The 168,844-nt window shown below is 71.2% G+C and carries 161 protein-coding genes and 3 tRNA genes (1 of these 164 cut by a window edge); 116 read left to right on the top strand and 48 right to left on the bottom strand.

What is annotated here, in order from left to right; all coding sequences use genetic code 11:
• On the top strand, nt 1-161 hold a 161-nt coding region (locus P0Y31_RS17400; RefSeq protein ID WP_275871712.1), incomplete at its 5' end, for a Gfo/Idh/MocA family oxidoreductase.
• 179 nt (nt 162-340) lie between these two features.
• Nucleotides 341-1,471, top strand: coding sequence for an O-antigen ligase family protein (locus P0Y31_RS17395; RefSeq protein ID WP_275871687.1), 1,131 nt, complete (start codon nt 341-343; stop codon nt 1,469-1,471).
• Nucleotides 1,472-1,997: 526 nt separating this feature from the next.
• Here P0Y31_RS17395 and P0Y31_RS17390 read toward each other — a convergent pair.
• From P0Y31_RS17390 to P0Y31_RS17380, 3 genes are all read right to left on the bottom strand, one after another.
• Entirely contained in the window at nt 1,998-2,489 is a 492-nt protein-coding gene (locus P0Y31_RS17390; RefSeq protein WP_275871685.1) for an acyltransferase, read from the bottom strand.
• Nucleotides 2,462-3,367, bottom strand: a complete 906-nt coding sequence (locus tag P0Y31_RS17385; RefSeq protein WP_275871684.1) for a hypothetical protein — start codon at nt 3,365-3,367, stop codon at nt 2,462-2,464. The genes P0Y31_RS17390 and P0Y31_RS17385 overlap by 28 nt, the downstream gene beginning before the upstream one ends.
• Before the next feature lie 468 nt (nt 3,368-3,835).
• Entirely contained in the window at nt 3,836-5,155 is a 1,320-nt protein-coding gene (locus P0Y31_RS17380) for an oligosaccharide flippase family protein (protein ID WP_275871683.1), read from the bottom strand.
• A gap of 418 nt (nt 5,156-5,573) precedes the next feature.
• On the opposite strand from P0Y31_RS17380, the gene P0Y31_RS17375 reads away from it, so the two are divergent.
• Complete coding sequence (locus P0Y31_RS17375) at nt 5,574-6,578, top strand: hypothetical protein (RefSeq protein WP_275871682.1); 1,005 nt, start codon at nt 5,574-5,576, stop codon at nt 6,576-6,578.
• A gap of 1,092 nt (nt 6,579-7,670) precedes the next feature.
• Here the strand turns inward: P0Y31_RS17375 and P0Y31_RS17370 are convergent.
• The 5 genes from P0Y31_RS17370 to rfbC all read right to left on the bottom strand — a co-directional run bounded on the left by P0Y31_RS17370 (nt 7,671) and on the right by rfbC (nt 13,780).
• The gene (locus P0Y31_RS17370; protein ID WP_275871681.1) at nt 7,671-8,855 is read right to left on the bottom strand and encodes a glycosyltransferase family 4 protein; all 1,185 of its coding nucleotides are present in this window, start codon (nt 8,853-8,855) and stop codon (nt 7,671-7,673) included.
• Nucleotides 8,856-9,483: 628 nt separating this feature from the next.
• Nucleotides 9,484-10,098: a sugar transferase gene (locus tag P0Y31_RS17365; protein WP_275871680.1), complete on the bottom strand. Its 615-nt coding sequence runs from the start codon at nt 10,096-10,098 to the stop codon at nt 9,484-9,486.
• A 3-nt stretch (nt 10,099-10,101) separates the two neighbouring features.
• Nucleotides 10,102-11,241 carry an aminotransferase class I/II-fold pyridoxal phosphate-dependent enzyme gene (locus P0Y31_RS17360; RefSeq protein ID WP_275871678.1) on the bottom strand — a complete coding sequence of 380 codons (1,140 nt, stop codon included), beginning with the start codon at nt 11,239-11,241 and terminating at the stop codon, nt 10,102-10,104.
• Nucleotides 11,241-13,064 carry a nucleoside-diphosphate sugar epimerase/dehydratase gene (locus P0Y31_RS17355; protein WP_275871676.1) on the bottom strand — a complete coding sequence of 608 codons (1,824 nt, stop codon included), beginning with the start codon at nt 13,062-13,064 and terminating at the stop codon, nt 11,241-11,243. The genes P0Y31_RS17360 and P0Y31_RS17355 overlap by 1 nt, the downstream gene beginning before the upstream one ends.
• Nucleotides 13,065-13,267: 203 nt before the next feature.
• Nucleotides 13,268-13,780, bottom strand: a complete 513-nt coding sequence (gene rfbC / locus P0Y31_RS17350) for a dTDP-4-dehydrorhamnose 3,5-epimerase (RefSeq protein WP_345803648.1) — start codon at nt 13,778-13,780, stop codon at nt 13,268-13,270.
• Nucleotides 13,781-14,125: 345 nt separating this feature from the next.
• Here rfbC and P0Y31_RS17345 point away from each other — a divergent pair, with 345 nt between their 5' ends.
• On the top strand, nt 14,126-14,857 hold the full coding sequence (locus P0Y31_RS17345) for a hypothetical protein (RefSeq protein WP_275871675.1): 732 nt from the start codon (nt 14,126-14,128) through the stop codon (nt 14,855-14,857).
• Nucleotides 14,858-15,106: 249 nt separating this feature from the next.
• Here the strand turns inward: P0Y31_RS17345 and P0Y31_RS17340 are convergent, their stop codons facing one another.
• The 3 genes from P0Y31_RS17340 to P0Y31_RS17330 are packed head-to-tail and all read right to left on the bottom strand — an operon-like array spanning nt 15,107 to nt 17,122.
• Nucleotides 15,107-16,045: a nucleotidyltransferase family protein gene (locus tag P0Y31_RS17340; RefSeq protein ID WP_275871674.1), complete on the bottom strand. Its 939-nt coding sequence runs from the start codon at nt 16,043-16,045 to the stop codon at nt 15,107-15,109.
• Complete coding sequence (locus tag P0Y31_RS17335) at nt 16,038-16,298, bottom strand: PqqD family peptide modification chaperone (protein ID WP_275871672.1); 261 nt, start codon at nt 16,296-16,298, stop codon at nt 16,038-16,040. Before P0Y31_RS17335 ends, P0Y31_RS17340 begins: the two co-directional genes overlap by 8 nt.
• Entirely contained in the window at nt 16,295-17,122 is an 828-nt protein-coding gene (locus tag P0Y31_RS17330) for a hypothetical protein (protein WP_275871670.1), read from the bottom strand. Before P0Y31_RS17330 ends, P0Y31_RS17335 begins: the two co-directional genes overlap by 4 nt.
• Nucleotides 17,123-17,216: 94 nt before the next feature.
• Here P0Y31_RS17330 and P0Y31_RS17325 point away from each other — a divergent pair, with 94 nt between their 5' ends.
• Nucleotides 17,217-18,674: a polysaccharide biosynthesis tyrosine autokinase gene (locus P0Y31_RS17325; protein WP_275871668.1), complete on the top strand. Its 1,458-nt coding sequence runs from the start codon at nt 17,217-17,219 to the stop codon at nt 18,672-18,674.
• Nucleotides 18,675-18,690: 16 nt separating this feature from the next.
• Here the strand turns inward: P0Y31_RS17325 and P0Y31_RS17320 are convergent, their stop codons facing one another.
• The 3 genes from P0Y31_RS17320 to P0Y31_RS17310 all read right to left on the bottom strand — a co-directional run bounded on the left by P0Y31_RS17320 (nt 18,691) and on the right by P0Y31_RS17310 (nt 21,670).
• Complete coding sequence (locus P0Y31_RS17320; RefSeq protein WP_275871666.1) at nt 18,691-18,840, bottom strand: hypothetical protein; 150 nt, start codon at nt 18,838-18,840, stop codon at nt 18,691-18,693.
• Between the two features lie 88 nt (nt 18,841-18,928).
• Nucleotides 18,929-19,435 (bottom strand): hypothetical protein, encoded by a 507-nt coding sequence (locus P0Y31_RS17315; protein WP_275871664.1) that lies wholly within the window; start codon nt 19,433-19,435, stop codon nt 18,929-18,931.
• Nucleotides 19,436-19,552: 117 nt separating this feature from the next.
• Complete coding sequence (locus P0Y31_RS17310) at nt 19,553-21,670, bottom strand: fibronectin type III domain-containing protein (protein ID WP_275871662.1); 2,118 nt, start codon at nt 21,668-21,670, stop codon at nt 19,553-19,555.
• Nucleotides 21,671-21,815: 145 nt separating this feature from the next.
• Between P0Y31_RS17310 and P0Y31_RS17305 the strand changes: the two genes are divergently transcribed.
• From P0Y31_RS17305 to P0Y31_RS17295, 3 genes are all read left to right on the top strand, one after another.
• Nucleotides 21,816-22,787 (top strand): zinc-binding dehydrogenase, encoded by a 972-nt coding sequence (locus P0Y31_RS17305; RefSeq protein WP_275871660.1) that lies wholly within the window; start codon nt 21,816-21,818, stop codon nt 22,785-22,787.
• A 107-nt stretch (nt 22,788-22,894) separates the two neighbouring features.
• Nucleotides 22,895-23,131 carry a hypothetical protein gene (locus P0Y31_RS17300; protein WP_275871658.1) on the top strand — a complete coding sequence of 79 codons (237 nt, stop codon included), beginning with the start codon at nt 22,895-22,897 and terminating at the stop codon, nt 23,129-23,131.
• A gap of 100 nt (nt 23,132-23,231) precedes the next feature.
• Nucleotides 23,232-23,909 carry a hypothetical protein gene (locus P0Y31_RS17295; protein ID WP_275871657.1) on the top strand — a complete coding sequence of 226 codons (678 nt, stop codon included), beginning with the start codon at nt 23,232-23,234 and terminating at the stop codon, nt 23,907-23,909.
• A 49-nt stretch (nt 23,910-23,958) separates the two neighbouring features.
• On the opposite strand, the gene P0Y31_RS17290 is transcribed toward P0Y31_RS17295, so the two are convergent.
• Entirely contained in the window at nt 23,959-24,501 is a 543-nt protein-coding gene (locus P0Y31_RS17290) for a hypothetical protein (protein ID WP_275871656.1), read from the bottom strand.
• Nucleotides 24,502-24,782: 281 nt separating this feature from the next.
• Between P0Y31_RS17290 and P0Y31_RS17285 the strand changes: the two genes are divergently transcribed.
• Both P0Y31_RS17285 and P0Y31_RS17280 read left to right on the top strand, forming a co-directional pair.
• Nucleotides 24,783-24,959, top strand: coding sequence for a DUF6104 family protein (locus tag P0Y31_RS17285; protein WP_275807270.1), 177 nt, complete (start codon nt 24,783-24,785; stop codon nt 24,957-24,959).
• Complete coding sequence (locus P0Y31_RS17280) at nt 24,943-25,617, top strand: GDSL-type esterase/lipase family protein (RefSeq protein ID WP_275871655.1); 675 nt, start codon at nt 24,943-24,945, stop codon at nt 25,615-25,617. The genes P0Y31_RS17285 and P0Y31_RS17280 overlap by 17 nt, the downstream gene beginning before the upstream one ends.
• Before the next feature lie 79 nt (nt 25,618-25,696).
• On the opposite strand, the gene P0Y31_RS17275 is transcribed toward P0Y31_RS17280, so the two are convergent.
• The 4 genes from P0Y31_RS17275 to P0Y31_RS17260 all read right to left on the bottom strand — a co-directional run bounded on the left by P0Y31_RS17275 (nt 25,697) and on the right by P0Y31_RS17260 (nt 33,066).
• Entirely contained in the window at nt 25,697-27,010 is a 1,314-nt protein-coding gene (locus P0Y31_RS17275; protein WP_275871654.1) for a DUF2252 domain-containing protein, read from the bottom strand.
• 130 nt (nt 27,011-27,140) lie between these two features.
• Complete coding sequence (locus P0Y31_RS17270) at nt 27,141-31,034, bottom strand: multifunctional oxoglutarate decarboxylase/oxoglutarate dehydrogenase thiamine pyrophosphate-binding subunit/dihydrolipoyllysine-residue succinyltransferase subunit (protein WP_275871652.1); 3,894 nt, start codon at nt 31,032-31,034, stop codon at nt 27,141-27,143.
• A 224-nt stretch (nt 31,035-31,258) separates the two neighbouring features.
• On the bottom strand, nt 31,259-32,059 hold the full coding sequence (locus P0Y31_RS17265) for an ABC transporter permease subunit (RefSeq protein WP_275871650.1): 801 nt from the start codon (nt 32,057-32,059) through the stop codon (nt 31,259-31,261).
• Nucleotides 32,056-33,066 (bottom strand): ABC transporter ATP-binding protein, encoded by a 1,011-nt coding sequence (locus P0Y31_RS17260; protein ID WP_275871648.1) that lies wholly within the window; start codon nt 33,064-33,066, stop codon nt 32,056-32,058. The genes P0Y31_RS17265 and P0Y31_RS17260 overlap by 4 nt, the downstream gene beginning before the upstream one ends.
• 291 nt (nt 33,067-33,357) lie before the next feature.
• Here P0Y31_RS17260 and P0Y31_RS17255 point away from each other — a divergent pair, with 291 nt between their 5' ends.
• Complete coding sequence (locus P0Y31_RS17255) at nt 33,358-34,698, top strand: hemolysin family protein (protein WP_275871646.1); 1,341 nt, start codon at nt 33,358-33,360, stop codon at nt 34,696-34,698.
• Entirely contained in the window at nt 34,695-35,726 is a 1,032-nt protein-coding gene (locus tag P0Y31_RS17250) for a hemolysin family protein (RefSeq protein ID WP_275871645.1), read from the top strand. Before P0Y31_RS17255 ends, P0Y31_RS17250 begins: the two co-directional genes overlap by 4 nt.
• A 6-nt stretch (nt 35,727-35,732) precedes the next feature.
• Here the strand turns inward: P0Y31_RS17250 and P0Y31_RS17245 are convergent, their stop codons facing one another.
• Together P0Y31_RS17245 and P0Y31_RS17240 are read right to left on the bottom strand one after the other, a co-directional pair.
• Nucleotides 35,733-36,701: a hypothetical protein gene (locus tag P0Y31_RS17245; protein ID WP_275871643.1), complete on the bottom strand. Its 969-nt coding sequence runs from the start codon at nt 36,699-36,701 to the stop codon at nt 35,733-35,735.
• A gap of 146 nt (nt 36,702-36,847) precedes the next feature.
• Nucleotides 36,848-36,919, bottom strand: a tRNA-Arg gene (locus P0Y31_RS17240).
• A 56-nt stretch (nt 36,920-36,975) separates the two neighbouring features.
• Here P0Y31_RS17240 and P0Y31_RS17235 point away from each other — a divergent pair.
• The 14 genes from P0Y31_RS17235 (at nt 36,976) to P0Y31_RS17170 (ending at nt 53,719) form a co-directional block, all read left to right on the top strand.
• Complete coding sequence (locus P0Y31_RS17235; RefSeq protein ID WP_275871641.1) at nt 36,976-37,386, top strand: response regulator; 411 nt, start codon at nt 36,976-36,978, stop codon at nt 37,384-37,386.
• Between the two features lie 10 nt (nt 37,387-37,396).
• On the top strand, nt 37,397-39,043 hold the full coding sequence (gene argS / locus P0Y31_RS17230; protein WP_275871639.1) for an arginine--tRNA ligase: 1,647 nt from the start codon (nt 37,397-37,399) through the stop codon (nt 39,041-39,043).
• Nucleotides 39,044-39,093: 50 nt separating this feature from the next.
• Nucleotides 39,094-40,524, top strand: a complete 1,431-nt coding sequence (gene lysA, locus P0Y31_RS17225; protein WP_275871637.1) for a diaminopimelate decarboxylase — start codon at nt 39,094-39,096, stop codon at nt 40,522-40,524.
• 111 nt (nt 40,525-40,635) lie between these two features.
• Nucleotides 40,636-41,976 carry a homoserine dehydrogenase gene (locus tag P0Y31_RS17220; RefSeq protein WP_275871635.1) on the top strand — a complete coding sequence of 447 codons (1,341 nt, stop codon included), beginning with the start codon at nt 40,636-40,638 and terminating at the stop codon, nt 41,974-41,976.
• Nucleotides 41,976-43,073, top strand: coding sequence for a threonine synthase (thrC, locus tag P0Y31_RS17215; RefSeq protein WP_275871631.1), 1,098 nt, complete (start codon nt 41,976-41,978; stop codon nt 43,071-43,073). The genes P0Y31_RS17220 and thrC overlap by 1 nt, the downstream gene beginning before the upstream one ends.
• A complete protein-coding gene (thrB, locus tag P0Y31_RS17210) occupies nt 43,073-44,047 on the top strand; it encodes a homoserine kinase (RefSeq protein ID WP_275871629.1) in 975 nt (324 codons plus the stop codon). The genes thrC and thrB overlap by 1 nt, the downstream gene beginning before the upstream one ends.
• Before the next feature lie 317 nt (nt 44,048-44,364).
• Nucleotides 44,365-46,242, top strand: a complete 1,878-nt coding sequence (gene rho / locus P0Y31_RS17205; RefSeq protein ID WP_275871710.1) for a transcription termination factor Rho — start codon at nt 44,365-44,367, stop codon at nt 46,240-46,242.
• 203 nt (nt 46,243-46,445) lie between these two features.
• Complete coding sequence (locus tag P0Y31_RS17200) at nt 46,446-47,273, top strand: ABC transporter ATP-binding protein (RefSeq protein ID WP_275871627.1); 828 nt, start codon at nt 46,446-46,448, stop codon at nt 47,271-47,273.
• Nucleotides 47,270-48,040, top strand: a complete 771-nt coding sequence (locus P0Y31_RS17195) for an ABC transporter permease subunit (protein ID WP_275871625.1) — start codon at nt 47,270-47,272, stop codon at nt 48,038-48,040. Before P0Y31_RS17200 ends, P0Y31_RS17195 begins: the two co-directional genes overlap by 4 nt.
• Nucleotides 48,037-48,675, top strand: coding sequence for a hypothetical protein (locus P0Y31_RS17190; RefSeq protein WP_275871623.1), 639 nt, complete (start codon nt 48,037-48,039; stop codon nt 48,673-48,675). Before P0Y31_RS17195 ends, P0Y31_RS17190 begins: the two co-directional genes overlap by 4 nt.
• A gap of 82 nt (nt 48,676-48,757) precedes the next feature.
• A complete protein-coding gene (locus P0Y31_RS17185) occupies nt 48,758-49,144 on the top strand; it encodes a response regulator (protein ID WP_275871621.1) in 387 nt (128 codons plus the stop codon).
• Entirely contained in the window at nt 49,141-50,196 is a 1,056-nt protein-coding gene (locus tag P0Y31_RS17180; RefSeq protein ID WP_275871619.1) for a HEAT repeat domain-containing protein, read from the top strand. The genes P0Y31_RS17185 and P0Y31_RS17180 overlap by 4 nt, the downstream gene beginning before the upstream one ends.
• On the top strand, nt 50,193-51,635 hold the full coding sequence (locus P0Y31_RS17175) for a glycosyltransferase family 2 protein (protein WP_275871617.1): 1,443 nt from the start codon (nt 50,193-50,195) through the stop codon (nt 51,633-51,635). The genes P0Y31_RS17180 and P0Y31_RS17175 overlap by 4 nt, the downstream gene beginning before the upstream one ends.
• A complete protein-coding gene (locus tag P0Y31_RS17170) occupies nt 51,632-53,719 on the top strand; it encodes an ATP-binding protein (protein ID WP_275871615.1) in 2,088 nt (695 codons plus the stop codon). The genes P0Y31_RS17175 and P0Y31_RS17170 overlap by 4 nt, the downstream gene beginning before the upstream one ends.
• Here the strand turns inward: P0Y31_RS17170 and P0Y31_RS17165 are convergent.
• Nucleotides 53,713-55,050: a PQQ-binding-like beta-propeller repeat protein gene (locus P0Y31_RS17165; RefSeq protein ID WP_275871613.1), complete on the bottom strand. Its 1,338-nt coding sequence runs from the start codon at nt 55,048-55,050 to the stop codon at nt 53,713-53,715. The two genes, P0Y31_RS17170 and P0Y31_RS17165, sit on opposite strands and share 7 nt — an antisense overlap.
• Nucleotides 55,051-55,286: 236 nt before the next feature.
• Here P0Y31_RS17165 and rpmE point away from each other — a divergent pair, with 236 nt between their 5' ends.
• The 3 genes from rpmE to prmC all read left to right on the top strand — a co-directional run bounded on the left by rpmE (nt 55,287) and on the right by prmC (nt 57,524).
• Complete coding sequence (rpmE, locus tag P0Y31_RS17160; protein WP_275871611.1) at nt 55,287-55,502, top strand: 50S ribosomal protein L31; 216 nt, start codon at nt 55,287-55,289, stop codon at nt 55,500-55,502.
• Between the two features lie 97 nt (nt 55,503-55,599).
• Nucleotides 55,600-56,679: a peptide chain release factor 1 gene (prfA, locus tag P0Y31_RS17155; protein ID WP_275871609.1), complete on the top strand. Its 1,080-nt coding sequence runs from the start codon at nt 55,600-55,602 to the stop codon at nt 56,677-56,679.
• Complete coding sequence (gene prmC / locus P0Y31_RS17150; RefSeq protein WP_275871607.1) at nt 56,676-57,524, top strand: peptide chain release factor N(5)-glutamine methyltransferase; 849 nt, start codon at nt 56,676-56,678, stop codon at nt 57,522-57,524. The genes prfA and prmC overlap by 4 nt, the downstream gene beginning before the upstream one ends.
• 84 nt (nt 57,525-57,608) lie before the next feature.
• Here the strand turns inward: prmC and P0Y31_RS17145 are convergent, their stop codons facing one another.
• The 3 genes from P0Y31_RS17145 to P0Y31_RS17135 form a co-directional block, all read right to left on the bottom strand.
• A complete protein-coding gene (locus P0Y31_RS17145; RefSeq protein ID WP_275871604.1) occupies nt 57,609-58,190 on the bottom strand; it encodes a TetR family transcriptional regulator in 582 nt (193 codons plus the stop codon).
• 40 nt (nt 58,191-58,230) lie between these two features.
• Nucleotides 58,231-59,229, bottom strand: a complete 999-nt coding sequence (locus P0Y31_RS17140) for an aldo/keto reductase (RefSeq protein WP_275871602.1) — start codon at nt 59,227-59,229, stop codon at nt 58,231-58,233.
• A gap of 92 nt (nt 59,230-59,321) precedes the next feature.
• On the bottom strand, nt 59,322-59,918 hold the full coding sequence (locus P0Y31_RS17135) for a TetR/AcrR family transcriptional regulator (RefSeq protein ID WP_275871600.1): 597 nt from the start codon (nt 59,916-59,918) through the stop codon (nt 59,322-59,324).
• A 133-nt stretch (nt 59,919-60,051) separates the two neighbouring features.
• Between P0Y31_RS17135 and P0Y31_RS17130 the strand changes: the two genes are divergently transcribed.
• From P0Y31_RS17130 to P0Y31_RS17100, 7 genes are all read left to right on the top strand, one after another.
• On the top strand, nt 60,052-60,729 hold the full coding sequence (locus tag P0Y31_RS17130; RefSeq protein ID WP_275871598.1) for an NAD(P)-binding domain-containing protein: 678 nt from the start codon (nt 60,052-60,054) through the stop codon (nt 60,727-60,729).
• Between the two features lie 2 nt (nt 60,730-60,731).
• On the top strand, nt 60,732-61,616 hold the full coding sequence (locus tag P0Y31_RS17125) for an SDR family oxidoreductase (protein WP_275871596.1): 885 nt from the start codon (nt 60,732-60,734) through the stop codon (nt 61,614-61,616).
• Nucleotides 61,616-62,509: an LLM class F420-dependent oxidoreductase gene (locus tag P0Y31_RS17120; protein WP_275871708.1), complete on the top strand. Its 894-nt coding sequence runs from the start codon at nt 61,616-61,618 to the stop codon at nt 62,507-62,509. Before P0Y31_RS17125 ends, P0Y31_RS17120 begins: the two co-directional genes overlap by 1 nt.
• A gap of 63 nt (nt 62,510-62,572) precedes the next feature.
• Nucleotides 62,573-63,250: an NAD(P)-binding domain-containing protein gene (locus P0Y31_RS17115; RefSeq protein WP_275871594.1), complete on the top strand. Its 678-nt coding sequence runs from the start codon at nt 62,573-62,575 to the stop codon at nt 63,248-63,250.
• A 45-nt stretch (nt 63,251-63,295) separates the two neighbouring features.
• Complete coding sequence (locus P0Y31_RS17110) at nt 63,296-64,072, top strand: L-threonylcarbamoyladenylate synthase (RefSeq protein WP_275871592.1); 777 nt, start codon at nt 63,296-63,298, stop codon at nt 64,070-64,072.
• Nucleotides 64,069-65,355, top strand: a complete 1,287-nt coding sequence (gene glyA / locus P0Y31_RS17105; RefSeq protein WP_275871590.1) for a serine hydroxymethyltransferase — start codon at nt 64,069-64,071, stop codon at nt 65,353-65,355. Before P0Y31_RS17110 ends, glyA begins: the two co-directional genes overlap by 4 nt.
• 31 nt (nt 65,356-65,386) lie before the next feature.
• Complete coding sequence (locus tag P0Y31_RS17100; RefSeq protein ID WP_275871588.1) at nt 65,387-66,505, top strand: MraY family glycosyltransferase; 1,119 nt, start codon at nt 65,387-65,389, stop codon at nt 66,503-66,505.
• Here the strand turns inward: P0Y31_RS17100 and P0Y31_RS17095 are convergent.
• The gene (locus P0Y31_RS17095; RefSeq protein WP_275871586.1) at nt 66,498-67,124 is read right to left on the bottom strand and encodes a GNAT family protein; all 627 of its coding nucleotides are present in this window, start codon (nt 67,122-67,124) and stop codon (nt 66,498-66,500) included. The two genes, P0Y31_RS17100 and P0Y31_RS17095, sit on opposite strands and share 8 nt — an antisense overlap.
• Before the next feature lie 105 nt (nt 67,125-67,229).
• Here P0Y31_RS17095 and P0Y31_RS17090 point away from each other — a divergent pair, with 105 nt between their 5' ends.
• The 14 genes from P0Y31_RS17090 (at nt 67,230) to P0Y31_RS17025 (ending at nt 77,342) form a co-directional block, all read left to right on the top strand.
• Complete coding sequence (locus P0Y31_RS17090) at nt 67,230-67,859, top strand: hypothetical protein (protein ID WP_275871584.1); 630 nt, start codon at nt 67,230-67,232, stop codon at nt 67,857-67,859.
• Between the two features lie 202 nt (nt 67,860-68,061).
• The gene (locus P0Y31_RS17085) at nt 68,062-68,304 is read left to right on the top strand and encodes a hypothetical protein (RefSeq protein ID WP_275871582.1); all 243 of its coding nucleotides are present in this window, start codon (nt 68,062-68,064) and stop codon (nt 68,302-68,304) included.
• Between the two features lie 111 nt (nt 68,305-68,415).
• On the top strand, nt 68,416-68,850 hold the full coding sequence (locus P0Y31_RS17080; protein WP_275871580.1) for a hypothetical protein: 435 nt from the start codon (nt 68,416-68,418) through the stop codon (nt 68,848-68,850).
• Complete coding sequence (locus P0Y31_RS17075; protein ID WP_275871578.1) at nt 68,847-69,200, top strand: hypothetical protein; 354 nt, start codon at nt 68,847-68,849, stop codon at nt 69,198-69,200. The genes P0Y31_RS17080 and P0Y31_RS17075 overlap by 4 nt, the downstream gene beginning before the upstream one ends.
• A 67-nt stretch (nt 69,201-69,267) precedes the next feature.
• Entirely contained in the window at nt 69,268-70,080 is an 813-nt protein-coding gene (gene atpB / locus P0Y31_RS17070; protein ID WP_275871577.1) for a F0F1 ATP synthase subunit A, read from the top strand.
• 100 nt (nt 70,081-70,180) lie between these two features.
• On the top strand, nt 70,181-70,387 hold the full coding sequence (locus P0Y31_RS17065; protein WP_211254743.1) for an ATP synthase F0 subunit C: 207 nt from the start codon (nt 70,181-70,183) through the stop codon (nt 70,385-70,387).
• Nucleotides 70,388-70,442: 55 nt separating this feature from the next.
• The gene (locus tag P0Y31_RS17060; protein WP_275807263.1) at nt 70,443-71,117 is read left to right on the top strand and encodes a F0F1 ATP synthase subunit B; all 675 of its coding nucleotides are present in this window, start codon (nt 70,443-70,445) and stop codon (nt 71,115-71,117) included.
• Entirely contained in the window at nt 71,117-71,929 is an 813-nt protein-coding gene (locus P0Y31_RS17055; protein WP_275871575.1) for a F0F1 ATP synthase subunit delta, read from the top strand. Before P0Y31_RS17060 ends, P0Y31_RS17055 begins: the two co-directional genes overlap by 1 nt.
• Nucleotides 71,930-72,032: 103 nt before the next feature.
• Nucleotides 72,033-73,670, top strand: a complete 1,638-nt coding sequence (gene atpA / locus P0Y31_RS17050) for a F0F1 ATP synthase subunit alpha (protein ID WP_275871573.1) — start codon at nt 72,033-72,035, stop codon at nt 73,668-73,670.
• Between the two features lie 120 nt (nt 73,671-73,790).
• Nucleotides 73,791-74,690 (top strand): F0F1 ATP synthase subunit gamma, encoded by a 900-nt coding sequence (locus P0Y31_RS17045; protein ID WP_275871570.1) that lies wholly within the window; start codon nt 73,791-73,793, stop codon nt 74,688-74,690.
• 17 nt (nt 74,691-74,707) lie between these two features.
• Nucleotides 74,708-76,168 carry a F0F1 ATP synthase subunit beta gene (gene atpD, locus P0Y31_RS17040; RefSeq protein WP_275804300.1) on the top strand — a complete coding sequence of 487 codons (1,461 nt, stop codon included), beginning with the start codon at nt 74,708-74,710 and terminating at the stop codon, nt 76,166-76,168.
• Between the two features lie 159 nt (nt 76,169-76,327).
• A complete protein-coding gene (locus P0Y31_RS17035) occupies nt 76,328-76,540 on the top strand; it encodes a PspC domain-containing protein (protein ID WP_275804298.1) in 213 nt (70 codons plus the stop codon).
• A 92-nt stretch (nt 76,541-76,632) separates the two neighbouring features.
• Nucleotides 76,633-76,902 carry a F0F1 ATP synthase subunit epsilon gene (locus P0Y31_RS17030; RefSeq protein ID WP_275804296.1) on the top strand — a complete coding sequence of 90 codons (270 nt, stop codon included), beginning with the start codon at nt 76,633-76,635 and terminating at the stop codon, nt 76,900-76,902.
• A gap of 14 nt (nt 76,903-76,916) precedes the next feature.
• Nucleotides 76,917-77,342 (top strand): DUF2550 family protein, encoded by a 426-nt coding sequence (locus P0Y31_RS17025; protein ID WP_275871568.1) that lies wholly within the window; start codon nt 76,917-76,919, stop codon nt 77,340-77,342.
• A 15-nt stretch (nt 77,343-77,357) separates the two neighbouring features.
• Here P0Y31_RS17025 and P0Y31_RS17020 read toward each other — a convergent pair whose 3' ends face one another.
• The gene (locus P0Y31_RS17020; RefSeq protein ID WP_275871566.1) at nt 77,358-78,005 is read right to left on the bottom strand and encodes a cob(I)yrinic acid a,c-diamide adenosyltransferase; all 648 of its coding nucleotides are present in this window, start codon (nt 78,003-78,005) and stop codon (nt 77,358-77,360) included.
• Nucleotides 78,006-78,083: 78 nt separating this feature from the next.
• On the opposite strand from P0Y31_RS17020, the gene murA reads away from it, so the two are divergent.
• The 3 genes from murA to P0Y31_RS17005 all read left to right on the top strand — a co-directional run bounded on the left by murA (nt 78,084) and on the right by P0Y31_RS17005 (nt 82,026).
• Nucleotides 78,084-79,367 (top strand): UDP-N-acetylglucosamine 1-carboxyvinyltransferase, encoded by a 1,284-nt coding sequence (gene murA / locus P0Y31_RS17015; RefSeq protein WP_275871564.1) that lies wholly within the window; start codon nt 78,084-78,086, stop codon nt 79,365-79,367.
• 133 nt (nt 79,368-79,500) lie between these two features.
• Nucleotides 79,501-79,887, top strand: coding sequence for an STAS domain-containing protein (locus P0Y31_RS17010; RefSeq protein WP_275871562.1), 387 nt, complete (start codon nt 79,501-79,503; stop codon nt 79,885-79,887).
• 42 nt (nt 79,888-79,929) lie between these two features.
• Nucleotides 79,930-82,026 (top strand): protein meaA, encoded by a 2,097-nt coding sequence (locus P0Y31_RS17005; RefSeq protein ID WP_275871560.1) that lies wholly within the window; start codon nt 79,930-79,932, stop codon nt 82,024-82,026.
• Nucleotides 82,027-82,101: 75 nt separating this feature from the next.
• Here P0Y31_RS17005 and P0Y31_RS17000 read toward each other — a convergent pair whose 3' ends face one another.
• Both P0Y31_RS17000 and P0Y31_RS16995 read right to left on the bottom strand, forming a co-directional pair.
• Entirely contained in the window at nt 82,102-83,337 is a 1,236-nt protein-coding gene (locus P0Y31_RS17000) for an amidohydrolase family protein (RefSeq protein ID WP_275871558.1), read from the bottom strand.
• Complete coding sequence (locus tag P0Y31_RS16995) at nt 83,334-84,242, bottom strand: SIS domain-containing protein (protein ID WP_275871555.1); 909 nt, start codon at nt 84,240-84,242, stop codon at nt 83,334-83,336. Before P0Y31_RS16995 ends, P0Y31_RS17000 begins: the two co-directional genes overlap by 4 nt.
• Nucleotides 84,243-84,478: 236 nt before the next feature.
• On the opposite strand from P0Y31_RS16995, the gene P0Y31_RS16990 reads away from it, so the two are divergent.
• From P0Y31_RS16990 to P0Y31_RS16960, 7 genes are read left to right on the top strand one after another with little or no spacing between them, the layout of a single operon-like run.
• On the top strand, nt 84,479-85,750 hold the full coding sequence (locus P0Y31_RS16990) for an extracellular solute-binding protein (RefSeq protein WP_275871553.1): 1,272 nt from the start codon (nt 84,479-84,481) through the stop codon (nt 85,748-85,750).
• Between the two features lie 2 nt (nt 85,751-85,752).
• The gene (locus tag P0Y31_RS16985) at nt 85,753-86,766 is read left to right on the top strand and encodes a sugar ABC transporter permease (protein ID WP_275871551.1); all 1,014 of its coding nucleotides are present in this window, start codon (nt 85,753-85,755) and stop codon (nt 86,764-86,766) included.
• Nucleotides 86,763-87,662 (top strand): carbohydrate ABC transporter permease, encoded by a 900-nt coding sequence (locus tag P0Y31_RS16980; protein ID WP_275871548.1) that lies wholly within the window; start codon nt 86,763-86,765, stop codon nt 87,660-87,662. Before P0Y31_RS16985 ends, P0Y31_RS16980 begins: the two co-directional genes overlap by 4 nt.
• Nucleotides 87,659-88,507, top strand: a complete 849-nt coding sequence (locus P0Y31_RS16975; protein ID WP_275871546.1) for a DeoR/GlpR family DNA-binding transcription regulator — start codon at nt 87,659-87,661, stop codon at nt 88,505-88,507. Before P0Y31_RS16980 ends, P0Y31_RS16975 begins: the two co-directional genes overlap by 4 nt.
• On the top strand, nt 88,504-89,460 hold the full coding sequence (locus P0Y31_RS16970) for an ROK family protein (protein ID WP_275871544.1): 957 nt from the start codon (nt 88,504-88,506) through the stop codon (nt 89,458-89,460). Before P0Y31_RS16975 ends, P0Y31_RS16970 begins: the two co-directional genes overlap by 4 nt.
• A complete protein-coding gene (locus tag P0Y31_RS16965) occupies nt 89,445-90,461 on the top strand; it encodes a 1-phosphofructokinase family hexose kinase (protein WP_275871543.1) in 1,017 nt (338 codons plus the stop codon). Before P0Y31_RS16970 ends, P0Y31_RS16965 begins: the two co-directional genes overlap by 16 nt.
• Nucleotides 90,442-91,275 (top strand): class II fructose-bisphosphate aldolase, encoded by an 834-nt coding sequence (locus P0Y31_RS16960; protein WP_275871542.1) that lies wholly within the window; start codon nt 90,442-90,444, stop codon nt 91,273-91,275. The genes P0Y31_RS16965 and P0Y31_RS16960 overlap by 20 nt, the downstream gene beginning before the upstream one ends.
• A gap of 98 nt (nt 91,276-91,373) precedes the next feature.
• Here the strand turns inward: P0Y31_RS16960 and nucS are convergent, their stop codons facing one another.
• A complete protein-coding gene (gene nucS, locus P0Y31_RS16955) occupies nt 91,374-92,069 on the bottom strand; it encodes an endonuclease NucS (protein ID WP_275871541.1) in 696 nt (231 codons plus the stop codon).
• Nucleotides 92,070-92,142: 73 nt separating this feature from the next.
• Between nucS and P0Y31_RS16950 the strand changes: the two genes are divergently transcribed.
• From P0Y31_RS16950 to P0Y31_RS16935, 4 genes are all read left to right on the top strand, one after another.
• A complete protein-coding gene (locus tag P0Y31_RS16950) occupies nt 92,143-92,589 on the top strand; it encodes a hypothetical protein (RefSeq protein ID WP_275871539.1) in 447 nt (148 codons plus the stop codon).
• Nucleotides 92,590-92,699: 110 nt separating this feature from the next.
• Nucleotides 92,700-94,478, top strand: coding sequence for a 3-hydroxybutyryl-CoA dehydrogenase (locus tag P0Y31_RS16945; RefSeq protein ID WP_275871536.1), 1,779 nt, complete (start codon nt 92,700-92,702; stop codon nt 94,476-94,478).
• Between the two features lie 67 nt (nt 94,479-94,545).
• Nucleotides 94,546-94,845, top strand: a complete 300-nt coding sequence (locus P0Y31_RS16940) for a hypothetical protein (RefSeq protein WP_275871533.1) — start codon at nt 94,546-94,548, stop codon at nt 94,843-94,845.
• A complete protein-coding gene (locus P0Y31_RS16935; RefSeq protein WP_275871530.1) occupies nt 94,842-95,645 on the top strand; it encodes an alpha/beta fold hydrolase in 804 nt (267 codons plus the stop codon). Before P0Y31_RS16940 ends, P0Y31_RS16935 begins: the two co-directional genes overlap by 4 nt.
• Before the next feature lie 142 nt (nt 95,646-95,787).
• Here the strand turns inward: P0Y31_RS16935 and P0Y31_RS16930 are convergent, their stop codons facing one another.
• Both P0Y31_RS16930 and ccrA read right to left on the bottom strand, forming a co-directional pair.
• Complete coding sequence (locus P0Y31_RS16930) at nt 95,788-97,137, bottom strand: AI-2E family transporter (RefSeq protein ID WP_275871528.1); 1,350 nt, start codon at nt 97,135-97,137, stop codon at nt 95,788-95,790.
• A gap of 61 nt (nt 97,138-97,198) precedes the next feature.
• Complete coding sequence (gene ccrA / locus P0Y31_RS16925) at nt 97,199-98,545, bottom strand: crotonyl-CoA carboxylase/reductase (RefSeq protein WP_275871707.1); 1,347 nt, start codon at nt 98,543-98,545, stop codon at nt 97,199-97,201.
• A gap of 256 nt (nt 98,546-98,801) precedes the next feature.
• On the opposite strand from ccrA, the gene P0Y31_RS16920 reads away from it, so the two are divergent.
• The gene (locus P0Y31_RS16920) at nt 98,802-100,049 is read left to right on the top strand and encodes a glycoside hydrolase family 15 (protein WP_275871525.1); all 1,248 of its coding nucleotides are present in this window, start codon (nt 98,802-98,804) and stop codon (nt 100,047-100,049) included.
• Nucleotides 100,050-100,056: 7 nt separating this feature from the next.
• On the opposite strand, the gene mce is transcribed toward P0Y31_RS16920, so the two are convergent.
• Nucleotides 100,057-100,500, bottom strand: coding sequence for a methylmalonyl-CoA epimerase (gene mce / locus P0Y31_RS16915; RefSeq protein ID WP_275871523.1), 444 nt, complete (start codon nt 100,498-100,500; stop codon nt 100,057-100,059).
• A 67-nt stretch (nt 100,501-100,567) separates the two neighbouring features.
• On the opposite strand from mce, the gene gatC reads away from it, so the two are divergent.
• Genes gatC through gatB form a run of 3 tightly spaced genes read left to right on the top strand, consistent with a single transcriptional unit; the run spans nt 100,568 to nt 103,975 of the window.
• Nucleotides 100,568-100,864 (top strand): Asp-tRNA(Asn)/Glu-tRNA(Gln) amidotransferase subunit GatC, encoded by a 297-nt coding sequence (gatC, locus tag P0Y31_RS16910; RefSeq protein WP_275871520.1) that lies wholly within the window; start codon nt 100,568-100,570, stop codon nt 100,862-100,864.
• A 52-nt stretch (nt 100,865-100,916) separates the two neighbouring features.
• On the top strand, nt 100,917-102,434 hold the full coding sequence (gatA, locus tag P0Y31_RS16905; RefSeq protein ID WP_275871518.1) for an Asp-tRNA(Asn)/Glu-tRNA(Gln) amidotransferase subunit GatA: 1,518 nt from the start codon (nt 100,917-100,919) through the stop codon (nt 102,432-102,434).
• A gap of 5 nt (nt 102,435-102,439) precedes the next feature.
• Complete coding sequence (gene gatB / locus P0Y31_RS16900) at nt 102,440-103,975, top strand: Asp-tRNA(Asn)/Glu-tRNA(Gln) amidotransferase subunit GatB (RefSeq protein ID WP_275871516.1); 1,536 nt, start codon at nt 102,440-102,442, stop codon at nt 103,973-103,975.
• An 86-nt stretch (nt 103,976-104,061) separates the two neighbouring features.
• On the opposite strand, the gene P0Y31_RS16895 is transcribed toward gatB, so the two are convergent.
• Genes P0Y31_RS16895 through P0Y31_RS16885 form a run of 3 tightly spaced genes read right to left on the bottom strand, consistent with a single transcriptional unit; the run spans nt 104,062 to nt 107,873 of the window.
• On the bottom strand, nt 104,062-104,613 hold the full coding sequence (locus P0Y31_RS16895) for a DUF937 domain-containing protein (RefSeq protein ID WP_275871513.1): 552 nt from the start codon (nt 104,611-104,613) through the stop codon (nt 104,062-104,064).
• A gap of 24 nt (nt 104,614-104,637) precedes the next feature.
• Nucleotides 104,638-105,816, bottom strand: coding sequence for a PQQ-dependent sugar dehydrogenase (locus tag P0Y31_RS16890; RefSeq protein ID WP_275871511.1), 1,179 nt, complete (start codon nt 105,814-105,816; stop codon nt 104,638-104,640).
• A gap of 29 nt (nt 105,817-105,845) precedes the next feature.
• On the bottom strand, nt 105,846-107,873 hold the full coding sequence (locus tag P0Y31_RS16885) for a fibronectin type III domain-containing protein (protein WP_275871508.1): 2,028 nt from the start codon (nt 107,871-107,873) through the stop codon (nt 105,846-105,848).
• Between the two features lie 252 nt (nt 107,874-108,125).
• Here P0Y31_RS16885 and P0Y31_RS16880 point away from each other — a divergent pair, with 252 nt between their 5' ends.
• A complete protein-coding gene (locus P0Y31_RS16880; protein WP_275871505.1) occupies nt 108,126-109,052 on the top strand; it encodes a 2-hydroxyacid dehydrogenase in 927 nt (308 codons plus the stop codon).
• A 93-nt stretch (nt 109,053-109,145) separates the two neighbouring features.
• On the opposite strand, the gene P0Y31_RS16875 is transcribed toward P0Y31_RS16880, so the two are convergent.
• Entirely contained in the window at nt 109,146-110,522 is a 1,377-nt protein-coding gene (locus P0Y31_RS16875) for an aminotransferase class V-fold PLP-dependent enzyme (protein ID WP_275871503.1), read from the bottom strand.
• 106 nt (nt 110,523-110,628) lie between these two features.
• Between P0Y31_RS16875 and P0Y31_RS16870 the strand changes: the two genes are divergently transcribed.
• The 8 genes from P0Y31_RS16870 (at nt 110,629) to P0Y31_RS16835 (ending at nt 118,800) form a co-directional block, all read left to right on the top strand.
• Nucleotides 110,629-111,714: an exo-alpha-sialidase gene (locus P0Y31_RS16870; protein ID WP_275871501.1), complete on the top strand. Its 1,086-nt coding sequence runs from the start codon at nt 110,629-110,631 to the stop codon at nt 111,712-111,714.
• A gap of 3 nt (nt 111,715-111,717) precedes the next feature.
• On the top strand, nt 111,718-112,002 hold the full coding sequence (locus P0Y31_RS16865) for a MoaD/ThiS family protein (protein ID WP_275871498.1): 285 nt from the start codon (nt 111,718-111,720) through the stop codon (nt 112,000-112,002).
• Between the two features lie 77 nt (nt 112,003-112,079).
• On the top strand, nt 112,080-112,604 hold the full coding sequence (locus P0Y31_RS16860; RefSeq protein ID WP_275871496.1) for a histidine phosphatase family protein: 525 nt from the start codon (nt 112,080-112,082) through the stop codon (nt 112,602-112,604).
• Nucleotides 112,605-112,695: 91 nt separating this feature from the next.
• Nucleotides 112,696-114,417 (top strand): dihydroxy-acid dehydratase, encoded by a 1,722-nt coding sequence (gene ilvD / locus P0Y31_RS16855; RefSeq protein WP_275871493.1) that lies wholly within the window; start codon nt 112,696-112,698, stop codon nt 114,415-114,417.
• A gap of 358 nt (nt 114,418-114,775) precedes the next feature.
• Complete coding sequence (locus P0Y31_RS16850; RefSeq protein WP_275871706.1) at nt 114,776-116,554, top strand: acetolactate synthase large subunit; 1,779 nt, start codon at nt 114,776-114,778, stop codon at nt 116,552-116,554.
• On the top strand, nt 116,554-117,066 hold the full coding sequence (ilvN, locus tag P0Y31_RS16845) for an acetolactate synthase small subunit (RefSeq protein WP_275871490.1): 513 nt from the start codon (nt 116,554-116,556) through the stop codon (nt 117,064-117,066). The genes P0Y31_RS16850 and ilvN overlap by 1 nt, the downstream gene beginning before the upstream one ends.
• Before the next feature lie 110 nt (nt 117,067-117,176).
• Nucleotides 117,177-118,205: a ketol-acid reductoisomerase gene (gene ilvC, locus P0Y31_RS16840; RefSeq protein WP_275871488.1), complete on the top strand. Its 1,029-nt coding sequence runs from the start codon at nt 117,177-117,179 to the stop codon at nt 118,203-118,205.
• Nucleotides 118,206-118,317: 112 nt separating this feature from the next.
• On the top strand, nt 118,318-118,800 hold the full coding sequence (locus P0Y31_RS16835; RefSeq protein ID WP_275871486.1) for a VTT domain-containing protein: 483 nt from the start codon (nt 118,318-118,320) through the stop codon (nt 118,798-118,800).
• Here the strand turns inward: P0Y31_RS16835 and P0Y31_RS16830 are convergent.
• On the bottom strand, nt 118,797-119,549 hold the full coding sequence (locus tag P0Y31_RS16830) for an NmrA family NAD(P)-binding protein (RefSeq protein WP_275871483.1): 753 nt from the start codon (nt 119,547-119,549) through the stop codon (nt 118,797-118,799). The genes P0Y31_RS16835 and P0Y31_RS16830 overlap by 4 nt on opposite strands.
• Nucleotides 119,550-119,669: 120 nt before the next feature.
• Between P0Y31_RS16830 and P0Y31_RS16825 the strand changes: the two genes are divergently transcribed.
• The 4 genes from P0Y31_RS16825 to P0Y31_RS16810 all read left to right on the top strand — a co-directional run bounded on the left by P0Y31_RS16825 (nt 119,670) and on the right by P0Y31_RS16810 (nt 125,811).
• Nucleotides 119,670-121,139, top strand: a complete 1,470-nt coding sequence (locus P0Y31_RS16825; protein ID WP_275871480.1) for a sugar porter family MFS transporter — start codon at nt 119,670-119,672, stop codon at nt 121,137-121,139.
• A 266-nt stretch (nt 121,140-121,405) separates the two neighbouring features.
• On the top strand, nt 121,406-122,992 hold the full coding sequence (serA, locus tag P0Y31_RS16820; protein ID WP_275871477.1) for a phosphoglycerate dehydrogenase: 1,587 nt from the start codon (nt 121,406-121,408) through the stop codon (nt 122,990-122,992).
• A 532-nt stretch (nt 122,993-123,524) separates the two neighbouring features.
• A complete protein-coding gene (locus P0Y31_RS16815; protein WP_275871474.1) occupies nt 123,525-124,592 on the top strand; it encodes a 3-isopropylmalate dehydrogenase in 1,068 nt (355 codons plus the stop codon).
• 100 nt (nt 124,593-124,692) lie between these two features.
• A complete protein-coding gene (locus tag P0Y31_RS16810; RefSeq protein ID WP_275871472.1) occupies nt 124,693-125,811 on the top strand; it encodes a branched-chain amino acid aminotransferase in 1,119 nt (372 codons plus the stop codon).
• 283 nt (nt 125,812-126,094) lie between these two features.
• Here P0Y31_RS16810 and P0Y31_RS16805 read toward each other — a convergent pair whose 3' ends face one another.
• Nucleotides 126,095-126,250: a hypothetical protein gene (locus tag P0Y31_RS16805; protein ID WP_275871469.1), complete on the bottom strand. Its 156-nt coding sequence runs from the start codon at nt 126,248-126,250 to the stop codon at nt 126,095-126,097.
• 37 nt (nt 126,251-126,287) lie between these two features.
• On the opposite strand from P0Y31_RS16805, the gene cimA reads away from it, so the two are divergent.
• On the top strand, nt 126,288-127,871 hold the full coding sequence (gene cimA / locus P0Y31_RS16800) for a citramalate synthase (protein ID WP_275871467.1): 1,584 nt from the start codon (nt 126,288-126,290) through the stop codon (nt 127,869-127,871).
• Here cimA and P0Y31_RS16795 read toward each other — a convergent pair.
• Nucleotides 127,846-128,748 carry a 3-methyladenine DNA glycosylase gene (locus P0Y31_RS16795; protein ID WP_275871705.1) on the bottom strand — a complete coding sequence of 301 codons (903 nt, stop codon included), beginning with the start codon at nt 128,746-128,748 and terminating at the stop codon, nt 127,846-127,848. The two genes, cimA and P0Y31_RS16795, sit on opposite strands and share 26 nt — an antisense overlap.
• 76 nt (nt 128,749-128,824) lie before the next feature.
• Here P0Y31_RS16795 and P0Y31_RS16790 point away from each other — a divergent pair, with 76 nt between their 5' ends.
• From P0Y31_RS16790 to P0Y31_RS16770, 5 genes are all read left to right on the top strand, one after another.
• Nucleotides 128,825-129,598 carry a fumarylacetoacetate hydrolase family protein gene (locus P0Y31_RS16790; protein WP_275871464.1) on the top strand — a complete coding sequence of 258 codons (774 nt, stop codon included), beginning with the start codon at nt 128,825-128,827 and terminating at the stop codon, nt 129,596-129,598.
• A gap of 73 nt (nt 129,599-129,671) precedes the next feature.
• Nucleotides 129,672-131,195 (top strand): glutamate--tRNA ligase, encoded by a 1,524-nt coding sequence (gene gltX / locus P0Y31_RS16785; RefSeq protein ID WP_275871462.1) that lies wholly within the window; start codon nt 129,672-129,674, stop codon nt 131,193-131,195.
• Between the two features lie 142 nt (nt 131,196-131,337).
• Nucleotides 131,338-131,778: a cyclic nucleotide-binding domain-containing protein gene (locus P0Y31_RS16780; protein ID WP_275871459.1), complete on the top strand. Its 441-nt coding sequence runs from the start codon at nt 131,338-131,340 to the stop codon at nt 131,776-131,778.
• A 111-nt stretch (nt 131,779-131,889) separates the two neighbouring features.
• A tRNA-Gln gene (locus tag P0Y31_RS16775) sits at nt 131,890-131,961 on the top strand.
• A gap of 111 nt (nt 131,962-132,072) precedes the next feature.
• Nucleotides 132,073-132,145: transfer RNA gene (locus tag P0Y31_RS16770), tRNA-Glu, on the top strand.
• 59 nt (nt 132,146-132,204) lie between these two features.
• Here the strand turns inward: P0Y31_RS16770 and P0Y31_RS16765 are convergent.
• Together P0Y31_RS16765 and P0Y31_RS16760 are read right to left on the bottom strand one after the other, a co-directional pair.
• On the bottom strand, nt 132,205-132,798 hold the full coding sequence (locus P0Y31_RS16765) for a nitroreductase/quinone reductase family protein (RefSeq protein ID WP_275871456.1): 594 nt from the start codon (nt 132,796-132,798) through the stop codon (nt 132,205-132,207).
• Nucleotides 132,799-132,927: 129 nt separating this feature from the next.
• Complete coding sequence (locus P0Y31_RS16760) at nt 132,928-133,668, bottom strand: IclR family transcriptional regulator (protein WP_275804187.1); 741 nt, start codon at nt 133,666-133,668, stop codon at nt 132,928-132,930.
• A gap of 118 nt (nt 133,669-133,786) precedes the next feature.
• Between P0Y31_RS16760 and leuC the strand changes: the two genes are divergently transcribed.
• The 3 genes from leuC to P0Y31_RS16745 all read left to right on the top strand — a co-directional run bounded on the left by leuC (nt 133,787) and on the right by P0Y31_RS16745 (nt 136,947).
• Nucleotides 133,787-135,205 (top strand): 3-isopropylmalate dehydratase large subunit, encoded by a 1,419-nt coding sequence (gene leuC / locus P0Y31_RS16755; protein ID WP_275871454.1) that lies wholly within the window; start codon nt 133,787-133,789, stop codon nt 135,203-135,205.
• A 2-nt stretch (nt 135,206-135,207) separates the two neighbouring features.
• Entirely contained in the window at nt 135,208-135,801 is a 594-nt protein-coding gene (leuD, locus tag P0Y31_RS16750; RefSeq protein ID WP_275871452.1) for a 3-isopropylmalate dehydratase small subunit, read from the top strand.
• Between the two features lie 408 nt (nt 135,802-136,209).
• Nucleotides 136,210-136,947, top strand: coding sequence for an HU family DNA-binding protein (locus tag P0Y31_RS16745; protein WP_275871449.1), 738 nt, complete (start codon nt 136,210-136,212; stop codon nt 136,945-136,947).
• 91 nt (nt 136,948-137,038) lie between these two features.
• Here P0Y31_RS16745 and P0Y31_RS16740 read toward each other — a convergent pair whose 3' ends face one another.
• Nucleotides 137,039-137,962: an NTP transferase domain-containing protein gene (locus tag P0Y31_RS16740; protein ID WP_275871447.1), complete on the bottom strand. Its 924-nt coding sequence runs from the start codon at nt 137,960-137,962 to the stop codon at nt 137,039-137,041.
• 141 nt (nt 137,963-138,103) lie between these two features.
• Here P0Y31_RS16740 and P0Y31_RS16735 point away from each other — a divergent pair, with 141 nt between their 5' ends.
• Both P0Y31_RS16735 and P0Y31_RS16730 read left to right on the top strand, forming a co-directional pair.
• Nucleotides 138,104-138,814: a lysophospholipid acyltransferase family protein gene (locus P0Y31_RS16735; RefSeq protein ID WP_345803647.1), complete on the top strand. Its 711-nt coding sequence runs from the start codon at nt 138,104-138,106 to the stop codon at nt 138,812-138,814.
• Entirely contained in the window at nt 138,811-139,809 is a 999-nt protein-coding gene (locus P0Y31_RS16730) for an NAD(P)H-dependent glycerol-3-phosphate dehydrogenase (protein ID WP_275871445.1), read from the top strand. The genes P0Y31_RS16735 and P0Y31_RS16730 overlap by 4 nt, the downstream gene beginning before the upstream one ends.
• Here the strand turns inward: P0Y31_RS16730 and P0Y31_RS16725 are convergent.
• Nucleotides 139,806-140,906 carry a PLP-dependent transferase gene (locus P0Y31_RS16725; RefSeq protein WP_275871443.1) on the bottom strand — a complete coding sequence of 367 codons (1,101 nt, stop codon included), beginning with the start codon at nt 140,904-140,906 and terminating at the stop codon, nt 139,806-139,808. The two genes, P0Y31_RS16730 and P0Y31_RS16725, sit on opposite strands and share 4 nt — an antisense overlap.
• A 56-nt stretch (nt 140,907-140,962) precedes the next feature.
• Between P0Y31_RS16725 and P0Y31_RS16720 the strand changes: the two genes are divergently transcribed.
• Nucleotides 140,963-142,111, top strand: a complete 1,149-nt coding sequence (locus P0Y31_RS16720; protein ID WP_275871701.1) for a D-alanine--D-alanine ligase family protein — start codon at nt 140,963-140,965, stop codon at nt 142,109-142,111.
• A gap of 174 nt (nt 142,112-142,285) precedes the next feature.
• On the opposite strand, the gene P0Y31_RS16715 is transcribed toward P0Y31_RS16720, so the two are convergent.
• Nucleotides 142,286-142,714, bottom strand: coding sequence for a DUF3515 family protein (locus P0Y31_RS16715; protein ID WP_275871441.1), 429 nt, complete (start codon nt 142,712-142,714; stop codon nt 142,286-142,288).
• 86 nt (nt 142,715-142,800) lie between these two features.
• Entirely contained in the window at nt 142,801-143,034 is a 234-nt protein-coding gene (locus tag P0Y31_RS16710) for an Lrp/AsnC ligand binding domain-containing protein (RefSeq protein WP_275807251.1), read from the bottom strand.
• A 129-nt stretch (nt 143,035-143,163) separates the two neighbouring features.
• On the opposite strand from P0Y31_RS16710, the gene thiL reads away from it, so the two are divergent.
• A complete protein-coding gene (gene thiL / locus P0Y31_RS16705; RefSeq protein ID WP_275871699.1) occupies nt 143,164-144,138 on the top strand; it encodes a thiamine-phosphate kinase in 975 nt (324 codons plus the stop codon).
• 63 nt (nt 144,139-144,201) lie between these two features.
• Here the strand turns inward: thiL and rpmB are convergent, their stop codons facing one another.
• A complete protein-coding gene (gene rpmB, locus P0Y31_RS16700; protein ID WP_056922510.1) occupies nt 144,202-144,396 on the bottom strand; it encodes a 50S ribosomal protein L28 in 195 nt (64 codons plus the stop codon).
• Nucleotides 144,397-144,561: 165 nt separating this feature from the next.
• Between rpmB and P0Y31_RS16695 the strand changes: the two genes are divergently transcribed.
• From P0Y31_RS16695 to rsmD, 3 genes are read left to right on the top strand one after another with little or no spacing between them, the layout of a single operon-like run.
• Nucleotides 144,562-146,253 (top strand): DAK2 domain-containing protein, encoded by a 1,692-nt coding sequence (locus tag P0Y31_RS16695; RefSeq protein WP_275871439.1) that lies wholly within the window; start codon nt 144,562-144,564, stop codon nt 146,251-146,253.
• A 2-nt stretch (nt 146,254-146,255) separates the two neighbouring features.
• Nucleotides 146,256-148,481, top strand: coding sequence for an ATP-dependent DNA helicase RecG (locus P0Y31_RS16690; protein WP_275871697.1), 2,226 nt, complete (start codon nt 146,256-146,258; stop codon nt 148,479-148,481).
• 4 nt (nt 148,482-148,485) lie between these two features.
• The gene (gene rsmD, locus P0Y31_RS16685) at nt 148,486-149,061 is read left to right on the top strand and encodes a 16S rRNA (guanine(966)-N(2))-methyltransferase RsmD (protein ID WP_275871438.1); all 576 of its coding nucleotides are present in this window, start codon (nt 148,486-148,488) and stop codon (nt 149,059-149,061) included.
• Between the two features lie 116 nt (nt 149,062-149,177).
• Here the strand turns inward: rsmD and P0Y31_RS16680 are convergent, their stop codons facing one another.
• Nucleotides 149,178-149,471, bottom strand: a complete 294-nt coding sequence (locus P0Y31_RS16680) for a hypothetical protein (protein ID WP_275871436.1) — start codon at nt 149,469-149,471, stop codon at nt 149,178-149,180.
• A gap of 190 nt (nt 149,472-149,661) precedes the next feature.
• Between P0Y31_RS16680 and P0Y31_RS16675 the strand changes: the two genes are divergently transcribed.
• The 19 genes from P0Y31_RS16675 to ffh all read left to right on the top strand — a co-directional run.
• On the top strand, nt 149,662-150,222 hold the full coding sequence (locus P0Y31_RS16675; RefSeq protein WP_275871434.1) for a hemerythrin domain-containing protein: 561 nt from the start codon (nt 149,662-149,664) through the stop codon (nt 150,220-150,222).
• A gap of 51 nt (nt 150,223-150,273) precedes the next feature.
• The gene (coaD, locus tag P0Y31_RS16670; RefSeq protein ID WP_275871432.1) at nt 150,274-150,771 is read left to right on the top strand and encodes a pantetheine-phosphate adenylyltransferase; all 498 of its coding nucleotides are present in this window, start codon (nt 150,274-150,276) and stop codon (nt 150,769-150,771) included.
• Entirely contained in the window at nt 150,768-152,861 is a 2,094-nt protein-coding gene (locus P0Y31_RS16665) for an acyltransferase family protein (protein WP_345803649.1), read from the top strand. The genes coaD and P0Y31_RS16665 overlap by 4 nt, the downstream gene beginning before the upstream one ends.
• 123 nt (nt 152,862-152,984) lie before the next feature.
• The gene (locus P0Y31_RS16660; RefSeq protein ID WP_275804134.1) at nt 152,985-153,569 is read left to right on the top strand and encodes a DUF177 domain-containing protein; all 585 of its coding nucleotides are present in this window, start codon (nt 152,985-152,987) and stop codon (nt 153,567-153,569) included.
• A gap of 1 nt (nt 153,570) precedes the next feature.
• Nucleotides 153,571-153,765, top strand: coding sequence for a 50S ribosomal protein L32 (gene rpmF / locus P0Y31_RS16655; RefSeq protein ID WP_275804131.1), 195 nt, complete (start codon nt 153,571-153,573; stop codon nt 153,763-153,765).
• An 11-nt stretch (nt 153,766-153,776) separates the two neighbouring features.
• Nucleotides 153,777-154,646 carry a ribonuclease III gene (gene rnc, locus P0Y31_RS16650; RefSeq protein WP_345803646.1) on the top strand — a complete coding sequence of 290 codons (870 nt, stop codon included), beginning with the start codon at nt 153,777-153,779 and terminating at the stop codon, nt 154,644-154,646.
• Nucleotides 154,647-154,665: 19 nt separating this feature from the next.
• Nucleotides 154,666-155,535: a bifunctional DNA-formamidopyrimidine glycosylase/DNA-(apurinic or apyrimidinic site) lyase gene (gene mutM, locus P0Y31_RS16645; protein WP_275871430.1), complete on the top strand. Its 870-nt coding sequence runs from the start codon at nt 154,666-154,668 to the stop codon at nt 155,533-155,535.
• Between the two features lie 98 nt (nt 155,536-155,633).
• The gene (locus P0Y31_RS16640; RefSeq protein ID WP_275871428.1) at nt 155,634-155,930 is read left to right on the top strand and encodes an acylphosphatase; all 297 of its coding nucleotides are present in this window, start codon (nt 155,634-155,636) and stop codon (nt 155,928-155,930) included.
• Nucleotides 155,931-156,051: 121 nt separating this feature from the next.
• The gene (locus P0Y31_RS16635) at nt 156,052-156,243 is read left to right on the top strand and encodes a hypothetical protein (RefSeq protein ID WP_275804121.1); all 192 of its coding nucleotides are present in this window, start codon (nt 156,052-156,054) and stop codon (nt 156,241-156,243) included.
• Complete coding sequence (locus P0Y31_RS16630; protein ID WP_275804120.1) at nt 156,240-156,554, top strand: chorismate mutase; 315 nt, start codon at nt 156,240-156,242, stop codon at nt 156,552-156,554. The genes P0Y31_RS16635 and P0Y31_RS16630 overlap by 4 nt, the downstream gene beginning before the upstream one ends.
• Before the next feature lie 144 nt (nt 156,555-156,698).
• Nucleotides 156,699-160,277, top strand: coding sequence for a chromosome segregation protein SMC (gene smc, locus P0Y31_RS16625; protein ID WP_275871426.1), 3,579 nt, complete (start codon nt 156,699-156,701; stop codon nt 160,275-160,277).
• A gap of 105 nt (nt 160,278-160,382) precedes the next feature.
• Nucleotides 160,383-160,700: a hypothetical protein gene (locus P0Y31_RS16620; RefSeq protein ID WP_275871424.1), complete on the top strand. Its 318-nt coding sequence runs from the start codon at nt 160,383-160,385 to the stop codon at nt 160,698-160,700.
• Between the two features lie 102 nt (nt 160,701-160,802).
• Complete coding sequence (gene ftsY, locus P0Y31_RS16615) at nt 160,803-162,023, top strand: signal recognition particle-docking protein FtsY (protein WP_275871422.1); 1,221 nt, start codon at nt 160,803-160,805, stop codon at nt 162,021-162,023.
• A 5-nt stretch (nt 162,024-162,028) separates the two neighbouring features.
• Nucleotides 162,029-163,057 carry a hypothetical protein gene (locus P0Y31_RS16610; RefSeq protein WP_275871420.1) on the top strand — a complete coding sequence of 343 codons (1,029 nt, stop codon included), beginning with the start codon at nt 162,029-162,031 and terminating at the stop codon, nt 163,055-163,057.
• 10 nt (nt 163,058-163,067) lie between these two features.
• On the top strand, nt 163,068-163,715 hold the full coding sequence (locus P0Y31_RS16605) for a maleylpyruvate isomerase N-terminal domain-containing protein (protein WP_275871418.1): 648 nt from the start codon (nt 163,068-163,070) through the stop codon (nt 163,713-163,715).
• 173 nt (nt 163,716-163,888) lie between these two features.
• Nucleotides 163,889-165,274: an ammonium transporter gene (locus P0Y31_RS16600; RefSeq protein ID WP_275871415.1), complete on the top strand. Its 1,386-nt coding sequence runs from the start codon at nt 163,889-163,891 to the stop codon at nt 165,272-165,274.
• Nucleotides 165,271-165,609 carry a P-II family nitrogen regulator gene (locus P0Y31_RS16595; protein ID WP_275804106.1) on the top strand — a complete coding sequence of 113 codons (339 nt, stop codon included), beginning with the start codon at nt 165,271-165,273 and terminating at the stop codon, nt 165,607-165,609. Before P0Y31_RS16600 ends, P0Y31_RS16595 begins: the two co-directional genes overlap by 4 nt.
• Nucleotides 165,610-165,614: 5 nt before the next feature.
• Nucleotides 165,615-167,987 carry a [protein-PII] uridylyltransferase gene (locus P0Y31_RS16590; protein ID WP_275871413.1) on the top strand — a complete coding sequence of 791 codons (2,373 nt, stop codon included), beginning with the start codon at nt 165,615-165,617 and terminating at the stop codon, nt 167,985-167,987.
• A 68-nt stretch (nt 167,988-168,055) separates the two neighbouring features.
• Nucleotides 168,056-168,844: the start of a signal recognition particle protein gene (gene ffh, locus P0Y31_RS16585; protein WP_275871411.1), read on the top strand. The gene runs 825 nt beyond the window's last position; 789 of the gene's 1,614 nt are visible here — the first part of the coding sequence; the start codon lies at nt 168,056-168,058; its stop codon lies beyond the right edge, outside the window.

Genomic DNA, 168,844 nt, shown 5'->3' with positions numbered 1-168,844 from the left:
CCGAGCCGCTGCGGGTCGAGCACGAGATGTTCCGCGACGCGGTGCTGGGCAAGGAGGGCGCCGACATCGTCACCATGGAGCAGGGCCTGACCACCGTCCGCGTCGCCGAGGCCTGCATCGAGTCCGCCCAGACCCAGCGCACGATGGACCTGATGCTTTGACGGGTTTCCAACGTGGCGAGATAGACACCCGAACTGACGTGCCGCAGCGCCGGATAAGGCGCGGACCTGCGCACACACTCGTCAAGGTAAAGGACAACGATTTCCCGGCGGGGAAACGGGCCGTCCCAACGCCCCCTGGACGACTTTGGTCCTTTGCCGGCGCGCTATCGCTGCTAATGGTGGCCTTCGGCGGCTACGTCAAGGGCACGCCGTTGCTAAGGGAATGGTTTCCCGCGGACCCGACGCTGCTAGGCATTGCCTTGCTCTTGTCTTGGTGCGTTTGCGAAGTGTTTAGGAGAAGGTGGCGACTGCCAAAGGAGTGGGCACCTATTGCCATTTTGGCTCTTGCGTTCACCATCGGCTACCGAGGGGGCGCTCTCAATCCTTACGCTTCGCAAAAGATGCAGAGCTTGGTGGTGCTTACCCTTCCGTGTGCGCTCGGAGCGGTACTTGTGCTGGGTAGCGCGCGGGCTCGGCGCATCTGGTTAGCCCTCGTTGTCGGGCTAGGTGCGCTTGTGGCGGGTCTTGCTATTGCCTCGCCCAACGAACAAGCTGCGATCAACGGCCGACTCGCAATTGAGGGGGGAAACACCATCGGGGCTGGTCGCGCGACGGGGGCCGCAGTTGTGGTACTGGTGGCCCTCGCCTTGGGGGGAGTCAGGCGCCGCGTTCTTGCAGGTGTTGCAGGCGCTGTAACGGGCGTCGCTATGGTCGGCACCGGGTCGCGAGGGCCGCTCCTGGCAGCAGTAATCTCAGTTCTGGTCGTGGCCATCCTTCCCAAGATGCGCGGGCGGGCACGGAGAGTGCTTCTGGGCGCCATTGCGCTGGTGGTGAGTGCGTACTTGGCACTCCGGGCCGACCTCGTCTCGAACCGGCTCACAACGACTGCCGATGACTCGTCTGCTGTGCGTCGGAGCCTATGGATGCGAGGTGTGGAAGTCTCCGGAGACCATCCGCTTGGAATTGGATGGGGGAACCTGCATAGTTACCTAAATATGGGTCCGGGAGTCTTCACGGGGTGGCGCCAGTACCCGCACAATCTATTTCTTGAGGTCGCGGTCGAAGCCTCTTGGCTCGCGCTGACAGTCCTTCTGGCAGTGATGATGATCTCTTGGCGGCGCCAGCGGATGATGGCCATGACCCCGGTTGAATTGGCAATGCTAGGCCTGTTTGTCTTTGCGGTCATCTCTGCAATGGTTTCTGGGGATGTAAATGATAACCGGGGGGTGTGGGTAGCCATCGGCGCAGCCCTAGTCGCCCCGTTCCTGCTCACAAGGGAAGTGCAAGAAGAATCGGCGCGAAGCACATAGGTGTGCGATGGCAACCCAGACTCCGTAACTATCTACATGTGGCGAGCGCAGCAGTCTCTAGCGTCGGCACTGGGTGTATCGGTTTCGTGAATACGGCGTGCGTGGTTGCCTGGGCAACATGTTGCATTGTCCTGGAAATCGAACCGGACGCGGTCGAGGTGCTGGGTGCCAGGACGTCAGCGTTCTCGGAGTGATCCTAGGCAGCCCGCCCTCGTCCAGTTGTCCCGCGCCCGGTGCCTTGTCGACTCATCACAGACATGGTCGAGGGCCAGAGGCCTGCCATAGTTGACGCGTCGCTTCACGCAGCCGGGGACCGCGCTAGTGCTCAGGTCCACCGGACCGAGCGGATATCCACGAACAAGCTGTAAATCAACTATGCCCCAGGACGCATGATTCAAGCGGTTGCCAAAAGCGGCGACCCCGTCATGGTGCCGAAGCACCCTCGCCACAGGTCAGATCGACGATAAGCAGCCCTTGCCGAGCCAGATGAGCCGCTGCGATCCATACCTACCGTCGCCTCTATGGCTTACAGACGTTCTCCGATGGGCTTGGCCGGGTTTCCTGCAACGATCGTATAAGGCGCTACGTCACGCGTAACGACGCTACCGGCGCCGACTACGGCGCCCTCCCCAAGCGTGACTCCCTTCAGGATCACTGCCGACGCGCCGATCCATACGTCGTCACCAATATTCACCCGCCCGTTTGTGTGCTCTTGAGTGCGGATACGAGCGCCGCGTGCTAAACCATGGTCTCGCGTCCAGATAACCGTTTTCGGTCCGATCATGACGTCGTCGCCTATTACGATGTCTCCCTGAAGGTGACAACCGCCGTTCACGTAGAGATTTTGCCCAACCTGGATCCTTGGGATTCCCACGAGCCGCGAGTACGGCTCAATCACGGCGCTTCCTTCGAATTCGCATTTCGACACCAAGCTGTGGTGATGGACAATCACTCCCTTGGAACGCAACAAGAACCGTGAAATGCGCATTTTCAGCGCCCCACGAACCGTCTTCGGCATGCTCTCACCACAATCTTCGTTGTCATCGGGAGGGACGCGAGGAAAGGAGCTGGATCGCTCCACTCAAAGAACGCCCACGTTCTTGTTCCGCCAAACATGTTAGCGCGAAAACTCCGCCAGTACCCTTGATGCTCTATCAGGTTAGCTACTTCATGGGCGGCGTAAACCAGGCGCACCGGATCGCTATTCTGTGCTTCTCTCGGGACCTGCAACCCACATGCAGTTAGCATCTGCGCCACCGGAAGGTTGACTCCGACGGCCACGCCCAAGTGATTCCACATCATGGAACGGAGATTCACTTCCATCAGCTTGAATTGACCGTCTCGCTGATCATACTTGAACTCCGGCTCGATGATGCCATGGACACCCATCTGCTTGACCAGGCGATTGCCTAGCTGCTGGACCGCAGCCGCTTTCTCCTCGTCAACATTTGACGCTGTCGAAAAGACTCCGAAGTAACGCGGATACTGGGAGAGCTTACGGCCAACCCAACCCCTAAGTATCGCTCCAGACGGAGAAACAAAGGCGGTGTACGCATAGATCTGCTCATCACCGCCCGGGACGATTTCAGATGCGATGAACTCGACGCCTCTGTCAATGTGACGGTGCAGGTAGCTGCTGATTGACGCTTGCTCAGCAAAGGTGCGTACAACGATGTTTCTAAGCACGTCAGACTTCATATCTTGCCGAGCCGTCGGCTTCAGAATATAGGGCAATCGCAGTTCGCCCAGCCGTTCCATATCAGACGTGGAAGCAATGCTGATCGTTCTGGGCACAGCAACACCACAGGCTTCGGCGTTCGCATACTGCCATGCCTTGTCAGAGGCAGCGGCGACCGTGGAGATCTTCGTGGGGATATAGCAAAAGGCTTCCAACATCTCATGAATGCTCGCCAAGGATTCAAGTTGGAGGTCGCTCGTGGGGAAAAGCACAAGTCTGGAATGTGCTTCACGGATATTGTGTAGAGCCTCGTTCAGGGATGCGGGAGAATCATCCTTAACAACTATTCGCCTCGCATACCGACTTGTTCCGGCCGGCTGGCTCGCCCGTTGAACAACGTAAATGTGGCACACGCCTCCGCGGCGAAGAGCGCGGACGACTCCGTAGGCATTTACGTAGCCGCCCAGTACCACTGCCGCCACATTTGGGGGGAATCTTACTCGTGAGTCGTCCTGAGGCAACGTCGAGTCTGACGTCATCGGCACTTGTCTCCAGTGAATCGAAAGGTTATGTAGGGCGGGGAAGCGTGACGTTAGGTCAAAGCATGAAACGAGCGATTAAGTGAACCTATCGGCAATGACGAAACTGCCCCCACGCAAGTGTTCTAGAACGGGACTGCCCTTATGCTACGCCGGGCCTCTCACAATCCGACGCATAACGAAAAACAGAACTACGTAATGTGCTGCTGTGAGTAGCGAGTAGACCCATAGAAACAGTTCGAACGACCAGCCTGCATCGCTTGCGGCCACCACCGTGCCCACTGAGATCATTAGAAGGCCAATCTGCCAGGCCAGTGAGACCCCCTGCCGCTCGAATATGCTATTGGTTGTGGTTACCGATCCAACAACGAACCGTGCCGCAAAGAGTGGCGTCAGAATCTGAGCGTAATGTCCAGCAACGGACCAGCTCTCGCCCAGTGCGAATGCAAAGACCGGAGGTGCTGCGTAGTAGAGCAGGCCAAACATCGGAACCGCTACAATGAATAGGCGAAGCACGGTTCGCTGGAAAGATCGGATTGCCTGACCGGTGCGCGCCTTTTCGGCGGCAGCCTGCTGAAAATAGACTTGACCGACGGCGTTACCCACGACGAAAGAGGGGATTCCGAGGATGCGCTGAACCATCGCGTAAAAGCCAAGAGTAGACGCCGAGAAGAAGACTGCTATCAATAGGCTGGTTAGATGGTTCGCTAGTACGTTCGCCAGCGCTGACGGTAGAGAGAACTGCGGGAACTTCCGATATCTCGAAGCTAATACGGCCATCCTGGCCCTAGACACGGGACGCAACACCGCACGTAAGCCTCCAGCGCCGTGGAGAAGTTTGCCGTTAGCCGCAGCTGAACTCAGTGCTTGCCCGCCTACCAGTCCAGATGCGCCCACCCCGATCAAGCCTAGTCCGATCTGCGCGACGCTCACGCTGAGCGCTTTGTATACGTTGGCTGTAGCGATCAGCTTGTAATTCTTTGCTCGGTTATTCAGGTAGTTAAGCGAATTAAATACTCCGGTGAGGAGCACTACTGCGGGCACCAGGAACAGCCAAGGACGAATTGCCGTAGAGCTCAGGAGAGTTGCGATCGTGTCTGAAAAGACTGCCACAACAACTAAGAGCGCCGCTGCAAGACCGCCTGCAATGATCACTCCAAGCGCCGCAACGTTTACCGCATCATCGTGGTCCTGCGGGAGCATAATTGCCAAGTCATAGCGCCCGTTGGCGATTGTCCCAAGAATCACGGTTATTGATACAAAGAGTGCCCATATCCCGAAGTCTTGGGGACTGTAAAGACGGGTAAGCACCGGAGCCGCTGCGATCGGAATAGCTTGCGCGATTGTTGTGCCGGTCAGAAGAGTGAGAATGTTCCTGCCGTACTCACCGGTCGACGGAAATCTACGGCGGGTCACACGGCTCCTTGAGGTCCATTTCTCTCTGGCCAGCGCTGATATCGCAGCCAAGCACAGTATACGTGACAACGGATCATAGGCACGCCTCGATCTGAGGGCGGACGAACGCCCCGGCGGGACCCCGCTTGGGGCGACGGAGGGCAGCTAGCGAATCAACTACGATGGGCGCGTGCCTCCACTGCCAGAAATCCCTGCCCCCTTCACGGTCAAGGTTTCGACTCAGGAAATCACTCCGCAGCGACCTGCCGCCTTGGCTGCCAGTGGGTCCCATGAACCAGTTGCCGACTCCGTTGAGCCGCTGCTCGCCACTCTCGTTCTCCTGGAGGACAGCGGAGGGCGTCAAGTTTTGCTGGTTTCGATGGATTTGCTCTACGCAGGTCGGGCGGTGCGCGCCATGGTCGAGAGTGCGTTTTCCCACCTTGAGTCGGCTTCAATCTTCGTGTCGGCATCTCATACGCATCGAGGGCCCATGACCGATGACACAAAGCCTCTGCTGGGATCGTGTGAGGCGGCCTACCTCGAAGACCTTGAAGGAATCTTCACGCGCGCCGCTAGCGACATCGACCGCCAAGCTCCGATAGGAGTCGAGTTGCGATGTGCATCCGGGTGGGCGAACCATTCCATTAACCGTCGGCTCCGCAAGCGCCTGGTGATCGCGAGGAGGCCGCAGATCAATGCCTTTGTGAATGGGCCGAATGACGCTGGACCCACTGACGAGCGGGTGCACGCTCTCTACGGAGTCTCTGGGGATGGCGATCTGATCTTTGCACTCTGGAACTACGCTTGTCACCCGGTGGGCCACCCGGTGAGAGACGCATTCTCAGCTCACTTCCCACATGTTGTCAGGGAGCACCTCCGAACGCTTTGGTCGGAACCACGGTTGCCGGTGCTCTTTTTCCAAGGATTTTCCGGCGATGTTCGGCCGAGCGGCTCCGTGGAACTAGTTAGTCTCAGGCGACGTCTTCGCAGGATCATCGTTGGGCCCATATTCGACGATATGTCGATTCCCTCATATATGAATTGGGCTGGCTCACTTGCAGCGCGGGTGGCGGATCTGATCGGTTCAGACGGACGCGCGGTCGCACCTGCAAGGATCTCCGTGAAACGTGTCACTCTACCGTCCGAGCGTTTCGTTGATGGCGCCCTGGAGCCGGTTTCTTTCCATTCAATCCACATAGGGGACACGTTTTCCATCGTGGGGGTGAGCGCGGAGGTCGTGTGTGAGTATGGAGAAATCACGCGGAAGCATTTGCCGGGGCGAATCGTGGCGAACGTGGGTTGCATCGACCACCCCTTCGGTTATGCGCCGACAGCAAAGATGCTTGAGGAGGGCGGCTATGAAGCCGGAGGCTACTGCCGGACCTTCAGCCTAGGGAACCTCAATGCGGACGTAGAAAACAGCATGATTGATGGACTTGCGCAAGTCACGGGACTATCTCCCGTGAGCGCTAGTGCACCGGGACGTGATGAGTGAGCTCCCGGACTCTTGCTACTAAGACAGTGGCTTCGTGCTCAAACGTGAAGTGGTCCGCAAGGGCTGCTCGCCCTCGATCGCCCATTCGGCGCGCCTCGTCGGGATCAGCAAGAAGCAAGTGCACTTGCCTGGTGATTTCAGCGACGTCTTCAGGATCGACAAAGATCCCACACTCGTAAGGACCCAGCATTCGTTCCCAAGCGGGGAAATTGGATGCAATAAACGGGCGACCGGCCGCCATATACTCAAAGATCTTGGTCGCCTGTGATTCAAGGTAGTTCGGCAAGGGGTGTAGGAGCGCCAGGCCGACATAGCTGTCCCTGAGCAAGTCCGGGATCCGGGCGGGCGACACTATACCTTCGTAGGTGATGTTGCTGCTCGTGAGTTGAGATATCGCGTGCCGAACTTCGTTTGAGGCTGGGCCCGCGAGAACCAAAGAGATCTCGCCGTAGGGGTCCGTCGCAACCTTGACCATCTCGTCGTAGCCGCGAGCGAGGGAGAGGGCGCCAACGTAACAAGCACGCCGGGGTGTAGCGTCACTAATGGGCAAAGGCTCCGGATAATCGCTCAGCCAAGGAAAGTTTTGAACGACGACAGTCTTGCTGGCAGTGAAGTTGCGCGCTATAGCTGGTGTCGCCGCGACGATGCCATCCAGGAAACGGTCAGCGACTTCATCCAGCCTCCGTGCGGCTGTGGCGAGCAGAGGCCGTAGTGGCTTGGGTATGTAAGGCTTGCCGGCTATTTGCTTGGGGAGGTCTTCGTGCGCATCGAAAACTACTCGACTGCCTCGATGCGTGAGCCGCCATAATAGGCCCAAAGGGATTAGTTCGGGGTCGTGCAGATGGATGAGATCGGGCCGCAGGTAAGACAGACGCCGCCAAGCGTCCAGGGGTCCCAGGAGGAACCGTCGTAGCCTTCCAGTTCTCTCACGGATGGCCGCTACGCTGACACTTCCCTGACGTGAATCTCCGTCCGCCACTGCGACCAGCACGACGTCGAAACCCGCATCTGCAAGCGCCCGGCACTCCTTGCGAAAAATGCGGTTATCTGTCCACGGATGCGCCGTGGACACGTGAGCGATTAGCGGGGGTGTCATTCTTTGTTACCTCCCACGACCACTGAATCGAGGACGTGCGCGAGTTGTGAGGCGGCGGCCTGTCTGGAGAACCGATCGCGAATGAGCGCCTTGCCGAAAGCACCCCAACGCGCTCTTTGAGCCGGGCTCGCGACGGCGATATCCTGAATGCAGAAGGCAAGGTCATTCGGGCCTCCCAGACGTCCGCATTCGCCATCGGAAACAACGGCTGACAGCGGACCCGCGGCGTTACTTGCAACGGGGAGTCCAGCCGCCATGTAGTCAAAGAGTTTATTGGGACTCATGCCTCGCTCAAATACACTGAGCGGGGTGACGGAGTGAATCCCGATGTCGCACGACTTGAGGAGTCCCGGCAGATCTTCCTTCGGTACCGGCTCTCGGAATTGGATGTTGGATAGGCCCAACTGGGTAGCCCGCGATATGGCAGCCGCCTTGGCAGGCCCCGCGCCTACCAGTAGGAAACGAATGTTCTCAAGTTTCTGAGCGGCATCCAAGATGTGGTCGAGGCCATCCTTATCGCCGTGTGCACCAGCAAAAACGGCAGTATTTCCAGTTATGTTGTGCTTGGCTCGCAGAGCTTCCCTGTCTGCCGCGATCTCGAAGTCCGCGGGTTCCGTCCCGTTTGGAACAACAAATACGAGAGTCGGGTCGACGCCCAAGGACGCGAAGTGGTCGTCCCAGCCAGCAGTTACAGCGACGATTGCGTCCGCCCGCCGCACGAGAAGCCGCTCCAGCTGTTGGAACACGCGGTGAGCAAGGCCGCCTTTGCGCATCTTTCCAGCGGCAACGATGGATTCTGGCCACAGGTCCCTGATTTCGAGCACGAAAGGCACCCTGCGAGCCCTGGAGGCTAACCAGCCCACAAGAGGCGCGAACATGTGTGGTGACGATGCATAGATAGCGTCCATCCGGGGCGCGGTGAGGGCAATTCTTAGCGCCTTCGCTGAGTAGAGGAGCCACCCAACGAGGCGGGACGCGCCACCTCCATCTTGTCGCGGCACGGCCACCAGTCGGAAACGACGGTCAGGAGTAGCAAATCGCTTTTGGGAATAATGGTTTCGGTTGCCAGCCACAATCTTGGGGGTCCATCCCGGGACGCGGGAGAAGAGATCGATGTGCCGGGTGCCGCCTCCTTCGCTTCTGGGCAGGGCAAATTGGTTCAACACGAGAACAGTCCTCATGAAGCAGGAACACCTTTCACAGTTGAGCGTGGGGGGACGGAGCGCACCACGACGGCGCCGGCTCCCACCACGGCGCCCTGACCCACAGTCAGGCCCTGAAGTATGGTCGCGCTGGCACCGACGAGCGCGTCATCAGCGACGGTGACATTCCCTGAAATGCAGGCAAGGGGATTAAGCCGCGAAAAATTTCCCAGAACGCTGTCGTGCCCGACGGTGACGTTCTGATCAACGTGAGCATGATTACCAACCGCTATGTTGGTACTAAGGCGCGCTCCAGGTGCAATGACGGTGCCTGCACCGACTCCGATGTTTACGCCCAGAGTCGCAGCTGGATGGATCAGCGTTGCCCAGCTCACTCGGCTTGTGCTCAGTTGCTCCACGAGGCGCCGTCGGGCCAAAGGTGAGCCGACTGCGGCGATCGACCAGTAGTGCGGCGACTCCTGTAGCAAACCCACGGGACCAAGGATTCGAGACCCGAGCGCCGCGACTGCCCTCGTAGTCTCCGAGGTTGGCCCGTCGTCAACGAAGCCCTCTACGATCCATTCGCGACGGACCGAATTTATCGCTTGAATGATGCTGAAAACCTCGCGGCCGAAACCGCCGGCGCCAATGATGATCAGAGTTCGGGTCAAGATCTTGTTCCCTCGGTCCCTCTGAATTCAGGCATGGTGGCCGCGCCCGCGGCGCTGATGCCGTCACGGCGCAGAACCGAGCCCAAGGTGCGGCCGATGATTCGCAGGTCGAGCGGCAGAGACGCCCGCTGCACATACTCCGTATCCAGCGCGAGTTTCTGGTCCCATGTAAGGGCATTGCGCCCGGACACTTGAGCGAGGCCGGTCAGGCCAGGGCGAACGTCGTGGCGTCTGGCCTGCTCAGGGGAGTAGCGCTCCAGGTACTGCATGAGCAGGGGGCGAGGACCTACCAGCGACATGTCGCCCCGCACAATGTTCCACAACGTGGGCAACTCGTCGAGGCTGGATGAGCGCAGAAGAGAGCCGAGACGGGTCATTCGTGACGCGTCATCTGACTGCCCCTTCGATTCGTCTACCGGCAGCATCGTCCGGAACTTCACCATCTCGAAGGGCTGTCCATGCAAGCCTGGGCGCATCTGGCGAAACAGCACCGGGTTGCCGAGCTTCACCCGCACCAACGCGGCGACGATCGCCTGGACTGGCAGGGAGATCACGAAGGCGGGCAGGGCGAGGGCAAGGTCCAGCGCTCTCTTGCCGCGGTACGACGACATAACTCAGTTCGTTCCCAGCGTGTTGCGGGTGGCCGTGATGACCTTCTCGACGTCGGCGTCGGTCAGGATCGAGCCGCTAGGAAGCGTCACACCGTGGGCAAAGAGGCGGTCGGCCGTGCCGTTGATGAACACGCGGGTTTCCGAGAACACCGGCTGCGAGTGCATGGGCTTCCACAGGTGACGAGCCTCGATGCCATCCTCCTCGAGCGCCTTGATCAGGGCGTCTGCCGAGACAGGGTTGACAGTCGGGTCGAGCACGATGCCAGTCAGCCAGCAATTGTCCTGAGCCGCATCGCGCTGGTCTCCATCGGCCAGGAAGCGCACGCCGTCAAGGTGGGACAGGCTCTCGACGTATGCCTGACGAATTCTTCGTCGGCGGGCGATCATGGCATCTAGGCGTGTCAGCTGTCCGCGGCCGAGGGCGGCAAGCACGTTGGACATCCGGTAGTTGTAGCCAATGTCCGTGTGCTCGTACCACGGAACGGGCTGTCTGGCTTGGGTCGAGAGGTAGCGGGCACGGGCGAGCAGGCCCAGGTCGTCGCTGAGCAGCATGCCGCCGCCCGAGGTGGTCATGATCTTGTTGCCGTTGAACGAGAGCGCCGCAGCAACGCCGAAGGAGCCAGCTGCCTTCTCACCGTGCGCTGCGCCCAAGGCCTCGGCCGCGTCCTCGATGAGGGGGATCTCGCGCGCCTCCAGAGCCTCGACGATGCCGGGGTAGTCCACGCACCGGCCAAAGAGGTCCACGGTCATGACAGCAGCAATCTGCTTGCCCTCTGCACGGAGGGTGTCGACTGCCTCGATCAGAAGCTGGGGGTCGACGTTGCCGTCGGACTCCTGGGCGTCGACGAATACGGGTTCCGCGCCCGTATAGACGACCGCGTTGGCCGAGGCTGCGAAGGTCATCGTCGGCAGCACGACCACGGTGCCGGGCTTCGCGCCGACGTGCAGGAGAGCCAGGTGGAGGGCGGCCGTGCCGGAGGAGAGGGCCAAGGCCCCGGCGACGCCGACCCGCTCGGCGATCTCCGCCTCGAAGGCGTCCACGTGGGGGCCGAGCGGCGCCACCCAGCCGGAGCGAACGGCGTCGAGGACGAAGCGCTCTTCGACCTCGGTGATGTCGGCTTTGGAAAGGAAAATCCGTGACACTACGCGCTGGTCCTCGCGTCCTCGAGTAGATCCATGGTGGCTTCGTTGCGCATCCAGTTCGCGGCGCCGCCGTGCGACCGGATGGACTCGTGGCGCACCCAGTCGGAGTCGATGCTCGGTACGTCGACGCTGTGCACGAGCTCGTGGGAGGTCTGCTTGCGCTCCTCGTGGGGAGAGAAGAGCTCCTCGCCGAGCTTCTCGCCGGGGCGCAGGCCGGTGTAGATGATCTCGATGTCCTTGCGGCCCGACATGCGGATGAGGGTGTGGGCGACGTCGACGATCTTCACCTGCTCGCCCATCTCGAGCACCATGACCTCGCCGTCGGAGCCGATGGTGGCGGCCTGGAGCACGAGCTGGCAGGCCTCGGGGATGAGCATGAAGTAGCGCTCCACGTCGGGGTGGGTGACGGTGATGGGGCCACCGCGCTCGATCTGGGCGGTGAAGGCGTGCACGACCGAGCCGCGCGAGCCCAGCACGTTGCCGAAGCGCACCGAGACGTAGCGACCGGGGAAGCGGTCGGCGAAGTCGGCGGTGAGCCGCTCGGCGATGCGCTTGCTGTAGCCCAGCACGCAGGTCGGGTTGGCGGCCTTGTCGGTGGAGATGTTGACGAAGGTGCCGACGCCGACATTGGCGGCCGCGGTGAGGACGTTGAGGGTGCCGAGCACGTTGGTCTTCCACGCCTCCAGCGGGTAGGCCTCGAGCAGGGGGAGGTGCTTCAGGGCCGCCGCGTGGAAGACGATGTCAGGCTTCGTCGTCGAGAAGACGTGCTCCATCGTGTCGACGTCGCGGATGTTGGCCAGGATGATCTGGTCGCTGTCCAGCAGCCCGTGGCCGTCGAGGCTCATCTGGGTGGCCTGCAGGCCCGACTCGTCGCGGTCGAGCAGGTAGAGCTTGTCGGGGCCGAAGCGGGCGATCTGGCGGCACAGCTCCGAGCCGATCGACCCGCCGGCGCCGGTGACCAGCACCTTCTTGCCGGCGATCTGGTCGGCGATGGCCGCCATGTCGAGCTCGACCGGGCGACGCCCGAGCAGGTCGGCCACGTTGACGTTGCGCAGGTCGCCTGCGGTGGGCCGGCCGCCGATGATCTCGCCGATCTTGGGCAGCACCATGACGTCGAGACCGGCGTCGTTGGCGAGTTCGGTGATCTCGCGGATGGTGCCGGCCTCGGCGAACGGCAGGGCGATGACGAGGGTCTGGGCGCCGTACTTCTCGGCGACCCCGGCCATGTCGTGGCGGGTGCCGCGCACCTTGACGCCCTCGATGCGGTAACGCGCCTTGGTCTTGCTGTCGTCGAGCAGGGCGACGGGGTGGTAGCCGCTGTCGACGTCGCGGATGAGGCTGCGGGTCAGCCGGCTGCCGGCCTCACCGGCGCCGAAGACTATGACCTTCTTCTCCTCGCCGCGAGCCTCCTCCCGGTGTGCGCGGAAGGAGCGGATGAGGAACCGCACGGCGAACATGCCGACCATGGCCAGCACGGTGGCCGTGAAGGGGATGCTCCGGGCGACGTTGAAGTAGTGCGGCTCGAAGACGACCGCGATGAGCACCAGGCCTGTGATGGCGACGGTGCGGGCGACGTCGCGGGTTTCCTCGAACGAGCCGCGCTCGTGGCCCACCGCGTACGGTCCGACGAGGGCGCCGGCCACCAGGTGGAGGGCGAGCGCCAGACCGGCGAGGCCGCCGGTCTCGTCGACCGGCAGGCGGAGGAGGTCGAAGTCGTAGCGGAGGAGTGCTGCCGCGAAGATCGCCAGCGCCCAGATGACCAGGTCGACGAGGGCCCAGAGCCATCGGCTGAAACGGTCGCGTCGTGCTCGGCGCTGTGGCATGTGTCGGTGACCTCCCCTGCTAGTGGCTCCCCCGAGAGCCAGCGTGGAGTTTACAGGCAAGTCCGTACAGAACAGGACATGTCTAGGTCTGCGGAACCTCCGGCACCGACCACGTTTCCGCAGGTCAACGAGCTGCAGGCATGCCCGGTCCGGTATCCATGGGACGGAAAGTGACCAAACGGACTAGGCCAGAGACCCGATCGTTAGGCGAGGGACTCGTAGAACTCCACGCAGGCGGCATACGTGGGCAGCAGGCCCTGCTCCTGGGCTTCTGAAAGTGACGGCGCCACGGCGTCGTTCCCCGAGATGATCGGCACGATGCCGGCCGGAATCTCAAGGCCGATCTCGGCGTCGAGCGGGTGCAGTGTGCGTTCACGGCCAGGGACGAACGGCGTCGAACACAAGAAGAGCGCCGTCGAGTCATCCTCGAGTGCGAACAGGGCGTGCCCCATGCCCTCGGGCAGGTAGACCGCCTTGCGGTCCTTGGTGTCGAGCATGACGGAGTCCCACAGGCCGAAGGTGGGAGAGCCGACCCGGATGTCGACGATGAAGTCGATGAACGAGCCGCTGACGGCGGTGACGTACTTCGCCTGGGACGGTGCAACGTCGGCGTAGTGGATGCCGCGGAACGCCCCCTTACGGGAGACCGAGACATTGGCCTGGGCGACTGTGAGGGTGTCGGCCAGCGCCGACGAATGGAAGGGGGCGCTGAACACGCCTCGATGGTCAGCAAAGCTGCGCGGGGGTGATCTCGAAAGCGTTCCTGACCTTGAGCGGTCGGATGTCCATCCGGAGCTTGTCCTCTTCTCGCCTCGGTCGACGGCCAGAGGCTATTCCGTCGGCGGGGATTCCACGGAGGCGGGCGCGAGAAGTTGTTCTTCTCTTGGCCCGAACGGGGGACGGGCCAGTCGGCCCTAACGATGACCATATCGCTCAGAAATGGACAATCAGGGCGATACCTTTAAGAAGTCTTTACCAAATCATGGTTTTTCCTGACGTTAGCGGTTAGTTTCGCCCCATCGCAGCGGCACCCGTGTCCGCTGCCCGTAGCAGGGGGACGCATGCACAGGGACGACGCTGCCGTCGACACGCTGGCTGACGGCGCTCGTGAGATCGACCGCCGGACCATCGCGAAGGGGGTCGCCTGGACGGTGCCGGTCGTCATCGTCGCGACCGCTGCTCCTGCGGCCGCGGCGTCACAGCCGACATTCCCCACCGTCTCCTTCACCCAGAAGGCGGGAAGCCTCAACCCCGCGACGGGCGCCGTCACCTTCTCGCTGACTCTGACGAGCACCGGCTCCGGTCAGATCCGCTTCACGCTGATGGACGGTGCATCCGCGCAGGGTCTGCCGTTCGTCCAGGCGATCGCCGCCGGCTCCAACACGCTGTCCTTTGCTGTCACCCCCACTACGGCGGCCACTGCCAAGAGCGTGACGCTCACCTACTCCGTCGACAACGGGGCGACCTACCAAAGTGTCGATGTGCCGGTGGCCTCGCCGACGCGGTACGTCAGCGGTACCGGCCAGAAGCTGGCCAACCAGGGCAAAGCCTCCTTCACCATGGTCTTCTCAGGCTCCGCATCGAGCGCCGTGCGCATCACGCAGATCACCAGCACTGCCGCCAATGGCACCTACAGCGGCCTGCCGTCAGGACCGTTGGCGCTGTCTTCCAGCGGCGGGCAGCTGCAGGGCACGTTCACGGTCTCGCGCACCAGCAACGCCAACACGTCGGTGACGATCACCTTCACGATCGACGGCGGTGCCCCTCAGCAGACCGCTGCCATCAGCATCTGACGCAGAGGCCCGCAGCCTCCAGCTGAGGCAGGAGTGTCGCGGTGGTCAGGGCCACGCCCCACCGAGCGACTGCGGCAGCCTCTAGTTCCGAGGGCGAGAGCGGTCGGTCGAGGAGCCGCCAGGTAACTGCCGCATGGCCGGCAAGGAGCTGTGGTTTCTGGCCGGGCGTGGCCAAGCCGAGAACGACGACCCGCTCTCCGTCGTCGACGAAGGCCACGGCGGGGGAACGGGACCACCCATCGCGGCGCGTCATGGCAGGTGCTCCTCTGCGTGTCGTGCCGCTGCGATTGCGCGAGGCAGGCGGCGGGCGGCGCGTGACCAGCGCTGGAGCTGCAGGCGCGCGGCGTTCCTCCTCGTCCTGGCCAGCCCGACACGGGCGCTGAACAGCTCGTCCGCGGGGAGGAAGAGCGCGCGCCGGATGAGGGCCGGCCTTGCGCGCCAGCGCAGATTGCGCAGCTCGATCAGCCACGTCGTGGTGTGGGCGCCCGGGTTCTGTGTCCGGACGTGCCACCGCCGCACCAACTCGGGGTCTACGTGACTTTCCACGGGGGGAGTGCCCAGAAACTCGAACAGCGGCCTCAGGGTGTCTGCGCTACCGGTGGCTGTGGCCAGCTGCGCGAACACCTCGACGGTCGCCGATCCCTTCTGCCCGAGCGAGTTAGCGACGAACTCGACGTCACGACTGGAGTGGGCGATCTGCGGGTCGCGCAGGCTGTGGAGCGCGACGATCGCAGCCTGACCCAACAGGTCCGCACAGGGCACCGGCCAGTTCGCGACGTCGACCGTCGTCCGGCGCCGCCACAGCTCTTCGAAGACGACGTCGTCCGGCGCGAGGAAGCCGGGGAAGTTGAAGTGGATGTCGAGGTCGCACGGCCACTCGTCGTGGAGGTAGTGGACCGAGTGCTCGAAGAGGTACTTCGCGGCGTGCTCGAGCTGGTGCACGCTGCTCTTCTGCACCCGCCGGCGCCAGCCGCACCGCTCCAACGCGGCCCCCAGCCGCTCCATGCCACCGGGCTCGCACAGCACGTCCACGTCGGTCGACGGACGGGGCGGGCGGGCACCGAGCGCCACCGCGGTCGGGCCTTTCACGAAGAGGATGCGGACGTCCTCGAGCTCCGCGAGGCGGGCCACCAATGCATGAGCCAGGGGCACCGCCTCTGACATGCGCAGCTCGGCGGTCTCAGCCAAGCTCGACTAGTCCCTGCTCGTGCAGCGCCTGCAGCGCCGCCTCGGTCATGGCCGTGGCGCTGTAGCCCTCGGGCGGGTGGCCGAACCGGTCGGTGAGGTCGACAGTCAGGTCGTCGACGTCGCGCCACTCGCCGGTCAGCTCGAGCAGCGTGGTGCCGATCGCCGAGAGGCGGATCACCTGGCGGCCCAGCAGCACCACCGACTCGCCGTCGCGCACGACCTCGTCCTGCACCGGCACCCGCCGCGCCCTCACGACCCGGCCCCCAGCCAGCCGTGCACCAGCGGGGCGAGGTGCTCCGCCTCGGCATAGGTGACGCGCATGACGCCACCGACGTTGTCGCACAAGGCCGCCATGCGCTGCAACGGCTTGTCCATCCCGGGCAGGTGCGAGGTCTCCGGGGTGAGGGCGGCGATGGCATCCAAAGTGGACAGCGGCTCCACAGCCGGCGGACCGGCATACCCGTCCTGGCGGTCGAGGATCACGATCGCCGCCAGCGGCGCAGGCTGCGCCGGCGGCACCACGCCGAACTCGAGCGGATCCGTCTCGACCTTCCAGAGGCTCCCGGGCTCGCGGCGCACGGACAGTGGCTTGGGGTAGGGGAGCACGGTGTCGTCGCCGGTGACGGCGACGGTCTCGTCGGTGACGTAGCCGCGGCCGGGGCACAGCGTGCGGATGAGCGTGGTCTTGCCGGTGCCCCCGGGCCCGACCAGCGCGACGACGGCGCCGGTGTCGGGGCACTGGATGCCGGCGGCGTGGAGCATGACGAGCCGGCCCTTCTGCGCGTCGATCGCCGCCCGGGTCACAGCCTGGGTGAGCGCCTGCATGAGGTCGGGCAGGCTGCGGCCCTGCACCACGCCGGCGTCGATGTCGGCGAGGGTGGCGCTGGCGTTGTCGTGGGTGGCGTGCACCACCGCGTCGACGCGCCCCCCGCCGGGTGCGACGCACAGGTGCCAGACCCGCTCGATCTCGGCCGCGGCGTCGTCGGCCCGGTCGCCGTCGACCCGCACCTCCACCGTGGCGCCGAGGGCGACCAGACGGACGGCGTGCCCCCTCGGGAGGTCGGGTCGAATTGCCACATTCACACCCTAGGGGGGCGAAGTGGCGGTTAGCCTCCGAATCGCTGCACTTCGCGCTGCCCGGCGGCGCACTTTCCGAGGGGACTCACCGGCTGTGGAACTCACCGACTACCTGCGCGTCGCCCGCGCCTACTGGCGGGGCATCGTCGCGTTCGTGCTGCTCGGCGTCGCCGTCGCGGCCGGGGTCAGCCTCGCCACGCCGAAGGTCTACCAGGCCGACGCGAGCGGGTTCGTCAGTGTGGGCACCGCGACGAACCCCGGCGAGGCGTCGGTGGGTGACTCGCTGGCCAAGTCGCGGGCAACCTCCTACGTCGACCTCGCCAAGAGCCGGGCCACCGCGCAGGACGTCATCAAGACGCTGGGCCTCGACGCCCAGCCGGCCGGCCTCATCGGGCGCATCACGGTCAAGCAGCCGCTCGACACCGTGAGCATCAAGGTCAGCGCCCGCGCCGCCACCCCGCGGGACGCGCAGCAGCTCGCCGACGCATGGGTGGCCGCGCTCGCCCGGCAGGTCGCGGCCGTCGAGAACCCCGACGGCAAGGCCGCCCAGGCCCTGCGGATCGTGCCGATCGAGTCGGCCGCGGTGCCGACCGCGCCGGTCTCGCCCAACACCCAGCGCAACCTCGCGCTCGGCTTCGTGCTGGGCCTCATGCTCGGCTTGGGCTACGCGCTGCTGCGCAGCCAGCTCGACCGCCGGGTGCGCGAGCCCGATCTCGTGGAGCGCGACTTCGGCGTCACCGTCGCCGGCGCGATCCCCGAGACCCCGGCCCTGGTGCGCAAGAAGGGCGGCCTGGTGCCGCTCGTGGTCACCGGCCCGCGCAAGGACAAGGACCCGGCCCACTCGGCCGAGTCGTTCCTCAAGCTGCGCACCAACCTGCAGTTCATGGACATCGACAACCCGCCGCGGGTCATCGTGGTCACCAGCCCGCTGCCCGGCGACGGCAAGTCGACCGTGGCGATGAACCTCGCCGCCGCGCTGTCGATGTCGGACCGGCGGGTCGTGCTCATCGACGGCGACCTGCGCCGCCCGGTGCTCGCCGACAGCTTCGGCCTCATCGAGGGTCTCGGACTGACCGACGTGCTCATCGGCAGCGTGCACTTCGAGGAGGTCGCCCAGCAGGTGGGTGGCCTGCCCAACCTCGTCGTGCTCGCCGCCGGGCGGGTGCCGCCGAACCCCAGTGAGATGCTCGGCTCCAAGGCGATGCGCCGGCTGCTCGAGCGCCTCGCCGAGGACTACACGGTGATCGTCGACGCGCCGCCGCTGCTGCCGGTGACCGATGCCGCCGTGCTCACCGCCTCGGCCGACGGCGCGCTCGTGGTCATCAGCGCGGGCCAGACCCTCGACACGCAGCTGCGCGACGCACTCGCGAACCTGGCCGCCGTCAACGGCCACACCCTCGGGGTGGTGCTCAACCGCGTCTCGCCCAAGAGCTCGAGCGCCGGCTACTACAGCGGCAACTACGCCTCACGGCCGGCCGACCGGTCGAGCGCGTCGCCGGCCGAGCGGGCGGTGGCCGAGCGGCCGGTGGCCAGCGAGCCTGCCGCGCGCTGACCCGCTCGTCGGGGCCTCAGGCGGCCGCGGCTCCCGCTGCGACGGGCTTCTCCGAGCCGGGACAGCGCTCGAGCTGGCCGCAGGATTCGCGGTCGTGCTGGACGACCTTCCCGTCGTCGCAGCGCACCGACCACCAGCACACGGGGCATTGGTCTCGCAGAGGCATGGGCGGCAAGGTACGCAGCCGGGGTTCAGGGCTCGGTCAAGAGAACGTATGGATACCCCAGACCTCACCGGTTCGCCGGAGATCTGTGTCACTGAGGCGGTGACGCCGGGTCCGCTCCGGACACGGCCTCACGCACCTGGTCGAGCATGGCCTGCTCGCGCTGGCTGACCTGCTCCGCGCCGAACCCCATGAACCCGCCCTCCTTGGCGGCGTCGGCAGCGCCCTGCGCCGAGGCGACCAACCAGCGCCCGAAGGCTGCCGCCTCGTCGGGGGTGGCCTTGGCCGCCACGACCGCCTGCACCGCGCGCAGCTCGTCGAGCACCTGCTCACCGGGCGGGCTGCCCTGCGCGGTGGGGCGGAAACCGCTGAGGGGGTTCTGCCGCTGCTGCGTCATCGCCTGAACCTCGAGCGCCACCTCGGCCAGGAGCTGCTCACGGCTCGGAGGGTTCGTCGCGCTCTTCATCGCCGCCATCGACTCCTTCGCCGCCTCGATGGGTCCGCCGGGGTCGGCGAGCGAGATCGCCATGCCGGCGACCATGGGCGCCCGCACGATCCGCGACCATTCGTCGTCGGTGAAGTCGCTCTTCGTGGTCACGGGAAGTCCTTCCCTCGAAGTCCGTCGGAGAGGCACGGCCGCCTCCCCGGGCAACGCTGCGGCAGCGGGGCGTCGAGCGCCTCACTCAGAAGGGTGAAACACGGGGCTGCGGGCCAGCTATGGAGCGGTGACGGTCACCTTTGCCGAGAGCGGGCCGCTGCCGATGTCGTTGACCGCCTTGACCTGGTAGACCGCGCTCGTCTTCGACGCCAGCGTCGTGTCGGTGTAGGTGGTCGGGCCGGTGACCGTCGCCGACAGGCTGACCAGCCGCACCGCGTCCTTGAGGATGACGTACTTGGTGATCGGCGAGCCGCCGTTCGGCGGGACCGTCCACTTCAGCACCGCGGAGGGGCCGGCCCCGAGCGAGCCGGTGAGCACCGGCTCGCCGGGCGTGCCGGCCATGGCCGTTGCGGTCGAGGTCGTCGAGGCCGCACCCTCACCGGCCTGGTTGACCGCCTTGACCACGTAGGAGTAGCTCGAGCCCGCGGTGAGGCCGGAGGTGTCGTCCACCATCGTCGACGAGGTCGTCGCGACCGGCGTCGTCAGGTTGATCTGCCCACCCGCCGGGCCCCGGTAGACCCGGTAGGACGTGATGCTCGCCCCGCCCGTGTCGCTGGGCGGGTTCCACGCGAGGCGGATCGCCCCCGGCTGGGGCGTCGCCGTGAGCCCGGTCGGCGCCCCGGGCTTGGTCACGACCGCCGTCGAGCTCGGCGTCGCGGCGACCTGCACCGACGGCGCGCTCGAGCCGACGGCGTTGGTGGCCACCACCACGTAGTAGTAGGTGACCCCGTTGGTGACGCTCGTGTCGGCGTAGGTCATCGTGGTCTTCGACAGCGTCGCCAGCGGCGAGCCGCCCAGGTTGTGCCCGCCGGGGCTCGTCGCCCGGTAGACCTTGTACTTCTGCAGCCCCGACCCACCGTCGCTCGACGGCGGCCCCCACGACAGGTTCACCTTGGCGTTGGACGCCTGGGCGGTCAGCGAGGCGGGCCGCTGCGGCGCCGTCTGGGCCGCGGAGTCGATGAACATCGCGAAGTGCGGCTGCGCCACCCGCGAGATCGTGCTGAAGTCGCCGCCGATGTAGACCCGCGTGGCGTCGGTCGCCAGCGCCCACGGCCCCTGCGAGCTGTTGATCTTGGGGGCGAACGCCGTGAGCGCACCGGTGCTCGGCACCACCGCGGCGATCTTGTAGCGGGTCTGCCCCATGAACGAGCCGGTGCCGCTGAAGTGCCCGGCGCAGTAGAGCAGGCCGCCGTGCAGGCGCACCGACTGCAGGTTGCCGTTGGAGCGGTCGCTCCACAGGGTGGCGCCGGTGGTGGTGCTCAGGGCGGTGCACGCGCCCCCGCCGCCGGCGGCCGCGGCATACACCCGACTCGCGTCAGAGGTGAGGTCGAAGACCGGGGAGTAGCTGCCGGAGTTGGCCGGGCCGGCCCGGAAGGCGGTGTCGACCGCCCCGGCGCCGCCGAGGAACACCGCGGCGATCTTGTTGGTGCTCGACTTGGCCGACACGGCGGTGAAGTCGCCGCCGGCGAAGAGCCGGCCGGAGCCGTCGGCCGCGACGTTGAGGGTGCGCACCCGGTCGTTGGGCGCCGGCGCCCACGAGGCGTCGACCGCGCCCGTGGACGCGCTGACCTTCGCGAGGAACGCCTTCGAGGTGGCGCCGCCGCCGGTGAGGCCGGCGAAGTTGCCACCGGCGTAGACCGATCCGCCCGCGTAGGCCAGGGCGTCGACCTGCCCGGGCGAGACGATGGAGGGCGCCCACGCCCTGAGGTCACCGGTGGCCACCGACAGGGCGGCCAGGCCCCGGCGGGTCTGGCCGTTGACCGTGCCGAAGTCGCCGCCCACGAAGACCGTGCCGGCCCCGTCGGTCGCCAGCGACGTCACCGTGTTGTTGGTGGAGCCCCGGAAGGTCAGGTCGGCCGCGCCGGTCGTGGCCGAGAAGACCGCGATGTTCTTCGCGGGGTACTCCCGTCCGGCCGGGTCGATGACCGTGTCGAACGTGCCCCCGACGACGATGCGGTCGCCGATGGGCAGGATCGCCAGCACCCGCGGCTTGCCGATCGAGGCCACCGTCGTCTCGGCGGGCCCCACACCCCAGGTGCGGGCCGGCGTGCCGAGGATCTGCGCCTCCGCGGGCAGCGCGAGGGAGAGCCCGTGCAATCCCACCACCAGCGCCGCTGCCGTCACCGGCACCAGCCAACGCCTCCGCGCCCCACCGCGGCGTCCCACAAAGTCCATCTCGAGCCCCCTCGCCTGCGCCGCCGCCCGATCCGGCGCAGATGGCTCAGTGAACCGCCTCGGGGACGGTCGCGGGTCCGCCGACGGCTGGAGCACGCGATACGCCATTCAGCCGAACGTCTCCGGCGTCCCCTAAGGTCGGGGCATGCTCGCTGTCTACGCCGCCAGCCAGTCCAAGGACGACCCGCTCTCGGGCCTCGAGGTCGGGGAGCGCCCCGACCCCGAGCCGCGCCCCGGCTGGACCACGGTGACCCTCAGGGCCGCGGGCCTGAACCACCACGACCTGTTCTCGCTCATGGGCGTCGGCCTGCCCGCCGACCGGCTGCCGATGATCCTCGGCTGCGACGGCGCCGGCGTCGACGAGGACGGCAACGAGGTCATCGTGCACGCGGTCGTGCCCAGCGAGGGCTGGCAGGGCGACGAGACCCTCGACCCCAGGCGCACCCTGCTCTCCGAGCTGCACGACGGCACCCTCGCCCAGAAGGTGCTCGTTCCCCGGCAGAACGTCGTGCCCAAGCCCGAGGGCCTGTCGTGGGAGCACGCCGCCTGCCTCTCCACGGCCTGGCTCACGGCCTACCGCATGCTCTTCTCCAACTCCGGCCTCACCCCCGGCGCCACCGTGCTGGTGCAGGGCGCCGGCGGTGGCGTCGCCACCGCGCTGGTGCAGCTCGGCGCGGCGGCCGGCTACCGGATGTGGGTCACCAGTCGCGACGAGGCCAAGGGCGCCAAGGCCCTCGAGATCGGCGCCGACCGAGCGTTCGCCGCAGGGGAGCGGCTGCCCGAGCGGGTGGACGCCGTCATGGAGACCGTCGGCGCGGCCACCTGGTCGCACTCGGTGAAGTCGCTCAAGCCCGGCGGCACCATCGTCATCTGCGGCGCCACCTCCGGCGACGCCCCGCCCAAGGCCGAGCTCACCCAGATCTTCTTCCGCCAGCTGCGCGTCATCGGCTCCACGATGGGCACCCGCCAGGAGCTCGAGCGGCTCGCCCAGTTCGTCGTGCAGCAGCGCATCGCCCCGGTCATCGACTCGGTGATGCCGCTCGAGCAGGCCCGCGACGGCTTCGCCAAGATGGCCGCCGGCGAGCTGTTCGGCAAGGTCGTCTTCACCGTCTCCTGACCGGCGCCCCGCAGGGGTGCGCAGGGGTCGTACTTTCGGCCAGAGTTGCCGCCGGGTTCCCGTGCCACCCGGCCGCTGACCTGCGGCGTTGACCTAGCCTTTACCGCGTGCGAAACCCGAACAGCTCGTCAGAGAAGCCGGTGATCGACCCGCGCTGGAACGAGTACCTCGACAGCAGCGGCGGCCTCGGCACGCGCCCCACCGCGGCGCCGGTCGAGGAGAGCGCGCACAACCGCGTGCTGCGCGAGCTCATGGCCGAGATCATCTCGCCCTGGCAGTTCGGTGAGGCCAGCTCGCGCGAGACGCTGATCCGCCTCAAGCGGCTCGCCGACCTCCAGCTCTGACGCACCCTTTGCCCGGGTCGTCCGGGTTCCCAGGTAAGCACTTGGCAAAGAGTGGGGGGAAACGATGTCAGGCGAGTCCAAAGAGCCGTTCCATGAAACGGTGACGACCACACCGTTGAGCCAGGACCACCAGGCCGAGCCCGCTGACGAGCCGCGGCCGTCCATCGCGTCGCTGCTCCTGCCACCGGTCGGCTCGGTCGACCCGGACGGCTGGCGCAGCCCCGTCGCCCGCAGCTCCACCCGCACCTACCGGCCGCCGGAGTTCGACCCCGAGACCAGAGCCGCCCTGCAGGCCAAGGTCGCCGAGGAGGAGCGCAGGGCGGTCGAGGAGGAGCGGCTCGCAGCGGAGGCCGCTGCGGTCCAGGCGCACCTGGACGCCGAAGCCCTCGCCGAGGTCGAGAGGCACGCCTCCCGCAAACGGCTCAAGAAGCCGTCCGTGAAGGTGCCGGCCGTGCTGAAGCACCGCCACGACGACACCGAGGTGCGCGTGCCCCAGCCGGAGCCCACCGAGGGCGCCGTCATGGAGCCGCCCCCCGTCGACGACTGGACCTCCGCCGCGCCGGCCATCGAGCACCTCCACCAGCAGTTCTTCGCCCCGCCGGAGCAGCTGCGGCCCGCGCCCGTCGAGGACCAGGTGCTCGAGAGCGGCCCCGACCTGCAGCTGCGCATCTACATGCGCGAGATCCTCGAGCCGTGGTGGACCGGCGAGCTCGGCTCGACCACCGCGCTCAAGAGGCTGGTGGCGCTGCGCGCCAGCCTCGACGAAGACTCACCCTGACAGGGGGGAGAGGTATGCCGCGTGGCCGAGCCACGCGGCATACCGCTGCTCAGCCGACGATCGCCATCGCGAGGAAGACCAGGCCGACCAGCGCGCCGACCGCCACGATGGAGCCCGCGAAGATGAGCGCGCCCTTCTGCTCCAGCGGCATCTTCTCGGTCCAGCCGGTGCGCTCGGCGGCGTCGCGGATGAGGTCGCGGCCCTCGCCGGAACGGAACGAGTAGCTCACCGGGGTGCCGACCCGCCCGGTGCGGGCGTCGACGCCGACCTCCTTCTGGAAGCTGTACTGGTAGACGCGGCCGCGCTGGAACGACTTCTCCATGTGCAGGCTCGGCGCGCTCGACACCCCGCCGCCACCGCTCCACCGCACCGTGTTGGAGACGTCGGTGATCGACATCTTCCTGGCGCGGTCGTCGGTGCGGACCTCGTAGGTGAACACGCGCTTGACGCCGCTCTTGCGCAGCAGGGTCCACCACTGCGCGTCGACGATGTCGATGCGCAGGTCGAAGCCGTAGGGCTTCTCCTGCACCACGTAGGGGCTGCCCTCGGCGGCCTCGCGGACGGCGGCGATCAGCTGGTCGGTGTTGCTCAATGGTTCCCCTGCGTGGTCGACGGGTGGGTCGCCCCTGTCTACCCGATCCGGGCTGACGGGGGCCACCCACCGGTCGACCACCGGCCAGGGCCCGTCCCGCGAGGAGGTCCGTGACCGCGTCGCGGCCCTGGTCCACCGAGAGGGCTGACCCCAGCAGTGCCGCCGTCTCCGGCGACCCTCTCGGTGGCAGCACCACTGTGGCTCCGGCCGGCGCCACCGCACAGCAGCCATTGGATGAGCCTGCTCTCCGTCACCTGATGGGGCGCGGTAACCTCGCCAGCGTGTACTTCACCGACCGGGGCATCGAGGAGCTCGCCGCCCGCCGCGGAGAGGAAGAGGTCTCCCTGGAGTGGCTGGCCGACCAGCTGCGCACCTTCGTGGACCTGAACCCCGAATTCGAGACCCCCATCGAGCGGCTCGCCACCTGGCTGGCCCGCCTCGATGACGACGAGGACTGATCCCTTGAGCACCGAGCCCGAGTTCACCCCGAGCGCCGAGTTCCACGTGTCGACCGACGGCGGCCCCCGAGACGTGGGGCTGATCTTCATCGGCGCCTCGCTCGTGGCCGGCGTCGGCGACCCCAAGGGGCAGGGCTGGGTCTCGCGGGTCGTGGGGCGCACCCAGCACCCGGACGTCGACATCACGGCCTACAACCTCGGCGTGCGCGGCGACACCTCGGCCGACGTGCTGGGCCGGTGGCGCACCGAGTGCCCGCCGCGGTGGGCCGGCCGCTCCGAGAAGCGGCTCGTGGTCTCGGTCGGCGGCAACGACGCGGCCAAGGGCATGACCCTCGCCCGGCACCGGCTCAACCTCGCCAACATCCTCGACGACGCCGCCAGCGCCGGCATCGGCACCTTCGTGGTCAGCCCGCCGCCGGCGAGCGACCCCGACCTCAACCACAAGCTCGAGGTGCTCGTCGAGGCGCAGGCCGACGTGTGCGCACGGCGCGGGGTGCCGTTCGTCGACTGCTTCCGCCCGCTGATGGGCCACGAGCAGTGGCAGTCCGACCTCGCCGCCAGCAAGGTGGCCGGGCACCCGGGCCAGGCCGGCTACGGCCTCATCGCCTGGCTGGTGCTGCACAACGGCTGGTACGACTGGCTGCAGATCTCGGCCTGACCGCCTCCCGGTCGAGGTAAAAACGCCGGTGTTTCCCGGCGTTTTTACCTCGAACGGGCGGAGGCACCCGGCGATGGGGCTAGGTGGCTGAGACGCCGATCTTGTTCTCGCGGAAGGCCTCCACGAACAGCCGGTAGTCGTCGCGCGCCCTCTGCGCGTAGCTGACGCCGAACTCGACGACGTCGTCGGTGAACTGCCGCCGGCGGCCCTCCAGCGACCCGGCGATGGCGTGCTCCACCTGGAAGTCGACGACGTCCTGGTCGCTGTCCTCGTCGGAGGCACAGTGGATCTTGGCCGTGGCCCGGCCGAGCAGGTCGACCACCGCGGCGATCTCGGGCGGCTCGGTCAGGGCGCCCCAGTCGAGGTCGACCTCGTAGGGCGAGACCTCCGAGATGACGTAGCCGACGCCGTCGAGGGTGGTCCAGCCGAGCAGCGGGTCGGTGTGCGCCTGCAGCGCGCGCTGGCTGATCACCGTGCGGTGCGCCTCGTGCTCGAACTGCGCGTCGACCTCGGCGCTGTCGACGAACCGGCTCACCGCCGGCACGTTGGCCTGCTTCATCGACAGCACCACGTCGTTGTCGAGCGCCTGGCTGTAGCCCTCGACGAGCAGGCTGTATGCCGGCAGCCCGGCGCTGCCGATGCCGAGCCCCGAGGTGCCCACGGCGTCGACCAGGTCGTAGAACAGCGCCCGGTCGAACTTCTTGTTGTCGGGGATGGTCTCGAGGTAGCCCTCGAATGCCTTGACCACGCGCCGCCGCTCGGGCCGGGTCAGCTGGCGCACGGTCGGCCCGGAGCGGAAGAACCGCTGCGCGCTGTCCTTGATGGTCAGCTTGTCGAGCAGGTCGGCGCGGCGCATGGTGCGCGCGGTCATCAGCGCCTCCTGCACCGGCCCGTGGGTGTTGTCGAGCCGCAGCGCGAAGTCCTGGTCGTCGTCGTGGTGCAGGTAGTGGTTGAGCTGGGCGAGGTAGGCGCGCACGTAGCGGGCGACCAGCCTGCGCACCTCGGCCTCGGGGAGGGCCTTCTGCCACCCGAGCAGGGCCAGGCTGGCCGCGAACCGCTTGAGGTCCCACGTGTAGTGGCCGATGTAGGCCTCGTCGAAGTCGTTGACGTCGAAGACGAGCCGGCCGTCGGAGTTGAGGTAGGTGCCGAAGTTCTCGGCGTGCAGGTCGCCGTGGATCCAGATGCGGCTGCTCTGCTCGTCGGCGTAGGCGTCCTTCTCGGCCGTCACGTCGGCGTAGAAGAGGCAGGCCGAGCCGCGGTAGAACGCGTGCGGGTCCTTGGCCATCTTGCGGAACTTGGTGCGGAACGCCAGCGGGTCGGCCTTCATCAGCGGGGCGAAGGCGTCGCCCATCACGTCGATGATCTGCTGGGTGCGCTTCGTCGCGGTGGGCACCCTTGGACCCTAGGGGGAGCGGGGCACCTCAGCCAGCCCCACGGCATACCCGACGTTGTATGCACGAGGAGCGCCGATCCGGTCAGGTCGACCGGATCGGCGCTCCTCCGTCATGCGAAGTCGCTGCGGCTCAGCGGCGGAAGGCCGCCTCGACCAGCTCCTGCTGCTCGGCCTGGTGCTTCTTGGTCGAGCCGGTGGCCGGCGAGGCCGAGGCCCGGCGCGAGACCACCCGCAGCGGACGCTGCTCACCGAACTCGAGCAGCATGCCCGGCAGGTTGAGCGCCATGAACGGCCAGGCGCCCTGGTTCTGCGGCTCGTCCTGCACCCACACGACGTCGGCGTTCGGGTACTTGCGCAGCTCGTGGGCGATGTCGTGCGCCGGCAGCGGAGCCAGCTGCTCGACCCGCACGATGGCCGTCTGGGTGTCGCCGGCCTTCTCGCGGGCGGCCTCGAGGTCGTAGACGACCTTGCCGCTGGCGAGCAGCACCCGGGTCACGCTGTTGCCGTCGAGCTCGTGGCGGTCGGCCAGCACCGGCCGGAACGTGCCCGAGGTGAAGTCCTCGGGCGCGCTCGCCGCCGCCTTCAGGCGCAGCATCGACTTCGGGGTGAAGACGATGAGCGGCCGGCGCGGGCGGGCGTAGGCCTGACGACGCAGCAGGTGGAAGTAGCTCGCCGGGGTCGACGGGTAGGCGATCGTCATGTTGTCCTCGGCGAACATCGTGAGGAACCGCTCGATGCGCGCGGAGGAGTGGTCGGGACCCTGGCCCTCGTAGCCGTGCGGCAGCAGCAGCACCACGGAGGAGCGCTGGCCCCACTTCTGCTCGCCCGAGGAGATGAACTCGTCGACGATGGTCTGCGCGCCGTTGAAGAAGTCGCCGAACTGCGCCTCCCACAGCACCAGCGCGTCGGGCCGCTCGACGGAGTAGCCGTACTCGAAGCCCATCGCGGCGTACTCGGACAGCAGCGAGTCGTAGACCCAGAAGCGGGCCTGGCCCTCGCCGAGGTAGAGCAGCGGGGTCCACTCCTCGGCGGTCACCTTGTCGATGAGCACCGCGTGGCGCTGGACGAACGTGCCACGGCGGGAGTCCTGCCCGGCGAGGCGCACCGGCGTGCCCTCCTTGAGCAGGGTGCCGAACGCGAGCAGCTCGCCGGTCGCCCAGTCGATGCCGCCCTCGCGCACCGACTGCGCGCGCTTCTCCATGGCCTGCTTGAGCTTCGGGTGGATCGTGAAGCCCTCGGGCATGTTGGTGAACGCGTCGCCGATGTGCTCGAGCTCCTCGCGGGGCACAGCGGTGTCGGTGGCAGAGCGGGTGGCCTGGTCGGTGGCCTGCGCGGTCGGCGGCTCGAGACCGGAGTGGCCCTCGACGTCGGTGCCGGCCAGGGTGGGGTCGGCCTGCCCGTCGTGACCGGCGGCGGCCTCCTTGATTGCCTCCTTGGTCTCGATGAAGACCCGCTCGAGCTGCTGCTGGTAGTCGCGCAGCGCGGCCTCGGCGTCCTCGACCGAGATGTCGCCGCGGCCGATGAGGGCCTCGGTGTAGAGCTTGCGGACGCTGCGCTTGGCCTCGATGAGGTTGTACATCAGCGGCTGCGTCATCGACGGGTCGTCGCCCTCGTTGTGACCGCGGCGGCGGTAGCACACCATGTCGATGACGACGTCCTTGTTGAACTCCTGGCGGAACTCGTAGGCGAGCTCGGCCACCCGCACGCAGGCCTCGGGGTCGTCGCCGTTCACGTGGAAGATCGGCGCCTGGATCATCCGGGCCACGTCGGTGGAGTAGGTCGAGGACCGCGAGCTGCTCGGGCTCGTCGTGAAGCCGACCTGGTTGTTGATGACGACGTGGATCGTGCCGCCGGTGCGGTAGCCGCGCAGCTGGCTGAGGTTCAGGGTCTCGGCGACCACGCCCTGGCCGGCGAACGCCGCGTCGCCGTGCAGCAGCACGGGCAGCACGGTGAAGGCCTCGCCGGCGAGGTCGAGCCGGTCCTGCTTGGCGCGGGCGATGCCCTCGAGCACCGGGTTGACCGCCTCGAGGTGGCTCGGGTTCGCGGCGAGGTAGACCTTGGTCTTGCTGCCGTCCTCGGCGTGGAACTCGCCCTCGGTGCCGAGGTGGTACTTCACGTCACCGGAACCCTGCACCGAGCGGGGGTCCTGCTTGCCCTCGAACTCGCGGAAGATCTGTCCGTAGGACTTGCCCGCGATGTTGGCGAGGACGTTGAGGCGGCCGCGGTGCGGCATACCGATGCAGACCTCGTCCATCTTGTCGGACGCGGCCCGGCACAGGATGCGGTCGAGCAGCGCGATGACCGACTCGCCGCCCTCGAGGGAGAAGCGCTTCTGGCCGACGAACTTGGTCTGCAGGAAGGTCTCGAACGCCTCGGCGGCGTTGAGCTTGCGCAGGATCCGCAACTGCTCGTCGGGCGTGGGCTTGGTGAAGCCGACCTCGATCTTGGCCTGGATCCACTCGCGCTGCTCGGGGTCCTGGATGTGCATGTACTCCGTGCCGATGGTGCGGCAGTAGGAGTCGCGCAGGATGCCGAGGATCTTGCGGAGCTTGAGCATCGAGTCGCCGCCGAAGCCGCCGGTGGCGAAGTCGCGCTCGAGGTCCCACAGGGTCAGGCCGTGGCTGGTGACGTCGAGGTCGGGGTGGCGGCGCTGGCGGTACTCGAGTGGGTCGGTGTCGGCCATCAGGTGGCCGCGCACGCGGTAGGCGTGGATGAGCTCCTGCACGCGCGCCGTCTTGTTGACGTCGTCGTCGTGGTGGGCGGAGATGTCCTGCACCCAGCGCACCGGCTCGTAGGGGATGCGCAGGCTCTCGAAGACCTCGTCGTAGAAGCCGTTCTCGCCGAGCAGCAGGGCGTTGACGATGCGCAGGAAGTCGCCGGACTGGGCGCCCTGGATGATCCGGTGGTCGTAGGTGCTCGTCAGCGTGAGGATCTTGGAGACGGCGTTGCGGTTGAGGGTCTCCTGGCTCGCGCCCTGCCACTCGGCCGGGTAGTCGAGCGAGCCGACGCCGATGATGGCGCCCTGGCCGGACATGAGGCGCGGCACCGAGTGCACCGTGCCGATGGTGCCCGGGTTGGTCAGGGAGATGGTGGTTCCCTGGAAGTCCTCGACCGTCAGCTTGCCGTTGCGCGCCTTGCGGACGACGTCCTCGTATGCCGTCCAGAAGTGGGCGAAGTCCATCGCCTCGGCCGACTTGATGCTGGGCACGAGCAGCTGGCGGGTGCCGTCCTCCTTGGCGAGGTCGATCGCCAGGCCGAGGTTGACGTGCGCCGGCACGAGCAGGGCGGGCTTGCCCTTCTCGTCGGTGGTGTAGCCGTTGTTCATCTCCGGCATGACCTGCAGGGCCTTCACCAGGGCGTAGCCGATGAGGTGGGTGAAGGAGACCTTGCCGCCGCGGGAGCGCTTGAGGTGGTTGTTGATGACGACGCGGTTGTCGATCAGCAGCTTGGCCGGCACGGCGCGCACGCTGGTGGCGGTCGGCACCTGGAGCGAGGACTCCATGTTGGTGACGGTGCGGGCCGAGGCGCCGCGCAGGGGCCTGACCTCGTTCTCGTTGACCGGGCCGGTCGACTTCAGGCCGGCGGGCTCGCGCGGCTTGGGCGGCTCCTGGGCGGGGGCGGCTGGGGCAGGCTGGGTCTGCTCGCGCGGGGGAGCGACCTTGGCCGCGGCGGTCTGGCCGCCCACTGCGGCCTCCTTGTCCTCGGGCTTGTCGGCGACGGCCTTGTCGGACTTCGCGTCAGGCTTGTCGGTGGTGGCGGCCTGCTTCTGCACGGTGGCCGGGGCGCTCGCGGTGCCGTCCGCGGCCTGCGACGGAGCACCCGGGGCTGCCGTCGCGGCGCCGGCCGTCGTGCCGTTCGTGCCGTTGGGACCGGCCTCGCCGGGGCGGTAGTCCTCGAAGAACTCCCACCAGGCGCGGTCCACGGAGTTCTTGTCCTTCAGGTACTGCTGGTACAGCTCGTCCACGAGCCACTCGTTGGGGCCGAAGGCCGCCATGGGGTCGTTGGTCGGAGACTGGTCTGGCACGGCGGATACGCCTCTTTCATAGCGTCGACAATGACGAGCAAACGGGTAGGCCCAGCCTATCGCCGTCACGCGTCGCCCGCCCCAGCGGCCCGGCACCTGTCTGTAGGGGGTCCCCAGTGCGCGACGACACGCTGGAAAACGGTCCTTCGACGGTCCGGCAGGGGCCGTTTTCCAGCGTGTCGACGAGGTGGAGGCGCGCCCCTTTGGGCCCTGGCCGGACGTCCCTAGCTGATGTCGGCCCGCACGGTCCGCCAGCTGCCCACGCCGGCCAGCACCGCGGCATACAGCGCCAGCACCAGGGCGCCGCCCCACCACTCCAGGCGCACCTCGTTCTCGGAGGTCACCGCGTTGATCATGGCGTTGGTGGCCGAGCTGGGCAGGAACTTGGCGATGTTCTCCGCGCCCCAGTCCCAGAAGGTCAGCGCGAACCCGAGCAGTGGCTCGACGATCCAGGCCACGCCGACCGCGATGAGCAGGGCCGCCACCTGGTTGGGGATGAGGATTCCGGCGCCCAGGCCGATGAGCCCCCACAGGCCGAGCACGAGCAGGCTCAGCGCCAGGGTGCGCACGATCTCGGTGCTCGGGAACGGGTCGAACCCGCGCGCGTTGAGCACGATCGCGCCGGTGATGACCGACCCGGCGAGCGAGATCAGGCCGTAGAGCGCGCCGAGCCCGAGGAGGGCGATCACCTTGGCGAGCATGACCTTGGCGCGCTTCGGGACGCCCAGGAACGTGGCGGTGATGGTCTTGTGCCGGTACTCGCTGCCGATCTGGAGCACGCCGATGGTCAGGGTCAGCAGGTAGCCGACGCCGAGGCCGCCGGTGTAGACCGAGCCCACGATCTGCTCGTCGGTGCCCGTGGGTATGCCGCCCGGTCCGGCGCCGCCGGTGGCCTCCTCGCCGGTGAGCAGGAAGCCGAAGAGCAGCGCGAAGAGGATGCCCGACACGAAGATCGCGATGGCCATGCCCCACCACAGGCGGGTGGTGAAGAACTTGCGGAACTCGGCCCTGATGGCGGCGCTCATCCGTTGGCCCCTTCCTGCGCGGCGATCGCGTCTCGCTCGCTCGGCGCAGGCTGGCCGAGGTTGCGGTTGGTGTTCTCGGTGAGCGCGAAGAACAGCTGCTCGAGGTCGTTCTGTATGCCGTGGAGCTCGTAGACCGGCAGCCCCGCCCTGAGGGCGACGTCACCGATGAGCCGCAGGTCGCCGGTGTCGGCGACCAGGGCGCCCGTGCCGTCCTCGGTGCTGGTGACGTCGGCGACCCGCAGGGCCCCGGCCAGCGCGGCGGCGTCGGAGGTGCGCACCAGCGCGCGCGGCTCGCCGTGCAGCTCGGTCATCGCGCCCTGGCTGACGAGCTTGCCGTTGGTGATGATGACGACGTCGTCGACCGTCTGCTCCACCTCCTGGAGCATGTGGCTCGAGATGAGGATCGTCTTCCCCTGGGCGGCGAGGTGACGCAGGAAGCCGCGCAGCCAGCGGATGCCCTCGGGGTCGAGGCCGTTGGCCGGCTCGTCGAGGATCAGCACCTGCGGGTCGCCGAGCATGGCGGCGGCCAGGCCGAGGCGCTGCCGCATGCCCATCGAGTAGCCGCCGGCGCGCTTGCGGGCGGCCGCCGGGATGCCGACCAGCTCGAGCATCTCGTCGACGCGCGCGGCGCTGACGCCGGCGGTGTCGGCCAGCACCATGAGGTGGTCGCGTCCGGTGCGGCCGGGGTGGAAGTTGGTCGCCTCGAGCGCGGAACCGACCATGCGCATCGGCTCCTCGATGTCGTGGTAGCGGCGGCCGCCGATGGTCGCGGTGCCCGCGGTCGGCTTGATGAGGCCGAGCAGCATGCGCAGTGTCGTCGTCTTGCCGGCGCCGTTGGGCCCGAGGAAGCCCGTGATGCGGCCGGGCTCGACCGAGAACGACAGGTTGTCGACGGCCGTGAAGTCGCCGAAGCGCTTGGTCAGGTCGTGCACCTCGATGCGCGCGCCCCGCTGGCTCGCCGGCGTCGGCGTGGCTGGTGTGGACGGGCTGGTCCTGGCGGTCTTCATGCTGCCCCCGGCTGAAGTCTCATGAGCCACATCCTCCCAACCGACCCCACGTCAGGGTCAACGGGGTTTGTCCCGCCACCCCCCGCCACCCCCCGGCCACCCCCCCGGCGCGTCGCCGGCGGCAGGCGGCCACGCGGCATACCCACCCGCCCTGGCCCCGTCGACACGCTGGGAAACGGTCCTTCCAATCTCGGCGAAGGGCGGTTTCCCAGCGTGTCGACGGCGAGGGTCGGGGCCCGGACGCGCATCGGCGGCGGCCGCCACGCCTGCCGCCCCTAGGATGGCCGCACTATGACCGAGTGGTTACTCGTCCTTGCCGGCGTCGCACTGACCGTCGGCACCGCGATCTTCGTCGCGGCGGAGTTCTCCCTCGTGGCGCTGGACCGCCCCACCGTGCAGAGGGCCGTCGACGCCGGTGACCGCCGGGCCCCCTCGGTGCTGGCCTCGCTGCGCAACCTGTCCACGCAGCTGTCGGCCTGCCAGGTGGGCATCACGCTGACCACTCTGGTGCTGGGCTTCATCGCCAACCCCTCGATCGGCGCCCTGCTGCAGGGGCCGCTGACGGCCCTCGGGCTCGAGGGCTCGGCGGTCGACTCGGTGGCGGCCGTGCTCGCCATGGTGATCGCGACGCTCTTCTCGATGATCGTCGGCGAGATGGTGCCCAAGGTGCTCGGCATCTCGGTGCCGCTGGCCACCGCCCGGGTGGTGGCGATGCCCGTGCGCGTCTTCACGACCGCGGCCAAGCCCCTGATCTCGGTGCTGAACGGCTCGGCGAACTGGTTCCTGCGGCGCATCGGCATCGAGCCGCAGGAGGAGCTCTCGGCGGCCCGCAGCCCGCAGGAGCTGGCCTCGCTGGTGCGCACCTCGGCCGCGGCCGGCACCCTCGACGTCGGCACGGCCCGGCTGGTGACCCGCTCGCTCGGGTTCGGCGAGCAGACGGCGGCCGACGTCATGAGCCCCCGCGCCCGGGCCACCGCCATCGAGCGGACCGCGACCGCCGAGGACGTGCTGGTCCTCGCCCGTCGCACCGGGCACTCCCGCTTCCCCGTGGTGGGGGAGGACTGGGACGACATCGACGGCATCGTGCACGTCAAGCGCGCGATCGCCGTGCCGCACGACCGCCGGGCCGACGTGCCGGTCTCGGCGCTCATGGTGCCCCCGCTGCTGGTGCCCGAGACGATCCGGCTCGACCCGCTGCTGCTCCTGCTGCGCGAGTCCGGCCTGCAGCTGGCCATCGTGGTCGACGAGTACGGCGGGACCGCCGGCGTGGTCACCCTCGAGGACGTCGTCGAGGAGATCGTCGGCGAGGTGAGCGACGAGCACGACCGCTTCCGCACCACCGGCCGCGAGATGACCGACGGCTCCTGGACGGTGCCCGGCCTGTGGCGCCCCGACGAGGTGCTCGAGAGGCTCGGCGCCCCGGTGCCCGAGGGGCCGGCATACGAGACCACGGGCGGCTGGGTGATGGCCGAGCTCGGGCGGGTGCCTGTCGTGGGCGACACCGTCTCGATGCCCGGCTGGGAGGTCAGCGTCGTCGCGATGGACGGGATGCGGGTCGACCGGCTGCGGTTCACGCCGGTGGGCGAGCCCGGCGCCGCGGCCGACGGGGCGTCCGAGGGTGGCACCCGATGAACGCGGCCGTCTGGGTCACCATCCTGCTCCTGCTGGTCAACGCCTTCTTCGTCGGCGCCGAGTTCGCGGCGATGGCCGCCCGGCGCTCGCAGCTCGAGCCGCTGGCCGAGCAGGGCAGCCGGCGCGCCCAGATCTGCATCGACGCCATGGAGCGCATGGGCGTGCTGCTGGCGTGCGCCCAGCTCGGCATCACGGTGTGCTCGGTGCTGCTCGGCGCCATCTCCGAGGCCGCGCTGCACCACGCGCTCGAGCCGGTGATGGAACGGATCGGGGTGCCGCCCGCCTTCACCGACGGCGTCTCGCTCGCGCTGGCCCTGCTGGTCGTCGTCTACCTGCACGTGGTCATCGGCGAGATGATCCCCAAGAACATCGCCATCGCCGGGCCCGAGCGGTCGGCGATGCTGCTGGTGCCCGTGCTGCTCTACGTCACCAAGGTGCTCGGGCCGGTCATCTGGGTCATGGACCGCGCCTCCAAGGCGATCGTGCGGCTGATGCGGGTCGAGCCCAAGGACGAGGTGACCTCGGCCTTCACCGCCGAGGAGGTGCACCACATCGTCACCGAGTCGCGCCGCGAGGGCCTCATCGAGGCGGAGCAGCACGGGCTCGTCGGCGCGGCGCTGGAGTTCAGCGACAAGGACGCCATCGACGTGGCGGTGCCCCTCGACTCGCTGGTCACCCTGCCGCTGACCGCCACGCCCGACGACGTCGAGCGCCTGGTCGCCAAGAAGGGCTTCTCGCGCTACCCCATGGTCGACGCCTCGGGGGGCCTCACCGGTTACCTGCACCTCAAGGACGTGCTGTATGCCGACGAGGTCGAGCGCCACCTGCCCGTGCCGGTGAAGCGGGTGCGCAAGCTCGCGACGGTGCGGCCCGCCGACGAGGTCGAGGAGGTGCTGGCCACCATGCAGCTGACCGGTGCGCACCTGGCCCGGGTCGTCGACGACGAGGGTCGCGACCTCGGGGTCGTCTTCCTCGAGGACGTGCTCGAGGAGCTCGTGGGCGAGGTCACCGACGCCTCCCAGCGCTGACCCGCCTCACCGCCGCCCCCGGCATACCGTCGACACGCTGGGAAACGGTCCCTCGATGGACTGCGAAGGGCGAAATGCCAGCGTGTCGACGCCGAGGAAGTGGGCGAACCTGCTCAGCATCGCGTGTCGCCGACCGGCGTTGAAGAAGTCCTTCTTCGTCACCTCGATGTACTTGTGGTCGGAGTCCTCGGCCAGCAGCCGTCGGGAGATGTCGTCATCGCCTCGGTCGAAGCTGCCGAAGTGGTCGGCTCCCTGGTACTCACCGATGACCCTCTGCTCGCGCCAGTAGAAGTCGGCCCAGCAGAGGAACCCGCCGTCAGGGTGCACCACCTTGGCGTTGAGCTCCGGCTCGGGCAGCCCGGCCCGCACGAACAACAGGCGGGTGCGCGTCTCCATCGGGGAGGCCGACCCGAGGCGGATCCAGCGAAGTGCCTCCCGCAGTCGAACCCCGCCGCGGGGGCGCACCCGGGTGGCCAGGGCGGCGCGCAGGGGCTCGACGGAGCTCAGCCGCCTCGCCACCTGGTCACCGAGCACCACGAGGTCGTCGTGCCCGAGAAGCGGGCCGAGGTCGCACCAGGTGTCGGCCATGCCCACGACGGGCAGACCCTTGACGGTCTCGGTCTTCCTCGCCTCGAGGCCGCGGTGGGGGATGCACTCGGCGCGGAGGGTGCGGTGCCTCCCGGTCTTGCGCATGACGTGCACGGGTGCGAGGTGCTCGCGGACCGAGGGCAGGGGCAGGCCGTGGAGCGCCGCCGAGGTGCAGTGCGAGAAGGCGACGTCGTCGCCGGGCAGAACCAGTTGCGCCGCACGAGCCAGGGTGACGACGTCCTCTGGCGCGGCTGCGGTGCGCACTCCGTGGAACGGCCGGCTCAGGTCGCTGCCGCGCAGCCGCTTGGTGCCCACCTCGAGCCCGAGGGCCTCGGACGTGGTGAACGCGCGAGAGGTGAGCTGGTCGGGGAGCGGCACACGCGGCATACCGCCAGCCTGTCCGCGAGGAGCGAAGCGACTGCGCGGTCATCCACAGGTGGACGACGACGCGCTGGGAAATCGCCGTTGGGGGCGCGGCGAAGGGCCGTTTCCCAGCGTGTCGACGGCGCCACTAGGGCGCGTGGCACGGAAAGTGCCCCCGGCAGGATTCGAACCTGCGCTCCCGCCTCCGGAGGGCGGTGCTCTATCCCCTGAGCTACGGGGGCCAACACGAGCGCAGCAACCTGCGCCCGGAGGACATTAGCAGCCTAGGGTGGGAAACATGGAACGCGGAGGGGGCCTGGTGCTCGTGTGTGATGACACCGAGCCCATTCGGCGGTTGATCCGGGTGAACCTCGAGCTCGACGGCTACACCGTGGAGGAGGTCTGCGACGGCGAACAGCTGCTGACCCGCCTGTGGGACGACGGCGCCGAGCTGCCGGGCGTGGTCATCCTCGACGCGCAGATGGAGCCGCGCGACGGGTGGTGGGCGATCAGCCAGATCCGCGCCGACCACAGGTTCGACCACGTGCCGGTGCTCATGGTCACGGCGTCGGTGCAGCAGCACGACCGGGTGCAGGCCACGGCCGCCGGGCTCGACGCGTTCATCCCCAAACCGTTCGACCCCGACTACCTCGTCGAGCTCGTCGACGGCTTCATGGCCGAGGGCAGGCAGCACGCGCCCGCGCCCTAGACTTGCCCGGGTGACCCCAGAAGAACTCTCGCTCGCCATCCGCACCGTCCTGGTCGACGCCGTCGACGCCGGTGACTTCTCCGCCGCCGTGCCGGCCGAGGTGCGGGTGGAGCGACCGAAGAGCCGCGAGCACGGGGACTGGTCGACCAACATCGCGCTCCAGCTGGCCAAGAGCGCCGGTATGCCGCCGCGCGAGCTCGCGACCACGGTCGCCGAGCGCCTCGGGCAGGTGGCGGGCGTCAAGGCCGTCGACGTGGCGGGCCCCGGGTTCCTCAACATCACCCTCGACGCGGCCTCGGCCGGCGAGCTGGCCCGCGCCATCGTCGAGGCGGGGGCGACCTACGGCCGCAACGAGGCCGCCAAGGGCGAGGTCATCAACCTCGAGTTCATCTCGGCCAACCCGACCGGCCCGCTGCACCTCGGGCACACCCGCTGGGCCGCACTCGGCGACGCCATGCACCGGCTGCTCAAGGCCTCCGGCGCAGACATCGCCGCCGAGTACTACATCAACGACGCCGGCGCGCAGATGGACAACTTCGGCCGCAGCGTCCTGGCCCGGGCCAAGGGCGAGCCGACCCCGGAGGGCGGCTACCCGGGCGCCTACATCGACGACCTGGCCAAGGCCGCGCTCGAGCAGCGCCCCGACCTGGTGACGCTGCCCGAGGACGAGGCGCTGCCGCTGGCCCGCGAGCTCGCCTACGAGGCCCAGCTCGCCGACATCAAGGCCACGCTCGCGGACTTCGGCGTCGGCTTCGACGTCTGGTTCTCGGAGAAGAAGCTCCACCAGGAGGGCGCCGTCGAGCAGGCCGTCGACCGGCTCCGCGAGCAGGGCCACGTCTTCGACCTCGACGGCGCGGTCTGGCTGCGCACCACCGACTTCGGCGACGACAAGGACCGGGTGCTGATCCGCGCCAACGGCGAGCCCACCTACTTCGCCGCCGACGCCGCCTACTACCTGAGCAAGAAGGACCGCGGCTTCGACCAGAAGATCTACCTGCTCGGAGCCGACCACCACGGCTACATCAACCGGCTCAAGGCCATCGCGGCCTGCGCCGGCGACGACAAAGAGCACAACATCGAGGTCCGCATCGGGCAGCTGGTCGACCTCAACGGCGCCAAGCTCTCCAAGCGCGCGGGCAACATCATCGAGCTGCGCGACCTCATCAGCTGGATCGGCACCGACGCCATCCGCTACTCCCTGGCCCGCTACCCGGCCGACAGCCCGCTGTCGATGGAGGGCGAGGAGCTGCGCAAGCAGACCAACGAGAACCCGGTCTTCTACGTGCAGTACGCCCACGCCCGCACCTCCAACGTGCACCGCCTGGCGGAGGAGGACGGCGTGCGCCGCGAGGACGGGTTCGACCCCTCGCTGCTCACCGACCCCACCGAGGCGGCGCTGCTGGCGGTCCTCGGCGACTTCCCGCGCGTCGTGGCCCAGGCGGCGAAGCTGCGCGAGCCGCACCGCGTCGCGCGCTACCTCGAGGACCTCGCCGGCCGCTTCCACAAGTGGTACGACACCTGCCGGGTGCGCCCGATGAACCGCGACGAGGAGGTCACCGACCTGCACCGCACGCGGCTGTGGCTCAACGACGCCACCCGTCAGGTGCTCGCGAACGGCCTTGACCTGCTTGGGGTCTCGGCGCCCGAGCGGATGTAGCGACAGGCCCCAGCCAGCCCGGCACACCGACCCAGACCTGAGGAGCCGAGATGCGCGCGCACGAGGCAGGCGCCCTCCACGCCGAGGGCTACGGAGGGCCGCCGCACTGGCTGCCCTGGCCCACCGACGTCATGGAGCTGCTCCCGCAGCTCTGGCCCCAGACCGTCCGGCGCGACGGCACGGGACGCCTCGAGGTCGGCGGCGTCGACGTGGTGACGCTCGCGCAGCAGTACGGCACCGCGGCATACGTCGTCGACGAGGAGGACTTCCGCGCCCGGGCGCGGGCCTTCCGCGACGGGTTCGCGGGCCCGTTCGAGCCGCTGTGCGGCGGCGTAGACGTCTACTACGCGGGCAAGGCGTTCCTCTGCACGGCCGTCGCCCGCTGGGTGGCGGAGGAGGGGCTCTGCCTCGACGTCGCCTCCGGCGGCGAGCTCGCGGTCGCCCAGCGCGCCGGCTTCCCCGCCGAGCGGATCGGCATGCACGGCAACAACAAGAGCCTCGCCGAGATCCAGCAGGCGCTGGAGTACGGCGTGGGCCGGATCATCGTCGACTCCTTCGAGGAGATCGACCGGATCGCCGCTGTCGCAACGGAGCTCGGCGTGCGGGCCCCCGTGATGATCCGCGTCACCGTCGGCGTCGAGGCGCACACCCACGAGTTCATCGCCACTGCCCACGAGGACCAGAAGTTCGGGTTCTCCCTCGCGGGCGGCCGCGCGGCCGAGGCGATCGAGCGCATCATCGAGCGCGCCGACGTGCTCGACCTGCTCGGCCTGCACTCGCACATCGGCAGCCAGATCTTCGACACCTCCGGCTTCGAGGTCTCCGCGCGCCGGCTCATCGCCCTGCACGCGCAGGTGGCGCGGGAGCACGGCCTGCACATGCCCGAGATGGACCTCGGCGGCGGCTACGGCATCGCCTACACCTCCGAGCACACCCCGCTGACGGCCCAGGAGCTCGGCGAGCAGATGGCCGACCTCGTGGGCCGCGAGTTCAAGGCATTGGGGGAGGAGGTGTCGGTGCCGCGCATCTCCATCGAGCCGGGCCGCGCGATCGTCGGGCCGAGCACCTTCACGCTCTACGAGGTCGGCACCGTCAAGGACGTCGACCTCGGCCACGGCGCCAAGCGCACCTACGTCTCGGTCGACGGCGGGATGAGCGACAACATCCGCACCGCGCTCTACGACGCCGACTACTCCTGCACCCTGGCGAGCCGCCGCTCCGAGGCCGGGCCGCGGCTGTCGCGCGTGGTGGGCAAGCACTGCGAGAGCGGCGACATCGTCGTGATGGACGAGTACCTGCCCGACGACATCACCTCCGGCGACCTCATCGCCGTCCCGGGCACCGGTGCCTACTGCCGCAGCCTGTCGAGCCAGTACAACCACGTGCCGCGGCCGCCCGTCATCGCCGTGCGCGGAGGGGAGGCGCGGGTGATCGTGCGCCGGGAGACGGTGGACGACCTCCTCGCGCTGGACGTCCCGTAAGGAGAATCCACGTCCGCACGGTCCGGATGCCGGAACAATGAGCGTCCACGTAGTGGTCACCGGCACGATGGCAGGGTCCTACGAAGCCCTACCGGGCACAAGGAGCAGATGGTGAGCGAAGTCGGCAGCAAGCAGGCGGGGGAGCCCCTCAAGGTGGCCCTGCTCGGGTGCGGCGTGGTCGGGTCCTCGGTGGCCCGCATGCTCACCGAGCACGCCGACGACCTCACCGCCCGCGTCGGCCGCCCCCTCGAGCTCGTCGGCATCGCCGTGCGCCGCGCCGGCCGCGACCGCTCGGACCTGCCGGTCGACCCGACGCTGTTCACCACCGACGCCGACTCCCTGGTCACCAAGGCCGACATCGTCATCGAGGTGATCGGCGGCATCGAGCCCGCCGGCAGCCTGATCCTCAAGGCGATGGAGCACGGCGCGTCCGTCGTGAGCGCCAACAAGGCGCTGCTCGCCGAGGACGGCCCTAACCTGTATGCCGCGGCCGACCGCTGCGGCGTCGACCTCTACTACGAGGCCGCGGTCGCCGGGGCGATCCCGATCCTGCGGCCGATCCGCGAGTCGCTGGCCGGTGACGAGGTGCGCAAGGTGCTCGGCATCGTCAACGGCACCACCAACTACGTGCTCGACAAAATGGACACCACCGGGCAGGGCTTTGCCGAGGCCGTCGAGCAGGCGCAGGCGCTCGGCTACGCCGAGGCCGACCCCACCGCCGACGTCGAGGGCTTCGACGCCGCCGCCAAGGCCGCCATCCTCGCCAGCCTCGCCTTCCACACCCGCGTCTCGAGCCAGGACGTCCACCGCGAGGGCATCACCGAGGTGAGCGCCGCCGACGTGCAGGCCGCCAAGGAGATGGACTGCGTGGTCAAGCTGCTCGCCATCTGCGAGCGCACCCGCGACGAGGAGGGCCGCGACCTCGGCATCAGCGTGCGGGTCTACCCTGCGATGATCCCGCGCAGCCACCCGCTCGGCTCGGTCCGTGACGCCTACAACGCCGTCTTCGTCGAGGCCGCCGCGGCCGGCGAGCTCATGTTCTACGGCAAGGGCGCCGGGGGCGACCCCACGGCCAGCGCGGTGCTCGGCGACGTGGTGGCCGTGGCCCGGCACCGGGTCGGCGGCGCCAAGGGGCCGGGGGAGTCGGCCTACGCCGACCTGCCGGTGCTGCCCATCGGGTCGGCCCTGACCCGCTACCACATCAGCCTCGACGTGGCCGACCGCCCGGGCGTGCTCGCCCAGGTGGCGCTGGCCTTCGCCGAGCACGGCGTCTCGATCGAGACGGTGCGCCAGCAGGTGTTCACCGACGACGAGACCGGCAAGGCCCGCGCCAACCTCATCGTCGTCACCCACACCGCGCCCGACTCGGCGCTGTCGGCCACCGTCGACGCGCTCGCGAGCCTGCCGGCCGTCGACGAGGTCACCTCGGTGATGCGGGTGGAGGGCTCCTGATGGCCCACCTGTGGCGAGGCGTGATCCGCGAGTACGCCGAGCGGCTGCCGATGCTCGAGGGTGCGCCCGTCGTGACCCTCCAGGAGGGCGGCACCCCGCTCATCCCGGCCGAGCACCTCTCCGAGCTCACCGGCGCGAAGGTCTTCGTGAAGTACGAGGGGCTCAACCCGACCGGCTCGTTCAAGGACCGCGGCATGACGACCGCGATCTCGATGGCCGCCAAGCACGGCGCCAAGGCCGTCATCTGCGCCTCCACCGGCAACACCTCGGCGTCCGCGGCGGCCTACGCCACCAAGGCCGGCATGGCCTGCGGCGTGCTCGTGCCCGAGGGCAAGATCGCCATGGGCAAGCTCAGCCAGGCGATCGCCCACGGGGCCACGCTGCTGCAGGTCGACGGCAACTTCGACGACTGCCTCACCCTGGCCCGCAAGCTCGCCGAGGCCTACCCGGTCGAGCTCGTCAACTCGGTGAACCCCGCGCGCATCGAGGGCCAGAAGACGGCCTCCTTCGAGGTCGTCGACGCGCTCGGCGACGCCCCGGACATCCACTGCCTCCCGGTCGGCAACGCCGGCAACATCACGGCCTACTGGCGGGGCTACCGCGAGTATGCCGCGGGGCACGGGATCGAGGGCGTGCCCGACGGGGTGGCGTCCCGGCTCCCGCAGATGTGGGGGTTCCAGGCCGCGGGCGCCGCGCCCATCGTGCTCGGCCACCCCGTCGACCACCCCGAGACCATCGCGACCGCCATCCGGATCGGCAACCCGGCCTCGTGGAAGCAGGCGGAGCAGGCCCGTGACGAGTCCGGCGGGCGCATCGAGGCCGTCACCGACGAGCAGATCCTGGCCGCCCACCGGCTGCTCTCCTCCCGCGAGGGCATCTTCGTCGAGCCCGCCTCGGCCGCCAGCGTGGCGGGGCTGCTCATGGCCCACGACGCCGGGCAGGTGCCGGCGGGGGCGACCGTCGTCTGCACCGTGACCGGCCACGGCCTGAAGGACCCGCAGTGGGCGCTCAAGGGCGCCGACGGCTCGGACGTCACGCCGACGCGGGTCCCCGTCGACGCCTACTCTGCAGCGCAGGCGCTCGGGCTGGACGGCTGATGGCCGAGCGCGCGGCGCACCGGCTGGCACCCGGCACCTCGGTGCACGTGCGCGTCCCCGCCAGCAGCGCGAACCTCGGACCGGGGTTCGACTCCATCGGGCTCGCGCTCGGCCTGTGGGACGAGTGCACCGCCACCGTCACCGACGAGCCGGGCCTGGTCATCGAGGTCGAGGGCCAGGGCGAAGGCGAGGTGCCCCTCGACGAGCGGCACCTGGTCTATCGGTCGATGCTCACCGCCTGGGACCACCTCGACCCCGCCGACGCCGTGGAGGTGCCGCCCGGCCTGCACCTGCGCTGTCGCAACGCCGTGCCGCACGGCCGCGGCCTGGGTTCGTCGGCCACCGCCATCGTCACGGGCATCGCTGCGGCACAAGGCCTCTGCCACTTCTCGCGGGGCGACGAGCGATCGTTCGACCTGGCCTTCACCAACGACATCGCCAGCATGGTGGAGGGTCACCCCGACAACGCCTCGGCCAGCGTCTACGGCGGCATGACGCTGTCGTGGAGCGACGACCCGGGGGAGTCGTCGAAGGCCGCCACCACCACCGTCAGGGTGCCGCTGCACCCCGACGTCGTGCCGGTCGTCTTCGTCCCCTCCGAGACGCTCTCGACGGCCCGGGCCCGCTCGGTGCTGCCGTCGCACGTCCGGCTGGCCGACGCGGCATACAACTCGGCACGCGCAGCGCTGCTCGTGCACGCCATGCGGCACGAGCCCGGGCACCTGCTGTCGGCGACCCAGGAGCGCCTGCACCAGGAGGCGCGTCGGCCGTCGTACCCCCACTCGATGGAGCTCGTCGACCGGCTGCGCCGCGAGGGGCACGCCGCCGTCATCTCCGGTGCCGGGCCGTCGGTGCTGGTGCTCGCGACCGCGGCCACCGCCGAGGCGGTGCTGGACCACGCGGCCCAGCCCTGGCAGGCCCTGGCCCCCGGCGTGCCCGAGGAGGGCGTCATCGTCCGTCAGGTCACACCCTGAGCGACGTTCGGGGGAGGCGTGTCACGGTCCGCTGCTGCGGAGTGTTACATTGAAGGAGCACGCAGCGGATGGCAGACTTCCTCCGCCTCCAGCGACACGTGCAACTCTCCACGCGAAGGCAACACGATTGTTGCCCTTGGCTCGACGTGTCCTCGCGTGGCTCCCATTCGGCCGTTCTGGCCCACGCCCCGGCTCCGGTCATCTGATCCCGGACCGCATACGAGGGGGAAGGATCCTTCGTGACAGACACCACCACTCTCGACGCCGCACCGCAGGGCGGCAGCGAGAAGCCCCGCCGATCCGGCGCCCTGAGCGCCATGCGCCTGGCCGAGCTCCAGGGCCTGGCCTCCAGCATGGGGATCACGGGCACCGCCAAGATGCGCAAGGGTGACCTCATCACCGCCATCAAGGCCCGCCAGTCCGGCGCCGCGCCGGCGGTCGACAAGACCGAGGCCGCCGCCCCGCGCGTCGAGCGCGCCGAGCGGCCTGAGGGTGCCGAGCGGCCTGAGCGCTCTGAGCGCACCGACAGTGCTGCGGGCCAGGAGCGCCCGGAGGGCCAGGGCCGCGCCGAGCGCCGCGAGCGCCGGGCCGTCCGCGAGCAGGCCGGCGACCAGCAGGCCCCCGCGCAGCGCGAGGAGCACGCCCCGCGGCAGGAGCGCGAGTCCCGCGCCGAGCGCGGCCAGGCCGAGCAGGGCGAGCAGGCCCGCCAGGGCCGCCGCGAGCGCGACGACCGTGGCGACCGCGGTGACCGCGGTGACCGCCAGGTTCGTGACGACCGTGGCGACCGCCAGCCCCGCGACGAGCGTGGCGACCGCCAGCCCCGCGACGAGCGTGGCGACCGCCAGGCCCGTGACGACCGTGGTGACCGCCAGGTGCGCGACGAGCGTGGCGACCGCCAGGTGCGCGACGACCGCGGTGGCGAGGACGAGGGTGACGGACGCGGCCGCCGCCGCAGCCGCAGCCGCAACCGGGGTCGCGACAAGCGCCGCGGCGGTGAGCGGGAGTACGACAACGAGCCCATGCTGGCCGAGGACGACGTCCTCGTGCCGGTCGCCGGCATCCTCGACGTGCTCGAGAACTACGCCTTCGTGCGCACTTCCGGCTACCTGCCCGGCCCGAACGACGTCTACGTGCCGCTCGGCCTGGTCAAGAAGAACGGCCTGCGCAAGGGCGACGCCGTCACCGGTGCCGTCAAGGCGCAGACCGATGAGCAGCAGCAGAACTCGCGCCAGAAGTTCAACGCGCTGGTGCGCCTCGACACCGTCAACGGGATGAGCCCGGAGGACGCGAAGAAGCGCGTGGAGTTCGGCAAGCTGACCCCGCTCTACCCGCAGCAGCGGCTGCGCCTCGAGACCGACCCGACGCAGCTGACCACGCGGATCATCGACCTCGTCGCGCCGATCGGCAAGGGCCAGCGCGGCCTGATCGTCGCCCCTGCCAAGGCCGGCAAGACGATGGTCATGCAGGCCCTGGCCAACGCGATCACGACCAACAACCCGGAGTGCCACCTCATGGTCGTCCTCGTGGACGAGCGCCCCGAGGAGGTCACCGACATGCAGCGCGCGGTCAAGGGTGAGGTCATCGCCTCGACCTTCGACCGCCCGGCCGACGACCACACCACGGTCGCCGAGCTGGCCATCGAGCGGGCCAAGCGGCTGGTCGAGATGGGCCACGACGTCGTCGTGCTGCTCGACTCGATCACCAAGCTGGGCCGGGCCTACAACCTCTCGGCGCCCCCGAGCGGCCGGATCCTCTCCGGTGGTGTCGACAGCGCGGCGCTGTACCCGCCGAAGAAGTTCTTCGGCGCGGCCCGCAACATCGAGGACGGCGGCTCGCTCACCATCCTCGCGACCGCGCTCGTCGAGACCGGGTCCCGCATGGACGAGGTCATCTTCGAGGAGTTCAAGGGCACCGGGAACATGGAGCTCAAGCTCGACCGCGGGCTGGCGAACCGCCGGATCTTCCCGGCCGTCGACATCAACGCCTCGGGCACCCGCCGTGAGGAGATCCTCCTCTCCGGCGAGGAGCTGAAGATCATGTGGAAGCTGCGCAGGGTGCTCGCCGCGCTCGACCAGCAGCAGGGCATCGAGCTCCTCATCGACCGGCTCAAGAAGACCAAGAGCAACATCGAGTTCCTCATGCAGGTGCAGCAGACGTCCTCGATCAGGCTCGACGGCGAGGAGCGGGACCACTAGGACCCGCCTGCACGCTCTCCTCTGACGGCAGCCCGTCACCGCTTCGGCGGTGGCGGGCTGCCCTCGTCGGCGGGCTGCCCTCGTTGGCATGCCCCGGGGCGCTGATTCAGGCCTCGGCCCTGCGGCCGCGTTCCTATACTGCGAACGAGGGGACCTTGCCCCGCTGGGGGCCGGGCACCGGCTGTCCCCCGGGGGAGGCACCCATGGACGCGATCGTCGCGAGCGGGCTGCGCAAGAGCTACGGAGCCACGGTGGCCGTCGAGTCGCTGACCCTCGCCGTGGAGCGCGGGACCGTGGTGGGCTTCCTCGGCCCCAACGGTGCCGGCAAGACCACGGCGATCCGCATGCTCAGCACCGTGCTGGCCCCCGACGCGGGCAGCTTCTCCGTCGCCGACGTCCCGCACACCGACCCGTCGGGGATCCGCCGGCGGGTGGGCGTCCTGCCGGAGAGCGCGGGATACCCGGGGGCGCAGACCGGGGAGGAGTGGCTGGTCTACCACGGCCAGCTCTTCGGCCTGCGGCGACCGAACGCGGTGGCGGCGGCCCGGCGGCTCCTGGGGGAGGTGGGCCTGTCCGCGCAGGGCTCCACGCCCATCCGGACGATGAGCCGGGGCATGCGCCAGCGGCTCGGGATCGCCCGGGCGCTGGTCAACGACCCCGAGGTGGTCTTCCTCGACGAGCCGACGCTCGGCCTCGACCCGGCCGGCCAGCGGCAGGTGCTCGCGCTCGTGACGCGGGTCGCCGGGGAGCGGGGCGTCACCGTGGTGCTCAGCTCGCACCTCCTCGCCGAGGTGGAGCAGGTCTGCCACCGCGTGGTCATCCTCAACCGCGGGCGGGTCGTCTCCGACGGCACGGTGGCCGAGACGGTGGGCAGAGCGGCGAGCCAGCCGGAACGGGGCGCCCTGGAGGTGCCTGTCGACGACCTGGACCGGGCTCTGGAGGTGTTGCGGGCCAACGGCATCGATGCGGCCAGCGCGGGCGGCGGCCGGCTCGGCGAGGCCTTTCTCGCTCTCACCGAGGACCAGCCATGAGGGCCGCCGGTGTCGTTGCCTGGCGCGAGATCCGCGACAACTGGCTGACCGGCCGCGGGCTGTTGCTCATGCTCGCCTACACCCTGCTGCTGAGCGTCACGACCTACCTCGCCGCGACCAACGAGGCCCTGACGTTCCTTGAGCAGCGGGAGGCGCTGGCCCTGGTCGTGCGGGTGGTGCTGACGGTGGGCGGCCTGCTCGTCGTCCTGTGGTGCGCCGACGCGGTCAGCGGCGAGCGCGAGCGGGGCACCCTCGAGAGCCTGCTGCTGACGCCGGTGCCCCGCCGGTCGCTGGTCGCGGGCAAGGGGCTCTCCGCGCTCACGCTGTGGGCCGCGGCATACTTCTTCGCGCTTCCCTACCTGTGGATCCTCGGACGCGGGGTCAGCCGGCTCGGCGAGGTGCTCCTCGCCAGCCTGCTCGTCGGCACGCTGATGGCGCTCTTCCTCGGCGGCCTCGGGCTGCTCCTCAGCCTGTGGGCCGGCTCGCAGCGCACGAGCCTGGGGCTGGCGCTCTTCCTGCTGCTGGCCCTGCACGCCCCGGCGATGATGCCGGCGGCCTCGCTGCGTGGCTGGGCGGGGGAGGCGGTGCAGCGCCTGGATCCGTTCACGCAGGGCTTCCCCTACCTCGACCAGATGGTGCTCCAGGGGCACCCGATCGGCCAGGATCTGGGGCTGCTGACGCCCCTGGTGGTGGCGGCGGTCGCGCTGCCCGCGCTGGCCCTCCTCGCAGCCGGCCGGCTGGCGCTGGTGCCGCGGGGGCGGTCGTGAACCGGTGGCGGGCCCTGCTGGCCCGCGGGCTCGGGGTCCTCGCCCTCGTCGCCGGCGCCCTCCTGGTCGGTGCTGCCCTCGCCAGTGCTGCCCTGGGTGCGACGCCGTCGAGTGCTGCGGGCGTGTTCGTCACCGCTGCCGGCGTCCCACCGCCGGTCACCGTCACCCTCGACCGGCAGGACGTCTCGGTCGGCGTGGGGCAGGGCTTCGAGCTGGTCTCCACCATCGAGAACGACGGCCCCACCCCCCTGCGCGGCCTGATCGCCCACATCGACGTCGTCGGCACCGACCCCGCGCGCTACGTCGACCCGGAGGACTGGTGCACGGCGCGCACGGTGTTCCTCGACGAGCTCGCCCCCGGCGCGACCACCGCTCCCGTGTGGCAGGTCCAGGCCGTCGACAGCGGGCCCCTGCTGCTGTGGGTGACGGTGAGCCAGCCAGAAGGCACGGGGGTGGCGGTGAGCGCGCCGGTGCGACTCACCGTCGGCGAGCACATCGACGTCAACAGCGGCGGCGTCCTCCCCGTGGTCGTCGGCGTGCCGGCAGCGGTCGCGGCGGGGCTGGTGCTGCTGACGGGGTGGCGCAGGGGGCGCGAGGGGCGCCGGGAGCGTTCGGAGGCCGCGCCCCCGCCGTGAAACAACCGCAAAGCGGGATAATCGGTGAAGACTGGACTACTTTTGCCTCGACGCAACCACGCAGTAACGAGAGGCAACGGCAGTGTCCACACGTGAGGGGTGCCGAGTACTCGTCGCCGACGACGACGCAGACATCCGCGAGCTCGTCGAGTTCAAGCTCTCCCAGGCGGGGTATGCCGTGCAGGCCGTTGCAGACGGCCTTGCCGCGTGGGAGGCATTCGAGTCCGAGCCGCCCCACCTGGCTGTGCTCGACGTGATGATGCCGGGTCTGTCCGGCTTCGACGTGCTCCGCAAGATCCGCGAGAGCGACCACCCGCGGGTGCCGGTGCTGATGCTGAGCGCCAAGTCGCGCGACAGCGACGTCGACACCGGTTTCGCGATCGGCGCCGACGACTACGTCATCAAGCCGTTCAGTCCGCGCGAGCTGCTGCACCGGGTCAACACAATGCTGGTCCGGGCACGGGCGTGACCGGCGCGCCGGTCACCCTCCTCGCCACCGTTGCCGTCCTGCTGTGTTGCCTCGCGCTGGCGGCCACCCTGGTGCTGACGAAGGTCGGCCGTGAGGGGCGCGCCCGCCGGCAGGCGGCCCTCCTCGCGCCGCTGCGCCCCCACCTCATCGCGCTCTCTGCTGGGGAGGACGCCGACGGGCGCGGCCGCAGCCTGCTCGCCGGCGCCTCGGGGCGGTCCGTCGCGGCCCTCGTCGAGGCGGTGACCGGGCTGCTGGCCAAGGTCCGCGGCCTGCCCGCCGAGCAGCTCGTGGAGGTGCTCGACCGCCAGGGGGCCCTGGCCCACGCGCTGGCCGACCTGCGGCACCGTTCGCCGGTCCGCCGCGCCCGGGCGGCCCAGCTGCTGGGGGTGAGCCGCGTGCCGGATGCCGTCGACCCGTTGGTCGAGGCGCTCGCCGACAGGGCTCCCGAGGTGCGGGCGAGCGCCGCCTACGCCCTGGGGCTGATCGGTGACGCGCGCGCGGCTGCACCGCTGCTCGAGGCCGTCGGCGCACCCGGTGCGGGACTGCCGGCGGGACTGGCAGCGGACGCGCTGCTCGGCATGGGCGTCGGCATCTCCGGCGCCCTCGCCGACGCGCTCGACGACCCTGACGCGCGCACCCGCGCGGTCGCCGCCCACCTCTGCGGCGCGGCGAGCTTCACCCGGCCGCTGCCCGTGCTGCGCCGGCTGCTCGCCGCCGACCCCGACCTCGCGGTCCGCGCCTATGCCGCCAGGGCACTGGGGAGCATCGGTCGTGCCGACGACGTCGAGGTGCTGGCCCGGCACACCGAGGTCGAGCACCCGCAGGCGCTGCGCCGCCGGTGCGCGGCCGCGCTCGGCAGCCTCGGCGAGCCGGCAGCAGTGCCCACCCTCGCGGCCCTGCTGCGCGACCCCGACCCGCGGCTGGCGGAGATCGCCGCGACCTCGCTGGTGCAGCTGGGCGAGCCGGGTCGCGCAGCGCTCGACGCCGCCGCCGACGAGCGGTCGGTGCAGAGCGCGCTCAGCATGGCGGCCCTCCAGGGGGTGCTGCGGTGAGGGAGCTGCTGGAGCCGCTGCGCGGAGTCGTGGTCTGGCTGATGGACGTCACCGCGGTGCCGGTGCTGGCGTACTTCGTGCTCATCAACACCTCCTACCTGGTGCTGATCCTCTTGGGGGCGCTGGGCTTCCGGTCGCACGTGCGCAGCCGCAAGACCGTGGTCGACGCCCTCGGCGGTGAGCTCACGCCGGGTGTCTCGGTGGTCGTGCCGGCGCACAACGAGGAGGCGGGCATCGTCACCTCGGTCAAGGCGCTGCTGTCCCTGCGCTACCCCGGGCACGAGGTCGTCGTCGTCGACGACGGCAGCACCGACGCGACGTTCGCCCGCCTCGAGGAGGCCTTCGACCTCGTCGAGCTGCCGCGCGACGTGCCGCAGGACATCCCGGTGCGGGCGAGGGTGCTCGGGCAGTACGTCCCGCGTGACGGCCGCACCCGCCTCATCGTCGTGCGCAAGGAGAACTCCGGGCGCTCCGAGGCCAGCAACGTCGGCGTCAACGCGGCCACCGAGCCGCTGGTCGCCATGATCGACGCCGACTCGATCCTCGAGCCCGACGCGCTGCTGCGGGTGGCCAAGCCCTTCGCCGACGACCCCACCCGCGTCATCGCCACCGGCGGGACGATCCGGCCCGTCAACGGCTGCCGGGTGGTGGCAGGGCGGATCGTGTCGGTCGCCATGCCGAAGCCGTGGATGCCGCGTATCCAGGTGGTGGAGTACCTCCGGGCCTTCCTCGTCGGGCGCGCCGGGTGGTCGCGCTTCGGCGGGCTCATCCTCATCAGCGGTGCCTTCGGGCTCTACCGGCGCGACACGTTCGTCGATGCCGGTGGGCTCGACCCCGACAGCATCGGCGAGGACTTCGAGCTCGTGCTGCGCATGCACAAGCTCATGCGCGACGCCGACGTCGACTACCGGGTCGAGTTCGTGCCCGAGCCGGTGTCGTGGACGGAGGTGCCGTCGACGTTCAGGGTGCTGCGCAACCAGCGCCGACGCTGGCACCGGGGGCTCTGGGAGACCCTCTGGCACTACCGCGGCATGCTGCTCCGGCCGCGCTACGGCCGCGTCGGGCTGTTGGCACTGCCGTACTACTGGCTCTTCGAGCTCGTCGCCCCGCTGCTCGAGCTCTACGGCATCGTCGTCGTGCCCATCGCCCTGGCTCTCGACGTGGTCAACGTGCCGTTCGCGCTGCTCTTCCTCGCCCTGGCCTACGGCTACGCGATCCTCGTGACGCTGGCGGCGATGACGCTGGAGGAGTGGGCCTTCCACCGCCACGAGCGCTGGCGGGACCTCGGCATCGCGCTGGTGGCCTCGGTGCTCGAGAACGTCGGCTTCCGCCAGCTGACCGTCTGGTGGCGCCTCGAGGGCTGGTGGGCGAGCCTGCGCGGCAAGAAGCCGGTGTGGGGCGTCATGACGCGCACGGGCTTCAACGAGGAGACCTCATGAGGCAGCGGCTGCGCCGGGTCGTCCAGATGTCCGCGGCGACGCAGGTCCGGGTGCTCGTCCTGGTGCTGCTGGTGCTCATCCCCGCCGTGGTCGCCACCGCGCTCGTGGTCGCCCGCGGCGAGCAGCGCAACGTCCGCCAGCTCACCCTCGCCCTCGGCCCGGCATACCAGCACAACAGCGAGGCCCTGCTGGCGATGACGCAGGCCCAGGCCGCGTGGCACGCGGCCATGGACGGTGCCACCGGCGGCGAGGCCGCCGACTGGGGCGCCAGGGAGCCGCAGGTCGACGCGCTGCTGCGGGCCGTGCGCGACGACCTCGACCGTGACGAGGTCAGCGGCGACGACCAGGCCCGGTATGCCGTGCTGCTCGACCGCGAGCGGGGAGCCGTGCGGGCGTGGTTCGCGGCCGCGGCCGCGGCCGAGCCCGCGAGCGGGGGGTCCGCCGCGGCCCGCCAGGCCGCGGAGACACCGGCGCTGGAGAAGTTCGCCGAGTTCGACGAGGCCAACCAGACCTTGGCGAGCGCCCTGGACGAGGACCGCCAGGTGGCGCGCACCCTCGCGCGTGCGTCGGTGTGGGTGGTCGCCGCCGTCGCGGTGGCCGGCTGTCTCCTCGCGCTGCTCATCGTGTTCTTCGGGGGTCGCCTCGTCACCGCGTCGATGGTGGAGCCGCTCGTGCACCTGCGGGCCGTGGTCCGGCGCCAGCGCGACGGCGACCGGGTGGTCCGCGCCGACGAGCACACGGGCTCCTCGGAGATCCGGGCGCTGGCCGCCGACTACAACGAGCTCGTCCGCAGCCGGCAGCTGCTCCAGGAGGAGCAGGCGCAGATGCTGCTCATCCACCAGCTCACCCTCGACGTGGCCCGCCGGGTGCGCTCGGTCGACCAGATCGCCGAGGCCCTCGAGCTCGTGTGTGCCTCGCTCGGCACGGGCCTGGCCCTCGACCGGGTGCTCCTCTACACCGTCGACGACGGCGGGGCCGTCGAGGGCAGCGCCCAGTGGCACCGTGACGACCTGCCGCCGCTGCCCCCGCTGCCGCCCTCGCTCATGGGACAGGTGGCTGCGGTCAACGACGAGCTGCGTCGTGAGGCCACGGTCTTCCGCCTCCCGGACATGCTCGACCCCGCGGTGCGGGACGAGCCGCGGGTCGCGGCCTACCACCGGGCCACCGGCGCCCGCGCCCTGCTCATGGTCCCCGTCGGCGTCGGCGAGCGAGGCCTCGGCGTGCTGGCGCTCATGACCGTCGAGCTGCCGCGGCGCTGGCGCCGCTACGAGATCCAGGGCGTGCAGCAGTGCGTGTCCTACATCGCCCAGGGCATCGTCTCCGCGCGGCTGGTGCAGATGCAGGACGAGCAGGTCACCCGGCTCACCGCGCTCGACCGGCAGAAGACCGACTTCATGGCCACGGTCAGCCACGAGCTGCGCACGCCCCTGACGTCGATCAGCGGCTACCTCGAGCTGCTCGAGGACGGCGACTACGGCCGGCTCACCGAGCCCCAGCTCGGCGCGCTCGGCGTCATCGGCCGGAACACCGCTCGGCTGCGCGGGCTCATCGAGGACCTGTTGGTGCTCAACAAGATCGAGACGTCAGGTCTGCACGCCAAGCCCGAAGACGTGACGCTCGCCGACATCGTCCACGACGTCGTCGAGGTGCTGCGCCCGGCCGCCGCCAACGGGGACCTCGAGCTCGTGGTGGACCCGCCGGACGCGGACCTGTGCGTCCACGTCGACCGCGCCCACTTCGAGCGCGCGCTGATCAACCTCGGCTCCAACGCGGTCAAGTTCACCCCGGCCGGCGGGCAGGTGCGGATCAGCGCCGAGAGCAGCGGCGACCGCATCGCCATCTCGGTCACCGACACGGGGATCGGCATCCCGCACGACGACCTCGAGCGCCTCGGCAGCCGGTTCTTCCGTGCGAGCAACGCCACGGCGCAGGCGATCCCGGGCACCGGGCTGGGCCTGGCGATCGTGCGCACGATCGTCGAGGGCCACGGCGGCCAGATGTTCGTCGCGTCGTCGGAGGGGGAGGGCACCACGGTGCGGGTCTTCCTGCCCGCGGCTCGAGCCGCGAGCGTGGCGCCTCAGTAGCAGCCGCCCCGGGGGACCCCGGGCAGGTCGGCCACGACCGTCTGGGCGCGAGCCGGGTCGGCAGCGAGGTGCTCGTCAGGTCTGGACTCGCCGCGCTGCTCGGCCCGCAGCTGGTGCTGCCACAGCCGGTCGCCACTGACCGCCTCGAGGGCCAGCAGCCACCTCTGGCCCCGCGTGGCGGGCAGGTCGTCCTCCGCCGGGTTGACGCCGACAGCGCGGTCGAGACCCACCGCCTGCTCCTGCCCGACCTCGACCCGCCACCGCTCACGTCCCGTCCCTGCGTCGACGCCGAGCACGACGTCGCGGGCCCTCAGGTCCCGCCCGGGCAGGGCAACCGTGTCACCGGCCAGACCGGCGGACGGCTGCTCGGTGTCGAGGTCCACGTCGCGGTAGCCGGTCGTGTAGCCGGCAGCAGCCCGACGGCTCCAACGCTCGCGGCCCGTGGCGGTGTCGACGGCTGCCACCGCCGTCGGCGAGGTCACCACGCTCACGGCCTGGTCAGCTGTGGCGAGCGCCCACCCGCCTCGCCGCCAGAGCACCGCGCCGTCCTCCGCGGCCACGGCGAAGACCTCGGTCAGGCGAGCGGCGCTCGAGTCGGCGAGCACCGAGACCAGCACGGTGGTCCCGTGCGCCTCGACGCGCAGGGCGAAGCGCCGACTCACCTGCTCGGGCACGACGCGCCAGGCCAGCCGCATCGTGTCGAGGTCGACGCCGACGACCGACCCGTCGCTGGACGCGGCCACCGCCAGCCGGTCTCCCACCACGACGACCCGCTCCGTCGGCCGCACCGGGAGCTGCACCCACCGGTCCGGGCCGCCGGTGGCGGGGTGGACCGACAGGACGTCACCGTGGGTCCCGACCAGGCGGTCGCCCCAGACCGTGAAGGTGCGGGCGAAATCTCCCGCCTCACCGTCGCGGCCGCCCGCGTGGGTGATGCTCTGACCGCCGGTACCGGAGAGCGGCACGCCCCGCACCCCCCGGCCGGGGCCGTCCTCGTCGCCCGCGTCGCGGCCCCAGACCATCCCGCCCGCGACCCCGACGGCATCGGCGACCTCCTCGGTGCTGAGCTCGACGCGCCCGGTGGCCGCGTCGAGCACGTGCACGGCCCGGCAGCCGGTGACGACCACGTGGTCTCCGGTGACCAGGGGAGCGGTCTCGGAGCGGTCGGCCAGCTCAGTGCGCCAGCGCTCGGCACCGCTGTCGTCGACGGCGCTCACCCACCCCTTGCCCGGCGGGCAGGGGTCGAAGTCGCAGCCCGGTGGCGTGCACGCCGACAGCAGGAGCGCAACACCCGCCCCCACGGCACCCACCGACCAGCGAACCCCCCGCACGCCCACAGGGTGGCGCGGACGCGAGCCGGCCACGCGGCATACCCGCCGACTGTGACCGGAGCGCAACCAGAGCGCGCCACCGAGCGGCCTGACGGGCTGCGCCGTCGGGGAATGCGGAGCAGGGCCCGCCCGTTTAGGAGATGTGCGCCGCTCTCTGGCACACTTGACCGCTGACCGGTTCACGGCATACAGGGCAGATCCCGCCGACCCGGCCGCAACGACTCAAGGAGCACACGTTGAAGAAGGACATCCACCCGCAGTACGTGGAGACCGAGGTCACCTGCACCTGCGGCACCACGTTCACCACCCGCAGCACCGCGACGTCCGGCAAGATCCACGCCGACGTGTGCTCGCAGTGCCACCCCTTCTACACCGGCAAGCAGAAGATCCTCGACACCGGTGGCCGCGTGGCCCGCTTCGAGGCCCGCTACGGCAAGAAGGCCGCCAAGTAGCTTTTCCGATGCGCCGGTCCTGACCACCACGGTCAGGGCCGGCGCATTGCGTTTCCCCACCCGCCTGTCCGACCCGCCGACCCCGAGAGGGACGCCCATGCTGGAGTCCGCCGCCGCCCTGGTGCAGGAGCACGCCGACCTCGAGACGCAGCTCGCCGACCCCGCGGTGTTCGGCGACCAGGACAAGGTGCGCCAGCTCAACAAGCGGTATGCCGCGCTGGCGCCGACCGTCGCGGCCTACCACGCGTGGCACACGGCCCAGGACGACCTCGCCGCCGCCCGCGAGCTCGCCAAGGAGGACGAGGGGTTCGCCGCCGAGGTGCCCTCGCTGGAGGCGACGCTGCACGCCGCCGAGGAGAAGCTGCGCCGCCTGCTCGTCCCGCGCGACCCCGACGACGACCGCGACATCATCCTCGAGGTCAAGGCCGGCGAGGGCGGCGACGAGTCGGCCCTGTTCGCCGGCGACCTGCTGCGGATGTACCTGCGCTACGCCGAGCGCCGCGGCTGGAAGACCGAGCTCATCGACGCCACCGAGTCCGACCTCGGCGGCTACAAGGACGTGCAGGTCGCGATCAAGGCCAAGGGCACGCCCGAGCCGGGCGAGGCCCCGTGGGCGCGGCTGAAGTACGAGGGCGGCGTGCACCGCGTGCAGCGCGTGCCCGTCACCGAGAGCCAGGGGCGCATCCACACCTCGGCCGCGGGCGTCCTGGTGATGCCGGAGGCCGAGGAGGTCGAGGTCACCATCGACCCCAACGACCTCAAGATCGACGTCTACCGCTCCTCGGGCCCCGGCGGGCAGAGCGTCAACACCACCGACTCGGCGGTGCGCATCACCCACCTGCCGACCGGCACCGTCGTCTCGTGCCAGAACGAGAAGAGCCAGCTCCAGAACAAGGAGTCGGCCCTGCGCGTGCTGCGCGCCCGCCTGCACCAGATCGCCCAGGACGCCGCCGACGCCGAGGCCTCGGCCGCGCGGCGCTCGCAGGTGCGCACCGTCGACCGCTCCGAGCGGATCCGCACCTACAACTTCCCCGAGAACCGGATCAGCGACCACCGCACCGGCTACAAGTCCTACAACCTCGACGCCGTGCTCGACGGCGATCTCGACCCGGTGGTGCAGTCGGCCGTCGACGCCGACGAGAAGGCACAGATGGCCGCCGTCGCCGAGGGCTCGTGACCGACCTCCGCTCCGCGGTGCGCGACGCGACCCGGCGCCTCGCCGAGGCGGGCATCGCCTCCGCCGAGACCGACGCGGTGCTGCTCGCCGCCCACGCGATGCGCACCTCTGCGGGTGAGGTTCGCAAGGCGATGGTGCTCGGCGCACCGGCGCCGGCGGCATACGAGGCCTTGGTGGAGGAGCGCGCCGCCCGGGTGCCGCTGCAGCACCTCACCGGGAGGGCGGGCTTCCGCCGCCTCGAGCTGCACGTGGGGCCCGGGGTCTTCGTGCCCCGACCCGAGACCGAGTTCGTCGCCGGCCTGGCCGTCGACGCCGCTCGCGAGGCTGGAGAGGGGCCCGTCGTCGTCGACCTGTGCACCGGTTCGGGGGCCATCGCGCTCGCCGTCAAGGACGAGGTGCCGGCGGCACAGGTGTATGCCGTGGAGCTGGGGGAGGACGCGCACGCCTGGGCCGCGCAGAACCGGTCGGCGACCGGGCTCGACATCACCCTCGTGCACGGCGACGCGACCACCGCCTTTCCCGAGCTCGAGGGCCAGGTGGACGTCGTCGTGTCGAACCCGCCGTACATCCCCGTCGGCATGGTGCCGATCGACCCCGAGGTGCGAGACCACGACCCCGACCTCGCGCTCTACGGCGGCAGCGAAGACGGCCTCGCCATCCCGCTCGCCGTGGCAGCCCGGGCGGCAGCGCTGCTACGGCCGGGAGGGGTGCTCGTCATGGAGCACGCCGACACCCAGGGCGAGTCGCTGCCCGCCGCGCTCGCCCGCACGGGGCTGTGGCGTGAGGTCGAGGACCACGAGGACCTCACCGCCCGTCCGCGGGCGACGTTGGCCGTGCGCGCCTGACCCTTTCCGCACTTCTGGCCACCCAGCCGGCAGCAGGAGTCCCTCTCGGCGGGTGAGTGCCGAGTGAGTGGCCAGAAGTCGGGATCAGCGTGCGGCGAGGCCGCTGAGGACCAGGCGGTAGACCGCCTCGAGCTGCTCGTCGAGGCCGGGCTCACCCCACTCGCCGGCGTGGGCGGGGTGGTGGAACTTCGCGGTCGCGTGCAGCACCGCCCAGCCCACCACGGTTGCATCCCCCTGGGCGAACTCACCCGACGCCATGCCGTCGGCGACGATCCGGGCGAGCTGTTCGGCGAGGTGCGCGACGTGGGCCGCGACCACCTCGCGCGAGGCGAGGGTCAGCTCGTGGAAGGTCTCGAACATCTCTGGGTCGCCGGTGGCCATGCCCTGCTTGGTCGTCGCCAGCAGCACGAGCCAGTCGTGCAGCCGCTTCGACGCCTTGCCGCGCCCGGCCACCACGGCCTCGAGCGGTTCGGAGACCCGGGCGAGCCAGCGCTCCGTGACCGCGTCACGCAGAGCCGCCTTGCTCGGGAAGTGGCGGTAGACGCTGCCGTGGCTGACGTCCAGGGCGCGCGCCACGTCGACCACGGAGGCCTTCGCCGGCCCGTAGCGGCGCAGCACCTCCTCGGCGGTGTCGAGGATCGCCTCGGTGGTCAGCGGCTCGGCCATCGTGTCCCTTCGGTCACTTCTCGGTGGTCACGTGGGGTGGTCACTTCTCGCTGTCGAGCATGGACATCTGCATCGCGTCGTAGCGCGTGCCGGCAGCGGCCTCGGCCGGCACGGCGGCCTCGATCGCGGCGAGGTCATTCTCGCCCAGCGCCAGCTCGACGGCGCCGAGGGACTCGCTGAGCCGGTCGCGACGGCGGGCGCCCACCAGCGGCACGATGTCCTCGCCGCGCGAGCGCACCCACGCGATCGCGACCTGCGCCACCGTGGCGCCGCGCGCGTGGGCGACCTCGCGGAGCGCCTCGACGAGGGCGAGGTTGCGCTCGAGGTTCTCGCCGGAGAAGCGGGGGAGGTGGCCGCGGAAGTCACGCTGCCCCTGGCCGGGGGCCCAGTGGCCCGAGATCAGCCCCCGGGAGAGCACGCCGTATGCCGTGATGCCGGTGCCGAGCTCGCGCGCCGTGGGGAGGATGTCGGCCTCGATGCCACGGGAGATGAGCGAGTACTCGATCTGCAGGTCCGCGATGGGGTGCACGGCGGCGGCGCGGCGCAGCGTCTGGGCGCCCACCTCGGAGAGCCCGATGTGGCGGACCCACCCCTCCTTGACGAGGTCGGCCAGGGCCCCGACGGTCTCCTCGACGGGCACGGTCGGGTCGAGGCGGGCCGGCCGGTAGATGTCGACGTGGTCGGTACCGAGCCGGCGCAGGGTGTAGGCGAGGGCGTTCCTGATGGCGACGGGCCGGGTGTCGACGCCGTTCCAGCTTCCGTCCGGGCCGCGGAGGACGCCGAACTTGACGCTGATGACCGCGTTCTCGCGCGGACGGCCGCGCAGGGCGTCGCGCAGCAGCAGCTCGTTGTGGCCCATGCCGTAGAAGTCGCCGGTGTCGAGCAGGGTCACGCCGGCGTCGAGCGCGGCCCGGATGGTGGCGATGCTCTCGGCCTCGTCAGAGGGACCGTAGAGGTCGGACATGCCCATCAGGCCGAGGCCGAGGCCGGAGACGGCGGGACCGGTGGACCCGAGGGTGCGCTGGGGGAGAGTGCTCATGTCAGCAACGGTAGATGACGACTGACAGATTTCAAAGTCTGTCATTCCAAGGCCGCCAAGGGCGGGCGACGGGGTGCCTCACGGTGGCACTGTCAGGCGGCACGGCCCGACCGCGTCGCGGCCTCGACCAGGGCTCGGGCCGAGACCTTCGCGGCCTCCGGTGCGTCGGGGCTGGCGTCGAGCGAGCCACTGGCCAGGCCGCCGTCGAGCAGCAGGGTCAGCGAGCGCGCCAGCGACTCGGGGTCGCGCGCCCCGGCCTGCTCGGCCAGGCCGCGCACCCACGAGAGCACCGCCGCCTTGTGGGCCACCGTGCGGTCGTGCACCGCGGTGCCCGGCTGCGACTCGGCCGCGGCGTTGATGAAGGCGCAGCCGCGGTAGCCCTCCCGGCGGCACGCGGTGCGCAGGGCGTCGAACATGCCGACGAGCTGGTCCGCGGGGTCGGGGCCTGCCGCGGCGGCCGCCTGGTGCAGCTGGCCGGACCAGACGCCGTCGACCTTGTCGAGGTAGGCCACCACGAGGTCGTCCTTGGCCGGGAAGTGCTTGTAGAAGGTCGCCTTGGCCACGCCGGACTCGGCGATGATCAGGTCGACCCCGACCGCCCGGATGCCCCGGGCGTAGAACAGCGCGAAGGCGGTCTCGAGGATGCGCTCGCGAGCGGCACTGGGTCGCTCCGGGGTGGGGGTGGGCATCGGGCTCCTCCGTGTGCCGGCGTGTCGGATCCCAGCATACCTTGCGAGTAGACAGATCTGTCTGTTAGGTTTCCTGCATCGGTAGACAGGCCTGTCTACCCGAGCCTCCGAATCTTCTCCCAAGGAGAACCCCATGAAGATCGCAGTCCTCGGCACCGGCATGGTCGGCCAGGCGCTCGCAGCCCGGCTCCTCGCGCTCGGCCACGACGTGGTCGTCGGCACCCGCGACCCGCAGGTCTCCCTCGCCCGCACCGAGCCCGACGGGATGGGCAACCCGCCCTTCAGCGCCTGGCTCGAGGCCCACCCGGCCGCTGCCCTGGCCACCTTCGCCGACGCCACCGCCGGGGCAGACCTCGTCGTCAACGCGACCAGCGGTGCAGGCGCCATCGCGGCGCTCGAGCTGGCCGGCGCGGACAACCTCGCCGGCAAGGTCCTCCTCGACATCTCGAACCCGCTCGACTTCTCGGCCGGCTTCCCTCCCACCCTGTTCGTCAAGGACACCGACTCGCTGGGTGAGCAGATCCAGCGCGCCTTCCCGCAGACTCGGGTGGTGAAGACCCTCAACACGCTGAACGCACACCTGATGGTCGAGCCCAAGGCGCTCGGCGAGGAGTCGTCGGTCTTCCTCTCGGGCGACGACGAGGCGGCCAAGGCGACGGTCACCGAGCTGCTGGAGAGCTTCGGGCACACCGACGTCATCGACCTCGGCGACATCACCACCGCCCGCGGCACCGAGATGCTGCTCCCGGTGTGGTTGCGGCTCATGGGCGCTCTCGGCACCCCGATGTTCAACTTCAAGGTCGTGCGCTGACCATGACCACCGCGGCCCAGCCCATGACCGGCCGCACCGTGCTCGTCACCGGCGGGACCGGCGGGATCGGCGAGGCCACGGCTCGTGGCCTCGCCGGTCTCGGCGCCCGCGTCGGCATCGTCGGGCGCGACGAGGCCAGGGCGCGAGCGGCGGCCGAGCGCATCCGTGCGGCCGGCGGCGAGGTCGACGTCTTCGCCGCCGACCTCTCGGCGCAGCGGGAGGTGCGCGCGCTGGCCGAACGGGTGCTCGCGGCATACCCCCGCCTCGACGTCCTCGTGAACAACGTGGGCGGCTACTGGGCCCACCGGCACGCCACGGAGGACGGGCTGGAACGCACCTTCGCCGTCAACCACCTCGCGCCGTTCCTGTTGACCAACCTGCTGCTCGACCGGCTGCGCGAGAGCGCTCCGGCCCGCGTCGTCACGGTGTCGTCGGGGGCGCAGGCGATGGGACGCATCGACTTCGACGACCTGCAGGGGGAGGCGGACTACAACGGCCAGCGGGCCTACAACCAGTCCAAGCTCGCCAACGTGCTGTTCAGCTACGAGCTCGCCCGGCGGCTCGAGGGCTCGGGCGTCACCGCGAACGTCCTGCACCCCGGTGTCGTCCGCACGGCGTTCGGCCAGGAGGACTCGCAGGGCTGGATGCGGCTGATGCTGCCGGTCCTGCGACCGTTCATGAAGAGCCCGGAGAAGGGTGCCGGCACGTCGATCCACCTCGCCTCCTCGCCCGAGGTCGAGGGCGTCACTGGCCAGTACTTCGTGAACGAGCAGCCCAAGCGCTCCTCGAAGGCGTCCTGCGACACCGAGGCCGCCGCCCACCTGTGGCGGGTCTCCGCCGAGCTCGTGGGCCTGCCGTCCGCCTCTGCACGACGAGGGCTGGCGTGATGGACGTCGGCGTGCACCTCGTCAACTTCGCGGCCCCCGCGGGGCCGGCGGCGATCGCACCGACGCTGGCGCGCGCCGCCGAGGCCGCCGAACGGGCCGGCGTGTCCAACGTCTCGGTCATGGACCACTACCTGCAGATCGGCGGGGTGGGCGTGGGCGACGTGGACGCCCCGATGCTCGAGGGCTACACCACGCTGGGCTTCCTGGCCGCCCACACCAGCACCGTCGAGCTGCAGCTCCTCGTCACCGGCGTCATGTACCGCCACCCGGGGCTGCTCGCCAAGATCGTCGCCACCCTCGACGTGCTGTCCGGCGGCCGGGCGGTGCTCGGCCTCGGTGCCGGGTGGTACGAGCGGGAGCACGCGGCCTACGGCGTCCCCTTCCCACCGCTGGCCGAGCGGTTCGAGAGGCTCGAGGAGACCCTTCGGATCGTGCGCCAGATGTGGAGCCCGGACAACGGTCCCTGGGCCGGCCGGCACTACCAGCTCGCCGAGACCATCTGCTCGCCGCAACCGCTGCGGCGCGTGCCGGTGATGGTCGGCGGCTCGGGGGAGCGCAAGACCCTGCGTCTGGTGGCGCGGTACGCCGATGCCTGCAACCTCTTCGCGGGGCCGCAGTCGCCGCCCGAAGCGGTGGCCGCCAAGCTCGAGGTGCTCCGCGCGCACTGCGAGCGCGAGGGCACCGACTTCGACGGCATCCGCAAGACCGTGCTGTGGGCCGCCGGGCTCGACCCGAGCACCGCCGCGGGAGGCGCCGCCTTCGCCGCGCAGATGGAGCGGTATGCCGCGGTGGGCGTCAGCGAGGTGCACGTCATGCCGTGGTCCGGCGACCCGGTGCCGTTCATCGACGGCCTCGGCGAGCATGTCGTACCCCGGCTCTCTGGGCTGTTCTGACCCTCCCGGAGAAGGCGGGGTGCCAGCATGGGGGCGCAGGTCGACGTCGGACGGAGGAGCGCCATGAAGATCGCTGTGCTCGGGACCGGGACGGTCGGCAAGCACCTCGCCGCCGCGCTGGCCCGGCTCGGCCACGACGTGCGCATCGGCACCCGGGACCCCGAGGAGACCATGGGGCGCGGTGGGGGCCGCGGCCCGGAGGACCCGCCCTTCTCGGCGTGGTCGGCCGACCACCCGCAGGTGGGACTCGAGCCGTTCGCCCGCGCCGCGGCCCACGGTGAGCTCGTGGTCAACGCCACCAACGGCGGCGCCTCGCTGGCCGTGCTCGACCTCGCCGGCGCCGACAACCTCGCCGGCAAGGTGCTGATGGACATCTCCGACCCGCTCGACCTCTCGCAGGGCCTCCCGCCCACACCGTTCGTCAGGGACACCGACTCGCTCGGTGAGCAGATCCAGCGCGCCCACCCGCGGGCGTTGGTCGTCAAGACGCTCAACACCCTGACTGCGCACCTCATGGTCAACCCCCAGGTGCTGGGCGAGGAGACCACGGTCTTCATGTCGGGCAACGACGCCGGCGCCAAGGCCACCGTCGCCGGCCTGCTCGAGAGCTTCGGGCACACCGACGTCATCGACCTCGGCGACATCACCACCGCTCGCGGCACCGAGATGATGATGCCGGTGTGGCTGCGGCTCAGGCAGGTGCTGGGCACCGGCTCGTTCAACTTCAAGATCGTCCGCTGACGCCCGTCGCGGGCCGCGCCGGCCGGTCGCAATAGGCTGGGACGCATGAGCCCGGTCTACGACTGCAGCACCGAGTCCGGCCGCGCCGAGGGCGTGGCCAGGGCCGTCGAGGCGGTGCGCGGCGGCGAGGTCGTCGTCATCCCCACCGACACCGTCTACGGAATCGGCGCCGACGCGTTCTCCGAGGAGGCCGTCGCCGCCGTCCTCGCCGCCAAGGGCCGGGGGAGGGACATGCCGCCGCCGGTGCTGGTGCCCAACGTCCGCACTGTCGACGGGCTCGCCACCGACGTGCCGCCGTGGGCACGCGACCTCATCAAGGCGTTCTGGCCCGGCCCGCTCACCCTGGTGTTCAAGGCGCAGAGCTCGCTCATGTGGGACCTCGGCGAGACCAACGGCACCGTCGCCCTGCGGATGCCCCAGGACGACATCGCGCTCGAGGTGCTCGCCGAGGTCGGGCCGATGGCCGTCACGAGCGCCAACCTCACCGGCCAGCCCCCGGCCACGACGATCACCGACGCCGCCGCGCAGCTCGGCGCCGCGGTCAAGGTCTACCTCGACGGCGGCCCCCGCGCCGACAACACCCCCTCGACCATCGTGGACTGCACCGGCGAGCGCCCTGAGGTCCTGCGGGTGGGTGCCCTCAGCGAGGAGCAGCTCCAGGAGGTGCTCGCGGCGCACTTCCCGCCGGAGGCCGAGGAGCCCCCGCACCCCACCTACACCACCGGCGCCGACGACGGAACGGACGCCGACGAGGACCCCCAGCCCGACGGCATACAGTTGCCTGCGGACTCGACCCCACCGGCAGGAGAGCAGCAGTCATGACCTCACCGAGCGACGACACCTTCTACGGCTCCGACTTCGGGGCCCTGCAGTCCTTCGACCCCGACATCGCGGGGGTGCTGCTCTCCGAGCTCGACCGCATCCGTGGCGGCCTGCAGCTCATCGCCAGCGAGAACCTCTGCTCGCCGCAGGTGCTGACCGCCCTCGGGTCCACGCTGTCGAACAAGTACGCCGAGGGCTACCCCGGTCGGCGCTACTACGGCGGCTGCTCCGAGGTCGACAAGGCCGAGCAGATCGCCATCGACCGCTGCAAGGCGCTCTTCGACGCCGACCACGCCAACGTGCAGGCCCACTCGGGCGCCAGCGCCAACCAGGCCGTCTACGGCGCGTTCCTGCAGCCCGGTGAAACCCTCCTCGCCATGTCGCTGCCGCACGGCGGCCACCTGACCCACGGCACGAAGGTCTCCTTCTCCGGCAAGTGGTTCAACGCCGTGCACTACGGCGTCGACAAGGAGACCGAGGACATCGACTACGACCAGGTCGCCTCGCTCGCCCGCGAGCACCGGCCCAAGGTCATCCTGGCCGGCGGTTCCGCGATCCCGCGCCTGATCGACTTCGAGTTCTTCCGCAACCTCGCCGACGAGGTCGGGGCCATCTTCTGGGTGGACGCCGCGCACTTCATCGGCCTCGTCGCCGGCAAGGCCATCCCGAGTCCGGTGCCGTGGGCCGACGTCGTGTCGTTCACGACCCACAAGGTGCTCCGCGGACCCCGCGGCGGCGCGATCGTGTGCAAGGAGGAGCACGCCGCCAAGATCGACAAGGCGGTCTTCCCGATGATGCAGGGCGGCCCGCTCATGCACACCATCGCGGCGAAGGCGGTCAACTTCAAGGAGTGCGCGACCCCGGAGTACCAGGCCTACGCCAAGCAGGTCATCGCCAACGCGCGACAGCTCGCCACGACGCTGGGGGAGAACGGCATCCGCCCGACCACCGGCGGCACCGACACCCACCTGAGCCTGCACGACCTGCAGGGCGTCGGCGTCACCGGCAAGGAGGCCGAGGAGCGCTCCGACGCGGCCGGCATCGTGCTCAACAAGAACGCGATCCCATTCGACCCGCAGAAGCCCAACATCGCCTCCGGCATCCGTGTCGGCACCCCCTGCGTCACCACCCAGGGGATGGGCACCGAGGAGATGAAGGTCATCGGCGAGCTCATCGCGACCGCCGTCACCAAGGGCGACGCCGACCCCGACCACGCGGTCTCCAAGGAGGTCCGCGCCAAGGTGGGCGAGCTCGTGACGCGCTTCCCGGCATACCCCCGCTGACCCCGCCCACCGACGCAAAGGCGCGCCGTAGTTGAGGGAGTACCTCCTCGTCCTGATGGTGGCCGCGGTGATCACCTACGCCGCGACACCGCTGCTGCGCGCCATCGCCGTCAAGACCGGGGCGTTCACGCCCGTGCGGGACCGGGACGTGCACAGCGTGCCCATCCCGCGCCTGGGCGGGGTGGCGATCTTCCTCGGGTTCGCCGCCTCGATGCTCGCGGCGAGCCACCTGCCGCGGCTCGGCCAGGTCTTCGAGGCCGGGCCCGAGCTCAAGGGCGTGCTGTGGGGTGCCGCGCTGGTCTGCCTCGTCGGCGCCATCGACGACATCCGCGAGCTCGACTGGCTCACCAAGCTCGGTGGCCAGATCATCGCCGCGGGGTTCATGGCGTTCCAGGGCGTGCAGCTGTTCTCGCTGCCGCTGGGCGGGGTGACCGTGCTGCCGGCCCCGATCATGGTGGGGCTGACCGTGCTCACCGTCATCGTGTCGACCAACGCGGTGAACTTCATCGACGGCCTCGACGGCCTCGCGGCCGGGGTGGTGGGGATCGCGGCGACGTCGTTCTTCGTCTACAGCTACCTCATCTCACGCAGCTACGACCCGCCCAACGTGTTCTCGTCGGCGACGTTCATCTCGGCCGCGCTCATCGGCTGCTGCCTGGGCTTCCTCCCGCACAACTTCTACCCCGCGCGCCTCTTCATGGGTGACTCCGGGGCGCTGCTGCTCGGCCTGCTGCTCGCCGCGGCCACGATCTCCACGACGGGCAGCGTGACCCCCACCGACGTCAGCACCAACGACGTCGCGGCGACGCTGCTGCCGCTGGTGCTGCCGTTCGCGATCATCCTGCTGCCGCTGGTCGACGTGATGCTGGCCGTGGTGAGGCGCACCCGGGCCGGCCAGCGGCCGTGGCAGCCGGACGCCCTGCACCTGCACCACCGGATGCTGCAGATCGGGCACGGCCACCGGCGTGCCGTGCTGCTCCTGTGGCTCTGGGCGGCCGTGGCGGCGCTCGGCTCGGTGAGCTTCGTCTTCATCGACGACGCGCGCATCGCAGCCGCGGGGGTGCTGTGCGCGATCGTGGTGGCCGTGGTGCTGACCGTCTGGCTGCCGCGGTGGTCGACGCCCCGCCACAAGCCGCACGCGCTCAGCTGACGCCGGTCGCCAGCCGCTCCTCGAGGCGAGAGCGCACCAGGGGCCACTCGTCGCGCAGGATGCTGAACACGACCGTGTCGCGGAACGTGCCGTCGGCGCGGCGGGTGTGCCGCCGCAGCACGCCCTCGCGGGTGGCGCCGAGCCTGGCGATGGCGGCCTGCGAGCGCTCGTTCACCGCGTCGGTCTGGATCTTCACGCGCCCGAACCCGCAGTCCTCGAACGCGTGCGCGAGCAGCAGCAGCTTGGTCTCGGGGTTGACCGGCGTGCCCCACCACCGCGACCCGTACATCGTCCAGCCGAGGTGCACCCGCTCGTTGACGAGGTCGAGGTCGCCGAGCGAGGAGGTGCCCACCACCGTGCCCGCCTCGCCGAGGGGGCCGTCCCCGACCAGGCGCACCGTGTATGCCGTGCGGCCGGTTTCGCGCGCGGCCACGTCGGCCGCCACCCGTCGCTGCGTCTCGGCGAGGTCGGCCGGGGGCGGCCTCATGATGAAGCCCTGCGTGTAGACGACCGGGTCGGCCAGGACGGCGTGCAGGCCCTCGGCGTCTGCTGGCTGCACCGGGTCGAGGCGCACGAAGCGGCCGAGGAGCGGCTGGCCGGTGGGGGCGGTGGCTGGCACGAACGGAGGATATCCGCCGCATTCCACCCACATCGGGTGACGTGTTCCCCTACGGTCGGCCCGCCGACGAGACCCGCCGGCCCCGGAACGAGGGGGAGACCCGCTGTGACCTACACGCACCCGTCGGGCGACGAGCCCACCACCGCACCCGGCAGCGTGCCGTTCGCCAGCGGCTCCGCCGGCGACGTGCCGCTGCGCGGGGCACCGCTGCAGTCCGCTGCGCCGGTCCCGAGCGCGGAGGCGGCCGCCGCGGCCACCGAGTCGGCCGCCGCCCTGCGCGCCGGTGTCTCCGTGCCGGTCGTCGAGAACGTCGGCCGCGGGCTGCTCTTCTCGCTGGCCGCCATCCCGCTCGGTGTCGCGGCCGCCGTGCTCATCTGGCAGCTCGGCTTCATCGCCTCGATCACCAGCTTCGCCATCGCGGCAGGGGCCGCCTGGCTCTACACCCGCGGCGCCGGCTCGGTGCCGCGCGTCGGGCTCGTGCCGCTCATCGTGGTGATCGTGGCGGGTGTCGTGGCCTCGTTCCTCGCGGTCGTCATCTCCGACATGGTGCACTTCTACAACACGCCCGAGGGCGCCGAGCTGGGCTGGCCGAGCGCGACGAGCTTCGTCATGGGCAACCTGTTCGCCCCCGAGGTGCTGGGCACCTACGGCACCGACATGGCCATGTTCGGCGCGTTCGCCGCGCTCGGCGTCTTCAGCACGTTGCGTCGCCTGCTCGCCGCGAACCGCGCCTGACAGCTGCGCACCTGGCGCAGGCACTCTCGGCGAGCACGCGGCATACGAGTGCTGCGACCGACCGGTGCCCCGCCTGGTGGGGCACCGGTCAGGCAGCTGGATCACTGTGGTGGACCACCGGCCCCCTGAGGTCGGTGGTCCACCACAGTCATGTGAGCCGTCCCGGCAGGCGCGACGAGCCGATGTCCGGTTCACTGCCCGCATGGGACTGAGTACTGCGCAGCGCGCCGTCGTCGCCGTGGCCGTCGGGTTCGCCATCCCGGTGATCGGCTGGGCAGTTCCGGGGGAGCGTGGACCGGACACCCTCCCCGGAGCCCTCCTGCAGGGCGCGGTGATCGCCGTGGTCGTGCTCATCCTCCAGTCGATCCGCCAGGGAGCGCGCAGGGGAGCGCTCGAGGCGGGGCGCGAGCTGCGCGACGAGCAGCAGCGGGAGCGCACGGATTAGGAGCCGTCCCGGCGCTCGTGATAGTTTTCACAAGCACCTCGGGCGACCGTCAGGCGGCCGCCGTGCACCCGAATTCGCCGTCCGCCCCGACGAATCCAGGCAGGCTCCACCATGACGCAGCACCCCGCGCGCCAGGGACGCAGTCCCTTCCGTGGCATGGTGCTGGGCTCTGTGGCCTCCGGATCGGCCGGTGCGGTGCTGACGGCCGGGGTCCTGGGAGCCGCTCGCGGCGGGGACGGGCTGGTCGCGGCGTTGCTGGGGGGCGCCACGGCTCTGGTCATCCTCGTGGTGGGCCTGCTCGGCATCGGCGCCATCGTCGCGGGTCACCCCTCGATCTCCATGGCCGGCGCCTTCGTCGTCTACCTCGGCCAGCTGATCCTGCTCGCCGCCGTGGTGCTGGCGCTGCGCGACGCGGCGTGGCTCGACGGCCGCGCGTTCGCGATCGGCGCCGTCGTCACGACCGTGCTGGCCCAGGTCGGCCTCGTCCTCGGCTACACCCGAGCCCGCCACGTGATCTTCCCCGACGCGGGGGAGGTGACCCGATGACCGAGCCGAGCACCCCGTCGCCGGAGCAGCCGGAGCAGCACGAGAACCAGCAGCCTGGCCAGCAGTCCCGGCCCGAGAAGCACCCGCAGCGCTCGGAGGTGACCCCCCGGCGCAAGCCCGACGAGTCGCACCGCTGGAGCACCGAGACCGACGGCCCGAGCGAGACGGCGAAGGCCGACGCGCTCGGTGCCACGGTGCTCGCGTACCTCATCACCGGGCCCGCACTTTTCGGCGGCCTGGGCTACCTGCTCGACCGCCTCCTGGGCACCGGCGTCTTCGTCGTGCTCGGCGTCATCGGCGGGATGGCCGCTTCGCTGTACGTGATCTGGCTCCGGTACGGTACGTCATGACATCTGCCGAGGCGGCTCGCGACGAGCTTGGAGCCACGATGTCCACCACCACGATCGAGGAGAACCTGTGAGCCTGAACGCGCTGGCTGCGCCCGTCGCAACCTTCGCTTCCGCAGAAGGTGACGGTGAGTTCCACACTCCCACCCCCGACATCTTCTGGACCCCCCTCTTCGAGGTCGGTGGCCTGGTCGTCACCGAGCAGATCGTCTGGGGCCTGGTCTCGGTGCTCCTGCTCTCGGTCGTCATGGTCCAGCTGTCCAAGCGCGCCGCGGTGGTCCCGTCCAAGGGCCAGTGGCTCATGGAGGGCTTCTACAACTTCAGCCGCAACGGCATCGCCCGCGACATGATCGGCTCGCGCGAGTTCCTGCGCTTCGTGCCGCTGCTGTTCACTCTCTTCTCGCTCATCCTCGTGAACAACCTCTTCGGCATCATGCCGCCGATCATGTTCCCGACGATGAGCAAGATCGGCTTCCCGATCGCCCTGACGCTCGTGGTCTACGTCGTCTACCACGCCATCGGCATCAAGAAGCACGGCCTCGGCGGCTACTTCGCCCACATGCTGCCCGCCGGCCTCCCGGGGTGGATCAAGCCGGTCATCTTCGTGCTCGAGCTCATCACCTACTTCATCACCCGGCCGCTCACGCTGGCGCTGCGACTCTTCGGCAACATGTTCGCGGGTCACATGCTCATCGTGCTGTTCGTCTCGGCCGGCGCCTACTTCCTGACCCAGGGCGTGCTGTTCAAGCTCCTGAGCGTGCCCACGTTCGCCATGGCCGCGGTCATGACCCTGTTCGAGGGCCTGGTGCAGTTCCTGCAGGCCTACGTCTTCACGCTCCTGTCGGCCAGCTACATCGCCGGCGCCCTCGCCGACGACCACTGATCGACGGCTGCACCACCCCGTTTGACCCACAACTGAACACACGCACTCACCTTCGACCGCGGCACACGGCCGCGGCGGATCACTGAAACACGAAAGAGGAATCATCGTGGAAGGCAACCTCTCCCTCGTCGGCTACGGCCTTGCGACCATCGGCCCGGCCATCGCCGTGGGTCTGATCTTCGCTGCCTACATCAACGGTGTGGCCCGCCAGCCCGAGGCTCGTAACCTCCTGCAGCCGATCGCCATCCTCGGCTTCGCGCTCGCCGAGGCGCTCGCCATCTTCGGCCTGGTGCTCTTCTTCATCTGATCCACGTCAGAAGGCACCAGCTAACACCAGGCACTAGGCCAGAGGAGTACCCGTGATCACCACCGCTACTGCTTCGTCAGTTGTGGGGCTGGCGGCTGCCGAGGGGGCGAAGATGCCCCTCATCCCGCACATTCCCGAGCTCATCTTCGGGTTCGTGATGTTCGGGATCCTGTACTTCGTCGTGAAGTCCAAGGTCGTCCCCAACCTCGAGAAGGCGTATGCCGAGCGCACCGCCGCCATCGAGGGCGGCATGCAGCAGGCCGAGGAGGCCCAGCAGCAGGCCCAGGCGGCTCTCGAGCAGTACCAGGCTCAGCTGGCCGAGGCCCGTGTCGAGGCGTCCCGCATCCGCGAGGAGGCCCGCGAGCAGGGGGCCGCGATCGTCGCCGAGATGCGCGGCCAGGCCCAGTCCGAGGCCACCCGCATCACCGAGGCCGCCCAGAAGCAGATCGAGGCCGAGCGCCAGCAGGCGATCGTCTCGCTCCGCTCCGAGGTCGGCCGCCTGTCCACCGACCTGGCCAGCCGCATCGTGGGGGAGTCCCTCCACGACGAGACGCGCCAGAAGGGTCTCGTGGACCGCTTCCTCGCCGAGCTCGAGGCCGGCGAGATCCGTCCGGAGAAGGTCGGCGCGGCGGCTCCCGCCCAGCCGGCTGCCCCGGCTCCGTCGCAGGGCGAGTTCGACCTGCCGACGTCGGGCGGCCAGGGCCACGGCGCCCCCGGCCAGGACGCGTGATGCGCGGTTCGTCCCGGGGCGCCGTCACGGCGAGCCTGCGCGCCTTCGAGTCCGCGCTGCGGTCCGGCACGGACTGGAGCGCGCTCGCGGAGGACCTGTTCGGCGTCACGGCGGTGGCTGACGGCAACGCCACCCTCCGCCGTGCGCTGGCAGACCCCTCCCGCGAGGCGGCCGCCAAGCGTGACCTGGTGGGCCGGCTGTTCGACGGCAAGGTCTCGCCGGCCGCCGTCGGGCTGCTGTCCGAGATGGTCGCCCAGCGCTGGGCGACCGAGCGCGACCTGACCGACACCATCGAGCGCTTCGCCGTCGAGACCATCCTGGCCGGCGCCGAGGCGGGCAACCGGGCCGACCAGGTCGAGGACGAGCTGTTCCGCTTCGAGCGGGTCGTGGCCGGCAACCCCGAGCTCCGGGACGCCCTGACGGGCCGGGACGGCACGGCGCAGGACAAGGCCGACCTGGTCGGGCGCCTCCTGCAGGGCAAGGCCTCCGTCGAGACCGTGCGCCTGGCGCGCCAGTCGGTCCTCGCCCCGCGCGGGCGCCGGATCGACCGGACGCTCGAGCACTACCTCGCCCTGGCGGCCAGGCGCCGTGAGCAGCTGACCGCCGTGGTGACAGCGGCAGTCGACCTCGACGAGCAGCAGCGCCAGCGCCTCAGCCGCGCCCTCGAGGGCATCTACGGCCGTCGGGTGCAGCTCCAGGTCGTCGTCGACCGCAAGGTCGTCGGCGGCATCCGCGTGCAGATCGGCGACGAGGTCGTCGACGGCACCGTGCTCCGCAAGCTCGAAGGCGCCCGCCGGCACCTGGCCGGCTGACCCGAACCAGCCACCGGCACCCGAGGCCGGACAACTCGACAACACCAGTGACTTCCGGTCCACCAACAGCCGGCAGCGCACCACCAAAGGGAGAAGAGATCAGATGACGGAGCTTTCGATCCGTCCGGAGGAGATCCGGGACGCGCTGGACTCGTTCGTCCAGTCCTACGAGCCCGGCACGGCCTCCCGCGAAGAGGTCGGCCGCGTCACCGACGCCGGTGACGGCATTGCCCACGTCGAGGGCCTGCCCTCGTGCATGACCAACGAGCTGCTGCAGTTCGAGGACGGCACCCTCGGCCTCGCGCTGAACCTCGACGTCCACGAGATCGGTGTCGTCATCCTCGGTGACTTCTCCGGCATCGAGGAGGGCCAGGAGGTCAAGCGCACCGGAGAGGTCCTCTCCGTGCCCGTCGGCGACGAGTTCCTCGGCCGCGTCGTGAACCCGCTCGGCCAGGCCATCGACGGCCTCGGCGAGATCACGACCAGCCAGCGCCGCGCCCTCGAGCTGCAGGCCCCCTCGGTGGTCCAGCGCAAGTCGGTGCACGAGCCGCTGCAGACCGGTCTCAAGGCTGTCGACGCGATGACCCCGATCGGCCGCGGCCAGCGCCAGCTGATCATCGGCGACCGCCAGACCGGCAAGTCCGCCGTGGCGATCGACACGATCATCAACCAGAAGCAGAACTGGGAGTCCGGCGACCCGGCCCAGCAGGTTCGCTGCATCTACGTCGCGATCGGCCAGAAGGGCTCGACCATCGCGGCCGTCCGCGGCGCCCTCGAGGAGGCCGGCGCGCTGGAGTACACGACCATCGTCGCAGCCCCGGCGTCTGACGCGGCCGGCTTCAAGTACCTCGCGCCCTACACCGGCTCGGCCATCGGGCAGCACTGGATGTACCAGGGCAAGCACGTCCTCATCGTGTTCGACGACCTGTCCAAGCAGGCCGAGGCCTACCGCGCCGTGTCGCTGCTGCTGCGCCGCCCGCCGGGGCGCGAGGCCTACCCCGGTGACGTGTTCTACCTGCACAGCCGGCTCCTCGAGCGCTGCGCCAAGCTCTCCGACGACCTCGGCGCCGGCTCCATGACCGGTCTGCCGATCATCGAGACCAAGGCTGGTGACGTCTCGGCCTACATCCCGACCAACGTCATCTCCATCACCGACGGCCAGATCTACCTGCAGGCCGACCTGTTCAACGCCAACGTGCGTCCCGCGATCGACGTGGGTGTCTCCGTCTCCCGTGTCGGTGGCGCCGCGCAGATCAAGGCGATGAAGGAGGTCTCCGGTCGCCTGAAGCTCGACCTCGCGCAGTTCCGCGCGATGGAGGCCTTCGCGATGTTCGCCTCCGACCTCGACCCGGCCTCGCGCGCCCAGCTCGCCAAGGGCGCCCGCCTCGTCGAGCTGCTCAAGCAGAAGCAGGCCAACCCGTACCCCGTCGAGGAGCAGGTCGTCTCGATCTGGGCCGGCACCACCGGCCAGCTCGACTCCGTCGCGGTCGAGGACGTCGCCCGCTTCGAGACCGAGTTCCTCGACTACCTGCGCCGTGAGAAGTCGGGCCTGCTGGGCGCGATCCGCGAGTCCAAGAAGTTCGAGGACGACACCCGGTCCGGCCTCGAGGACGCCGTCAAGGCGTTCAAGGAGCAGTTCCAGGCGTCCGGCGAGGAGAACCTGCCGCTCGGCCACGAGCCCGAGCCCGGCGACCTCGAGACCGAGGTCGAGCAGGAGAAGATCGTCCGCCAGAAGCGCTGATGCGTATGCCGGGTGCGCGGCCTCGCGCACCCGGCACCATCGGTGCCCACGCGGCATACCCAGCTTGTAGGCATCGCGGCGCAGGCCGCACTGAAAACGAACGAGGAGAGGCGGAAACATATGGGAGCGCAGATGCGGGTCTACCGCCAGCGCATCCGGTCCGTCCAGGCGACCAAGAAGATCACCCGCGCCATGGAGCTCATCGCCGCGTCGCGCGTGGTGAAGGCGCAGCAGCGCGTCAGAGAGTCCTCCCCGTACGCCCGCGCGATCACGCGTGCGGTGTCGGCCGTGGCCACCTACTCCGACGTCGACCACCCGCTGACCACCGAGCACGAGAACGTGCGCCGCGCCGCGGTGCTCATCGTGACCTCGGACCGCGGTCTCGCCGGCGCGTACAGCTCCTCGGTCATCAAGGAGAGCGAGCGCCTCATCGGTGAGCTGCGCGAGGAGGGCAAGGAGGTCGTGCCCTACCTCGTCGGTCGCAAGGCGGTCGGCTTCTACCGGTTCCGCAAGCGTGACTACGCCGCCGAATGGAGCGGGTTCACCGACCAGCCGAACTTCGAGGTGGCCCGCGAGATCGCCGAGCGCGTCGTCCTGGACTTCACCTCGCCCTACGACGAGGGCGGCGTCGACGAGTTCCACATCGTGTTCACGCGCTTCGTGAACATGGTGACCCAGGAGCCCGAGGTCATCCGCATGCTGCCGCTCGAGGTCGTCGAGGGCGAGGAGGCCCCGGACCCCGAGGACGTGCTGCCCCTCTACGAGTTCGAGCCCAGCGCCGAGGACGTCCTCGACGCCCTGCTGCCGAAGTACGTCAGCTCCAGGATCTACAACTGCCTGCTGCAGGCGGCTGCCTCCGAGCTGGCCTCGCGCCAGAAGGCCATGAAGTCGGCGACCGACAACGCCGAGGAGCTCGTCAAGAAGTACACCCGGCTGGCCAACCAGGCCCGCCAGGCCGAGATCACCCAAGAGATCAGCGAGATTGTGGGCGGCGCCAGCGCCCTCGCCGACGCCAAGTAAGAAGGTAGAGAGAACACATGACTGCCACCGTTTCTGAGAACGCTGCAGGCACCTCCGCGCCTGGCGGTGTCGGGCGGATCGCCCGCATCACCGGCCCGGTCGTCGACGTGGAGTTCCCCGTCGACGCCATGCCTGAGCAGTACAACCTGCTCAAGACCGAGGTCGAGCTCTCGGGCGAGAAGAAGAACATCAACATGGAGGTCGCCCAGCACATCGGCGACAACATGGTCCGCGCGATCTCGCTGCAGCCGACCGACGGCCTCGTCCGCGGCGCCGCGGTGCAGGACACCGGCGGCCCCATCACGGTGCCCGTCGGCGACGTCACGCTCGGCAAGGTGTTCAACACCACCGGCGAGGTGCTCAACCTCGAGGAGGGCCAGACCTTCGAGGTCAACGAGCGCTGGGGCATCCACCGCAAGGCCCCGGCCTTCGACCAGCTCGAGTCCAAGACCCAGATGTTCGAGACCGGCATCAAGGTCATCGACCTGCTGACCCCCTACGTGCAGGGTGGCAAGATCGGCCTCTTCGGCGGCGCCGGTGTCGGCAAGACGGTGCTCATCCAGGAGATGATCGCCCGTGTCGCCCGCGACCACGGTGGTGTGTCGGTGTTCGCCGGTGTCGGTGAGCGCACCCGTGAGGGCAACGACCTCATGGTCGAGATGGAGGAGGCCGGCGTCCTCGGCCAGACCGCCCTCGTCTTCGGCCAGATGGACGAGCCGCCGGGCACCCGTCTGCGCGTCGCGCTCTCCGCGCTGACCATGGCGGAGTACTTCCGCGACGTGCAGAAGCAGGACGTGCTCCTCTTCATCGACAACATCTTCCGCTTCACCCAGGCGGGCTCCGAGGTCTCCACGCTGCTCGGCCGCATGCCGTCCGCGGTGGGTTACCAGCCGACGCTGGCCGACGAGATGGGTGTGCTCCAGGAGCGCATCACCTCGACCCGTGGCCACTCGATCACCTCGATGCAGGCGATCTACGTGCCGGCCGACGACTACACCGACCCGGCGCCGGCGACCACCTTCGCCCACCTGGACGCGACCACCGAGCTCTCGCGTGAGATCGCCTCGCTCGGCATCTACCCGGCCGTGGACCCGCTGACCTCGACCAGCCGGATCCTCGACCGCCGTTACATCACCGAGGAGCACTACACCACCGCGGTGCGCGTCAAGCAGATCCTCCAGCGCAACAAGGAGCTGCAGGACATCATCGCGATCCTCGGTATCGACGAGCTGTCCGAGGAGGACAAGATCCTCGTCAACCGCGCTCGTCGCATCCAGCGGTTCCTGTCGCAGAACACCTACGTCGCCAAGCAGTTCACCGGCATCGAGGGCTCGACGGTTCCGCTGGCCGACACCATCGAGGCGTTCACCAAGATCGCCGACGGTGAGTACGACCACGTCGCCGAGCAGGCGTTCTTCATGTGCGGTGGCCTCGACGACGTCGAGCGCCAGTGGGCGGAGATCCAGAAGAACCTCTGAGTTCTCCTCTCTCCCAGCACGAGTCGGAGGGCCGGTCGCGAGCAGCGGCCGGCCCTCCGGCATACCCAGGTGGTGTCGGGGTGCCGTCGGGGTGTCGTCGGGGTGTGCTCGGGGGCGACCCTGATGGCGGGCGGCCGCGGGGCGGAGAAGACTGGGGGCATGAGCCAGATCAAGTCCAGCTTCGCCCAGCAGGGCCTCGTCCGTCCCCGACAGGGACGCGTCATCGCCGGCGTCTGCGCCGGTCTCGGCCGCCGGTTCGGCCTCTCGCCGTGGACCGCACGGCTGCTCTTCGTGCTGGTCCTCATGCTGCTGCCCGGCAGCCAGCTGATCATCTACCCCGTGCTGTGGATCCTCATGCCGAACGAGGACTGAGGCCGGTCCCGGTCCGGGCGGACCGCGTCAGGAGCACCTCCAGTGGGCCGATAGACTGGGCCGGCACCCCCGTCACCACTGGAGGACCCACCGTGAGCCAGCTGCAGGTTGAACTCGTCGCCGCCGACCGCAAGGTCTGGGAAGGCGAGGCCGACATGGTCATCGCCCGCACCGTCGACGGCGACCTCGGCGTCCTGCCGGGTCACACCCCGCTGCTCGGGGTCCTCGTCGAGGGCGAGGTGCAGATCCAGACCTCCGGCACCACGCACACGGCGACCATCGACAGCGGCTTCCTGTCCGTCGACCGCGACCACGTCATCATCGTCGCGGAGGCGGTAGACGCCTCCAAGATCAGCGCCTAGCCGCGAGCGCGAGCATGTCGCCTCTCGTCACCGCCGAGATCGTGGCAGGCGTGCTCGTGCTCCTGGCGGTCAGCGTCCTGGCGTTCATCTTCATCCGCCGCCGGATGCTGGCCGCCGGCCGTCCGCTGATGGTCGCCGCAGTGCGGCACACCGGCCACGGCTACCGTCTCGGCCTGCTGCGCTTCGGCGGCACACGGCTGCAGTGGTTCACCCTGGTCGGGCCGTCCATGCGCCCGCAGCGCGAGTGGGAGCGCGTGCGCCTCGAGCTCGAGGCGCCGGGGTCGCCGCACGAGGTGATCGCGGGCATGCCGGACGCCGTGGAGGTCACCTGCCACTACGGTTCGGACACCTTCCAGCTGGCGCTGGCGCCCACCCATTACACCGCGGTGCGGTCCTGGCTGGAGAGCGCGCCGCCGGGGTTCAACGTCAACGTCGCGTAGCTGCCGCCCAGCAGCTCAGTCCTCCGCAGCAGCGGCGGACTTCTTCTTCTCCGGCGCCGCGGTTCGGCCGCCGCCGGGCTGCCACAGCACGTCGCCGCCGATCGGCAGGTTGGCCACTCGCGCGAGCACGAACAGCAGGTCGGAGAGCCGGTTGAGGTACTTCGCGGTCAGCACGTTCACGCCGCCCTGGCCCTTGGCGCTGCCCGGCTTCTGACCGTATGCCGCGATGGCGGCCCACGCCTGCCGCTCGGCCCGGCGGGCCACGGTGGTGGCGACGTGGAGGTACGCGGCCCCCGGGGTGCCGCCGGGCAGGATGAACGAGCGCAGCTTCTCGAGCTCGCCGAGGTAGCGGTCGCAGTCGGCCTCGAGCTCGTCGACCCACTCCTGCTGCACCCGCAGGGGCGGGTACTCGTAGGTCTCCTGCAGGGGCGTGCACAGGTCGGCCCCGACATCGAAGAGGTCGTTCTGGATGCGCAGCAGCGTGGCCCGGACGTCCTCGCGCAGGTCACCCGCGGCGAGCGCGACGCCGATGGCGGCGTTGGCCTCGTTGGCGTCGGCGTAGGCCTGCAGCCGCACGTCGGTCTTGCTCGTCCGGCTCATGTCGCCGAGGTGGGTCATGCCGTCGTCGCCGGTGCGGGTGTAGATGCGGGTGAGGTTGACCATGGCGACAGCCTCTCAGATGGCCGGAGCGGGGCGACCCGCAGGACCGCGGTGGTGTTCGGGCGTCGCTAGGCTGCACGGATGGCTGAGAGGTTCAGGGTCGTCGGAGGTGCCGCGCTGCGCGGCGAGGTCAGGGTCGCCGGCGCGAAGAACAGCGCCCTGAAGCTGATGGCCGTCGCGCTGCTGGCGCGGGGCCGCACCAGGCTCACGAACGTGCCCGCGATCCTCGACGTGACGATCATGGCCGAGCTGCTGCGCCGGCTGGGCTGCACCGTCGACTACGACCCCGCGGCGGGGGTTGCCGACATCGACGTGCCCGACGACATCGGCCACCGCGCCGACTACGACCTGGTGCGCGCGCTGCGGGCGTCCACCGCCGTGCTGGGGCCGCTGGTCGCCCGTTGCGGCGCCGCCGACGTCGCCATCCCCGGGGGCGACGCGATCGGCTCGCGGGGCCTGGACCTGCATGCCGCGGGACTCGAGGCGCTCGGCGCGAAGGTGCACGTCACCCACGGCTTCCTCGTCGCCGAGGCCCCGTCGGGGCTGCACGGAGCCGAGATCCGGCTCGACTTCCCCAGCGTGGGCGCCACCGAGAACGTGCTCACCGCAGCGGTGCTCGCCCGGGGTCGCACCCGGCTGGAGAACGCCGCCCGCGAGCCGGAGATCATCGACATCGCGGCGCTGCTGAACGAGATGGGTGCCCGCATCACCGGTGCGGGCACGGGCGTCATCGAGATCGAGGGCGTCGACCGGCTCGAGCCGGTGGAGCACGCGGTGGTGCCCGACCGGATCGCCGCCGGCACCTGGGCCTTCGCCGCTGCGGCCACCCGGGGCGACGTCGAGGTGGTCGGCGGCGTCGCCGAGCACCTCACCGCGGCCCTGTCGCTGGTGGAGGAGAGCGGTGCGACGGTGACCCGCACGGAGCGGGGGTTCCGGGTCGACTCCGGCGGGCGCCGGCCGCGGGCCTTCGACGTGGCCACCCTGCCGTACCCGGGTTTCCCCACCGACCTGCAGCCCTTCGCCATCGCCTGCAACGCGGTCGCGGAGGGCTCGGCGATGATCACCGAGAACCTGTTCGAGGCGCGCTTCCGCACCGTTCAGGAGCTGAGCCGCCTCGGCGCGGAGACCCGCATCGACGGACACCACGTCATGGTCCACGGCGTGGAACGGCTGTCGGGGGCGCCGGTGGAGGCCAGCGACATCCGGGCCGGGGCCGCCCTCGTCATCGCCGGCCTGGTGGCCGAGGGTGTGACGACGGTCAGCGGCGCCTCGCACATCGACCGCGGCTACGCGCACTTCGCCGAGGACCTTCGCGGTCTCGGCGCCGACGTGACGCGCGAGCCCGACGAGGAGTTCGTCTTCTGACCGGCGTCGCCGCCCGCGTCGACCCCCTCCGCGTCACCGTGGCTTTACCAGATCTTGATCTGTTCCGGGACAACCGAGACTGCCTCCGGATGCGTCTGTGTGAGTGAATAGCGCCACGAACTAGGGGGTTCGCATGACGGTGCGCAGTGTGGGGACGCTTCCCTTCGTGGTTCGCGAGCACGCGTTGGGGCAGGAGGTCGCGATCGGCGGCCGGATCTGTGTCCACTCCGTCCCGGACGTGCGGCTGCTGCTCCACGACGTCATCGACACCGGCACCGGCGACGTCCTCCTCCACCTCGGCGAGGCCGAGATCGGCGATGCCACCGGTCTCGGGGTGCTCGTCGAGGCCTTCAACCGGGCCCGCCGCGCCGGCCGCCGCCTCGCGGTCATCGACATGACGGCCCGCACCGAGCGCCTGTTGCGTGCGTCACGCCTCGACCGGGCGCTCGTCCGGCGCCCCGCAGGAACGGGATCCGCCGCCACCCCCGGCGGGGGCACTGTGGCGCCTCTCACCGCCTGAAGCACTCCCTGCCCCGCCGCGCCCGCGGGTACCTTCCCCGGTATGGCCGACTCCGCGAACGCCCCGACCCCCGCTGCCCAGGCGTCCCGTCGGGAGCGTGACCGCCCGTGGGTGATGCGCACGTATGCCGGCCACACCAGTGCCGCCGCGAGCAACGCCCTCTACCGCCGCAACCTCGCCAAGGGTCAGACCGGCCTCTCGGTCGCCTTCGACCTGCCGACCCAGACGGGGTACGACCCCGACCACCCCCTCGCGCGCGGCGAGGTCGGCAAGGTCGGCGTGCCCATCTCCCACATCGGTGACATGCGCGCGCTGTTCGACCAGATCCCGCTCGCGCAGATGAACACCTCGATGACGATCAACGCCACGGCCATGTGGCTGCTCGCGCTCTACCAGGTCGCCGCCGAGGAGCAGGCGGCCGCGGCGGGCGAGGACCCGGCGGCCGCGGTGCACGCCCTCGCCGGCACCACGCAGAACGACATCATCAAGGAGTACCTCTCCCGCGGGACCTACGTCTTCCCGCCGGGGCCGTCGCTGCGGCTGATCACCGACATGGTCGCCTACACGGTGGCGGAGATCCCGAAGTGGAACCCGACCAACATCTGCAGCTACCACCTGCAGGAGGCCGGGGCCACGCCCGTGCAGGAGATCGCCTACGCGATGAGCACCGCGATCGCCGTGCTCGACGCGGTGCGCGACTCCGGGCAGGTGCCGCCCGAGCGGTTCGGCGAGGTCGTCGGCCGGATCTCCTTCTTCGTCAACGCCGGCGTGCGCTTCGTCGAGGAGATGTGCAAGATGCGCGCGTTCGTGCAGCTGTGGGACGAGCTGACGCGCGAGCGGTACGGCGTGCAGGACCCCAGGCAGCGGCGCTTCAGGTACGGCGTTCAGGTGAACTCGCTCGGCCTGACCGAGGCGCAGCCGGAGAACAACGTGCAGCGCATCGTGCTCGAGATGCTGGCCGTCACGCTGAGCAAGGACGCCCGCGCCCGTGCGGTGCAGCTGCCTGCCTGGAACGAGGCCCTCGGCCTGCCCCGCCCGTGGGACCAGCAGTGGTCGCTGCGGATGCAGCAGGTGCTCGCCTACGAGTCCGACCTGCTCGAGTACGACGACCTGTTCGCCGGCTCGAAGGTCGTCGAGGACAAGGTGGCCGAGCTGGTCGAGGGCGCCCGCGCCGAGATCGACCGCGTGCAGGAGATGGGCGGGGCCGTCGCCGCGGTCGAGAGCGGGTACATGAAGGCGGCGCTGGTGGCCTCGCACGCGTTGCGCCGCCAGCGGATCGAGGCCGGCGAGGACGTCGTCGTCGGGGTCAACCGGTTCGAGACCACCGAGCCCAACCCGCTGACCGCCGACCTCGACACCGCCATCCAGACGATCGACCACGACGTCGAGGACAAGGCCGCTGCCGCCGTGCGCCGCTGGCGCGAGGAGCGCGACGCCGACGAGGCCGGGCGGGCCCGGGTCGAGGCGGCGCTGGGTCGGCTGCGCTCCGAGGCCCGGACCGAGGCCAACCTCATGGCAGCCACCCTCGAGTGCGCCCGGGCCGGCGTGACCACGGGGGAGTGGGCCGGGGCCCTGCGCGAGGTCTTCGGCGAGTACCGCGCGCCCACCGGCGTCTCCGGCTCGGTCGGCGTCTCGGGCGAGGCCGACTCCGCCCTGGCCGGGGTGCGCGAGCGGGTGCGGGCCACGAGCGAGGAGCTGGGGGAGCGCCTGCGCATCCTCGTCGCCAAGCCGGGGCTCGACGGGCACAGCAACGGCGCCGAGCAGGTCGCCGTGCGCGCCCGCGACGCCGGCTTCGAGGTGGTCTACCAGGGCATCCGTCTGACGCCGGAGCAGGTCGTCGCCGCGGCAGTCGCCGAGGATGTGCACCTCGTGGGCATCTCGATCCTGTCGGGCTCGCACATGGAGCTCGTGCCCGAGATCCTGCGCGGCCTGCGTGAGGCCGGCGCCGGCGACGTGCCGGTCATCGTCGGCGGGATCATCCCCGACTCCGACGCCAAGGCGCTGCAGGGGCAGGGGGTCGCTGCCGTCTTCACGCCCAAGGACTTCGGCCTGACCCAGATCATGGGCGAGATGGTCGAGGAGATCCGCCGTTCGAGGGGCCTGACCGCCTCCGCCGACGCGGCGCCCGTCCCCGCCTGACCCGACCCACGGTTCGGGGTGTTGCCGAGCGCAGTAGGGCTCGGCAATACCCCGAACGGGCGGGGGTGGCGGGCGTCAGAGCCAGGCGCCGCGGCGCAGGACGCGGCGGGCCTGGAGGGCGTCGTCGACCACGAGCACGTCGGCGTGGTTGCCCTCGGCCAGCGTGCCGACACCCGGCAGGGCCAGCGCCCGGGCGGGGGTCGTCGCGGCCGCTCGCACGGCGTCGACCAGCGGCACGTCGAGCTCGGTGACGCACCAGCGCACCTGGTCGAGCAGGCACGAGACGCCGCCGGCGAGGCTACCCGTCTCGGCCAGCCGCACGTCGCGGCCCTGCACCCGCACGTGCAGGCCACCGAGCGTGTAGTCGCCCTCGGGCAGGCCGGCCGCGGCCATGCAGTCGCTGACGAGCGCGACCTGGTCGGCGCCCACGGTGTCGAAGAGCATCTGCACCGTGCCGCCGTCAAGGTGCACCCCGTCGGCGATGACCTCCACCACCGCCTGTCCGCGCCCTGCGGCCGACAGCGCCGCGGCGACCGGCCCGGGCTGGCGCGACAGCAGCGGCGGCATCCCGTTGAAGAGGTGGGTGACGAGGGCCTGCCCGCCGCGCGCCGGGTGGTCGACGAGGGCGGCGAGGGCGGCCCGGGTGGCGCGCACGTCGGCGTCGGTGTGGCCGACCGCCCCGAGGATGCCCAGCCCGGCCATGACCTCGGGCAGCAGGTCGGCACCGGGCAGCTCGGGCGCCCAGGTCATCTGCGCGATGACCCCGGGACCCGCCTCGAGCACCAGGTCGTCGAGCAGCTTGAGGTCGGGGGCGACGAGGGCGGCGGGGTTCTGCGCCCCGCACCGCACGGTGGACAGGAACGGTCCCTCGAGGTGTATGCCGGCGAGCTCGCCGTCGCGGACCAGCGGCGCGCAGGCGCGCACGCCGGAGAGCAGCCGTTCGGCGGTGGCCGAGACGAGCGAGCCGACCACGGTGGTGCTGCCCGCCCGGTGGTGGTGGGCTGCCGCGGTGCGGGCGCTGCCCGTGTCAGTGCCGAACTCCCCGCCGCCGCCACCGTGGCAGTGGAGGTCGACCAGCCCCGGGAGGAGCGTCAGCCCCGCCTCCCACCCCTCCGGGGGCGTGGCACCGGCGTGCACGTGCGGCAGGGAGGCGCGCGGACCGGCATACCGGATCTGCCCGCCCGCGACGACGACGGCGCCGTCGGCCACCACGGCGTTGGGCAGCACCACCCTCCCGGTCAGGAGGGTGGCGGCTTCGGCGGGCTGGGTCTGCGGGCTCTGGGTCTGCGGCCTGTCAGGCGGGGAGGTCACGACAGGATGATGGACCGCGACAGGTGACGGGGCTGGTCAGGGTCTACTCCCGCGCGTGCCGCCTTCAGCAGGCACAGCCGGTGCAGGCGCACGAGGTCGGCGACCGGGTCGATGTCGCGGTGCTCGAAGTGGGCGCCCGTCGCGCGCACGTCGTCGGCCAGGCCCTCGGGCACCTCGCCGAACGCCCAGGTGGCCCGGCCGGCCGTGGCGATGCTGATCGGGCCGTGGCGGTACTCCATGGCCGGGTAGGCCTCGGTCCAGAACTGGGCCGACTCGCGCAGCTTCAGGGCAGCCTCGTTGGCGAGGCCCACGGTCCACCCGCGACCGACGAAGCTGATCTGCTCGGCACCGGCGACGCCGGTCAGGGCGCCGGCCTCGTCCTCGGCCAGCACGGCGCGGGCGTCGGCGACCGCCCCGTCGAGGTCCTCTCCGAGCGTGGCGCGAAGCAGCATCAGGGTGGTGGTGGCGAAGCGGGTCTGCACGACCGACTGCTCGTCGACCTCGGGCAGCATCAGGGCCTCGGTCGCGAGCCGGGGGATGGCGGTGCCCTCGGTGGCGACGACGGCGGTGGTGCGCTGGCCGCGGTCGCGCAGCGCGGTGAGCAGCTCGATGACCTCGGTCGTGGTGCCCGAGCGGGAGATGGCCACGACGTGGTCGTAGCTGCGGCCGGTCGGGAACTCGCTGGCGGCGTGGGCCTCCGTGCGGCCGCCGGCGCTGCCCGCCTGCTCGCGCAGCACGGCATACGCCTGGGCCATGAACCAGGAGGTGCCGCAGCCGACGACGGCCACGGACTGGCCCGGCTGGGGAAGCACCGCACGGGCCTCGTCGACCCGCTTGAGCACCCTGTCCCAGTCGTCGGGCTGGGTGGCGATCTCGGCAGCGAGGTGGCTGTCGTACGTGGTCATCGGCATCCGTCCGGTGAGTGATTACGATCGCTGACATTGTCGAGCAGTCAGAAACGCTCAGTCAAGGCGTTCGGTAACTTTTCCACGGAGACTTGGTTGCCGGTGGGAGAAATGCTTGACGGCGGGGGAGCCAGAGGCCAATCTGTCCCCCGCAGCGCCGCAGTTTCTGACCGAAGCAGCAGCGAACCGACAGCAACCAATCAGCGTCGCTCGACACTGGGGTAGGAGTGCAGACAATGACGTCACGACACATGAGCGCGGTTCGCGTGGCCGCGTTCGCGCTGGCCGGCGGGCTGGCCCTGGCCGCCTGCAGCGGAGGGTCCGGCGCGGGCACCGCGGGCGGTGGCAGCGGCGAGTCGGCCGCGAAGGCCACGAAGATCAAGCTGGTGGCCGCGGAGTACTCCAAGGACCACACCGCCGCCTTCTGGAACCAGTTCGCCGAGAAGTACAAGGCGAAGACCGGCACCGAGCTCGAGGTGCAGGTCGTCAGCTGGGACACGATCGACCAGACCTCGAGCACGATGATCCAGAACAACAACGCCCCCGACATCCTCAACCTCAACGCCTACGCGTCCTACGCCAAGGACGGGCTGCTCTACAACGCCGACGAGGTGCTGCCCGAGGCGGCCAAGAGCGACCTGCTCGACTCCTTCGTCAAGAGCGGCACCTACGACGGCAAGCTCTATGGCTTCCCGGACCTGTCCTCGGCGCGGGCGTTCTTCTACAACAAGGCGATCTTCAAGAAGGCCGGCATCGCGGAGCCGCCGAAGACGTGGGACGAGTTCGAGGCCGCCGCCAAGAAGATCAAGGCGCTCAACGACGGCAGCATCCCCTACGCGCTGCCCCTCGGCCCCGAGGAGTCGCAGGGCGAGTTCTCCATGTGGCTGTTCAACAACAGCGGCGACTGGAAGAAGGACGGCAAGTGGACCATCAACTCGGCTGAGAACGTCGAGGCGCTGACCTTCCTCAAGAAGATCACCGACGAGAAGCTCACCCAGAACAACCCGGGCAAGACCAACCGCGCCGACGCGTTCAACCTCTTCAAGTCGGGCAAGGTCGGCATGGTCGTCGGCTTCTCGCCGCTGGCCGGCCAGCTCGACGAGGAGAAGAAGGTCGACTACGGCGTCGCGCCGATGCCGACCAAGATGAGCGAGCCGCAGACCTTCGGCGTCACCGACTACCTGATGGCGTTCAAGAAGCCCGGCAACCAGGAGGCGGTCAAGGCCTTCTACGAGCTGTACTACCAGAAGGACCAGGTCAACGAGTTCATCAAGGCCGAGGGCTTCCTGCCCGTCACCAAGAGCGGCGTGGAGTTCTTCAGCAGCGACGAGAAGCTCAAGGTCTACCTGGACACGCTTCCCAACGCCCACCTCACGCCCACCGACGACCCGAGCTGGGACAAGCTGAAGCTCGCCGTCCAGCAGAACCTGGGCGCGGCCGTCGGCAGCGGCGGGGACCCGAAGAAGGTCCTCGACGACCTGCAGAAGCAGGCCGAGAGCGGCAGCTGACCGTGCCCGACCAGCAGTCCGACGTGGTGGCCGCGGGGGGTTCTCCCGCGGCCACCACCGCACGGGGCGAGGGCGGGGCAGGGCCGCGGGCGCGTTCGGCACGGGGCGCAACCGGTATGCCGCGTGGCCGGCGCCGGACGGACCGCGCCTCACTCGGCTCGGCCCTGCTGTGGCTCGGGCCCGCCCTGCTGCTCATCGCCGGCGTGGTGGTCTACCCGGCCATCGAGCTCGTGCGGGCGTCCGTGAGCGAGTTCTCCATCACGGGCCTGCGGCTCGGCGACGCGGGGGGCAGCAACTACAGCGCGGTGCTCGACCACCCGATGCTGGGCACCGTGCTGGCCAACTCCGTCGTGTGGGTCGTCGCCGTGGTGGCCCTGACCATGGTGGTCAGCCTCGGCGTCGCGCAGTTCCTGGCCAAGGACTTCTGGGGCCGCAAGGTGGTGCGCTGGGCGATCATCGTGCCCTGGGCGGCCTCGGTGGTCATCACGGCCAAGACCTTCGTGATGATCTATGACTACTACTACGGCACCCTCAACCTCCTCCTGTCGAAGGTCGGCCTCGGGCCCGTCGACTTCCTCGGCAGCGATGCCTGGATCATGCCGTCGATGGTCCTCGTCGGGGTCTTCGTCTCCATCCCGTTCACGGCCTACGTGTTCGTGGCCGGGCTCAACGCCATCCCCACCGAGGTCTACGAGGCGGCCCACGTCGACGGCGCCAGCCCGTTCCAGACCTGGTGGCGGATCACCCTGCCGCTGCTGCGTCCCGCGCTGCTCGTGGCCGCGGTGCTGAACATCATCAACGTCTTCAACTCGTTCCCGATCATCTACACGCTCAACGACCGCAACCCCGGCTTCGCGCACGACACGACGATCACGTTCATGTACAAGCTGGCGTTCAAGAGCGCCGAGAAGGACGTGGGCATGTCGGCCGCCGCGGGTGTCTTCAACGTGCTGCTGATCCTGGCCGTCGTCATGGTCTACCTGAGGTTCACGAGATGGCGGGAGGAGACGGCATGAGCGCGGTCACCCAGACGGGCACCCACGGCGGTGCCGTCGGCGCGGGTGCGGGCGGGGGCACGCGGCATACCGGCTGGAAGCGCCACCGCACCTGGGTGCTCCCGGTCGCGGGCCTGGGGCTGACGTTGGCCTTCCTCGCGCCCTACATCGTGATGCTGCTCAACTCGCTGCGCCCGAGCGGCGACGTCGTGCGCACCCCGCCGACGTTCCTGCCGCGCGAGTGGCAGCTGTCGACCTACTCACAGGTCCTCGCCGACGAGCGGTTCCTCAACTGGCTCAAGACCTCCCTGGTCGTGGCCGTCGCCTCGACGCTCATCGTCATCGCGGTCTCCATCCCGGCCGCCTACTACACCGCGAGGTTCCGCTTCCCCGGCCGGATGGCGTTCCTGCTGCTCGTGCTGGTCACCCAGATGTTCTCGCCCACCGCGCTGGTCGTCGGCATCTACCGCGAGTGGTTCAACTTCAACATGGTCAACACCTACGGCGCGCTGATCCTCACCAACGCGGCGTTCAACCTCGCGTTCGCGGTGTGGATCCTGCACGGCTTCTTCGCCTCCATCCCCAAGGAGGTCGAGGAGGCGGCCCACCTCGACGGCTGCAGCCGGTTCGGCACGCTGCGGCGGGTGATGCTGCCGCTCACGCTGCCGGGGATCGTCACGGCGGTGATCTTCACGTTCATCGCTGCCTGGAACGAGTACGTGGTCGCGCTGACGCTCATGCTAGACGAGAGCAAGAAGCCGCTCACCGTGGGCATCACGTCCTACGTCACGGGTTACGAGCAGCACTGGGACCAGCTCTTCGCGGCTGCGATCATTGCCATCGTGCCCGTGGTCATCCTGTTCGCCCTCATCGAGAAGCACCTCATCGGCGGTCTCACGGCCGGCTCGGTCAAGTGACCGAGGCCGGCGACCTCGCCGCGCAGGGCGACCCGGCGGTGGAGCGCGGCCGGGTGATGGACCGCGGCACCCGCTGGAGCGCCCTGCTCGGGCTGCTCGCCGAGCACGGACGGCTGACCGTCGCCCAGGTCGTCGAGGCGCTGGGCGTCTCGGAGGCCACGGTGCGGCGCGACTTCGGCGAGCTCGCGGCCCAGCAGCTGGTGACGCGCACCCACGGAGGGGTGGTGGCGACGGCAGTGGCCTACGACCTGCCGGCCCGCTACAAGCAGTCCTCCGGCGACACCGCCAAGGACCGGATCGCCGCTGCCGCAGCGGAGCTCGCACTCGAGGGCTCGGTCGTCGGCTTCAACGGCGGCACCACGACGAGCGCCACGGCGCGGCGCCTCGCGGCGCGTGCCGACCTCGCGAGCTCGGCGCAGCGCCCGGCCATCACCGTCGTCACCAACGCGCTCAACATCGCGACCGAGATGGTGCTGCGCCCGTTCATCCGGTGCGTCACGCTCGGCGGGGTCGCCCGGCAGGAGTCGTACGAGCTGTCCGGTCCGCTCGCGTCGATGGTGCTGAACGAGCTGTGGCTCGACACCGTCTTCCTCGGCGTCGACGGCGTCTCGGCCCAGGCCGGGGCGACGTGCCGAAACGAGGGAGAGGCCGGCATCAACGCGCTGATGGTGGAGCGCGCCGACCGGGTCGTGGTGGTGGCCACGGGTGACAAGGTGGGGCGACGGGCCTTCGCCCGGATCTGCCCGACCGCGAGGATCGACGTGCTGGTGACCGACCCGTCCGCCCCGGACGACGACGTCCGGGCGCTCCGTGCGGCCGGGGTCACCGTCGAGCGGGTCTCGTGAGCGTCGAGGAGCCCGCCCCGGTCGACATCGCTGGCGCGGACGTCGTCGCCGCCGTGGACGTCGGCGGCACACGCATCAAGTCGGCCCTGGTCGACCGCAGCGGGACCGAGCTGGTCTCCGCCACGGCCCCGACGCCGCGCGACCTCGGCCACCCGGGAGCGCTGGTGGTCGCGGTGACCGGCACCGTGGCCGCCCTGCGCGCGCAGGCGACCGAGAAGGGCCTCGCGGCGCGGCTCGGCGGCTGTGGCGTGGTGGTGCCCGGCCTCGTCGACGACGCCCGTGGTGTGGCGGTGTTCTCGGCCAACCTGGGCTGGCGCGACCTCGACGTCGTGTCGCCCCTGGAGTCGGCGCTCGGCATCCCTGTGGCCCTCGGCCACGACGTGCGGGCCGGCCTGGTGGCGGAGGCGAGGTGGGGAGCGGCGCGTGGCGCCGACCACGCCATGTTCGTGCCGCTCGGCACGGGCATCGCCGGTGCGCTCATGGTCGACGGGCGCGTGCTGCACGCCGGTGGGTATGCCGGCGAGCTGGGCCACGTGGTCGTCGAGCCCGGGGGGCCGGTGTGCGGCTGCGGCGCCCATGGCTGCCTGGAGGCGGTCAGCTCTGCCTCGGCCATCGAGCGGGCGTACGCCCACCGCCTCGGGCTGGCCGAGCAGGTCACCGCCAAGGAGATCGGCGCCCTTGTGGCGCAGGGGGATCCGGACGCCGTGGCGGTCTGGGGCCATGCTGTCGGTGCCCTGGCCCGCGCCGTGGTCATGGCGGTGACCCTCACGGGGGTCGACCTCGTGCTCGTCGGTGGCGGGCTGGCGCAGAGCGGCGACCTCCTGCTCGAGCCGCTGCGCCGCGACGTGGCCGGCGCCCTGACCTTCCAGCGCCCGCCGGCCATCGCCCGGGCGGCGCTCGGCGACCGGGCCGGGTGCCTCGGCGCCGCCTGCCTCGCGTGGGACCTGACGTGATCGTCACGGTCACCCTCAACGCGGCCCTCGACGTCACCTACACGGTCGCGCGCCTGGAGCTGCACCGCAGCCACCGGGTCACCTCGGTGACCGAGGTGGCCGGCGGAAAGGGCGTGAACGTCGCCTCCGTGCTGGCGGGCCGGGGAGTGCCGGTCATCGCCACCGGGCTGCTGGGCGGCGGGACCGGCGAGCGGGTCCGGGCCGACCTCGACGCCCGCGGCCTCGCCCACCGCTTCTCGCCGTGCGCGGGGGAGTCGCGCCGGGCCGTGACGGTCGTCTCGGAGGCCGACGGCGACGCCACCGTGCTCAACGAGCCCGGACCCACCGTCACCGACGAGGAGTGGCAGGCCTTCCTCGCCGACCTGCGCGCGCTGCTCACCGAGGTGCGTCCCGCCGTGGTTGTCGCCTCGGGAAGCCTGCCCCGCGGCATACCCACCGACGCGTATGCCGCGGTGGTGCGCGCCGCCCACGAGGTCGGCGCGCTCGCCGTCTTGGACTCCTCGGCGCAGGCGCTCCGGGCCGCCCTGCCGGCGAATCCGGACCTGGTCAAGCCCAACCGCGACGAGCTCGCCGAGGTCACCGGGACGGGGGACCCGGTCGCCGGCGCGCGGGCGCTGGTCGAGAGGGGAGCGCGCGAGGTCGTGGTGTCCGCCGGCCCCGACGGCCTGGTCGACGTCACGGCAACCGGCGAGGTGGTGCGCGCCGGGCTGGAGCAGCCGTTGGCGGGCAACCCCACCGGTGCCGGCGACGCCGCCGTGGCGGCCCTGGCCGCCGGGCTCGCGAGTGGTCGAGGGGCGCGGGACGTCCTGGCCGACGCCGTCGCCTGGTCGGCCGCCGCAGTGCTCCACCCCCTGGCCGGGAGGGTCCGGCCCGACGACGTCGACCGCCTGCGCCCGCTCGTGCGGCTGCAGCAGGACCCCACCGAGCCGTCACCAGGCCAGTGGTCACCAGTTCAGCCGTCACCACCCCAGGAGGGTCGCCGTGCTCACCCCGCTCCATGACGTCCTGCGCGAGGCCCGGGCCGAGGGCCGGGGGGTGGCGGCCTTCAACGTCATCCACCTCGAGCACGCCGAGGCGCTGACCCGCGCGGCTGAGCAGGTGGGCCTGCCCGTGGTGCTGCAGGTCAGCGAGAACACCGTGGCCTTCCACGGTTCGCTCGCCCCGGTCACGGCCGCCACGAGGGTGCTCGCCGAGCGCGCGACCGTGCCCGTGGTGCTGCACCTCGACCACGCGGTGAGCGAGCTGCTGGTCGACGAGGCGCTCGGCCTGGGCTTCACGTCGGTGATGTTCGACGGCTCGAAGCTCGACGACGCGCAGAACCGCGCGGTGACGCGAGCCGTCGTCGAGCGCTGCCACGCCCGGGGCGTCAGCGTCGAGGCCGAGCTCGGGGAGATCGGCGGCAAGGACGGCGTGCACGCGCCCGGGGTGCGCACCCGCCCCGAGGAGGCGGCCGCCTTCGCCCGGGACACGGGGGTCGACGCGCTCGCGGTGGCCGTGGGCAGCTCGCACGCGATGACCGAGCGCACCGCCGAGCTCGATCTCGATCTCATCGCCGCCGTCCGGGGCCAGGTCGACGTCCCGCTCGTGCTGCACGGGTCGTCAGGGGTGCCCGACGACGGCCTCGCAGCCGCGGTGCGGGCCGGCATGACCAAGGTCAACATCGCCACGCACCTGAACGCCGTCTTCACCGCGACCGTGCGCGCCCGGCTCGACGCCGACTCGAGGCTGGTCGACACCCGGAAGTACCTCGGCCCGGCGCGCGACGCCGTGCAGGCCGAGGCCGCCCGCCTGCTCGAGCTCGTCGCGCTGCGTTGACCCAACAGGCGTGCTGACCCCTCCCGGTTCGAAGTATTCCCGCCCCCACATTCGGGGCAGTAATACCTCGACCCGGGGGCGCTAGAACACCGGGGGCGCTAGAACAGGCGGGTCGTGGTGTCGTCGATGCCGCGCAGCGCGTCGTAGTCGAGCGTGACGCAGCGGATGCCGCGGTCCTGGGCCAGGGTGCGCGCCTGCGGCTTGATCTCCTGGGCGGCGAAGACGCCGGTCACCGGGGCGAGGTGCGGGTCGCGGTTCATCAGCTCGAGGTAGCGGGTCAGCTGCTCGACGCCGTCGATGTCGCCCCGCCGCTTGATCTCCACCGCTACCGACCCGCCGAGGTGGTCCTTGCACAGGATGTCGACCGGGCCGATCGCGGTCATGTACTCGCGGCGCACCAGCGTGTAGCCGTCGCCGAGGGTGTGGATGTGCTCGGCCAGGAGCTTCTGCAGGTGGGCCTCGACGCCGTCCTTGATCAGGCCGGGGTCGACGCCGAGCTCGTGGGAGGTGTCGTGCAGCACCTCGTGGATGAGCACGCGCAGCCGGTCCTCCGACTTGGCGTGCTGCACCTGCCACACCAGGGAGACGCCGTCGGCGACCTCGTGCTCCTCGGGGGAGAGCTCGGCCATGGCACACGGCGGCGACATCCAGTTCAGCGGCTTGTAGGAGCCGCCGTCGCTGTGCACCAGCACCGAGCCGTCGGCCTTGACCAGCAGCAGCCGGGTGGCCAGGGGGAGGTGGGCGCTCAGCCGCCCGTCGTAGTCGACGCTGCACTTCGCAATCACCAGACGCACAGTCCGACACCCTAACCCGGGCCGGCCGCCCCGTTGCACGCGCGGGCGTGGGCAGCGCAGACTCGAGGTAGAGGTGAGTTCGATGGTGAACCTGCTGGCCTACCTCGCCCTCTGCGGGGTGATCGTCGCGACGTTCGGCGCGGCGTGGTCGGTGCTGGAGTGGTTCGCCACCGGACGGCCTCCCCGCTCGGTGCGGTGGCTGGCCGACCGGGTGCGTCCCCGCCTGCCCCGCAGCCTCCGCCGGCGCCGCCGCGAGCCCGAGCCGCTGCCGCCCGTGCTTCTCGGCCTCGAGCTCCGCCGGCTGGGGGCGGAGGTCCAGCGGATCGACAGCAGCGACCTCCCCGCCAAGGCCATGAGGTTGCGCGCGGCCACCGCGGCCTACGACTACGTGCTGCTCGAGGCCTGCCGCAGCCTCGAGGTCCCGCTGCCCGGCAAGGCGAGCCCGATCGGCACGCCGCTCACCCAGGACCAGCGCCTGGCCGCCGAGACCTCGCTGGTGGGGGCCGGCTTCACCTGGTGACCTGACCTGCGCCGGGTCGGCGCTTGCCGCCGGCGCTCGCCACCCGGGGTGGGGAGGGTCACGCCGAGGGGGTCTCCCCGCGGCATACCGCCTCTGACACACTCGCGCCTATGGCTCGTGACTTCAGCAGCGTCGGTGTGGTCGGACTCGGCACGATGGGTGCCGGCATCGTGGAGGTGTTCGCCCGCAACGGCATCGACGTCGTGGCCGTCGACGTCGACGACGCCGCGGTCGAGCGGGGCCGCGCCCACCTGCAGCACTCCACCGACCGCGCGGTCAGCCGCGGCAAGCTGACCGCCGAAGACCAGGCGGCGCTGCACGGGCGGGTCACCTTCACCGCCGACCTCGGCGACCTCGAGGACTGCCAGCTCGTGGTCGAGGCGGTGCCCGAGCACCTCGACCTCAAGAAGGAGATCTTCGCCAAGGTCGACGGCATCGTGGCGCCCGACGCGGTGCTGGCCACCAACACCTCGAGCCTGCCGGTCACCGAGATCGCCGTCGCCACGAGCAACCCCAAGCGGGTCGTGGGCATGCACTTCTTCAACCCGGCGCCGGTGCTGCAGTTCGTCGAGGTCGTGCGCACCGTCGTCACCGAGGACGAGGTGTTCGAGGACGTCAAGGCCCTCGCGCAGCGCCTCGGCAAGCAGCCGGTGGTCGTCGGCGACAAGGCCGGGTTCATCGCCAACGCGCTGCTCTTCGGCTACCTCAACCACGCCGTCTCGATGTTCGAGTCCCGCTACGCCAGCCGCGAGGACATCGACGCGGCCATGCGTCTCGGCTGCGGCTACCCGATGGGCCCGCTGGCGCTGATGGACCTCATCGGCCTCGACACCGCCTACGAGATCCTCGACACGATGTACAAGCAGGGCCGCGACCGCCTGCACGCCCCGAGCCCGATCATCAAGCAGATGGTCAGCGCCGGGCTCAAGGGCCGCAAGAGCGGGCGGGGCTTCTACACCTACGCCGAGGCCGACTCCTCGCAGGTCGCCGCCGACCACCTCACGCCGCGGCCCGACGGCGAGGCGGGAGTCGAGAAGCGCCCGGTCAGCCGCGTGGGCGTGGTCGGGTCGGGCACCATGGCCACCGGCATCGTGGAGGTCTTCGCCAAGGCCGGCTACGACGTCGTCTTCGTGGCCCGCTCCGACTCCAAGGTCGAGGCCGTGCGCGCCGCTCTGGCCAAGAGCCTCGAGAAGGCGGTGCAGCGCGGCAAGCTCACGGAGGAGGCCCGCGACGAGGCGCTCGGCCACGTCACCGGCACGACCAGCCTCGACGACCTGCGCGACGTCGACATCGTGGTCGAGGCCGTGGTCGAGGACCTCGGCGTCAAGCGCGCCCTCTTCGAGAACCTCGACGAGATCTGCCAGCCCGGGGCCATCCTCGCCACGACGACCTCCTCGCTGCCGGTCGTCGAGTGCGCCGCCGTCACGAAGCGCCCGCAGGACGTCGTCGGCATGCACTTCTTCAACCCCGCCCAGGTCATGAAGCTCGTCGAGGTGGTCTCCACCGTCTCGACCGCGCCCGACGTGGTCGCCACGGTGCAGGACCTGTGCGCGAGGGTCGGCAAGCACGCCGTCACGTGCGGCGACCGCTCCGGCTTCATCGTCAACGCGCTGCTCTTCCCCTACCTCAACGACGCGGTGAAGATGCTCGAGGCCAACTACGCCTCGGCCGACGACATCGACACCGCGATGAAGACCGGGTGTGGCCTGCCCATGGGCCCGTTCGAGCTGCTCGACGTCGTCGGCCTCGACGTGGCGCTCGCGATCCAACGCCAGCTCTACCTCGAGTTCCGCGAGCCGGGCTTCGCGCCGGCGCCGCTGCTCGAGCACCTCGTCACGGCCGGCTACCTCGGCCGCAAGACCGGACGCGGCTTCCGCACCTACGCCTGAGCCACCACCCGGTATGCCGCGTGGTCCCGGCCACGCGGCATACCTGCGTCTTTGCGAGGATGGGGCCGTGCCCCGCGCCAACCGCCGCCGCCGCGACGACGTTCCGCTGAACGTCGACCGCGCGCTCGGTGGGCGCACGCAGCGCGAGTCGTATGCCGGGGCCGAGTGGTTCGTCCGCCGCGTCACCGGGGCGGGTGCCAGCCGCGCCTACCTGTGCCCCGGCTGCCAGCACACCATCGCGCTCGGCACGCCGCACGTCGTGGTGTGGCCGGCCGACGGCGTGGGCGGTCTCGACGACCGCCGCCACTGGCACTCACCGTGCTGGTCCGCCCGGGGCCGGCGCCACACCCAGGGGTCGATCCGATGAGCCTGCACACCAAAGACCTCGGCGAGCACGGGTCGCGAGTCGTCTTCTGCCACGGGCTGTTCGGGCAGGGGCGCAACTGGACCCAGATCGGCAAGCAGCTCGCCGGCGAGCACCGGGTGACCCTGGTCGACATGCCGCACCACGGGCGGTCGTCGTGGCCGGAGGAGTTCGACTACGTCGACGTCGCCGACCGGATCGCCGGGCTGCTCGACGCCGACGACCCGGTCAGCCTGGTCGGGCACTCCATGGGTGGCAAGGCCGCCATGACCTTGGCGCTGCGCCACCCGCACCTCGTCGCTCGGCTGTGCGTCGTGGACGTCTCGCCGGTCGACTACGGCGGGCACGCAGGGGAGTTCCGGGGCTACATCGACGCGATGCAGCGCATGGACCTGCCCGCCATCACGACCCGGGCCGAGGCCGACGAGGCGCTCGCCGACGCCGTGCCCAACGCGACGGTCCGCGCCTTCCTGCTGCAGAACCTGCGCCGCGACGGCGACGGCTGGCGCTGGCAGGCCAACCTCGACGTGCTCGGCCGCGACCTGCCGGTGCTCGGTGGCTGGCCCGCCGAGCAGCTCGCCGGCACCCCGCCGTACGAGGGACCGGTGCTCTGGGTGGCCGGGGAGACGTCGGCCTACGTCACCGACGACAACGCCGACGTCATGCAGGAGTACTTCCCGCGGGTGCGGCGCGTGACCATCAAGGGCGCCGGCCACTGGGTGCACTCAGAGCAGCCGGAGACCTTCCTCGAGGTGCTGCGCCGCTTCGTGGACGCCGAGGACCGCACGAGCGTCTCGGACTAGCGCCGGCACACGCGCCACCGGCACGGCGCCGAGAACGCCGCCCTCGAAAGGTTCGCCCAACCTCTGCATCGAGGGCGAAGGTTCGGCGCCGGGCTGGAGGTTGGGCGAACCTTTCGCCGGACCCGTGGCGCGCGCCGGTCCCTCAGTGCCGGCGCTGGCGGGGGAGCAGCACCTCTTCGTAGAGCAGCAGCAGGCCGGCGGCGATCGGGATGGCGAGCAGGGCGCCGAGCACGCCGAGCAGCGTGCCCCCGGCGAGCGCGGCGACAACCGTGACGGCACCGGGCACCGAGACGGTGCGCTGCATGATGCGCGGCACCACGAGATAGTTCTCGACCTGCTGGTAGACGATGTAGTAGACGAGGGCGATGATCGCCTTGCGCGGCTCGTCGAAGAGGGCGACCGTGCACACGAGGGCGGCGCCGAGGGTCGCGCCGACCATGGGCACGAGCCCGAGGATGCCGACGAGCACCGCCAGCACCGCGGCATACGGGATGCCGACGATCGACATCATGACCCAGCTCAGGATCGCGTTGATCGTCGCCACCGCGACCTGGCCGATGGCGTAGGAGCCGGCGCGCCGCATGATCTCCTCCGACAGGGAGACCACGCGCGGGCGGCGTGAGGCGGGGACCATCTCGAAGGACGCGCGCTTGATCTTCGGCAGGTTCCCCAGGAAGAACAGCGTCAGGATCATGACGGTGAAGAACTGGAACACCCCGGTGACCACGGCCCGGCCGGCGCCGAGCACGCCGCCGAAGACCTGGCTGAGGAACGCGCTGTCGGTGACGCGCTTGTTGAACTCCTCCGAGATCTTGTCGACGACCTGGTAGTCGCGGTCGACCTGGCGCACGATCCGGCTGTCGAGCACGCTGTCGACGTAGCCCGGGGCGTCCTGGACGAGCTGGGTTCCCTGCTCGACCACCGGGGGCACGACGAGCAGGCCGATCAGGGTGAAGACCACCAGCACCCCGGCGAACACGATGCTCACGGCGGCGGGCCGCTTGATCTCGCGCCGGGTCAGTGACGTGACGATCGGGTCGAGGGCCAGGGTGAGGAAGAAGGCGACGACGATGAGCGTGATCACCGCGCTGAGGCGGCCGATGAGGTGCCACAGGCCGAGGGCGATGATGACGCCGAACGCGCCCACGAAGCCGACGTAGAACGGCGACTGCCGGTTCAGCGGGCGCCCGGCCGGGCCGAAGCGCCGGCCCGGTGCCTCGCCCTCGCCGGCGGGCTGGTCACCCTCCGCGCCGGTCGCGGCTTCGCCCCCTCCCGAAGCTCCCGCAGCGGCGGCACCGGCGGCCTGGGGGCCGGCTGGGGTGGGGGCGGGGGTGGTCGCACCCTCGACGGGGGGCAGCACGGTGGAGAGCAGGTCGCGCTGCAGGCGCACGTCCTCCTCGCCGACCTGCCCGGGCGCGATGCCCCGGGGGCGGTTGCTCTCCCGGAGTGCCTCGCGCTGCCTGCGCCGGAACTCCCTCCACCGATCCCACATATGACGGACCTCCCGCGGCGAGCCTAGTGCCAGGGGAGGTCCGTCACGGGGTGGGACCCGCTCAGGCGTTTCGGAACCGGTTGATCGCGCTCAGGTGGGTCTGCCGCTTGGCCTCGTTGGTGACGCCGAGCCCGGCCTCGGGCGCCAGCGTGAGCACGCCGACCTTGCCCTGGTGCAGGTTCTTGTGGACGTCGAACGCCGCCTGCCCGACCTCCTCCATCGCGTAGGTCTTGCTCAGCGTCGGGTGGATCAGGCCGCGGTTGATGAGGTCGTTGGCCTCCCACGCCTCGCGGTAGTTGGCGAAGTGCGAGCCGATGACTCGCTTGAGGCTCATCCACAGGTAGCGGTTGTCGTACTCGTGCATGTAGCCGCTCGTCGAGGCGCAGGTGACGATGGTGCCGCCCTTGCGCGCGACGTAGACCGAGGCGCCGAAGGTCTCCCGCCCGGGGTGCTCGAAGACGATGTCGACGTCCTTGCCGCCGGTGAGCTCGCGGATGCGGGCGCCGAAGCGCTTCCACTCCTTGGGGTCCTGGGTGGTCTCGTCCTTCCAGAACCGGTAGCCCTCCCCTGTGGACTCAGAGCGGTCGATGACCAGCTCGGCGCCCATCTTCCGGCAGATCTCGGCCTTGTCGGGCGAGGAGACCACGCAGACCGGGGTCGCGCCGCCGGCCAGCGCCATCTGGGTGGCGTAGGAGCCGAGGCCGCCGGAGGCGCCCCAGATGAGCACAGTGTCGCCGAGCTTCATGCCCGCGCCGTTGCGCGAGACGAGCTGCCGGTATGCCGTGCTGTTCACCAGCCCGGGGGAGGCGGCCTCCTCCCACGTCAGGTGGTCGGGCTTGGGCATCAGCTGGTTGGTCTTGACGATGGCAAGCTCGGCCAGGCCGCCGAAGTTGGTCTCGAAGCCCCAGATCCGCTGCTCGGGGTCGAGCATGGTGTCGTTGTGGCCGTCGGCGCTCTCGAGCTCGACGGAGAGGCAGTGTGCGACGACCTCCTGGCCCGGCTTCCACTTGTGCACGCCGGGCCCGGTGCGCAGCACCACGCCGGCGAGGTCGGAGCCGACGACGTGGTAGGGCAGGTCGTGGCGCTTGGCGTACTCGGAGGTGCGGCCGTAGCGCTCGAGGAAGCCGAACGTCGAGACCGGCTCGAAGATCGAGGTCCAGACGGTGTTGTAGTTGATGGCGCTGGCCATCACGGCGACGAGCGCCTCGCCCGGGGCGAGCTCGGGCAGCGGCACCTCGTCGACGTGCAGTGACTTGCGGGGGTCCTTGTCGCGGCTGGCCATGCCCTCGAACATGCCCACCTCGTCCTTGTGCACCGTCACGGCGCGGTAGGTCTCGGGAACGGCCAGGCCGGCATACGTCTCACGGGTGCGGTCGCCCGAGAGGATGGCGTCGCGGATCTCCTGCATCACGGGGAACTCCTCGGCGTTGGTGGAGCGGGACACTTGAGCTGCGCCGAACCTAGTGCGGGCCCTGCGGCCCGTGACCGGGAGTGAGACGGCGGTCACGCGGTGACCTGTCTCACCCGACGCAGCTCCTTCGCCGAGACGGGGCCCAGCCACAGTCCGGCACGGCGTGTCGTGGGGTTGCGCCCCATTTCGGCGGTTCGGGCTCGACCGCGCCCGGCTTCCACCCATAATCGGGGACCCGGGCACGAGGTGTCCGGTGAATCGACTCCAGGGGTTGGCGGTGCGGCGAGCGGTCAGGGCAGCAGGTGCCGTGGTGGCGGCCGCGGCGGTGCTCGGCACCGGCTCGCTGGCCTTCGGCCCCGCCGAGCTCGCCGTCGACCCGGTGCTCATCACGCCCTCGACGTGGCAGGCCGACACCACCACCCGGGCGGGTGCCGCGTCAGCCGCCGCCACCGCCGAGTGGCTGGCCGCCGGCCGGGTGCCGGGGGCCGGCACCCGGTGGGAGGCCATGTCGCGCACCGCGCTGGCCGACCTGCGCGAGCTGGTGCGCCCCAATGGCGCGGTGCTGGCCGGGGCGGCCGACCGCTGGGAGTACGTCTGGCCCCGTGACAGCGCCTTCGTCGCCGTGGCCCTCGCGGAGACCGGGCACCCGGCGGAGGCGACGCGGGTCCTGGGGTTCCTCGACCAGCTGCCACTTGACGAGGAGAAGGGGTACGAGGCCCGCTACCACCTCGACGGCTCGGGCCCGCCGGACGGCCGCGAACGACAGCTCGACGGATGCGGCTGGGTCCTGTGGGCGCTCGAGCGCGTGCACCGCGCCGGCGAGGGTGCGGTCGCCGACTCCTTCGCCGGCCTGCAGGACCGCTGCACCGACCACCTGCTCGCGGTCACCGGGCAGGGCCGCCGGCTGCCCCCCGACTCACCCGACTACTGGGAGGTGAGCGAGTGGCGCACCACGCTCGGCACCGCGGCGCCGGTGCTCGCCGGGCTCACCCACAGTGCCGAGCTGTATGCCGTGCGCGGCCTCGCGCAGCGGGCCGAGGGGGTGCGCGCTGCCGCCGCCCGCCTCGAGCGCCAGGTGCACCGGCGGTTCGGCGCCGACTACGAGCGGTACGGCGGCACCGGTGGGCTCGACGCCGCCGTCGCGATGCTCATGCCGCCGTTCACGCCCGAGCGCGGCCCGGTCGTCGCGGCCTGGGAGCGCTACCAGGTGGACGCCCTGCGCGAGGCGGGCGGGCTCGCGCCCGGCACCTCGTGGAAGCAGGACGGCGTCTCGTGGACGCCGGAGACCGCCCTGGTCGCCTACACCGCGGCCGCGTCCGGGAGGCGAGGCTCCGCGGCATACTGGCTCGACTGGCTCGACGAGCACCGCACACCGTGGGGGAGCCTGCCGGAGAAGGTGACGGCCCGCGGCAGGCCGGCCGGCCCGGGGCCGCTCGCCTGGACGGCGGCGCTGGTCGTGCTGACGCTGGCCGAGCTGGAGGACGCGCCGCCGTCGACCTGAGCCCGCGCTAGTGGGCCGTGTCCGCGGCCGGCTCCACGAGCTCGACGAGGATGCCGCCGGCGTCCTTGGGGTGGATGAAGTTGATGCGCGAGTTCGACGTGCCGCGCCTGGCCTCGGGGTAGAGCAGCCGCAGGCCACGCTCGCGGAGCACCGCGCTCACCGCGTCGACGTCCTCGACGCGGTAGGCCATCTGCTGGATGCCGGGGCCGGAGCGGTCGAGGAACTTCGCGATGGTCGACTCCGGGGAGAGGGGCGCGAGGAGCTGGATGCAGGAGCCGGAGTCGCCGACGGACATCATCGCCTCGCGCACGCCCTGCTCCTCGTTGACCTCCTCGTGGGCCAGCGTCATGCCGTAGGTGTCACGGTAGAACGCGATGGCCTCGTCGAGGTCGGCCACGGCCACGCCGACGTGGTCGATGGCGGTGAACAGAGGGGTCGGAACGGCACTCATGGGCGCAGCCTAGGGGTGGTCGGGACCGTGACCGGACGGCTGTGAGCCAGCCCATAGACTGGCACCCATGTCCTCACTGTCCAGGGGTGACGTCGCGCACCTCGCCGGCCTCGCCCGCATTGACCTCTCCGACGCCGAGCTCGACAAGATGGTCGGCGAGCTCGCGGTGATCCTCGAGTCCGTCGCCAAGGTGCAGCAGGCCGGTGCGGAGGACGTCCCGCCGATGTCGCACCCCCTGCCGCTGACCAACGTGACGAGGCCCGACGAGATCCGCCCGTCCCTCGGCGCCGACGCCGCGCTCGAGATGGCGCCGGCCTCCGAGCTGCAGCGCTTCTCCGTGCCCCGCATCCTCGCCGAAGACTGACCCTGGTCGACGACCGAGCGGTCGACGACAGAAGCAAAGGACGTTCCCACCCGTGAGCACCGACATCACCCGCTCCAGCGCGGCCGAGATCGCTGACGCGCTCGCCCGCCGCGAGGTCAGCTCCGTCGAGGTCACCCAGGCCCACCTCGACCGCATCGCCGCTGTGGACGGCGACATCCACGCCTTCCTCCACGTCGACGCCGAGGGCGCGCTCGCGGCGGCACGCGACGTCGACCAGCGCCGCGCCGCCGGCGAGGAGCTGCACGTCATGGCCGGCGTGCCGATCGCCGTCAAGGACGTCATGGCCACCAAGGGCCTGCCGACGACCTGCGGCTCGAAGATCCTCGAGGGCTGGATCCCGCCCTACGACGCCACGCTCGTCAGCCGACTGCGCGCGGCCGGGATGCCCATCCTCGGCAAGACCAACATGGACGAGTTCGCGATGGGCTCGTCCACAGAGCACTCGGCGTACGGACCCACCCGCAACCCGTGGGACCTCGACCGCATCCCCGGCGGCTCGGGCGGTGGCTCCTCGGCCGCGGTGGCCGCGTTCGAGGCCCCGCTGGCCATCGGCACCGACACCGGCGGCTCGATCCGCCAGCCGGCGGCGGTGACCGGCACGGTCGGCACCAAGCCCACCTACGGCGGCGTCTCCCGCTACGGCCTGGTGGCGCTCGCCTCCAGCCTCGACCAGGCGGGGCCCTGCTCGCGCACCGTGCTCGACGCGGCCCTGCTGCACTCGGTGATCGGCGGCCACGACCCGCGGGACTCCACCTCCATCGACGCTCCCGCCCCGCCCGTCGTCGAGGCCGCCCGCCGTGGTGACGTCAAGGGCATGCGCATCGGCGTCGTCAAGGAGCTCGGCGGCGAGGGCTACCAGCCCGGCGTGCGCGCCCGCTTCGAGGAGTCGGTGCAGCTGCTGGTCGACGCCGGCGCCGAGGTGGTCGAGGTGTCCTGCCCGAGCTTCGACTTCGCGCTCGCCGCCTACTACCTCATCCTCCCCAGCGAGGCGTCCTCCAACCTCGCCAAGTTCGACGCCATGCGCTACGGCCTGCGCGTGTTGCCCGAAGGGGTCGTCGACCCGAGCGCCGAGCAGGTCATGGCCGCCACCCGTGATGCCGGCTTCGGCGACGAGGTCAAGCGCCGCATCATCCTCGGCACCTACGCGCTGAGCTCCGGCTACTACGACGCCTACTACGGCCAGGCCCAGAAGGTGCGCACGCTCATCTCGCGCGACTTCGCCTCGGCCTTCGCGTCGGTCGACGTCCTCGTCAGCCCCACCGCACCGACGACGGCGTTCCGGCTCGGCGAGAAGCTCGACGACCCGATGGCCATGTACCTCAACGACATCGCCACCATCCCGGCCAACCTCGCCGGTGTGCCGGGCATGTCGCTGCCGAGCGGTGTCGCCGACGAGGACGGCCTGCCCACCGGCATCCAGATCCTGGCCCCCGCCACCGAGGACGCCCGCCTGTACCGGGTCGGCGCCGTGCTCGAGAGGCTGCTCGTCGAGCAGTGGGGTGGCCCCCTGCTGGCGAAGGCACCCCAGCTGACCGCGAAGGGAGCGTGAGCGGCATGAGCACCGCCACCACCGAGCCCGTCCTGTCCTACGACGAGGCGCTGGAGAAGTACGACCCCGTGATGGGCCTCGAGGTCCACGTCGAGCTCAACACGAAGACCAAGATGTTCTGCGGCTGCGCCACCGAGTTCGGCGCCGAGCCGAACACCCAGGTGTGCCCCGTCTGCCTCGGCCTGCCCGGCGCCCTGCCGGTGGTCAACGAGAAGGCCGTGGAGTCGGCGATCCGCATCGGCCTGGCGCTGAACTGCGAGATCGCGCCGTGGTGCCGGTTCGCCCGGAAGAACTACTTCTACCCGGACATGCCGAAGAACTTCCAGACCTCGCAGTACGACGAGCCGATCGCCTTCAACGGGCACCTCGACGTCGAGCTCGAGGACGGCTCGACCTACCGGGTCGAGATCGAGCGCGCGCACATGGAGGAGGACACCGGCAAGAGCCTGCACGTCGGCGGCTCCACCGGGCGCATCCACGGGGCCGAGTACTCGCTCGTCGACTACAACCGGGCCGGCATCCCGCTGATCGAGATCGTCACCAAGCCGATGACGGGCGCGGGGGAGCGGGCCCCCGAGGTCGCCAAGGCCTACGTCGCCGCCCTGCGTGACCTGCTGCGGGCCCTGCACGTCTCGGACGTGCGCATGGAGCAGGGCTCGCTGCGCTGCGACGCCAACGTCTCGCTGCGCCCCCGTGCCACCGAGGGCCAGCACCAGGACGACGTGCCGCTCGGCACCCGCACCGAGACCAAGAACGTGAACTCGCTGCGCTCGGTGGAGCGTGCGGTCCGCTACGAGATCTGCCGGCACGCGGCGATCCTCGACGCCGGTGGCCGGATCACCCAGGAGACCCGCCACTGGCACGAGGACACCGGCGTGACCACCAGCGGCCGCGAGAAGTCCGACGCCGAGGACTACCGCTACTTCCCCGAGCCGGACCTCGTCCCCGTCGCGCCGACCCTGCAGACCGTCGAGGCCCTGCAGAAGACCCTGCCGGAGCCGCCCGCCCAGCGCCGCAAGCGCCTCCAGTCCGACTGGGGCTTCTCCGACCTCGAGATGCGCGACGTCGTCAACGCCGGCGCGGTCGAGCTCATCGAGCTGTCGGTCGAGGCCGGGGCCACCCCGGCCGGTGCCCGCAAGTGGTGGACCGGCGAGCTGGCCCGCCGCGCCAACGCCGAGGGCAGGGCCGTCGACGAGTTCGGTGTCACGCCCGAGCACGTCGCCGAGCTCGACGGCCTCGTGAAGGACGGCCGCCTCAACGACTCCATGGCCCGCCAGGTGCTCGACGGCGTCATCGCCGGCGAGGGCTCGCCGGTGGAGGTCGCCGACGCCCGTGGGCTCGAGCTCGTGCACGACGACGGCGCCCTCGAGGCGGCGGTCGACAAGGTCATCGAGGCGAACCCCGAGGTGGCCGAGAAGATCCGCGGCGGCAAGGTCCAGGCCGCCGGTGCCCTGATCGGCCAGGTCATGAAGGAGATGAAGGGCCAGGCCGACGCCGGCAAGGCGCGAGCGATCATCCTCGAGCGCCTCGGCGCCGGCTGACCACCGCCGCTCCAGCTGCACGTATGCCGCGTGGGCCGGCACCCGGGTGACCTCACCCAGGGTGCCGGCCCACCGGCATACCCGGTCTAGCGGCGGCCGCCGCCGAGGAGGCCGCCGAGCACGTCGGTGATGATGTTGCCGCTGCTGCCGCCGCTTCGCTGCCCACCGACCGCGCCGCCGAGCACCTGGCCCAGGACGTCCTGCAGCCCGCCGCCCCCACCGGCCGGCTCGGGGCGGCCGCCGCCCAGCACCTGCCTGGTCAGCCACGACAGCACGATCGGGGCGAGCAGCGGCAGGAGCTTGGCGACGAGGTCGCTGCTGACCGCTCCCACGCCACCGATCCGACCGACCACCTGCTCCTCGTTGTCGCCGAAGATGTGGTGGGCGATCTTATGCCCGTCGGCCTCGTCGACGTCGTCGAGGTCGACCCCGCCCTCGATGAGCGCACCGTCGTGCTGGCCGAGCGCCTCCGCGAGCGAGGAGGCGCCGGCGGGGTCGGCGGCGTTGGCCTGCAGGCCACCGAGCAGGGCAGGGAGCGCGGTGCGGGTGGCACGCTCGACCTCGTCGGGATCCGCCCCGACCCGCTGGGCGAGCTGCTCGACGGGGATGGCGTCCATGATCTCCTCGACTGCGGACATGCTCGGCTTCCTCTCGCTCGGTGGTCAGGACAGGGTGGACTCGGGGATGACGAGCAGCCGGTCGTCGTCGGGGCGGGGGTTGCCCCGCGAGGTGTTGTTGGTCAGCACCCACAGGCGGCCGTCCGGGCCGACGACGACGTCGCGCAGCCGGCCGTACTCGCCCTCGAGCAGCCGCACCGGCTCGCCGGCCACCCCGTCACGGGTCGGGACGCGCCACAGCGACTGGCCTCGCAGCGCCGCCAGGTACACCGTCCCGTCGGCGGTCACCGCGATGCCGCTCGGCGAGGACTCGGCGGTCGACCACTGGCGCAGCGGGTCGACGAAGCCGGCCCGTCCGGCCCGGCCCTCGACCACGGGCCAGCCGTAGTTGCGGCCGGGCCGGATGAGGTTGAGCTCGTCCCAGGTGTTCTGGCCGAACTCGCTGGCGAACATGCGCCCGTCGCTGTCCCAGGCGATGCCCTGCACGTTGCGGTGGCCGTAGGACCACACCGGTGACCCGTCGAACGGGTTGCCCGGCGCGGGCCGGCCGTCCTTGGTGACGCGCAGGATCTTGCCGCCGAGGGAGCTGCGGTCCTGCGAGCGGTCGGGCACTCCCGCGTCGCCGGTGGTGACGTAGAGGAACCCGTCGGGTCCGAACGCCAGCCGTCCGCCGTTGTGGTTGCCGGCCTTCGGTATGCCGGTGAGGACCGGCTCCGGGCGGCTCGCCCTCCCGTTCGCGAACGTCACCCGCACCACACGGTTGTCGTTGCCGGCGGTGAGGTACAGGAAGACCGACCGGTCCGTCGAGAAGTCGGGTGAGGCGGCGACCCCGAGCAGGCCGCCCTCGCCGCCGGGCTCGACGCCGGGGACCCGGCCGAGGTTCCGGGTGGCCCCGCCTTCGCGCACCTGGAGCAGCTGAGCCTGGTCCCGGGTCGTCACCAGTGCGGACCCGTCCGGGAGGAAGGCGATGGCCCAGGGGACGTCGAGCCCGGAGGCGACCGTGGTGCGCTCGCGGGGAACGGCGGTCGTGGTCGTCGCGCTCGTGGCGGCGGCTCCGGCTCCTGGGCCGGTGCTTCCAGAGGGGGCGCTTCCCGTCGAGGTCGATGACGAGCCGGGACCGGAGAGCGACGGCGGGGAGACCCCCGGACTGGCGTCGCTCTCCGGCCCTGAGCAGGCCGCCACCGCGAGGAGCGCTCCCGCCAGGGCTGCGGGAAGGAGGCGCATGTTTCCATCCTCCCCCCGCAGCCCCATGCTCACACCCCGGGACCGAACAGCGGGCTGAGGTACTGCCAGCCGCTGTCGATCTTGCGGTACTTCGGGGACGTGAAGCCGCCGGTGCCGTTGCCGGTGAACACGTACAGCTCGCCGGTGGGCTTGCGGGCGATGATGTCGGCCCTGCCGTCGCCGTTGAAGTCGCCGGCCGACGAGATGCGGTCCAGGCCCTGCCAGCCGCTGTCGATCTTGCTGTAGCCGGTGACCCCGCCCGTGCCGTTGCCCCTGAACAGGTACAGCTCGCCGGTGGGCTTGCGGGCGATCAGGTCCGCCTTGCCGTCGCCGTTGAAGTCGCCGGGGGACAGGATGCGGTCCAGGCCCTGCCAGCCGCTGCTGATCTTCTTGTAGCCGTTGAACCCGCCGCCGTTGCCCGGGTAGAGGTAGAGGTCCCCGTTGGTCCGGCGGGCGATGAGGTCGGCCCTGCCGTCGCCGTTGAAGTCGCCGGGCGAGAGGATCCGGTCGAAGATCTGCCACCCCGTGCCGATCCTGCGGTAGGACGGGTTGGTGAACCCGCCCGTGCCGTTGCCGGTGAACAGGTACAGCTCGCCGGTGCTCTTGCGGGCGATGATGTCGGACCTGCCGTCACCGTTGAAGTCGCCCGGGCTGAGGATCTGGTCCAGGTACTGCCAGCCGCTGTTGATCCTGCTGTAGCCGCTGAGCCCGCCGGTGCCGTTGCCCTTGAACAGGTACAGATCGCCGTTGCTCTTGCGCGTGATGATGTCGGCCCTGCCGTCGCCGTTGAAGTCGCCGAGCCCTGCCACGCGGACCGTGTTGCTGGCCGCGCTGGGGTCGGACGAGCCGGCGGTGTTGACGGCGCGGACGGTGAACGAGAACGCCCGCCCCGCAGGCAGCGCGAACGTGGCGGTGTTCGTGCCGGCCGGCACCTCCACCACGGCGCTGCCGGGCTGGGCCGTGACGCGGTACCCGCTGATCGCGCTGCCGCCGGTGCTCGACGGCGTCGCCCAGGTCACCCGTGCAGTGCGGATGCCGGCGACGGCGCGCACGCTCGTCGGGGCGCCTGGCGCGGTTGCCGCCGGCCCGGCACCGACGCTCGGCGTGACCTCGTTGCTGAACTCGCTGGCGACCGAGTAGCCGACGGCGTTGATGGCCTCGACCTTGAACTTGTAGGTCTCCCCGTTGGTCAGGCCCGTGAACACGATGCTGGTCGCGGAGGCGCCGGCCGTCATGTCCCAGGTCACGCCGCGCCCCGCGATCCGGTATCCGGTGATGGGGCTGCCGCCGTCGTCCGCAGGGCGGGTCCAGCTGACGGTTGCCTGGCCGTTGCCGGCGACGGCCGTGACTCCTGTGGGGGGTGCGGGCGCGGTCGCGGCCGAGCCTCCGTCGCTGAAGATCACCGAGTTGCTCGGGTCGCTGGCCAGGGAGTAACCGATGTCGTTGAGCGCCTTGACGGTGAAGGTGTAGGCGACGTTGCTCGACAGGCCGGTCACCGTCGTGCTCGTTGCCGGTGCTTCCACGTCGTAGCGCAGGCCGCCGGGGCTGGACTCGACGCGGTACCCGCGAAGGAACGCCCCGCCGTCACTGGCCGGCGCTGTCCACGAGACGGAGGCCACCCCCGGCACCGAGGGGTCGATGGAGGCGGAGACACCGGTCGGTGCGTCCGGCGCCGACGATGGGGTGGAGCCGAGCATGATCACGTTGCTGGGGGCGCTGGCCGGGCCCCAGGTGTTGTCGACGCTGTTCTTCGCCCTCACCACGAAGCTGTACTCCACACCCTGGGCGAGTCCCTCGACCAAGACGGACGTCTGGGCGCCGCCAGTGGTCACGCGCACCTGCGACGGCTGGGCGGAGACCTGGTAGTCGATGATCGTGCCACCACCGGGGTTGGGCGGCGTGGTCCACGTGACCTGGACGCCGCCCGTCGCCACCTGGGCCTGCACTCCCGTCGGCGCCTCGGGTGGCAGGGCCAGGATCGCGGCTGCCGTGCCGCCCGCCACACCCTGCGGTGCTGCCTGTGATGGCAGTGCCGCGCTCAGCGCCCCGCCAGCCATGGCGAGGGCCACCCCCGCTCCGAGCGCCCTACGGCGCCAGGAAGCCGCGGTGAGGACCCGCCCCTCGGCACGCCACCGCGCTTGTCTCGTCCCCATGTTCGATCTCCCCTCGTGCACGACGCGGATTGCGCCTCGTACGGATTGCACCTCGCGGGGGGTGATCGCACACGAGCCGGTCGCTGTAGGTGGTCCTCCACCATTTGCACGAACCGCCGAGCCGGCCCGCATCCACCCACGGCTACCGTGAGGCGCATGACCGTCGTCACGCTGCCCGGCCAGGACTGGATCGACGACGTGGGGCCCGTGCCCGACCTCGAGCTCCTGCCGTGGTCGATGGACGGACCGCCCCAGCGCGCCGACGAGGTCCGCCTCGTCGTGCCGCCCTACATGGGCGCCGGGCAGCGGATCGGCGCCCTCGCGCACACGCCGGGCGTCGAGGTCGTGCAGCTGCTCAGCGCCGGCTACGACGACGTGCTCGCGCGGCTGCCCGAGGGCGTGCGACTGGCCAACGCCGCCGGCGTGCACGACGCGTCGACCGCCGAGCTGGCCGTCGGCCTGGCGCTGGCATCGCTGCGCGGCCTGCCGAACTTCGTTCTTGCACAACGTGAGGGGCGTTGGTTGTCGCCGGGCCTCCTTCCCGCCCTGGCGGACCGGCGGGTGCTCGTGCTCGGCTACGGCTCGGTGGGCCGGGCGGCGGTGCAGCGCCTGCTGCCGTTCGAGGTGGAGGTCACGGCAGTGGCCAGCCGTGCCCGCGAGGGCGACGACCTCGTGGCCACCGTGCACGGCGTGGAGGAGCTGCCGCAGCTGCTGCCCCGGCACGACGTGGTCATCGTCATCGTGCCGCTGTCGGAGGAGACGCGCGGGCTCGTCGACGCGACGTTCCTCGCGGCGATGCCCGACGGCGCCCTGCTGGTCAACGTCGCCCGCGGGCCGGTCGTCGACACCGACGCCCTGCTGGCCGAGACCTCGTCCGGGCGCCTGCTGGCAGCCCTCGACGTCACCGACCCCGAGCCGCTGCCACAGGACCATCCGCTGTGGACCTCGCCGGGCGTGCTGGTCTCACCGCACGTCGGCGGCGCCACGTCGGCCTTCCGTCCGCGGGCGGTGCGCCTCTTGCGCGAGCAGCTGCGGGCGTATGCCGCGGGGGCCCCGCTGCGCAACGTCGTGCACGAGGGCTGACGGCGCCTTCCCGGTGATGCGAGATCCCACCTCTCGCGTGTAGCGGCCCCCGGAGGGGCGAGATCTGGGATCTCGCGTCTGGCGTCCGAGACCTCAGAGGCTTGCCACGGCCCGGCGGACCGCGTCGAGGCTGCGCTCGACGTCGCTCGTCGTCGTCGACCAGTTGCTCACCGAGATGCGCAGCACGCTGCGGCCGTGCCACGTCGAGCCGGTCATCCAGGCCGTGCCGTCCGCGAGCAGGGCGCGGCCCACCTGCTCGGTGCGCTCATCGCTGCCGAACGCGGCGCACACCTGCGTGAACACCACGTCGTTGAGCACCTCCGCGTCGGGGATGGCACGCAGCCCGGTGGCGAACGCGGTTGCGTGCCTGCACAACCGGTCGACCAGCTCGTCGACGCCCGAGCGACCCAGCGACCGCAGCACCGCCCACACGGGGAAGGCCCGCCCGCGCCGGGAGATCTCCGGCACCTTGTCGAACGGCTCGCCCGCCTCGTCGTGCACGAGGTAGGCCCCGTGCATGCCCATCGACGCCCGGACGGCCGCCGGGTCGCGGACGATGGCCAGGCCGCTGTCGTAGGGGACGTTCAGCGTCTTGTGGGCATCGGTCGCCCAGGAGTCGGCGCCGTCGACGCCCGCGACGAGGTGCCTGCGGGAGGCCGCGGCCCCTGCCCACAGGCCGAACGCGCCGTCGACGTGCACCCACGCACCGTGCTCCCGGGCCGCGGCCAACGCGTCGGGGAAGGGGTCGAAGGCGCCCGAGTGGACGTTGCCGGCCTGGAGCACCACGACCGTGGGACCCGGGGGGCCACTGGCCAGGGCCTCGTGGAGGGCGTCGGCCCGCAGCCGCCCCTGCTCGTCGACGGCCACCGGCTGCGGTGCGCCGAGGCCCAGGTAGCGCAGCGCGAGGTCGACGGTGTCGTGCCGCTCGGCGCCCACCAGCACGCGCACCCGTGGGCCGCCCTGCAGCCCGCGCTGGGCGACGTCCCACCCGGCTCGGCGCAGGACTGTGTCGCGCCCGGCGGCAAGTCCCGTGAAGTTCGCCATGGTGGCACCGGTGACGAAGCCCACCGCGCTGCCGGACGGCAGGCCCAGGAGGTCGACCAGCCAGGCGCTCGTGACTTCCTCCACCGCGCTGTGCGCCGGCGTCACCCGGCGCAGGGCGGAGTTCTGGTCCCAGGCGCTCACCAGCCAGTCGGCGGCCAGGGCCGCGGGGTGGGTGCCGCCGATGACGAACCCGAAGAAGCGACCCGACGGCATACCGGTCAGGCCTGCGTCGCAGGCCTGTGCGAGGAGGTCGACGACGTCGGCGGGGTCGGACCCCTGCTCCGGCAGGTCCGGCCCGAGCGCCTCGACGACCGCCTCGATCGAGGCCTGCGGGGGAACGGGGCGGCGCTCGAGCGACGACAGCCACGCCAGCGCGTGCTGGTGGGCGTGGTCGAGCGCGTCGAGCGCCGGCTGCGGCCGGTCCATTCGTGCAGTGTGCTCTCGGCTCGCTCGCCTGCACCAGATGCAGGAGAGGCAGGGCGACCGTGAAAATGCGGGTGTCCGGCGACGCCGGCAGTGCCATGCTGGCGTGATGACCGAGACCATCGTCGGCATCGGTACCCGCAAGGGCCTCTGGCTCGCGCGCAGCACCGACCGTGCAGCCTGGCGGCTCGAGGGGCCCCACTTCCTGATGAGCGAGGTGCTCTCGCTCCTGTTCGACACCCGGGGTGGGCGCAGCCGCCTCCTCGTGGGCTTTCGCTCGTCCCACTGGGGGCCGTCGCTCCAGCACAGCGACGACCTGGGGAGGACGTGGGTGGAGCACCCCGAGGGGTCGATCCGGTTCCCCGAGGACACGGACACGGCGCTGAAGGCGACCTGGCAGCTCGCGGCCGACCCGCACGACGAGTCCGTGGTGTGGGCGGGCACCGAACCCCAGGGGCTGTGGCGGAGCGAGGACGCGGGCGAGACGTTCAGCCTCAACCGCGGCCTGTGGGACCACCCCCACCGCCCCGAGTGGGGCGAGGGCGCCGGCGGGGGCGCCATCCACACGGTCCTGCCCAGCCCGGTCGACCCGCAGGCGATGCTCGTGGCCATGAGCACGGGCGGTGTCTACAACTCCAGGGACGGCGGGCAGTCGTGGAGCCCGGGCAACACCGGCATCCACGCCTACTTCATGCCGCACGACGAGTGGCCGGAGTTCGGCCAGTGCGTTCACAAGGTGGCGCGCGACCCGCGGACCCCCACGCGGCTGTACTGCCAGAACCACCGAGGCGTCTACCGGTCGGAGGACGACGGCGTCACGTGGCAGTCCATCGAGGAGGGGCTGCCCACCAACTTCGGGATGACGGTGGTGGTCCACCCGCGGCAGGGCGACACGCTCTGGCTGGTGCCCATCACCTCCGACTACGAGCACATCCCGCCGCAGGCGCAGCTGCAGGTGCAGCGCTCCGACGACGCCGGCCGCACTTGGCGGACCCAGTCCGCCGGGCTGCCCCACACCTGGACCAACGTGCTGCGCGATGCGGTCTGCACCGACACCGACCCCGGCGAGCCCGGGCTCTACGTCGGCACCCGCAACGGGGAGGTCTACGCGAGCACCGACGGCGGAGAGTCGTTCTCGCTGCTCGCAACCCAGCTGCCCGACGTCTACTGCGTCCGCGCACTCACGGTGGCCTGACGCATGACCGCCCGCGTCGTCCTCCCCGGCGTGCTGCGTGACCTGGCCGGAGGTGCCCACGAGCTGGTCGTCGACCTGCCCGGTCCCGCCCCGCTGGGGGAGGTGCTCGACGGAGCCTTCGCCTCCTGGCCCATCCTCAACTCACGCGTTCGCGACGAACGGGGGCAGATCCGCCGCCACGTCAACGTCTTCGTCGACGGGGAGGACGCCAAGCGCGCCCAGGGTGTGAAGACCCTCGTGGGCCCGGCCGCCACCGTCCACGTCATCAACGCGGTTTCCGGTGGCTGAGCGCTGTGCCGCAGGTCTCCCCCCGATGACGTAGGGGACCTCTGGCGTGTCCCCGCCGGCTGGGCCATGCTCAGGGCATGACCCTCGCCGCCGACGACAAGGTGCTCATCCTCTTCCGCCACGCCAAGGCGGAGCACACCCCGGGCAAGGCCGACCACGAGCGAGAGCTAACCGACCGGGGACGGCGCGACGCCGCGGCTGCGGGTCGCTGGCTGCACGAAAACGGGCTGGGACCCGAGCTGGTGCTCTGCTCGCCGGCCGTGCGCACGCGCCAGACCTGGGAGGCCGCCGCGAACGGGGGAGCGTGCGGTGAGGAGGTCGAGTACGACCACCGCCTCTACTCCGGCGGGGCCGACGGCGTGCTGCAGACGGTGCGCGAGTCGGGCGGTGAGGCCCAGGTGGTGCTCGTCGTTGGCCACAACCCCACGATGGCGGCGCTCGCGAGCGGGCTGTCCGAGGGGGACGGCTCCACGGCGGCCCATGAGTGCCTCGCCGCGGGATTCCCCACGTCCGCGGTGGCGGTCCTGGGCTACGCAGGGAAGTGGCACGACATCGCCTTCGGCACCGCGTCGTTGTTGAGGTGCCATGTCAGCAGGGGGTGAGGTCCCGGCACACCGTCGCAGGCGCGCTGGCGTGCGCCCACCAAGCGAGACCGGCGTCCCACCTCGTGGACGCCCGTCCTAGACTGCGCCCATGACGACCACCGACCCCCGCACCTTCGACGGCGTCGACATCAAGCCGCGCAGCCGCGACGTCACCGACGGCCTCGAGAAGACCGCGGCCCGAGGGATGCTGCGGGCGCTGGGCATGGGCGACGACGACTTCGCCAAGCCGCAGATCGGCGTGGCCAGCTCGTGGAACGAGATCACGCCCTGCAACCTCTCCCTCGACCGGCTCGCCAAGGCCGTCAAGGACGGGGTGCACGCCGGCGGCGGCTACCCGCTGGAGTTCGGCACGATCTCCGTCTCCGACGGCATCTCCATGGGCCACGAGGGCATGCACTTCTCCCTGGTCAGCCGCGAGATCATCGCCGATTCGGTCGAGACCGTCATGAGCGCCGAGCGCCTCGACGGCTCGGTGCTTCTGGCTGGGTGCGACAAGTCGCTGCCCGGGATGCTCATGGCCGCGGCGCGCCTCGACCTCGCCTCGGTGTTCCTGTATGCCGGGACCATCCTCCCGGGGATCGCCAAGCTCTCGGACGGCACCGAGAAGGAGGTCACCATCATCGACGCCTTCGAGGCGGTGGGTGCCTGCGCCGCCGGGAAGATGTCGCGCGAGGACGTCGATGCCATCGAGCGCGCGATCTGTCCCGGCGAGGGCGCGTGCGGCGGGATGTTCACGGCGAACACCATGGCCACCGTGGCCGAGGCCGTCGGGATGTCGGTGCCCGGCTCTGCCGCACCACCCGCGACCGACCGCCGCCGCGACGCCTACGCCCGCAAGTCCGGCGAGGCCGTCGTCAACCTGCTGCGCCGCGGCATCACCGCCCGCGACATCATGACCAAGGAGGCGTTCGAGAACGCCATCGCCGTGGTCATGGCCTTCGGCGGCTCGACGAACGCGGTGCTGCACCTGCTCGCGATCGCGCACGAGGCCGAGGTGGACCTCACCCTGGGTGACTTCCAGCGCATCGGGAAGAAGGTGCCCCACCTGGCGGACGTCAAGCCGTTCGGCCGCTTCGTCATGAAGGACATCGACCACATCGGCGGCATCCCGGTGGTGATGAAGACGCTGCTCGACGCCGACCTGCTGCACGGCGACTGCCTCACGGTGACCGGCAAGACCGTTGCCGAGAACCTCGACGAGCTCAAGCCGCCCCACATCGACGGCCGGGTCATCCGCGAGATGGCCCAGCCGCTGCACCGCACCGGTGGCCTGACCATCCTCACCGGGTCGCTGGCGCCCGACGGGGCCGTGGTGAAGTCGGCGGGGTTCGACGAGGAGGTCTTCGAGGGGACCGCGCGCGTCTTCGACGGTGAGCGGGCCGCCATGGATGCCGTCGAGGACGGGTCGCTGAAGCCGAAGGACGTCGTGGTCATCCGCTACGAGGGACCCAAGGGTGGCCCCGGCATGCGCGAGATGCTGGCGGTCACGGGCGCGATCAAGGGAGCAGGGCTGGGCAAGGACGTGCTGCTGCTCACGGACGGGCGGTTCTCCGGTGGCACCACCGGCCTGTGCGTCGGCCACCTCGCGCCCGAGGCCGTCGACGAGGGCCCGATCGCCTTCGTGCGCGACGGCGACCCGATCCGCCTCGACGTCGCGAACGGCACGCTCGACCTGCTCGTCGACGAGGCGGAGATGCAGCGCCGGCGTGAGGCGGGCGTGACCCACCCCGAGCCGAAGTACACGCGTGGGGTGCTCGCCAAGTACCGCAGGCTCGTGGGCAGCGCGTCGGGCGGCGCCGTCTGCTCGTGATGCCTGTCCGCCGAGATGGACCTCAGCCACGCGGTATGCCGGCGTGTCGTGGTGCGGAGGTCCATCTCGGCGGAGGTCCAGGCCAGTGACTGAGACCACAGGTCCGGATCCCGAGACCCGAAGTCTCATCCGTTGACACGCAATGGGGCGTGGGGGACAGTGCAGGTGTGTCACGAATTCTCGTACTCACCTAGCGCGTCCGCTCAGCCGAGCAGACGCGCCACCCCTTCTGTCCCCGCGTGGACGAAGGGTTTTTTTGTGCCAGTGCAGCACCGCCGGCGTCTCGCCGGCGGACCAGGAGAAAGCGATCGGTGACGAAGTGAGCGACGCCAAGCCGGCAGCACCATCCCCGGCCCAGCTGGCCCAGCAGGCCCGCGCGAAGACCCCCGTGGAGGTCACGGGTGCGCAGAGCCTGGTGCTCTCGCTCGAGGCCATGGACGTCGACACCGTGTTCGGCATCCCCGGTGGCGCGATCCTGCCCGCCTACGACCCGCTGCTCGACTCCGTGAAGGTGCGGCACATCCTCGTCCGCCACGAGCAGGGTGCGGGCCACGCCGCCGAGGGCTACGCCAGCGCGACCGGCAAGGTCGGCGTCTGCATGGCGACCTCCGGACCGGGCGCGACCAACCTGGTGACGCCGCTCGCCGACGCGCACATGGACTCCGTCCCGATGGTGGCCATCACCGGCCAGGTGAGCTCGGCGTCGATCGGCACCGACGCCTTCCAGGAGGCGGACATCCGCGGCATCACCATGCCGATCACCAAGCACAACTACCTCGTCACCAACGCCGACGACATCCCACGGGTCATCGCCGAGGCCTTCCACATCGCCTCGACCGGCCGTCCCGGGCCCGTGCTCGTCGACATCAGCAAGGACGCCCTGCAGTCGCGGACCACGTTCTCGTGGCCACCGAAGTTCGACCTGCCGGGCTACCGGCCGGTGGCGCGGCCGCACAGCAAGCAGATCCGCGAGGCCGCGCGCCTCATCGCCGAGGCCAGGCGACCGGTGTTCTACGTGGGCGGCGGCGTCATCCGGGCCGGTGCCTCGGACCAGCTGCGCACGTTCGTGGAGCTGACCCAGATCCCCGTCGTCACCACCTTGATGGCGCGCGGCACGGTGCCCGACAGCCACCCGCTGCACCTGGGCATGCCCGGCATGCACGGGTCGGTGGCCGCCGTCACCGCACTGCAGAAGGCCGACCTGCTCATCACCCTCGGCGCCCGCTTCGACGACCGGGTCACCGGGCAGCTGTCGACGTTCGCCCCTCTCGCCAAGGTGATCCACGCCGACATCGACCCGGCCGAGATCTCCAAGAACCGGGCCGCCGACGTGCCGATCGTCGGTGACTGCAAGGACGTCATCACCGACCTGGTCGACGCGGTGCGCGCCGACCACGAGGCCGGCCGCAGCGGCGACTACGACGCGTGGCGCGACGAGACGGCGCAGTGGAAGTCGACCTACCCGCTCGGCTACAGCGCCCCCGAGGACGACACCGAGGTGGCGCCGCAGTACGTCATCGAGCGGCTTGGCGCGATCAGCGGACCTGAGTCGGTGTTCGTCGCCGGGGTGGGCCAGCACCAGATGTGGGCGGCCCAGTTCGTGCAGTACGAGCGCCCGAACTCCTGGGTCAACTCCGGCGGGCTCGGCACCATGGGCTTCGCGGTGCCGGCAGCGATGGGCGCCAAGGTCGCCGAGCCGGGCCGCACCGTCTGGGCCATCGACGGCGACGGCTGCTTCCAGATGACCAACCAGGAGCTGGCGACCTGTGTCATCAACGACATCCCGATCAAGGTCGCGGTGATCAACAACTCCAGCCTGGGCATGGTGCGCCAGTGGCAGTCGCTCTTCTACAACGAGCGCTACTCCAACACCGACCTGCACACGTCGGTGGGCCGTCGCATCCCGGACTTCGTGAAGCTGGCCGAGGCCTACGGCTGCGTCGGCCTGCGGTGCGAGCGGCCCGAGGACGTGGACGCGACGATCCGCAAGGCCATGGAGATCAACGACGTCCCGGTCGTGGTCGACTTCGTCGTCCACCGCGACGCCATGGTCTGGCCGATGGTGCCCGCCGGTGTGAGCAACGACGACATCCAGATCGCGCGGAACATGACGCCGACGTGGGAGAGGGAAGACTGATGAGCAAGCACACCCTGTCGGTGCTGGTGGAGAACAAGCCCGGCGTCCTGGCCCGCATCGCCGCGCTGTTCTCGCGCCGCGGCTTCAACATCGACTCCCTCGCGGTGGGTCCGACCGAGCACACCGAGATCTCGCGCATGACGGTGGTCGTCGACCTCGACGAGCTGCCTCTGGAGCAGGTCACCAAGCAGCTCAACAAGCTCGTCGAGGTGCTCAAGGTGGTCGAGCTCGAGCCCACCGCGTCGGTGCAGCGCGAGATCCTGCTGGTGAAGGTGCGCACCGACCTGCAGAGCCGCAGCCACGTGCTCGAGACCGTGCAGCTGTTCCGCGCCAAGGTCGTCGACGTCGCCAGTGACGCCCTCACGATCGAGGTGACCGGCAACCGCGACAAGCTCAACGCCTTCCTCGAGGTGCTCGAGCCGTTCGGCATCAAGGAGCTCGTGCAGTCGGGAATGGTGGCCATCGGCCGCGGTTCCCGTTCCATCACCGACCGGGCGCTGCGCACCGCCTGACCGGCGCGGCACACCCCGGTCGTGCCGGCACCGCCGCCCCAGCACCACGAAAACCCCACGAACCCAACGCAGTTCCAACCCGGAAGTCCAAACCAGAAGGAGTGGCCGACGTGGCCGAGATGTTCTACGACGACGACGCAGACCTGAGCGTGATCCAGGGCAAGAAGGTGGCCGTCATCGGCTACGGCAGCCAGGGCCACGCCCACGCGCTCAACCTGCGCGACTCCGGCGTCGACGTGCGCGTCGGCCTCGCCGAGGGCAGCAAGTCCCGGGCCAAGGCCGAGGCCGAGGGCCTGACCGTGAAGTCCGTCGGCGACGCGGTCAAGGAGGCCGATCTCGTCGTCATCCTCACCCCCGACCAGGTGCAGCGGACGGTGTACGCCAACGAGATCCAGCCGAACCTCAAGGAGGGTGCGGCCCTGTTGTTCGGCCACGGCTTCAACATCCGCTTCGGCTACATCAAGCCCGAGGCCGGGTCCGACGTGATCATGGTGGCCCCCAAGGGTCCTGGTCACCTGGTGCGCCGCGAGTACGTCGACGGCCGCGGCGTGCCGGTGCTGCTCGCCGTGGAGCAGGACGCCTCCGGCCAGGCCTGGGAGCTCGCGAAGTCCTACGCCAAGGCCATCGGTGGCCTGCGTGCCGGCGGCATCAAGACCACCTTCACCGAGGAGACCGAGACCGACCTCTTCGGCGAGCAGGCGGTGCTCTGCGGAGGCGCGAGCCAGCTGGTGCAGTACGGCTTCGAGACCCTCGTCGAGGCCGGCTACCAGCCCGAGGTCGCCTACTTCGAGTGCCTGCACGAGCTCAAGCTCATCGTCGACCTCATGGTCGAGGGCGGCATCGCCAAGCAGCGCTGGTCGGTGTCCGACACCGCCGAGTACGGCGACTACGTCTCCGGTCCGCGCGTCATCGACCCGCGCGTGAAGGAGAACATGCAGGCGGTGCTGGCCGACATCCGCAACGGGGCCTTCGCCAAGCGCTTCATCGAGGACCAGGACGCCGGCGCTCCGGAGTTCAAGGAGCTGCGCGAGAAGGGTGCCCAGCACCCGATCGAGGGCACCGGCAAGGAGCTGCGCAAGCTCATGTCCTGGATCAAGGAGACCGACGCCGACTACACCGAGGGCTCGGCCGCGCGCTGACCCCTCTCCACCGCACCACCACGTATGCCGGTGGGCCGCCGTCGCAGGTGGCCCACCGGCATACGTCGTCTCGGGGTGCCTAGGGTGGAGGGGTGAGCACGGGAGCGCGGCGGTGACGGAGGCCTTCGACTCCTGGCCGTATGCCGCGACGTTCCTGTTCTTCTTCGCCGGCGCCATGGTGCGCTCGAACGCGACCTACTGGGCCGGCCGGGGGCTGCGGGCCGGGGGAGAGCGGACCCGGCTCTCGCGCCACCTCGACCGCCCGGCGGTCGCGGCTGCGGAACGGTTCGTGCGCCGGGTGGGGGCTCCGGCCGTGACGCTGTCGTTCCTGACGGTGGGCTTCCAGACGGCCGTCATCGCGGCCTCCGGCGCGCTGCGGATGCCGCTGACGCGGTTCGTGCCCGCCGCCGTCGTCGGATCCCTGGTGTGGGCCGCGGTCTACACCACCGTCGGCTTCGCCGTGGTGGAGTTGTGGCTGACCGGTGCCGTGGGGCCGTGGCTGCTGCTGGTCGTCGGCACGGCTGCGGTCGTGGGGGCGGTGACCGTGGTCGTGGCGCGGCGGGTCGGCCGCCAGCGCGACGGCATCGCGCGCTAGCGCGGCTGGCCCTCCAGCCACTGCGCGAAGGACTGGCCGCCGATCTCGGCCTCACCTCGCGGCAGGTTGGTGCGGTCGCCGAACGCGCGCAGCGCCCCGCCCACGGGTGGGAAGCGCACGACACGCGGCGCGGCCCTCCCGGCGTGGCTGCGCAGCATCCCAGCCACCTCGCCCAACGCGAACACGTCGGGTCCCCCGAGGTCTGTCGTGCGTGAGAAGCCTTGCGGCGCAGGACCGGTGGCTGCGTCCACCAGTCGGGAGGCGACCCACGCGGGGTCGGCCGGCTGCACGGCCATGTCACCCACCGTCAGCGCGATCGGGCCGACGGTCAGCAGCCGGGCGACGGCAGCGGCGAACGGGTGGAACTGGGTGGACCGCACCACGGTGACGGGCTTGCCCCACTGCCGGAGCCGGTGCTCCACCTCGGCCTTGGCCCGGTAGTAGGGGAAGGGGGTGAGGTCGCAGCCGACGATGGAGATGTAGACCAGGTGCGGCACCTCGGGCTGCCGCGCGGCCGCCGCGACCAGCCTGCCGGTGCCGGCGACGTCGACCTGCGAGGGGCTCTGCGGCCGGGTGGCGCAGTGCACGACCGCCTCGACCCCGGAAACGGCCTCGTCGAGCCCGGCGCCTGTGGCGAGGTCGACCCCCGTGCGCCGGCTGGCCGGTCGTGCGTCATGGCCGCGCCGCCTCAGCTCTGACACCACGAGGGAGCCCAGGGCGCCGGAGCCGCCGGTGACGAGTACCTCCATGCGAACCATTTTGGCGACCGCGGGCGCCGAGCGCCTAGGGTCCTGCGCGTGCGCCCTGCCCGGTCAGCGCTGAGACTGGTCCGGGCCACGACCGCCCCAGCAACACCAGGAAGGACCTGCATGAGCGACCACCGACCCGCGCCAGTACCGGAGGCTGACGAGGCCGACGCCTCACCCAGCAGTGGGCGAGTCATCTCCATCGCCTCCGTCGCTGCCCTCGGCGGCTTCCTCTTCGGCTACGACAGCGCCGTCATCAACGGTGCGGTCTCAGCCATCGAGGACAGGTTCGAGGTGGCACCTGCGGCGCTGGGCTTCGCCGTCGCGTCCGCGCTCCTGGGGGCCGCCCTCGGAGCAGTGGTCGCGGGCCGGTTCGCCGACCGGTTCGGCCGCCTGTTCGTCATGCGGGTCGCCGCGCTGCTCTTCCTGGTCAGCGCCATCGGCACGGGTCTGGCGCCCAACCTCGAGCTGCTGGTGCTCGGTCGCATCATCGGCGGCATCGGTGTCGGTGTGGCCTCGGTGATCGCCCCCGCCTACATCGCGGAGGTCTCGCCGGCGCACGTGCGCGGCCGGCTCGGGTCGCTGCAGCAGCTGGCCATCGTCACCGGCATCTTCATGTCGCTGCTCGTGGACTACCTGCTGGCCGGCGCGGCCGGGTCGTCGAAGGACGTGCTGTGGATGGGTCTGGAGGCCTGGCGCTGGATGTTCATCGCCATGCTCGTGCCGGCCGTGATCTACGGCGCACTGTCGCTCACCATCCCCGAGTCGCCGCGCTTCCTCGTCGCCACCAAGCAGGAGGGCGAAGCCCGCACGGTCCTCCGACGGCTCCTCGGCGCCGACGGCGTCGACCTGCGCATCGAGCGCATCCGCGAGACCCTGCGCCACGAGAGCAAGCCATCGTGGCGCGACCTGCGCGGCCCGGCGCTGGGCCTGCTCCCCATCGTCTGGGTCGGCATCGGCCTGTCGGTCTTCCAGCAGTTCGTCGGGATCAACGTGATCTTCTACTACTCCAACGTGCTCTGGGAGGCGGTCGGCTTCAGCGAGGCCGACTCGTTCAAGATCACCGTCATCACCTCGGTCGTGAACATCGCGACCACCCTCATCGCCATCGCGTCGGTTGACCGCTACGGCCGCAAGCCGCTGCTGCTCATCGGCTCGGTCGGCATGACCGTCACGCTGGCGACCATGGCCTTCATCTTCGGGACGGCGAGCACGACCACCGCGGCGGACGGGACCGTCACCCCCGAGCTCACGGGCGCGCAGGGCCCGATCGCCCTCGTCGCGGCGAACCTCTTCGTGGTGGCCTTCGGCATGTCGTGGGGTCCGATGGTGTGGGTCCTGCTGGGGGAGAAGTTCCCCAACCGCATCCGGGCGGCGGCCCTCTCCCTGGCCGCGGCTGCCCAGTGGGTGGCCAACTGGGTCATCACGGTGACGTTCCCCTCGCTGAAGGACCTCTCGCTCGGCCTGGCCTACGGCTTCTACGCGGTGTGCGCGCTGCTGTCGCTGCTCTTCGTCTGGAAGTGGGTCGAGGAGACCCGGGGCAAGGAGCTCGAGGAGATGCACGACCACGTGATGGAGCCGGTCCGGCACTGAGCACCCAGCAGAGGTTGCAGCCCGCGAGGCACGCAGCAACCTACAGACCCGGCAGCAACCCCTGCTAGCAGAGGTTGCTGCCGGGAGGCGACCACATGGCGGGACCGCCCATCCACATGGTGAGCGCGGTCGTATGCTGGCCGGGGCACAGCGCGGTGCCCCGCAAGCCCGCTCCACCCGGTGCGCCGGCGCCGTGCCGGGCACCTGTTGACGCAGTGCGGGGACCGCGACCCCTCCCCGTGACTCCACCGACGAAGGACTGACACGTGACCAAGCCCATCGTGCTGATCGCCGAGGAACTCTCGCCCGCCACCATCGACGCCCTCGGCCCGGACTTCGAGATCCGCCACTGCGACGGTGCGAACCGCGACGAGCTCCTGCCGGCCCTGGCCGAGGTCGACGCGGTGCTCGTGCGGTCCGCGACCAAGATGGACGCCGAGGCGATCGCTGCCGCCAAGAACCTCAAGGTGATCGCGCGCGCCGGCGTCGGCCTCGACAACGTGGACGTGCCCGCGGCCACCCAGGCAGGTGTCATGGTCGTCAACGCCCCGACGTCCAACATCACCTCGGCCGCCGAGCTCGCCGTCGGCCTGCTGCTCGCCACGGCGCGCAACATCGCCCCGGCCAACGAGGCCCTCAAGAACGGCGCGTGGAAGCGCAGCAAGTACGGCGGCGTCGAGCTGCTCGACAAGAAGGTCGGCGTCGTCGGCTTCGGGCGCATCGGCCAGCTGGTCGCCGAGCGCCTCAAGGGTTTCGGCATGCACGTCCTGGCCTACGACCCCTACGTCTCGGCGCAGAAGGCGGGCCAGCTCGGCGCGCACCTCGTGAGCCTCGACGAGCTGCTCGAGCAGAGCGACTTCATCACCGTCCACCTGCCGAAGACCCCGGAGACGGTCGGCCTCATCGGCAAGGAGGCGCTGACCAAGGTCAAGCCGACGGTGCGCGTCATCAACGCTGCCCGTGGCGGCATCGTCGACGAGGAGGCCCTCGCCGAAGCCCTGCGCGAGGGGCGCGTGGCCGGCGCCGGCATCGACGTCTTCGCCAAGGAGCCGACCACCGAGAGCCCGCTGTTCGAGTTCGAGTCCGTCGTGGTCACCCCGCACCTCGGTGCCTCGACGGAGGAGGCCCAGGAGAAGGCAGGCGTCGCGGTCGCCAAGTCGGTGCGACTCGCGCTGGGCGGTGACCTCGTGCCCGACGCGGTCAACGTGTCCGGCGGCGCCATCGCCGAGGAGGTGCGTCCCGGCATCGCGCTCGTCGAGAAGCTCGGCCGCATCTTCACCGCGGTGGCAGGTGCCGTGCCGGTGCAGCTCGATGTCGACGTGCGCGGCGAGATCACCGAGCACGATGTCAGCGTCTGGAAGCTCTCGGCGCTCAAGGGCCTGTTCACCGACCTCACCGAGGACCCGGTCACCTACGTCAACGCCCCCCTGCTGGCCGAGCAGCGCGGGGTCGAGGCGCGCCTGCTCACCGACCCGGCCTCGCAGGACTTCCGCAACGTCACCACCCTGCGCGGGACGCTCGCCGACGGCACGATCGTCAGCGTCGCCGGCACGCTGACCGGCCCCCGCATGGTCGAGAAGATCGTGGGCATCAACGGCTTCGACCTCGAGGTTCCCCTGTCGGAGCACATGGCCTTCTTCACCTACCGCGACCGCCCGGGCATCGTCGGCGCCGTCGGCCGCCTGCTCGGCGAGGCCGACGTCAACATCGGCGGCATGCAGGTGGCCCGTGACGAGAAGGGTGGCCGCGCCCTGGTCGCCCTCACCGTCGACAGTGCCATCCCCAGCGACGTCGTCCACGCCATCGCCGCCGAGATCGACGCCGAGGTCCGCGTGGTCGACCTCGACGGCTGACGTCCCGCGGCGGTCCCCGCCCGCTTCCGGTATGCCGCGTGCGCACCTCGCGCACGCGGCATACCGCTGTCTGCGGCCGGGCAGGGAGGGGCCGTGACGTGAGACCCTCGTCTCACTGAGTGGGAAAGCGGTATCGGATAGTTGGACGTCCTCGTACCCTCGAAGGCATGACGCGGCAGGTCGTACTCATTCACCGCCGCGGCGAGTTCCGGTAGCCAGCCCCCTCGCCGCGGAGATCCCGCGTTGCTCGGCTGGCAGGCCGCCCCGGATCCGGGAGGCGGCCCCGCAGAACTCCCACCCACTTCACTTCCCTTGCGACACAGGGGAAAACCGCAAAGGACTGATTTCGATGAGCGAAGAGGCCAAGAAGGCACGCCAGGCACTGCAGGAGTCCATGGACCTGCGCGAGCAGGGACACACCGACGACTGACGTCGGCCCCATGACGGAACGGCCCCACGGCAGCTGCCGCTGGGGCCGTTCGTCATGTGAGACGTGGATATCAGAGTGCAAGACCGTCTCTATCGTGGGGCCATGGTCACAGACGCCCCCTCCGCAGACTCCGTGAACATCGCCGTCATCGGCGGCGACGGTATCGGGCCGGAGGTCGTGGGCGAGGGCCTCAAGGTGCTGTCGGCAGTGACCGGGGCTGCTGGGCCGAAGGTCAGCACCACCGACTACGACCTCGGCGCCCGCCGCTGGCACGCCACCGGCGAGACCCTGCCCGACTCGGTGCTCGAGGAGCTGCGCGGCCACGACGCGATCCTGCTCGGCGCGATCGGCGACCCGACCGTGCCGAGCGGAGTGCTCGAGCGGGGGGTGCTGCTGCCGCTGCGGTTCGCCCTCGACCACTACGTGAACCTGCGCCCTGCGAGGCTCTACGCCGGCGCCACCAGCCCGCTGGCCGTCGACCGGGTGGCGCCCAACGGCATCGACTTCGTCGTCGTCCGCGAGGGCACCGAGGGCCCCTACGTCGGCAACGGTGGAGGGCTGCGCGTCGGGACGCCCCACGAGATCGCCACCGAGGTCAGCGTCAACACCCGCTTCGGGGTGGAGCGTGTGGTGCGCGACGCGTTCGCCCGGGCGGCCGGTCGCGAGCGGCGGCACCTGACCCTGGTGCACAAGCACAACGTCCTCACCCACGCCGGACACCTGTGGCGCCGCACGGTCGAGGAGGTGGGCGCCGAGTTCCCGCAGGTGAGCACCGACTACCTGCACGTCGACGCCGCCACCATCTTCCTGACCACCGACCCGGGGCGGTTCGACGTCATCGTCACCGACAACCTCTTCGGGGACATCATCACCGACATCGCCGCCGCCATCGCCGGGGGCATCGGCCTGGCCGCCAGCGGCAACATCAACCCCGAGCGCACCACGCCGAGCATGTTCGAGCCGGTGCACGGGTCGGCGCCCGACATCGCGGGGCAGGGCAAGGCCGACCCGACGGCGACGATCCTGTCGGTGTCGATGCTGCTCGAGCACCTCGGCCGCACCGAGGAGGCCCAGCGCGTGGAGCGCGCCGTGGCGGCCGACCTCGCCGAGCGCGGCACTGCGGAGCGCAGCACCACCGAGATCGGCGACGCCATCGCCGCCCGCCTGTAGGCAGTCCCTGGCGGCCGACCACCGGCCTGACCCGGCGGGGGCAGCGGTAGCCTGCAGGCAACACCCGACGCCGAGTCGTGCAAGACGTTTGGAGGCACTGATGACCGAGGCCCCGGCACTGTCCGAGCCCACCCTCGAGTTCGCCATCGAGCGGCGCACGGACCCGCTGCCCGACGAGCAGCGCGAGGCGGTGCTCGCCAACCCCGGCTTCGGCAAGACCTTCACCGACCACATGGTCCTGGCCACGTGGACGCCCGGCGAGGGGTGGCACGACGCCCGCGTCACGGCATACGGGCCCCTCACCCTCGAGCCGTCGGCGGCCGTCCTGCACTACGCGCAGGAGATCTTCGAGGGCATGAAGGCCTACCGGCACGCCGACGGGTCGATCTGGACCTTCCGCCCCGACCAGAACGCCGCGCGGTTCGCCCGCAGCGCCCGCCGCCTGGCCTTGCCCGAGCTGCCGGCCGCGGCGTTCGTCGAGTCGCTGCGCGCGCTCGTCGACGTCGACCAGGCGTGGGTGCCGGGCACCGAGCACGGTGAGGCCAGCCTCTACCTGCGCCCGTTCATGTTCGCCTCCGAGGCGTTCCTCGGTGTGCGACCGGCTGCCAGGGTCACCTACAGCGTCATCGCCTCCCCGGCGGGCCCCTACTTCAGCGGCGGCCTGAAGCCGGTGAGCATCTGGGTCTCGAACGAGTACGTCCGGGCGGCTCCCGGCGGCACCGGCGCGGCGAAGTGCGGCGGCAACTACGCCGCCAGCCTCGCTGCCCAGGTCGAGGCCGCGGAGCACCACTGCGACCAGGTGGTCTTCCTCGACGGCCTCGAGCACAAGTGGGTCGAGGAGCTCGGCGGCATGAACCTGTTCTTCGTGCGCAAGGACGGCAGCATCGTCACGCCCGAGCTGACCGGCACCATCCTCGAGGGCATCACCCGCGACTCGATCGTCGAGCTGGCCAAGGAGCTCGGCCACGACGTCAGCGAGCGCCGCATCTCGATCGACGAGTGGCGCGAGGGTGCGGCCTCGGGAGAGATCGCCGAGGTGTTCGCCTGCGGAACCGCCGCGGTCGTCACCCCGGTCGGCCGGCTCGCCTGGGACGGCGGGGAGGTTGTCATCCACGGCAACGAGGTCGGCAGCGTGACCGCCCGGATCCGCTCCGCCCTGCTCGACATCCAGTACGGCCGCGCCGAGGACACCCACGGCTGGATGCACCGCCTCGTCTGAGGAGGCTCGCGCACCCTTCCCCGAAACCTTCGCCCAACCTTTCGATCCAGGCCGAACCTTCGGCCACGATCCAAAGGTTGGGCGAACCTTCCACAGGGTGAAGCTGCAACCTTTCATTCCTGGCAGAACCTTCGCCCACCATCGAAAGGTTGGGCGAACCTTGCGGACAGACGGAGGCGGTCGTCTGACCAGATGGCGGACGAGGGGTTCGGATCCCGGGCGCACCGTGCGACAGTTCTCCCGTGACGTCCTGGAACGTGGCCACCGCCACGGTGATTATCGACTAGCGCGACGAGCCCTCCTCGTCGCGCAGACCTCCCACACCCGGGGGGTCTTTTGCTTTGTCGGACGCACCCCGGGCCGGCAGGGCCCGGCGGAGGACCACCAGCACCAGCACCAGCACCAGCACCAGCACCATCACCACCAGCACCATCACCACCGCGCGACCATCGACACGACACCAACGAGGAACTGCGATGAGCGACCTGCACGTCTACGACACCACCCTGCGCGACGGTGCGCAGCAGGAGGGGCTGAACCTCTCCGTGTCCGACAAGCTCGCCATCGCGGCACACCTCGACGAGCTCGGCGTCGGCTACATCGAGGGCGGCTGGCCGGGCGCGAACCCCAAGGACACCGAGTTCTTCGCCCGGGCGCAGCAGGAGCTCCAGCTGCGCAACGCCACCCTCGCCGCGTTCGGGGCGACGAGGCGCGCGGGCGGGCGGGCCGCTGACGACCCGCTCGTGCGCGCCCTCGTCGACTCCGGCGCGCCCGTCGTCACGCTCGTCGCCAAGTCGCACGCCGGCCACGTCGAGCGGGCGCTGCGCACCACCCTCGGCGAGAACCTCGAGATGATCCGCGACACCGTCTCCTTCCTCAGGGGAGAGGGGCGCCGCGTCTTCCTCGACGCCGAGCACTTCTTCGACGGGTATGCCGCGGACCGCGCCTACGCGCTCGAGGCCGTGCGGGCGGCGGTGGAGGCCGGTGCGGAGGTCGTGGCGCTGTGCGACACCAACGGCGGCATGCTGCCCAACGAGGTCGCCGACGTCGTCGCCGACGTGCTCGACACGACCTCCGCGCGCCTGGGCATCCACTGCCACAACGACACCGGCTGCGCGGTGGCCAACTCGATGGCTGCCGTCGACGCCGGCGCGACCCACGTGCAGGGCACCATCAACGGCTACGGCGAGCGCACCGGCAACGCCGACCTGCTCACCGTCGTCAGCAACCTGCAGATCAAGCGGGGGCTGCCGCTCCTCGAGGAGCCGCGGCTGCGCGAGGCCACGCGGATCGCCCACGCCATCAGCGAGATCACCAACGTCCCGCCCTACAGCCGCCAGCCCTACGTCGGCGCCAGCGCGTTCGCGCACAAGGCCGGCCTGCACGCGAGCGCCATCAAGGTCGACCCCGACCTCTACCAGCACACCGACCCCACGCGCGTCGGCAACGACATGCGCATGCTCGTCTCCGACATGGCGGGTCGGGCCAGCATCGAGCTGAAGGGCCGCGAGCTCGGCTTCGACCTCGCCGGCGACGACGAGCTGCTCACCCGGGTGCTCGCCAAGGTCAAGGACCTCGAGCTGCGCGGCTACACCTTCGACGCCGCCGACGCCTCCTTCGAGCTGCTGCTGCGCAGGGAGGTCGAGGGCGAGGAGGCCCACGAGTACTTCGAGGTGGAGTCGTGGCGCGTCATCACCGACGCCCGCGGCGACGACAGCGCCCTCTCGGAGGCGACGGTGAAGGTGGTCGCGGGCGGCAACCGGGTCGTCGCGACCGGGGAGGGAAACGGTCCGGTCAACGCCCTCGACCACGCGCTGCGCCAGGCACTCTCGCCGGCCTACCCCGAGCTCGACAAGCTCGAGCTGATCGACTTCCGGGTGCGCATCCTCGATGCCGCCCACGGAACGGACGCGGTCACCCGCGTGCTCATCGAGACCTCGGACGGCCAGACGTCGTGGGAGACCGTCGGGGTGGCCGGCAACATCGTCGAGGCCTCGTGGCACGCGCTGGTCGAGGGCGTCACCTACGGCCTGGTCAGGGCCGGCGTGCCGGTCCGCTGAGCGCGGGCCGCGCAGCCTGCCCCAGCTCGTCCAGGGCGTCGAGCAGGCGTGCGCGCAGAGCCTGTCCCCGGGCAGCGAAGCCGCGCTGCGCGGCGGCATACGCGGCCTTGCCCTGAGGGGTCTCGATCGGCACGGGCTCGTAGCCGAGCTCGCGCAGGTCGTAGGGCGAGGCGCGCATGTCGAGCTCGCGGATGTCGCGGGCGAGGTCGAAGCAGTCCATGACGAGGTCGCTCGGGACCGCGGGGGAGAGCTTGTAGGCCCACTTGTAGAGGTCCATGCCGGCATGGAGACAACCGGGCTGCTCGAGGTCGGGCTGGGTCGCACGGGTGGGCTGGAGGAGGTTCAGCGACCGCGCCGGCGGGGTGTAGAAGCGGAACGCGTCGTAGTGCGAGCAGCGGATCTGGTGCGCCTCGACGACCTCGTCGGTGCCCGTGCGGCCCAGCCGCAGCGGCCACCCGGCGTGCCGCACCTCGTCCTCGCCGAGCCGGTAGACCATCGCCCACTCGTGCAGCCCGAAGCAGCCGAACTGGGCCTGCCGTCCATGGGTGGCGCGCAGCAGGTTCGTGGTGAAGTCCACTGTCTCCCAACGGGCCTCGACGAACGATGCCGTCCGCAGCACGACCCCGTCACCCTCGACCCGGTAGTGCCTCCACGCGGCGCGCGGGAGCCCGGCTGCGCCCTCGAGCAGCACACCCGGACCCGGGTGCCAGCGCCGCAGCTGCGCCGGGCGGTGCGAGTAGTAGGTGAACAGGAAGTCCTCGACGGGGTGCCTGCGCCCGTCCTCGCGCCGCCGCAGGTGCGCGGCCGTCGCGGCGTCGACGCGGGCGTGGTGGGCGGCCTCGGCGGCCTCCCACTCGCTCCTGGTCATCACGCGCACGGACACGGGCACCAAGGGTATGCCGTGCCGCAGGGCGTCGTGCGCGGGCGGCGGGAGGCCTCGTTAGGCTCTCCTCGTGCGTATCGCGAGGTTCACGACAGGTGACGACCCGGTGTTCGGGCTGGTCGACGGGGCGGGCGAGAAGATCGCCGAGATCACCGGCGACCCGCTCTACACCAAGATCGAGCTGACCGGCGCGACCCACGAGGTCGCCGACGTGCGGCTCCTGGCCCCGGTCATCCCGCGCAGCAAGGTCATCGGCATCGGCAGGAACTACGCCGACCACGCCAGGGAGATGGGCGGTGAGGCGCCCGCCGAGCCGATGATGTTCCTGATCCCCAACACCGCGGTGGTCGGCCCCGGCGAGCCCGTGGTGATCCCGCCGCTGACCTCCGAGGTCCACTACGAGGGCGAGCTGGCCGTCGTCATCGGCCGCGTCTGCAAGGACGTCGAGCCGCAGGACGTCGGCAAGGTCGTGTTCGGCTTCACGTGCGCCAACGACGTCACCGCCCGCGACCTCCAGCGCGGCGACGGGCAGTGGGCCCGGGCCAAGGGCATGGACACCTTCTGCCCCCTCGGGCCGTGGATCGAGACCGACCTCGACACCAGCGACCTCTCGCTGGTCACCCGCCGCGACGGCGAGGTGGTGCAGGACGGCTCGACCGCGGACATGGTCCACGACGTGGCGGCCCTGGTCTCGCACGCCTCGAAGGCGTTCACCCTCCTGCCCGGTGACGTGATCCTGACCGGCACGCCGGCCGGGGTCGGCCCGGTGGTGGCGGGCCAGCGCGTCGAGGTCGAGATCAACGGCATCGGAGTGCTCTCCAACCCGTTCGTCGCCAAGGACTGAGGGGCAGGGCGCGGGGCGCCCGCCAGTGGGCAGGCAGGGGGCAGCCCGGGCCGCCCCTAGAATCGGACCCACCATGAGCGAAACGTCCTCCGCCCCCGTCCGCCTGCGCGTCGCCCCCTCGCCGACCGGCGACCCCCATGTCGGCACGGCCTACATGTCCTTGTTCAACCTCGCGTTCGCGCGCCAGCAGGGCGGCTCGTTCGTCCTCCGCATCGAGGACACCGACCGGGCGCGCTTCCGCGCCGACAGCGAGCAGCAGGTCTTCGACACGCTGCACTGGCTGGGCCTGAGCTGGGACGAGGGCCCGGACGTCGGCGGCCCCTACGCCCCCTACCGCCAGTCGGAGCGTCTCGACACCTACAAGCCCTACGTCGAGAGGCTGCTGGCCGAGGGCCACGCCTACCACTGCTGGTGCTCCCCGGCACGCCTCGCGGAGATGCGCGACAAGCAGCAGAAGCTCAAGCTGCCCACCGGCTACGACCGGCTCTGCCACGGCAAGACCCGCGAGGAGCGGGCCACCCTGCCCGGCTTCAACGAGACCCCCGTCGTGCGCATGCTCGTCCCCGACGACGTCGAGCTGCACTTCGACGACCTGATCCGCGGCCGGGTCTCGGCCCCCAGGCCCGACGACCAGGTCGTCCTGAAGGCCGACGGCTTCCCCACCTACCACCTGGCCGTCGTGGTGGACGACCACGAGATGGGCATCACCCACGTCGTGCGCGGTGAGGAGTGGATCTCCAGCACGCCCAAGCACGTGCTGCTCTACCGCTGGCTGGGGCTCGAGGCGCCGAAGTTCGCCCACATGCCGCTGCTGCGCAACAACGACAAGTCCAAGATCTCGAAGCGCAAGAACCCCGCGGCCCGGCTGACGTGGTTCCAGGAGCAGGGCTACCTGCCCGAGGCGCTGGTGAACTTCCTGGCGCTGCTGGCGTACCCGCCGAAGCAGGACGCCGAGGGCAACGACGTGGAGGTCTTCTCCTTCGCCGACTTCTCCAAGGACTTCGACTGGGCCAAGGTCAACCCCGTCGGCCCGATCTTCGACCTCAAGAAGCTCGAGTGGCTCAACGGCGTCTACATCCGTGAGCTCGAGGTGGGTGACCTCGCCAGCCGGCTGCTGCCCTTCCTCGAGCGCGACGGGGTGCTGTCGGGCAACCCGAGCCTGGGGGAGCTGGCCCGGCTGAAGGCCGTCACCGAGCTCATCCAGACCCGCATGGCGCTGCTGTCCGAGGCGACCGCCCTCGTGGCCCCCTTCTACGTCGCCGACGACGCCCTCGAGATCGCCGACGACGCGCGGGCCCAGCTCAAGGAGAACGCCCAGGTGGTGCTCGCCACGGCCCTGCGGGTGCTGGGCGACGTCGACGACACCGGCACCGGCGTGCTCGGCTCCGAGCGCGGCTGGAACGCCCCTGCCATCGAGGCCGCGCTGCGCGAGGCGATCGTCGACGGCTTGGGCATCAAGCCGAAGTTCGCGTTCGGCCCGCTGCGCACCGCCGTCTCCGGCCAGCGCATCTCGCCGCCGCTCTTCGAGTCCATGGAGATCCTCGGGAAGACCTCGACGCTCAACCGGCTGCAGCGCCTCCACGACGAGCTCGTCTGACGCGTCTGCACGCAGGTGCCCCGCCCGTCACCGGGCGGGGCACCTACTGCTTTTGGGCGATCCACGGCTGTAGGCACCCCACCACACTGGGCAGCACCACCGATCGATGTGCGCACCCCGGTGCGGCACAGGGAGGGCTGCCATGGCGCACGGTCACCCAGCGCTACCGGAGATGCTCAAGGGCATCGACCTGTTCGCCGAGCTGCCGGACGAGGTCATCCTCGAGCTGGTCGAGGCGGGCTCGACCATCCGCACCCCGGGCGGGCACGCCGTGGTGCGGCAGGGGGAGAGCGACTCCGGGCTCCAGGTGGTGCTCGAGGGCACGGCGACGGTCGACGTGGGTGGGGTCCGGCGCGACGGTACGCTCGGCCCGGGCGACTACTTCGGCGAGATCTCGGTGATCGACGGCGGAAGCCGGTCGGCCACGATCACCGCGGGAGAGGACGGGCTCGAGACCTTCGCCGTCTCGCCGCTGACCTTCTGGCCCCTCATCGACCGCCACGCGTCGCTGCGGCGGTGCCTGATGAAGGCCCTGTGCGCCCGCATCCGCGCCCTCGACGTGGAGGCCAGTGCCACCTGCTGACTCTCGACAGACCCCCGAAGACCCGATTTGGGGGACCGTCGGTGGGGCCGGTAGAGTCTGCTCTCGGTTCACCGCCCGGGTCCTCCGGGACCAGCGGCAGTGATACCCCCTTGGGGTATGGTGTAATTGGCAGCACGACTGATTCTGGTTCAGTTAGTCTAGGTTCGAGTCCTGGTACCCCAGCGCGTGTCCTCCGGTCGCGAGACCAGAGGCCGATTCGGAGAAATCCACACCAGCAGGTATGGTTCTCTCCGCTGCCTGAAGCGCTGAGAAGCCAACAGGTAGAACAGCTAGGGCCCCGTTGTGTAGCGGCCTAGCACGCCGCCCTCTCAAGGCGGTAGCGCGGGTTCGAATCCCGTCGGGGCTACGCGACCAGAGCCCCCGTCCAGCGGACGGGGGCTCTTCGCATGTCCGGGGCGGGCGGCCTCAGTGCCGTCGCCGCCGCGCCAGCAGCCCAGCGGCCAGGGCGGAGGCGGGGGCGAGCCAGACCCACGCCAGGTCGGCTCTCAGCGGCGCTGGCCCCGGCTCGTCGGTGGGCTCCAGCCGCCGCACGTGCAGGCGCGGCCAGCCGCTGGCCAGTTCCTCGTCGTCGTCGGCCAATCCCTGCGACGCGAGGTAGTCCCTGAAGAAGGAGCCGCCGAAACGGCGCAGTGCCCGCAGCACCCGCATCGCCTCGGCCTCGTCGTCAAGGGGGAGGGCGCGGACCGTCTGCGTGCCGCGACGCCACTGCACGGTGGCGACCGGGTCGGCGATGAGGTTCCGGTACCACTGGGCCCGTCCGCCGTAGGGGCACCAGAGGTAGGTGTGTCCCTCGACCACGTGCGGGTAGACGACGACGTGCCGGGGGAGCCCACTCGACCGCCCGGTGGTGGTCACGACCATCCACACGCGCCTCGTCAGTGGCCCGAGACCCAGACGCGTCAGGACGACAGGCAGCGCCATCAGGTCACGCGACCAGCGGGCGTCGAGGTAGCGGGTGTTCTGGGTGCCCTCGCGCGAGGGGGTGCGCAGCCCGGTCACGCAGCCAGCGTCACTCGGGGGAGGAGCCCCTGCCTGAGTCCAACGTCCCGTCCGCACCGCCGATGGCGCGCGTCACGAACAGGCCGGTATGCAGCGTGGCCGGCCACGCGGCATGCCGGCCTGTCGCGGTCAGGCGTTCTGCTGCTGTTGCTGCGCGGCGTGGCGCGCCAGCACCTCGGTGAGCTTGTTGGCGCCGGCGACCACGGTGGCCGCGTGCAGGCGGCCGGGCTGGCGGGAGAGGCGCTCGATCGGCCCGGAGATCGAGACGGCGGCCACGACGCGACCCGACGGTCCACGCACCGGGGCCGAGACCGACGCGACACCGGCCTCGCGCTCGCCGACGCTCTGCGCCCAGCCGCGGCGTCGCACGCCGGAGAGCGTGGTGGCGGTGAACTTGGCGCCGTGCAGCCCGCGGTGCAGCCGGTCGGGCTCCTCCCACGCGAGCAGCACCTGGGCGGCGGAACCGGCGAGCATCGAGAGGGTCGCGCCCACGGGGATCGAGTCGCGCAGGCCGACCGGGCGCTCGGCGGCCGAGACACAGATGCGGTGGTCGCCCTGGCGGCGGAAGAGCTGGGCGCTCTCGTTGGTGTGGTCACGCAGGGCGCCGAGCACGGGCCCGGCGGCGGCGAGGAGCTTGTCCTCGCCTGCGGCCGCGGCGAGCTCCGCGAGCCGGGGGCCGAGCACGAAGCGGCCCTGCATGTCCCGCGTGACGAGACGGTGGTGCTCGAGGGCGACGGCCAGGCGGTGGGCCGTCGGACGCGCCAGGCCGGTGGCCGTGACGAGCTGCGCCAGGGTGGAGGGCCCTGCCTCGAGGGCGCCGAGAACGACGGCTGCCTTGTCGAGGACGCCGACCCCGCTAGTGTTGTCCATGCATTGATATTGACGTCTCATTGCCTGAGACGCAAATCCATGCACCCGTGTGGCGGTGAAAACCTGCCGGTAACGACGCGCAGGGGCGTCGGTCCAGACCACTGGCTGAGGAGGGAACGTGTCAGGAACGCTCGCGGAGAAGGTGTGGGACGCCCACGTCGTACGGCGGGCCGAGGGTGAGCCCGACCTCCTGTACATCGACCTCCACCTGCTGCACGAGGTGACCAGCCCGCAGGCCTTCGACGGCCTCCGGCTGGCCGGCCGCAAGGTCCGCCGCACCGACCTGACCCTGGCCACCGAGGACCACAACGTCCCGACGACTCCGGGCCCGATCACCGACCTCGTCAGCCGCACGCAGGTCGAGACGCTGCGCCGCAACTGCGAGGAGTTCGGCGTCCGGCTCTTCCCGATGGGCGACGCCGAGCAGGGCATCGTCCACGTCGTCGGCCCGCAGCGGGGTCTGACCCAGCCGGGCATGACCATCGTCTGCGGCGACAGCCACACCTCGACGCACGGCGCGTTCGGGGCGCTGGCCTTCGGCATCGGCACCTCCGAGGTCGAGCACGTGCTGGCCACCCAGACGCTGCCGCTCAAGCCGTTCAAGACCATGGCGATCAACGTCGAGGGCGAGCTGCAGCCGGGCGTCACCGCCAAGGACGTCGTGCTCGCCGTCATCGCCAAGATCGGCACCGGCGGCGGCCAGGGCTACGTGCTGGAGTACCGCGGCAGCGCGATCCGCAGCCTCTCGATGGAGTCGCGGATGACCATCTGCAACATGTCCATCGAGGCCGGCGCCCGGGCCGGCATGATCGCCCCCGACGAGACGACCTTCGACTACCTGAAGGGCCGCGAGCACGCGCCCACCGGCGCGGCCTGGGACGCCGCCGTCGAGGACTGGCGGCAGCTGCGCACCGACGACGACGCCGTCTTCGACGCCGTGGTCGACCTCGACGCCGGCGCCCTGACCCCGTTCGTCACCTGGGGCACCAACCCCGGCCAGGGGGCCCCGCTCTCGGAGGCGGTGCCCGACCCCGAGCGGATGGCCGACGAGAACGAGAAGGCGGCTGCCCGCCGCGCGCTGGAGTACATGGGCCTGACGGCCGGCACCCCGCTGCGCGACATCCGCGTCGACACCGTCTTCGTCGGCTCGTGCACCAACGGCCGCATCGAGGACCTGCGAGCGGCCGCCTCGGTCGTCAAGGGGCGCCGGGTCGCCGACGGCGTGCGCATGCTCGTGGTGCCCGGGTCCGCCCGCGTGCGCCTGCAGGCCGAGGAGGAGGGCCTGGACAAGGTCTTCACCGAGGCCGGCGCCGAGTGGCGCCTGCCCGGCTGCTCCATGTGCCTGGGCATGAACCCCGACCAGCTGGCGCCGGGGGAGCGCAGCGCCTCGACCTCCAACCGCAACTTCGAGGGACGGCAGGGCAAGGGTGGGCGCACGCACCTGGTCAGCCCGCTCGTGGCCGCGGCCACCGCCCTGCGCGGCACCCTGTCCAGCCCGGCCGACCTGGTCGACGTCACTGCCCAGGGAGGGAACTGACCATGGACAGCTTCACCAGCCACACCGGCATCGGCGTCCCGCTGCGGCGCAGCAACGTCGACACCGACCAGATCATCCCCGCGGTCTACCTGAAGCGGGTGACCCGCACCGGCTTCGAGGACGGCCTGTTCGCCGCGTGGCGCAAGGACGAGACCTTCGTCCTGAACCACGACGCGTATGCCGCCGGCTCGGTCCTCGTCGCGGGACCGGACTTCGGCACCGGGTCCTCGCGCGAGCACGCGGTCTGGGCGCTGATGGACTACGGCTTCCGGGTCGTCATCGCCAGCCGGTTCGCCGACATCTTCCGAGGGAACAGCGGCAAGCAGGGGCTGCTCACCGCCCAGGTGGCGCAGGACGACGTCGAGCTGCTGTGGAAGTACCTCGAGAACGACCCCGGCGCCTCGGTGACGGTGGACCTCGTCTCCCGGACCGTCACGGCCGGTGACATCGTGGCCCCCTTCGAGGTCGACGACTACACCCGCTGGCGCCTCCTCGAGGGTCTCGACGACATCAGCCTGACGCTGCGCCACGAGCAGGACGTCACCGACTTCGAGGGTCGCCGACCGGCCTACAAGCCCACGACCACGGGGGCCTGAGCCCCACTCCCGCGGCGTGTCTGCGGAAATTTTCTGGGGAACGCCCCAGCACAGGGGCCCCGGACGGCTGGTGAAGCCGTCCGGGGCTCCTGCCGTCTCCGGGAGGAACCCCAGTGATGGGTTCGTGACGGCTCAATCGTGTTGTGCCGCAATGGCGGTCGCTGCGAGCCGACATTCCTGCAAGGTCCGTTCGGACGCCGTGGGGCGGTCGCTGAGGGCTCCCGGCGAGGCCTCCCACGGCCCCGATATGGGTACGAATGCCGTTGCGACACAATGGATCGGGGTCCCGAAGTGGTGGACGCCGGAGGGCTTGGGCCATAACGTCAGCACCATGTCGGGCTCCAGCCCGGCCGCTCACCACCTTCGCTGGGCCAGTGGCCCGGCGCCGGACCCTGTGGAGGGGACAACGTGAACAAGGCAGAACTGGTCAAGGAGCTGGAGTCGCGCCTGGGCAGCCGCAAGGCCGCCAACGACGCGCTGACCCACGTCGTCGACGTGATCATCCGTGAGGTCGCCAAGGGCGGCAAGGTCGCCATCACCGGCTTCGGCACCTTCGAGAAGTCGGCCCGTGCTGCGCGCACCGGCCGCAACCCGCGCACCGGCCAGACGGTGAAGATCAAGAAGACCAACGTCCCGAAGTTCCGGGCCGGCGCTGGCTTCAAGGAGGTTGTCGCCAACCCGAAGAAGCTGCCGAAGGCCGCTGTGGCCGGCGCGCGCGCCGCCGCCGGGACCGCCACCCGTGCGGCCGCCACCGCCACGGGTGCAGCCAAGAAGACCACCACCGGCGCGGCCAAGAAGGCGGCTCCCGCGAAGAAGGCTGCGGCCACCACCCGCACCGCTGCTGCCAAGAAGACCACCACGACGGCCAAGAAGGCCACCGCCACCAAGGCGGCTCCGGCCCGCAAGACCACCGCCACCAAGGCCGCACCGGCGAAGAAGGCGGCAACGACGCGCACCGCGGCGGCGAAGAAGACCACGACGGCCAAGAAGTCGGCACCGGCGACGAAGGCCGCCACCACGAAGAAGACGGCCCCCGCCAAGAAGGCCACCCCGGCCAAGAAGGCGACCGCCACCCGCAGCACCGCGGCGAAGAAGACCAGCACCGCCAAGAAGGCGACGACCAAGCGCGCCGCCAAGAAGGCCTGACCCGCAGCGGTCAGCGCCCGACGAGAGCGGCGAGGGAGGCCGGCACCCACGGGGTGTCGGCCTCCCTCGCCGTGTGGCCCGGCAGCCGCGCTCAGCCGATGCGCTGGTCGTCGCCGATGCCGACGATCCAGAGCCGCTCGACGGTGGTCGTCCCCCGGGCGAGGTCGATGCTGAGCCGCTGCCCGGGTCGCAGGTGCCGCAGGGCGCTGCGGGCGAAGACCTCTGCCGTGAAGGCCACCTCACGGCCGTCGTCGAGCAGGGCGGTGCCGGAGCCGGTCGCCTCGTCGAACGTGTGCACGCTGGCCTGCATGCCCGGCAGCGTAGCGCCGGTCCCCGCCAGGACGGCGAGCGTCGCGGGACCGACCCCCAGGGCGAGCGCGGCTCGCAGCGCCTCGTCGTCGTCGACGTCCGTGCGCAGCCGCGGCAGGTCGAGGTCGAGGCGGCGGTGCCCCGCCGCAGCGTGCCGGGCGGCCGAGTCCGCGCCGAACGCCGGCTCCAGCGGCGCCCCCACCGCGGTGAGGAGCACCGTGCCCGTGCCGTCCGCGTCGGGCACCAGGGCGCGAGGGTGCGCGGCCGCCGCGGTGAGCGCCTCCTCGAGGTCCGAGGGGCGCAGGGCCGGCAGGTCACCGAGCAGCACGCCCACGCCCTCGACGGGCACCGGGCCACCGCTGCGGCGTGGACCCGCGGCAGGGCCCAGCGACCGGGCGCCGTCCGCCGCATCGCCCACGGCGGCGCGCAGGCCCGCCCGCACCGCCTCGTTCAGGCCGCGCCCGGGGTCGGTCACGACCGCGGCACCGAGCCGCACGGCATACGACCTCACCGCGTCGTCGGAGGTGACGACGTGCACCCGACCCTCGGGAAGGGCCGCGCACGCGGCCGTGAGGCAGTCGCGTGCGATGGCCGAGGCCAGGGCCGCCCGGGTCACGCCCCTCGGCGGCTGCAGGCGCGACTTGGCGCCGGCGCCACCCTTGACGGGGACCACGAGACGCCACGAGGGGGCTGGGTCGGGACTCATCGACACGATCGTCCCAAGCGCGGGGGCGCTGCTCGACAGCGACCCCCTCACCCGAGAGGATGCAGTCTCGACCCCGTCAAGAGTGGAGTAGTGGTGACCCCAAGCGGCAGACGCCCCCTGCCTTTCGCGTACCGGCTGGCCGTGTCGATCATCCGGCCGTTGCTGATGATCCTCACCAAGAGGGACTGGCGGGGCTGGGAGCACCTTCCCGAGACGGGTGGTTTCGTCGTGGCCCCGAACCACATCTCACACGTCGACCCGCTCGCCTTCGCGCACTACCTCTACGACAGCGGCCGGTCGCCGTTCTTCCTGGGCAAGGAGTCGGTCTTCCGGGTGCCGGTCGTGGGAGCGATCCTGAGCGGCGCCCAGCAGATCCCCGTCCACCGCAACACCGGCCAGGCGGTCGACGCGTTCCGTTCCGCGGTCGCGGCGGTCGAGGAGGGCAAGTGCGTGGGCGTCTACCCCGAGGGCACGTTGACCCGTGACCCCGACCTGTGGCCGATGGTCGGCAAGACCGGTGCGGCGCGGATCGCGCTGGCGACGCGGTGCCCGGTCGTGCCCGTGGCCCAGTGGGGCCCGCAGGAGATCCTCGCGCCCTACTCCAAGCGCCTCCGCCTCTTCCCGCGCAAGACGATGCACGTGCTCGCGGGGCCGCCCGTCGACCTGTCCGACCTCTACGACCGACCCCTGAGCGCCGAGGTGCTGCGCGAGGCGACCGAGCGGATCATGACGGCCATCACCGTCCAGCTCGAGCAGCTGCGCGGCGAGAAGGCCCCGCCGGTGCGCTTCGACAGCCGCCGGCACGGCCTGCCCCCCACCGGCAACTTCCACAAGAAGGGGGACCGGCGATGACCACGGCAGCAGTGTTCGGCACCGGCAGCTGGGGCACCGCGTTCTCCGCGGTGCTCGCCGACAGCGGCACCAAGGTGCGCATGTGGGGCCGTCGTCCCGAGCTGGTCGAGCAGATCAACGCCGGCAGCAACGACACCTACCTGCCGGGCATCCGCCTGCCGCAGGGCATCTCCGCGACCACCGACCCCGCCGAGGCCGCCGACGGCGCCGACATCGTGGTGCTGGCCGTGCCGTCGCAGACGCTGCGGCAGAACCTCGAGGGCTGGGCCTCGCTGCTGCCGCGCACGGCGGCGGTCGTCTCGTTGATGAAGGGTGTCGAGCTCGGCACCACCAAGCGGATGAGCGAGGTGATCGCCGAGGTCGGGGGCGTCGAGCCCGAGCGCATCGTCGTCGTCTCGGGGCCGAACCTGGCCCGGGAGATCGCCCTCAAGCAGCCGGCCGCGAGCGTGGTGGCCTGCAGCGACGCCCACACCGCGGAGCGGGTGGCCGAGGCCTGTGCGGCGCCCTACTTCCGCCCGTACACCAACACCGACGTGGTCGGCGCCGAGCTCGGCGGTGCGGTCAAGAACGTCATCGCCCTCGCCGTGGGCATGGCCGAGGGCATGGGAATGGGCGACAACTCCAAGGCCACCATCATCACGCGAGGCCTGGCGGAGACGACCCGGCTCGGCGTCGCCCTCGGCGGCGACCCCGCGACCTTCGCGGGCCTGGCGGGGGTCGGCGACCTCATCGCCACGTGCATGTCACCGCTGTCACGCAACCGGACCTTCGGGGTCAACCTCGGTCGCGGCATGGCGGTCAAGGAGGTCGTCGCCGTCACCCGGCAGACGGCCGAAGGCGTCAAGTCGTGCGACTCCATCCTGCAGCTGGCCAGGGAGCACGGCGTCGACGTGCCGATCATCGAGCAGGTGGCGGCCGTCGTGCACGAGGGCCGCACGCCGCAGCAGGTGGTCGAGTCGCTGCTCTCGCGGGCGCGCAAGGCCGAGCTCGACTAGAGCGCTGTCGCCAGGGCCTGGTCGAGGTCGCGCCAGAGGTCCTCCACGTCCTCGACGCCCACCGACAGGCGCAGCAGGCCCTCGGGCACCGTCTCCGGCTCGGCGGGGTGCCGCCGGCGACGCTCCACCTGCGACTCGACCCCGCCGAGGCTCGTGGCGTGCATCCAGACACGGGTGGCGGCAGCGACCCGCTCGGCTGCCTCGGCACCACCGGCGACCTCGACGGCGACGATGGCCCCGAACCCGGGGTAGCGCACCCGCTCCAGGCTCGGGTGGCCCTCCAGGCGACGCGCCAGCTCGCGGGCGTTGGCGGTGGCCCGCTCAACGCGCAGGTGCAGGGTGCGCAGGCCGCGCAGCGCCAGCCAGGTCTCCATCGGGCCCGCGATCGCCCCGTGCAGCAGCCGGTGCCGGGAGAGCCGGTCCCGCAGCCGGCGGCCGGCCTCGGTGCCGGGCGTCACGAGGGCGCCGAGCACCACGTCGGAGTGGCCGGCGAGGTACTTGGTCACCGAGTGCAGGACGAGGTCGGCGCCGAGGTCGAGCGGCTGCTGCACCAGGGGGGTGGCGAAGGTGTTGTCGCACACGGTCAGCACACCGCGCTCGCGGGCCGCGGCGCACAGGGCCGCCACGTCGAAGACCTCGAGCATCGGGTTCGTCGGCGACTCGATCCACAGCATCGCGGCACCGTCGATGACGTCGCCCACCGACCCGGCCTCGCCGGCATACAGCCGTCGCACCACCACGGCGCCGCTCCCGGCGAGGTCGTCGAGCAGGGCGGTCGTGCCGTTGTAGGCGTGGGCCGGCACCACCACCGTGCCGCCGTGGGGCACCAGGCTCACGGCGGCAGCCACGGCCGCCATGCCGGAGGCGAAGACCAGCGCCTCGCCGCCCTCCAGCGACCCGAGGGCCTCCTCGAAGGCCGACCAGGTGGGGTTGCCCCCGCGGGCGTAGTTGACGGGGCCGTCGGCGACGTAGGTGGAGGACAGCTCCAGCGGCGCGTTGACCCCGGCGCCGGGCCGGCGGTGCTGGCGGCCGAGCACGACGAGGCGGGTGGCGGGAGCGAGCTGGTCGGGCGTCGGCTCTGGGTTCTGCGCGGTCACCGGGCCAGACTAGGCGCGCTCGCGCGCGCCGGGTCGGGGACGCCGCACTGTGGGCGATACGCTCTCGGGCGATGACCTCGCAGCCTGACGCCCCCCGCAAGACCCGGGTCGCCCTCGTGTTCGGCGGCCGCTCCTCCGAGCACGCCGTGTCGTGCTCCACCGCGGCCGGCGTGATGCGCGCCATCGACCGCGACGCCTACGAGGTGATCCCCATCGGCATCGCCCGCGACGGCCACTGGGTGCTCATGGACGGCGACCCGTCCCACCTCGAGCTGACCGCCGGCCACACGCCCGAGGTGCAGCCCACCGAGGCCGGCGTGGTGGTGCCGCTCGGCAGCACGCAGCGGACCCTCACGGTGCAGGAGCCGGGGGAGGTGCCGCACAGCCTCGGCGAGGTCGACGTCGTCTTCCCGCTGCTGCACGGGCCGTTCGGCGAGGACGGCACGCTCCAGGGCCTGTTCGAGCTCGCCGACATCCGCTACGTCGGCTCCGGGGTGCTCGCCTCGGCCGCGGGGATGGACAAGCACTACATGAAGGTGGTCTTCCAGGGCGCCGGCATCCCGGTGGGCCCGTATGCCGTGGTCACCGACTCCCAGTGGCGGCGCGACAAGGCGGCGGCCATGGACGCCGTCGCCTCGCTCGGCTTCCCGGTCTTCGTCAAGCCGGCCCGGGCCGGCTCGAGCATGGGGATCAGCAAGGTCTCCGACCCGCAGGACCTCGAGGCCGCCATCGAGGCCGCCCGCGAGCACGACCCGAAGGTCGTCGTCGAGGCGATGATCGTCGGCCGCGAGATCGAGTGTGCGGTGCTGCAGGGGCGAGACCACCAGCCGCCGCGCACGTCCGAGGTCGGCGAGATCGAGGTCGACCGCGACGGGGGCCACGACTTCTACGACTTCGAGGCCAAGTACCTCGAGGAGCAGGGCGTCACGCTCAGCTGCCCCGCCAAGGTTCCCGACGAGGTGGCGGCCGAGGTGCGCCGGCTGGCGGCCGCGGCGTTCGAGGCGCTCGGCTGCGAGGGCCTGGCCCGGGTCGACTGCTTCTACACCGACAGCGGCGACGTGGTCGTCAACGAGATCAACACCATGCCGGGCTTCACGCCGCACTCGATGTACCCGCAGATGTGGGCCGCGTCGGGCCTGTCCTACCCGGAGCTCATCGACGAGCTCATCCAGCTCGCGCTCGCGCGTCCGACCGGCCTGCGCTGACCGGCCGGCGCTGCCGACCTGCGCTGACCGGCCGGCGCTGCCGACCGCCGGCGACGCCCACCTTCTCGGAATGCCCACGCCCTCGCCGGACTCGGCAGACCTTGCTGCCGCAGGGGTGTGCAGCAACGTGGGGCTGCGGCAGCACCATGTGCTAGCAGAGGTTGCTGCAGGGGGTCAGTCGCAGGTGCGGCCGTTCGACGGCAGGGCCCGGGCGGCCTCGGCGAAGGCCGGCAGCAGGAGCGGCTCGGGGGCGTAGGCGTCGGGCACGAGCACCTCGATCGCCGGGTCGCGCCCGAACGTCGTGAGGACCGCCCCGTCACTGGCCTCGCGCACCACCCAGTCGACGCCGTCGACGCTGAGGCACTGCTCGGTGGTGGGGCCCAGGGCGCTCACGCCGCACCGGGCGACGACCGGCGGGTCGCCCCAGGCGGCCACGGCCTCGGTGCCGGCGGTGGTCTCCACCCGCTCCTGGCCCGAGATGGTCGCGGGCCAGTGGGAGGCCGCGGCGGTGCAGGCGGCCGTCCCGGCCTGCGGGGGAGCCGTGACCTCGACGGCAGAAGAGCATCCCGCGAGCGCTCCGGCACAAAGGAGGCCACCGGCCACCCCGAGGACGAGGCGGCCGGTGGCCGGTGTGCGAGAGGCGCGTGCAGCCCGTGGCCGCGACGCGCGCAGGACGCCCAGGGGAGCGCTCAGACGTGCACGACCGTGCAGGTCAGCGTGCGGGTGATGCCCGGGACGTCCTGGATCTTGGCGATGACGAGCTTGCCCAGCTCGTCGACCGTGTTGGCCTCGACGCGGGCGATCACGTCGTACGGCCCGGTGACGTCCTCGGCCATCACCACGCCCTGGATCTGGGCGATGGACTCGGCAACGGTCGCCGCCTTGCCGACTTCGGTCTGGATCAGGATGTAGGCCTGCACCACCACGAGAGACACCTCACTGAGTCGGGGTTGCCGGGGGCGAGCCCCCGCGTGAACCAGCCGGGACGGTGCCCCGGCACGCCAGACGCTACCGTCTCCGTGGACCGCCCGTCTCCCCAGGAAGGTGAAGTGATGGTCACACCGGCCCAGACCCTCGGCGAGGTGTCGGAGGAGGGCCTGCTGCGCTCCATCTTCCCGTTCTTCACGCTGCAGCCCGGCCTGCTCGTGGGCCCCGGGGACGACGCCGCGGTGCTGGCGACGTCCGGCCGGGTGGTGGCGACGACCGACTCGATGGTGCGGGGGCGCGACTGGCTCGACGAGTGGTCGACTGCGGCCGACGTCGGCGCCAAGCTGCTCACCCAGAACCTCGCCGACGTCGCGGCCATGGGCGGCACCTCCACGGCGGTGCTCGTCACCCTCATGGCTGACCCGGCCACCCCCTCGGCGTGGGCGCGCGACTTCGCCCGCAGCATCGGCGAGGGCGCGGCGCGGGCCGGGGTCGCCGTCGCCGGAGGTGACCTGTCGTCGGCGCCGGCCGGGGTGCTGGTCGTCTCGATCACCGCCCTCGGCGACCTGTCCGGGCGCCAGCCGGTGCTGCGCAACGGCGCCCAGGTCGGCGACACCCTGGCGGTGCGCGGCACGCTGGGGCGCTCGGGTGCCGGGCTGGTGCTCCTGCAGCGGGGCGGCGAGGCCGTCAGCCGGCCCACCGGCATACAGCAGGAGTGCCTAGCGCACCACCGGCGACCGTCGGCCCCCCTCGCGGCCGGGGTGCAGGCCGCCGCGGCCGGGGCCACGGCCATGATCGACGTCTCCGACGGACTGCTGCGGGACGCGGACCGCATCGCCCGCGCCAGCGGCGTGCAGGTCGCACTGTCGGGTGCCGGCCTGCGCCCCCACGTCGAGGCGCTTGCGCCGGCCGTGGGTGAGGACGCCGCCCGCGAGTGCGTGCTGGCCGGCGGGGAGGAGCACAGCCTGCTGGCGACGTTCCCGGTGGGCGCGGTGCCGGAGGGCTGGCAGGTGCTCGGTGCGGTGGCGCCCGGCACCGGCGTCACCATCGACGGAGAGCCGCAGCAGCCGCGTGGGTGGGACCACTTCCGGGCGGACTGAGCAAGCCGAAAGGCCGGCCTCCCCGAGGGGAGACCGGCCTTTCCGGTATGCCGGGCGGCTGGGTCAGCGCTTGACCTTGCCAGCCTTCAGGCACGAGGTGCAGACGTTGAGACGCTTCGGGGTCACACCCGCGTCGCCCACGAGCGCCTTCACGCGCTGGATGTTGGGGTTCCAGCGACGCTTGGTGCGGCGGTGCGAGTGCGAGATGTTGTGACCGAAGCCCGGTCCCTTGCCGCAGACGTCGCAGTTGGCAGCCACGGGTGATCTCCTGATTTCGATGCGAACAAACTCGGTGGGCTCCCGGGCAGCCTCGAATGGAGGTCGGCCCATGGGAACCGGTCAAGAGTAGCCGAGAGCGGGCGCTGCGACCAAAACGGCCCCAATGCCCGCGGGGCCGACGGCCCCAGGCACTAGCCTGCCACCGTGCTGGAACGCCTGACCGCTGCCGACGTCCGCCGCTGGGCCGTCGTCGCCCGGGCGGCCTTCGCGACGCGGCGCGCGGAGATCGACGCGCTCAACGTCTTCCCCGTGCCCGACGGCGACACCGGCACCAACCTCTACCTCACCTTCGACGCCGCCCTCGACGCGGTGCGCACCGTGCACGAGCAGCGGGGCATCCTCGGGCACGCCACCCTCGAGGAGGAGTGCACCTCGCTCGGGCAGGCCATGCTGCTCACCGCGCGCGGCAACTCGGGGGTGATCCTCAGCCAGCTCGTGCGCGGCTTTGCCGAGGCGATCGCCGAGAGCGGTGCGGAGACGGCCGACGGCGCCCTGGTGGCCGAGGCCCTGGCCCGGGCCGGCGAGCGGGCGTGGAAGGCGGTCACGCACCCGGTGGAGGGCACCATCCTGTCGGTGTCGAGGGCGGCGGCAGAGGCCGCCCAGGGGCTGACGGGCCTGGGCGAGGTCACCGAGGCGGCGCTGCGCGGGGCGTCCGAGGCGCTCGCACTGACCCCGACCCAGCTGCCGGCGCTGGAGGCTGCCGGTGTCGTCGACGCCGGCGGGGCCGGCTACGTCCTCCTGCTGGAGGCCCTCGCGCGGGTCGCACACGAGGACAGCCCCACCGCCCCGCCCGGAACCGCGCCCTTCGGGGAGCCCTTCTCGGACGACCTCTCGCTGCGCCGCCGGCCCGAGTGGGTTCCGCACGGCACGGGGGTGCACCCGACCGACGGGGAGGGGGCGTCGCCACGGGGCGGCGCGCTCGGCGCCCCGGGTGGCCCTGCCTACGAGGTGATGTACCTGCTCACCGACACCGACGAGGAGCGCATCGAGTCGCTGAAGACGACGCTCGACGCGCTGGGTGACTCGCTGCTCGTCGTCGGCGGCCCCGAGCTGTGGAACGTCCACGTGCACGTCGACGACGCCGGGGCGGCGCTCGAGGCAGGCGTGCACGCGGGCCGTCCCTACCGCATCAAGGTGACCCACTTCGACGACCAGTCGCCGCGGCGGCCTGCCAGCGACGTGGCCGTCGTGGCCTGCGCCGCGGGACCGGGGCTGCAGGCGGTCTTCGCCGACTCGGGGGCGCACGTCATCGCCAGCGGCCCGGGCCGGCGCGCCTCGGCGGGCCAGCTCCTCGAGGCCGCCCGTGACGCGCACGCGCTCTCGGTGATCCTGCTGCCCAACGACAAGGACACCGTGCTCGCGGCCGAGGCTGCGGCCGACGCCGGCGAGCAGGAGGGTATCGACATCGCGGTGGTGCGGTCCCGCACGGCGGTGCAGGGCCTTGCGGCCATGGCGGTGTTCGACCCCGCCCTGTCGGCGCCGAAGAACCTCGCGGCGATGATCAGCTCGGCCTCGGCCACCCGCCACGGTGCGGTGACGGTGGCCAGCAAGGACGCGCTGACCAGCGCCGGGGAGTGCCTGCGCGGTGACGTGCTCGGCGTGGTCGGGGGCGACATCGTCGTCGTCGGCGACGACCTGCTCGAGGTGGCCCGCGACGTCATGCGCCGCCTGCTGTCCAGCGGCGGCGAGCTGGTCACCATCGTCGCGGGCGAGGACGCGCCGCACGGGCTGGCCGACGACCTGGCCCGCTGGGTGGAGGGCGAGCACCGCGACGCCGAGGTCTCCCTCATCGACGGGGGCCAGCCGCACTACCCGCTGCTGCTGGGAGTCGAGTGAGCGTGGTCGGGGCCGTGGTCGACGAGTCCACCAAGCTGTCGGCGGTGGTGGGCGCCCGCTCGGCTGGCCCCCTGGCGAAGGCACGCGACCTGCACACCGTCGGCGACCTGCTCGAGTTCTGGCCGCGGCGCTACCTCGAGCACACCTCCGACCTGTCGAACCTGCACGTCGGCATGTACGTCGTGGTGGTCGCCGAGGTGAAGTCGGCGACCACGCGGCGGATGCAGAAGCGCAGGGGCGAGATGCTCAACGTCACGATCACCGACGGTCGCGACGAGGTCGACCTCACGTTCTTCAAGTCCTGGGGCCACAAGGACGCGCTGGTCCCGGGCGTCACCGCCCTCTTCGCCGGCGAGGTGGGGATGTACCGCGGGCGCTGGCAGCTGACCCACCCGGCATACCAGGTGCTCGAGGGCGGTCTCGGCCCCCACGGGGCCGACCGCGGGCCGATCCCCGTCTACCTCCAGGTCAAGGGGATGCAGAACTGGTCGGTCGCCGAGTGCGTGCGCATCGTCCTCGACCACCTCGAGGGCGACAGCGTCCCCGAGCCGCTGCCCGCGACGCTGCGCTCGCGCCACGGCCTGCCCGGGCGCCTCGACGCGCTCAAGGGCATCCACGTGCCCCGCGACTTCGCGCAGGTGCAGCGCGCCCGTCACCGCCTGCGCTACGAGGAGGCGTTCGTCTTCCAGTCCCTGCTCGCCCAGCGCCGAGCGCGGCAGGCCGAGGAGCGTACGCAAGCACGCAGGCCCCGCGAGGGCGGGCTGCTCGCCGCGTTCGACGCGCGGCTGCCCTTCGAGCTCACCGCCGGGCAGCGCGCCGTGGGGGAGACCCTGGCGCACGAGATGTCCCGCGACGTCCCGATGCACCGGCTGCTCCAGGGTGAGGTCGGCTCGGGCAAGACCGTCATCGCCCTGCGCGCCATGCTGGCTGCGGTCGACGCCGGGGGCCAGGCGGCCCTCCTCGCGCCCACCGAGGTGCTCGCCGTCCAGCACCACCGGTCGATCACGGCCATGCTCGGTGACCTCGCCGAGGGCGGGATGCTCGGCGGCAGCGAGATCGGCACCCGCGTCGCCCTTCTCACCGGCAGCCAGCCGACGCAGGCCCGCCGGCAGAACCTCCTCGACGCGGCCAGCGGCGACGCCGGCATCGTCATCGGCACCCACGCCCTCATCCAGGAGCACGTGCAGTTCCAGGACCTCGCGCTCGTCGTCGTCGACGAGCAGCACCGGTTCGGCGTCGAGCAGCGGGACGCGTTGCGCGGCAAGGGAAACCAGCCCCCGCACGTGCTCGTCATGACGGCCACGCCGATCCCGCGCACCGTGACCATGACGGTGTTCGGCGACATGGAGACCTCCACCCTCACCGAGCTGCCCAAGGGGCGCTCGCCGATCGCCACCCACGTCGTGCCGGCCGACCGGCCCGCCTGGGTGCAGCGCACCTGGGAGCGCATCGCCGAGGAGGTCCGCTCCGGACGCCAGGCCTACGTCGTCTGCCCGCGCATCGGCGACGACGGCCCACCGAGCGCCGGCTCCGCCGACGACGAGGAGCTCGCAGCCCCCGAGCCCGGTGAGGGCGACGAGGCGGCACCGCGCGAGATGGCCAGCGTGTATGCCGTGGAGGCGCTGCTGCGCGAGAACCCGGCCCTCGAGGGGCTCACCATCGCCGTGCTCCACGGCCGGTTGGCGCCGGAGGACAAGGATGCGGTGATGGCGGCCTTCACCCGCGGCGAGGTCGATGTGCTCGTGTCGACCACCGTCATCGAGGTAGGCGTCGACGTGCCCAACGCCACCGTCATGGTGGTCATGGACGCCGAGCGGTTCGGCGTCTCCCAGCTGCACCAGCTGCGCGGCCGGGTGGGTCGTGGCCGGCATGCCGGGCTCTGCCTGCTCATGACCGCCTCGGAGGCGGAAACGGCGCGGGAGCGGCTCGACGCCGTGGCGGGGACCACCGACGGGTTCGAGCTGGCCCGCCTCGACCTCGAGCTGCGCGGCACGGGTGACGTCCTGAGCGCCCGGCAGAGCGGCGGCGGCCGTTCGAGCCGTGGCATGGGCCGGGGCAGCTTCCGCTTCCTGTCGCTGGTCCGCGACGAGGACGTCATCCTGCAGGCGCGCGACGACGCCACCGCCCTCGTCGCCGCGGACCCCGACCTCGCCGAGCACCCAGACCTGCGGGCCGCGGTCCGCAGCTGGGTCGACGAGGAGCAGGCAGCCTTCCTGGAGCGGGGGTGAGCACGTGACGAGGATCATCAGCGGCCGGGCCGGCGGCCAGCGGCTGCACACGCCCGCCGGCAGCGGCACCCGGCCCACGAGCGACCGGGTGCGCGAGGCGTTGTTCTCGCGGCTCGACCACCTCGACGTGCTGGCGGGCGCCGCGGTGCTCGACCTGTACGCCGGGTCCGGTGCGCTGGGGCTCGAGGCGGCAAGCCGCGGCGCGACCTCGGTGCTGCTCGTGGAGTCGGACCGCGCCGCCGCGGCGGTGGCGCGCAGGAACGCCGCGCTGACCGGCATACCGGGGGTCTCCGTGCGGGCCGCCACGGTCGAGAGGACGCTCGCGGCGCCGCCCCCCGCGCCGTTCGACCTCGTGTTCCTCGACCCGCCCTACGACGTCGGCGAGGACGCCCTCGAGCGGGTGCTCTCCGCGCTCGTCGAGCAGCTCTGGCTCTCCGAGGAGGCGCTGGTGGTGGTGGAGCGGTCCTCTCGGTCGCCCGAACCGCGCTGGCCGGCAGGGCTCGACCCCGAGGGCGAGCGTCGGTACGGCGAGACCCGGGTCTGGTTCGCCGGCGTGCCCGAGCCCGACGACGTCGCCTAGACCGTCCGACGACATCGCCTGGACAGACCGAGACGTCCTCTCGACCGGACGCGCAGACGAGTCGAGGCACGCGCGCCGGCTGCCGGCGCGCGTGCCTCGACTGTGGTGGTGCTCCCTCAGCCGGAGGGGGCGATGCTGAACTGCACGGCCCCGGCCTGGTCGACCGAGGCGTCGAGCACCTGGTCGCCGAGGGCGACCGCGGCCGTCTCCTCGAGGTAGACCTTGGCGCCGTCCTTGTCGACGACCTGGTCGCCGGGCTGGCCCGTCTCCACGGTGGTGACCGCGAGCGCGCCGGCCTGGGCGCCGTCGGAGGGCTCGGCGGAGAAGCGCAGACCTGCGTCCTGCGTGCCGCCGTTCTGCTCGACGATGGCCTTGACGATGTTGCTGGCGTTGTCGGTAAGGGTGAGCACTGGCTCTCTTTCCGATTGCGGACAGGAAGCCTCCACCGTCTCGGATCGGCCCGGCAGACACAAGAATTCGGTCCGTGGTGTCCACCCAGCGGACAGGCGTGGCGGTCCCACCCTCCTGACCTGCGCCGATGCCGGCGCGGCCGCCCTCACAAGACGTGCGGGTGTCGGGGAACTGCCTCAGGATGTGCCCATGACGCAGATCGAGATCCCCAAGCCCACCTCCGGTGACGTCGTCGAGCTCATCCTCGACGACCACCGCCTCTTCGAGTCGCTGCTGCGCGAGCTCCGCGACGCCACCGCCGACCGCGAGGCGGCCCGGCAGGCGCTGTCGAACGTGCTCATCGCCCACGGCGAGGCCGAGGAGACCGAGGTCTACCCCAAGCTCAAGAGCAAGGACGCGATCGGCGAGCACGAGAAGGAGCACGGCGAGGAGGAGCACGCGGAGGGCAACGAGGCGCTGCTCGCGCTGCTCGAGTGCAAGGGCACCGACACCCAGAAGTTCGACGACGCCGTCGAGAAGCTGGCCGAGGCGCTCAACCACCACATCGGCGAGGAGGAGCAGACGATCCTCAACCCGGCTCGGACGGAGGTCTCGGAGCAGGTGCGCCAGAACCTCGGCGAGAAGTGGGCGGCCATGCGCAACCGGCTCATCGAGGATGACTGCGGCTCGGTCGAGAACGTGAGCCGGATCGTCAAGGAGGCCTACAAGGAGGGTGTGCTGCCGGCCGACGACGAGGACGGCGAGAGCTGACCCCGACCGGGGTCGCTGCCGGCCGGGGCGCCACCACCTTCCGCTGCTAGGTTGCCGACTGTGACCAGACGGTGTGTGTGCCCCGGCTCCTACGACCCGGTGACGCTCGGCCACGCCGACGTCATCGAGCGCGCGGCGGCGCTCTGGGACGAGGTCGTCGTCGCCGTGCTGCACAACCCCGCCAAGGCCGGGCTGTTCACGCCCGACGAGCGCCGCAAGCTGCTCGAGGACAGCGTGGGCCACCACCCCAACGTGCGGGTCGAGGTGTACACCGACCGCCTGCTCGTCGACGTCTGCCGTGAGGCGCAGGCCGAGGCCGTCGTGAAGGGCCTGCGCGGCGGCACCGACTTCGCCTACGAGCTGCCCATGGCGCTGATGAACCGTCACCTGACCGGCATCGAGACGGTCTTCCTGCCGGGCGACCCCCGGTTCGAGCACATCTCGAGCTCGCTGATCAAGGAGGTCGCCCGCCTCGGCGGCGACATCTCCGGGCTGGTGAGCGACGCGGTCCGAGACGCCCTGCTGGCGCGTCTGCAGACGGAGAGCTGACCCTGGCGCGTCCGCCCAGGCCGGAGGGTTTCCGGCCCGACATCGAGGGCCTGCGGGCGGTGGCCGTCCTGCTGGTGATGGTCTACCACGCCGGCCTGCCGTTCCTGCCGCACGGCTACCTCGGGGTCGATGTCTTCTTCGTCATCTCCGGCTACCTCATCACCAGCCTGCTGCTGCGCGAGCTGGCCGCCACCGGCCGGATCTCCTGGTCTCAGTTCCTCGCCCGCCGCGCCCGACGGCTGCTGCCCGCCGCGATGCTCGTGCTGTTCGCCATCGCGGTGGCCACCTGGCTGCTCATCCCCGGCCGGCGCGGCCGCGAGATCGGCGGTGACGTCGTGGGTGCGGCGCTCTACGTCGAGAACTGGGTCCTGGCCGGGCGCTCGGTCGACTACCTCGCCAAGGACACCCAGCCGTCACCGGTGCAGCACTACTGGTCGCTCGCGGTCGAGGAGCAGTTCTACGTCCTGTGGCCGCTCGCCCTGGTGCTGCTCGTCGTCGCCCTGCGTCGGTTCCGTCCCCGGGTGCTCGCGCGGGGACCGGGCCACAGCCCCAGCCTGCGCGCGATCGGCGTGCTGCTCGCCGCCATCGCGGTCCCCTCGCTGGTGTACTCCGTCTGGCACACGGTCACGGTGCCCTCGCACGCGTACTTCGCGACGACCACCCGTGTCTGGGAGCTCGGGGTCGGGGCCGCCCTCGCCATCTGGGCGGTCGACCAGCACCCCCACCACGTGCGGTTCGGGGGCGCCCTGGGGTGGATCGGGCTCGCGGTGGTCGTCGGCACGGCCTTCCTGCTGCCCGACGCCGCCGGGTGGCCCGGCGCCTGGGCCCTGCTGCCGACCCTCGGCACGGCCGCGGTGGTGCTGGCGGGGTGGGGCGCGGAGCCACGCGGACCGGAGCGGTTCCTGAGCCTGCGACCGCTGGTCTGGGTGGGTGGGCTGTCGTACTCGCTCTACCTCTGGCACTGGCCCTTCGCCATCTTCGCCGACGAGCTGTGGCCGGGCGGCACCGCGCGGGCCTGGGCCGTGCTCCTCAGCGTGGTGCCCGCCTACCTCAGCTACCGTCTGGTGGAGCGGCCGGTGCACCACACCCCCCGACTCGCGCGCAGCACCCGCCTGTCCCTGGCGCTGGGAGCGTCGCTGTCCCTCGCAGGCGTGCTCGCCGGCATACCGCTCATCACCGCGCCCGCGGTGTTCCAGACCACGCCGGCCACCGGAGCCCTGCCGCCCCTGGAGCGGCTGGGGGCGGGCACCCTCGGCGACACCCCGAGCGCCGACCCGGCCGACTACGCCGTCGACGACTGGGGCTGGCTGACCCCCGACCCGGAACGGGCGGGGGAGGACCGGCCCTCGGCGGACGTCGACCGCTGCCAGGTCGACGAGCGCAGCTCCACCCCGGTGCGGTGCGAGTTCGGGGTGCGGGACGGGGCGGTGACGATCGCGCTCGTGGGCGACTCCAAGGCCCTGCAGTGGCTGCCCGCCCTGGAGCGCGTCGCTCCGGGCAAGGACTGGCGGATCGTCACCTACGGCAAGAGCTCGTGCGCCTTCGCCGCGGGGACCACCGAGCTCTCCCGCGCCCGCTACGAGTCCTGCGACCGGTGGAACGAGGCGGTCGTCGACCAGCTGTCGGCCGACCCCCCGGACCTGGTCGTGACCTCGACCCAGGCCGACGCGGCCCTGCGCGGCGACAGGGTCAGCGAGGCCGCGCTCGTCGACTACCTCGCACGGCGCTGGAAGGGGCTGCAGCGAGCAGGGGTGCCGGTGGCCGTGATCGGCGACAACCCCGGCTCCCCGGCGGACCTCGACAGCTGCATGGCGCGCAACCCCGTCCGCCTCTCGCGCTGCGCCTTCGACCGCACCACCGCGCTGGCCAGCACCGGCCTCGACGCCCAGCGCGCCGCGGCCCTCAGGACGCCAGGGGTCGAGGTCATCGACCTCACCCCGTGGATCTGCCCGGTCGACCGCTGCCCGGTGGCCATCGGCAACGTCGTCATCCACCGCGCCGGCGACCACATCACGGCCACCTACGCCAAGACCCTCGGCCCGCAGATCGCCCGCCAGCTCGAGACCGTCATGACCAGGGAGGGCCGCTGAGCCGGTGGCCGGAGCCGCTGGTCGGAGCGCATTTGGGAAGGTGGCAGACGCTCCGGTAGCCTGAGCGGTCGGTCTACGTCCCTGCTGTGACGAGGGCCGAGTCCCTCGACACGTACTGGAGCCATGAACCGTCTCAACGCCCGATCGCCGCTGGTGCTCGACACCAAGAGCCTCGGTCGGCGACCCGGTTCCATGACAGAGGTCCAGCGCACCGTCGAGGCGCCCGCGCACCTGGGCACGGACGTGATTGCCGTCCAGGAGGGCCAGCCGATCGAGCTGGACCTCCGGCTGGAGTCCGTCATGGAAGGTGTGCTGGTGACCGGCTCGGCCAGCGCCACCGCGACCGGCGCCTGCGTGCGGTGCCTGGACCCCGTCAGCCACCAGGTTGACGTGCGGTTCCAGGAGCTGTTCGCCTACGCCGACCGCGCCGCCCACCACCGCGAGGTGGGGGACGACAGCGACGAGGCCGAGGAGCACCAGATCGTGGACGACCTGATCGACCTCGAGCCGGTGCTCCGGGACGCGGTGGTGCCCTCGCTGCCGTTCCAGCCGGTATGCCGGGAGGACTGTCCCGGGCTGTGTTCCGAATGTGGGGCGCACCTGGCGGAAGACCCGGACCACCACCACGAAGTGATCGACCCACGATGGTCCGCGCTGCAGGCGCTGTCCACCGAGACCCCGAGCAACACCGAAGAGAAGAGGAACTGACGTGGCTGTCCCGAAGCGGAAGATGTCGCGCTCCAACACCCGTTCGCGTCGCGCGAACTGGAAGACGACGGCGACCGTGCTCACCACGTGCCCCCAGTGCAAGGCTCCCACCCAGCCGCACGTGGCGTGCCCGTCCTGCGGCACCTACAAGGGCCGTCACTACAACGCCGCCGAGCGCACCGAGCACCAGGGCTGAGCCTTCCGCGCGTGAGCACGCCCTCTTCTGACGGCGCCCGCGCAGTGCAGCGGCCCGTCGACGAGTTCGCCGCCCTCCTCCACGAGGTGGTCGGTGCGCCCGTCGACGAGTCGCTGCTTCTGCGTGCGCTGACACACCGCAGCTACGCCTACGAGAACGGCGGCCTGCCCAACAACGAGCGCCTCGAGTTCCTCGGCGACTCCGTGCTGGGCCTCGTGGTCACCGACACCTTGTATGCCGCGCACCCCGAGCTGCCCGAGGGGCAGCTCGCGAAGCTGCGGGCCGCCGTCGTGAACATGCGGGCCCTGGCCGACGTGGCCCGCACGCTGGGCCTGGGCGACCACCTGCTCCTGGGTCGCGGCGAGGAGACCACCGGGGGCCGTGACAAGGCCTCGATCCTCGCCGACACCATGGAGGCCGTCATCGGCACGGTCTACCTCTCGTGCGGGCTCGAGCACGCCGCCACGCTCGTGCACCACCTGCTCGACCCGCTCATGGCCAGGAGCGCCCGCCTCGGCGCCGGCCTGGACTGGAAGACCAGCCTGCAGGAGCTCGCTGCCGCCGACTCCCTCGGCGTCCCCGAGTACCGCGTGGACGAGGAGGGCCCCGACCACGCCAAGACCTTCACCGCCTCCGCGGTCGTGGGCCAGAGCGTGCTCGGCGAGGGCGTGGGCCGCTCCAAGAAGGAGGCCGAGCAGCGCGCCGCCGAGGAGGCCTGGAAGCACCTGAGCGCCCGTGCCGGGGGGTCGGGCGCCGCGGCGGCTGCCACGTCGTCGGCCTCGTCGTCGTCGGCCTCGTCGGCGGCCGGGTCATCGGCGGCCGGGTCATCGGCGACGTCATCTGCCGGGTCGTCTGCCACGGCCCAGCCCGAGTCCGTCTGACCGGACGCGGACTGGCCCCATGCCCGAGCTCCCCGAGGTCGAGGTGGTCCGCCGCGGCCTCGCGGACCACGTGGTCGGGCGCACCATCGAGCAGGCCGCGTTCTACGGGGCCCGCGTCGCCCGCCGCCACCCGCCCGGCGCCCACCACCTCGCCGAACAGCTCGCAGGCAACCTCGTCGCCGAGGCGCGCCGCCGGGGCAAGTACCTCTGGATGGTGCTGCAGACGCCCGACGGGTCGCACCAGGGGCTGATCACCCACCTCGGCATGAGCGGCCAGCTCCTCGTCGAGGACGCCGACGCGCCGGACGAGAAGCACCTGCACGCCCGGTTCACCTTCGACGACGGCGGGCCGCAGCTGCGGTTCGTCGACCAGCGCACGTTCGGGGGGATGGCGCTGTCCGACCTCGACGACGACGGGGTGCCCGAGGCCATCGAGCACATCGCGCCCGACCCGCTCGAGGCAGCCTTCGACCTCAGGGCCGTCGTCGCGGCGATGAAGAAGCGCCACAGCGCCGTCAAACGGGCGCTGCTCGACCAGGACCTGGTCTCCGGCATCGGCAACATCTACGCCGACGAGGCCCTCTGGCGGGCCGGGGTGCACGGCGAGCGCCTGTGCTCGGCGCTCACCAAGCCGGCGCTGACCCGGATCCTCGAGCACGCCCGCGACGTCATGCTCGAGGCCCTCGGCCAGGGCGGGACGAGCTTCGACGCGCTCTACGTCAACGTCAACGGGGCGTCCGGCTACTTCGACCGCTCGCTCAACGCCTACGGCCAGGAGGGTCGTCCCTGCCGCCGCTGTGGCACGCCCATCCGCCGCGAGTCGTTCATGAACCGGTCGTCCTACTCCTGCCCCCGCTGCCAGCCACGACCTCGCACGCCCGGTCGCTGACCGCCAGCGGGGCCGGCTCGCAGATCGGCTCTGCGTCATACGGCTCTTGCCTGCACCCGCTCCGGCTCAGGACAATGCCGGTGAGGCAGGTGAGGCGCATGAACGACAGCGAGCCGGTACGGGCGACCATCTGGGTCCACGGCAGGGTGCACGGGGTGGGGTTCCGCTGGTGGACCAGGGCCCGCGCCCTCGAGCTCGGACTCGTGGGTCATGCCCGCAACGCCGACGGCGGGCGCGTGGAGGTGCTCGCCCAGGGCCCCAAGCAGCGGGTCGAGGAGCTGGTGACCATGCTCGAGGAGAAGCCGTCGACCCGGCTGCGTCCGGGCGAGGTGACCAACTGCGTGACCACCTGGGGGCCGCCCCGGGACGGCCTCGAGGGCTTCGTCGAGAAGTGAGCCGAGGACCGCGGGACCAAGGCCTCATTGACCGATGTGCGGCCTTGCTGTCAGTCTGAGAGATGCCCCGATCGGGCACCGCCCAGGGCGAACCCGTCGCGCCCGGGACCAAGGAGACATCATGGCCAAGGCCCTGCTGGGATACCGCACGGCACCTGACCAGCGCCTCATGCTCGAGACCGTCGAGCTGCGTCGCAGAGTCCGGGATCTTGAAGGGCTGGTCGCCCGTCTGCAGAAGGACAACGACCGCCTGCGGAAGGATCTGAGACAGCCGGACGCTGTCCCGACCTCCGTGCCTACGATCGTCGGGTGACCTCACCCGCCCCAGAGACACCGGCTGAGCTGCTGCGCCTGCGCGCGAGCATCGACAACATCGACGCTGCCCTGGTGCACCTGCTGGCCGAGCGGTTCAAGTGCACCCAACAGGTGGGTGAGCTCAAGGCCAGCCGGGGGTTGCCCCCGGCCGATCCGGCGCGCGAGGAGAAGCAGGTCGCGCGGCTGCGGGCCCTGGCCGACGAGGCCGGGCTCGACCCGCAGTTCGCCGAGAAGTTCCTCACCTTCATCATCGAAGAGGTCATCCACCACCACGAGGCGCTGGCCGACGGCCGCGGCCCCCAGCTTTGACCTGCTGCGCGTCACTCCTGCCACAGCAGCCCCAGGCTTCGGTGTGCCGCCCAGCGCGTCCCGGGGCCGGCGTGCCCCCGCCGGTACAGTGAGCCGCGATCCGCAGCCCGCCTGCACCGCAGTCACCGAGGAGCCGAGCCGCTCGTGTACGTCAAGAGCCTGACCCTCAAGGGCTTCAAGTCCTTCGCCTCGGCGACCACCATGCGCCTCGAGCCGGGCATCACCTGCATCGTCGGCCCCAACGGCTCCGGCAAGTCCAACGTCGTCGACGCCCTCGCCTGGGTCATGGGGGAGCAGGGCGCCAAGAGCCTGCGCGGCGGCAAGATGGAGGACGTCATCTTCGCGGGCACCGCCGGCCGCGCCCCGCTCGGGCGTGCCGAGGTCTCCCTGACCATCGACAACAGCGACGGCGCCCTCCCGATCGACTACACCGAGGTCACCATCGCGCGGACCATGTTCCGCAACGGCGGCTCCGAGTACGCCATCAACGGCACCCCCTGTCGCCTGCTCGACGTGCAGGAGCTGCTCTCCGACTCCGGCATCGGCCGCGAGATGCACGTCATCGTCGGCCAGGGACAGCTCGACACCGTGCTGCGCGCCACCCCGGAGGAGCGCCGCGGGTTCATCGAGGAGGCCGCCGGCGTCCTCAAGCACCGCAAGCGCAAGGAGCGCGCGCTGCGCAAGCTCGACCAGATGGAGGCCAACCTCACCCGGGTCACCGACCTCACCGGTGAGATCCGCCGCCAGCTCGGCCCCCTCGGACGCCAGGCCGAGGCCGCCCGCAAGGCCGCCGTCATCCAGGCCGACGCCCGCGACGCCCGGCTGCGCCTGCTCGCCGACGACCTCGTCCAGCTGACCACCACCCTCGAGCAGGAGGTCGCCGACGAGAGCGCCCTGATCGCCCGGCGCACCGAGGTGGAGGAGAACCTCGCCGCTGTGCGCGACCGGCTGGCCGCCCTCGAGCGCGAGGCCGAGGAGGCCCGGCCGCTGGCCACCCGGGCGCAGGAACGCTGGTTCGCCCTGCAGTCACTGCGCGACAAGCTCACCTCGACCCAGTCGTTGGCGGCCGAGCGCGTGCGCCTGCTCAGCCAGGACACGCAGGACGAGACCACCTCCGGCCGCGACCCCGAGGAGCTGCGCCGGCAGGCTGCCGAGGCCCGGCGGCAGGAGGAGGCGCTGCTCGCCGAGGTGCGGCAGGCCAAGGACGAGCTGCAGGCCGCGGTCGAGCGCCGCGCCGCCGCGGAGAAGGCGTTCCAGGAGGAGCAGCAGCGCCTCCAGCGCCTCGCCCGGGCGGCCGCCGACCGCCGCGAGGGCCTGGCCAAGCTGCAGGGCCAGGTCGGCGCCCGGCGCAGCCGCATCGAGGCGGGCGAGGCCGAGATCGGGCGCCTGCGCGGTATCGGCGAGCAGTCGCTCGCCCGGGCCGCCGCGGCGGAGAAGGAGTTCGCCACCCTCGAGGCGTCGGTCGCCGTCGAGGAGGAGGGCGAGGAGGGCCTCGACTCGGCCTACGAGAGCGCCGAGGCCGCCCTGCAGAGCGCCGAGGCCGAGGTCGAGCGCCTGCGCGAGGAGGAGCGCACGGCCGAGCGCGACCGCACCTCCGCCGCAGCGCGCCTCGAGGCACTCGAGATGAGCCTGAGCCGCAAGGACGGTGCCGCGACGCTCCTCGCCGCCGCCGAGGACGGCCAGGACCACGGCATCGTCGGCTCGATCGTGTCGCTGCTCCAGGTGAACGGAGGCCACGAGGGCGCCGTCGCGGCGGCCCTCGGCTGGGCGGCCGACGCGCTCGCCGTCGAGTCGGTCGACCACGCAGCCCGCGCGCTGACCACCCTGCGTGAGGAGGACGCGGGCCGGGCCGCCCTGCTCGTCGGCCAGACCGCCGTGCCCGGCGACCCGTCGCAGTGGCCCGCCCTCCCGCCGTATGCCGTGTGGGCCCGTGACGTCGTCGAGGCGCCCGCCGGGGTGCGCCCCGCGGTCGACCAGCTCCTCGACCGCGTCGCCCTCGTCGAGACCGCCGAGCAGGCCGCCGAGCTGGTGGGCCGTGGCCGGGGCGTCACCGCCGTCACGGCCGAGGGCGACGTCTTCGCCCCGGGCTGGGTGCGCGGCGGCAGCAGCTCGGCGCCGAGCCTCATCGAGATCCAGTCGGCGGTCGACGAGACTCGGGAGCGGGTCGCCGACGCCACCCGCCGCGGGGAGCAGGCGCGGTTCGCGCTGGCCGCGGCCCAGGAGAAGGCGCGCGAGGCGGCCGAACGGGTGGAGCAGGCGCTGGAGGCGTTGCACGAGTCGGACGCCCGCATGTCCGCCGTCGCCGAGAAGCTCGGCCAGCTCGGCGCCACGGCTCGGTCGGCCAAGGCCGAGGCCGAGCGCACCGAGAAGGCCGTGGCCGACGCGACGGCTGCCCTGGACAAGGACCGTGCGGAGCTCGCCGCCCTCGAGGAGCGGCTCACCGAGGCCCAGGCCCAGCCGGAGGAGGTCGAGGAGCCCTCCACCGAGACCCGCGACGGGCTCGAGCTCGCCGCCAGCCAGTCCCGCACCGCCGAGACCGAGCTGCGCCTGACGCTGCGCACCCGCGAGGAGCGCGCCAGGGCCCTGCACGGCCGCGCGGACTCCCTCGAGGGGGCCGCCCGCAACGAGCTCGCCGCCCGGGAGCGGCTGGCTGCGCGGCAGGAGCGGCGCCGGCGCGAGGCCGCCGTCGCCGAGGCGGTCCGTATCGGCGCCACGCACGCCGTGGAGCACCTGGCCGGCGCGCTCGAGCTGGCCGCCGGCCGGCGCACCCGCGCCGAGCAGGAGCGCACCGAGCGCGACCAGGCGCTGGCCCGGGTGCGCCGCGACATGGCCGCCCTCCAGGACGACCTGCGCGAGCTCACCGACAGCGTCCACCGCGACGAGGTCGCCCGCACCCAGCAGCGGCTGCGCATCGAGCAGCTGCAGGCCAAGGCCGTCGAGGAGCTCGGCATCGACCCCGAGGTGCTCATGGAGGACTACGGCCCGCACCAGGTGGTGCCGCACGTGCCTGGCCCCGACGACGACCCCGACAACCTGCCCGAGCCGGCGCCGTTCGTGCGCGAGGTGCAGGAGAAGCGGCTTCGCAAGGCCGAGCGGGCCCTGGGCGCCTTGGGCAAGGTGAACCCGCTGGCCCTGGAGGAGTTTGCCGCGCTGGAGGAGCGCCACAAGTTCCTCACCGAGCAGCTCGAGGACCTCAAGAGCTCCAAGCGCGACCTGCTCGACATCGTCCGCGAGGTCGACGAGCGGGTCGAGCGGGTCTTCACCGAGGCCTTCCACGACACCGCCGCGCAGTTCGAGCAGGTCTTCAGCCGCCTCTTCCCGGGCGGCGAGGGCCGGATCCTGCTCACCGACCCCTCGAACATGCTCACCACCGGCATCGAGGTCGAGGCGCGGCCGCCGGGCAAGAAGATCAAGCGGCTGTCGCTGCTCTCGGGTGGCGAGCGCTCGCTGGTGGCGGTGGCCCTGCTCGTGTCGATCTTCAAGGCCCGCCCGAGCCCCTTCTACATCATGGACGAGGTCGAGGCGGCGCTCGACGACGCCAACCTCGGCCGGCTCATCACGCTGTTCGAGGAGCTGCGCGACTCCAGCCAGCTCATCGTCATCACCCACCAGAAGCGCACCATGGAGGTCGCCGACGCGCTCTACGGCGTCACCATGCGCGGCGACGGCGTGACCACCGTGGTGTCGCAGCGGATCCGCGACGTGGCGGCGCAGAGCGCCTGACGAGCCTTCCACCTGCGCATCTGCGCGCCGTCGGCGACGTGACGTGGCCCACCCCCGCGGCGGGTCGATTTGAGGATGGCCGCCCGGTCGGTCACCCTTGGAGGCATGGTTGCGCTGATCGTGGGAATGCTGCTGTGCGTCGGTCTGGCCCTCGCGGTCGTGGCGCTGGTCGCCATCCCCGCGCGGCGGCAGGGACGCGACGTGCTCACCCCACAGGGGGAGGAGATCGTGGCGATGGCCAAGGAGCGCACCCAGGACGCCCTCGACAAGACCGGCGAGGCGCTCGTGGCCACCAAGGACAAGGTGAGCGAGTCGATCGCCAGTGCCGCCGTCACTGGCACCCCGTCCGGTGAGGCCGCCCCCGCCGCACCCGCCCCGACGGCTCGCGACGCGCAGGACACCCCGGCCCGCAGGGCCAGCTAGCCCACCCCTGAGGGGTGCCGGGTCCGCCCGGCCCCATCCGCATGACCTGAGGCCGCCCCACGGGGCGGCCTCGCGCGCTCCCACCCCACAGGCTCTGAGAGGATGGCTCGCGTGATCGATCAGCTGTGGGAGTACATCGCCGTCGCCGTCGGCATCCTCGTCATCCTCGGTGGCGTGCTGCTCGGCCTGCTGCGGGGCCGCGGCGGGCGGGGGAAGAGCCTGCCGACCGCCCCGCCGGAGGAGCGGGAGGTCCTGCCCGGCGTCGGGGACGACGCCGAGGAGCCACGCGACGCGCCCAAGCGCTCGATCGAGGACGCCGGCGGTGTCGACACCCTGCCCCGACCCGCCGAGGCGGAGGTGCTGCCGGAGCCCGCGCCGACCCCGACCATCGAGCGGCCCGAGGCCCCGGCCGGCCGCCTCAAGCGCCTGCGCGCCCGGCTCGCCAGCTCCAACTCCGCGCTCGGCCAGGCCCTGCTCGGCCTGCTCAGCCGTGGTGGGCTCGACGAGGAGGCGTGGGAGGACGTCGAGGACACCCTGCTCGCCTCGGACCTCGGCGTGGAGGCCACCACCGAGCTCGTCGAGTCGCTGCGCGCCAAGGTCAAGGTGGAGGGCACGACCGACGAGGCCACCGTGCGGAGCTGGCTCCGCGAGGACCTGCTCACGCTCGTCGACCCGTCGATGGACCGCACCATCGCCTCGAGCCGTGTCGAGGGCCGTCCCGCGGTGGTGCTCGTCGTCGGCGTCAACGGCACCGGCAAGACCACCACGGTCGGCAAGCTCGCGCGAGTGCTCGTGGCGGAGGACAAGGACGTCGTGCTCGGCGCCGCCGACACGTTCCGGGCCGCGGCGGCTGACCAGCTCGAGACCTGGGGCGGCCGCGTCGGCGTGCCGACGATCCGCTCGGACCGCGACGGGGCCGACCCTGCCGCGGTGGCGTTCGACGCCGTCAAGGCCGGCGCCGAGATGGAGGCCGACGTCGTGCTCATCGACACGGCCGGCCGGCTCCACAACAAGGTCGGGCTCATGGACGAGCTCGGCAAGGTCAAGCGCGTCATCGAGAAGCAGTCGCCGATCGACGAGGTGCTGCTCGTCCTCGACGCCACCACCGGCCAGAACGGCCTGCGCCAGGCGGAGGTGTTCGGCGAGGCCGTGAACGTCTCGGGCATCGTGCTGACCAAGATGGACGGCACGGCCAAGGGCGGCATCGTGGTCTCGGTGCAGCGCAAGCTCGGGGTGCCGGTCAAGCTCGTCGGTCTCGGGGAGGGCCCTGACGACCTGGCCCCCTTCGACCCCGAGGCCTTCGTCGACGCGCTCATCGACTGAGGCCCGTGGCCAGGGGGGTGCGCCTGGCGGCGACGACGATGGTCGCCGCCGCAGTCGTTGCCGGTATGCCGCGGGCTGCCTCGGCGGCTGACGACACCTTCCGCATCACCGACGACCGCGTCACGGAGTCGTCGGGTCTGGCCCTGAGCCGCGCCCACCCGCACACCGTCTGGACGGTCAACGACTCCGGTGACACCGCCCGGGTCTTCGCCGTCGACACGCGGACGGGCCGGACCGTGGGGGTGCACCGGTTCGGCGCCCCGGTCCGGGACGTCGAGGCGCTGGCCATCGACGCCGAGGGCCGGATGCTCGTCGGCGACATCGGCGACAACACGGGGTCACGCGAGCTGGTGAGGGTCTTCTGGTTCGACGAGCCGGCGCTGGGGGAGACCTCGGGTGGCTGGGCGTCGTGGGAGCTGGCCTACCCCGACGGGCCACACGACGCAGAGGCGCTGGCCGTCCACCCGCTCACGGGGCGGGCCTACCTCGTCACGAAGGGCAGGCAGGGCGGCATCTACGCCCTGCCGCCGCGGCCGAGCCGGCAGGGGGTCAACCGGCTGGAGCGCATCGGCCCGGCGCCGTCGATGGTGACCGATGCGGTGTTCCTGCCCGACGGCTCGGGACTGGTGGTCCGCACCTACACGCACGCCCTGCTCCTCGACGGGGAGACGTTCCTCCAGGTCGCCAGCGACCGTCTGCCGCTCCAGCCGCAGGGCGAGACGGTCACGGTGGCGCCCGGAGGTGACAGCCTGCTGGTCGGCAGCGAGGGCCGCCGCTCCGTGGTGCAGCGGGTGCCGCTGCCGGCGCGGGTCACGCCCAGCTCCCGTCCCCCCGCCCTGCCGGGTCGGGACGTCACGGTGGAGGTGCGCGAGACGCCACTCGACTTCTCCCACCTCAGGGCCGAGCCCGAACCGTCCCCGGCCGAGCGGGTCGGTGACGTGCTGCTCGGCCCCGCCGGCGTGGCAGTGGGCCTCCTCTGCGTGGGCGCGCTGGTCGTGCTGCTCCGACGGACTCGGCGCGACGGGTCGCACTAGGGTCGGCGCCATGACGCTCGATGCCCACGCCGCCGCGTTCCTGTCCGCCGTCTCGCAGTCCTGGGAGCTGGCGTCGTCGCCTGAGGTCCTGCAGGCGTGGGGGCAGGAGAGCTCGTGCGCCGGGATGACGGTGGGCGGCCTGGCCCACCACCTGCTCAACCAGGCCGTCAACACGGCGAGAGGCCTGCGTGTCGATCCCGGCGGGTCCCCGGAGCCCATCGCCCTGCTGGAGCACTACGCCCGCGCCGCCTGGGTCGAGGCCGCACCGGACGACGAGGTCAACGTCGGCATCCGCGAGAGCGACAACGAGCGCGCCCTCGCCGGGCCGGACGCCGTGCTGGCCCAGGCCCGCGAGCACGTCGACGCCCTGCCGGACCTGCTGGCCGCGCCGCGGGAGCCGGACACCATCTTCATCCCGTGGCAGGGCTGGTCGCTGACGACGGCCGACTTCCTCACCACGCGGATGATGGAGATGGTCGTCCACGGCGACGACCTCGCCTCCAGCGTCGGCCTGCCGACGCCCACGTATGCCGACGACGTCATCACCCCGGTGCTCGCCCTGCTCACGGGGGTCGCGGTCCGGCGCCACGGGCAGGCTGCCCTGGTGCGCGCGCTGGCCCGCCCGCAGCGGGCACCCGCCAGCGTCTCGGCGTTCTGAGCGGAACCGGCCGCACGGCATACCGCTGTCTGCGTGCCGAGGGGACGGCCGGATCCCACGATGCGAGACCAGTCCCGGTCCGTTACCTGATGCTTACGACCGGCGCCCGCCGCTAACACGGCTGTAACACGCAGCCGCACGCCCTGAAACGGCGCTCGCCCACAGTTCTGGGCATGACTACAGCACCAGAGATCAACGAGGCCGCGACAGCCTTCATGCTCGTCGCGGCCTCCATGGTCCTCCTCATGACACCGGGGCTCGCGCTGTTCTACGGCGGCATGACGCGAGCCAAGTCCGTCCTCAACATGATGATGATGTCGTTCGGCGCCATGGGCGTCGTCGGCGTCGTCTACATCCTGTGGGGCTACTCGATGTCGTTCGGCCCCACCAACATCGCCGGCATCTTCGCCAACCCGTTCGACCGCTTCGGCCTGAAGGGCCTGCTCGACGACGGCAACGGCAACGTCCCCCTCGTCGACGTCTTCGGCGCCGGGGTCTACATCCCCGAGATCCTCGTCGCCGGGTTCCAGCTCACCTTCGCGGTGATCACCGTGGCGCTCATCAGCGGCGCCATCGCCGACCGCGCGAAGTTCGGCACCTGGCTGGCCTTCGCCGCGATCTGGGTGACCCTGGTCTACTTCCCGATCGCCCACATGGTGTGGGGCGGCGGCCTGCTCTCCGGCAGCGAGGACGGCATCGCGGCCAAGATGTTCGGCGTCACTGACGGGGCGGCGAACTTCGCACCCATCGACTTCGCCGGTGGCACCGTGGTGCACATCAACGCCGGCATCGCCGGCCTGGTGCTGGCCCTCATCGTCGGCAAGCGGTTCGGCTTCGGGGCGCAGGCCATGCGCCCGCAGAACGTGCCGATCGTCATGCTCGGCGCCGGGCTGCTGTGGTTCGGCTGGTTCGGCTTCAACGCCGGCTCGGAGCTGGCGGCCGACGGCCTGGCCTCCGTGGTCTGGGTCAACACCGTGGCAGCCACCTGTGCGGCGATGCTGGGCTGGTTGCTGGTGGAGAAGCTGCGTGACGGGCACGCCACCTCCATCGGTGCCGCCTCCGGTGTCGTCGCCGGCCTGGTCGCCATCACGCCCGCCTGCGGCTCGCTCTCGCCCGTCGGCTCGCTCATCCTCGGTGTCGTCGCCGGTGCCCTGGCAGCCCTGGCCGTCGGCCTGAAGTACCGCCTCGGCTACGACGACTCGCTCGACGTGGTCGGCGTGCACCTGGTCGCCGGCCTCTGGGGCACCGTCGGTGCCGGCCTGCTGGCCACCGAGACGGGCCTGTTCTACGGCGGTGGCGTCCAGCAGACGGTCGTGCAGCTCGTCATCGCGCTGGTCTGCCTGCTCATCTCCGGGGCCCTCACGGCGTTGATCGGCCTGGCCCTCAAGGCCACCATGGGCTGGAGGGTCACCCGTGACGTCGAGACCGACGGCATCGACCAGGCCGTGCACGGCGAGTCCGCCTACGACATCGGTGGCGTCTCCGGCGGCCGGTTCGGCAGCGGTGCAGTCCCGACCACGGCGCCCAGCGCCAAGACCCCTGAGGGAGCGTCAGCATGAAGCTCGTCACGGCCATCATCAAGCCCCACCAGCTCGACGCGGTGAAGGAGGCCCTCGAGGCCTACGGCATCTCGGGCATGACCGTCAGCGAGGCCTCCGGCTACGGGCGCCAGCGCGGCCACAGCGAGGTCTACCGGGGTGCGGAGTACACGGTCGACTTCGTGCCCAAGGTGCGCCTCGAGGTGCTGGTCGACGACCTCGACGCGAGCAGCGTGGTCGACGTCATCCTCAAGACGGCGCAGACCGGCCGGATCGGAGACGGCAAGATCTGGACCGTCCCGGTCGAGGACGTGGTCCGGGTGCGCACCGGCGAGCGCGGCGCAGAGGCGCTCTGAGCCGTATGACGACTGGGCTGAGCGGGCTGGCGGCCCTGCGTCTCGACCTGGCCGGCGCCCGGGGCTTCGACGCCCCGGGCGCCGGACCGGCGCGACGGCAGGGCATGGGGGAGCTGACGCGGGAGTGGCTCGTCTCCATCTGGGACGAGGCCATGGCCGGCCGGCCGCAGGAGGGCATCGCCCTCGCCGCGGTCGGCAGCCTGGCCCGCGGCGACTCCGGGCCGCTGAGCGACCTCGACCTCGTGCTGCTGCACAACGGCCGGTCCCTCGGCGGGGAGGACGTCGGTGAGGTGGCCGACCGGCTCTGGTACCCGATCTGGGACGCGGGTATCCGGCTCGACCACAGCGTGCGCACCGTCAACCAGTGCCGGACCGTCGCCGGCGGCGACCTCAGCGCAGCCGTGGGCCTGCTCGACCTCGCCGGGATCGCCGGGGACCCGGGCGTGGTCGCCTCGACCCGCTCGGTCATCGCCCACGACTGGCGGGCATCGGCCCGCAAGCGGCTTCCGCAGCTCGTCGACGGCCTGCGACTGCGGCATGCCCGGCACGGTGACCTCGCCCAGTCGCTCGAGCCGGACCTGAAGGAGGCCCGCGGGGGTGTGCGGGACATGACCGTGCTGCGGGCCCTGGCCGAGGCCTGGCTGGCCGACCGGCCGCACGGCGACGTCGACGAGGCGCACCGGGTGCTGCTCGACGTCCGCGACGCGGTGCACGTGGTGACCGGCCGCGGCCGCGACCGGCTGAGCCGGGAGGACCACGACGCCGTGGCGGCCCTGCTGGGCCACCGCGACGCCGACGACCTGCTCACCTCCGTCTCCACGGCGGCCCGCACCGTGGCCTATGCGCTCGACGGCACGGTCCGCCGGGCCGGGCAGGCCCAACGGGCCCGAACCCTGCGCGTGGGGCCGCGCAGACCCCGCCTCAACCCCCTCGGCTACGGGCTCTTCGAGCACGACGGCGAGGTCGTCCTGGGGCCGCGCAGCGCGGTCGCGAGCGACCCCCTGGTGCCGCTGCGGGCCGCGGTGGTTGCTGCGCGGCACAGCCTGCCCATCGCGCCGACCACCCTGGCCAACCTCGCGCGGAGCGCGCCGATGCTGACGGACCCGTGGCCCGAGGCGGCGCGCGACCTCTTCGCCGACCTGCTGTCCGCGGGGCCGGGGCTGGTGCAGGTCTGGGAGGGGCTCGACCAGGCCGGCGTCATCGACGCCTGGCTGCCCGAGTGGACGGCGGTGCGGTCGCGGCCGCAGCGCAACGCGGTGCACCGGCACACCGTCGACCGCCACCTCATCGAGACGGTGGTGCACGCCGGCGGGCTGGTGCGCCGGGTCGCGCGGGCCGACCTGCTGCTGCTCGGCGCCCTCCTGCACGACATCGGCAAGGTCCGCGGGGCGCACGACCACGCGGCGGGAGGGGCGCCCGTCGCCACCGCCATCTCGACCCGGATGGGCTACCCGGCCTCGGACGTCGAGGTCGTGACGACCCTGGTGCGCGAGCACCTGACCCTCATCGAGCTCGCCACGCGCCGCGACCACCAGGACCCGCGGACGGCCGCAGCGGCACGCGCCGCGGCGGGCGGGTCGCAGGACGTGTTCGACCTGCTGCTCGCCCTGACCGAGGCCGATGCCTGTGCCGCCGGCCCGCTCGCCTGGACGGACTGGCGGGCCACCCTGCTGCGCCAGCTCGCCGATGCGGTGGGTGCCGGGTGGGATGCCGACGCACCTGTCGCGGCCGCCGGCGAGGCACGGGTCACCGACGACGACCTCCAGGCCGTCGCGGCGGGGGAGCCGCGCGTCGTCGTCCGCCCGCAGGGCGGCGCCTACCGCATCGACATCTTCGACCGTGACCGGCTGGGACTGTTCGCCGACACCGCGGGCCTGCTCGCGGCATACGGCCTGGTGGTGCGCACCGCGATCCTGCGCACCCTCGACGGCCTGGCGGCCAACGAGTGGCACGTGGAGTCGCCCGGTGGGGACGCGCCCGACGCCGAGCGGATCGCGCGGGGGCTCGCGCGGCTGGCCCAGGGTGACCGTGCACCGCTGTCGCTGCTCGACCGCCGGCGCCAGTTCGCCGGGCCGCCCAGCGCGCAGGCGGGGTCGGGCGCGCCGGGGCAGGCCCGCGCCCTCGTCGTGCCGCACGCGTCGGAGGAGGCGACGGTGCTCGAGGTGCGGGCCCAGGACCGCCCGGGGCTGCTGCACGAGCTGGGGGTCGCCTTCGCCAAGGCCGGGCTGTCGGTGCGCTCCGCGCACATCGCCACGTATGCCGGGCAGACGCTCGACACCTTCTACCTCACCGAGTTCGGTGGCCGGCTGCTCTCGCCGGCCAAGGTGGCGCAGACGGTGGCGGCGATCATCGACACCTGTGACGGCGGTGCGGAGTAGCCCGCCGCCGTCACGGGCAGGGGGCTGGTGGTCAGAGCGGCCCCGCCGTGGCCGTTAGGCTGTGACCCGTGTTCGCCAGCCTTTCCGACCGCCTGACCGCCACCTTCAAGAACCTCCGGCACAAGGGGCGGCTCACCGAGTCCGACATCAACGCCACGATCCGGGACATCCGGCTCGCGCTGCTCGACGCCGACGTCGCGCTGCCCGTGGTGAAGCAGTTCACCTCGGCCATCCGCGAGCGGGCGCTCGGGGCGGAGGTGTCGCAGGCGCTGAACCCGGCGCAGCAGGTCGTCAAGATCGTCAACGAGGAGCTCATCGCCATCCTCGGTGGCCAGACGCGGCAGCTGCAGCTCGCCAAGACGCCGCCGACGGTCATCATGCTCGCCGGTCTGCAGGGCTCGGGAAAGACCACGTTCGCGGGCAAGCTCGGCGCCTGGCTGAAGGAGCAGGGCCACACGCCGCTGCTCGTCGCCGCCGACCTCCAGCGCCCGAACGCGGTCACCCAGCTCGAGGTCGTGGGGGAGCGCGCCGGCCTGCCGGTCTTCGCGCCCGAGCGCGGCAACATGGGCGGTCACGACGCCGTGCTCGAGTCCGGCGAGGGCACCCGGTCCTTCGGTGACCCGGTCGCCGTCTCGCGCCAGGGCATCGAGCAGGCCCGGGCCCGCCAGCACGACGTGGTCATCGTCGACACCGCCGGTCGCCTGGCCGTCGACGCCAACCTCATGCAGCAGGCCGCCGACATCCGCACCGCGATCGCGCCCGACGAGGTGCTCTTCGTCATCGACGCGATGATCGGCCAGGCCGCGGTCGAGACGGCCCAGGCCTTCCAGGAGGGCGTCGACTTCACCGGCGTCGTG

Origin of the sequence: Knoellia sp. 3-2P3 (assembly GCF_029223115.1) — a bacterium.
Taxonomy (GTDB): Bacteria; Actinomycetota; Actinomycetes; order Actinomycetales; family Dermatophilaceae; genus Pedococcus_A.
This window is presented reverse-complemented; position numbering and strand designations above follow the sequence as displayed.

Bases quoted from the DNA above. Each gene is read 5' to 3' on its own strand.
- P0Y31_RS17085 (WP_275871582.1), top strand. From the start codon at position 68,062: ATGGGACTGAGTACTGCGCAGCGCGCCGTCGTCGCCGTGGCCGTCGGG.
- P0Y31_RS16660 (WP_275804134.1), top strand. From the start codon at position 152,985: ATGAACCGTCTCAACGCCCGATCGCCGCTGGTGCTCGACACCAAGAGC.
- P0Y31_RS16600 (WP_275871415.1), top strand. From the start codon at position 163,889: ATGACTACAGCACCAGAGATCAACGAGGCCGCGACAGCCTTCATGCTC.
- P0Y31_RS17320 (WP_275871666.1), bottom strand. From the start codon at position 18,840: ATGCCTCTGCGAGACCAATGCCCCGTGTGCTGGTGGTCGGTGCGCTGC.
- P0Y31_RS17390 (WP_275871685.1), bottom strand. From the start codon at position 2,489: ATGCCGAAGACGGTTCGTGGGGCGCTGAAAATGCGCATTTCACGGTTC.
- P0Y31_RS17080 (WP_275871580.1), top strand. From the start codon at position 68,416: ATGACGCAGCACCCCGCGCGCCAGGGACGCAGTCCCTTCCGTGGCATG.
- P0Y31_RS16990 (WP_275871553.1), top strand. From the start codon at position 84,479: ATGACGTCACGACACATGAGCGCGGTTCGCGTGGCCGCGTTCGCGCTG.
- glyA (WP_275871590.1), top strand. From the start codon at position 64,069: ATGACCTCACCGAGCGACGACACCTTCTACGGCTCCGACTTCGGGGCC.
- mce (WP_275871523.1), bottom strand. From the start codon at position 100,500: ATGAGTGCCGTTCCGACCCCTCTGTTCACCGCCATCGACCACGTCGGC.
- atpD (WP_275804300.1), top strand. From the start codon at position 74,708: ATGACTGCCACCGTTTCTGAGAACGCTGCAGGCACCTCCGCGCCTGGC.
- P0Y31_RS17120 (WP_275871708.1), top strand. From the start codon at position 61,616: ATGGACGTCGGCGTGCACCTCGTCAACTTCGCGGCCCCCGCGGGGCCG.
- P0Y31_RS16640 (WP_275871428.1), top strand. From the start codon at position 155,634: ATGAACGACAGCGAGCCGGTACGGGCGACCATCTGGGTCCACGGCAGG.
- P0Y31_RS17245 (WP_275871643.1), bottom strand. From the start codon at position 36,701: ATGCCGCGTGTGCCGCTCCCCGACCAGCTCACCTCTCGCGCGTTCACC.
- P0Y31_RS16760 (WP_275804187.1), bottom strand. From the start codon at position 133,668: ATGGACAACACTAGCGGGGTCGGCGTCCTCGACAAGGCAGCCGTCGTT.
- P0Y31_RS16995 (WP_275871555.1), bottom strand. From the start codon at position 84,242: ATGACCACGTACGACAGCCACCTCGCTGCCGAGATCGCCACCCAGCCC.
- P0Y31_RS16810 (WP_275871472.1), top strand. From the start codon at position 124,693: ATGACCGAGGCCCCGGCACTGTCCGAGCCCACCCTCGAGTTCGCCATC.
- P0Y31_RS17125 (WP_275871596.1), top strand. From the start codon at position 60,732: ATGACCACCGCGGCCCAGCCCATGACCGGCCGCACCGTGCTCGTCACC.
- P0Y31_RS17135 (WP_275871600.1), bottom strand. From the start codon at position 59,918: ATGCCCACCCCCACCCCGGAGCGACCCAGTGCCGCTCGCGAGCGCATC.
- P0Y31_RS16825 (WP_275871480.1), top strand. From the start codon at position 119,670: ATGAGCGACCACCGACCCGCGCCAGTACCGGAGGCTGACGAGGCCGAC.
- P0Y31_RS17045 (WP_275871570.1), top strand. From the start codon at position 73,791: ATGGGAGCGCAGATGCGGGTCTACCGCCAGCGCATCCGGTCCGTCCAG.
- ilvN (WP_275871490.1), top strand. From the start codon at position 116,554: ATGAGCAAGCACACCCTGTCGGTGCTGGTGGAGAACAAGCCCGGCGTC.
- P0Y31_RS16890 (WP_275871511.1), bottom strand. From the start codon at position 105,816: ATGCGCCTCCTTCCCGCAGCCCTGGCGGGAGCGCTCCTCGCGGTGGCG.
- thiL (WP_275871699.1), top strand. From the start codon at position 143,164: ATGGTCACACCGGCCCAGACCCTCGGCGAGGTGTCGGAGGAGGGCCTG.
- ftsY (WP_275871422.1), top strand. From the start codon at position 160,803: ATGGCTCGCGTGATCGATCAGCTGTGGGAGTACATCGCCGTCGCCGTC.
- P0Y31_RS16895 (WP_275871513.1), bottom strand. From the start codon at position 104,613: ATGTCCGCAGTCGAGGAGATCATGGACGCCATCCCCGTCGAGCAGCTC.
- gltX (WP_275871462.1), top strand. From the start codon at position 129,672: ATGAGCGAAACGTCCTCCGCCCCCGTCCGCCTGCGCGTCGCCCCCTCG.
- atpA (WP_275871573.1), top strand. From the start codon at position 72,033: ATGACGGAGCTTTCGATCCGTCCGGAGGAGATCCGGGACGCGCTGGAC.
- P0Y31_RS17200 (WP_275871627.1), top strand. From the start codon at position 46,446: ATGGACGCGATCGTCGCGAGCGGGCTGCGCAAGAGCTACGGAGCCACG.
- P0Y31_RS16635 (WP_275804121.1), top strand. From the start codon at position 156,052: ATGGCCAAGGCCCTGCTGGGATACCGCACGGCACCTGACCAGCGCCTC.
- P0Y31_RS17140 (WP_275871602.1), bottom strand. From the start codon at position 59,229: ATGAGCACTCTCCCCCAGCGCACCCTCGGGTCCACCGGTCCCGCCGTC.
- ilvD (WP_275871493.1), top strand. From the start codon at position 112,696: ATGACGACCACCGACCCCCGCACCTTCGACGGCGTCGACATCAAGCCG.
- P0Y31_RS16605 (WP_275871418.1), top strand. From the start codon at position 163,068: ATGACGCTCGATGCCCACGCCGCCGCGTTCCTGTCCGCCGTCTCGCAG.
- P0Y31_RS17035 (WP_275804298.1), top strand. From the start codon at position 76,328: ATGAGCCAGATCAAGTCCAGCTTCGCCCAGCAGGGCCTCGTCCGTCCC.
- P0Y31_RS16740 (WP_275871447.1), bottom strand. From the start codon at position 137,962: ATGAGTCCCGACCCAGCCCCCTCGTGGCGTCTCGTGGTCCCCGTCAAG.
- murA (WP_275871564.1), top strand. From the start codon at position 78,084: ATGGCTGAGAGGTTCAGGGTCGTCGGAGGTGCCGCGCTGCGCGGCGAG.
- P0Y31_RS17020 (WP_275871566.1), bottom strand. From the start codon at position 78,005: ATGGTCAACCTCACCCGCATCTACACCCGCACCGGCGACGACGGCATG.
- P0Y31_RS17370 (WP_275871681.1), bottom strand. From the start codon at position 8,855: ATGAGGACTGTTCTCGTGTTGAACCAATTTGCCCTGCCCAGAAGCGAA.
- thrB (WP_275871629.1), top strand. From the start codon at position 43,073: ATGGCCGAGCGCGCGGCGCACCGGCTGGCACCCGGCACCTCGGTGCAC.
- prfA (WP_275871609.1), top strand. From the start codon at position 55,600: ATGCTGGAGTCCGCCGCCGCCCTGGTGCAGGAGCACGCCGACCTCGAG.
- P0Y31_RS16590 (WP_275871413.1), top strand. From the start codon at position 165,615: ATGACGACTGGGCTGAGCGGGCTGGCGGCCCTGCGTCTCGACCTGGCC.
- P0Y31_RS17170 (WP_275871615.1), top strand. From the start codon at position 51,632: ATGAGGCAGCGGCTGCGCCGGGTCGTCCAGATGTCCGCGGCGACGCAG.
- P0Y31_RS17075 (WP_275871578.1), top strand. From the start codon at position 68,847: ATGACCGAGCCGAGCACCCCGTCGCCGGAGCAGCCGGAGCAGCACGAG.
- lysA (WP_275871637.1), top strand. From the start codon at position 39,094: ATGCGCGCGCACGAGGCAGGCGCCCTCCACGCCGAGGGCTACGGAGGG.
- P0Y31_RS17260 (WP_275871648.1), bottom strand. From the start codon at position 33,066: ATGAAGACCGCCAGGACCAGCCCGTCCACACCAGCCACGCCGACGCCG.
- P0Y31_RS16880 (WP_275871505.1), top strand. From the start codon at position 108,126: ATGACCGTCGTCACGCTGCCCGGCCAGGACTGGATCGACGACGTGGGG.
- ccrA (WP_275871707.1), bottom strand. From the start codon at position 98,545: ATGCAGGAGATCCGCGACGCCATCCTCTCGGGCGACCGCACCCGTGAG.
- P0Y31_RS16875 (WP_275871503.1), bottom strand. From the start codon at position 110,522: ATGGACCGGCCGCAGCCGGCGCTCGACGCGCTCGACCACGCCCACCAG.
- P0Y31_RS17025 (WP_275871568.1), top strand. From the start codon at position 76,917: ATGTCGCCTCTCGTCACCGCCGAGATCGTGGCAGGCGTGCTCGTGCTC.
- P0Y31_RS17195 (WP_275871625.1), top strand. From the start codon at position 47,270: ATGAGGGCCGCCGGTGTCGTTGCCTGGCGCGAGATCCGCGACAACTGG.
- P0Y31_RS16860 (WP_275871496.1), top strand. From the start codon at position 112,080: ATGACCCTCGCCGCCGACGACAAGGTGCTCATCCTCTTCCGCCACGCC.
- P0Y31_RS17115 (WP_275871594.1), top strand. From the start codon at position 62,573: ATGAAGATCGCTGTGCTCGGGACCGGGACGGTCGGCAAGCACCTCGCC.
- gatB (WP_275871516.1), top strand. From the start codon at position 102,440: ATGAGCACCGCCACCACCGAGCCCGTCCTGTCCTACGACGAGGCGCTG.
- P0Y31_RS16595 (WP_275804106.1), top strand. From the start codon at position 165,271: ATGAAGCTCGTCACGGCCATCATCAAGCCCCACCAGCTCGACGCGGTG.
- P0Y31_RS16945 (WP_275871536.1), top strand. From the start codon at position 92,700: ATGGCTCGTGACTTCAGCAGCGTCGGTGTGGTCGGACTCGGCACGATG.
- P0Y31_RS16930 (WP_275871528.1), bottom strand. From the start codon at position 97,137: ATGTGGGATCGGTGGAGGGAGTTCCGGCGCAGGCAGCGCGAGGCACTC.
- P0Y31_RS17265 (WP_275871650.1), bottom strand. From the start codon at position 32,059: ATGAGCGCCGCCATCAGGGCCGAGTTCCGCAAGTTCTTCACCACCCGC.
- P0Y31_RS17250 (WP_275871645.1), top strand. From the start codon at position 34,695: ATGAACGCGGCCGTCTGGGTCACCATCCTGCTCCTGCTGGTCAACGCC.
- P0Y31_RS16830 (WP_275871483.1), bottom strand. From the start codon at position 119,549: ATGGAGGTACTCGTCACCGGCGGCTCCGGCGCCCTGGGCTCCCTCGTG.
- mutM (WP_275871430.1), top strand. From the start codon at position 154,666: ATGCCCGAGCTCCCCGAGGTCGAGGTGGTCCGCCGCGGCCTCGCGGAC.
- P0Y31_RS17345 (WP_275871675.1), top strand. From the start codon at position 14,126: ATGCACAGGGACGACGCTGCCGTCGACACGCTGGCTGACGGCGCTCGT.
- P0Y31_RS16870 (WP_275871501.1), top strand. From the start codon at position 110,629: ATGACCGAGACCATCGTCGGCATCGGTACCCGCAAGGGCCTCTGGCTC.
- rho (WP_275871710.1), top strand. From the start codon at position 44,365: ATGCGCCTGGCCGAGCTCCAGGGCCTGGCCTCCAGCATGGGGATCACG.
- P0Y31_RS16885 (WP_275871508.1), bottom strand. From the start codon at position 107,873: ATGGCTGGCGGGGCGCTGAGCGCGGCACTGCCATCACAGGCAGCACCG.
- P0Y31_RS16935 (WP_275871530.1), top strand. From the start codon at position 94,842: ATGAGCCTGCACACCAAAGACCTCGGCGAGCACGGGTCGCGAGTCGTC.
- P0Y31_RS17235 (WP_275871641.1), top strand. From the start codon at position 36,976: ATGGAACGCGGAGGGGGCCTGGTGCTCGTGTGTGATGACACCGAGCCC.
- P0Y31_RS16815 (WP_275871474.1), top strand. From the start codon at position 123,525: ATGGTCACAGACGCCCCCTCCGCAGACTCCGTGAACATCGCCGTCATC.
- cimA (WP_275871467.1), top strand. From the start codon at position 126,288: ATGAGCGACCTGCACGTCTACGACACCACCCTGCGCGACGGTGCGCAG.
- gatC (WP_275871520.1), top strand. From the start codon at position 100,568: ATGTCCTCACTGTCCAGGGGTGACGTCGCGCACCTCGCCGGCCTCGCC.
- P0Y31_RS17010 (WP_275871562.1), top strand. From the start codon at position 79,501: ATGACGGTGCGCAGTGTGGGGACGCTTCCCTTCGTGGTTCGCGAGCAC.
- P0Y31_RS17055 (WP_275871575.1), top strand. From the start codon at position 71,117: ATGCGCGGTTCGTCCCGGGGCGCCGTCACGGCGAGCCTGCGCGCCTTC.
- P0Y31_RS17130 (WP_275871598.1), top strand. From the start codon at position 60,052: ATGAAGATCGCAGTCCTCGGCACCGGCATGGTCGGCCAGGCGCTCGCA.
- P0Y31_RS16675 (WP_275871434.1), top strand. From the start codon at position 149,662: ATGACGCAGATCGAGATCCCCAAGCCCACCTCCGGTGACGTCGTCGAG.
- P0Y31_RS17110 (WP_275871592.1), top strand. From the start codon at position 63,296: ATGAGCCCGGTCTACGACTGCAGCACCGAGTCCGGCCGCGCCGAGGGC.
- P0Y31_RS17280 (WP_275871655.1), top strand. From the start codon at position 24,943: ATGACGACGAGGACTGATCCCTTGAGCACCGAGCCCGAGTTCACCCCG.
- P0Y31_RS17305 (WP_275871660.1), top strand. From the start codon at position 21,816: ATGCTCGCTGTCTACGCCGCCAGCCAGTCCAAGGACGACCCGCTCTCG.
- P0Y31_RS17375 (WP_275871682.1), top strand. From the start codon at position 5,574: ATGACCGATGACACAAAGCCTCTGCTGGGATCGTGTGAGGCGGCCTAC.
- P0Y31_RS16865 (WP_275871498.1), top strand. From the start codon at position 111,718: ATGACCGCCCGCGTCGTCCTCCCCGGCGTGCTGCGTGACCTGGCCGGA.
- P0Y31_RS17365 (WP_275871680.1), bottom strand. From the start codon at position 10,098: ATGTCGTCGTACCGCGGCAAGAGAGCGCTGGACCTTGCCCTCGCCCTG.
- P0Y31_RS17385 (WP_275871684.1), bottom strand. From the start codon at position 3,367: ATGTTGGAAGCCTTTTGCTATATCCCCACGAAGATCTCCACGGTCGCC.
- leuD (WP_275871452.1), top strand. From the start codon at position 135,208: ATGGACAGCTTCACCAGCCACACCGGCATCGGCGTCCCGCTGCGGCGC.
- P0Y31_RS17145 (WP_275871604.1), bottom strand. From the start codon at position 58,190: ATGGCCGAGCCGCTGACCACCGAGGCGATCCTCGACACCGCCGAGGAG.
- P0Y31_RS16620 (WP_275871424.1), top strand. From the start codon at position 160,383: ATGGTTGCGCTGATCGTGGGAATGCTGCTGTGCGTCGGTCTGGCCCTC.
- P0Y31_RS17310 (WP_275871662.1), bottom strand. From the start codon at position 21,670: ATGGACTTTGTGGGACGCCGCGGTGGGGCGCGGAGGCGTTGGCTGGTG.
- P0Y31_RS16980 (WP_275871548.1), top strand. From the start codon at position 86,763: ATGAGCGCGGTCACCCAGACGGGCACCCACGGCGGTGCCGTCGGCGCG.
- P0Y31_RS17005 (WP_275871560.1), top strand. From the start codon at position 79,930: ATGGCCGACTCCGCGAACGCCCCGACCCCCGCTGCCCAGGCGTCCCGT.
- P0Y31_RS17255 (WP_275871646.1), top strand. From the start codon at position 33,358: ATGACCGAGTGGTTACTCGTCCTTGCCGGCGTCGCACTGACCGTCGGC.
- P0Y31_RS16780 (WP_275871459.1), top strand. From the start codon at position 131,338: ATGGCGCACGGTCACCCAGCGCTACCGGAGATGCTCAAGGGCATCGAC.
- thrC (WP_275871631.1), top strand. From the start codon at position 41,976: ATGGCCCACCTGTGGCGAGGCGTGATCCGCGAGTACGCCGAGCGGCTG.
- P0Y31_RS17355 (WP_275871676.1), bottom strand. From the start codon at position 13,064: ATGCCACAGCGCCGAGCACGACGCGACCGTTTCAGCCGATGGCTCTGG.
- P0Y31_RS16730 (WP_275871445.1), top strand. From the start codon at position 138,811: ATGACCACGGCAGCAGTGTTCGGCACCGGCAGCTGGGGCACCGCGTTC.